General features: G+C 66.0%; 204 protein-coding genes, 12 tRNA genes, 1 pseudogene and 1 riboswitch (2 of these 218 cut by a window edge). Of the genes and pseudogenes, 137 read left to right on the top strand and 80 right to left on the bottom strand.

Features of this window, described 5'->3' with window-relative positions; all coding sequences use genetic code 11:
- Window positions 1–771, top strand: the 3' portion of a protein-coding gene (locus tag JOF47_RS10420) for a DUF4192 domain-containing protein (protein WP_209997505.1). Its footprint begins 387 nt before the window's first position; the window shows 771 of its 1,158 coding nt (coding positions 388–1,158); the start codon falls outside the window, past its left edge; it ends in the stop codon at window positions 769–771.
- 292 nt (window positions 772–1,063) lie between these two features.
- Window positions 1,064–2,263 carry an RNA polymerase sigma factor gene (locus JOF47_RS10415; RefSeq protein ID WP_209997504.1) on the top strand — a complete coding sequence of 400 codons (1,200 nt, stop codon included), beginning with the start codon at window positions 1,064–1,066 and terminating at the stop codon, window positions 2,261–2,263.
- Between the two features lie 230 nt (window positions 2,264–2,493).
- On the opposite strand, the gene JOF47_RS10410 is transcribed toward JOF47_RS10415, so the two are convergent.
- A complete protein-coding gene (locus tag JOF47_RS10410; RefSeq protein WP_209997503.1) occupies window positions 2,494–2,718 on the bottom strand; it encodes a DUF7455 domain-containing protein in 225 nt (74 codons plus the stop codon).
- A 200-nt stretch (window positions 2,719–2,918) separates the two neighbouring features.
- Here JOF47_RS10410 and JOF47_RS10405 point away from each other — a divergent pair, with 200 nt between their 5' ends.
- The gene (locus JOF47_RS10405) at window positions 2,919–5,024 is read left to right on the top strand and encodes a DNA gyrase/topoisomerase IV subunit B (RefSeq protein WP_209997502.1); all 2,106 of its coding nucleotides are present in this window, start codon (window positions 2,919–2,921) and stop codon (window positions 5,022–5,024) included.
- An 87-nt stretch (window positions 5,025–5,111) separates the two neighbouring features.
- Here the strand turns inward: JOF47_RS10405 and JOF47_RS10400 are convergent, their stop codons facing one another.
- Window positions 5,112–6,071 carry a M56 family metallopeptidase gene (locus JOF47_RS10400; RefSeq protein ID WP_209997501.1) on the bottom strand — a complete coding sequence of 320 codons (960 nt, stop codon included), beginning with the start codon at window positions 6,069–6,071 and terminating at the stop codon, window positions 5,112–5,114.
- A gap of 24 nt (window positions 6,072–6,095) precedes the next feature.
- Window positions 6,096–6,470: a BlaI/MecI/CopY family transcriptional regulator gene (locus JOF47_RS10395; RefSeq protein ID WP_209997500.1), complete on the bottom strand. Its 375-nt coding sequence runs from the start codon at window positions 6,468–6,470 to the stop codon at window positions 6,096–6,098.
- A 201-nt stretch (window positions 6,471–6,671) separates the two neighbouring features.
- On the opposite strand from JOF47_RS10395, the gene JOF47_RS10390 reads away from it, so the two are divergent.
- The 13 genes from JOF47_RS10390 to JOF47_RS10330 all read left to right on the top strand — a co-directional run bounded on the left by JOF47_RS10390 (window position 6,672) and on the right by JOF47_RS10330 (window position 26,162).
- Window positions 6,672–8,246, top strand: coding sequence for a cytochrome ubiquinol oxidase subunit I (locus tag JOF47_RS10390; protein WP_210001559.1), 1,575 nt, complete (start codon window positions 6,672–6,674; stop codon window positions 8,244–8,246).
- 28 nt (window positions 8,247–8,274) lie between these two features.
- Complete coding sequence (gene cydB, locus JOF47_RS10385) at window positions 8,275–9,297, top strand: cytochrome d ubiquinol oxidase subunit II (RefSeq protein ID WP_209997499.1); 1,023 nt, start codon at window positions 8,275–8,277, stop codon at window positions 9,295–9,297.
- 21 nt (window positions 9,298–9,318) lie between these two features.
- Window positions 9,319–12,717 (top strand): thiol reductant ABC exporter subunit CydC, encoded by a 3,399-nt coding sequence (gene cydC, locus JOF47_RS10380; RefSeq protein WP_209997498.1) that lies wholly within the window; start codon window positions 9,319–9,321, stop codon window positions 12,715–12,717.
- A gap of 937 nt (window positions 12,718–13,654) precedes the next feature.
- Window positions 13,655–14,437 carry a glycosyltransferase family 2 protein gene (locus tag JOF47_RS10375; RefSeq protein ID WP_209997497.1) on the top strand — a complete coding sequence of 261 codons (783 nt, stop codon included), beginning with the start codon at window positions 13,655–13,657 and terminating at the stop codon, window positions 14,435–14,437.
- A complete protein-coding gene (locus tag JOF47_RS10370) occupies window positions 14,434–16,620 on the top strand; it encodes a glycosyltransferase (protein ID WP_209997496.1) in 2,187 nt (728 codons plus the stop codon). Before JOF47_RS10375 ends, JOF47_RS10370 begins: the two co-directional genes overlap by 4 nt.
- Window positions 16,617–17,408: a polysaccharide deacetylase family protein gene (locus JOF47_RS10365; protein ID WP_209997495.1), complete on the top strand. Its 792-nt coding sequence runs from the start codon at window positions 16,617–16,619 to the stop codon at window positions 17,406–17,408. Before JOF47_RS10370 ends, JOF47_RS10365 begins: the two co-directional genes overlap by 4 nt.
- On the top strand, window positions 17,405–18,463 hold the full coding sequence (locus JOF47_RS10360) for a GNAT family N-acetyltransferase (protein ID WP_209997494.1): 1,059 nt from the start codon (window positions 17,405–17,407) through the stop codon (window positions 18,461–18,463). Before JOF47_RS10365 ends, JOF47_RS10360 begins: the two co-directional genes overlap by 4 nt.
- A gap of 106 nt (window positions 18,464–18,569) precedes the next feature.
- The gene (locus JOF47_RS10355) at window positions 18,570–19,610 is read left to right on the top strand and encodes a GNAT family N-acetyltransferase (RefSeq protein WP_209997493.1); all 1,041 of its coding nucleotides are present in this window, start codon (window positions 18,570–18,572) and stop codon (window positions 19,608–19,610) included.
- Window positions 19,603–20,523, top strand: a complete 921-nt coding sequence (locus JOF47_RS10350) for a glycoside hydrolase family 16 protein (RefSeq protein ID WP_209997492.1) — start codon at window positions 19,603–19,605, stop codon at window positions 20,521–20,523. The genes JOF47_RS10355 and JOF47_RS10350 overlap by 8 nt, the downstream gene beginning before the upstream one ends.
- Window positions 20,516–22,846, top strand: coding sequence for a phosphotransferase (locus JOF47_RS22180; RefSeq protein WP_209997491.1), 2,331 nt, complete (start codon window positions 20,516–20,518; stop codon window positions 22,844–22,846). Before JOF47_RS10350 ends, JOF47_RS22180 begins: the two co-directional genes overlap by 8 nt.
- Window positions 22,847–22,992: 146 nt before the next feature.
- Entirely contained in the window at window positions 22,993–24,648 is a 1,656-nt protein-coding gene (locus JOF47_RS10340) for a hypothetical protein (RefSeq protein WP_209997490.1), read from the top strand.
- A complete protein-coding gene (locus tag JOF47_RS10335) occupies window positions 24,645–25,115 on the top strand; it encodes a hypothetical protein (protein ID WP_209997489.1) in 471 nt (156 codons plus the stop codon). The genes JOF47_RS10340 and JOF47_RS10335 overlap by 4 nt, the downstream gene beginning before the upstream one ends.
- 21 nt (window positions 25,116–25,136) lie before the next feature.
- On the top strand, window positions 25,137–26,162 hold the full coding sequence (locus JOF47_RS10330; protein ID WP_209997488.1) for an endonuclease/exonuclease/phosphatase family protein: 1,026 nt from the start codon (window positions 25,137–25,139) through the stop codon (window positions 26,160–26,162).
- Between the two features lie 104 nt (window positions 26,163–26,266).
- Here JOF47_RS10330 and JOF47_RS10325 read toward each other — a convergent pair whose 3' ends face one another.
- Window positions 26,267–28,906 carry a DNA gyrase/topoisomerase IV subunit A gene (locus JOF47_RS10325; RefSeq protein WP_209997487.1) on the bottom strand — a complete coding sequence of 880 codons (2,640 nt, stop codon included), beginning with the start codon at window positions 28,904–28,906 and terminating at the stop codon, window positions 26,267–26,269.
- Between the two features lie 123 nt (window positions 28,907–29,029).
- On the opposite strand from JOF47_RS10325, the gene JOF47_RS10320 reads away from it, so the two are divergent.
- The 3 genes from JOF47_RS10320 to JOF47_RS10310 all read left to right on the top strand — a co-directional run bounded on the left by JOF47_RS10320 (window position 29,030) and on the right by JOF47_RS10310 (window position 33,676).
- On the top strand, window positions 29,030–31,732 hold the full coding sequence (locus tag JOF47_RS10320; protein WP_209997486.1) for a bifunctional acetate--CoA ligase family protein/GNAT family N-acetyltransferase: 2,703 nt from the start codon (window positions 29,030–29,032) through the stop codon (window positions 31,730–31,732).
- 64 nt (window positions 31,733–31,796) lie between these two features.
- The gene (locus tag JOF47_RS10315; RefSeq protein WP_209997485.1) at window positions 31,797–32,474 is read left to right on the top strand and encodes a DUF5998 family protein; all 678 of its coding nucleotides are present in this window, start codon (window positions 31,797–31,799) and stop codon (window positions 32,472–32,474) included.
- Window positions 32,475–32,491: 17 nt separating this feature from the next.
- Complete coding sequence (locus JOF47_RS10310) at window positions 32,492–33,676, top strand: alkaline phosphatase family protein (protein ID WP_209997484.1); 1,185 nt, start codon at window positions 32,492–32,494, stop codon at window positions 33,674–33,676.
- 100 nt (window positions 33,677–33,776) lie between these two features.
- On the opposite strand, the gene sepH is transcribed toward JOF47_RS10310, so the two are convergent.
- Complete coding sequence (gene sepH / locus JOF47_RS10305; protein ID WP_209997483.1) at window positions 33,777–34,898, bottom strand: septation protein SepH; 1,122 nt, start codon at window positions 34,896–34,898, stop codon at window positions 33,777–33,779.
- 366 nt (window positions 34,899–35,264) lie between these two features.
- Between sepH and JOF47_RS10300 the strand changes: the two genes are divergently transcribed.
- The 3 genes from JOF47_RS10300 (at window position 35,265) to JOF47_RS10290 (ending at window position 37,550) form a co-directional block, all read left to right on the top strand.
- Window positions 35,265–35,567, top strand: coding sequence for a DUF4193 domain-containing protein (locus JOF47_RS10300; protein WP_209997482.1), 303 nt, complete (start codon window positions 35,265–35,267; stop codon window positions 35,565–35,567).
- Window positions 35,568–35,809: 242 nt separating this feature from the next.
- Window positions 35,810–36,940 carry an agmatine deiminase family protein gene (locus JOF47_RS10295; protein ID WP_245356333.1) on the top strand — a complete coding sequence of 377 codons (1,131 nt, stop codon included), beginning with the start codon at window positions 35,810–35,812 and terminating at the stop codon, window positions 36,938–36,940.
- A 37-nt stretch (window positions 36,941–36,977) separates the two neighbouring features.
- Window positions 36,978–37,550, top strand: coding sequence for a TetR/AcrR family transcriptional regulator (locus JOF47_RS10290; protein ID WP_210001880.1), 573 nt, complete (start codon window positions 36,978–36,980; stop codon window positions 37,548–37,550).
- 190 nt (window positions 37,551–37,740) lie between these two features.
- Here JOF47_RS10290 and JOF47_RS10285 read toward each other — a convergent pair whose 3' ends face one another.
- Window positions 37,741–38,304, bottom strand: a complete 564-nt coding sequence (locus JOF47_RS10285; protein WP_209997481.1) for a DUF3093 domain-containing protein — start codon at window positions 38,302–38,304, stop codon at window positions 37,741–37,743.
- A gap of 127 nt (window positions 38,305–38,431) precedes the next feature.
- On the opposite strand from JOF47_RS10285, the gene dut reads away from it, so the two are divergent.
- From dut to JOF47_RS10265, 4 genes are read left to right on the top strand one after another with little or no spacing between them, the layout of a single operon-like run.
- Window positions 38,432–38,902, top strand: a complete 471-nt coding sequence (dut, locus tag JOF47_RS10280; RefSeq protein ID WP_209997480.1) for a dUTP diphosphatase — start codon at window positions 38,432–38,434, stop codon at window positions 38,900–38,902.
- A gap of 46 nt (window positions 38,903–38,948) precedes the next feature.
- Window positions 38,949–39,752 carry a DUF3710 domain-containing protein gene (locus tag JOF47_RS10275; protein ID WP_209997479.1) on the top strand — a complete coding sequence of 268 codons (804 nt, stop codon included), beginning with the start codon at window positions 38,949–38,951 and terminating at the stop codon, window positions 39,750–39,752.
- Between the two features lie 7 nt (window positions 39,753–39,759).
- On the top strand, window positions 39,760–40,194 hold the full coding sequence (locus JOF47_RS10270) for a hypothetical protein (protein ID WP_342592755.1): 435 nt from the start codon (window positions 39,760–39,762) through the stop codon (window positions 40,192–40,194).
- A 52-nt stretch (window positions 40,195–40,246) separates the two neighbouring features.
- On the top strand, window positions 40,247–40,972 hold the full coding sequence (locus JOF47_RS10265) for a DUF3159 domain-containing protein (protein WP_209997478.1): 726 nt from the start codon (window positions 40,247–40,249) through the stop codon (window positions 40,970–40,972).
- Window positions 40,973–41,082: 110 nt separating this feature from the next.
- On the opposite strand, the gene JOF47_RS10260 is transcribed toward JOF47_RS10265, so the two are convergent.
- Both JOF47_RS10260 and JOF47_RS10255 read right to left on the bottom strand, forming a co-directional pair.
- Window positions 41,083–41,751: a potassium channel family protein gene (locus JOF47_RS10260; RefSeq protein ID WP_209997477.1), complete on the bottom strand. Its 669-nt coding sequence runs from the start codon at window positions 41,749–41,751 to the stop codon at window positions 41,083–41,085.
- 8 nt (window positions 41,752–41,759) lie between these two features.
- Window positions 41,760–42,434, bottom strand: coding sequence for a potassium channel family protein (locus tag JOF47_RS10255; protein ID WP_209997476.1), 675 nt, complete (start codon window positions 42,432–42,434; stop codon window positions 41,760–41,762).
- Window positions 42,435–42,621: 187 nt separating this feature from the next.
- Between JOF47_RS10255 and JOF47_RS10250 the strand changes: the two genes are divergently transcribed.
- From JOF47_RS10250 to acnA, 3 genes are all read left to right on the top strand, one after another.
- Window positions 42,622–44,658, top strand: coding sequence for an APC family permease (locus JOF47_RS10250; RefSeq protein WP_209997475.1), 2,037 nt, complete (start codon window positions 42,622–42,624; stop codon window positions 44,656–44,658).
- Window positions 44,659–44,663: 5 nt separating this feature from the next.
- A complete protein-coding gene (locus JOF47_RS10245; protein WP_209997474.1) occupies window positions 44,664–46,016 on the top strand; it encodes a class I SAM-dependent RNA methyltransferase in 1,353 nt (450 codons plus the stop codon).
- Between the two features lie 180 nt (window positions 46,017–46,196).
- Window positions 46,197–48,902, top strand: coding sequence for an aconitate hydratase AcnA (acnA, locus tag JOF47_RS10240; RefSeq protein WP_209997473.1), 2,706 nt, complete (start codon window positions 46,197–46,199; stop codon window positions 48,900–48,902).
- Between the two features lie 170 nt (window positions 48,903–49,072).
- Here acnA and JOF47_RS10235 read toward each other — a convergent pair whose 3' ends face one another.
- Both JOF47_RS10235 and JOF47_RS10230 read right to left on the bottom strand, forming a co-directional pair.
- Window positions 49,073–50,290 (bottom strand): SH3 domain-containing protein, encoded by a 1,218-nt coding sequence (locus tag JOF47_RS10235; RefSeq protein ID WP_209997472.1) that lies wholly within the window; start codon window positions 50,288–50,290, stop codon window positions 49,073–49,075.
- A 160-nt stretch (window positions 50,291–50,450) separates the two neighbouring features.
- On the bottom strand, window positions 50,451–50,882 hold the full coding sequence (locus JOF47_RS10230) for an arsenate-mycothiol transferase ArsC (protein WP_209997471.1): 432 nt from the start codon (window positions 50,880–50,882) through the stop codon (window positions 50,451–50,453).
- Window positions 50,883–51,060: 178 nt separating this feature from the next.
- Here JOF47_RS10230 and dxs point away from each other — a divergent pair, with 178 nt between their 5' ends.
- From dxs to JOF47_RS10215, 3 genes are read left to right on the top strand one after another with little or no spacing between them, the layout of a single operon-like run.
- Entirely contained in the window at window positions 51,061–53,028 is a 1,968-nt protein-coding gene (gene dxs, locus JOF47_RS10225; RefSeq protein ID WP_209997470.1) for a 1-deoxy-D-xylulose-5-phosphate synthase, read from the top strand.
- Window positions 53,025–53,627 carry a DUF402 domain-containing protein gene (locus tag JOF47_RS10220; RefSeq protein ID WP_209997469.1) on the top strand — a complete coding sequence of 201 codons (603 nt, stop codon included), beginning with the start codon at window positions 53,025–53,027 and terminating at the stop codon, window positions 53,625–53,627. Before dxs ends, JOF47_RS10220 begins: the two co-directional genes overlap by 4 nt.
- 14 nt (window positions 53,628–53,641) lie before the next feature.
- The gene (locus tag JOF47_RS10215) at window positions 53,642–54,214 is read left to right on the top strand and encodes a hypothetical protein (RefSeq protein WP_209997468.1); all 573 of its coding nucleotides are present in this window, start codon (window positions 53,642–53,644) and stop codon (window positions 54,212–54,214) included.
- 689 nt (window positions 54,215–54,903) lie between these two features.
- Here JOF47_RS10215 and argG read toward each other — a convergent pair.
- On the bottom strand, window positions 54,904–56,331 hold the full coding sequence (argG, locus tag JOF47_RS10210) for an argininosuccinate synthase (RefSeq protein WP_209997467.1): 1,428 nt from the start codon (window positions 56,329–56,331) through the stop codon (window positions 54,904–54,906).
- 182 nt (window positions 56,332–56,513) lie between these two features.
- Here argG and JOF47_RS10205 point away from each other — a divergent pair, with 182 nt between their 5' ends.
- The 7 genes from JOF47_RS10205 to JOF47_RS10175 all read left to right on the top strand — a co-directional run bounded on the left by JOF47_RS10205 (window position 56,514) and on the right by JOF47_RS10175 (window position 63,874).
- The gene (locus JOF47_RS10205) at window positions 56,514–57,497 is read left to right on the top strand and encodes an aldo/keto reductase (RefSeq protein ID WP_209997466.1); all 984 of its coding nucleotides are present in this window, start codon (window positions 56,514–56,516) and stop codon (window positions 57,495–57,497) included.
- Between the two features lie 3 nt (window positions 57,498–57,500).
- Entirely contained in the window at window positions 57,501–58,583 is a 1,083-nt protein-coding gene (locus JOF47_RS10200) for a nucleoside hydrolase (RefSeq protein WP_209997465.1), read from the top strand.
- Window positions 58,584–58,733: 150 nt separating this feature from the next.
- Window positions 58,734–59,540 (top strand): ECF transporter S component, encoded by an 807-nt coding sequence (locus JOF47_RS10195; RefSeq protein ID WP_209997464.1) that lies wholly within the window; start codon window positions 58,734–58,736, stop codon window positions 59,538–59,540.
- A gap of 9 nt (window positions 59,541–59,549) precedes the next feature.
- The gene (locus JOF47_RS10190; protein ID WP_209997463.1) at window positions 59,550–60,308 is read left to right on the top strand and encodes an energy-coupling factor transporter transmembrane component T family protein; all 759 of its coding nucleotides are present in this window, start codon (window positions 59,550–59,552) and stop codon (window positions 60,306–60,308) included.
- The gene (locus tag JOF47_RS10185; protein WP_209997462.1) at window positions 60,305–61,720 is read left to right on the top strand and encodes an ATP-binding cassette domain-containing protein; all 1,416 of its coding nucleotides are present in this window, start codon (window positions 60,305–60,307) and stop codon (window positions 61,718–61,720) included. The genes JOF47_RS10190 and JOF47_RS10185 overlap by 4 nt, the downstream gene beginning before the upstream one ends.
- Window positions 61,721–61,930: 210 nt before the next feature.
- Complete coding sequence (locus JOF47_RS10180) at window positions 61,931–62,395, top strand: GNAT family N-acetyltransferase (protein WP_209997461.1); 465 nt, start codon at window positions 61,931–61,933, stop codon at window positions 62,393–62,395.
- Between the two features lie 420 nt (window positions 62,396–62,815).
- Window positions 62,816–63,874, top strand: coding sequence for a YncE family protein (locus JOF47_RS10175; protein WP_209997460.1), 1,059 nt, complete (start codon window positions 62,816–62,818; stop codon window positions 63,872–63,874).
- 733 nt (window positions 63,875–64,607) lie between these two features.
- Here JOF47_RS10175 and JOF47_RS10170 read toward each other — a convergent pair.
- A complete protein-coding gene (locus tag JOF47_RS10170; protein ID WP_209997459.1) occupies window positions 64,608–65,243 on the bottom strand; it encodes a cysteine hydrolase family protein in 636 nt (211 codons plus the stop codon).
- 140 nt (window positions 65,244–65,383) lie between these two features.
- Here JOF47_RS10170 and JOF47_RS22505 point away from each other — a divergent pair, with 140 nt between their 5' ends.
- On the top strand, window positions 65,384–65,896 hold the full coding sequence (locus JOF47_RS22505; RefSeq protein WP_377737790.1) for a DUF5956 family protein: 513 nt from the start codon (window positions 65,384–65,386) through the stop codon (window positions 65,894–65,896).
- Here JOF47_RS22505 and JOF47_RS10165 read toward each other — a convergent pair.
- The 10 genes from JOF47_RS10165 to msrB form a co-directional block, all read right to left on the bottom strand.
- Window positions 65,865–66,341, bottom strand: a complete 477-nt coding sequence (locus tag JOF47_RS10165; RefSeq protein ID WP_209997458.1) for a Rieske (2Fe-2S) protein — start codon at window positions 66,339–66,341, stop codon at window positions 65,865–65,867. The two genes, JOF47_RS22505 and JOF47_RS10165, sit on opposite strands and share 32 nt — an antisense overlap.
- 36 nt (window positions 66,342–66,377) lie before the next feature.
- A complete protein-coding gene (locus tag JOF47_RS10160; protein ID WP_209997457.1) occupies window positions 66,378–66,809 on the bottom strand; it encodes a Rieske (2Fe-2S) protein in 432 nt (143 codons plus the stop codon).
- Between the two features lie 138 nt (window positions 66,810–66,947).
- Window positions 66,948–69,080, bottom strand: a complete 2,133-nt coding sequence (locus JOF47_RS10155; RefSeq protein WP_209997456.1) for a 3-hydroxyacyl-CoA dehydrogenase NAD-binding domain-containing protein — start codon at window positions 69,078–69,080, stop codon at window positions 66,948–66,950.
- Between the two features lie 2 nt (window positions 69,081–69,082).
- On the bottom strand, window positions 69,083–70,324 hold the full coding sequence (locus JOF47_RS10150) for a thiolase family protein (protein WP_342592754.1): 1,242 nt from the start codon (window positions 70,322–70,324) through the stop codon (window positions 69,083–69,085).
- Window positions 70,325–70,503: 179 nt separating this feature from the next.
- Window positions 70,504–71,814, bottom strand: coding sequence for an HRDC domain-containing protein (locus JOF47_RS10145; RefSeq protein ID WP_209997454.1), 1,311 nt, complete (start codon window positions 71,812–71,814; stop codon window positions 70,504–70,506).
- A gap of 68 nt (window positions 71,815–71,882) precedes the next feature.
- Window positions 71,883–72,518, bottom strand: a complete 636-nt coding sequence (locus JOF47_RS10140) for a DUF3000 domain-containing protein (protein ID WP_342592753.1) — start codon at window positions 72,516–72,518, stop codon at window positions 71,883–71,885.
- Between the two features lie 106 nt (window positions 72,519–72,624).
- Window positions 72,625–73,686 (bottom strand): threonine aldolase family protein, encoded by a 1,062-nt coding sequence (locus JOF47_RS10135; RefSeq protein ID WP_209997453.1) that lies wholly within the window; start codon window positions 73,684–73,686, stop codon window positions 72,625–72,627.
- Between the two features lie 92 nt (window positions 73,687–73,778).
- On the bottom strand, window positions 73,779–74,507 hold the full coding sequence (locus JOF47_RS10130; protein ID WP_209997452.1) for an SDR family oxidoreductase: 729 nt from the start codon (window positions 74,505–74,507) through the stop codon (window positions 73,779–73,781).
- 74 nt (window positions 74,508–74,581) lie between these two features.
- Window positions 74,582–75,955, bottom strand: a complete 1,374-nt coding sequence (locus JOF47_RS10125; RefSeq protein ID WP_209997451.1) for a DUF6421 family protein — start codon at window positions 75,953–75,955, stop codon at window positions 74,582–74,584.
- Between the two features lie 221 nt (window positions 75,956–76,176).
- Window positions 76,177–76,620, bottom strand: coding sequence for a peptide-methionine (R)-S-oxide reductase MsrB (gene msrB / locus JOF47_RS10120; RefSeq protein WP_209997450.1), 444 nt, complete (start codon window positions 76,618–76,620; stop codon window positions 76,177–76,179).
- 148 nt (window positions 76,621–76,768) lie between these two features.
- Here msrB and JOF47_RS10115 point away from each other — a divergent pair, with 148 nt between their 5' ends.
- Complete coding sequence (locus tag JOF47_RS10115; protein ID WP_245356331.1) at window positions 76,769–78,034, top strand: alpha/beta hydrolase family protein; 1,266 nt, start codon at window positions 76,769–76,771, stop codon at window positions 78,032–78,034.
- Here the strand turns inward: JOF47_RS10115 and ybaK are convergent.
- The 3 genes from ybaK to JOF47_RS10100 form a co-directional block, all read right to left on the bottom strand.
- Window positions 78,031–78,540 (bottom strand): Cys-tRNA(Pro) deacylase, encoded by a 510-nt coding sequence (gene ybaK, locus JOF47_RS10110; RefSeq protein WP_209997449.1) that lies wholly within the window; start codon window positions 78,538–78,540, stop codon window positions 78,031–78,033. The two genes, JOF47_RS10115 and ybaK, sit on opposite strands and share 4 nt — an antisense overlap.
- Window positions 78,541–78,635: 95 nt before the next feature.
- On the bottom strand, window positions 78,636–79,085 hold the full coding sequence (locus JOF47_RS10105; RefSeq protein ID WP_209997448.1) for a SufE family protein: 450 nt from the start codon (window positions 79,083–79,085) through the stop codon (window positions 78,636–78,638).
- A gap of 4 nt (window positions 79,086–79,089) precedes the next feature.
- Window positions 79,090–79,998: a sulfurtransferase gene (locus tag JOF47_RS10100; RefSeq protein WP_209997447.1), complete on the bottom strand. Its 909-nt coding sequence runs from the start codon at window positions 79,996–79,998 to the stop codon at window positions 79,090–79,092.
- Window positions 79,999–80,258: 260 nt separating this feature from the next.
- On the opposite strand from JOF47_RS10100, the gene zapE reads away from it, so the two are divergent.
- Window positions 80,259–81,296: a cell division protein ZapE gene (zapE, locus tag JOF47_RS10095; protein WP_209997446.1), complete on the top strand. Its 1,038-nt coding sequence runs from the start codon at window positions 80,259–80,261 to the stop codon at window positions 81,294–81,296.
- A gap of 93 nt (window positions 81,297–81,389) precedes the next feature.
- Here zapE and JOF47_RS10090 read toward each other — a convergent pair whose 3' ends face one another.
- The 10 genes from JOF47_RS10090 to JOF47_RS10045 all read right to left on the bottom strand — a co-directional run bounded on the left by JOF47_RS10090 (window position 81,390) and on the right by JOF47_RS10045 (window position 84,206).
- A complete protein-coding gene (locus tag JOF47_RS10090) occupies window positions 81,390–82,586 on the bottom strand; it encodes a benzoate/H(+) symporter BenE family transporter (protein ID WP_209997445.1) in 1,197 nt (398 codons plus the stop codon).
- Window positions 82,587–82,691: 105 nt separating this feature from the next.
- A complete protein-coding gene (locus JOF47_RS10085) occupies window positions 82,692–82,934 on the bottom strand; it encodes an antitoxin (RefSeq protein ID WP_209997444.1) in 243 nt (80 codons plus the stop codon).
- 278 nt (window positions 82,935–83,212) lie between these two features.
- Window positions 83,213–83,285: transfer RNA gene (locus JOF47_RS10080), tRNA-Gly, on the bottom strand.
- 32 nt (window positions 83,286–83,317) lie between these two features.
- Window positions 83,318–83,389, bottom strand: a tRNA-Val gene (locus JOF47_RS10075).
- Window positions 83,390–83,535: 146 nt separating this feature from the next.
- Window positions 83,536–83,611, bottom strand: a tRNA-Gly gene (locus JOF47_RS10070).
- 34 nt (window positions 83,612–83,645) lie between these two features.
- A tRNA-Val gene (locus tag JOF47_RS10065) sits at window positions 83,646–83,717 on the bottom strand.
- Window positions 83,718–83,792: 75 nt separating this feature from the next.
- Window positions 83,793–83,868: transfer RNA gene (locus JOF47_RS10060), tRNA-Gly, on the bottom strand.
- 34 nt (window positions 83,869–83,902) lie between these two features.
- A tRNA-Val gene (locus tag JOF47_RS10055) sits at window positions 83,903–83,974 on the bottom strand.
- Window positions 83,975–83,997: 23 nt separating this feature from the next.
- Window positions 83,998–84,068: transfer RNA gene (locus tag JOF47_RS10050), tRNA-Cys, on the bottom strand.
- Between the two features lie 65 nt (window positions 84,069–84,133).
- Window positions 84,134–84,206: transfer RNA gene (locus JOF47_RS10045), tRNA-Gly, on the bottom strand.
- A 208-nt stretch (window positions 84,207–84,414) separates the two neighbouring features.
- Here JOF47_RS10045 and JOF47_RS10040 point away from each other — a divergent pair.
- The 14 genes from JOF47_RS10040 to JOF47_RS09975 all read left to right on the top strand — a co-directional run bounded on the left by JOF47_RS10040 (window position 84,415) and on the right by JOF47_RS09975 (window position 96,650).
- Window positions 84,415–85,278, top strand: a complete 864-nt coding sequence (locus JOF47_RS10040; RefSeq protein ID WP_209997443.1) for a cytochrome — start codon at window positions 84,415–84,417, stop codon at window positions 85,276–85,278.
- A 96-nt stretch (window positions 85,279–85,374) separates the two neighbouring features.
- Window positions 85,375–85,950: a peptide deformylase gene (gene def, locus JOF47_RS10035; protein WP_209997442.1), complete on the top strand. Its 576-nt coding sequence runs from the start codon at window positions 85,375–85,377 to the stop codon at window positions 85,948–85,950.
- On the top strand, window positions 85,947–86,885 hold the full coding sequence (gene fmt / locus JOF47_RS10030; RefSeq protein WP_209997441.1) for a methionyl-tRNA formyltransferase: 939 nt from the start codon (window positions 85,947–85,949) through the stop codon (window positions 86,883–86,885). The genes def and fmt overlap by 4 nt, the downstream gene beginning before the upstream one ends.
- Entirely contained in the window at window positions 86,882–88,435 is a 1,554-nt protein-coding gene (locus JOF47_RS10025) for an RsmB/NOP family class I SAM-dependent RNA methyltransferase (RefSeq protein ID WP_209997440.1), read from the top strand. Before fmt ends, JOF47_RS10025 begins: the two co-directional genes overlap by 4 nt.
- Before the next feature lie 46 nt (window positions 88,436–88,481).
- On the top strand, window positions 88,482–89,153 hold the full coding sequence (gene rpe / locus JOF47_RS10020) for a ribulose-phosphate 3-epimerase (RefSeq protein WP_209997439.1): 672 nt from the start codon (window positions 88,482–88,484) through the stop codon (window positions 89,151–89,153).
- A 21-nt stretch (window positions 89,154–89,174) separates the two neighbouring features.
- A riboswitch (FMN riboswitch) is annotated at window positions 89,175–89,321 on the top strand.
- Between the two features lie 151 nt (window positions 89,322–89,472).
- Window positions 89,473–90,174, top strand: a complete 702-nt coding sequence (gene pnuC, locus JOF47_RS10015) for a nicotinamide riboside transporter PnuC (RefSeq protein ID WP_209997438.1) — start codon at window positions 89,473–89,475, stop codon at window positions 90,172–90,174.
- Window positions 90,174–91,238 carry a bifunctional diaminohydroxyphosphoribosylaminopyrimidine deaminase/5-amino-6-(5-phosphoribosylamino)uracil reductase RibD gene (gene ribD, locus JOF47_RS10010; RefSeq protein ID WP_209997437.1) on the top strand — a complete coding sequence of 355 codons (1,065 nt, stop codon included), beginning with the start codon at window positions 90,174–90,176 and terminating at the stop codon, window positions 91,236–91,238. Before pnuC ends, ribD begins: the two co-directional genes overlap by 1 nt.
- Before the next feature lie 9 nt (window positions 91,239–91,247).
- The gene (locus JOF47_RS10005) at window positions 91,248–91,880 is read left to right on the top strand and encodes a riboflavin synthase (protein ID WP_209997436.1); all 633 of its coding nucleotides are present in this window, start codon (window positions 91,248–91,250) and stop codon (window positions 91,878–91,880) included.
- The gene (ribB, locus tag JOF47_RS10000; RefSeq protein WP_209997435.1) at window positions 91,877–93,160 is read left to right on the top strand and encodes a 3,4-dihydroxy-2-butanone-4-phosphate synthase; all 1,284 of its coding nucleotides are present in this window, start codon (window positions 91,877–91,879) and stop codon (window positions 93,158–93,160) included. The genes JOF47_RS10005 and ribB overlap by 4 nt, the downstream gene beginning before the upstream one ends.
- Window positions 93,157–93,639 (top strand): 6,7-dimethyl-8-ribityllumazine synthase, encoded by a 483-nt coding sequence (gene ribH / locus JOF47_RS09995; protein ID WP_209997434.1) that lies wholly within the window; start codon window positions 93,157–93,159, stop codon window positions 93,637–93,639. The genes ribB and ribH overlap by 4 nt, the downstream gene beginning before the upstream one ends.
- A 203-nt stretch (window positions 93,640–93,842) precedes the next feature.
- On the top strand, window positions 93,843–94,106 hold the full coding sequence (locus JOF47_RS09990; RefSeq protein ID WP_209997433.1) for a phosphoribosyl-ATP diphosphatase: 264 nt from the start codon (window positions 93,843–93,845) through the stop codon (window positions 94,104–94,106).
- 114 nt (window positions 94,107–94,220) lie between these two features.
- Window positions 94,221–95,069, top strand: a complete 849-nt coding sequence (gene hisG, locus JOF47_RS09985; protein ID WP_209997432.1) for an ATP phosphoribosyltransferase — start codon at window positions 94,221–94,223, stop codon at window positions 95,067–95,069.
- Between the two features lie 65 nt (window positions 95,070–95,134).
- Window positions 95,135–95,905, top strand: coding sequence for an imidazole glycerol phosphate synthase subunit HisF (gene hisF / locus JOF47_RS09980; RefSeq protein WP_209997431.1), 771 nt, complete (start codon window positions 95,135–95,137; stop codon window positions 95,903–95,905).
- The gene (locus JOF47_RS09975) at window positions 95,880–96,650 is read left to right on the top strand and encodes a GNAT family N-acetyltransferase (RefSeq protein ID WP_209997430.1); all 771 of its coding nucleotides are present in this window, start codon (window positions 95,880–95,882) and stop codon (window positions 96,648–96,650) included. Before hisF ends, JOF47_RS09975 begins: the two co-directional genes overlap by 26 nt.
- 96 nt (window positions 96,651–96,746) lie before the next feature.
- Here JOF47_RS09975 and JOF47_RS09970 read toward each other — a convergent pair whose 3' ends face one another.
- Complete coding sequence (locus JOF47_RS09970) at window positions 96,747–97,316, bottom strand: TetR/AcrR family transcriptional regulator (protein WP_209997429.1); 570 nt, start codon at window positions 97,314–97,316, stop codon at window positions 96,747–96,749.
- Between the two features lie 204 nt (window positions 97,317–97,520).
- Between JOF47_RS09970 and JOF47_RS09965 the strand changes: the two genes are divergently transcribed.
- On the top strand, window positions 97,521–99,533 hold the full coding sequence (locus JOF47_RS09965; RefSeq protein WP_209997428.1) for an amidase: 2,013 nt from the start codon (window positions 97,521–97,523) through the stop codon (window positions 99,531–99,533).
- On the opposite strand, the gene JOF47_RS09960 is transcribed toward JOF47_RS09965, so the two are convergent.
- Entirely contained in the window at window positions 99,530–100,162 is a 633-nt protein-coding gene (locus JOF47_RS09960) for a TIGR03085 family metal-binding protein (RefSeq protein ID WP_209997427.1), read from the bottom strand. The two genes, JOF47_RS09965 and JOF47_RS09960, sit on opposite strands and share 4 nt — an antisense overlap.
- A 144-nt stretch (window positions 100,163–100,306) precedes the next feature.
- Between JOF47_RS09960 and hisI the strand changes: the two genes are divergently transcribed.
- From hisI to pyk, 11 genes are all read left to right on the top strand, one after another.
- Window positions 100,307–100,708 carry a phosphoribosyl-AMP cyclohydrolase gene (hisI, locus tag JOF47_RS09955; RefSeq protein WP_209997426.1) on the top strand — a complete coding sequence of 134 codons (402 nt, stop codon included), beginning with the start codon at window positions 100,307–100,309 and terminating at the stop codon, window positions 100,706–100,708.
- Window positions 100,709–100,749: 41 nt separating this feature from the next.
- Entirely contained in the window at window positions 100,750–102,309 is a 1,560-nt protein-coding gene (locus tag JOF47_RS09950; protein WP_209997425.1) for an anthranilate synthase component I, read from the top strand.
- Complete coding sequence (locus tag JOF47_RS09945) at window positions 102,306–102,908, top strand: Trp biosynthesis-associated membrane protein (protein ID WP_209997424.1); 603 nt, start codon at window positions 102,306–102,308, stop codon at window positions 102,906–102,908. The genes JOF47_RS09950 and JOF47_RS09945 overlap by 4 nt, the downstream gene beginning before the upstream one ends.
- A 117-nt stretch (window positions 102,909–103,025) precedes the next feature.
- Window positions 103,026–103,277, top strand: coding sequence for an HGxxPAAW family protein (locus JOF47_RS09940; protein ID WP_209997423.1), 252 nt, complete (start codon window positions 103,026–103,028; stop codon window positions 103,275–103,277).
- A 2-nt stretch (window positions 103,278–103,279) separates the two neighbouring features.
- Window positions 103,280–104,113 carry an indole-3-glycerol phosphate synthase TrpC gene (gene trpC, locus JOF47_RS09935; protein ID WP_209997422.1) on the top strand — a complete coding sequence of 278 codons (834 nt, stop codon included), beginning with the start codon at window positions 103,280–103,282 and terminating at the stop codon, window positions 104,111–104,113.
- A 37-nt stretch (window positions 104,114–104,150) separates the two neighbouring features.
- Complete coding sequence (gene trpB / locus JOF47_RS09930; protein ID WP_209997421.1) at window positions 104,151–105,443, top strand: tryptophan synthase subunit beta; 1,293 nt, start codon at window positions 104,151–104,153, stop codon at window positions 105,441–105,443.
- On the top strand, window positions 105,440–106,234 hold the full coding sequence (gene trpA, locus JOF47_RS09925) for a tryptophan synthase subunit alpha (protein WP_425354915.1): 795 nt from the start codon (window positions 105,440–105,442) through the stop codon (window positions 106,232–106,234). Before trpB ends, trpA begins: the two co-directional genes overlap by 4 nt.
- A complete protein-coding gene (gene lgt, locus JOF47_RS09920) occupies window positions 106,231–107,304 on the top strand; it encodes a prolipoprotein diacylglyceryl transferase (protein WP_209997419.1) in 1,074 nt (357 codons plus the stop codon). The genes trpA and lgt overlap by 4 nt, the downstream gene beginning before the upstream one ends.
- Before the next feature lie 428 nt (window positions 107,305–107,732).
- Window positions 107,733–112,337 carry a glutamate synthase large subunit gene (gene gltB / locus JOF47_RS09915; protein WP_209997418.1) on the top strand — a complete coding sequence of 1,535 codons (4,605 nt, stop codon included), beginning with the start codon at window positions 107,733–107,735 and terminating at the stop codon, window positions 112,335–112,337.
- The gene (locus JOF47_RS09910; RefSeq protein ID WP_209997417.1) at window positions 112,330–113,787 is read left to right on the top strand and encodes a glutamate synthase subunit beta; all 1,458 of its coding nucleotides are present in this window, start codon (window positions 112,330–112,332) and stop codon (window positions 113,785–113,787) included. Before gltB ends, JOF47_RS09910 begins: the two co-directional genes overlap by 8 nt.
- Before the next feature lie 66 nt (window positions 113,788–113,853).
- Entirely contained in the window at window positions 113,854–115,371 is a 1,518-nt protein-coding gene (gene pyk, locus JOF47_RS09905; protein WP_209997416.1) for a pyruvate kinase, read from the top strand.
- 111 nt (window positions 115,372–115,482) lie between these two features.
- On the opposite strand, the pseudogene JOF47_RS09900 reads toward pyk, so the two are convergent.
- Both JOF47_RS09900 and JOF47_RS09895 read right to left on the bottom strand, forming a co-directional pair.
- Window positions 115,483–116,408 (bottom strand): annotated as a pseudogene (locus tag JOF47_RS09900) (S1C family serine protease).
- Window positions 116,409–116,784: 376 nt separating this feature from the next.
- Window positions 116,785–116,865: transfer RNA gene (locus JOF47_RS09895), tRNA-Leu, on the bottom strand.
- 156 nt (window positions 116,866–117,021) lie between these two features.
- Here JOF47_RS09895 and JOF47_RS09890 point away from each other — a divergent pair.
- From JOF47_RS09890 to JOF47_RS09880, 3 genes are all read left to right on the top strand, one after another.
- On the top strand, window positions 117,022–117,642 hold the full coding sequence (locus JOF47_RS09890) for an ANTAR domain-containing response regulator (protein WP_209997415.1): 621 nt from the start codon (window positions 117,022–117,024) through the stop codon (window positions 117,640–117,642).
- Window positions 117,643–117,789: 147 nt separating this feature from the next.
- Window positions 117,790–118,725 (top strand): aldose 1-epimerase family protein, encoded by a 936-nt coding sequence (locus tag JOF47_RS09885; protein ID WP_209997414.1) that lies wholly within the window; start codon window positions 117,790–117,792, stop codon window positions 118,723–118,725.
- Between the two features lie 19 nt (window positions 118,726–118,744).
- The gene (locus JOF47_RS09880) at window positions 118,745–119,173 is read left to right on the top strand and encodes a VOC family protein (protein ID WP_209997413.1); all 429 of its coding nucleotides are present in this window, start codon (window positions 118,745–118,747) and stop codon (window positions 119,171–119,173) included.
- Window positions 119,174–119,183: 10 nt separating this feature from the next.
- Here the strand turns inward: JOF47_RS09880 and JOF47_RS09875 are convergent, their stop codons facing one another.
- Entirely contained in the window at window positions 119,184–119,804 is a 621-nt protein-coding gene (locus JOF47_RS09875; RefSeq protein WP_209997412.1) for an L-threonylcarbamoyladenylate synthase, read from the bottom strand.
- A 1,081-nt stretch (window positions 119,805–120,885) separates the two neighbouring features.
- Here JOF47_RS09875 and JOF47_RS09870 point away from each other — a divergent pair.
- From JOF47_RS09870 to JOF47_RS09860, 3 genes are read left to right on the top strand one after another with little or no spacing between them, the layout of a single operon-like run.
- Window positions 120,886–122,091 carry an inorganic phosphate transporter gene (locus JOF47_RS09870; protein ID WP_209997411.1) on the top strand — a complete coding sequence of 402 codons (1,206 nt, stop codon included), beginning with the start codon at window positions 120,886–120,888 and terminating at the stop codon, window positions 122,089–122,091.
- Window positions 122,091–122,333, top strand: coding sequence for a hypothetical protein (locus tag JOF47_RS09865; protein ID WP_209997410.1), 243 nt, complete (start codon window positions 122,091–122,093; stop codon window positions 122,331–122,333). Before JOF47_RS09870 ends, JOF47_RS09865 begins: the two co-directional genes overlap by 1 nt.
- Window positions 122,334–122,368: 35 nt before the next feature.
- Complete coding sequence (locus JOF47_RS09860) at window positions 122,369–122,932, top strand: dihydrofolate reductase family protein (protein WP_209997409.1); 564 nt, start codon at window positions 122,369–122,371, stop codon at window positions 122,930–122,932.
- A 9-nt stretch (window positions 122,933–122,941) separates the two neighbouring features.
- Here the strand turns inward: JOF47_RS09860 and JOF47_RS09855 are convergent, their stop codons facing one another.
- Window positions 122,942–123,454, bottom strand: coding sequence for a P-loop NTPase family protein (locus JOF47_RS09855; protein WP_209997408.1), 513 nt, complete (start codon window positions 123,452–123,454; stop codon window positions 122,942–122,944).
- Between the two features lie 38 nt (window positions 123,455–123,492).
- Complete coding sequence (locus tag JOF47_RS09850; RefSeq protein ID WP_209997407.1) at window positions 123,493–124,011, bottom strand: hotdog fold thioesterase; 519 nt, start codon at window positions 124,009–124,011, stop codon at window positions 123,493–123,495.
- An 85-nt stretch (window positions 124,012–124,096) separates the two neighbouring features.
- Here JOF47_RS09850 and polA point away from each other — a divergent pair, with 85 nt between their 5' ends.
- The 6 genes from polA to JOF47_RS09820 all read left to right on the top strand — a co-directional run bounded on the left by polA (window position 124,097) and on the right by JOF47_RS09820 (window position 132,315).
- The gene (gene polA, locus JOF47_RS09845; protein WP_245356721.1) at window positions 124,097–126,727 is read left to right on the top strand and encodes a DNA polymerase I; all 2,631 of its coding nucleotides are present in this window, start codon (window positions 124,097–124,099) and stop codon (window positions 126,725–126,727) included.
- Window positions 126,727–128,019: a GNAT family N-acetyltransferase gene (locus JOF47_RS09840; protein WP_209997405.1), complete on the top strand. Its 1,293-nt coding sequence runs from the start codon at window positions 126,727–126,729 to the stop codon at window positions 128,017–128,019. The genes polA and JOF47_RS09840 overlap by 1 nt, the downstream gene beginning before the upstream one ends.
- A gap of 20 nt (window positions 128,020–128,039) precedes the next feature.
- A complete protein-coding gene (locus tag JOF47_RS09835) occupies window positions 128,040–129,335 on the top strand; it encodes a GNAT family N-acetyltransferase (RefSeq protein ID WP_209997404.1) in 1,296 nt (431 codons plus the stop codon).
- Window positions 129,336–129,339: 4 nt separating this feature from the next.
- Window positions 129,340–130,284 carry a polysaccharide deacetylase family protein gene (locus JOF47_RS09830; protein ID WP_209997403.1) on the top strand — a complete coding sequence of 315 codons (945 nt, stop codon included), beginning with the start codon at window positions 129,340–129,342 and terminating at the stop codon, window positions 130,282–130,284.
- A 227-nt stretch (window positions 130,285–130,511) separates the two neighbouring features.
- The gene (rpsA, locus tag JOF47_RS09825; protein ID WP_209997402.1) at window positions 130,512–131,978 is read left to right on the top strand and encodes a 30S ribosomal protein S1; all 1,467 of its coding nucleotides are present in this window, start codon (window positions 130,512–130,514) and stop codon (window positions 131,976–131,978) included.
- A gap of 142 nt (window positions 131,979–132,120) precedes the next feature.
- Window positions 132,121–132,315 carry a hypothetical protein gene (locus tag JOF47_RS09820; RefSeq protein WP_209997401.1) on the top strand — a complete coding sequence of 65 codons (195 nt, stop codon included), beginning with the start codon at window positions 132,121–132,123 and terminating at the stop codon, window positions 132,313–132,315.
- A 173-nt stretch (window positions 132,316–132,488) separates the two neighbouring features.
- On the opposite strand, the gene JOF47_RS09815 is transcribed toward JOF47_RS09820, so the two are convergent.
- Entirely contained in the window at window positions 132,489–132,953 is a 465-nt protein-coding gene (locus tag JOF47_RS09815; RefSeq protein ID WP_209997400.1) for a YbaK/EbsC family protein, read from the bottom strand.
- Here JOF47_RS09815 and JOF47_RS09810 point away from each other — a divergent pair.
- Entirely contained in the window at window positions 132,952–134,409 is a 1,458-nt protein-coding gene (locus tag JOF47_RS09810; protein WP_209997399.1) for a hypothetical protein, read from the top strand. The genes JOF47_RS09815 and JOF47_RS09810 overlap by 2 nt on opposite strands.
- On the opposite strand, the gene JOF47_RS09805 is transcribed toward JOF47_RS09810, so the two are convergent.
- From JOF47_RS09805 to JOF47_RS09795, 3 genes are all read right to left on the bottom strand, one after another.
- Window positions 134,406–134,975, bottom strand: coding sequence for an isochorismatase family protein (locus JOF47_RS09805; protein WP_209997398.1), 570 nt, complete (start codon window positions 134,973–134,975; stop codon window positions 134,406–134,408). The genes JOF47_RS09810 and JOF47_RS09805 overlap by 4 nt on opposite strands.
- A gap of 67 nt (window positions 134,976–135,042) precedes the next feature.
- Window positions 135,043–136,197 carry a class I SAM-dependent methyltransferase gene (locus tag JOF47_RS09800; protein WP_209997397.1) on the bottom strand — a complete coding sequence of 385 codons (1,155 nt, stop codon included), beginning with the start codon at window positions 136,195–136,197 and terminating at the stop codon, window positions 135,043–135,045.
- A complete protein-coding gene (locus JOF47_RS09795; protein ID WP_210001551.1) occupies window positions 136,179–136,853 on the bottom strand; it encodes a YigZ family protein in 675 nt (224 codons plus the stop codon). The genes JOF47_RS09800 and JOF47_RS09795 overlap by 19 nt, the downstream gene beginning before the upstream one ends.
- Window positions 136,854–136,956: 103 nt before the next feature.
- Here JOF47_RS09795 and JOF47_RS22175 point away from each other — a divergent pair, with 103 nt between their 5' ends.
- From JOF47_RS22175 to JOF47_RS09755, 8 genes are all read left to right on the top strand, one after another.
- Window positions 136,957–140,028, top strand: a complete 3,072-nt coding sequence (locus tag JOF47_RS22175; protein WP_209997396.1) for an ATP-binding protein — start codon at window positions 136,957–136,959, stop codon at window positions 140,026–140,028.
- Between the two features lie 67 nt (window positions 140,029–140,095).
- Entirely contained in the window at window positions 140,096–141,505 is a 1,410-nt protein-coding gene (locus tag JOF47_RS09785; RefSeq protein WP_209997395.1) for an FAD-binding oxidoreductase, read from the top strand.
- Between the two features lie 21 nt (window positions 141,506–141,526).
- Window positions 141,527–142,144, top strand: a complete 618-nt coding sequence (coaE, locus tag JOF47_RS09780; RefSeq protein WP_209997394.1) for a dephospho-CoA kinase — start codon at window positions 141,527–141,529, stop codon at window positions 142,142–142,144.
- Window positions 142,134–142,487: a hypothetical protein gene (locus tag JOF47_RS09775; protein WP_209997393.1), complete on the top strand. Its 354-nt coding sequence runs from the start codon at window positions 142,134–142,136 to the stop codon at window positions 142,485–142,487. Before coaE ends, JOF47_RS09775 begins: the two co-directional genes overlap by 11 nt.
- Entirely contained in the window at window positions 142,484–143,065 is a 582-nt protein-coding gene (locus JOF47_RS09770) for a hypothetical protein (RefSeq protein ID WP_209997392.1), read from the top strand. The genes JOF47_RS09775 and JOF47_RS09770 overlap by 4 nt, the downstream gene beginning before the upstream one ends.
- A 4-nt stretch (window positions 143,066–143,069) precedes the next feature.
- A complete protein-coding gene (uvrB, locus tag JOF47_RS09765) occupies window positions 143,070–145,172 on the top strand; it encodes an excinuclease ABC subunit UvrB (RefSeq protein ID WP_209997391.1) in 2,103 nt (700 codons plus the stop codon).
- Window positions 145,173–145,426: 254 nt separating this feature from the next.
- Entirely contained in the window at window positions 145,427–146,476 is a 1,050-nt protein-coding gene (locus tag JOF47_RS09760) for a TerC family protein (protein ID WP_377737818.1), read from the top strand.
- Window positions 146,477–146,572: 96 nt separating this feature from the next.
- The gene (locus tag JOF47_RS09755; RefSeq protein WP_209997390.1) at window positions 146,573–147,895 is read left to right on the top strand and encodes an MFS transporter; all 1,323 of its coding nucleotides are present in this window, start codon (window positions 146,573–146,575) and stop codon (window positions 147,893–147,895) included.
- On the opposite strand, the gene JOF47_RS09750 is transcribed toward JOF47_RS09755, so the two are convergent.
- Genes JOF47_RS09750 through JOF47_RS09740 form a run of 3 tightly spaced genes read right to left on the bottom strand, consistent with a single transcriptional unit; the run spans window position 147,892 to window position 150,694 of the window.
- Window positions 147,892–148,914 carry an SDR family oxidoreductase gene (locus tag JOF47_RS09750; RefSeq protein WP_209997389.1) on the bottom strand — a complete coding sequence of 341 codons (1,023 nt, stop codon included), beginning with the start codon at window positions 148,912–148,914 and terminating at the stop codon, window positions 147,892–147,894. The genes JOF47_RS09755 and JOF47_RS09750 overlap by 4 nt on opposite strands.
- An 11-nt stretch (window positions 148,915–148,925) precedes the next feature.
- Window positions 148,926–150,218, bottom strand: a complete 1,293-nt coding sequence (locus tag JOF47_RS09745) for an alpha/beta fold hydrolase (RefSeq protein WP_209997388.1) — start codon at window positions 150,216–150,218, stop codon at window positions 148,926–148,928.
- Window positions 150,215–150,694 carry a GNAT family N-acetyltransferase gene (locus tag JOF47_RS09740; RefSeq protein ID WP_209997387.1) on the bottom strand — a complete coding sequence of 160 codons (480 nt, stop codon included), beginning with the start codon at window positions 150,692–150,694 and terminating at the stop codon, window positions 150,215–150,217. Before JOF47_RS09740 ends, JOF47_RS09745 begins: the two co-directional genes overlap by 4 nt.
- A 109-nt stretch (window positions 150,695–150,803) precedes the next feature.
- Between JOF47_RS09740 and JOF47_RS09735 the strand changes: the two genes are divergently transcribed.
- Window positions 150,804–151,658, top strand: a complete 855-nt coding sequence (locus JOF47_RS09735; RefSeq protein ID WP_209997386.1) for a metal-dependent hydrolase — start codon at window positions 150,804–150,806, stop codon at window positions 151,656–151,658.
- A gap of 75 nt (window positions 151,659–151,733) precedes the next feature.
- Here JOF47_RS09735 and JOF47_RS09730 read toward each other — a convergent pair whose 3' ends face one another.
- Window positions 151,734–154,265, bottom strand: coding sequence for a DEAD/DEAH box helicase (locus JOF47_RS09730; RefSeq protein WP_209997385.1), 2,532 nt, complete (start codon window positions 154,263–154,265; stop codon window positions 151,734–151,736).
- 82 nt (window positions 154,266–154,347) lie between these two features.
- On the opposite strand from JOF47_RS09730, the gene JOF47_RS09725 reads away from it, so the two are divergent.
- The 3 genes from JOF47_RS09725 (at window position 154,348) to JOF47_RS09715 (ending at window position 156,891) form a co-directional block, all read left to right on the top strand.
- A complete protein-coding gene (locus JOF47_RS09725) occupies window positions 154,348–154,947 on the top strand; it encodes a methyltransferase domain-containing protein (RefSeq protein ID WP_209997384.1) in 600 nt (199 codons plus the stop codon).
- A 38-nt stretch (window positions 154,948–154,985) separates the two neighbouring features.
- Complete coding sequence (locus JOF47_RS09720; RefSeq protein ID WP_209997383.1) at window positions 154,986–155,294, top strand: hypothetical protein; 309 nt, start codon at window positions 154,986–154,988, stop codon at window positions 155,292–155,294.
- A 154-nt stretch (window positions 155,295–155,448) separates the two neighbouring features.
- Entirely contained in the window at window positions 155,449–156,891 is a 1,443-nt protein-coding gene (locus JOF47_RS09715) for an HNH endonuclease (protein WP_209997382.1), read from the top strand.
- Window positions 156,892–156,901: 10 nt separating this feature from the next.
- On the opposite strand, the gene JOF47_RS09710 is transcribed toward JOF47_RS09715, so the two are convergent.
- Window positions 156,902–157,564 carry an MBL fold metallo-hydrolase gene (locus tag JOF47_RS09710; protein ID WP_209997381.1) on the bottom strand — a complete coding sequence of 221 codons (663 nt, stop codon included), beginning with the start codon at window positions 157,562–157,564 and terminating at the stop codon, window positions 156,902–156,904.
- Window positions 157,565–157,645: 81 nt separating this feature from the next.
- Between JOF47_RS09710 and JOF47_RS09705 the strand changes: the two genes are divergently transcribed.
- The 13 genes from JOF47_RS09705 (at window position 157,646) to secG (ending at window position 171,723) form a co-directional block, all read left to right on the top strand.
- Window positions 157,646–158,026, top strand: a complete 381-nt coding sequence (locus JOF47_RS09705) for a GntR family transcriptional regulator (RefSeq protein WP_209997380.1) — start codon at window positions 157,646–157,648, stop codon at window positions 158,024–158,026.
- A 65-nt stretch (window positions 158,027–158,091) separates the two neighbouring features.
- Window positions 158,092–160,974, top strand: coding sequence for an excinuclease ABC subunit UvrA (gene uvrA, locus JOF47_RS09700; protein WP_209997379.1), 2,883 nt, complete (start codon window positions 158,092–158,094; stop codon window positions 160,972–160,974).
- A gap of 80 nt (window positions 160,975–161,054) precedes the next feature.
- Window positions 161,055–161,774 (top strand): HAD hydrolase-like protein, encoded by a 720-nt coding sequence (locus JOF47_RS09695; RefSeq protein WP_210001547.1) that lies wholly within the window; start codon window positions 161,055–161,057, stop codon window positions 161,772–161,774.
- Window positions 161,775–162,443 carry a lysophospholipid acyltransferase family protein gene (locus JOF47_RS09690; RefSeq protein WP_209997378.1) on the top strand — a complete coding sequence of 223 codons (669 nt, stop codon included), beginning with the start codon at window positions 161,775–161,777 and terminating at the stop codon, window positions 162,441–162,443.
- An 18-nt stretch (window positions 162,444–162,461) separates the two neighbouring features.
- The gene (gene uvrC / locus JOF47_RS09685) at window positions 162,462–164,423 is read left to right on the top strand and encodes an excinuclease ABC subunit UvrC (protein ID WP_209997374.1); all 1,962 of its coding nucleotides are present in this window, start codon (window positions 162,462–162,464) and stop codon (window positions 164,421–164,423) included.
- Window positions 164,424–164,457: 34 nt separating this feature from the next.
- Complete coding sequence (gene rapZ / locus JOF47_RS09680) at window positions 164,458–165,351, top strand: RNase adapter RapZ (protein WP_209997372.1); 894 nt, start codon at window positions 164,458–164,460, stop codon at window positions 165,349–165,351.
- A 6-nt stretch (window positions 165,352–165,357) separates the two neighbouring features.
- Window positions 165,358–166,398 (top strand): gluconeogenesis factor YvcK family protein, encoded by a 1,041-nt coding sequence (locus JOF47_RS09675; protein ID WP_209997370.1) that lies wholly within the window; start codon window positions 165,358–165,360, stop codon window positions 166,396–166,398.
- A gap of 10 nt (window positions 166,399–166,408) precedes the next feature.
- Complete coding sequence (gene whiA, locus JOF47_RS09670) at window positions 166,409–167,389, top strand: DNA-binding protein WhiA (protein WP_209997368.1); 981 nt, start codon at window positions 166,409–166,411, stop codon at window positions 167,387–167,389.
- Between the two features lie 94 nt (window positions 167,390–167,483).
- Window positions 167,484–168,113 (top strand): superoxide dismutase, encoded by a 630-nt coding sequence (locus JOF47_RS09665; protein ID WP_209997326.1) that lies wholly within the window; start codon window positions 167,484–167,486, stop codon window positions 168,111–168,113.
- A 245-nt stretch (window positions 168,114–168,358) separates the two neighbouring features.
- A complete protein-coding gene (gap, locus tag JOF47_RS09660; RefSeq protein ID WP_209997366.1) occupies window positions 168,359–169,372 on the top strand; it encodes a type I glyceraldehyde-3-phosphate dehydrogenase in 1,014 nt (337 codons plus the stop codon).
- 27 nt (window positions 169,373–169,399) lie between these two features.
- Window positions 169,400–170,632 carry a phosphoglycerate kinase gene (locus JOF47_RS09655; RefSeq protein WP_209997364.1) on the top strand — a complete coding sequence of 411 codons (1,233 nt, stop codon included), beginning with the start codon at window positions 169,400–169,402 and terminating at the stop codon, window positions 170,630–170,632.
- Window positions 170,629–171,444: a triose-phosphate isomerase gene (tpiA, locus tag JOF47_RS09650; protein ID WP_209997362.1), complete on the top strand. Its 816-nt coding sequence runs from the start codon at window positions 170,629–170,631 to the stop codon at window positions 171,442–171,444. The genes JOF47_RS09655 and tpiA overlap by 4 nt, the downstream gene beginning before the upstream one ends.
- 27 nt (window positions 171,445–171,471) lie before the next feature.
- Window positions 171,472–171,723, top strand: a complete 252-nt coding sequence (secG, locus tag JOF47_RS09645) for a preprotein translocase subunit SecG (protein ID WP_210001544.1) — start codon at window positions 171,472–171,474, stop codon at window positions 171,721–171,723.
- Between the two features lie 70 nt (window positions 171,724–171,793).
- Here the strand turns inward: secG and pgl are convergent, their stop codons facing one another.
- From pgl to tkt, 6 genes are all read right to left on the bottom strand, one after another.
- Entirely contained in the window at window positions 171,794–172,552 is a 759-nt protein-coding gene (gene pgl, locus JOF47_RS09640) for a 6-phosphogluconolactonase (RefSeq protein ID WP_209997360.1), read from the bottom strand.
- On the bottom strand, window positions 172,542–173,483 hold the full coding sequence (locus tag JOF47_RS09635) for a glucose-6-phosphate dehydrogenase assembly protein OpcA (protein ID WP_209997359.1): 942 nt from the start codon (window positions 173,481–173,483) through the stop codon (window positions 172,542–172,544). The genes pgl and JOF47_RS09635 overlap by 11 nt, the downstream gene beginning before the upstream one ends.
- Complete coding sequence (gene zwf / locus JOF47_RS09630) at window positions 173,480–175,039, bottom strand: glucose-6-phosphate dehydrogenase (RefSeq protein WP_209997358.1); 1,560 nt, start codon at window positions 175,037–175,039, stop codon at window positions 173,480–173,482. Before zwf ends, JOF47_RS09635 begins: the two co-directional genes overlap by 4 nt.
- A 106-nt stretch (window positions 175,040–175,145) precedes the next feature.
- On the bottom strand, window positions 175,146–176,771 hold the full coding sequence (locus JOF47_RS09625; protein ID WP_209997357.1) for a glucose-6-phosphate isomerase: 1,626 nt from the start codon (window positions 176,769–176,771) through the stop codon (window positions 175,146–175,148).
- Window positions 176,768–177,883 (bottom strand): transaldolase, encoded by a 1,116-nt coding sequence (tal, locus tag JOF47_RS09620; RefSeq protein WP_209997356.1) that lies wholly within the window; start codon window positions 177,881–177,883, stop codon window positions 176,768–176,770. Before tal ends, JOF47_RS09625 begins: the two co-directional genes overlap by 4 nt.
- Window positions 177,884–177,910: 27 nt before the next feature.
- Window positions 177,911–180,037: a transketolase gene (gene tkt / locus JOF47_RS09615; RefSeq protein WP_209997354.1), complete on the bottom strand. Its 2,127-nt coding sequence runs from the start codon at window positions 180,035–180,037 to the stop codon at window positions 177,911–177,913.
- A gap of 320 nt (window positions 180,038–180,357) precedes the next feature.
- On the opposite strand from tkt, the gene JOF47_RS09610 reads away from it, so the two are divergent.
- The gene (locus JOF47_RS09610) at window positions 180,358–181,341 is read left to right on the top strand and encodes a heme o synthase (protein ID WP_209997353.1); all 984 of its coding nucleotides are present in this window, start codon (window positions 180,358–180,360) and stop codon (window positions 181,339–181,341) included.
- On the opposite strand, the gene JOF47_RS09605 is transcribed toward JOF47_RS09610, so the two are convergent.
- From JOF47_RS09605 to JOF47_RS09590, 4 genes are all read right to left on the bottom strand, one after another.
- Complete coding sequence (locus tag JOF47_RS09605; RefSeq protein ID WP_209997352.1) at window positions 181,292–181,978, bottom strand: dihydrofolate reductase family protein; 687 nt, start codon at window positions 181,976–181,978, stop codon at window positions 181,292–181,294. The genes JOF47_RS09610 and JOF47_RS09605 overlap by 50 nt on opposite strands.
- A 180-nt stretch (window positions 181,979–182,158) precedes the next feature.
- Window positions 182,159–182,524 (bottom strand): YciI family protein, encoded by a 366-nt coding sequence (locus JOF47_RS09600; protein ID WP_209997351.1) that lies wholly within the window; start codon window positions 182,522–182,524, stop codon window positions 182,159–182,161.
- Between the two features lie 262 nt (window positions 182,525–182,786).
- Complete coding sequence (locus JOF47_RS09595) at window positions 182,787–183,167, bottom strand: hypothetical protein (RefSeq protein WP_209997350.1); 381 nt, start codon at window positions 183,165–183,167, stop codon at window positions 182,787–182,789.
- A gap of 19 nt (window positions 183,168–183,186) precedes the next feature.
- The gene (locus JOF47_RS09590; protein WP_209997349.1) at window positions 183,187–184,824 is read right to left on the bottom strand and encodes an ABC transporter permease; all 1,638 of its coding nucleotides are present in this window, start codon (window positions 184,822–184,824) and stop codon (window positions 183,187–183,189) included.
- Window positions 184,825–185,034: 210 nt separating this feature from the next.
- Here JOF47_RS09590 and JOF47_RS09585 point away from each other — a divergent pair, with 210 nt between their 5' ends.
- The 5 genes from JOF47_RS09585 to JOF47_RS09565 are packed head-to-tail and all read left to right on the top strand — an operon-like array spanning window position 185,035 to window position 190,852.
- Entirely contained in the window at window positions 185,035–185,814 is a 780-nt protein-coding gene (locus tag JOF47_RS09585) for a DeoR/GlpR family DNA-binding transcription regulator (protein WP_209997348.1), read from the top strand.
- The gene (locus JOF47_RS09580) at window positions 185,811–186,797 is read left to right on the top strand and encodes a 1-phosphofructokinase family hexose kinase (protein WP_209997347.1); all 987 of its coding nucleotides are present in this window, start codon (window positions 185,811–185,813) and stop codon (window positions 186,795–186,797) included. The genes JOF47_RS09585 and JOF47_RS09580 overlap by 4 nt, the downstream gene beginning before the upstream one ends.
- Window positions 186,794–188,851 carry a PTS fructose transporter subunit IIABC gene (locus tag JOF47_RS09575; protein WP_209997346.1) on the top strand — a complete coding sequence of 686 codons (2,058 nt, stop codon included), beginning with the start codon at window positions 186,794–186,796 and terminating at the stop codon, window positions 188,849–188,851. Before JOF47_RS09580 ends, JOF47_RS09575 begins: the two co-directional genes overlap by 4 nt.
- The gene (locus JOF47_RS09570) at window positions 188,848–190,536 is read left to right on the top strand and encodes a phosphoenolpyruvate--protein phosphotransferase (RefSeq protein ID WP_209997345.1); all 1,689 of its coding nucleotides are present in this window, start codon (window positions 188,848–188,850) and stop codon (window positions 190,534–190,536) included. The genes JOF47_RS09575 and JOF47_RS09570 overlap by 4 nt, the downstream gene beginning before the upstream one ends.
- Before the next feature lie 37 nt (window positions 190,537–190,573).
- Complete coding sequence (locus tag JOF47_RS09565) at window positions 190,574–190,852, top strand: HPr family phosphocarrier protein (RefSeq protein WP_209997344.1); 279 nt, start codon at window positions 190,574–190,576, stop codon at window positions 190,850–190,852.
- A gap of 88 nt (window positions 190,853–190,940) precedes the next feature.
- On the opposite strand, the gene JOF47_RS09560 is transcribed toward JOF47_RS09565, so the two are convergent.
- The 5 genes from JOF47_RS09560 to JOF47_RS09540 form a co-directional block, all read right to left on the bottom strand.
- Window positions 190,941–191,345, bottom strand: a complete 405-nt coding sequence (locus JOF47_RS09560; protein ID WP_209997343.1) for an NUDIX domain-containing protein — start codon at window positions 191,343–191,345, stop codon at window positions 190,941–190,943.
- Window positions 191,346–191,834 (bottom strand): GNAT family N-acetyltransferase, encoded by a 489-nt coding sequence (locus tag JOF47_RS09555; RefSeq protein ID WP_209997342.1) that lies wholly within the window; start codon window positions 191,832–191,834, stop codon window positions 191,346–191,348.
- Between the two features lie 212 nt (window positions 191,835–192,046).
- Complete coding sequence (locus JOF47_RS09550) at window positions 192,047–192,979, bottom strand: COX15/CtaA family protein (protein WP_209997341.1); 933 nt, start codon at window positions 192,977–192,979, stop codon at window positions 192,047–192,049.
- A gap of 19 nt (window positions 192,980–192,998) precedes the next feature.
- Complete coding sequence (locus JOF47_RS09545) at window positions 192,999–193,772, bottom strand: ABC transporter permease (RefSeq protein ID WP_209997340.1); 774 nt, start codon at window positions 193,770–193,772, stop codon at window positions 192,999–193,001.
- Window positions 193,762–194,718, bottom strand: coding sequence for an ABC transporter ATP-binding protein (locus JOF47_RS09540; RefSeq protein WP_209997339.1), 957 nt, complete (start codon window positions 194,716–194,718; stop codon window positions 193,762–193,764). The genes JOF47_RS09545 and JOF47_RS09540 overlap by 11 nt, the downstream gene beginning before the upstream one ends.
- A 155-nt stretch (window positions 194,719–194,873) precedes the next feature.
- On the opposite strand from JOF47_RS09540, the gene JOF47_RS09535 reads away from it, so the two are divergent.
- The 6 genes from JOF47_RS09535 (at window position 194,874) to JOF47_RS09510 (ending at window position 200,266) form a co-directional block, all read left to right on the top strand.
- Window positions 194,874–195,659, top strand: coding sequence for a helix-turn-helix transcriptional regulator (locus tag JOF47_RS09535; protein WP_209997338.1), 786 nt, complete (start codon window positions 194,874–194,876; stop codon window positions 195,657–195,659).
- Entirely contained in the window at window positions 195,656–197,116 is a 1,461-nt protein-coding gene (gene sufB / locus JOF47_RS09530; protein ID WP_209997337.1) for a Fe-S cluster assembly protein SufB, read from the top strand. The genes JOF47_RS09535 and sufB overlap by 4 nt, the downstream gene beginning before the upstream one ends.
- Before the next feature lie 2 nt (window positions 197,117–197,118).
- The gene (sufD, locus tag JOF47_RS09525) at window positions 197,119–198,405 is read left to right on the top strand and encodes a Fe-S cluster assembly protein SufD (protein WP_209997336.1); all 1,287 of its coding nucleotides are present in this window, start codon (window positions 197,119–197,121) and stop codon (window positions 198,403–198,405) included.
- A 69-nt stretch (window positions 198,406–198,474) separates the two neighbouring features.
- Window positions 198,475–199,233 (top strand): Fe-S cluster assembly ATPase SufC, encoded by a 759-nt coding sequence (gene sufC, locus JOF47_RS09520; RefSeq protein WP_209997335.1) that lies wholly within the window; start codon window positions 198,475–198,477, stop codon window positions 199,231–199,233.
- A gap of 2 nt (window positions 199,234–199,235) precedes the next feature.
- Window positions 199,236–199,580: a metal-sulfur cluster assembly factor gene (locus JOF47_RS09515; RefSeq protein ID WP_209997334.1), complete on the top strand. Its 345-nt coding sequence runs from the start codon at window positions 199,236–199,238 to the stop codon at window positions 199,578–199,580.
- A gap of 197 nt (window positions 199,581–199,777) precedes the next feature.
- Window positions 199,778–200,266, top strand: coding sequence for a hypothetical protein (locus JOF47_RS09510; protein WP_209997333.1), 489 nt, complete (start codon window positions 199,778–199,780; stop codon window positions 200,264–200,266).
- Window positions 200,267–200,299: 33 nt separating this feature from the next.
- On the opposite strand, the gene ypfJ is transcribed toward JOF47_RS09510, so the two are convergent.
- The 6 genes from ypfJ to JOF47_RS21910 form a co-directional block, all read right to left on the bottom strand.
- On the bottom strand, window positions 200,300–201,205 hold the full coding sequence (ypfJ, locus tag JOF47_RS09505) for a KPN_02809 family neutral zinc metallopeptidase (protein WP_209997332.1): 906 nt from the start codon (window positions 201,203–201,205) through the stop codon (window positions 200,300–200,302).
- A gap of 52 nt (window positions 201,206–201,257) precedes the next feature.
- On the bottom strand, window positions 201,258–201,884 hold the full coding sequence (locus tag JOF47_RS09500) for a CbiQ family ECF transporter T component (RefSeq protein ID WP_209997331.1): 627 nt from the start codon (window positions 201,882–201,884) through the stop codon (window positions 201,258–201,260).
- A complete protein-coding gene (locus tag JOF47_RS09495; protein ID WP_209997330.1) occupies window positions 201,881–202,594 on the bottom strand; it encodes an energy-coupling factor ABC transporter ATP-binding protein in 714 nt (237 codons plus the stop codon). Before JOF47_RS09495 ends, JOF47_RS09500 begins: the two co-directional genes overlap by 4 nt.
- A 61-nt stretch (window positions 202,595–202,655) precedes the next feature.
- Entirely contained in the window at window positions 202,656–203,291 is a 636-nt protein-coding gene (locus tag JOF47_RS09490) for a biotin transporter BioY (protein ID WP_209997329.1), read from the bottom strand.
- Window positions 203,292–203,429: 138 nt separating this feature from the next.
- Window positions 203,430–204,197, bottom strand: a complete 768-nt coding sequence (locus JOF47_RS09485; protein WP_342592752.1) for an AI-2E family transporter — start codon at window positions 204,195–204,197, stop codon at window positions 203,430–203,432.
- 75 nt (window positions 204,198–204,272) lie between these two features.
- Window positions 204,273–204,452, bottom strand: a complete 180-nt coding sequence (locus JOF47_RS21910) for a hypothetical protein (RefSeq protein WP_245356327.1) — start codon at window positions 204,450–204,452, stop codon at window positions 204,273–204,275.
- Window positions 204,453–204,576: 124 nt separating this feature from the next.
- Between JOF47_RS21910 and soxR the strand changes: the two genes are divergently transcribed.
- From soxR to JOF47_RS09470, 3 genes are all read left to right on the top strand, one after another.
- Window positions 204,577–205,047, top strand: a complete 471-nt coding sequence (gene soxR / locus JOF47_RS09480) for a redox-sensitive transcriptional activator SoxR (protein WP_209997328.1) — start codon at window positions 204,577–204,579, stop codon at window positions 205,045–205,047.
- Window positions 205,048–205,148: 101 nt separating this feature from the next.
- Complete coding sequence (locus JOF47_RS09475; protein WP_209997327.1) at window positions 205,149–205,640, top strand: flavin reductase family protein; 492 nt, start codon at window positions 205,149–205,151, stop codon at window positions 205,638–205,640.
- A 51-nt stretch (window positions 205,641–205,691) separates the two neighbouring features.
- Window positions 205,692–206,321: a superoxide dismutase gene (locus JOF47_RS09470; RefSeq protein WP_209997326.1), complete on the top strand. Its 630-nt coding sequence runs from the start codon at window positions 205,692–205,694 to the stop codon at window positions 206,319–206,321.
- A 105-nt stretch (window positions 206,322–206,426) separates the two neighbouring features.
- On the opposite strand, the gene JOF47_RS09465 is transcribed toward JOF47_RS09470, so the two are convergent.
- On the bottom strand, window positions 206,427–207,155 hold the full coding sequence (locus tag JOF47_RS09465; RefSeq protein WP_245356326.1) for a LysE family translocator: 729 nt from the start codon (window positions 207,153–207,155) through the stop codon (window positions 206,427–206,429).
- A gap of 235 nt (window positions 207,156–207,390) precedes the next feature.
- Here JOF47_RS09465 and JOF47_RS09460 point away from each other — a divergent pair, with 235 nt between their 5' ends.
- A complete protein-coding gene (locus JOF47_RS09460) occupies window positions 207,391–207,837 on the top strand; it encodes an Lrp/AsnC family transcriptional regulator (protein WP_209997324.1) in 447 nt (148 codons plus the stop codon).
- A gap of 124 nt (window positions 207,838–207,961) precedes the next feature.
- Here the strand turns inward: JOF47_RS09460 and JOF47_RS09455 are convergent.
- Window positions 207,962–208,037, bottom strand: a tRNA-Arg gene (locus JOF47_RS09455).
- A 193-nt stretch (window positions 208,038–208,230) separates the two neighbouring features.
- On the opposite strand from JOF47_RS09455, the gene JOF47_RS09450 reads away from it, so the two are divergent.
- Both JOF47_RS09450 and JOF47_RS09445 read left to right on the top strand, forming a co-directional pair.
- A complete protein-coding gene (locus tag JOF47_RS09450; protein ID WP_209997323.1) occupies window positions 208,231–209,484 on the top strand; it encodes an MFS transporter in 1,254 nt (417 codons plus the stop codon).
- Between the two features lie 129 nt (window positions 209,485–209,613).
- A complete protein-coding gene (locus JOF47_RS09445; RefSeq protein ID WP_209997322.1) occupies window positions 209,614–212,004 on the top strand; it encodes an ATP-binding cassette domain-containing protein in 2,391 nt (796 codons plus the stop codon).
- A 17-nt stretch (window positions 212,005–212,021) separates the two neighbouring features.
- On the opposite strand, the gene JOF47_RS09440 is transcribed toward JOF47_RS09445, so the two are convergent.
- A complete protein-coding gene (locus JOF47_RS09440) occupies window positions 212,022–212,867 on the bottom strand; it encodes an aldo/keto reductase (RefSeq protein WP_209997321.1) in 846 nt (281 codons plus the stop codon).
- 151 nt (window positions 212,868–213,018) lie between these two features.
- Between JOF47_RS09440 and JOF47_RS09435 the strand changes: the two genes are divergently transcribed.
- From JOF47_RS09435 to ettA, 3 genes are all read left to right on the top strand, one after another.
- The gene (locus JOF47_RS09435) at window positions 213,019–213,981 is read left to right on the top strand and encodes a CPBP family intramembrane glutamic endopeptidase (RefSeq protein WP_342592751.1); all 963 of its coding nucleotides are present in this window, start codon (window positions 213,019–213,021) and stop codon (window positions 213,979–213,981) included.
- 38 nt (window positions 213,982–214,019) lie between these two features.
- Entirely contained in the window at window positions 214,020–214,526 is a 507-nt protein-coding gene (locus tag JOF47_RS09430; protein WP_209997319.1) for a single-stranded DNA-binding protein, read from the top strand.
- Between the two features lie 125 nt (window positions 214,527–214,651).
- A complete protein-coding gene (ettA, locus tag JOF47_RS09425; RefSeq protein WP_209997318.1) occupies window positions 214,652–216,334 on the top strand; it encodes an energy-dependent translational throttle protein EttA in 1,683 nt (560 codons plus the stop codon).
- Window positions 216,335–216,404: 70 nt separating this feature from the next.
- On the opposite strand, the gene JOF47_RS09420 is transcribed toward ettA, so the two are convergent.
- Complete coding sequence (locus JOF47_RS09420; protein ID WP_209997317.1) at window positions 216,405–217,289, bottom strand: acyl-CoA thioesterase; 885 nt, start codon at window positions 217,287–217,289, stop codon at window positions 216,405–216,407.
- A gap of 154 nt (window positions 217,290–217,443) precedes the next feature.
- Between JOF47_RS09420 and JOF47_RS09415 the strand changes: the two genes are divergently transcribed.
- On the top strand, window positions 217,444–218,103 hold the full coding sequence (locus tag JOF47_RS09415) for a DUF8185 domain-containing protein (protein WP_209997316.1): 660 nt from the start codon (window positions 217,444–217,446) through the stop codon (window positions 218,101–218,103).
- Window positions 218,104–218,121: 18 nt separating this feature from the next.
- Here the strand turns inward: JOF47_RS09415 and JOF47_RS09410 are convergent, their stop codons facing one another.
- The 4 genes from JOF47_RS09410 to pepN all read right to left on the bottom strand — a co-directional run bounded on the left by JOF47_RS09410 (window position 218,122) and on the right by pepN (window position 222,664).
- Window positions 218,122–218,547: a globin gene (locus tag JOF47_RS09410; protein ID WP_245356701.1), complete on the bottom strand. Its 426-nt coding sequence runs from the start codon at window positions 218,545–218,547 to the stop codon at window positions 218,122–218,124.
- Window positions 218,548–218,783: 236 nt separating this feature from the next.
- Entirely contained in the window at window positions 218,784–219,464 is a 681-nt protein-coding gene (locus JOF47_RS09405; protein WP_209997315.1) for a DNA alkylation repair protein, read from the bottom strand.
- Window positions 219,465–219,479: 15 nt separating this feature from the next.
- Complete coding sequence (locus JOF47_RS09400) at window positions 219,480–219,953, bottom strand: OsmC family protein (protein ID WP_209997314.1); 474 nt, start codon at window positions 219,951–219,953, stop codon at window positions 219,480–219,482.
- A gap of 167 nt (window positions 219,954–220,120) precedes the next feature.
- Window positions 220,121–222,664 carry an aminopeptidase N gene (pepN, locus tag JOF47_RS09395; protein ID WP_209997313.1) on the bottom strand — a complete coding sequence of 848 codons (2,544 nt, stop codon included), beginning with the start codon at window positions 222,662–222,664 and terminating at the stop codon, window positions 220,121–220,123.
- Between the two features lie 176 nt (window positions 222,665–222,840).
- On the opposite strand from pepN, the gene JOF47_RS09390 reads away from it, so the two are divergent.
- From JOF47_RS09390 to JOF47_RS09350, 9 genes are all read left to right on the top strand, one after another.
- On the top strand, window positions 222,841–223,647 hold the full coding sequence (locus JOF47_RS09390; RefSeq protein ID WP_209997312.1) for an aspartate dehydrogenase domain-containing protein: 807 nt from the start codon (window positions 222,841–222,843) through the stop codon (window positions 223,645–223,647).
- 138 nt (window positions 223,648–223,785) lie between these two features.
- Window positions 223,786–224,259: a ribose-5-phosphate isomerase gene (locus JOF47_RS09385; RefSeq protein WP_209997311.1), complete on the top strand. Its 474-nt coding sequence runs from the start codon at window positions 223,786–223,788 to the stop codon at window positions 224,257–224,259.
- A 16-nt stretch (window positions 224,260–224,275) separates the two neighbouring features.
- Complete coding sequence (locus tag JOF47_RS09380; RefSeq protein ID WP_209997310.1) at window positions 224,276–225,244, top strand: Fpg/Nei family DNA glycosylase; 969 nt, start codon at window positions 224,276–224,278, stop codon at window positions 225,242–225,244.
- Window positions 225,245–225,492: 248 nt separating this feature from the next.
- Window positions 225,493–225,563: transfer RNA gene (locus JOF47_RS09375), tRNA-Gly, on the top strand.
- 227 nt (window positions 225,564–225,790) lie between these two features.
- The gene (locus JOF47_RS09370) at window positions 225,791–226,174 is read left to right on the top strand and encodes a lysoplasmalogenase family protein (protein WP_209997309.1); all 384 of its coding nucleotides are present in this window, start codon (window positions 225,791–225,793) and stop codon (window positions 226,172–226,174) included.
- A gap of 467 nt (window positions 226,175–226,641) precedes the next feature.
- Window positions 226,642–226,716 (top strand) — tRNA-Pro (locus JOF47_RS09365).
- 85 nt (window positions 226,717–226,801) lie between these two features.
- Window positions 226,802–228,169: a trigger factor gene (gene tig, locus JOF47_RS09360; protein WP_209997308.1), complete on the top strand. Its 1,368-nt coding sequence runs from the start codon at window positions 226,802–226,804 to the stop codon at window positions 228,167–228,169.
- A gap of 262 nt (window positions 228,170–228,431) precedes the next feature.
- Window positions 228,432–229,025 (top strand): ATP-dependent Clp protease proteolytic subunit, encoded by a 594-nt coding sequence (locus tag JOF47_RS09355; RefSeq protein ID WP_210001541.1) that lies wholly within the window; start codon window positions 228,432–228,434, stop codon window positions 229,023–229,025.
- A 44-nt stretch (window positions 229,026–229,069) separates the two neighbouring features.
- A protein-coding gene (locus JOF47_RS09350; RefSeq protein WP_209997307.1) for an ATP-dependent Clp protease proteolytic subunit crosses the window boundary here: on the top strand, window positions 229,070–229,715 show its 5' portion. Its footprint extends 14 nt past the window's final position; 646 of the gene's 660 nt are visible here — the first part of the coding sequence; it begins with the start codon at window positions 229,070–229,072; its stop codon lies off the right edge, out of view.

Below are 229,715 nucleotides of genomic sequence, written 5' to 3'. Positions count from 1 at the left end.
TGGCACAGCTATTTTTGCCGCAGCGAAGAGTGCTGTCCGGCGGAGGGGTTCGCGCTTCCGGACCTTGCGCTGACCGAAACCCACCTGCGCATGGTGGTTGCGGGTTCCGCACCCGAGGAACAGTTGTGGGACGGCGGTGGCGTTGCCGACTGGCCCAACAAGGATGCGGTTCGTGTGCAGGTGTCGGAAATGCTCGAGGGCTTTTCCGGGTCGGCGTCGCGTGTGAGATTCATTGATGGCTGGGCACGGCTCTTGGATGCCGACCCCGCCGTTGCCGAACAGGGAATGCGCGGAACCGATTCCGTATGCGGGGCGCTGCTTGCCTCGTTGCACGACAAGATGATCAGGGACCTGTTGCCCTATCTGGCCGGCAGGGGAGAGGAGCGTGCCCTGCAGGCCTTTCGCGAGGTCGGCGGGGACGCCGGTATCGGTGAGGCAGCGCAGGACTTTTCCGATTTCCTGTTGGGGGCCGCGGGCACTCAACCCGATTGGGAAAGGATGGATCGGCTTTGGTTCATCTGCCGTGATCTCCTGGGCGTTGCCGCGGGACAAGACCATGCGGCTCTGCTGTGCCTGCTGGGTTGGCTCGAATGGGCCAAGGGGCGGGGGAGCTCGGCGCTGAGCCTGCTTAAGGCGGCGTTGCGGACGGACCCCGGTTACAGGTTGGCGCAATTGTTGCTCCGATTGCTTGAGGCTGGCGAAATGCCTTTCTGGGTGGCGGACCCGGACAGGGCGTGGCACAGGAAACTCGACGGGAGGCTCAGCGCCTAGTCATAAAGTCCCTTTGTAGGGAAAATCTCCCGACAAAAAAGGGGCACGGTGAATCCCCTGCCAGCTGAAACATGAGACACTGTTAACCAGCAGACCCGGTTGGGTTCGTGATCCATGGCTCTTAAGCAGTTGTCACCGGTTTTCCGGAGGGAACAAATGGCGGGAGTAAGGCGTTCTATTTCGTAGACCCTCACTCCCGGCTCGCCTTCATTTGGCGGGACGCGGACTTGACAGGGTCATAGTGGTGTTACCGGTAGGTGGCATCGCGGACGAACCGTGAGAAAGGTATTTCGTGTCATCTTCTGAGACGACCACCAATGGCCAGGCTGCCGAAGCCGAAGAGCCGACAGCATCAGCCGCCAAGGCTGCTGCACCCGCTAAGAAGGCAGCCGTTAAGCGGGCTCCGGCGAAGTCCCGTGCCAAGGCAGCAAAGGCCGATGAAGACACCGACGTCGAAGACGTTGACGTTGACGATGCCGACGACGCCCCTGCCGCACCCAAGGCAGACGAAAACTCCAAGGGCTTCGTGCTCTCGGCCGACGAGGACGATGCCCCGCAGCAGCAGGTCATGGTCGCCGGCGCAACCGCCGACCCGGTCAAGGACTACCTGAAGCAAATCGGCAAGGTTGCCCTGCTGAACGCCGAGCAGGAAGTCGACCTTGCCCTGCGCATCGAGGCAGGCCTGTTCGCACAGGAGAAGCTGCTCGCCGACGACGGCTCGATGGACAAGCGCCTGCGCTGGGACTATGAGCAGATCATCCACGACGGCAAGATCGCCAAGAACCACCTGCTCGAGGCCAACCTGCGCCTCGTGGTGTCGCTGGCCAAGCGCTACACCGGCCGCGGCATGCTCTTCCTGGACCTGATCCAGGAAGGCAACCTGGGCCTGATCCGTGCGGTCGAGAAGTTCGACTACACCAAGGGCTTCAAGTTCTCCACCTACGCCACCTGGTGGATCCGCCAGGCGATCACCCGTGCCATGGCCGACCAGGCCCGCACGATCCGCATCCCCGTCCACATGGTCGAGGTCATCAACAAGCTCGCACGCGTGCAGCGCCAGATGCTCCAGGACCTGGGCCGCGAACCAACCCCGGAGGAATTGGCCAAGGAATTGGACATGACCCCGGAAAAGGTTGTCGAAGTCCAGAAGTACGGACGCGAACCGATCTCGCTTCACACCCCGCTGGGCGAAGACGGCGACTCGGAATTCGGCGACCTGATCGAAGACTCCGAAGCCGTGGTGCCCGCCGATGCGGTTTCCTTCACCCTGTTGCAGGAACAGCTTCACTCGGTTCTCGACACGCTCTCCGAGCGCGAAGCCGGCGTTGTGGCCATGCGATTCGGCCTGACCGACGGCCAGCCGAAGACCTTGGATGAAATCGGCAAGGTTTACGGCGTGACGCGTGAGCGTATTCGCCAGATCGAATCCAAGACCATGTCCAAGTTGCGTCACCCGTCGCGTTCGCAGGTTCTGCGCGACTACTTGGACTAAAAACCCCGTTCGGTGCGCCGGCGGTTGCTGGGTATTTACCCGGCGGCCGCCGGCGCACCGTCGTTTAACGCCGGATGCAGTCCAAGCGGAAAAGTCGGCGGGGCGTCTGGGGTGGGAGTTGCCGAGCGGCCTTAACGCGCGGATGGGCCCGGCGAAAATCGCCGGGCCCATCCAAAAGTCATTCGCCGTCAATCCCTGTCGGCAACAAGCACCCAAGGGACGGATGCTGACTAGTCCTCGTCGTCGTAAACGGGTTTCTCGTAGAGGCGAGCCGTTTCGTCCTGCCATTCAATGGTCAAGGGGCGAAGCTTCGCTTCAACTGCGCGAGCGTGGTGTCCGCAGAAGTAGAGTTCGCCGCCGGAGGTCCCCAGTACCGCACGTACAAAGGCCTGTGCCCCGCAGCGGTCGCAACGATCGAGCGCATTCAGCTCTCGGGTTACCGTTGTCGTTGTCATGATGACCTCCTTCATTCGTTGTCTATCTAATAGAACCAGCAAATCTCCAGTTTTCTTCTCGATACTTCGGGCTTTCGCTCACCGCGTAGCTGAAACGAGGGTGAGCTGCGGCTCAAAGAAGTGGCGCGATCAGCGAAATGGCGGGGCTGGGCACTATTGTGGATAGCGTCGTTCCGACGTTTTTGAGGAGTACTAAAACCGTGGCCATCAGCAGTGACTACAACGCCCGACACCTATCTGTCCTGGAGGGTCTCGAAGCGGTACGCAAACGCCCGGGCATGTACATCGGTTCAACCGATTCGCGCGGCCTGATGCATTGCCTGTGGGAGATCATTGACAACTCCGTCGATGAGGCGCTCGCCGGCCACGGTCAGTCAATCAACGTCATCCTGCACCCGGATGGATCCGTGGAGATCCACGACGACGGCCGCGGCATCCCCGTGGACATCGAACCGAAGACCGGGCTCTCGGGTGTCGAGGTTGTCTTCACCAAGCTCCACGCCGGCGGCAAGTTCGGTGGCGGTTCCTACACCGCCTCCGGCGGCTTGCACGGCGTTGGCGCCTCCGTTGTGAACGCGCTTTCGGCGCGACTGGACGTGCAGGTAGATCGTGGCGGCAAAACCTACGGGATGCAGTTCCGCCGCGGCGAGCCCGGGCGGTTCAAGGATTCGGGCAAGCCCAAGCCGGACTCGGTCTTCGAGCCGTTCTCGGATGCCTCGGTGCTCGACATCGTGGGCAAGGCCAAGCGCGGTGTCACGGGTACCCGTGTGCGTTACTGGGCCGACCGCCAGATCTTCACCCCCGACGCAAAGTTCTCCTACACCGAGCTCCAAGCCCGCGCTCGACAGACCTCGTTCCTGGTGCCAGGGCTCAAGATCACGCTCCGGGACGAACGCCGTTTGGCGGGCACCCCGGGCGAAGAGGGGACTTTCGAGGAAGTCTTCCACCACGACGGTGGCATCTCCGAGTTCGTTGACTACCTTGCCAACGACGCGGCTGTCACCGACATCTGGCGTTTCCACGGTTCGGGCACCTTCAAGGAGTCGGTGCCGGTCATCGACGAATCGGGCCATAGCCGCATCACCGAGGTGGAGCGCGTCTGCGACGTCGACGTGGCCCTGCGCTGGGGGATCGGCTACGAAACAACCGTCCGCTCCTTCGTGAACATCATTTCCACGCCCAAGGGCGGAACCCACCAGACCGGGTTCGAACAGGCGCTGCTCAAGACCTTCCGCAAGGTAATCGAGGCGAACTCCCGCAAGCTGAAGGTCGGCAGCGACAAGATCGAGAAAGACGATGTAAGTGCGGGCCTGACCGCCGTGCTGACGGTGCGCTTGGCGGAGCCCCAGTTCGAGGGGCAGACCAAGGAAATCCTGGGCACCTCCGCGGTGCGCCAGATCGTTTCCAAGGTGATCGAAAAGTCCCTGGGTGCGCAGCTGAACTCCACTGCCCGCGGGGACAAGACCCAGGCCTCGATGTTGCTGGAAAAGGTCGTCAGCGAAATGAAGTCGCGTGTTTCGGCGCGCGTCCACAAGGAAACCCAGCGCCGCAAGAACGCCCTGGAAACCTCCTCGCTGCCGACCAAGCTTGCCGACTGCCGCAGCACGGACGTGAAGCGCTCCGAACTGTTCATCGTCGAGGGCGACAGCGCATTGGGCACGGCTAAGCTGGCGCGCTCCTCGGACTTCCAGGCCCTGCTGCCGATTCGCGGCAAGATCCTGAACGTGCAGAAGGCTTCGGTGGCGGACATGCTCTCCAACGCCGAATGCGCGGCCATGATCCAGGTCATTGGCGCGGGTTCGGGCCGCAGCTTCGATATTTCCGCCGCACGCTACGGCAAGGTCGTGTTGATGACGGACGCCGACGTTGACGGTGCGCACATCCGCACACTGCTGCTCACGCTCTTCTTCCGCTATATGCGACCGATGATCGAGCACGGGCGCGTGTACGCCGCGGTTCCGCCGCTGCACCGCATCGAGGTGATCAACGCGGGATCCAAGGCCAATGACATGATCTACACCTACTCCGAGGCAGAGATGCACCAGGTGCTGGGCAAGCTTGCTGCCGAAGGAAAGCGCTACAAGGAACCCCTGCAGCGCTACAAGGGGCTGGGCGAAATGGACGCCGACCAGCTGGCCGAGACCACCATGGACCCGCGCCACCGCACCCTGCGCCGCGTCGGCCTGGCCCAGGCCGAGAGCGCCGAGCGCGTCTTCGACCTGTTGATGGGCTCGGACGTTGCGCCGCGCAAGGAATTCATCATCGGCGGTGCCGAGCGCCTGGAGCGAGATCGCATCGACGCGTAGCGGTCGGTAGTGATGCGTGTGGCGGGCCCCTTGGGGGCCCGCCACACTGCGTTTAAGGTGCGGTGCCGAATTATTCGGCGCCGCGGGTTACTCGAAGAAGCCCGGAACGATCAACAGGGTCGTCGGCACCGCGAAAAGGATGATTGCCGTCGCAATGATGAAATTGCGCAGGGCGCTGTTCAGCGGAGGCTGGGCTGTGAGCAGGCGCCGCAGCCTGCGCGAGGAGAGTTCCTCGGTGGGCGCCCCGGGAGTGCCGGTCGGCGGGACCGCCGCGTGCTTGCCGCTCTGGTCGCCCAGCGCGCCGGTTGCGACGGTGAGCAGCGCGCGGAGCAGCGTGGGGGATTGGACTTCGCGAAGTGCCGCGTCGTCGGCAAGCATTTCCACGAGTTCCTGGACCGCGGCCAGCGAGAGCCTGGACGTGGGCAGCCAAGGCAGTGCGTCATTCCATGAGGTGAACGCGAGCAGGAGCAAATCGTGGCGCTGGTCCAGGTGGGCCCGTTCGTGGGCCATGACGGCCCGCAGCTCGTCCGGGCTAAGCTTCTGAACCAGCCCCCGTGAGAGGACGGTCACCGAACCCGAAAAGCTCGGAAGGCAATAGGCCACCGGGGTTTCGTGGTCCAAGACAAGCGTGGCCGGATCCGTGGGGGATTTTTCCGACAGCAGCGACAGGATGTGCCTGTGCCTGGTGCGCTGGCGGCTGATTCGCCAGGCCGCTCGAATCAGGGTCAGGACGAGGTGGAAACCCAGCAGTGCCGCCGTGCTCAGCGCAAAGATGTGCACGGGGCCGGGCGAGTTTACGTCGGGGTCGCCCATGAGCAGTTTGATGCCGCCGACAGAAGCGGAAATCAGGGTGTCGCCCAGGGGATTCAGGCCCCAAAAGAGCATGGCGCCGATCATCGAAAGGCCGCCGGCCAGTGCTATCGCCTGCCATACCACCATGGCGGCGAACGGTGATCGTGCACTCCACTGGGCGCGCGAAAGCGCGACGGGTATGGGCCATGCCAAAAGGATGGCCAGACCCGCCAGGAGGTACGAGGTCAGCAGCACGATGCCCGGCTGTCGGGTTTGGGGCTAGGCGCTGTGCGGGGTGTCAAGCAGCTGGCGCAACGACTGTGCTTCCTCGGCGGAGATGCCGCCAATGAAGCGAGCCAGTACGGCCTCGCGGTCCATGACCGTGCCCAGTGCCTCGTTCATCAATGCCACGGTGTGGTCTTCGCGGCTGGTGACCGAGGTGTAGCGGTGCGGGCGGATATCGCGTTCGCGCGCCACGAGCCCCTTCTTTTCCAGTCGCGCCAGAACCGTCAGGACGGTGGTGACGGCAAGTTCCTTGCCCTCGACATCACCGGGCGCGGCAAGCTGATCACGAAGTTCGTTGGCCGTGAGAGGGGACGTCGAGTCCCAGAGGAGATCCATTACTGCTCGTTCAAGGTCGCCAAGAGTGGCCAATCTAATGTTCCTTACGCATTCGAAACAGGGTTCATGCGGACGACGCAAGATCCCGTGAGTGGCACGAAAGAGCACTCACCAACTCCAGTTTACAGTGTGGCGGCCAAATGTTCTACAGTGGGTAGAACGAACTTCTACGATGCGTAGAAAACAAAGTGTAGACTCGGAGCGTCCGAGCAGATGAGTGTTGAGAGGTTGGCCGTGGATCCCCTTGAAATCGCCAGATGGCAATTCGGCATCACCACCGTTTATCACTTCCTGATGGTCCCGCTGACCATAGGCCTGGGGCTGGTGGTCGCCGTGATGCAAACGGCGTGGCACCGCACGGGCAAGGACGAATACCTGCGAATGACCAAGTTCTGGGGAAAGCTGTTCCTCATCAACTTCATCATGGGCGTTGCCACGGGAATCGTTCAGGAATTCCAGTTCGGCATGGCATGGAGTGAATACAGCCGCTTTGTAGGGGACGTCTTCGGCGCCCCGCTGGCGATGGAGGCGTTGCTTGCCTTCTTTGTCGAATCGACATTCCTCGGTTTGTGGATCTTCGGCTGGGGCCGCCTGCCCAAGCGCATCCACCTTGCCACCATCTGGTGCGCGTCCTTGGCAACGATCCTCTCCGCATACTTCATCCTCGTCGCCAACTCCTGGATGCAGCACCCCGTCGGCACCGAAATCGTCAATGGCCGTGCAACCATGACCGACGCGTGGGCCGTCTTTACCAACAACACCGCGCTCGTGACATTCCCTCACACCATCTTTGGCGCCTTTGCGGTGGCCGGCGGATTCCTGCTGGGCATCTCCTGGTACCACCTGCACAAGCGCCGCTCGGCTGGAATCGACACCGTGGACGCCAACGGACGAGTGGTCGTGGGCGAAGATGCGGCGCTCGGCAAGAACCGCGACAAGGTCGATTACCAGGTCTGGATCAAGTCCCTGCGCGTTGGCGCCATTGTCGCACTCGTATCCTTCCTCGGTGTGGCATTCTCAGGCCACGTCCAGGCGCAGCTCATGTTCGAGCAGCAGCCGATGAAGATGGCCGCGGCCGAGGCCGCCTGCCACGACGGAACCGGATTCTCGATTCTCTCCATCGGCGACCTCAGCCAGCCGGGTGCCACGACGTGCGAGGACATGATCGCGGTCTGGGAGATCCCGGGCCTGCTTTCCTTCTTGGCGAATGACAACTTCACCACCGAGGTCAAGGGCGTCAACTCACTCCTGCCCGAGTACCAGGCGAAGTACGGAACGCACCTGCCCAACGACCCGATGTACGGGGATCGTGCCGGAAGCGAAATCAACTACCTTCCCGTCATGGCGGTGACCTACTGGGGCTTCCGCCTGATGATCACCCTCGGTGGCCTTTCCGCGGTCGCCGCCGGCGTGGCGCTCTGGCTCACCCGCAAGGGAACCGTCCCCTCCAGCAAGTGGCTCTCCCGTCTGGCGCTGTTTGGCATATTGGCTCCCTTTGGCGCCAACTCCGCCGGCTGGATCTTCACCGAGATGGGCCGCCAGCCCTTCGTGGTCGCGCCAAACCCGAGCTTCGAGGGCATCGACCAGGTGTTCATGTTCACCGCCGCGGCGGTTTCCCCCGGCGTCAGCGCCGGAGAAATGCTCTTCTCGCTCATCGCGCTCACCCTGGTCTATGCGGTGCTGCTCGTCGTTGAAGTGGTCCTGTTGACCCGCTTCGTCCGGGGCGGCGTCGGCGCTGCAATGCCGGAGCTGAACGAGCACCCCGACGATGGGCACAAGGACACAGATGTGCTCTCCTTCGCCTACTAACGACACTGATTCAAGAGAGGACATTTAAGTGGATTTCCTACCCACCCTGTGGTTCATCCTGATTGCCGTGCTCTGGATCGGCTACCTCTTCCTTGAGGGATTCGACCTCGGCGTCGGCATGCTCATGAAGACCTTCGCCAAGAACGACAAGCAACGCCGCGTGCTGCTGAACACCGTGGGCCCGGTTTGGGACGGCAACGAGGTATGGCTGCTGACGGCCGGCGGCGCCACCTTTGCCGCCTTCCCCTACTGGTACGCCTCGCTGTTCTCCGCCCTCTACATCCCGTTGGTGTTGGTGCTGATCGCATTGATCTTCCGCGCGGTTTCATTCGAGTACCGCGGCAAGGCACACACCCTTGCGGCACGGAACTTCTGGGACTGGGCCATCTGCCTGGGTTCCTTCGTCGCGGCCTTCGGCATCGGCGCCATGCTGGCGCTGAGCACCACGGGCCTGCCGTTGAATGCCAACGGCGACCGCGTCGGCGGCGCCTTCGCCTGGTTCAACCTGTACGCGGTGCTCGGCGGACTTGGCGTGGTTGCCTTCTGCTTGATCCACGCGCTGGCCTTCCTGACCCTGAAGACCGACGGGGAAATCCGTGTCCGCGCCCGCAAGCTGTTGGGTCGCTGGCTGCCGGTTGCCCTGCTGCCGCTTGCGGCGTGGGCCGTGGCCGTGGTGGTGCTCAACCGCAGCGGGATCGCCCTAGTGCCACTGGCACTCGCCGTGGTCGCGCTGGTCGTCGCCTGGCTCAGTGCCCTCAAGCACCGCGAGGGCCGCGCATTCATCGGGCTGGGGCTCTTCCTGGTCATGGGGGTCGCCACGATCTTCATGGCCGCCTACCCGAACGTGCTGCCCTCGACCATCGATGCCGCCTACAACCTCACGGTGTTCAACGCCTCGTCGACCCCGTACACGCTCAAGCTCATGAGCATCGTCGCGGCGTTCGGCGTGCCGCTGGTGCTGGCGTACCAGGGCTGGACCTACTGGGTGTTCCGCAAGCGCATCACCGAGTCGCACATCCCCGAAGCGCACGTCGTCACCCCCATCGTCTAGCAGCAGGAATAACACCCCCCCATGAAACCCGCACTTCCCGCAGGGACCGGATCACGTATTGTGCTGGCGCTGCTCGCCGGACTGGCGGCCCTCAAGGCCGTCGGGCTGATCCTGATCGCCGACGCCCTGGCCACGGCAATCGCCCAGCTGGCGGGCACGGGCAGCGCCGATGTCCAAAGGCTGCTGGCCATGGGGTTGGCCGGGGCGCTGCTGCGCGCCGGCGCGGTCTGGGGGACCCAGTTCGCCGCACGGCGTGCGGGGCTTGGCGCGAAGGAGAAGCTGCGCGGACAGCTCATGGCCGCCGGCATGTCCGGGCGGGACGCGGAATCCGTATCCCGTCCGGGGCACGGGGCGCTGGCCGCCCTGGCCAGCCGCGGGCTGGACGGGCTGGACAACTACTACACCAAGTACCTGCCGGCGGTTGTCGCGGCCATGGTCATCCCGATCATGGTGGTGGTCCGGGTGCTGGTTGCCGATTGGGTTTCGGCGCTGATCATCGTGCTGACTCTGCCGCTGGTGCCGGTCTTCATGATCCTCATCGGCCTGCACACCCAGGACAGGGTCAAGGCCGCGGCCGCAGGGTTGGACAGGCTGTCCAACCAGCTGCTGGAGCTGGCCCAGGGGCTGCCGGCCCTGATTGGCCTGCGCCGGGCCAAGGGCAAGGGCCGCGCCCTGGCCCAGGTTTCCGAGGGGTACCGGGAAAGCAGCATGAAAACGCTGCGCACGGCCTTCCTCTCCGGCCTGGCCCTGGAACTGATCGCCACCATTTCCGTGGCAGTCGTCGCCGTGTTCATCGGCGTGCGGCTTGTCTACGGGCACATGGGCCTCGAGGCCGGTTTGCTGGCGCTGATCCTGGCCCCCGAGGCCTACCTGCCGCTGCGCGAGCTCGGCGCCGCCTACCACTCCTCGGAGGACGGGGTGGAGGCCCTGGAACGCAGCGAAAAGTTCATCAACGGCGGCGCCGCGGAGGCCGGCACCGGAGAAGCCGGGGCCGCTCCGAGGCCGCAGCCGACCCATGGCAACGTGCTGGAAATCCGCAACCTGACGGTGCGCCACCCGGGCCGCCGCGAAGCGGTCCTGCGCAATGTGAACCTTGACCTGTCGGCCGGACAGGTCCACGTGCTGGACGGGGCCAGCGGCACCGGCAAGAGCACGTTGCTGCACGCGGTGCTCGGCCAGCTCGGGGAGACGGCCGTGGAGGGTGCCATCGCCGTGCGGCCCGAACGCACCGCCTGGATTTCCCAGCACCCGCAGTTCACCGAGGAAACCGTGCGCGGCGAAGTCCTGCTGCACGCCGGCAATTCCCTGGGCGCTGCAGGCCTTGCAGCCGTGTTCCGCGATGCAAACATCGAGCACCTGGCCGACCGCTGGCTGGTGGACTGCAGCCCGGGGGAGTTGCGCCGTGTTGCCGTGGCGCGCGTGCTGGCCCGGGTGGCCGCGGACCCGGATGTCGAGTTGGTGCTTGCCGACGAGCCGACCGCCCACCTTGACGAGGTGTCCGCGGCCCGCATCCGTGCGGCGCTGCAGCGCTTGACGGCCCGCTGCGCACTGCTGGTTGCAAGCCACGACCGGGTGCTGGCCGCCGCGTTGCGCGGCCAGGCGGCGCCCCGCGCGGCCGCCGGCCCGGGCGACGAACCGGGCGCCGAACCGGCGTCGAACGCACCCGCGCCGGACCTGACCAGGTCCCGGACAAGGGAAGCGACGGCAGCCGGAACTCCCTCTGGCCGGCGCACGTTGGTGCACTGGAAACTGCTGCGTTCCCTGCCGTGGTTCCGCGGGGGCATGGGGCTGGGCCTGCTGCTGGCAACGCTCGCCGCGCTCTTCGGCGTGGGACTGACCGGGATTTCCGGCTGGCTGATTGTCACTGCCAGCCACCGGCCGCCCATGCTGCACCTGATGGTCGCAATCGTCGGCGTGCGCACCTTCGGCATCGGCCGCTCGGTGCTGCACTACGCCGAACAACTCAAGATCCACGACGCCGTGCTGCGCTTCTCCGGGAACCTGCGCCAACGGCTCTGGGACGCACTGGTCGCCCAGCCCAGGATGTGGGGCCAGCTCACCCGCTCCGGAGCGGCGCTGGGACACCTGGTGGCCGAGGTCGACGAGGTCCGCGACGCGGTTCCGCGCGTGCTGGTCCCGCCGGTTGCCGGCGTCGCCACCTGGGCCGTGATCAGCGTCGGCATCGGGTTCTGGGCCCCGCAGGCGCTGGGCCTGGCCTTGGTGCTGGGCCTGCTCGCCTTCGTGGCGCTGCCACTTGCCGTCCTGGCCGTGGAAAGACGCACCACCATTGCCGTGAGCGAGCACCGCATCTGGCTCGGCTTCAGGGTTCCCACGCTGTTGCGCGCGGCCGCGGACCTGCGCGCGAACAACGCCACCGTCACGGCGCTGGCCGAGTTCGCCCGGGAGGATGCCAAGGCAACCGCAGTGCTGCGTGCCTCGGCCCGCGGTGCGGGACTGGCCCAGGGCGGGGCCGCATTGCTCTCGGCGGTTGCCGCGGTCCTTGCGGTCGCGGTGACAACCGGCGGCGGGGAGGCGGCCGCCATTGCCGGACTGTTGCTTCTGGCCCTGGGCGAACCGATCGCCAACACGGCCACCTCGGTGCAGCAGCTTCCTCAGCTCGACGACGTGCTCCGGCGCGTCTGGACCAACCTTGAGGGGGCTCAAGCCGAATCGCCCGAGACCGCGGGGGGGCAGCGCGCGGAAGCAGACCCCGCCGCCAAGGCCACCAATGCGGCAACCCTCACGGGCATCCGCCTGCACGAGGCCAGCGCGGGATGGGGCGAAGGGCAGCCGGTCTTCGAACACGCGAGCGTCGCGGTCGAAACTGGACGATGGGTAGGCCTGACCGGGCCGTCGGGGTCCGGCAAGTCAACGATGCTCGCCACGTTCCTCGGTGCCCTGCCGCCGTTGGCCGGAAGCCTGCAGGCCCGGCACGGCGACGGCCGGTGGACGGAGGCCACGACCGCGGACCTGACATCCGTGTCATGGTGCCCGCAAGAGGCGCACCTCTTTGACTCCTCGGTCCGCTCCAACCTCGGACTGGGCCGGGAACTCGAGGACCAGCCCACCGATGCCGAACTGGGAGCAGTGCTGGAACAGGTAGGCCTGGGGGACTGGCTCAACGCCCTGCCCGGCGGGCTGGATGGACGCATCGGCTCCGGCGGCCACCATCTCTCCGGCGGACAACGCCAGCGACTGGCCGTGGCCCGGGCCCTGGTCGCCCGTACCCGGGTGCTGCTGCTCGACGAGCCCACCGCCCACCTCGGTGCCGACGAGGCTGTCGAACTGATTGCGGACCTGCGCAGTGCACTTCAGGACTGCGCCGTGCTGGTTGTCACCCACGACGCCGCCATCGCCAGGCTCGCCGATGAGGTTTTCGACCTGTCGGACCTGAATGATCGCGCGGTTGCCCGCGGCTAATCTCGCAAGATTAGATTCCCGGTCGGCTGTGCCGACGTTTAAGTAGACCGAAGGAAGCCGAAACCAGACTGAGAACAAGCAATAGGCAAAGGCTGACAATGATTTCGGGCTGCCTCGCTGAGCATGTTCCGCGGACCGGAGATTGCCCATATGCAAGAGACGGATGAATCGGGCGTTGTTCGGCGGACGGGTGGATCCGCCGGCGTGTCCCGCGACAGGTGCAGGGTTGGCGATGCGTCCAATCCTGCACCGTCCGGCCATCGACCTGTGCTCCGCGGGTCGTCACGCAGGGTTTGAAGGGCAATCCGTGAAGGCCAGCTAAAAGGCCATAAGTATAGGAGTTTTCAACTCGATGCGTGCTCTTCGAGTATGGCAAACCTGAATCCAAGTAGTCGGCTGCAAGCAATTGGGTATCCGTTACGCGTGAGCACACGGCATGGGGTTGCCTAACGTTTGAGGTAATCCAGACGTACTCGTTTGGATGATGATCCGCATCCGGTCTACATGGTCCACGGCTTCCAAGCCGAGACGCTCTGGGGCAGCTGGCTCCATGTATCCGGGTTAGTTGAATTCATCGGACTGGGGTCGGCGATTGGCGTTCCGCGTCTGGGGATGCTCCCGACAAACGCAGCTCCTTCCGGCCAAGAGTGAGGGGAACTCTTTCGCACGATCAACAATCGCGGGAACCCTTGGGGAACCTGTTTGGCGGTTCGTTGTTAGGGGCAGTGCCGTCGTGGAGTTTCGCGAAGAGGCTATGTGGTGACTGGCGCGGCGTGCGGCCGCACCGAACGATAGCAATTGCCTTCAAAAGCAAACCGGAGAATGATTCAAAACTCGAAAACAAATTAATTTACCTTGGGGGTAATCTAAAATGACTTTGATCAACAAGCATGAGGATTTGCAGGAGTTCTTGGGGAGGCCTGCACCCACTTCTTCGATGATCTACCTTCCGGACAGCCGCCCTAACGTGAGCCTCATCATCCCGACTCTCAACGAGGCGAAGAACCTCGTTCACGTGCTGCCGACCATTCCCGACATCGTGGATGAGCTGATCATCGTCGACGGGGAATCGACCGACGGCACCCTGGACGTCGTGCGTGAACTCCGGCCGGATGCGGTGATTGTGCTCGAGCAGCGCCATGGCAAGGGCCACGCCCTGCGGGCCGGCTTTGAGGCCGCCCGTGGTGACATCATCGTGATGATGGATGCGGACGGATCGATGGACGTATCGGACATCGTGGTCTTCGTTGCATCGCTTCAATCGGGGGCCGATGTGGTCAAGGGGTCCCGTTTTGTGCAGGGGGGCGGCAGCAGCGACCTGACCCTGTTGCGCACTGCCGGCAACCTCGCACTCACCCAGGCGGTCCGAATGGTCTTTGGCGGGCGCTACTCCGATTTGTGCTACGGCTACATGGCCTTCTGGCGCCACGTGCTTCCCGCCTTTGAAGGCGAAGTCGGCGGGTTCGAGGTGGAGACCTTCCTGAACATCCGGGCTCTGGCAGCGGGGCTGCGCGTTGTGGAAGTCGCCTCGTTCGAGAGTTCCCGGATCCACGGGGAAAGCAACCTGCATACGTTCCGGGACGGGGCACGCGTACTGCGAACCATCTACCGCGAACGGCGCGGACTGACGCGGGCCCGCTCCGGCCTGGGTGTGCCGCGTCCGGCCGTTCAGGCCCTGGTGGGAGCCGCCTACCTGGCAAGTCAGGCGGAAAATGTATGAGCACCGTTACGACCTCGGTCGTGATCTGCACGTACACTGAGCGGCGCTGGGAAGACCTTGTGGCGTCCGTGGCCTCCGTCAGGGGCCAGAGCCTGCCATGCGATCAGCTGGTTGTCGTTGTCGACCACAATCCGGAACTGCTGGTCCGGGCCCGCCTGGACCTGGAGGGCGCCGAAGTGGTCGCAAGCACGGGCCCGCGCGGGCTGTCCGGGGCGCGAAACACCGGGATCGGCGTGGCACGCGGCGAGGTGGTCGTTTTTCTCGATGACGATGCAACCGCCGATCCGCGGTGGCTGGAGCGGCTTGTCGCGCCGTTCGCCGATCCGCGGGTGCTGGGCGTCGGCGGTTCCGCGGTGCCCGTCTGGCAGAGCGCCGAACCGGCCTGGTGGCCGGCGGAGTTCGGCTGGGTCGTTGGCTGCAGCTACACGGGCCTGCCGGGGGAGCGCGCGGCGGTGCGCAACCTCATGGGGTGCAACATGGCGATGCGCAGCTCCGTCCTCGAAGCCGTCGGAGGCTTCGACAGCGGGCTGGGCCGCACCGCGGTCGGCGCGGCGGGTTGCGAGGAGACTGAGTGGTGCATCCGCGCTTCCACGATTTTCCCCGACGGCGTGTTCCTCTATGAACCGGATGCCGTCGTCCACCACAAGGTCCCGGAGGCGAGGGCGACATGGTTGTACTTCCGCACCCGGTGCCACGCCGAGGGCGTCTCCAAGGCGCGGGTCGCCCGCACTGCGGGCCCCGCGCGGGGACTCTCCGCGGAACGCTCGTTCGTGGGCCGGACCCTTCCCTCCGGGGTGCTGCGCAACCTCGCCGCGGGGCTCCGCATGGACCGGTTCGGTCCGGCCAGGGCCGGGGCGATTGTGGCCGGCCTGTCGTTCACCACCGCCGGCTTCCTGAAGGCCCGGCTTGCCGGCCCGGGCGAACCCATGGCGGAGCTGCCGGCGGTGCCGCCCATCCTGCCCCTGGTCATCGAACTGCAGGATCCGGCCGCAGCGCTCAACACCGTCGAGCCCGGCGCCACGCACAGAAGTGCATTGTGCTTGGTCACCAACGGCGGTGACCCCGTCGCCAAGGTGCGCATCGAGCTTTCCCGGGAGGAACCGCTCACCGCCGAGCTGGTCCGCCGGCGCGTGGCCGAAGCGGCACCTCGGACCGGTTCCTCCCAAAGCCGGCCCGAACGGTCAACCGCGGCGGCACCCGATGCCGGGGTACCGGCCACGGTGGTCGTTGCCACCCGGAACCGGCCCGGACAACTCGTCGAATGCCTGGACTCGATCCTCGCAGGCACCGCGTCCGCGCAACGCATCATCGTCGTGGACAACGCCCCGTCGGACAACCAAACCGCCGAACTGATGGCGCTTCGCACCGAGCAGGATCCGCGCCTGGTCTACGTGCGCGAGGACAGGCCGGGGCTGGCCCACGCCCACAACGCCGCCCTTGCGCACATCGACACGGACATCGTGGCCTTCACGGACGATGACGTTCTGGCCGATCCGCGCTGGCTCGAGCGGCTCGTGCGGGTCTTCGCCGAGGACGCGCAGGCCGTGTGCGTCACCGGCATGATCGCACCCCGCGAGCTCGAAACACTTCCGCAGCAGTGGGTCGAGGGCAACGAAACCTACGACAAGGGCCTGGGCCGCCGGGTGTTCGACCCCACGCGGCGCAACGGCGAAAACCCCCTGCTACCCTACGCCTCCGGGGCCTGCGGCTCCGGGGCGAACATGGCTTTCCGGACCTCCTACCTGCAAGGCGCCGGGGGGTTCGAGACGGCCCTGGGCACCGGCACGGTGGCGATGGGCGGGGACGACCTGGCGGCCTTCTACGACGTGCTGGAATCCGGGCACCGGATCGTTTACGAGCCGGCGGCCATTGTGCTGCATCCGCACCACCGCGACTATGCGGCCCTGCGCCGCCAGGTCTACGGCTACGGGGCCGGGCTCGGGGCCCACCTGACGCGCTGCCTGTTGCGCGATCCGCGCATGGTTGTGGCACTTGCCTTGAACACGGCGTCCCTGCAGGCCAGGGCCGCCCGGATCCTGCGCCCGCCTGCCGTCGAGGGACTGCCTCCGTGGCCGAAGGACCTGTTGCGCGAGCATCGGAGGGGCCTGGCCTCCGGACCGGGGCGGTATGTGTTGAGCCGGCACCGGCTCAACCGGGCAGCCAAGCAGGGGGGAAAACGATGAGCCAGGACATCCCGATCCTTCTGTACCATTCCGTCAGCGACCAACCCCCTGCAGACTTCAAGCCGTGGGCGGTGGGGCCCGAAATGTTCGAGGAACACCTCGACATGCTCGTCGAGCTCGGCTACGAGGGCCTGACCATCGGCCAACTCACGGAACTGACCCTGGCGGGGCGCCCGGTGCCTGAACGGGCCGTGGTGGTGACCTTCGACGACGGGTTCTCCGACTTCGCCTCGAACGCCTGGCCGCTGATGAAGGCCAGGGGGGTGCCAACCACCCTCTACGTCACCGCGGGCCTGGTCGGCGGCAGCAGCGAATGGCTCGAACCCGTGGGCGCCGCCGGGCTGCCCATCCTGGGGGCCGTCGAGATCGGTGCGCTTTCCGACGACGGCGTGGAGATCGGTGCGCACAGCATGACCCACCCCCAGCTGGACATCGTGGGGCGCGGGCGGGCCTGGCGCGAAATCTGCGACAGCAAGAAGGCGCTCGAGGCGATCGTGGGCCTGCGGGTCGAGACCTTCGCCTACCCGCATGGCTACCACGACCGGGCGACCAAGAAGATGGTCGCTGATGCGGGCTTCAAGTCCGCCGCCGCGGTGCGCAACGCGCTGAGCCACGCCGGGGACGACAGATTTGCCCTGGCCAGGTACACCGTGATGGCAGACTGCACCGCTGAGCACCTCGCGGGCGTCCTGGACGGGCGCCATGCCAGGCGAGCCCCTCGCCGGGAGCGCCTGCGGACCGGCGTGTGGCGGGAAGTGCGGCGCTTCCGTGCAAGGACCGGATCATGACGGTTCAAACAGCCCCGATCACGCACCAGGTGGTTTCGCCCGTTCCCCGGGACAAGTGGCGCAGCGTGCTGGCCGGAGATCCGCTGGCCCTGCCCGAGCATTCCCCGGAATGGGTCGACGCGCTGACCGACGACGGTCGCTACCGCGATGCCAGCCGCCTTTACACCTTTTCCGACGGCCGCGAAGCGATACTCCCGTTCGTGAGGCGCCGCGGTCTGGCCGGCATCGGCGGATGGCTGCTGTCCTACCCTTCGGGCTGGGGCATGGGCGGACTGGTAGGGGCCGGTATCGACGTGGATGTTGTGCGCGCCGTGCTGGGCGACCTGCGCGAACAGCATTGGCAGCGCGTGGCCATCCGCCCGGATCCCCAGCGGTGGCAGGCCTGGGCCGAAGCCCTCGACGCAAACGTGCTCACGATTCCGCGGCGCGTTCACATCATCGACCTGGGCGGGGGCGTTGACAGCGTGTGGCACGGCTTGTCGAATTCGGCGCGCCGGCACGTCAGGACGGCCGAGCAGCAGGGAGTGCACATCGAAACGGGCCAGTCAGGTGCCCTGCTCAAGGACTACTACTCGTTGTTCCTTGTTTCGGTGGACCGCTGGGCCGAGCAGCAGCACGAGCCGCGGGCGCTTGCCCACGCCCGGGCCAAGCTGCGCGATCCCCTGTCCAAGTTGCAATTCATCGGCCGTCACCTGGGAGAGGGCTTCCTGGTGACCCTCGCCTACATCGACGGCAAGCCCGCCGCCGGGTCGATCACGCTGTACGGCCGGACGGCCCACTACACCCGCTCGGCCATGGACAGGGAACTGGTCGGCAGGACCGGTGCCGGGGAGCTTGTCCAATGGACGGCCATCAAATTGGCGTGCGAACGCGGGTGCACCGTCTACAATATGGGCGAGTCCGGCCAGTCGGCCGCGCTGGCCCAATTCAAGGAGAAGTTCGGGGCCCGCCCCGTCGACTACGCCGAGCTGCGGCTGGACCGGTTGCCGTGGACCCGTGCCGACGCCGCGCTGCGCCGCGCGGTCAAGCGCGTCCTTGGATTCCGCGATGTGTGACCGCCGCGTGGATCGTGCCCTCCCCGGGCAGCACCTGCCATCCAGCATGCGGCGACCGGTTGACCGGTTCCGCCCGAGCAGTGAGTGCTGAGAGATCATGAGTCCCATGATCAAACACCTGGTTGCCTCGCCCGTTCCGCGGGACAAGTGGCACAGCGTCTTGGCCAACGACCCGGGGGCCCTGCCGGAGCACGCCCCGGAATGGGTTGATGCCATGGAGGCGGACGGGCGCTACCGCGATGCCAGCCGCCTGTATTCCTTTGCCGACGGCCGCGAAGTGATACTGCCCTTGGTCCAGCGCCGCGGCCTTGCCGGCGTCGGCGGATGGCTCCAGTCATACCCGTCGGGATGGGGCATGGGAGGGCTCGTCGGGGACGACGTCGACGTCGACATGGCCCGCGCGGTGCTGCATGACCTGCGCCGCCTGGGCCGGCAGCGCGTGTCCATCCGGCCAGATCCGCAACGGTGGAACCCCTGGGCCGAAGCCCTCGACAGGAACGTCGTGACGATCCCGCGCCGCGCGCACGTCATCGACCTGGCCGGCGGGGCAGAGGGAGCCTGGAACGGCCTGTCCAAGTCGGCCCGCCGCGGCATCCGGGCCGCGGAACGGCAAGGGGTGCGCATCGAAACGGGCCACTCCGGCGCGCTGCTCGGTGAGTACTACTCGCTGTTCCTCACATCGGTGGACCGCTGGGCCGCGCACCAGCACGAACCCCGCATGCTGGCCCACGCGCGGGCCCGGCGGCGAGACCCGCTGGGCAAACTGCAGTCCATGGGCCGCCACCTGGGGGAGAACTTCACCGTCACGCTCGCCTACGTGGATGGCAGGCCGGCGGCCGGGTCCATCACGCTTTTCGCTGCAACCGCCCACGACACGCGAGCGGCCATGGACAAGGAACTGGTCGGCACGACCGGTGCGGGGGAATTGGTCCAGTGGACCACCCTCCAAATGGCATGCGAAAGGGGCTGCGCCGAGTACCACCTGGGCGAGTCCGGCCAATCGATCGCGCTGGCCCGGTTCAAGGAGAAGTTCGGGGCCGTGCCCCACGACTACGCCGAGCTGCGGTTGGACCGGCTGCCCTGGACCCGCACCGACACCACGCTGCGCCGCGCGGCCAAGCGCATCCTGGGATTCCGCGATGTTTAGCCGGCCATGGACCACGGCATTGGGCGCCTCGCTGGCTCTCGCGATGATTCCCCTCCTCGGATCCAGCGTGCGTCCCCAGATGATTGACGACGACAGCGGGTCATTGGCCGCCGCCGTGAAACCCGGCGGTTTCGCGATGCCTCCCGCGGCGGAGCCCAAGGAAAGGAAAGCCGCGGACGGGAAGACCAAGGGCAGGATCCTGCTGGACGAGGACTTCGACGGAAACACGCTTGACGCCTCCATCTGGAACACCTGCCACTGGTGGCAGGAGGACGGCTGTACCATCGGCTCCAACGAAGAGCTCGAGTGGTACCTGCCGGAACAGGCGACCGTCTCCGACGGGGTCCTGCAGCTGACCGCCGAGCCCCGCGCCATATCCGCATCGGACGGCAAGGACTACAGCTTTGCCTCGGGCATGGTGACCACGGGGCCGCCGGCCCACGAGAAGGCGCCCAAGCTGGCGTTCACCTACGGAAAGGTCGAGGCCCGGTTCCGGATACCCACGGGACAGGGGCTGTGGCCGGCGATCTGGCTGCTTCCGGCCAACGAGGAGTCCAGGCCCGAGATCGACATCCTGGAGGTGCTTGGCCACGACGCAGGGCGGCTGCGGATGCGCCTGCATCCCAAGGACAGGGAAGCTGACTCGGTCGGAAAGAAATACGTCCTCCCGGACGGGTACACCCTTGCCGGGGGATGGCACACGATCGGCGTGGATTGGTCTCCCGGCAAGCTGGTGTACTTCCTGGACGGGCGGCAGGTGTGGCAACTGGTGGACGAACAGGTTCCCGACGAACCGATGTACCTGGTGATGAACCTGGCCGTGGGCGGCTCGTTCCCCGGGGCCCCCGACGCCGACACCAAGTTCCCGGCCGTCTTCGGCATCGACCACGTCCGGATTCGGAGCAATGACTAACGTGAAAAACGGACTCATGGCCTCGGTGAAGACGCGGATGGGCGACCCGCTGCGGCGCAGCGCCGACGCGCTGATCATCGGCACCGGGCTGACCTCGCTGTTGGGTCTTGCCTTCTGGGCGCTTGCCGCGCGCTGCCTCCCGACGGAGGCCGTGGGCGTGGGTGCTGCGCTCATGTCGACTGTGACCCTGCTGGCCAACTTCGCGACCCTGGGGATGCGCAACGGGCTGCTCCGCTTCCTGCCGGGGGCCGGCTCCGGCACCCTGCGGCTCATCCTGACCTGCTACGCGTTTTGCGCCGGGGCGGCCATGCTCGCGGCGGGGATCTTCCTGGCCGGGCAACCCGTGTGGGCGGAAAAGCTCGGCTTCCTGCGCGAAAGCCCCCTGACGGTGCTGGCGTTCGTGCTGGGCACGGCCGTCTGGGTGATCTTCGTGCTGCAGGACCAGGTGCTCATCGGCCTGCGGCGCACCGGCTGGGTGCCGATCCAGAACGGGGTTTCCTCGGTGCTGAAGATCGCTGCGCTGCCGTTGCTTGCCTCGACGGTGGCCTGGGCGGTCTTTGCCGCCACGGTGCTCCCGGCCGTGCTCGCGGTGCTGTTCGTCGCGGCCCTGGTGCTGCGGTTCGCGCGGCAGGCCGCCGCATTGGATCCCCGGCCACCCGCGGAGGCCCGGGTCCCGCTGGCCCGGCTGGTCAGGTTCGCCGCTCCCGACCACCTGGCGTCGCTGCTCTGGTTTGCAACCACCGACGTGTTGACGCTGATTGTGCTCCATGTGGCGGGCGCCGAGGCCAGTGCCTACTGGTTCATGGCCAACACCGTGGGGTATGCGCTGTACCTGGTCACCAGCAATGTCGGCAGCGCACTGATCGCGGAATCGGCGCACGACCCGGAAAACGCCACGGCCCATGCACGCCGGGCCCTGCTGCACAGCGCCCAGCTGGTCGTGCCGGCCGCGCTCGCCGGGATCCTGCTGGCCCCGCTCATGCTGCACCTGATGGGCCCGCACTATGCCGAAAACGCCACGGGCGCCTTGCGACTCATCCTGGCCTCGGCGATCCCGCAGCTGGTCGTGGGGATCGGCATCAGCACCGCCCGGGTGCGGGGGGACATGCGCACCGTGCTCGGGGTGTACGCATTCACCGCCGCCTTCACCTGGGGTGGATCCTGGGTGGCCCTTGGCTGGTGGGGGCTCACGGGCATCGGCGTGGTGATCCTGGTTAACCAGTGCCTGGTCGCGCTGTTCCTTCTGTGCTCCGGGCGCTCGGGACTGTGGGCGGACCGCCGGGGATGGCGTTCATTCGCGGCGGAGGCCTGGCGGCTTCCCCGGGCCTGGCGGCAGTGGCGCAACTCCCGGCGCAGCGCGCGCCTGGTGGCACCGGCCCTGGCGGCCTGCGGTCTGCCGGCCGACACGCAGTCGCGACTGCTGACCTCGGACTCGGACACCCTGGTGCTGGCCGTCGGCGGCGCGGAGGGAGAACTCGTGGTCAAGATCGCCATCTCGCCGGCTGCCTCGCGGGGCATTGACCTGCATGCCGCGGCCGTGGCGGGCCTCGGCGCGAAACTCGGCGGCGACCTGGCGGTGTTGCTGCCGAGGACGGTGCATCAGGCTACGCTCGACGGCCGGAGGGTCCTTGCCGAGACGCGGCTGGCGGGACGGACCGCCACCGCCACCGCCACAGACCCGGCCGCCGGCGATGCCGTTGCCCGCACCGTGCTCGCCACGATAGGCAGGATCCACTCGGCGACGGGGCTCTTGCGGGAAATCGACGAGGGATTGCTGGCCGAATGGGTCGACGGCCCGATCGCCGCGATCCGGCAGGAGTATGGACTTCCGGGCACCGCGGCCAAATTGGACAGGCTGTCCGCCGAATTGCGCGGGGCCTGGCTTGGCCGGCAGGTGCTCACGGGCTGGGTCCACGGGGACCTGTGGCCGGGCAACGTGCTGCTGGGTTGGGAACCGGGAACGCCCCGCGTAAGCGGCATTGTCGACTGGGAAAACGCGCGCGTCGTCGGGCTGCCGGACACCGATCTGGTCCACTGGTGGCTCACGACGCAACCCGGCGAACTGGGCAGTGCGGTGCTCGATGCGCTGGAAAGGCCCGATGGCCTCAGGGCAGACTTGGCGCGGTTGGGTGTGGAATTGCCCAACGAAAATCTGGAAATCGAGCACTTGGTGTTGCAGACTTGGCTGTGGCACGTCGAAGCGGGTCTGGCCCGTGCCTCGACCAACAGGGTCGGGCTCGTCTGGCTGGCCCGCAACGTCGGACCTGTCATCAAGTTGTTCGACGTCGACAACAGAAAAACTCGGGCGGGGGGCCTGCGGTGAATGTAAGGAGCCACGGGACGCTGCCGGTTTCGCAGGACCCATCGGATTCACCGGACCCGCCGGCGCCACTGGTTCCGCGGCCGGCCCACTCCCTGCCGCGGCCTGCCGACGGACGCCCCGCTCGGATCCGCCGGGAGCTCGTGTTCGTGGCCGTTCCGGTCGTGGCCGTCGCACTCTGGATCCTGGGTTTCCGGGGGGCCGACCCCCGCAACATGGGTGCACTGGGGTTGCTGACCCTGTTCACCCCGCTCACGGTTGTGGCGCTGGTGTTGTTGCTGGGCGGATTCCTGGCCAGTCTGTACCTGCGGCGGTCGGAATGGGTGCTGGCCACCTACCTGGTGACCTACGTCGCCCTGATGCACGGCACGCCGCCGGTGCTGTACGACACCCTCCGCTATGCATGGGCCTACAAGCACGTCGGCATCGTCGACTACGTCATGCGCAACGGCTCGGTGGACCCGGGCATCGAGGCCGGGCAGATCTACCACAATTGGCCCGGATTCTTCACCGGCGGCGCCCTGCTGACGGAGCTGTCCGGCCAGCCGGACACTCTCGGCATCGCCTCCTGGGCGCCGGTGGCCTTCAACCTGCTGAACCTCGTGGTGCTGCGCTTCGTCTTCCGCGGCCTGACCCGAAACCGCACGGTGATCTGGCTGGGGCTTATGTTCTTCCTGCTCATCAACTGGGTGGGACAGGACTACTATTCCCCGCAGGCGGTGGCCTATGTGCTGTACCTGGGCCTGATCGGAGTGATGCTCCGGCGGATGCCGCGGCGTGCCATGATCTGGCCGTTCGTCGTGATTGTCGCGGCGATCGCCGCCAGCCACCAGATCACCCCCATGATGATGCTGCTGGCGATCTTCGCGCTGATCGCCCTGCGCCGCACCAAGGGTTGGTACCTTCCCTTGGTGGCGGGCGCGATCACCGCTGGCTGGGCCCTGACCGGCGCGCTGGACTACACGCTGCCGAACCTGATGGACCTGGTGTCGGAGTTCGGCCACGTCGTGGGCAACGCCGACCAAACCCTGGAGAAGTCCAGCGGGCAGACAAGCCAGGCGGACCTGCAGGTGGTCTGGGGCGGCAGGTTCACGGTGGCCGTCTCGGTGCTGGCCTCGTTGATCGGGGTGTGGCGCCACCGGACGACCGGCGGCCTGCTGCTCACCGCCACGACGCTCATGGTCCTGCCAGGTGTCCTGGTGCTGACCACCGGATTCGGCGGCGAGGTGCTCTTCCGGGCCTTCCTGTTCGCGGCCCCGTTCATCGCCATCCTCGCCGCCCAGGCCTGCATGCCGCGGGAGGGTCGCGGCTTCCCGGTGCGCGGCCTGGTGACAGCCGCCGTCATCATGGCCATGGTCATCCCGGGGTTCCTGCTCGGGTACTACGGGAAGGAACGAGAGAACTACTTCACCCCCCAGGAGGTTGAAGCGTCGCGTTGGGTCTACACGCACGCCGCCCCGAAATCGCTGCTGGTCGAGGGCAGCACCAACTACCCGGGCCGCTTCATCGACTACGACAAGTTCACCTACGTGCCGCTGGACCGCGAGCCGGAAGACTCGACGGCCGAGATGCTGGCCGATCCCGCCGCCAAGCTGGCACGGTGGTTCGCGGACCCGAAGTACGCCGACGCCTACGTGATGTTCACCCGGGGGCAGAAGCTCGCCGTCGACAACGGCGAGGCCATGCCGCCGGGCAGCCTGGATAGGATCGAGGAGTCGCTGCGCCGATCCAAGGACTTCAAGATCGTCTTCCAGTCGCGGGACGCGATCGTTTTCACGCTCTCGGACGACGGAGCCGCACGATGAGCCGGCAGCGGCTCCTGCTGACCGAGGCCGCCGTGGTGGCCGCGGCGTTGCTCCTGCTGCTGATCGTCGAGGTGGGCTGGGTGCGCACGCTCTGCGCCGCGGCGTTCTGCCTCCTGATACCGGGGTACGGGTGGGCCCGACAGATGCACCTGAAGGACCGGGGAGACACGCTGGCGCTGACCGCCGTGTTCAGTATCTGCGCGACGATTGCCGTGGGAACGGCCATGGCGGTCACCGGGTGGTGGTCGCCCGTGGCCGGATTCGCCGTCCTGGTGCTCATCGCCGTGTGCGGTTTCATGCCGTTCCGCCGCACCGCGGCCGCCCACAAGGTCGCCGACCCGAAACCGGGAACCTTCTCGCTCGAGATCGAAAAAGTTTCCCGGCTGCGCGTGGAGTACCCCGCCCGCGACCCAGAAGGGCAACCGCCGGGTGCGGACCGCGCCACGGGCCCCGGGGTGCGGGAATGACGACCTGGGCGATTCGCTGACGTGGACAGCCAGGACAACACGATGGCCATCGAGCGCGGAAACCTGTCCCGGCCGCACGGCCGGGCGCTCCGGAATCCCTGGCTGACGGGCTGCGCGGCACTCGCGGCGCTTTTCCTGGCTGTGATTCCCCATCTTGACCTGCTCGGACGCGGGTGGTTCCCGGTCCTTCAGGCGCTGGTCCCGGCGCTGTGCCTGGCCGCGGCGGTCGTTGCGCTGCTGCTGGCGCTGGGCCGGAAGTGGGTTCCGGCACTGCTGCTGGTGTCGGGAGCTGTGCTGGGATTGCTGCCGACGCTGGTGCCCGTCGCCGGCATCCCCACGGCCTCCCCGGCGGCACCGCTGACGGTGTTCAGCGTGAACGTCGAGCATTCGCAGGCGGATGTCGGCGCCCTGGCTGACACCATCAAGGCGCACCGGGCCGACGTCGTGGTGCTCGTCGAGGTCGACGAGGAACTGATCAGTGACCTGCTCGCCCGCGGCGTCAAGGGGATCCTGCCCTACCGTTCGCCGACCGTGACTCCCGGCGACACCGCGGGGACGGCCATCCTGTCCAGGTTCCCGCTGAAGCCGGAACCCCGGATTCCGGTGGCGGAAGGGATTGATGCCTTCGACCAGCCGTCGGCCGTGATCGAGCATCCGCGCTTCGGGCCGATCCGTGTTGCGGCGGTGCATCCGTACGCGCCCGTCGTCGACGGAGCCTACAAGTGGAGAAGCATCCTCGGGTCGATCGACGCCTGGCAGTCCGGGCACACGGACATCCCCATGGTGCTGGCGGGGGACTTCAACGCCAGCCATGCGCACCCGGCATTCAGGAACCTCGCCCGGAACTTCGCCGACACGTCCGCCGCCGCGGGCATCCTGCCGATCCCGACGTGGTCGGCAACCGGCAGCCTTCCGGCGTTCACGGCCATCGACCACATCCTCGTCCGCGGCCTGGCCCCCACGGGCTGGCAACGCGTCTTGGTTCCCGACACCGACCACTACGGAATCATCGCGACGGTCACCGGCATCGAGCCGGACAAACCGTAGGACGGGTTTCCGAGCCCGCAAGCCGGCCCAAACGCGGCAAGCGCCGCCCCGGTCCCCGTGCGGGGGAGCGGGACGGCGCCTGCCGTTGATGATGCCTGTCGGCGCTAGTCCTCGAGCAGCGAGTCCTGGACAGCGACGCGCTTGGCGGCCTCGACCTGGACCACGCCCGAATCGGCGAACGGCAGGCTGTCCACCTCGGGTGCCACCAGCGGGGCGCGGGTCGCCGGGGCCTGCGGCAGGCCGCCGTCGGCTGGTTCGGCCGGGGTTGCGCCGATCGACCCGCCGAGCACGTCGATGCCCTGGGCCAGCGGCACGCCGGAACCGTCGCGTTTCGCGTATTCGGTCGGCAGCGCACGCACCACGCCGGCGGCAGAGGCGGCGCGCGCCGGGCCTGCACCGGCGTAGGCCAGCTCCAGCTGGTCCTCGCCCTTCAGGAAGCGGTGCGCCCGCACTCCGGCGGTGGCACGCCCCTTGGACGGATACTCGGCGAAGTCGGTGACCTTCACCGAGTGCGATGCGGTGCCGGGCAGGGCGTCGGAACCGGTGGCGATCGACACGAAGACCGGGTGCTGCGCGGTCTCCGGGACCACGCCGAAGAAGATGACGGTGTCCTCGGCGCCGACCTTGATGCCGGCCATGCCGCCGGCGGTGCGGCCCTGCGGGCGCACCGTGTTGGCGGCAAAACGCAGCAGCTGGGCACCGCGGGTCACGAAGACCAGGTCGGCCTCGTCGGCGCAGGCCGCGGCACCGATGACGGTGTCCTTGTCCTTGAGCGTGATCGCCTCCCACTCGTCGCGGTTCAGCGGGTAGTCCGGGCTCAGCCGCTTGACCACGCCGTTGGCGGTGCCCAACGCGATCACCTGGTTCAGAGGGACCAAGGCCACCATCTTCTCGCCCTTGGCCAGCTGGGCGAATTCGGCGATCTTCACCCCGCCGGTCAGCTGCGGGAAGCCGTTGGCCGGGGGCAGCAGCGGCAGGTCGACGACCTGCAGGCGCAGCATGCGGCCGGTGGAGGTGATGCCGCCGATTTCCCCGCGCGCCGTGGTGGCCACCAGGGAACCGAGCACGTCGTGCTTGGTGCGGGCCCCCGAGTCGTCGAGCGGGTCCCGGTGCACGGTGCGGGCCACCTGGCCGGTGGCCGAAAGCAGCACCCAGCACGGGTCGTCCGCGATCTCCAGGCTCAGCGGGGCGGCCTTGCCGGTGCCGACGACGGCCGGCATGGTGGTGCCCTTCAACGGCGTGCCGGATTCGGATTCCAGCAGCACGGTGCGGCGCGGGGTCGCAAACTTCTCGCCCATTTCCGCCAGCTCGGAGGAGACAAGCTCGCGCAGCACGGCCTCGGAATCCAGGATGGCGCGCAACTCGTCGATCGCGGCGCGCAGCTCCTCGGCTTCCTTCTCCAGCTCGATGCGGGAGAACCGGGTGAGCTGGCGCAGGCGCAGCTCCAGGATGTGGTTGGCCTGCAGCTCGGTCAGGTCGTAGATCGCCATCAGGCGTTCGCGCGCCTGCGCGGTCTCGTCGGAGGAGCGGATGATCGCGATGACCTCGTCGATGTCGACGATCGCGATGAGCAGGCCCTCGACCAGGTGCAGGCGGTCCAGCTTCTTCTGCAGGCGGTACCCGGTGCGGCGGCGCACCACGTTGATGCGGTGCTCCACGTAGACCGTGAGCATTTCCAGCAGGCCCAGGGTGCGCGGCTGGCCCTCGACCAGCGCCACGTTATTGATGCCGAAGGAATCCTCCATCGGCGTGAACTTGAACAGCTGGGCCAGCACCGCGTTGGGGTTGAAGCCGTTCTTCAGCTCGATGACCAGGCGCAGCCCGTGGTTGCGGTCGGTCAGGTCCATGACATCGGCAATGCCGGTCAGCTTCTTGGCGTTGACCGCGTCCTTGATCTTCTCGATGACCTTTTCCGGGCCCACCATGTAGGGCAGCTCGGTGATGACCAGGCCGGCGCGGCGGGCGGTGATCTGTTCCAGCGCCACCTTGGCGCGGGTCTTGAAGGTGCCGCGCCCGGTGCGGTAGGCGTCGCGGATGCCGTCAAGGCCCACGATCTTGCCGCCAGTGGGCAGGTCGGGTCCCGGGACGAACTTCATGATGGCGGCCAGGTCGGCCTCCGGGTTGGCGATCAGGTGCCGCGCCGCGGCAACGACCTCTCCGAGGTTGTGCGGGGCCATGTTGGTCGCCATGCCCACGGCGATGCCGGTGGTGCCGTTGACCAACAGGTTCGGGAAGGCGGCGGGGAGCACCTCGGGCTGCATGAACTGGTTGTCGTAGTTGGGGACGAAGTCCACCACGTCCTCGTCCAGGTTCGCCGTCATCGCCACGGCGGAGGAATCCAGGCGCGCCTCGGTGTAACGCGGGGCGGCGGGGCCGTCGTCCAGGGAGCCGAAGTTGCCGTGGCCGTCGATCAGCGGCAGGCGCAGTGCAAAGTCCTGGCTCATGCGCACCATCGCGTCGTAGATGGCGGTGTCGCCGTGCGGGTGCAGCTTGCCCATGACCTCGCCGACCACGCGGGCGCTCTTGACGTGGCCCTTCTCCGGCCGCAGGCCCATCTCACTCATCATGTACAGGATGCGTCGCTGCACCGGCTTGAGGCCGTCGCGGGCATCGGGCAAGGCGCGGGAGTAGATCACCGAGTAGGCGTACTCCAGGAAGGAGCCCTCCATTTCGTTGGTCACATCGATGTCGACGATGTGCTCCACGAAGTCCGCGGGCAGTGGTTCAGGCTTTTTGCGCGCCATATTAAGTGTGAATCCTCGGTTCGGTACTGATGCCGGCCCTTGTCAAGGACCGATTAGTGTAATGCTTCGGTTGCGGCGCGTCGATCATGCAGCAACTGCCGCCGCGCCCGATAGGCTAAGCCTATGGTGGATGGTCGTAAACCCGGTGAATACCCGTCCCATTGGGAAGCGGATGTTGTCTTGCGCAATGGCTCAACGGCACACCTACGCCCGATTCAACCCAACGATTCCGACGGTTTGCAAAAAATGCACCAGGGCCAGTCGGAATCCTCGGTCTACATGCGCTATTTTACGTACAAATCGTCGCTAACGGCTAAAGAGCTCAAGCGTTTCACCGAAGTCGACCACGTGGACCGGGTCGCATTCGTGGTGACCCGGGGCGAAGACATCATCGGGGTGGGCCGCTACGACAGGCTCGAAGACCCGGCGGAGGCCGAGGTCGCCTTCAACATCTCGGACGCCTACCAGGGCATGGGCGTCGGGTCGATCCTGCTCGAGCACCTCGCCGCCGCGGCCCGCGAAAACGACATCGAACGCTTCTCCGCCGAGGTGCTGCCGGAGAACCGCAAGATGCTCACGGTGTTCGCCGAGGCCGGCTACGCGGTCAAGCGCCACTTTGACGAGGGGGTTGTCATGCTGGAATTCAGCATCGACCCCACGGAGAAATCCCGCGCCGTGATGGAAGCGCGCGAACACCGCGCCGAAGCCAAGTCCCTAGGCGGGCTGCTGGCCCCGCGTTCGGTGGCGGTGATCGGAGCCAGCCGCGAGTGGGGCTCCATTGGCTACTCGCTGCTGAACAACCTCATCGAGGGGGAATTCAGCGGCCCCGTCTACGGGGTCAACCCGGAGGCCTTCGAACTCGGCGGCATGGTCAGCTACGGCACGGTGCGTGAAATCCCCGGCCCCGTGGACCTCGCGGTCATTGCCGTGCCGCAGGAGGAGGTCCGCGGCGTCATCGAGGACTGCGCGATCGCCGGGGTCAAGGGCCTGCTGGTGGTCACCGGCGGCTTCGAGCAGGACGGCGAGGCCGGGTTGGCGCGCCAGCGCGAATTGGTGCACCTGGCCAGGGCCAACGGCATGCGCGTGATCGGCCCCGCCTCCCTGGGGCTGGTCAACACGGATCCCGCGATCAAGCTCAATGCCTCGGTGGCCCCCGGCATGCCCAAGCGCGGCTCCCTGGGACTCTTCAGCCAGTCGGCCGCCATCGGCGTGCTACTGTACGCGGCGGCCTCGCGCCGCTCGATGGGCATCTCCTCCTTTGTCTCGGCGGGCCACCGCGCGGACGTTTCGGGCAACGACGCCATGCAGTTCTGGGAGGACGATCCCGGGACCAACGCCGTGGGCCTCTACCTGGAATCCTTCGGCAACCCGCGCAAGTTCTCCCGCATTGCCCGCAGGCTCTCGCATTCCAAGCCGGTGATCGTGGCGAAGTCCGACGTAATGGGCCTGCGCCTGCCGCCCGGGCATGCGGTGCGCACCACCCAGGCGCCGACCGCGGCGGTCGACGCGATGCTTCGCCAGTCCGGCGTCATCCGGGTCCGCACCAACGAAGAACTCATGGAGATCGCCCAGATCGTGGCGTCCCAGCCGATGCCGGTCGGCAACGGCATCGCCGTGATTTCCAACTCCGTGGCGCTGGCCTCCGTGGTGGCGGACGCGGCCGGGCAAAACGGCCTGCAGGTGATTGCGCAGGAAGCCGAGATCAACCTGGAGGACGGCCAGTCGCGCGCGCTGCCGCGCCTGGCCGCGCTGATCGGTGAGGTGCTGGCGAACCCGGAGGTCCACTGCGGCATCGTCACCCTGCTGCCCTCCGTGGGCGTGATGACCGATGCCCTGGCCCGGTGCATCCGGGAGGCCGCGGCCGCCGCGGGCAAGCCGGTGGTGGCGGTCTTCACCGGCATCATCGATGCCTCGATTCCCGCCGAGGGACTGCTTGCCACGGGAACCGGTCAGGACGGCACCAGCCACGGGCTGCCGTGCTATTCGAGTCCCGGCGCAGCGGTGAACGCGCTGGCCGCGATCGTGCGCTACGCGGCCTGGGTCGCCCGCGAGCACGGCGAGGTCATTGCCCCCGAGGGCATCAACGTCGGCGCCGCCGCCGACTTCATCGAGCGGTCGCTGGCCGACGTCTCCGGGCTGGACCTGTTGCACCTGCCGCGCGCCGCGGCCGCGGAATTCCTGGGCCACTACGGCATCTCGGTGCTTGAATCGGCGACGTTCGGCACCGAGGACGAGGCCGTCGCCGCGGCCAAACGGCTCGGCTGGCCGGTGGCGCTCAAGGCCCGCGACGAACACCTCCGCCACCGCCTCGACCTGGGCGGGGTGCGGCTGAACATCATGGACGAGGCTTCGCTGCGCGGGAACATCGGCCACATGCGCGAGGTGCTTTCCCCCTACGCGGCCCACGAACTCGAGGTCCAGTCGATGGCCCCGGCGGGCCAGGGCTGCGTCATCCGCGCGGTGGAGGACCCGCTGCTGGGCCCGGTGGTTTCCTTCGGGCTCTCCGGGGACGCGGTGAACCTGCTCGACGACTGGGCCCACGGCATTCCGCCGCTGACCAACGTGGACCTGGCGGACCTGGTGCGCGCCCCGCGTGCCTCGGCGCGGCTGCGCGGCTACCAGGGCCTGCCGGCGGCGGACGTTGCCTCGTTGGAGGACCTGCTCAACCGGGTCGCCATGCTGAAGGACAACCACCCTGAGGTCTCCCTGTTGGAGATCAACCCGGTGATGGTCACGGAGAAAGGCACCATCGTGTTGGCCGTCGACGTGTGGATCGGCAACCCCGGGCAGCGCACCGATTCGGCGCGCCGGGCCATGAGCCACTAGCGCCTCCGCACCCGGGCAACGCCGGGGCGGCCCCGCGGCGCGGGGCTTAGGTAGACTTAAGGGCATGACCCCCCTTTCTTCGGCCAAAGGCCGTGACCTGCAAGCTGACCTCAACCGTGCCGGGTTCTACCCGAAAATGGTTTCGGACATCATTGACGAGGTGCTCGACGGCCGGGAACCGGGCGATCACCTGGTGCACCTGGAAACCCATTTCGACCACAACGAGGTCCACCGGCACATCACGGTGCTGGTCCTGGCCCAGGACGTGCTGTTGGTCGCACACGTCGATGACCAGGAGCTGGATGACAACGGCAAGGAGGTCATGGCCCAGATCTCCACCGAACTGGTGCAGCTGGCCAAGGTCACCACGGTGGCCACCAGCTACGTCTACCACCAGCCGCAGAACTACCGCACCGGGGACACCGTCAAGGAACTGACCCTGGGCATCGCCTGGGCCGGCGCCCAGCGCATCGACCTGGCACCGGCCGGGTGCCCGGACCCGGCGTGCGACGCCGACCACGGCTACACCGGCACCAGCCAGCAGGAGGACCTGGTGCTGCGCGTCAGTGCCGAGGCCGACGGCGTCGCCGCGGTGAACGCTGCACGCACCTTCGCCAAGGCCATCCGCCGCGCCTCCGCCCCGCGCGGCAACGCCGTCGAGGCAAAGACCCAGCAGGCCCCCGCCACCGAGGTGCGCGGCCGCGTTGCCTCCCGCTTCGGCCGCAACACCCACCAGGGCTAGGGCGCAGGCACAACCACGTGGTTACAAGCACCCGGCTGACCCCTGCCCTCGAACTCCCGCCGCCGCCGCCATACGGCAGCAAGACCATTGCCGAACTGCTGCCCAGCGCGGCCGCCGCACTGGGGGTCGAGGGGTTCGAGAACACCCTGGGGCTCCCGGCCGCCTCGCGCGTGTGCGTGGTCATGGTCGACGGCCTGGGCAAGGGCCTGCTGAAGGCCCGCGGCGGGCATGCGCCGTTCCTGCGCAAGCTGACGGAAAACTCGCAGACCCTGCAGTCGCCGTTCCCCTCCACCACCGCAACCTCGTTGACCTCGCTGGGCACCGGACTGGCCCCCGGGGCCCACGGCATCGTCGGCTACGACTCCGTGGACCCGGCGGGCCGGCGCGTGGTCAACCAGCTCAGCGGCTGGCCCGCGGACCTGGACCCGGTGGCCTGGCAGCCGCACGAGACCGTCTTTGAACGGGCCGCGGCCCAGGGCGTGCACACCGCCACGGTGAGCATGGCGCAGTTCCAGGATTCGGCGCTCACCCGTGCCGCGCTGCGCGGAACCGAATTCACGGAGGCGAACGGCCCGCACGCGCGGGTGCGCGCGGCCGCCGAGATCCTGGCCGCCAACCCCCGCACGCTGCTCTACTGCTACTGGAACGAGCTGGACAAGGCCGGCCACCGCTACGGCAAGGACTCCCTGGAGTGGGGGCACGCCCTGGAGGAAGTCGACTCGCTGATGCGCACCCTGGCCTCGCGCGTCCCGGCGGGCACGCTGTTGCTGCTCACCGGGGACCACGGCATGGTCGACGTGCCGGAAAAGTGGCGGGTCGACTACTCCGAGTACCCGGAACTCGTTGCGGGTGTCGAACTCACGGCGGGGGAACCGCGCGCGGTGCAACTGCATTTCGCCGTCAACACCACCGACGCCCAACGCGCGGCCGTGGCGGATGCCTGGCGCGAAAACTTCGGCTCCAAGGCATGGGTGCTCACCCGCGAGCAGGCGATCGACCACGGGCTCTTCGGTCGGGTCGACGACTCCGTGCGCGAGCGCATCGGGGACCTGCTGATCCTCGCGGCGGAGGACGTGGCGTTCCTTGACGGGCGCCGGGTCAACCCCGCTGCCTTCACCATGATCGGGCAGCACGGTTCGATGACCCGTGCCGAACGCGAGATCCCGCTGCTGACCCTGGCCAGCCCGAAGGCCAGGAAGTAACCACCCAAGAAGCCGCCGCCCGGCGCACGGCCGGACGTAAAAAGCCTGGGCTCCCACTGCAGAACCGCAGGGGAGCCCAGGCTTTTTGGTGCCGGTGCTTTTAGTCGTTGTTGTTGCGCCGGCCGAAGACGATCTCGTCCCAGCTGGGAACCGAGGAACGCTTGGCTTTCTTCTTGCCGGCGGCGTCCTCGTCGCCCGAGCCCTCGGCGTCGGCTTCCTCGACCGCGTCGGCCGCCGGCCGCAGTGCCGGAACCACAGATATCTGGGTGGTGCGGGTGCTTACCCCGTCGTAAAGCCTGGGCAGGCCGCCGGTCTCCGGGTTCGCCGGACCGGCGAGGCGCGGATCGTCCTCCGGGCGCGGTGCGGCCGGGCGCTGCGTGGACGGGATGCGGGTGAGCATTGCCGCAAGGTTTTCATCGCCGGCCTCGTCGAGGCCCAGGCGCTGTCCGCGGCGTGCGCTCAAGACGTCCAGGAGTTCCTCGGAATCGGCGACCGCCGCTTCGAAGTCGACGGCCTCGCTCCCGTCGGCGTTGGCTTCCACGTCGAACGGGTGGTCGACGACGGCGGCCAGGCGGCGCGTGCCGACCTGCGTATCAAGGGGCTCAAGCTCGCTGAGCACCTGGGCCCACCGGTTGGCGTTTTGCAGGGACTTGCGTGCCGGGTTGAAGATCCAGCGCGCCAGGGAATCCTCGCTGATGGATTCGACGTTCAACGTGTCGTCCGCGCCGGGAAGATCGAAGGTCGCAACAATGTCCCACGAGCCGTCGGTGGAGCGCCACGCATCCCATTCCAGGGAGGCGCCGTCGATGCCCAGCGAATGCACCCGGTAGGAGACCATCTCGCCGAGGTTCGCGGGTTCTTCGCCGAAGATGCTGCGGTAGCCCTCGTGGGTTTGCGGGGCGGAGACCTCGACGTTGCGGGCCTGGGTGGCGATGTACTCGCGTTCGGCCAGCACCGGGCCCTCGTATCGCATGATGTGCTCGATCGACATGCCGGAGGCGGCCGCGACTTCCTCAGCCGTCGCTCCGGAGCGGATCCTGGTCTGGATTTCGCGCGGGGACAGCGGGGCGGCAGGCGCCTCGGTGCGGTCGGCTCGGGCAGCACGAGTCAACGCACTGCGCAACGCTTCATCGATGGGCAGCGCAAAGCTGTTGCCATCCTCGCTGCTCAGGTGCAGGCTTTCACCGTTCTCGTGGATGCCCACCAGTCGGAGTTGACGCATGACTATCCTCCACAAACCGTCGTGTATTGAGTAAAACTCTGCCACTTGTGGGCGCAATTACCTAAGATCTGCCTTGGTGTGGCGCGGATCGGCTTTATGATTCTTCCCATGGAGCGGCGTGGAACCGCCCCGAACGGCATCAAAAAACGGGTTAAAGTCCTTGGTTTCGATCCCGGAATCCCTGATCACGGGCAGAAAAGTGGGATGATGAACAACCTTGTTCCCTCGCGGGCACAAAATCAGGTGCGCCGGTGTTGAATCATAGGCGCATCCAAAACGCGTGTATGCCACGGGCGGGAAGCAACCCGGACCGCGGCGCCCAACCAGAACTACAGCTTGAACCAAGCGGAGTGTGAAGCAGCAATTATGGCAACCGACTACGATGCACCTCGGAAGCATGCCGAAGAGGACGAAAAGCCCGAGGTCCTTCCGGAGCTGAAGGCCCAGCGCAGCGCCAGCACCTCGAACCTGATCGATGAGGACGAGGTCGATCTGGCCGACAGCTACGAGCTGCCGGGCGCCGACCTTTCGGGCGAGGAGCTGCAGGTCATGGTGCTCCCGGCCCAGGCCGACGAGTTCACCTGTGCCTCATGCTTCCTCGTGCGGCACCGTTCGCAGATTGCCCTGGAAAAGGGCGGTTTGCTCTACTGCACCGACTGCGAAGGCTAAGGCCAAAGAGTACGAATAAGAGCGCGATTTCCTCAGGAGAGGAAGTCGCGCTCGTGGCGTTTCCGGGGGTGGTCATGATCGGCTCCGCGGTTGTTCATGGGCGACGGTGTCTTGCGGCCGCGTTTTTGACTAAAAATTTAGTCAGGATACGCTTGTGAAGAACCGCGGCGGCATCTGCCGCAAGTAGCCGGCGCCGTAAGAACCGCTACTGAATGCGGGCAGAATACGAGGAGACACCTCCCATGCAGCGACGACACTTCCTGCAGTCGAGCCTGCTTGCCGCCGGTGGACTGTTCATCACCGGATGCACCACGCCAACGCCGCGCGGCGCCGGGGCCAGCGGTCCAGAGGCAAGCACTGCCGGTATAGATTCCGTTGGCTGGCGCATGCCCGAAGAGGGGGAACCGCACCTGAGGACCTGGATGGCGTTCGGTGCCACCGAGAAAATATGGGGCCCGGATCTCCTGCCGGAGGTGCGCCGCAACCTGGCAACCATCGCGCAGACCATCGCGCGCTTCGAACCCGTTTCGATGCTCGTGCGGCCCGAGGAACTTGAACTGGCGGGCGAACTGCTTGGTCCAACCATTGACCTTGTCGAAGCGCCCCTCGACGACCTGTGGATGCGAGACACAGGTCCGGTGTTTGTTGAAGCCAACGGCGCGCGGGCGGGCATCGACTTCAATTTCAACGGCTGGGGCGGCAAGCAAACCCACGCCAAGGACGCAAAAGTCGCCGAACTTGTCGCTGGCGCTGCCGGCATTGAGGTACTGCGCACCGAGCTGGTGCTTGAAGGCGGCGGCATCGAGGTCGACGGCGAGGGGACGGCGATCATCACCGAGAGCTGCGTGCTGAACAAGAACCGGAACCCCGGTTGGACCAAGAAGGACGTCGAGGAGGAACTGGAGTGGCTCCTGGGGCTTGAGAAAATCATTTGGCTGCCCGGCATCAAGGGCAAGGACATCACCGATGGCCACACCGATTTCTACGCCAGATTCGCCAAGCCGGGCGTCGTGGTGGCCGGATACGATCCGGATCCCGAATCCTTCGACCACACGGTCACCACCCGTCACCTCGACATCCTGGAGAGTGCCACCGATGCCCGTGGACGAGCCCTGGAGGTTTCCGTCCTCGAGGCCCCCGGCACCGTCCGGCCGGATTACGAGTCGGACGACTTCGCTGCCGGCTACATCAACTTCTACGTCTGCAACGGTGCCGTCATCGCACCGGAATTCGGCGATCCCAAGACCGATGGCGCGGCACTGGAGGAACTGGAACGGCTGTTCCCCGAGCACGAAGTCGTCCAAATCAACATCGACGCGATCGCCGCAGGTGGCGGTGGCATCCACTGCACCACCCAGCAAGAGCCCAAGTAGGCGCGGCAGCGAACACCTTAAAGGAAAGAGGGAAGTATTGGCAACCCGCCCAGCACAAATCCTGGAGGCAGCCATCCGGGTCATCGCCCAGGATGGCGTGCGCGGCCTGCGCATCGAGAAACTGGCCGCGGAGGCGGGGGTGTCCACGGCGCTGATTTATTACCACTTCAAGGATCGTTCGGGTGTTCTGCGTAGCACCCTGGAGCACGTCAACGCCCGCGCCGAACGGTACTCGCAACCTGTCGAGGCCCCGGCAAATGCCAGGGAAGAACTCGAACAGATGCTGTTTCTCGAAATACAGGACGTACCCGAGGTGCGCGAGAACAGCATCGCCTGGGGTGAGCTGCGAGCCAGCTCCGTCTTCGACGAAGAGTTGCGCGAGCTGCTGGGCAGCACAACGCGAGACTGGAACCACGATGCCGAAACGCTGATATCCCGCGCCCAAGATGCCGGGCTGGTCCAACGCGAAGTCGTTGCCGCCGACGCGGCTGTGCGCCTGACCGCACTGGTCGAGGGATTGAGTGAACGCTGGCTCAGCGGCTCCATGAGCGCCGATCGGGCCCGTGAGCTCCTGGCCGGTGCCATCCGCGCGGAACTCGGCCCAGCCTGATACCGAGGCCGGCGCCGCCCAAGCAACGGAACGCAGGTGGTGGCCCGGGGCTTTCACATGGTCGGCCCGGAAAGGACGTTTTGTTCTACTGCACCGACTTCGAAGGCCATGGCCCAACGGCAAGAAAAATGGCGTGGTCCCCAAAGGGGAACCACGCCATTTTTCTTTTCCAGATGAACCGGGTTGCAGGCTACTCGTTGTCGGTGGCCTGTGCGGGGGACTCGTCGGAGGGCTCTTCGGCCGCCTTCTCCTCGTCGCGCGCGGCCTCGGCCTCGCGGAACTGGACCATGACGCCGCCCAGGGCCGCGGTGAGTTCCTCGGGACGGCGGGTCGAGGCCAGCCAGTATGGGGTGGAGTCGCGTTCGTCGGTGATTTCGATGCGGACCACCGGGTCGATCCAGCCGCGGATGCACATGAAGGCGATGCCGTTCAGGCCGGGGCCGCGCTGCTGGTAGGCGGCCGAGCCGCGGTATCCGGTGACCTCGCCGACGAACTCGCGTTCGATGCTGGCCCGGCCCACGCGCACCGTGTCGGCGGTGACCTCGATGGTCGGGGTGCTGGTGAGCAACCCGAAGGTGATCAGCGCGAAGGCGACCAGGCCGGCGGTGAGGCCCCAGGTGATGCCGATCGGCATGAATGCGACGGCAGCGGTGGCGCCCAGTCCCAGCGAGACCAGCCAAATCCACCAGGCCGGCCAGAGCTTTTCCTGGAAGGTTGCGGGGGCAGGGAGCGGTGTTGAAGAATTCTCGGCCATACCTACAAGCATAGGCCGTGGCAAGGGGGCGTGATTGCCACGGTCGGCCCGCCAAGGGACTAGAGTTGGAGTGCACGCGTGGAGCCGCTTTGCGGCCCGAGAACTAGCACCCCCTGGAGTGAAAAACATGTCCGAATCGAGAGTCGAGATTGCCCTGCGAATGTTGGATCCGGAGCTTCAGGTGCCCAGTTACGCCCACGAGGGCGACGCCGGTGCAGACCTTTGCGCACGTGAAGACGTGACGTTGGCCCCGGGGGAGCGCGTCCTGGTGGCCACCGGCGTCTCGATCGCACTGCCGCTGGGCTATGTCGGACTGATCCACCCGCGCTCCGGACTTGCCACAAAACACGGCCTGACCGTGGTCAATGCGCCGGGAACCGTCGATGCGGGTTATCGTGGTGAGTTGAAGGTCACATTGTTGAACACCGATGTGCGGACACCCATTGTTCTCAAGCGCGGGGACCGGATCGCTCAGCTGGTTATCCAGAAGGTTGAGCGAGCCACCTTCATCCAGGTCGAAGAACTCGATGAAACGGTGCGCGGCGCAGGCGGCTTCGGTTCCACCGGTGGCTTCGAGACCGCTTCCACCCAAAGCTAAAGCCCGCACCGCAACCTGACGGTCGACAAAGCAGAAAGCCACTTCCATGATTTTCAAGCGCAAGAACAAAGCGGCAGTCGCCGAGGCGCAGCCCGAGCAGACCATCGCCGAGTTGAACGCCGCAGCGTCGAAAGACCTTGAAACCGATACCGCGGACGAGGTGCAGGCCCAGGCGCCGGCCGAGGCCGCGGATGCCGCCGAGGCGCAGGGAAATGCGCCGGCACCGGCCAAGCAAAACCCGGACGAGGGCCCCTTCGACGGCGACGCCATCGAAGACCACAGCGAGTACCTGGATATGGGTGCCCTGCTGATCAAGCCGGTTCCCGGATTGCAGTTGCGCCTCGAGGTCGAGGAATCGACCCAGCGCGTGATTGCCGTGGCCTTGGAAATGGGTTCCTCGCGGATGCAGCTGCAGGTTTTTGCGGCTCCGAAGACCGACGAACTCTGGCCGGGAATTTCCACCCAGATCGCCACGGGCATCGCCGACCAGGGCGGGGAAACCGAAATGGTTCCCGGCCGCTTCGGCAGCGAACTGCTGGCCCGCGTGCCGCAGACTGCGCCGGACGGCCGCCAGGGCTACGTGGTGTTGCGCTTCCTCGGCATCGACGGCCCGCGGTGGTTCCTGCGTGCCGTGATCGGCGGCGCAGCGCTGACCGATCCGGAGGAGTCGAAGGCCATGGAGGACGCATTGGCCCAGATCGTGGTGGTCCGCGGGGATGTCCCGATGCCGCCGACCGAATTGCTGCCGTTGACGGTTCCGCAGGGCGCCTTGACGCACCCCGATTCCGGAACCGAAACCCCGGGCACCGAGCGCCCAGAGCGCGGCCCGGAAACCACGCAGATCGGTTAGGCCGCCCGTGCCGAAGGAACGCGCGGCCAAGCCCCGGAAGAATGCAGGTTCCCCGCCCGCCACGGCGGCGGAGGACCAGCCCGGTGCGGTTGCGCGCACCCAAAGTGTGGGTTCCCTGGCGCAATTGCCCCAGCGCGGGCACATCAGCCACCGGGGCTTCGTGGAATCCATCACGATCCTGCCGGCCCAACAGGCCCCGATGTTTGCCGTCTCGGTGGTCGACCGCCCGGCCCCGCCCGGCGGTCGCCGTGCGGCGGTGCCGCACCTGCGCTTGATTTTCGTGGGCCAACGCCGGGTGCCGGGGATTTGGGCCGGAACCCGGCTGCGCTACGAGGGCATGGTCGCGCCGATCGACGGCGTGCCGACCATCTACAACCCGCGCTACGAGATCCTGCCCGGACGCGGCTCCGGCGCCGAACCGAAGCCCAGGCCCGCAGCCTGACCCAAGACCCTGCCCCCGTCCGTCCGCCGCATCCAAGGAACATTTCCCCCCCATGAGCGATTCCACCCCCAACACTCCCGAACCCGAGGAGCACGCCCCCTCGGCCGAGGAAATTGCCGCGCGCATTGGTGCAAACGCGGGCATTGAGCGCCGCGAAGACGGCCAGATCGACGTGCTCAAGACCATTGGCGGGGTGCGCGGGCTGGTCGAGTCGCTGCTCCCGGGCCTGGTGTTCCTCTCGATCTTCATCCTGAGCCAGCAGTTGAACATCGCGCTCATCGCCTCCGTGGCGGTGGCCGTGGGCTTCACCGTGGCACGGCTGCTGCGCCGCGGCACCCTGACCCAGGCCCTGACGGGCCTGGTCGGCGTGGTCATCTGCGCGGTGGTTTCCCGGGCGACGGGCGAGGCCAAGGACTACTACGTCCCGGGTTTCTACACGAACATCGCCTATGGCGCCGCGTTGGTCATCTCCATCCTGGTGCGCTGGCCGCTGATGGGCGTGATCTTCGGTTTCATCCGCTCCGAAAACACCGCCTGGCGTGCCGACAAGGTGCGGGCCAGGCAGTACGCCTGGGCCACCTGGATCGTTGTCGGCGTGTTCGCCGCCCGCCTGGCGGTGCAGGTTCCGCTGTACTTTGCCGACAACATTGCGGCCCTCGGAGCCGCCCGCCTGGCCATGGGCTTGCCGTTGTATGCCGCGGGGCTCTGGGTTGCCTGGATGATTTCCCGGCCCCTGAAGAGCGCCGCTGCCGCCGGGGAGACCCGCCAGGGCAGCTGAGGCAGCCCACGCCTGGTTCATGGGCGGGGCCGGGGTCCGCAGGCTCGAAGCCATCCCCCTGGCGGACGCAGCGACTTAGACCCCGGGTTGATGCCCCGGGGGAGCGGGACCTACTGGGTTCCGGTGCTGCGCAGCACGGTGCGCAGCTGGTCCTCCGCCACAATGGTTGTGACAAAGAACAGCTCGTCCCCGCCCTCGATGACGTCGTCCTGGCTCGGGGTCAACGGGGTGTCGTCGCGCAGGATCGCCACGACCGTCGCGTCGGTGGGCCACGGCACCATTCCGATGGTGTGCCCAATCAGCGCCGAATCGTGCGGCACGGTGAATTCGACCATCGAAACCACCCCGGACTGCAGGGTCATCAGGCGCACCAGGTCGCCGATTTCCACTGCCTCCTCCACGAGCGCCGTCATCAGGCGCGGGGTGCTCACTGCGACGTCGACGCCCCAGGCGTCGTCGAACATCCAGTCGTTCTTGGGGTTGTTGACCCGGCCCACGGTGCGGCCGACGCCGAATTCGCTCTTGGCCAGCAGCGAGACCACGAGGTTGACCTTGTCGTCGCCCGTCGCCGAGACAACGACATCGAAATCCTCGAGCCTTGCCTCCTTGAGCACGCTCAATTCGCAGGCGTCGCCGAAGAGCCAGCGGGCGCCGCGGACCCCCGCACGCGATACGACCTCGGGCTTTTCATCGATGAGCAGCACTTCGTGCCCGTGTGAGATGAGTTCCTTGGCGATGGAACTTCCCACGGAACCTGCTCCGGCAATCATGACCTTCATGGGCGTGTCTACTCCGTGACTGGTTTCGGCGCGGTGGACAGGGCTTTTTCGATTTCGCTGGTGGCATCCAGAGGCATCATGGCGTGGACGATGTCGCCTTGCTGCAGGCGCATGCCCGGCTCGGGCAGTATGCCCTCGCCGAACCGCGAGAGGTAGGCGATGCGGATCGGGGCCGCTGCCTCCAGGTCTTCCAGCGCGTGGCCGAACCAGCCGTCGTGGACGTTGACCTCGCCCAGCACCAGCCGGCCCGAGGCCTCGCGGAAGTCGCCGCTGAGGGTGTGCTCGGGAAGGATGCGGCGCAACACCTGGTCGCTGCTCCAGCGCACGGCGGCAACGGTGGGGATGCCGAGGCGCTGGTAGATCTCGGCCCGTCCCGGGTCGTAGATCCGGGCGACGACGTGCGGGACGTGGTAGGTTTCCCGGGCGACGCGGGTGGCCAGGATGTTTGAGTTGTCGCCGCTGGACACCGCGGCGAAGGCATAGGCCTTGGTGATGTCCGCACGCTCAAGGGTGTCCCGGTCGAAGCCGACGCCCGAGACCTTGGTCCCGGAAAAGTTGCGGCGAAGCCTGCGGAAGGCCGCGTCGTCCTGGTCGATGATCGCCACCGAATGCCCCGCATCATCCAGGGTGTGGGCCAACGTGACCCCGACCCTGCCGCAACCCATAATGACAAAATGCGCCACGCGCCCGACCCTGCCTTTTCCCTTGGTGGAACACCGACAAACCTGCGGCTGCCCGTGGGGCTAGCCCCCGGACGCGGCCGCTAATGGCTCAGTCTTTCATGGAAAAGCGGGTCGATGCGGGATTCTTCACGTTCGGTCCCACGGTGCGGTGTATGACAGGGCGGGTCAAAGCGGCTAACTTTGGATCGTGCTTTCATTCCTCGACGCCGTTAAGCGGATTTTGGTGGGGCGCCCGTTTAGGACAGAGCGCCTGAAGCAGGCGCCGCTGCGTAAACGCCTTGCGCTGCCCGTTTTCGCCGCTTCCGGGCTGTCATCGATCGCCTATGCGCCGGACGAGGTGATGCTGACCCTCGCCCTGGCCGGGGTCACCGCCATGGCGATTTCGCCCCAGGTGGGGCTGGTCATCATGGTTGTCATGTTTGTGATCATCGCCTCCTACCGGCAGTCGGTGAAGGCCTACCCGTCGGGGCGGGGCGACTACGAGATCGCGTCGGTGAACCTGGGGCCCAAGGCCGGGACGACGGTTGCCGCGGCGCTGCTTGTCGACTTCGTGCTGACCGTTGCGGTGTCGCTCTCCTCGGCGTCGCACTATGTCATCGCCGCGTTCCCCGCCCTGGCGGGGATGCAGGCCTGGATCGCCACGGCCGGCGTTGTCATCCTCACGCTGCTGAACCTGCGCGGCCGGGGGCGCTCGCGCCTGGCCAACGCCGCGCCCGTGTACCTGTTCATCGGCGCGTTGCTGCTGATGCTGGCCCTCGGCGGGATCTTCGCCGCCATGGGGACCCTGGGCCAGGCGCCGAGCGCAGGCTTCGAGGTCATCCCGGACCCCGCCTACCCGGACGGGTTGACGGGCGTGGCGGGGCTCCTGCTGGTGCTGCGCGCCTTCTCCACCGGCTCGGCGGCATTGACCGGCGTGGAGGTGCCGATCTCCAACGTGCACACCCTGGCCGAACCCAAGGCCCGCAACGCCGCGACGCTGTTGCTGATGCTGGGGCTTATCGCCGCGGTGCTGACCCTCGGGACCATGTACCTGGCCCGGGCGGTGAACGTGCACGTGGTGGAGGACCCGGCCACCGGACTGAGCCTGGACGGCGGGCCGGTTCCCGCGGGCTACATCCAGGACCCGGTGCTCGGCCAGCTGGCCCACGCCATCTTCGGCGGGGAATCCGTCGGCTTCTTTGCCATCATGCTGCTGACCGTCGCGGTGCTGCTTGTCGCATCGCACACGGCCTTCAACTCCTTCCCGAACCTGGCCTCGAACCTTGCCACGGACGGCTACCTGCCGCGCCAGCTGCGCACCCGCGGCGACAGGCTCGGGTTCTCCAACGGCATCCTCTCGCTGGCCTTCGCCGCGATCGCGCTCATCTGGGTGTTCAACGCCCACGTGCCGACGCTGATCCAGCTCTACGTGGTGGGCGTCTTCGTCTCCTTCACGCTCAGCCAGCTGGGCATGATCAAGCACTGGGGACGCGAGCTGGCGATGACCCCGGACAAGCGCCCGCGCGCCCGCATCCAGCGCTCCCGCCTGCTGAACATGGTGGGCTTCGTGCTCACCGCAGCGGTGCTTGCCATCGTGCTCGGGACCCGGCTCATCCACGGCGCCTGGCTCGCGGTGCTGGGCATCGTGGTGCTGTACGCCTTGATGGATTCGCTGCACAGGCACTACGTCGCCGTCGACGAGGAGCTGGCCATCGACACGGGGCAGTCGCCCACCGCGCTGCCGGCGCGCGTGCACGCCCTGGTGCTGGTGTCCACGGTCCGCAAGCCGGTGCTTCGCGCGGTGGCCTTCGCCCGCGCCTCGCGCCCCTCCAAGCTGGACGCGATCGTGGTGGATGCCGATTCCGAGCAGACCGAGGCGAGCGTCGCCGAGTGGGAGCGCCTGGGCATCCCGGTTCCCATCACGGTGCTGGCTTCCCCGTACCGTGAAATATCCGCGCCGCTAATCGAATACATCCGCTCCATCAAGCGCGATTCCCCGCGGGACCTGATCGTCGTCTACATCCCCGAATACGTGGTGGGCCGCTGGTGGGAGCAGCTGGTGCACAACCAGACGGCGGTGCGCATCAAGAACCGCCTGCACTACGAGCCCGGCGTCGTCGTGGCCTCCGTTCCGTGGCGCCTCTCATCCTCGGATTCGGCCGCCTACGGCGGCTCGACCGAGCAGGCCTCCCCGGGCCACAAGACCATTTCCGCAGTACCGCCAGTTTCCAACGCGAAAGATTGAACCCCATGAGCACCGACAAGAACATCCTGCGAGTACGCCTCGGCGCTGCAGCCCACGGCGGACACAGCGTCGCCCGCCACGAGGGCCGGGTGATCTTTGTCCGCCACGGCATTCCCGGGGAAGAGGTCAGCATCGCCCTGCGCGACGCGGGGGAGAAGTCCCGCTTCTGGCGCGGCGACGTGGTCGAGGTCCACGAGGCCTCCGAACACCGCGTGCCGCACTTCTGGGCCGCCGCCGATTCCCTGCGCTCCGCGGAGCGCGGCGTCCTTCCCGTGGGCGGGGCCGAGTTCGGCCACATTTCCCTCGAACACCAGCGCGAGCTGAAGGGCCAGATTTTCACCGAGCAGCTCGAACGCCTGGGCAAGATCGACGCCGCCGAGCACGGGTTCACCGGCGTCCGCACCCCCGAGGGCGAGAGCGAGGACGCGCTGGGCTGGCGCACCCGCACGGCGTTCGCCGTCGATTCCAAGGGCCGCCTGGCGATGAGCCCCTTCCGCTCCAACGACCTGGTCCCGGTCAAGGAAATGCCGCTGGCGCACCCGAAGATCAACGAGCTCAAGCTCTGGGAGCTGCCGCTGCTGGGCATCAGCCGCATCGAGGTTGCCGTCGGCTCCGGCGAGGACGCCGGCGTGCTGGTGCTCTTCGTCGAGGACGGAACCCACACCGGTGCCGCCGGCCGCGCGGCCAAGCGCCTGCCGGAATGGGCGTCTGCAGCCTCCGTCACGCAGGTCGGCGGTTCCGTGGCAGACGGCCGCGGCGTCCTGCAGCGCCTGCGCGGGCGCACCTGGCTTTCCGAGTCCGTGGCCGGGCACGACTACCGGATCACCGGCGAGGGTTTCTGGCAGATCCACCGCCTGGCACCAGCCACCCTGGTCGAGCGCGTCATGGCCCAGCTGGCCCCGGGCTACGGCGCCCGTGTCGCGGACCTTTACGCCGGCGCAGGGCTCTTCAGCGCCCCGCTGGCCAAGGCCGTGGGGGACGACGGAATGGTTCTCTCCATCGAGGGCGCCCCGGGCACCAGCAAGGACGCCGTGAAGAACCTGCGCGAATTCCCGCAGGCCGTCATCTCGCAGGGACGCGTCGAGAAGACGCTGTCCCGGGAGCTGAACGAGCGCAAGGCCAAGCTGGATTCGATCGTGCTCGATCCTCCCCGCACCGGCGCCGGCAAGGCCGCCGTCTCCGCGATGGTCCGTTCGGGCGCCAAGAAGATCTCCTACGTTTCCTGCGATCCCGCGTCGTTTGCCCGCGACACCGCGGATCTGGCCGCGGCCGGTTTCCGGCTGGAGGAGATCGACGTGATCGACCTCTACCCGCACACGCACCACATGGAAACCGTGGGCCTTTTCCGGCGCCACTAGTCGTGGATGTGACTCCGTTCAACCCGAAAGTGTCGGGTTGTCGGGGTCTGGGCGCGTGTGGGGGATAGACTGTCTATAGCTCTGCCGCGAACCAACGCACAACGATCTCAGTTAGGGCTTCCTAACTGGAATCGGGTGCCCGCGTGCAACGAAGATGAGAATCTGGCGAGAGGAGTCCCAATGAGCAATGTGGACAGCTTTGGGGCCAAAGGCGTACTGGACGTCGATGGCAACGAATATGAAATTTTCCGGCTGAACGCAGTAGAAGGTGCGCAAAGCCTTCCGTACAGCCTCAAGGTTCTTTTGGAGAACCTGCTTCGCACCGAAGACGGTGCGAACATCACCGCAGACCACGTCAGGGCCTTGGGCCAGTGGGATGCAAACGCCGAACCGAACACCGAAATTCAGTTCACCCCGGCACGCGTCATCATGCAGGACTTCACCGGTGTTCCTTGCATCGTTGACCTTGCCACGATGCGCGAAGCCGTCAAGGAACTCGGCGGCGATCCGACCCGTGTGAATCCGCTCGCACCTGCCGAAATGGTCATCGACCACTCCGTGCAGATCGACGTCGCCGGCAACGCCGGTGCACTCGAGCGCAACATGGAAATCGAGTACCAGCGTAACGGGGAGCGTTACCAGTTCCTGCGTTGGGGCCAGACCGCATTCGACGATTTCAAGGTCGTTCCCCCGGGAACCGGCATTGTGCACCAGGTCAACATCGAATTCCTGGCACGCACCGTCATGACCCGCGAGGTCGACGGCGTTCTGCGCGCCTACCCGGACACCTGCGTCGGCACCGACTCCCACACCACCATGGTCAACGGCATGGGCGTGTTGGGCTGGGGCGTTGGCGGCATCGAGGCTGAGGCAGCAATGCTCGGCCAGCCGGTTTCCATGCTGATCCCGCGCGTTGTCGGCTTCAAGCTCAACGGCTCGATCCCGGCAGGCGCCACCGCCACCGACGTCGTGCTGACCATCACCGAAATGCTGCGCAAGCACGGTGTTGTCGGCAAGTTCGTGGAATTCTACGGCCAGGGCGTTGCCCAGGTTCCGCTGGCAAACCGCGCCACCATCGGCAACATGTCCCCGGAATTCGGTTCCACCGCGGCAATGTTCCCGATCGATGACGTCACCCTTGATTACCTGCGCCTGACCGGCCGCTCGGCCGAGAACGTGGCCCTCGTGGAGGCTTACGCCAAGGAACAGGGCATGTGGCACGATGCCAACCGCGAAATCCGTTTCTCGGAATTCCTGGAACTGGATCTGTCCACGGTTGTTCCGTCCATCGCAGGCCCGAAGCGTCCGCAGGACCGCATCGAGCTTTCCAGCGCCAAGGAACAGTTCCGCAAGGACATCCACAACTACGCCGCAGGCGCAGCCGACGAGCTGAACATCGGCCGCCCGTCCACCAGCGTTGAGGTCAACAAGGCAGACGGCACCACGTTCTCGATCGACCACGGCCTGGTTTCCATCGCCTCGATCACCTCGTGCACCAACACGTCCAACCCTTCGGTCATGCTTGCCGCCGCTTTGCTGGCACGCAAGGCCGTTGAAAAGGGCCTGACCTCCAAGCCATGGGTCAAGACCTCGGTCGCCCCGGGCTCGAAGGTAGTCACCGAGTACTACGAGAAGTCCGGCCTCATGCCGTACCTGGAGAAGCTCGGCTTCTTCGTCGTGGGCTACGGCTGCGCAACCTGCATCGGCAACTCCGGCCCGCTGGATGCCGAGATCTCCGAGGCCATCCAGGCCAAGGACCTCGCAGCAACCGCAGTGCTCTCGGGCAACCGAAACTTCGAAGGCCGCATCAACCCGGACGTGAAGATGAACTACTTGGCTTCCCCGCCATTGGTCATCGCCTACGCCCTGGCCGGCACCATGGACTTCGACTTCGAAACCGATTCCCTGGGCACCGACGAGGCCGGCAACGAGGTGTTCCTCAAGGACATCTGGCCGACCCCGACCGAGGTCCAGGCAACCATCGATTCGTCGATCGACGAGGGCATGTTCGCCAAGGGCTACGACGGAGTCTTCGACGGCGACGATCGCTGGAAGGCGCTCGACACCCCGGCCGGCAACACCTTCGAGTGGGCCGAAGATTCGACCTACGTTCGGAAGCCACCATACTTCGAGGGCATGACGGCAACCCCGGCACCGGTTGAGAACATCTCCGGCGCACGCGTGCTGCTGAAGCTGGGCGATTCGGTCACCACCGACCACATCTCCCCGGCCGGCTCCTTCAAGTCGGACACCCCGGCCGGCCAGTACCTGCTGGCCAACGGCGTGGATCGCAAGGACTTCAACTCCTACGGCTCGCGCCGTGGCAACCACGAGGTCATGATTCGCGGAACCTTCGCGAACATCCGTATCCGCAACCAGATCCTGGACGGCGTCGAGGGTGGCTTCACCCGCGACTTCACCCAGGAAGGTGCACCGCAGTCCTACGTCTACGACGCCGCGCAGAACTACAAGGAAGCCGGCACCCCGCTGGTCGTCCTCGGCGGCAAGGAATACGGCTCGGGCTCCTCGCGTGACTGGGCCGCAAAGGGCACCGCACTGCTGGGCGTCAAGGCCGTCATCACCGAGTCGTTCGAGCGCATCCACCGCTCGAACCTCATCGGCATGGGCGTTCTTCCGCTGCAGTTCCCGGCCGGCGAAAACGCCGACACCCTGGGCCTGACCGGCACCGAGACCTTCTCTGTCGAGGGAGTGACCGAACTCAACAACGGCACCACCCCCAAGACCCTGAAGGTCACCGCCGTGGCGGAAGCCGGCAAGACCGTCTCCTTCGATGCCGTCCTGCGCATCGATACCCCGGGCGAAGCAGATTACTACCGCAACGGTGGCATCCTGCAGTACGTTCTGCGTCAGATCTCCGCCAACTAACTAGTTAGCGAAGACCAACGCACGCAAGGGCGGGTCGGCTTGGAAATCATCCAAGCCAACCCGCCCTTGCGGCATTTAAGGCGGCACTGCCCCGGGCTCCCGCCCCGGGTCGAATGAAGGAAGCTGGCCGAACCCCGTCGGGGGACATGCAGTCGGACTCGGAGGGCCGGTCAGGCCTGCTTGCCGGCAATGACCTTCCGGGCGGAGGTCAAGTGCTGGGGCGTGCATTTCCCGCCGTACCCCGCGTACCACGTGCGGGTGTACCCGGATTTGGTATCGTGTTCGGAGCCCGAAAGCTTGGCACCCATGGCAACGGCCATGCAATCGGCCATGTGCTCGGTCCCGGCGGCGGTCCGTGGTTTCCCGTAAACGGCGTCCATGCGTCGATCAAGCTTGGCAAAATCATATTTGTAGGCCCGGTACTGAAGGATGTGGGCACACTCGTGGTACTGGATCGCAATGGCCATGGGATGGTTCGGGTCGAGCTTTTTTCCGCCGAAACCGTTGGTGTCCAAGGTGATCATTTCCTTCATGTTGCCAGCCCAACCGCTGGCCTCGGCCATGTTGGGCTTGTTCGGCCCCACCGTCATCGGCACGCCCTTGCACCACTTGGCAATGTTCTTTGCCGCCGAGGCCTTCCAGTCCAGCTTGCCGAGCGGAACGTTTGCGGCAACCTTGGCTGCCCGTGATGACTGGATCCACCCGGTCTTGCCCGCGTACTCGACCTTGACCCGCCCGTTGGACCTGTCATTGGTTCGGGTGCCAAGCGTGTAGTCGGCCGGGATCTTCGCCAGTTGCTTTGTTGATCGGGTCGAGGCATACAGCGGGGTTGTGGAGGAGGTCTGGTACTTGGCGGTGATGGCTCGCCGGATGTCGGCGGACGGGGCCCACCCGGTCTTGCCGGCGGAGTAAAGCTGGGCGTATTTGCCGCTTGTCCGCCCGGTGGACACCAGCGCCTTGCCCCGGGCCAGATCCGCCACGCGGGCGCCCTTGCCTGGTGATGTGCGCAGGCTGGTGTTCCGGAGCGCCTCGTACCGGTGCTGTGGAAGCCGTTTCGTGTCGGCCATCCGGAACCATCCGGTCTTGCCGCCGACATTGGCCCGGACCCAGCCGCTCTTGGTGGAACGGGTGCTCAGGTAGGCGCCCTGCTTGACGGTTGCCAGCTTGCGGCCCGATGTCGAGGCGGAGGCACGCAACGGGGCCTCCTTCGTGACCCGGTACTGGACCGGCGGCGTGGCCGAAACCTTCCGCGCGGCGGCCTGTTGCGGCGCGGCTGGAGCGGAAACAGAGAACGTGGGGGTGGCGGGCTGGCCGGCGGCGAAAGCCGGGGCCGGAACAACCAGCGCCAGCGCCAGCGCGGCGGCGACGGACAGGACATGGAATCGCATGGCAATGTTCCTTGGAGGCGTGGGATGCGCCAAATGACCGCCGGGGAATCCCAGGGGAAACGTGACGCGTATTACCCTCGATGCTAGCCCACGAAACATTGCGGATCACGCAATGCCATCGGGTCACCCAACCCGCGGCGGACCCAACCCCCGCCGGGGATCAGCTGCGTGTTCCGCCGAGACCTTCGTTCAGCGACGCGACCCGTGCCGCAAGGTCGTCGCGCAGGAACTCCATGAGCTCGCGCTCCGTGCTCAGTTCCTCCGGAGCTTGGGCGGGAATCCAACGTTCCATCTCCACGCCGTCCAGGTCCGGAACCTGTGCCTCGCCCACGATGATGACCCGGTCCGCTGCCCGCAGCCGTTCCTCGGTCAACGCCGATGGAACCTCGGCACGCATGTCTGCACCGGCCTCCCGGACCACGTCGGCGGCCAGCTCATTGACGTGGTGGGCGGGAACCAGCCCGGCGGATTCCACGTGTACCGACTTTCCCGCGGCCTGGCGCAACAGCGCCGCCGCCATCTGCGATTTGCCGCCGTTGGTGTTGCAGACAAAGAGGACCGTGGGCCGTGGATCGCTATCTGGGGAGTTCATTTGGGGTTTTGTCCTCTACATTGAAACGGGACACCGAACATCGGTGCCCCACGATCTTACGCAGGCGGACCGCGTTGGTGCCCCGCGCCACTGTGGCTTCCGCCGCTATGTTGCCCCGGAGGCAAATCCGGAGCGGTAAGATTGAATGGGTATTTGTCACTTCGAAAGGACCGCCTCCGTGTCATTGCTTCAGACCATCAACGAGCCACGCGACCTGCAGGGTTTGGACATGGTCGAAATGCACCAGCTGGCCGACGAAATCCGGACGTTCCTCATCGACAACGTGGCACGCACCGGCGGGCACCTTGGCCCCAACCTCGGAGTGGTCGAGCTGACGCTCGGGATCCACCGGATCTTCGAATCCCCGCGCGATTCCATCATCTTCGACACCGGGCACCAGTCCTACGTGCACAAGCTGGTGACCGGACGCCAAGACTTCGCCACGCTGCGCCAGCAGGGAGGGCTTTCGGGCTACCCGGAACGCGCCGAATCCGTGCACGACATAGTTGAATCCTCGCACGCATCCTCCTCCCTTTCCTGGGCCGACGGAATTTCCCGCGCCCGCAAGCTCACCGGCGAATCGGACCGCTACGTCGTGGCGCTGGTCGGCGACGGGGCACTGACCGGAGGCATGGCCTGGGAAGCGGTCAACAACATCGCGGCCGACAAGGACCGCCGGGTGGTCATCGTCGTCAACGACAACGGACGCTCCTACGCGCCGACCATCGGCGGCCTGGCCGACCAGCTCGCGGGCCTCCGCCGGCAGCTCGACAAGTTCCGGACGCGTCCGGCCTACGAGCAGACCATGGACAAGCTCAAGGGCCGCCTCAAGGACTCCGGCGCCATTGGCCAGTTCGCCTACAAGTCGTTGCACGCCACCAAGAAGGGCTTCAAGGACTGGTGGGCGCCGCAGGGGCTTTTCGAGGACCTCGGCATGAAGTACCTCGGCCCCATCGACGGGCACAACCAGGCCGCTGTCGAAGAAGCCCTGCAGCAGGCCAAGCACTTCTCCGGTCCGGTCATTGTCCACGTGCTGACCGAAAAGGGCCGCGGCTACGCGCCGGCCCGAGCCGACGAGGCCGACCAGTTCCACGCCGTCGGCGTCATCGACCCGCAAACCGGCGAGCCGCTGAAGAAGGCCTCCGCGCGTTCCTGGACTTCCGTCTTCGGGGAGGAAATCGCTGACATCGCCGACGAGCGCAACGACATCGTTGCCATCACCGGGGCCATGCTGCTGCCGGTGGGACTCAAGACCATGTCCGAACGGCACCCCGAACGCGTGCTGGATGTCGGCATTGCAGAACAGCACGCGATGACTTCCGCTGCGGGCCTTGCCTTCGGCGGCCTGCACCCGGTGGTCTGCGTCTACGCGACCTTCCTGAACCGCGCCTTCGACCAGCTGCTCATGGACGTGGCACTGCACAAGGCTGGCGTCACGGTGGTCCTCGACCGCGCAGGCGTGACGGGCCCGGACGGGCCAAGCCACCACGGCATGTGGGACATGGCCCTGATGCAGATCATTCCCGGCGTGCACCTGGCCGCCCCCCGCGACGCGGTGCGCCTGTGCGAGGAACTGCGCGAAGCCGTAGCCATCAAGGACGCGCCGACCGTCGTCCGCTTCTCCAAGGGAGAGGTCGGGCCCGAGATCGTTGCGCTCGAGCGATTGCACGACGGCGTCGAGGTGTTGGCGAAGCTCGGTTCCGGCGAGGAGCGCGACGTGCTGATCGTCTCGGTCGGCGCCATGAGCGAACTCTGCCTGGATGTCGCAAGCAGGCTGAACGCCCAGGGCATCACCGTCACGGTCGTGGATCCGCGTTGGGTACTGCCGGTGCCGCGTTCGATCATCGGGCTGGCCGCCCGCCACCGCATCGTTGTCTGCATCGAGGACGGCGTGCGCGCCGGCGGCGTGGGTTCCCGGATCCGCCAGGAAATGCGTGCGGCAGGTGTCGACACGGCCCTGAACGAGGTCGGCCTGCCCACCGAATTCCTGGCACACGGAACCCGTGGCGAGGTCATGGACCGTATCGGGCTCAGCGCCGCGCAGATCGCCAACGACACCCTGGCGCAGGTCCTGGGCACCAAGGTGCCCTTCGCCCGTCCGCTGCCCGGCCAGGACCTGCCCACCGGACAGATCCCGCAGCTATGAAGCCGGCAGCGGTGATCCCCGCAGGTCTTCCACGCGACCCCGCAGGTGCCGCTGTCGGCGACATCGTGGTGGCCCGCGCCTGGAAGTACGACGGACAGCCCCACTGGGTGGTCCCCGGCTACTACCTGGGCAACGATGTCCACGGCCACTGGATCTACCAACCCGCGGGATCGCTGGTTTCGCGCCCCGGCCACGGCCACTGGGCAGACACCGATGCGGTGTGCCTGGTGCCGCGCACCGGGTACTGGGTCGGAACGTTTTACGACGACCCGGCCGCAGAGGACCTGCGCATTTACTTGGACCTCTCATCCCACATCGGCTGGCGCAAGCTGGCCCGCGGGGGATGGGAAGTGAACTCCGTGGACATGGACCTGGATGTTATCGAATCCAGGGAACACGGGGTCTTCCTGGACGACCAAGACGAATTTGCCGAACACTCGGCGCAGATGGCCTACCCGCAAGAGCTGGTGGCGGCCATCGAGCATGAAGCAGCATCACTTCTGGATCTGGTCGGCAGCGGGCAAGCGCCCTTTGACGACACCATGACCGTTTGGTTTACCCGCGGCCGCGCCGCATATTCCGACGCACCATCCCGCTAAAGGAGCACCACCACATGTCAATTGTCCGCACTTACCGCCGCGACGAAGACGGCACCCTGAATTTCCGCGAAGCCTGGTTCTCCCAGTACGAGGGTGAAGAGCTGGGGCAGTTTGTCGTCAACCACGGAACCGTTGGCCACCAGTCCAAGACCGAGACCGCCAAGGACGTCACCGAGGCAACCGCGCAGGGCCTGCTGGATGCCTTCAGCGAACAGTGCACCGAGGACGGCTTCCTGCCGCTGACCGAAGCCGACCAGCACTGGGTCATCGTGCAGTACACGCTGAAGTCCGTCGAAGGCACCGACCGCGACAAGTACCTGGAAACCACCGCCAAGGAAGCCCTGACCGGCCACCTGGCTTGGCGCGGCCTGGGCACCGTGGAGTCCTCGGACTATGCACCGCGCAAGCTCAACATCCGCATCCTGTCCCCGGAGCCCAAGCGTGCGGTTTCCGCCGTCAAGACCTGCCTGCGCGAGGCGAAGCTCGACTTCACCAAGCTCACCATCGCCACCGCACCGTTCGACGGACTGGACAACCTCAAGCAGGCCCACCCGTTGCCGGCCAAGGGAACCTTCTCCCTTTCCTAGGGTTTGATTTCACAGGCGTCGATGGGCCGGGTGCTGCAACGGGTTGTTCGTTGCAGCACCCGGCCCATAGTCATTTACCACTAAGTCAACTGCACTGGATGCCAGAAGGCGTTTGCATCGCGAATGCTGTCCGGAGCCGAACCCTCTACGACGTTCCCGGCCCCAAAGCAGCGTAACCACTCAATGTCGCCAGCTGGCAGACACGCCGGCCAGCCACTCTGCCCTGCCCAAAACACTTCGCCGACATGTGCAAAGAAGCCTGCCCCTACCCTCGCGAAAAGTTGGGGTAGGGTGCAGGCTTCATCCGTCGGAGCATGTCAATCGATAATTAATTATGCGGATGTGGTGTCAGCGAACAAACGCTGACACCACATCCGCCCGCGCTACCAGTGCGCACAGAGCGTGTGCATTATTCGTTTTTCGGTTGTACTTTTCGGCCTCGAAGCAGGGATATGACTACCCCGATACCAAGAAACAGTCCAGCACCCATAACCGATTCCAACATCGAGGAGCTAGTGAACCAGAGCAGGTAGGCAAAGATGAAAATGCTCCCGCCGAGGGACCAGATAACATCACTTTTTAGCATGATTCTTTCCTCAGATTATGCAAAGGGGCGTTGTCCATTCCCGGTTTCCCGGGGGATGAACAACGCCCCTTGCGAGTCAGTCCTGCACCAAAATGGCTAGGGCCTAGTCTGTTCCCGAATCAAAGGCGGCACGCTCCAGCGAGCGGTCCTGAGCCAATTCATCGGCGTCTACGGCTTCGGCGTCGACGATTGCCGAAGCGCCGCCTGCCTCCAGCTTGCCGACCAGTTCGACGGTCTTGCTGCCCAGCAGGCCCTGGTTGGCGTACTGCTCAAGACGCGAGCGGGAATCGGCGATGTCCAGGTTGCGCATGGTCAGCTGGCCGATGCGGTCCAGCGGGCCGAATGCCGAGTCGCCAACGCGCTCCATGGACAGCTTGTCCGGGTGGTAGCTGAGGTTCGGGCCCACGGTGTCCAGGACCGTGTAGTCGTCGCCGCGGCGCAGGCGCACCGTGACGGTGCCGGTGACGGCCGAACCGACCCAGCGCTGCAGCGATTCGCGCAGCATCAGGGCCTGCGGGTCCAGCCAGCGGCCTTCGTACATCAGGCGGCCCAGGCGGCGGCCCTCTGCGTGGTAGTTGGCCACGGTGTCTTCGTTGTGGATCGCGTTGAGCAGGCGCTCGTACGTGATGTGCAGCAGCGCCATGGCCGGGGCCTCGTAGATGCCGCGGGACTTGGCCTCGATGATGCGGTTTTCGATCTGGTCGCTCATGCCCAAACCGTGGCGGCCACCGATCTTGTTGGCTTCGTCGACCAATGCCACCGCATTGTCGAAACGAACGCCATTGATGGCGACGGGGCGGCCGGCCTCGAAGGACACGGAGACGTCTTCGGTCTTGACCTCGACCGACTCGTCCCAGTAGCGCACGCCCATGATCGGTTCAACCGATTCCAGGGACGTGTTCAGCAGCTCGAGGGTCTTGGCCTCGTGGGTTGCACCCCAGATGTTCGCGTCGGTGGAGTAGGCCTTTTCGGCCGAGTCGCGGTACGGGAAGTTGCGCTCAACGAGCCACTCGCTCATTTCCGAGCGGCCGCCGAGTTCCTGGACGAATGCCGGGTCGAGCCACGGCTTGTAGATGCGCAGCTTCGGGTTGGAGAGCAGGCCGTAGCGGTAGAAACGCTCGATGTCGTTGCCCTTGTAGGTGGAGCCGTCTCCCCACACATCAACACCGTCTTCGCGCATGGCGCGGACCAGCAGGGTGCCGGTGACGGCACGGCCCAGCGGGGTGGTGTTGAAGTAGGCCTTTCCACCGGAGCGGATGTGGAAGGCGCCACAGGCCAGGGCAACAAGGCCCTCTTCAACCAGTGCCGGCTTGCAGTCGACAAGGCGTGCGGCTTCTGCGCCGTACTCCAGGGCGCGGCCCGGGACTGCATCAATATTCGGTTCATCGTACTGACCAAGGTCACCGGTGTACGTGTAGGGAATGGCACCCTTTTCACGCATCCAGGCAACTGCAACGGACGTATCGAGGCCACCGGAGAACGCGATACCTACGCGTTCGCCAACGGGCAGGGAGGTGAGGACTTTAGACATGTTCCCCATCCTATAGGGTCTTTGGGGGTTTCCGGGGAACTTGGCAAGACGCTTCTGCGACATACTGTGCCGCGGGGCGCGGGCCGTGCTTGAATTTTCTGGGGGCCTTGGTCCCCGGTCCCCGGCGGCGATCCCGCCGAGGGCGGCGATTGATGCATAAATATTTGAGAGAGTGAATCCTTATGAGCACTGTGGAGCAACGACGTTTGGGCAATTCCGGGCTGGCGGTTTCGGTCGTCGGATTGGGCTGCAACAACCTGGGGCGGGCCGGTACCGCCACGCAGTCTCAGGAAGGCACAAACGCGGTCATCGGTGCCGCGCTTGAGTCAGGAATCACATTTTTCGATGTTGCGGATGTCTACGGCATGGAGCCCGGACTCTCGGAAACCATGCTCGGCAAGGCGTTGGGGTCGCGCCGCGACGAGGTGGTCATCGGCACCAAGTTCGGGCTGGATATGAATGGAGCCAACGGCAACGACTTCGGGGCCCGCGGTTCGCGCAGGTACATCATCAGGGCCGTCGAGGCATCCCTGAAGCGGCTGGGCACCGACTACATCGACCTCTACCAGTACCACTCGCCGGATGCGCAGACTCCCGTCGCCGAAACCCTTGCGGCACTCGATGACCTGGTGCGGGCCGGCAAGGTCAGGTACCTGGGGCATTCGAACCGGGCGGGCTGGCAGATCGCGGAAGCGGAATTCACCGCCAGGATGCAGGGCGGCGAGCGCTTCGTCTCCACCCAGAACCACTACAACCTGCTCGACCGCCGCGCCGAGCTCGAGGTGACCCCGGCCGCCGAGGCCTTCGGGCTGGGGCTGCTGCCGTACTTCCCGCTGGCAAACGGCTTGCTGACCGGCAAGTACTCCTCGGGGGAGGCGCCGGAAGGCAGCCGGCTGACCCATGCCCGGCAACACCTGATGCACACCGTCGACTTCGGGCAGCTGCGCCGCTTCTCCGACTTCGCCCGGGAGCGCGGCTTCAACGAGCTCGAGGTCGCGTTCTCCTGGCTTGCGGCCCAACCGGCGGTCGCCAGCGTGATCGCAGGGGCCACCCGCCCCGAGCAGGTCGAGCAGAATGCACGCGCGGTCTCTTGGAAGCCGGGGCCCGAGGACCTGGCCGAACTGGACGAGATCTTCCCCAAAGTCCCCAAGATCGCGCTGTTCTAGCCGATGACCTTGCCATTGACCCCGCCACGGGTCCGGATCCTGCTCGACAACGACACCGGGATCGACGACGCACTCGCCCTGGCCTACCTTGCGGCCTGCCCACACGTGGAGATCGTCGCGGTCACAGCCACCCCGGGAAACGTCGACGCCGACCAGGTCGCCGCGAACAACCGGGCCCTGCTGGCGCTGTGCGGGCAACCGCAGGTGCCTGTGCTCATCGGGGCGCGGGAACCGCTGCGCGTCCCGCTGGTCACGACCCCCGAAACCCATGGCCCGCAGGGGGTCGGCTACGCCACGCTGCCCGACCCGGGGCCCGCTGACCCCCAAACGGGGGAGCGGGACGCTGTCGACTACTGGATCGAGGCGGCCCGCGCCAACCCCGGGGAACTGACGGCCCTGCTGACCGCCCCGCTGACCAACTTCGCGCACGCGCTGCGCCGCGAGCCGAGGCTGCCCTGGCTGCTGCGACGGGTCGTGATCATGGGCGGTGCCTTCTATTACCAGGGCAACACCACCCCGACCGCGGAGTGGAACACGCACGTGGACCCGCACGCCGCCGCCGAGGTCTATGCCGCCTACACGGCCGCCGCCGAGGCCGGACTCGACGAGGAGAAGCTGCCGATCGTCTGCTCGCTGGACACCACCGAGCGCTTCGAGATGCAGCCGGCACTGCTCACCGACCTGGCCGCTGCGGCCGGCTGCGCTGAACCCGAGCACGTGCTCGCCGGCGACCCGGAGGGACAGCGCAGCACCGCCTCGAACCCGCTGGTGCGCTATCTCTCCGACGCGCTGCGCTTCTACTTCGAATTCCACCGCCACTACGACCAGGGCTACATCGCCCACGTGCACGACTTCTTCGCCGCCGGGATCGCCGCCGGAACCCTCGAGCACCGCAACCGCCCGGCGACCGTGGCCGTCGAAACCGAATCCCCGCTGCTGTTCGGGACCACCGTGGCGGACTTCCGCTCGCTCTGGGGAAAGCCGGCCAACGCCCGGGTGGTGTCCTGGAACGACCCGGAAACCGGGTTCGCCGAGCTCGTCGAGAGGCTCGGCGTCCTGGCCCGGCGGCTGGAGCCGGCCGACTGAGCGGTTGGCCCAGAGGCCGGGAAGTGGCCCGGGGAGTGCGCCCACGTGGGCTAGAATCATTCCCCGGGCCAAGGTGACATAGGCCCGTCGATCACACTCCCCGGCGCCACCGGTGTTCCCGCTGGCGTCTTCGTATCCGAGGAATGCCCCATGTCACCGAACCTGACCCTGCCCGAGACCGCCACCGGGAGCCCGCTGCGCCGCCGCCTGCTGGCCGCAACCGGAGCGCTGCTGCTCGCCGGCACCTACACCACCCTGGTGCTGACCCAGCCGGCCGGACTCACCGACGGCCTCGGGGCGTCCGTGGCCCTGGCGACCTTCGCAGCCTACCTGGCCGCAGCGGTCCTGCTGCTGGCCGCGGTGCTGCCCGAGCTGCCTGTCTCCACGCTCACCCTGATCCCCGTGGCGCTGGCGCTGAACATCGTGCTGGGCCAGTTCGTCGGCTCCGTGATGGTCCCGCTCTACCTTGACTCGCTGGGCACGGTGCTGGTCGGCTTCCTGGCCGGACGCCGGGCGGGTGCCGCCACCGGCGTGCTCGGCACGCTCATCTGGTCGCTGTTCAACCCGACCGTGCTGCCCTTCGCCGCCGGTGCCGCACTTGTCGGCTTCCTGGCTGGCACCGCCGCCCGCTTCGGCGCGCTGCGCCGCCCCTACCTGGCCCCGGTTGCGGGCCTTGCCGTCGGCGTGCTGGTCGGTGTGGTCTCCGCCCCGGTCGCCGCCTTCGTCTTCGGCGGGACCTCCGGGGTCGGCACCGGCGCCGTGGTCGCCGCATTCCGCTCCATGGGCGACTCGCTGCTCTCGGCCGTGACCAAGCAGGCGCTGATCTCCGATCCCGGGGACAAGGCCATCGTCTTCCTGCTCGCCGCACTGCTCATCTACGCGCTTCCCGGGCGCCTGACCGCAAGCTTCGCCTTCGTGCGCCGCCACCGCGTGCTCGGTTCACGGACCTCCCGCTAGGAACAGCCCGTGCCCCGCACCGCGCCGCTGCACCCGTTCACCGTGCTGGCCCTTGCGGCCGCCGTCACGGCAACCACCACGGCCGCTGGCCGCTGGTGGCTCAGCTGCGCCGTGCTGCTTGGGTGCCTGCTGCTGGCGGCGTGGGCCCGCCGCGCCCGCAAGCTGGCCGGGCTCTCCGCCGCCATCCTGCTGCCCGCCTGGGGTTCCCAGCTGCTCATCCACGGCATGGTCGATACCGCCGGCAGCCACGTGCTGGCCGCGGCCGGCCCGTTGCGGATCACCGCCGAGGGGCTGGCGACCGCCACCCAGCTGGGGCTGCGCACCGCGGTCCTGGTGGTCGCCGGGCTGCTGTGCACGCTGCTCATCAACCGGCACGACCTGGTCGCCGCGGTCGACCTCTCGCCCGCCCCGCCGCAGCTGGGCTACCTGCTGGCCGCCACCCTGTCCCTGCTTCCCCGGATGGCCGAGCGGCAGCGTGCCATCGGCGAGGCGCAGGCGCTGCGCGGCGCCGCCACCGGCACCGGGATCATGGGCTGGTGGCGGCGCGTCACCCTGCGCGCGGTGCCGCTGGTGCTCTCCTCCCTGCAGGACGCGGCCGACCGTTCGGCCCACCTGGCCGCACGCGGCTTCCCCGCCGCCGGCCCACACACCCGCTTGCGTTCCGTGCCGGATTCGGCCGCCCAGCGACGGATCCGCCGGGTGGCCCTGGCCTGCGTCGTGCTGGGCCCATTGGCCGTGCTGGCCCCGGCCTGGGCGACACTGGCATGAGTGAGAGGGACAACATGAAGACGAAGGACAAGACGGTGCTCGGGTTGGAATTGGAGAGGTTCCGCTTTTCAAGGGCCTTGCGCGACACGCTCGCCGGGATCGACCTGTCCCTGGAACCGGGATCGCTGACCGCCATCGTGGGCGGCTCCGGGTCCGGCAAGTCCACGCTCGGTGCGGTGCTGGCCGGGATGCTGCCGCGGCACGACGGCGACGAGCTGGAGGCGACGCTGCGCCTCGCCGGGCGGGAAATCCGCCACGGCGCCGGCAGTGGCGTGCGCATCGATCCGGTGGGGTGGGCCCGCCAGGTCGGGATGCTGCCCCAGGACGCCCGCCACTACCTCTCCGGGGTGCGCGAAACAGTGGAAGAGGAACTGGCCCTGGGCCTGGAGAACGCGGGGGTGCCGCGCACACAGATGCGGGCGCGGATCGCCGCGCTCGCGGACCGGCTGGGGCTGCACGCGCTGATGGACCGCGACCCGGGCAAGCTCTCCGGCGGACAGGAGCGACTCGTGGCGCTGGCCGCGCTCGCGCTCGGCGAGGCGCCGGTGCTGGTGCTCGACGAGCCGCTGGCCGGATTGGACACTGCGGCGGCGGCCCGCGTCTGTGCGCTGGTGGGCCGGCTGCGCTCCGAGGGCACCGCGGTGGTGCTGCTCACCCGCTTCATGGACCAGCTGGCGGCCGGTGCCGATCACGTGCTGTCACTTCGCGAGGGGAGTTGCCACGAAGTGGAATACGTCGCGCCGACGGCCCGCGCCGCAGCCCCTCCGGTCCGACGGCCGGTTGCCGACGGGCCCGCCCTGCTCGAGTTCTCCGGGATCGACCTTGGTTACCGGGGCTCCGCCGGATCTGTGGTGGCGGGGCTGGACCTCCAATTGAGGGCCGGGGAATGTGTCGCGCTGGCCGGGCCGAACGGTACCGGCAAGACCACGGTGCTCAAGGCCGCCGCCGGCCTGATGCGCCCAGCCGCCGGAGAGGTGGCCGGGAGCGCATCCTCGGGCGGGTCCGTGGGTCTGCTGCTGCAGAATCCCGTCGACCAGTTGTTCGAGCGCACGGTCCGCCGTGAGGTCGCGTTCGGCCTTCCCAAGCGTGCTCCCCAGGCCGCCCGGATCCCGGAGGTGCTGGCCTCGCTGGGGTTGGCCGACGAGGCGGAGACCCACCCCTACGAGTTGCCGGCCTCGGCCCGCCGGCTGGTCGCCCTGGCCACGGTGCTGGTGCGTGAACCCACGGTGCTGTTGCTCGACGAGCCGACCGAGGCGCTGGATGCGGACGGGCTGGCCCTGCTGCACACGGCGATCGAGACAGTGTTGGACCGCGGCGGCGCGGTGCTGCTTGCCACCCACGACGAGGCGTTCATGGCCGCCACCGCGCACCGTGTGCACAGGATGGGTCCGGCCGCTCCCGCCCGGATCTAGGGTTGGTTGTCACGCATCCGGACGTCAACCGGATGCGGGCGTGCGCACGATGGAGTGACAGTGTCACCAGCTATCGTGTACCTGCTGTCATCGGCGACCGTGTCTGCATACGGCCCGCCATCCGAGTGATTTGCCCGAGAGATGGAAACAAAAAGAGAACTGGACCGGGATCGTCCATCGGGCAGCCGCATGGTGTGATGGAATCGGGGGATGGAGATCCGTCCCTACGCCGAGACCGATGCCCCAGCGACGCTGGGCGTGTTCTTGGCGGCGGTCACGGAGACTGCTTCGGCGCACTACTCAGCGGAGCAGATCGCTGCATGGGCGCGGGCGGATGAACGCGATGCCATCCAATGGAACACCGCGAGGAAGTCGCTCAATACCTACGTGGCCGCCATCGGGGCCGAGGTCGCAGGCTTCTCCGACGTCGAAGCCGATGGCTACATCGACATGATGTTTGTCGCCCCCAAGTTCGGTCGACGCGGCGTCGCCGGCGCCCTCCTGGCGCATCTCCGCGCAATCGCGGTAGGAACCAGCGCATCCGAGCTGTACGCCAACGCGAGCATCACGGCACGGCCATTCTTCGAGCGGCACGGATTTGCCGTGGTCGCCGAGCAGCACCCGGTCTCACGCGGCGTAGAGATGACCAACTACAGGATGTTGCTCCCGCTCTAGAGCCGATCCCGGACCCGTCTGCACGAACGCTTCAACAACGGTCTCAGGCACACGCGGTTCAGTTCTTTGGGGATGTCCTTGGACGGCCCTCTGCCATTTTCCAAAGTCGTCTGCTCGCCGTCGGCAGCCGTGGCTTTCCGGTAGCCGCCGAAGTCCTTGCATGGCAGCCATGGCCCAGTTCCGGCGCCACGGATACGCCGCCTCGTGAGGGAAGTTTGGTTGCAAGTGAACGATCCGGCCCAATCCCTCGTCTTATTGGATGGAGCCGGTCTTCGGCGCGATTGTTTGGTTCTGTAGCCGGGGCCTGCCATGAATGCATCCCCCGGAGCCGGTCAAACACGTCAGCCGAATTTCCCGACGTGTCTCAGGCGACACGTTGGTCCTGATCCCAAAAACAAACCCACAGAGGAGCCGCACTTTATGAACAAGCGAATCAGTACAACCATGGCAGTGCTATCCCTGACAGCGCTGGCGCTCGCCGGCTGCAACGCCGCAACAGATACCGCCGCCGGTGCAATATCCCAGACCGCCGGTGCCGCGGCCAGTTCGAACCCGGCGGTTCCCGAAGACGATAAAACTTTATTTGACGCCGATATCACCAACAACTCCCTTGCCGTGAGCCCGGATGAGAAAACCGCGGTGGTCTCGGACAGCCGCGAAAAGTCAGTCCTGATCTATGACCTGGCCGAAGGTGTGCTGCGCAAGAAGATCGGTGGCTTTGGCACGCCGCGGAACATTGTGTTCATCGACGGCGGCTCGCAATTTGTCGTCTCCGACAGCAGCCTCGGCACCCTCCGCTTTTACAGCACGGTGGACTATACGCTGCAGGATGAAGTCGTGGTTGGACCGGGAGCATTCGGAACCGCGGTAAGTCCCGATGGAAAGAGCATGTATGTGAACAACCAGGCACATAGCTCAGTCACCGTCGTCGATCTTGATGCGCGGAAACCGACCGACGTAATCACCGGATTTTCCCAGCCACGGCAAGGCATCAAGGTATCTCCGGACGGAAAGCATGTTTTTGTGACGAACTTCGAGGGCGATAAGGTCACCGTTTTCGACGCCGCCAGCAGGAAGATTATCAGCGAACTGACCGGGTTCTCCAAGATCCGGGGAATCTCCGTGACCGCTGACGGGAAGACGCTGTATGCCGCAAACAGCGGGCGCAACAGCATCTCAATGGTCGACCTGCGGAAGGGAAATACAACGACCGAAATCGAAGTCGGCCGCGAACCGTATGGTGCCGCCCTATCACCGGACGGCAAACTTCTTTTCGCCAGCAACAAGGCCGACAACACCATTGACGTCATCGACGTCACCGAAAACACGGTCGTGAAGACACTCGGGGGCTTCGAGGAGCCCCGCCAGGCAATTGTCTTCAGCCACGGCCAAGATCGGGCGTATGTGTTGAACCGGGATCTTTCTGTTGCCCGTGTAAACGTCGAAGACCTTTCCATAACTGACACGGTCCGGCAGTAGCCCGGAGAAGGCAGGTCTACCTACCGCAAGACGGCCCTTTCAAGCTCATGTCGGGGTGCGAATGCTGCGCGCGGCCGACCCCCGTGTGACATGAGCCCAGCCGCTTGGTGCGAGCCTCCCCGCGGAACCCTCATGGGGACAGATTTCTTGGGCCACGGATAGTTGCATGCGTGGATGCGCCTGCGAGGCTTCTCATGCGAATGCCATTGATGTCGACTGTCCATTGAGTTGGCCCGCGATTCGAAGATAGATTCGAAGAGTGTGGACGGACATTCCCTGGTCGGAAGTCGAATTCATGCTCGGAGCATTCCACCATGTGGCAGTTCTAGGATCATCCGCAGTGGTGAGGATCGGTTCCTGAGTGGGCCACAAGACCCGAACCGAGAATGAAGTCCACAATCTCGATGCCAATGCAAAGATCAGTCTGCCGTTCCAGATTCCGCAAATGTTCCCTCCACTGGTTCGTCGCCAATGGTGCGGCCCGTCCGACGAACAGCATGGCATCTGCCTTCTGGTGCCGCCAGTGGCAACCCGAGGCGCCCGTAAGGTGCATCCACACATATTCCCGAATCGCCCCGTTGGAGGGCCGAAGGCTAACCGGTACATTCACCGCCGCTTGATTTATTTAGCGTGAATTTCCGTACCGATCATCCTCAGACGCCTTGTCCGGGTCGGGCGATTCAACGATCGGGTTCATGGCCGGGGGCTTCGGCGCCGAAGTCCCCGGCGTCGCTCAGTAACCCCGCGAGGTGTCGGTCAGGCCTTGCGACGATTCCAGCGTGGAAATGAACTCATCGGTGGTGGCCGGGGTGGAGAACATCGGGTAGTTGAACCGCACCGCGGACTCGCCCTCTTCCACGCTCGTCGCGGCAACGGCGTCGGTGAGCGTCACGACCTCGAAGCCGCGCTCGTAGGCGGTGCGCATCGTGGATTCCACGCAGCAATTGGTGAGGAAACCGGCAAGCGCGACTTTCCGGATGCCCTTGGAGCGAAGGATGAAGTCGAGGTTGGTGCTGCCGAAGGCATCGAGGCCGCGCTTTCCCTCGATGACAATGTCGGATTCAACTGGCGCAAAGCGTTCGTCGATTTCCGCGCCCCACTGGCCTTTGACGAAAGCCGTGGCGTCGACGACTCCCTTGAGGATGCCATAGGGGTGGGAGGATATCTCGTTGTAGCCCGGTGCGAAGCTGATCGGCGCGTGGATGACCGTGGCCCCGTTTTCGCGGGCCGCTGCCAGCACCTTCGCTGCGTTGTCCAGTGTCGAGTTCGCTTCGATGGAATCCTTGACCGCGTCATGCAGGACGCCGCCGGGGGAGGTGAAGTCGTTCTGGAACTCGATGAAGACAACCGCTGTGGATTCGTTGGACATGACGGGGCTCCCTTGTCGGTGCTTGGTTGCCAGAAGTGGCATCACCAGCGAATCTAGTACGCCCCACGGCGTTGGGGAAGGTGTTGCCGTTGATTGCGCGCCCTAGGCATCGGGTGTGCCCGGAGCCTAGGGTTGTGGCCATGTGGAGTGACGTCCCGGTCCATGAGCCGGAGCCTGGTTGGGAGCTGTTGCCGGAGAACGGCTGGTTTGCCATGATCGGCTGGGTCGCGGGGCTAGCAAACCTGCGCAGATTCCCCGGCAGCGATGTCGGAAGAACGGTTCGGGTCACATGCATCGAGCACGGCTCGGAAAGAACCTATCTGGAGCCGTTCGGCGCCGAAGACCGCGCTGACGTTGACGAGTCGGTCAATGGCTACCTCGCCGATGCGGGGATTCCTCCCCGGCCATCCGGTTTCGATTGGTACCTGAGGGTCCCCGAGGGCTGGCCGGGGGAATCTGCCGTGCCCGATGCGCTGAGCTCTCGCATCCTCCAACGGCAACGGGCAAGCGAAACCCGCCCCGACCAAGTCCTGGAAATCATGGAGTCGATCGTGGGCGGGTTCTATGTGCGGGGGAGAACCCGTAGGGGCAGCCAATGCCCCCATGTGGCCGGATATGGAACTACACGTAAATCAGCACGTCCTGGCCCTTGATTGATGCTGCAATGCGTTCCAGGGCGCCGCGTGCCGGACCGGCGATGGCCTTGCCGTCGGAGGGCTGGAAGTAGGATCCGTGGCAGGGGCAGTAGAAGTCCTCGCCCTGGGGCGCCTTGGTGGTGACCGCGCAACCCTGGTGCGTGCAAATGGCGGTGTAGGCCAGCACCGTCTTTTCATTGGGGCGGAAGAGCAGGAAACCCGCATCCTTGGTCTTTCCGTCGACCGCGGTGCGCTGCGCGGTGACGGAGAGCCTGGTCCCGACCCCCAACTCCGAAAGCGTTGCCACGACCGTGCCCTCGCCGCTGGGTTCGGGCGGGGCTGAGGGGACGTTGTTCGGCGCGGCGGATGAGCCGTCGCCGCACGCTGCCAAGGCAACGGCAGCGCCGGCCGCCATGGTGGATCCAACAAAGGCACGACGGGTCTGTGGAGAAATGGAACTCATGCCCTCCATCATTCCACGGGCCGGCACCGAGCCCGGCTACAGGTAGATCTTGACCTTGTCGCCTTCGATGCTCGTGGCGTAGCGGGTCAGCGCCTTCTCAGCGGGACCTTGGGCGACCGAGCCATCCGCTTTGGCGAACTCGGATCCGTGGCACGGGCAAATGAAATTCGTGCTGTCACCGGTTCCCACCTTGCATCCCTGGTGGGTGCAGACCGAGGTGTACGCCAGGACTGTCGTTTCATCGGGACGGTAGAGCAGGTAGTTGTGCCCTTCGACCGTCACGGAGGTTGTTCCCTGGACCGGGAGCTGGGACAGTTCGGTGGCTTCATACGCGGTGCCGGTGGGGGAAGGGATCGGGTCGGCAGATTTGCCGGACCCGCACGCCACCAAGGTGACGGCGGCGCCGGCCGCCAAGGAAGTACCAAGAACAACCCTGCGGGTGGGCAACAAAGTGAGGTTCTGTTTCATATGCACAGTGTTGCGTACAAACGGCCCAACGTCGATGGATGGGGGAGGATGAATCTTGGCGATAGCCTTCCGGACCACGGACAACGGGTGGCCCGGAAGCATTTGCTCTCGGGCCACCCGCAATCCAATGCCCGATCTCTAGCTTTGGTGGAACTTCTTCCCGTTGACCCGCTCGGACGCGCCGACCTGGTCAAGGTACGGAGTGATGCCGCCCAGGTGCATCGGCCAGCCCGCGCCCATGATCATGCACAGGTCGATGTCCTCCGGGCCCGCCACGACGCCCTCCTCAAGCATCAGGCCGATCTCCTGAGCCAGGGCGTCCTGGGTGCGGAGCAGCAACTCCTCTGCCGTGCTCGGGTTCGAGCCGAACGCCAGGAGCTTCAGCGTCGATTCGGGGATTTCCTGCCCGCCCTCGGACGTCGGGACCCACAACGATTTGATGCCGTTGTCGATCAGCACCTGCAGGTTGTTCGAGACGCGGAAGCGCTCGCCGAATGCCGCGTGCAGGGACCCGGACACGTGGTGCGCCACCGGGATGCCGACCATGGCCAGCAGGGTGAAGGGCGTCATCGGCAATCCCATGGTGCGCAGCGCGGTGTCCGCGACCGTGGCGTCGGTGCCGTCGTCGAAGGCATTGGACACCTCGCCCATCAGGCGCAGCAGGATGCGGTTGACGACGAATGCGGCCTCATCCTTGACCAGCACGCTGGTCTTGCGCAGCGCCTTGCCCAGAGTGAAGGCCGTGGCCAGCGCAACGTCGTTGGTGTGTTCGGTGCGCACGATCTCCAGCAGCGGCATCAACGCCACCGGGTTGAAGAAGTGGAATCCGACCAGGCGTTCGGGGTGCTTGAGGTCCCTGCCCATCTCCGTGACCGACAGCGAGGAGGTGTTGGTGGCCAGGATGCACTCGGGGGAGATGACGGCCTCCACCTCGGCGAAGACCTGCTTCTTGACGGCGAGTTCCTCGAAGACTGCCTCGATCACGAAGTCGGCATCGGCGAAGGTCTCCTTGGCGACCGATCCGGTGACCAGGGCCTTGGTGCGGTTTGCCGCGTCGGGGGAGATGCGTCCCTTGGCCAGCTGCTTGTCGACCTCGCCGTGGATGTAGGCGAGCCCCTTGTCCACGCGTGCCTGGTCGATGTCGGTGATGACAACTGGCACCTTCAGGCCCTTGGCGAAGAGCAGCGCCAGCTGCCCGGCCATCAAGCCGGCACCCACGACGCCGACCTTGGTGACGGGCCGGGCGAGCTTGGCATCCGGTGCCCCGGCTGGGCGCTTGGAACGCTTCTGCGTCAGGTCCAGGAAGGAGTACACGGTGTTGTGGAAGGCGTTGGTCTGCATGAGCCCGGTGAGCGCGGAGATTTCCAGCTGGGCGGACTCGGCCTGGCTGATGCCCGCACCCGCCTCGAAGACCTCGATCACCTTGGCCGGTGCCGGGGCGGCGTTGGAGGTCTTGGCCTCGACGAATGCGCGGGCCTTGGCAGCGGCCGCCGCCCAGCGGGCCGCGACGGCGGGATCGGTGTTGGGCTCCACCGCGTGGGGGCGCTTGACCTCGACGCTGCCGTCGAGCACGCCGCCGGCCCAGAGCAGGGACTGCTCCAGGAAGTCGGCGGGCTCGAAGAGCGCGTCGGCGATGCCGATCTTGGCGGCCGCAACGCCGTTGAGCGAGCGGTTGTTGTTCAGCGGGTTTTCAATCATGACCGTCATGGCGGCTTCCGGGCCGGTGAGCCGCGGCAGCCGGTAGACCCCGCCCCAGCCCGGGATCAGGCCGATGAAGGCCTCCGGCAATCCGATGCCGTTGGCTCCGCTGGAGACCGTGCGGTAGGTGCAGGCTAAGGCGATCTCCAGGCCGCCGCCCAGGGCGACGCCGTTGATGAACGCGAAGGTCGGCACGCCCAGGTCCGCCAGCAGGTCGTAGGCCGCGTGGCCCAGGGCTGCCATGGCCGCGCCGTGCTCGGGGGAGGAGAGATGCTTGACGCCGGACAGGTCGGCACCGGCGACCAGGAAGTGCGGCTTGCCGGTCACGGCCAGCGCGTCGATTTCCCCGGCCGCGGCGCGCGCCTTCTGCTCGGTGAGCACGCCGTGCAGTTCAATCAGCGTGTTGGGGCCCAACGTGGTCGGCTTGGTGTGGTCAAGCCCGTTGTCCAGGGTCAGCAGAGCCAGTCGCTTGCCGCCGGGCAGGAGGACGTCGGTGAGCAGCGAGTGGGTGATGATTTCATTCGGGATCGCCGCCGCGAGGGCGGAGAAGTTTTCGATGGTGCCCTGGCTCATGGCTAGGCGTCCTTTCCAAAGTCGGCGTGGTGCGGGTTTTCCCAGACGACGGTGCCGCCCATGCCCAACCCGATGCACATGGTGGTCAGTCCGTATCGGACCGAGGGGTCTTCCTCGAACTGGCGGGCCAGCTGTGTCATCAGCCGCACGCCGGAGGATGCCAGCGGGTGGCCCACGGCGATGGCCCCGCCGTAGCGGTTCACGCGGTCATCCTCCTGGTCGATGCCGAAGTGGTCCAGGAAGGAAAGCACCTGGACGGCGAAGGCCTCGTTGATTTCGAACAGCCCGATGTCCCCGATGCCCAGGCCCGCCTGGGCCAGCGCCTTCTCGGTGGACGGAACCGGGCCGATGCCCATGACCTGCGGCTCGACCCCGGCGAAGGCGTAGGAGACCAGGCGCATCTTCACGGGCAGGCCGAGTTCCTCGGCGGCGTCGGCGCTGGCCAGGATCGCCGCGGTGGCACCGTCGTTCAGCCCTGCGGCGTTGCCGGCGGTGACGCGCCCGTGGGCGCGGAAGGGGGTGCGCAGCTCGGCCAGCGAGTCGATGGTGGTGCCGGGGCGCGGCGGCTCGTCGGCGGTGTGCAGCTTCCAGCCCTCCTCGGGGCGGCGGGCCGCGACGGGGACCATGTCCGGCTGGATCTGCCCGGCGCGGTAGGCCGCGGCGAGTTTTTCCTGCGACGCGACAGCGTAGCGGTCCGCCCGTTCCTTGGTGATGGCCGGGAAGCGGTCGTGCAGGTTCTCCGCGGTGTTGCCCATGTTCAGGGCCGCGGGGTCCACGATGCGCTCGGAGAGGAAGCGTGGGTTGGGATCCGCGCCGGCACCCATCGGGTGGTTGCCCATGTGCTCCACGCCGCCGGCGATGACCACGTCGTAGGCGCCGAAGGCGATCGATCCGGCCGTGGTGGTCACCGCAGTCATGGCACCGGCGCACATGCGGTCGATGGCGAATCCGGGGACCGACTGGGGCAGGCCCGCCAACATCGCCGCGGTGCGGCCAATGGTCAGGCCCTGGTCGCCGGTCTGGGTGGTGGCCGCGATGGCCACCTCGTCGATGCGTTCGGCCGGCAGCGAGGGGTTGCGGCGCATCAGGTCGCGGATGCACTTGACGACCAGGTCGTCGGCGCGGGTGCCGTGGTAGATGCCCTTGTCCCCGGCCTTGCCGAAGGGGGTGCGGACGCCGTCGACGAAGACGACGTCGCGGACCTGGCGCGTGGCCTGGCGCGTGTTCACTGACTGGGGGCTCACCGGTGCTCCTTGCGTTGCGGGGGGTGGAATGTGATCCACCCCATACGCTACTGGTCGGTAACTTAGAGCGCAAGTGGCAAAGCCGGACGGGATCGGCGCGCCGTGTCCGGGCATGAAAAAACCGGTGCTCGCCTTCTCGTTCTCGGGAGAGGGGAGCACCGGTTTTACTTGGCGTTTTCCTAGCGGGAGGCCAACTTGTCCGGGTCCAGCAGGGCCACGGTGATCACCGGGGCCACCAGGTCGATCTGCCACTGGCGGGCGCCGAGTTCGCGCAGGGCCTCGGTCACGGTGTCCAGGTCGATCTCTGCCGGCGGCTTCCAGCACAGGCGGCGCAGGTAGTCCGGCGTCAGCAGGTTTTCCAGCGGGATGTTCCAGCTCTCGGCGGTGCGCGTGATCCGGGTCTTCGCGGTCTGCAGGCGTGCCGCGGCCACGGGGTCCTTGTCCGCCCAGACGCGCGGCGGGGGCGGCGCGTTGGACGGCACCTGGTTCGGCGGCAGGTCCTGGGTGTTACGGGCGTCCTGCAGGGCGCGCAGCCAGCGCGGCGCGTCCTTGGCGGCCGAACGGCCGTGGAACCCCGGGGTCTTCAGCAGCGCCGGGACGCTGGTGGGCATGGCCTTGGCGGCCGCGACAAGGGCGGAGTCGGGGATCAGCCGGCCGGGGGCAACGTCGCGGCTGCGGGCCAGCGCCTCGCGGGCCTCCCACAGGTGCTTGACCGCGGCAAGGGTCTTGCGGTCGCGGATCTGGTGCAGCCCGGAGGTGCGGCGCCACGGGTCGGTGCGCGGGGGAGCTGCCGGCGCCGTGCGCACGGCCTCGAATTCCTGCTCGGCGAACTCGAGCTTGCCGTCGGCCTCGAGGATCTTGATGAGCTCCTCGCGCAGCCGGTCCAGCACCTCGACGTCCAGGGCCGCATAGCGCAGCCACGGCTCGGGCAGCGGACGGGTCGACCAGTCGGCGGCCGAGTGTTCCTTGGCCAGGCGCAGGCCCAGCAGCGATTCCACGGCCGGGCCCAGGCCCACGCGCGGCAGGCCGGCGATGCGCGCGGCGAGCTCGGTGTCGAAGAGCCGGGCCGGTGCCATGCCGAGTTCGGCCAGGCACGGAAGGTCCTGGGAGGCGGCGTGCAGGATCCAGGTCTCGTCGCCGATGGCCTGCTGGATCTCGTCCAGGTTCTCGAACGGCTCGGGGTCGATCAGCCAGGTTCCGGAGCCCTCGCGGCGCAGCTGGACCAGGAAGGCGCGCTGGCCGTAGCGGAAGCCGGAGGCTCGCTCGGCGTCGACGGAAACGGGTCCGCTGCCTGCGGCGATGGCGCGCGCGGCGCGCTTGAGCCCGGGAACGGTGACGATGACCTCGGGAACGCCGTCGCGCGGGGTGTCCAGCAGAATCGGTTCGGCAACAACCTCCCCGGCCTGTGGTTCCGGCGACTCCGGGGCTGCGGTGTCGAGGCTGGGGGCATCTGTTGCGCCGGGGCGCTGGGCGTGTTCGGTACGGGTCATGGTGCCTCCAATTCTAGTACCGAATGCAAGCGCGGGGGATTTGGCGTCCGCGGGGGCGGTTCGGGGCCCTAGGAAAAGCGGCGGTGCGGCAGCGCCGTGACGCCGCTGGGCAACGGAGGCAGCCCGGCGAAGGTGCAGACCATCTCCGCCCACGCCTCCAGGTGCGCCGAGATGTTCTCGTCCCCGGGGGTCCAGGACGCGCGCAACTCGATGTCGATGGTGTCGTTGCGCTCGGCCAGGGTTCCGTAGCTCTCCGAGAGCACGCGGGTCGCGGTGCCTCCGGCCTGGCGGTACTTCGCCCCGGATTCGGTCAGGGCGTCGACCAGCCAGGTCCAGGCCACCGAACCGAGCATTGCGTCGTTGCCCATTTCCGACTCTATGCGCGCCCTGATGTAGGTCACGATGCGGAAGCTGCCGTCCCAGAGGGCGGAGCCGGCCGGGTCGTGCAGCAGGATGAAGCGGCCGGTGGCGAGTTCCTCCCCGTGGACCGACTGCGGATCGGATCCCGTCTTGCCCGCGCCAAGGGCGCTGCGCGGCACGCGCTCGTGCACGTCGGCGGCCAACGCCAGCGCGTAGGGGGCAAGCCGTGCCGGGGCCGGAATCTCTTCCAGGCGCAATTCGCTGCGGCAGCTGGTGCGGCGCACCGCGGCCAGTGCCTCGAGGAACGCGGGCGGCACTACTGATATCGGTCCATGTGAACTCACATGGCGAGTCTAAAGCGCGGGGGCTCTTTGTCGCGTCAAGGCACGCCGGGAGGGGATTGAGTCGTGTCGCCGCCTCCCGGCGCCGCACCGTTCCGAGCGGGTTGCGTCAGCCCTGGAGCGCTGACATTTCTTCCCTGAGCGCCGCGACAAAGGCGTCCACGTCGGCCTCGGTGGTGTCAAAGGAGCACATCCAGCGGACCTGGCCCGCGGCGCGGTCCCAGTCGTAGAAGCGGAAACGCTCGCGCAGCGCGTCGGCCGCGGCGTTGGGCAGTGCGGCGAAGACGCCGTTGGCCTGCGTCGGGTAGACAAGCTCCACGCCGTCGACCTGGGCGACCGCGGCGCTGAGCTTTGCGGCCATGGCGTTGGCGTGTGCGGCCGAGTCCAGCCACAGGTCCCCGTCGTAGAGGGCCAGCAGCTGGGCGGAGATGAAGCGCATCTTGGAGGCAAGCTGCATGTTCATCTTGCGCAGGTACTTCATCGAATCGGCGGGGCCGGGGGACAGCGTGACGATGCCCTCGCCGAACATGATGCCGTTCTTGGTGCCGCCCAGGGAGAGGATGTCGATCCCGGTGCCGGTGGTCATCTCGCCCAGGCCGACGCCGAGCGCTGCCGCGGCGTTGGAGATCCGGGCGCCGTCCATGTGCACGCGCATGCCCAGCGAGTGGGCGTGGGCGGTGATGGCGCGCAGCTCCTCGAGCGTGTAGAGGGTGCCGAGCTCGGTGGACTGGGTCAGCGAGACGGCCAGCGGCTGGGCGCGGTGTTCGTCGCCCCAGCCCCAGGCCTCGCGGTCGATCAGCTCGGGGGTCAGCTTGCCGTCCGGGGTAGGCACCGAAAGCAGCTTCATGCCGCCCACGCGCTCCGGGGCGCCGTTCTCGTCGCAGTTGATGTGGGCGGTCGTGGCGCAGATGACCGCACCCCAACGCGGCAGCAGCGACTGCAGGGCGGTGACGTTGGCGCCGGTGCCGTTGAAGACCGGGAAGATCGTGGCCTCCGGGCCGAAGTGCCCGTTGACGACCTCACCGAGCCGCTGGGTGTACTGGTCCTCGCCGTAGGAGACCTGGTGGCCGCCGTTGGCCTCGGCCAGGGCCGCAAGCACCTCCGGGTGGACGCCGGAGTAGTTGTCGGAGGCGAAGCCGCGCACCGAGGAATCGTGCAGGGATGATGTCACGGGGGAAGTCACGGGGGAAGGGTCCTAACTCGTCAAAAGTGTTGATGGCATGGGCAAAAAGCCCATGCGTCCGTAAAAGTGTAACGCCGGTCTCAGAGTGCGGGCAGCAGGATGCGTGCCCCGTTGAGCGTGGCGGCGTCGGTGGTGAAGAGTGAAACCGCGGCGGCACCGAGCGCTTCGACGTCGGTGAAGCCCGCAACGTTGCGTTCGGGATGCGCCGTCCGGGAGGCCTCGTCGCTGAAGGCCTTGATCACCCAGCGGACCGCCGCGGCGCGCTGCGGTTCCGGGGCGGCTTTGTTACCCGATTGCGCGCTGCCCATGGCCGCGGCGACCGAGCGCATCCAGGCCTCGGCGCCGGCCTTGGCGGTGGTGTAGTTGGCGTTGGAGCCGCTGGGCGAATCGACGGCCGTTGCGCTGACGATCGCCGCGCGGCCGCGCGGTGAGGCCAGCAGGTCCTCGTGGAACACCCGGGTGGTGTTGCGCAGCGTCGTGATTATCTGGGTGTGCAGGAAATCGGCGTCGTCATCCGACTGCCCGGCCAGCCCCTGGCCGCCGCGCCAGCCGCCGACCAGGTGCAGCAGCCCGTCGATGCGGCCGCGTTCGGTGTCGATGAGCTGGTGCAGCTCGGTGACGGCCGCGTGGTTGGCCAGGTCCACCTCGTAGCGCCCGTGCACGAAGGGCAGGCGTTCTGCGAGCCGGTCAGCGTTGGACCCGGCCGCCAGGACAGTCGCCCCGGCATCGCACAGGGCGTGCGCCGCCGCCACCCCGGCCGGGGAGGTGGCCCCGGCGATGAGTACTGTCAGATCGGATAACTTTGCCATGATCGAGAGTTTAGACCTCACAGGTAGCGGTGGTGCAAGGGGTCCCGCGAGGGACCCCTTGCACCACCGGGGGATTAGAGTGCGCTGGAACCGGTCATGCCGATGGTCGATTCGATGACGGGGGTCATCTTCTTGCCCAGCGCCTCGTAGAACATCGACAGCGGGAACTCGTCGTCCAGCACCTGGTCGGTCATCTCGCGCAGCGGCGCCGTCAACGGCAGGGCGTCCGGACCCTTGGCCCAGACCGAGGCCGGGTGCGGGGTCAGCGTTGCGGAGACCAGCTCGTAGGCTGCCAGCCAGTGCGCGATCTTCGGGCGGTCAATGGAGCGCCAGTACAACTCGTCGATGGCATCTCCCAGGGCGGACACCACGGCCGGGACCTCGTCCCAGTCGATGGCCAGCTTGGTGTCGGTCCAGTGCAGCACGTGGTGCTGGTGCATCCACGCGAAGAGCAGCTGGCCACCCACGGCGTCGTAGTTGCGGTGGCGGGTGCCGGTGATGGCAAAGCGGAAGATCCGGTCGAAGATGACTGCGTACTGGACCAGCTTGGCGTGGTGGCGGGTTTCCGCGTCCTGGGATTCGTCGCCCTGGATCTTCACGCATTCGCGGAATGCGGTCAGGTCGCAACGCAGCTCCTCCAGCGAGTACAGGAAGTAGGGCATGCGCTGCTTGATCATGAACGGGTCGAAGGGCAGGTCCCCGCGCATGTGGGTGCGGTCGTGGATCAGGTCCCACATCACGAAGGTTTCCTCGGTCAGCGCCTGGTCCCCGAGCATCGCGGCGGCGTCGGCCGGCAGTTCGAGGTTGGTGATCTCCGCGGCGGCCTTCAGCACGCGGCGGAAGCGTGCGGCCTCGCGGTCCTGGAAGATGGCGCCCCAGGTGAACGACGGGGTTTCGCGGATCGCCACGGATTCGGGGAAGAGCACCGCGGAGTTGGTGTCGTAGCCGGGGGTGAAGTCCAGGAAGCGCAGCGGGACAAAGAGCTTGTTGCCGTAGTCCCCGGCCTCGAGCGCGCCGATGAACTCTGGCCAGATGACCTCGACGAGCACTGCCTCTAGCAGCCGGTTGGTGGAGCCGTTCTGCGTGTACATGGGGAAGAGGACCAGGTGGCGCAGTCCGTCCTCACGCTGAGTCTGCGGCTGGAAGCCCAGCAGTGAATCCAGGAAGTCGGGCACGCCAAAGCTCGCCGAGCGCCAGGTGTGGAGGTCCCCGACGAGGGCTTCGAGGTACTCGGCGTCGTGGGGGAACTGCGGTGCGAGGGTGTGGAGCGCCTCGACGATCGATTCGACCAGTTCGGCCGCGCGGGCGTAGTTGGCGGCCTCGGGCACCGATCCATCCTTGACCTGGAGGGTCTGGAACTCGGTCGCGGCATGCTTGAGGGTAGTCCAGGCTTCGGAGGATACGAGCTCGGAGTTTGACAACGGCTTGGGAAGGGTCGCGTGGGTCATGATCTGACACCCCTTTCGGTGTGGATGGGCGTGTCACGGCGTTGCCGCCGTGACCTTCTGTATCCAGCCTACTGAGATGCGATGGTTACTGATCGAAAATATGCCCTAGCATTAGTTTCTCTAACGCTCCGAACCGTTGTCGACCTCCAAGGCGCGACTAGTGGGAATGCTCGGGCGGGGACGGCCGGTGACCGACCGGTCCCTCCCGGAAAATCCGAAGCCTACTTGGTGGTTTTCAGCCGAAGCGAGACCGAGTTCATGCAATAGCGCTGGTCTGTAGGCGTATTGAACCCCTCGCCCTCGAAAACATGGCCAAGGTGCGAATCGCAGGCGGCGCAACGAACCTCGACCCGGACCATGCCGAGGGTCGAATCGCGGATGTATCGAACGCGGTCCTCGGCCAATGGCGCGAAGAACGACGGCCAGCCGCAGCCCGCGTCGAACTTGGCGTTGCTGGTGAAGAGTTCCTGGCCGCAGGCGCGGCAGGCATAGACACCCTCCGTCTTGGTGTCCCAGTACTCCCCGGTGAACGGACGCTCGGTGCCTGCCTTGCGAAGCACCCGGTACTCGTCGGGGGTCAGTTCACTGCGCCACTGTTCCTCGGTCTTCTTCACTGTAGGTTCCTCCGGCGCTGGAGATTGGTCTGAATGCTGGCTATCGCTCATAGTGGGTTCAACGCCGCATCGACCGTGGCCATTCCCGATATCGGCACCCCGTGTGCCGGCACGGGTTCGATGCCGCCGGCGATTCGCTCGGAGAAAAACTGCCGCACCGGCGCAGGGCGGCATCGCAAAGATTTGCGATGATGTATTCATGATGGCAAAACAATCACCCCGTCTGCCGCGCACCAAGTCAACAGGCAAGGGCCTGAGCCTGGCACTATTGGGTGTCGGCGTGGGGGCCGCGGCCGGATCGGTGTTCGCCGGCAGCGTCTCTGCCCTTGCCGCGTATTTTGCCCGCCGGGTGGTTACTCCCGACGCGGTTCCGGAGGAAAGCCTGGCCATTTTGGCCGTTGTCCCGACCGATGAAGGCCGGGACATCATCCTTCCCGCCAACAAGGAATCAACTGCCCCCGGCCGTTATTCACTCTTCTTTTCGGCCGACCGCGGACACGCGCGCCTCGGCGAGCCCAAGGGGTACCGCACCGGCGACGGAACCGTCACCCGTGCGGTGGAGGAGGTCTATTCCGGAGACCTTTCCTCCGCGGTGCGCGGCAGGCTTTCCGGCGTCGTCTTCAATTCACCCTCGGACGTCGGCGTGGAATACACCGAGATCGAGATCCCCACGGAAAACGGGGGAGCCCCGGCGTGGTTTGTCGCCGGAACGGGCCGGGCCGACACCTGGGCGATCTGCGTGCACGGGCGCGGGGCCAACCGCAAGGAAGGAATCCGGGCGCTTCCCACGTTGGGGGAGCTGGGGCTCAGCTCCCTGCTGGTCTCCTACCGCAACGACGGGGTTGCCCCGGCCGCCGTCGACGGGCGCTATGGCCTGGGTGCCACGGAATGGCCGGACGTCGACGCGGCGATCGAGTATGCGCTTTCCGAGGGCGCCAAGGAAATCATGCTCTTTGGCTGGTCCATGGGAGGGGCCGTGGGCCTCCAGGCCGCCGACAGGTCCGGCAACGCACGCAGCATTTCGGCCCTGGTGCTTGACGGCCCGGTGATCAATTGGATCGACGTGCTCTCACACCAGGCAAAGCTCAACCGGATTCCGGAGGCCGTGGGACGGTTCGGCCAATGGCTGCTCAGCAACAAGGCGGGCCGGTGGTTGACCGGCCTGGCCGCACCGCTGGACCTCAAGGAACTGAACTGGGTCGAGCGGCACGACCAGCTGCGCATCCCGACGCTCATCATGCACAGCGAAGACGACGACTTCGTGCCCATCGGCCCCTCGGAACAGCTGGCCGAGCTCAACCCGGAAACGGTGGTGCTGAAGCGGTTCACGCGGGCGGGCCACACCCGCGAATGGAACGTCGACCCGGAACGCTGGGAACGCGAAGTGAAGGAATTCGTTGGCTCGGTCCTCAACTCGACCCGGCCCGGGGAAGCCGGCGAAGTGGCAGGCCAAGTGGCCGGTTAGTGGTGGGTGATGTGCGCGATCTGTGCGTCGGTCAGGCGCTGCAGGTCCGCCGGCGCCAACTCGATGTCCAACCCGCGGTGCCCGCCCGAAACGTAGATGGTTTCATGGCCCATCGCGCTTGCATCGAGGATCGTTCGCGAACGCTGTCGCTGGCCCAACGGTGAAATGCCGCCCACCACGTAGCCGGTGCGGCGTTCGGCGGCCACCGGATCGGCCATTTCCACCTTCTTGATGCCCAGGGCGGCGGCGATCGCCTTCAGGTCCAGGGACCGGTCGACGGGCACGATGCCCACCACCAGTGCCGAGGCACCTTGTTCCCCCGTGGCGACCAGCAGCGTCTTGAACACCCGGTTCGGCGCCACGCCCAGGGCCTCGGCGGCCTCCAGCCCGAAGGAAACCACGGCCGGATCGTGGGCGTAGGGGTGCAGCGTGTAGTCGACTTTTTCGCGGTCCAGCAGGGTCGTGGCCGGGGTGCCGGCCGTCGCGGTGTTTTTCTTCTTGGTCATCGCCTGTTCCTAAAGAAGGGTTTGGGCACCGGCGAAAGCCAATGCCCAAACTCGATTCCAGTCACGGTGGATGGCGTGTGCCGCCACCGGTGTTCCTACGTGTTGGGCGCCGCGAGGCGTTCATTCACCTGACGCTTGATGCGTGCCAGCATTGCAGTCATGCCGCGCAAACGCAATGGAGTCAGCGCGCGGGTGAGCCCCAACTCGTTGGGCATGTCATCGGGAACGGACAACACCGTTGCCGCGGGAAGCCCGTTGAGCCCCTGGTGAAGTATCGACGCAAAGCCGCGTGTGGTGGGCGCCTCGGGCGGGGCGGAGAAGAACAGCGAGACGTTTTGCTCCCCGGCCGGCTCGACCTCGATGGTCAGGAACAGCGGCGACTGGCATTCGACGACCTGCTCGAGCAGGTCCGGGTGGTCGGCGAAGCGCTGCGGCAGCGCGGGGAGTTCCTCGGAGAATTCCAGAAGGAGTTCCAGGCGCTCGCGTTCGGTGACGGCCTGGAAGTCGTCGACGATTTCGGCAAGTTCGTTGGGAAGGTTGCTCATGGCACTATGCTCCGAATCCGGCGGGGACGGCACCTGGCTCCGCGCCCTTGACGATGGGCACGCGCACGGCATTGCCCCATTCGGTCCAGGAACCGTCGTAGTTGCGCACGTTCTCGAAACCCAGCAGGAACTGCAGGGCGAACCACGTGTGGCTGGAACGCTCGCCGATGCGGCAGTACGTGATGATCTTGTCCCCGGGGGCCAGGCCGGCCTTGTTGAGGTAGATCTCCTCGAGCTCGTCGCGGGAACGGAAGGTTCCGTCTTCGGCAGCGGCCAGGGCCCACGGCACGGACGCGGCCGAGGGGATGTGGCCGCCGCGCAGCGCGCCTTCTTCCGGGTAGGCGGGCATGTGGGTGCGTTCGCCGCTGTATTCCTCGGCGGAGCGGACATCGATCATGGGGTTGCCGAAGTGCTGGAGCACCTGCGGCAGGAAGGCGCGGATGGTGCTGTCGTCGCGGGTGACCACCGGGTACTCGGACGGGACGATGACCGGCTTCTCGCGGGTGGTTTCCCGGCCTTCGGCGATCCACTTGTCGCGGCCGCCGTCGAGCAGGCGGACATCCTCGTGGCCGAAGAGGGTGAAGACCCACAGTGCGTAGGCCGCCCACCAGTTCGACTTGTCGCCGTAGATGACCACGGTGCTGTCGCGGCTGATGCCCTTGGATGACATCAGGGCAGCGAAGGCCTCGCCGTCGACGTAGTCGCGCGTGTCCTCGTCGTTCAGGTCCGTGTGCCAGTCGAGCTTGATGGCGTTGGGTATGTGGCCCGTGTCGTAGAGCAGGAAATCCTCGTTGGACTCGACAACAACCAGGCCCGGGGTGGAGAGGTTTGCCGCCAGCCAGTCTGTGGACACCAGCCGTTCCGGGTGGGCGTAGCTGGCGAACCGGGGATCGGCGTCGATGGGCAGGCTCATGATGAATTGACCTCGCAACAAGAAAAAGGCGGAAAAACTACTGCACTACCAGCCTAGCGATCCGGGGAGGCCAATGGTTGCCGGGCCGGATATCTTGCGCCATATTTCGCTTCCAGCGTCCGGGGAAACGGGGGCGGCGCGGCATCGGCGTGTGATGGGTCTCATTTGGTGGTTGCCGATTCACTTGGCGGTAAAATAGCGGGGGCGTGTTCCGCGCGCCGATCACCACCACACCTCGACGCTAAGGACCGTTCCGCCGTATGGCCACGATTGCGCATCTTTCCCAACGGACCCCAACGGTCTCGATTGAAGAGCTGCTTGCCGGCTTCCACCCGTCCTACCGTTTCGGCGAGGTGTCATTCGAGACGTACCGCCCGGATCCGTCGGCGCCGTCGCAGGCCGAGGCCGTCACCAAGCTCAAGCACTTCGCCAGCCACATCGGTGCCGCCAAGGGCGGCTTCTTGGGCAAGCTCTTCGGCAAGAAGAAGACCCACAAGTCCGGCATTTACCTCGACGGAGGATTCGGCGTCGGCAAGACCCACCTGCTCGCCTCGCTGTGGCACTTGGCCCCGGGCCGCAAGGCCTTCGGCACCTTCGTCGAATACACCAACCTGGTCGGCGCGCTGTCCTTCCGCCAGACGGTCGAGGTGCTCAGCACCTACTCGCTGGTCTGCATCGATGAGTTCGAGCTGGACGACCCGGGGGACACCGTGCTGATGTCCCGCCTCATGCGCGAGCTTTCCGACGCCGGCGTGAAGATCGCGGCGACCTCCAACACGCTTCCCGGCGCCTTGGGCGAGGGCCGTTTTGCGGCCGTGGACTTCCAGCGCGAAATCAAGGTGCTGGCGGAACAGTTCGACGTGCACCGTGTCGACGGCGTGGACTTCCGCCACCGCGGACTGCCGGATGCGCCGGATCCGCTGGAGGATTCGACCATCGAGGTGTTCGCCAAGGAACGCTACGGTGACAAGGCGTTCGCGATCGACGAATTCTCCGAATTGGCGGAGCATCTTTCCAAGGTCCACCCCAGCCGCTACCGCGCATTGATCGGCGACACCGACGTGCTGGTGCTGCATAACGTCGAAACGATCACCGAGCAGTCGGTTGCCCTGCGCTTTGTGGTGCTGGCCGACCGCCTCTACGACAAGGACGTGCCGATCGTTGCCTCGGGCAAGCCGTTCAGCGAGCTCTTCACCCCGGAAATGATGGCCGGCGGCTACCAGAAGAAGTACTTCCGCGCCGTCTCCCGCCTGACGGCGCTGGCCCGCGAAGGCCAGGCCGGGGAACCAGCCCTCTAAGGGCAACCACCCCGGAAACGGCCAAGGCCGCGTTGCCCCTGCACTCGATGCAGGGGCAACGCGGCCTTTTCGCGTCAGGAACGTGCCGTGCGGTCAGCCGCGCTTTCGCTCGATGAGGAAACGCAGGGCCAGGCCGGCCAGCAGGGCCCAGAAGGCGCCTCCGATCCCGCCGAAGCTGAGTCCGGACCCTGCAATCAGGAATGCGACCAATGAACTCATGCGGCTCGACGGGTCCTCCAGCGCCGAGGATGCGGCCGTGCCCAGGGTTCCAAGGAGCGCCAGTCCGGCCGCTGCTTCCAGCAGGCCGGCGGGGCTGGCGGATGCCAACGCCGTGATGGCCGCCGACGCCAAGCCCAGCAGGATGTAGAAGCCGCCCGAGGAAACGGCGGCGATCCAGCGCCTTGAGCGGTCTTCGCCCGCTTCTTCACCGGCGGCAAGTGCCGCGGAGATGGCCGCGAGGTTGATTGCATGGCCGCCAAACAGCCCCGCGATCGAGGTCCCGACGCCGGTACTGAGCATCGATGCCCGCCACGGCGTTTCGTAGTTGAAGCTCGCCAGCACCGCCACGCCGGGGACGTTCTGTGAAGCCATGGTCACGACAAAGAGCGGCAACGTGATTCCGGTGAATGCCTCGATGCTGAACACCGGGGCGGTGAACACCAGGCTTGGCATCAGTTCGCCCATGGCCCCGGATCCGGTGGCCTGCCCCATGGTGATCCCCGCGATGGCCAGCGCGGTGGCCATCGCGGCCGGAACGGCCCACCTGGGGCTGAAGCGCAGGAAGACCAGCCACACCAGGATCACCGGGGCCACGTAGAGCGGGATGTTCGAAAGCGCCACAAAAGGGGCGAGGCAGAGCTTGAGCAGCACGCCGGCAAGCATCGCCTGGGCCAGGGGGACGGGTATGGAGGCCAGCAGCCTTCCCAGCCACGGGATGGCTCCGGTTGCCGCAATCAGCACACCGGTCATGATGAATGCGCCAACCGCCTCGTTCCACCCCAGGTTGAGTCCCGCGGCCCCGGCCAGCAGGGCGGCGCCCGGGGTCGACCAGGCGGTGGTGATGGGCCGTTTCGTGAACCATGCCAGGCCGATCGCACAGATGGCGAACGTGATGGTGAGCGCAAAAAGGCCGGAGGCTGCCTGGGCGTCGGTGGCGCCCACGGCCTTGAGCCCGGTCAGGACTACGGCAAAAGATGAGGTGTATCCGACAAGGGCCGTGACCAGCCCCGCCATGATCGGTTGCATCGAGCTCGAACGCCTTGCGGGGCTTTGCTGAACGGTATGTGTCAAGACGTAACTTTCTTCACAAAACAACAAGTGCCGGTTCTGCCTCTCGGCAGTACCGGCACCCGTTTGTCGTGCCTAGGGCACAAGTCTTACAGGGATTGGAGGTGACTAGGCGGTCGGAGCCTGGTCGGTCGGAGCCTGATCGTCACCGTCGACCTTGTTGAGGAGACCCTTGGCGCTATCCTGGGCCTTGTCGATGTGCACGGCGTACTTGCCGCCGGTCTTTTCGTCGACATAGTTGCCGGCCTGGTCAATGCCACCGCTGATCTTCTCAGAGTTGTGGTGAATCAGTCCGGTGGCCTTTTCCTTCAATTCCCCGGCCTTGCCCTTCAGCCCGTCAAAAATAGACAAAAGGCACCTCCTCTCAATTTTGGGGGCTAGGTGCGCCCCCGACTGAGATTCATCCTATGTGTATCCGGCAATAAATCAACACGACCCACGCCAAGATTTGTGACATGTGGCATGGAACCGTAAGTGGCGCCTCACAAAGTGGAAGCCATATTCACTGGGATGGGCCGTACCCGTGAATCATTGGGCTGACCTGCAATAGAATCCGGGCGGGGGAGTTGGAGCCGTGCATTAACGAAAGAAGCCGCCCGATTCCGAGGAATCGAGCGGCTTCTAATCCGAGTGGACAACGAGGTTCGAACTCGCGACCTCAACCTTGGCAAGGTTGCGCTCTACCAGCTGAGCTATGTCCACATGAACATCTACACAAATAGTATAGATCTTCGTGGGCGATACTGGGTTCGAACCAGTGACCTCTTCCGTGTCAGGGAAGCGCGCTACCGCTGCGCCAATCGCCCAAAGTTGCTGCACCTGAACTCTACAGTGAATTCCTGTTCGATCAAATTGATGGAAACCAAAGGTGGTGAATCCAAGTACTGCCTGGCTTCTTTGGAAAGCCAAAGAATAAGGACCCCTCTTCAAAAGAATTGAGGCCCATATTTCTTGGAGTGGACAACGAGGTTCGAACTCGCGACCTCGACCTTGGCAAGGTCGCGCTCTACCAGCTGAGCTATGTCCACGTGAATAATCCACACACAAAGTGTTGACTGTTCGTGGGCGATACTGGGTTCGAACCAGTGACCTCTTCCGTGTCAGGGAAGCGCGCTACCGCTGCGCCAATCGCCCAAAGTTAATGCCTGGCTTCTTTGGAAAGCCAAAGAATAAGGACCCCTCTTCAAAAGAATTGAGGCCCATATTTCTTGGAGTGGACAACGAGGTTCGAACTCGCGACCTCGACCTTGGCAAGGTCGCGCTCTACCAGCTGAGCTATGTCCACGTGAATAATCCACACACAAAGTGTTGACTGTTCGTGGGCGATACTGGGTTCGAACCAGTGACCTCTTCCGTGTCAGGGAAGCGCGCTACCGCTGCGCCAATCGCCCATACTTCTTGCAAAATTCCTACGAGGTGGGGACGGGATTCGAACCCGCGTAAACGGCTTTGCAGGCCGGTGCCTCGCCTCTCGGCCACCCCACCATAACCAACGAATAGTAAACTACCAGTCGGCTGGATCGGTAAACCGATCCGGTGATTTTTATGCGAGTGGACAACGAGGTTCGAACTCGCGACCTCGACCTTGGCAAGGTCGCGCTCTACCAGCTGAGCTATGTCCACGTGTGAATCGCATTCCGCCCGGTTCGTTTCCGTTCCGTTTGGCTGCGTTCCAACGAGTAAAAACTCTATACGACGTTTACCCAAAGTTCCAAATCGGGGATTGCTTGCGGTTGAAACCGCAAATATTCCGCGTGATCTCGGGGTTTGCAACTCTCGGCAACGGGCCCAAAAACGGCGAAACGTCGTAAAAGCATGAAAAAATCTTTTTATGACTTCTCCAGCGCTGGCACAACAGACCGATTTCGGACGCATGTACGCCCGGAAAATCGGCGAACTTCCCGAGGTTCCATCCATCACCACGGTCATTGCCCAGGAAAAGATGGACATGGACGGGTGGATCGGCCATATGGCCGCAACCGCCGTGATCCAGGACGAACGGCTCGGCGATGCCGTGGGAAACAGCGCCAAGCTCAAGGCGTTGGCCCGGCAGGCGTCCTCCGCCGCCGCACAGTACCGCGACGCGGCTGCCGCCCGCGGGGACCGCGTCCACCAATACTGCGAACAAATCGCGTTGCGTGCACTGGGCCGGTCGCACCAAGCGGCCCAGGCGCGCGAGGCCCTGGCCGAAAACGGCGAGGAAGCATTCGCCGGACGGTTCGATGAGTGGTGGGAGCAATACCAGGTGCAGCCCCTGGCCGCTGAAGTCACCGTCTGGAACAGCACCATCGGGTACGCGGGAACCCTTGACCTTGTCGCAACCATCGGCGGACGCCTTTGCCTGATCGACTACAAGACCCGCGGAACCGACAGGGAAGGCCGGGTGAAACCGTTGGATCCCAAGGTGATCATGCAGCTTGCGGCCGGCGCCAAGGCGGAGGAAATGGTTGTCGATGCCACGGCAGGCACCTGGGAAGCGTGGAAATACTCACAAGACCCCATGCTCTTGGGAGTGGCGATCGGCGAGACGGAGGTGCAAACCGTCATGGCCAATCCCGAGGTGCTTCCCGCCTATTGGTCGAAGTTTTGGTCGCTTCGACAGGTGTGGGGAGCGAGCCAACGGGTGCGCGATGCCGGTTCGGCCCTGCACGTGGTGGGCCCTCCCGCATCACCGGCGAACGAGTCCGCTCGGTAGACTTGATCGAAGGCGCGGCCACAAACTGAGTGTGGCGCGTCCCTACATCCACAGCACATTGCCGGGACTCAGCCGGCGGAAGGGAGACGGATCCCCATGACCGTCTTAGGTATTCGCATCGTTGGCGATCCAATCCTGCGCACGCGGGCGGACGAGGTCACAGAATTCGGCCCCGTATTGCGCAAGCTTGTCGCGGACATGGACGAAACCATGGAAAACGTCGAAGGCGCGGGCCTTGCAGCCCCCCAGGTCGGCGTATCGCTGAGGGTTTTCACCTACCAAATCGCCGGCCAGCGCGGACACATCATCAATCCGGTCCTCGAGCTCAGTGATGACGACCAGGACGACATCTCCGAGGGCTGCCTGTCGATTCCGGGCCTCGGGTACCCGGTGACCCGCCGCCGTTGGACCCGTGCCACCGGTGTCGACGTGGACAACAACCCCGTCGTCATCGAGGGCGAGGGCTTCCTGGCCCGCTGCCTGCAGCACGAGACCGACCACCTCGATGGCATCTTGTACATCGACAGGCTCATCGGCGACCTGAAGAAGGAAGCCTTCCGCAAGCTGCGCAACACCAACTACAACAGCGTGGCCGCAACCACCGTCAACCAGCGTTCGGCGGCCCTCGGTTCGAGTTTCGGCGCTGGCGCCAGCTTCGGCGGCCAGGCATGAGGGTCCTCTTTGCCGGAACCCCGCAGGTGGCGGTCGAATCGCTGAACCGGCTGGTTGCCGACGGATTCGATGTGGTGGCCGTGCTGACCCGCGAAGACGCCCCGGTGGGACGCAAGCGCGTGCTGACCCCGTCGCCCGTGGCCGCGCGCGCCGCGGAACTGGGCCTGGAAATCATCCACGCCAACCGCATCGACGAGCAGACCCAGAAGCGCCTTGCCGCCCTGGACCTGGACATCGCCGCGATCGTCGCCTACGGCGGACTGGTCCCCGAAAAGGCGCTGACGATTCCGCGCCTTGGCTGGATCAACCTGCACTTCTCGTTGCTGCCCGCATGGCGCGGGGCGGCCCCGGTCCAGCACTCGATCATGGCCGGCGACGACATCACCGGCGCCGTCACGTTCCAACTCGAGAAGGGCCTGGACACCGGGCCGATCTTCGGAACGCTCACCGAAACCATCGACCCCGCCGACACCTCGGGGGAGCTGCTGGGCCGGCTGGCGGTCTCCGGCGCGGTGCTGCTGTCCCAGACCCTTGCCGGCCTTGACGCGGGCAAGCTCGTGGGCGTCGAGCAGCAGAGTGAAACCTCATATGCGCACAAGCTCACCCTGGTCGACGGCAAGGTCGACTGGTCGCTTCCGGCCCTGGTCATTCGCCGGCGCATCAACGGAACCACCCCGGACCCGGGCGCCTGGACCGAGCTGGACGGCCAGCGCTTCAAGCTCGGAACCCTGGTGCCGCACACCGAAGTCACCGACCTGGTCCCCGGCGAGGTCCGCATCGAACCGGGCAAGAAGCCGCGGGTCCTGGTGGGCACGGGGTCGCACGCAGTAGAACTTGGCCTGGTGCAACCACCGGGCAAGAAAATGATGAACGCAGCAGATTGGGCGCGAGGGATTCTCGCTTCCGGAACCGTGGATGAGGTGAAATTCGCATGAGCGAATTCGGACAGGGACGTTCCGACCGTCCGCGACGCAACGAGACCAACCGCGGCGGAGGCCAGGTTCGTCGAGACGATGCCGGACGCACCCGCAACCGCGGAGGCAGCGGGCAGCGCCAGTTCAGCGCCTCGGCACCCTCGGCCCGCGGACGCCGCGCCGATCCGGCGCGCCTGACTGCCTTCGAGGTGTTGCGTGCCGTTGCCGAACACGACGCCTACGCAAACCTGGTGCTACCGACCCGCATCCGCGACCACCGCCTCGATCGCCGCGACGCGGGGTTCGCCACCGAACTGACCTACGGCGCCCTGCGCGGACAGGGACTGTACGACGCGATCCTGTCCCGCTGCGTCGACCGCCCGCTGGACCAGCTGGACCCGGCGGTGCTTGACGCGCTGCGCCTGGGCGCCCACCAGCTGCTGGCCATGCGCGTTCCCAACCACGCGGCCCTCGACGAAACCGTCTCGCTGGCCCGCATGGTCATTGGCGCCGGTGCCTCGGGCCTGATCAACGCCGTGCTGCGCAAGGTCTCGCTGAAGGACCTGGACACCTGGAGCGCCGAGCTTGTTGAAGGCGTCACCGATGAAAGCGCGGCCGCGGCACTTGTCCATTCGCACCCCGAATGGATCGTTCGCGCCCTGCGCCAGGCACTTGTTGCCCATGGCCGCGACGCCAGCGAAATCAATGACCTGCTTGCCGCCGACAATCTCGCCCCCGTCGTGAACCTGGTGGCCCTTCCGGGCATCGGCTCGCTGGAGGAGGCGCTCGACAACGGCGCCGAGGTCGGCACGCTTGTTGCCGATTCGGCCTACTACCAGGGCGGGGACATCGCCCGGCTTTCCTCGGTGCGCGAAGGCAGCACCCGGGTTCAGGATGCGGGCTCCCAGCTGGTGGCCCGGGCCCTGGCCCAGGTGCCGTTGCCGGATGCCGGCGAGGACGCCTACTGGCTGGACCTGTGCGCCGGCCCCGGCGGCAAGGCGGCGCTGCTTGCGGCCTTGGCATCGGAACACGGTGCCCGCCTGACCGCCAACGAGCCCGCCGAACACCGCGCCGAACTTGTCAGCAAGGCCCTGGTTGCCGTGGATCCGGACACCTGGATGATCTCGGTGCGCGACGGCCGCGAATACGGTGAGGCCGAGTACGCCGGCGGCTACGACCGGGTCATGGTCGACGCCCCGTGCTCGGGCCTTGGCGCGCTGCGCCGCCGCCCGGAATCGCGCTGGCGCAAGAGCCCGAAGGACGTTGCCGAACTGACGATCCTGCAGGGCGAGTTGCTTGACGCGGCGCTCAGCGCGGTGCGCGTCGGCGGCGTTGTCGCCTACGTGACGTGCTCGCCACACCCGGCCGAAACCGTCGCCGTGGTCGACGACGTGCTTTCCCGCCACTCGAACGTGAAGTTGCTCGACACGGGTGCCGCACTCGAGGCCGCGGCCCTTCCGGGCATGGCATCGGCGTCCCGCAAGGTCGGTGACGGCAGCACCATCCAGCTGTGGCCGCACATCCACCGCACCGACGCCATGTTCATGGCATTGTTGACCCGTACCGCCTAGCCAGACGCAGCCCGTGTCCCGGGCCCCCCTTTCACCAGGAGCTTCAATGCGCACTTGCCAGATCAACCCGTCCATCCTCTCGGCCGACTTCACGAACCTCGAGCGTGAGTTGCACCGGATCCACACCGCTGATGCGGTGCACGTGGATGTCATGGACAACCATTTTGTGCCGAACCTGACCATCGGGCTTCCCGTGGTCCAGCGGCTCAACGAGGTCAGCGATCTGCCGTTGGACGTGCACCTGATGATCAACGACGTTGACCGGTGGGGCCCGGGCTACGCACAAGCCGGCGCGGCTTCGGTGACCTTCCACGCGGAGGCCTCCGCTGCCCCGGTGAAGTTGGCCAGGGACTTGCGGGCCGCCGGTGCGCGCGCCTCGATGGCCTTGCGTCCCGCGACGCCCATCGAACCGTACCTGGACATGCTTCCGGAACTGGACATGGTGCTGCTGATGACGGTGGAACCCGGCTTCGGGGGACAGGCCTTCCTTGACCTGGTCCTGCCGAAGATCCGGCGTACCCGCAGGGCCATCGACGGAACCGGCTTGCCCATTGCCCTGCAGGTCGACGGCGGGGTGACCCGCGAAACCATTCTGCGTGCGGCCGAGGCCGGAGCGGACGTGTTTGTCGCGGGGTCGTCGGTCTACGGCACGGAGGACCCTGCCGTGGCCGTCGACACATTACGAAACCTCGCGGCCCAAACGCCTGTATCCGTGTAATACTAAGAGCTACAACTACACAACGTGCTCCGGGGTCGGTGTAAGTCCGAACCGGCGGTTATAGTCCGCGACCCGCGCCAAAGACGTTCCTGACGGAATTTCGGAGGCACGGCTGAACTGGTGAAATTCCAGTACCGACAGTTAAAGTCTGGATGGGAGAAGCACGTACACGCAACACCTAAACCCTCACGGGTGGTGCCAAGAAAAGACGGCGGAAGTCTACGGACTTCCGATCCTCAAGTTCAGGCAGCCCCGTTCAGGATGGCAGTGAACCGTCGTATCGAAACCCCCGGAGCCGCCGCGGCTTGACAGGAGGACGATGGATTTTCTGCGGTGGCTCATTGAAGCTTTCAACTCTTACATCACGATTGGTAGCAGCGCACTGCTGGTACGCGAAGTCGTGGGCAACATCTTTGGCTTGGCTTCCGCCCTGGGCGGCATCCGCCGCAAGGTCTGGGCCTGGCCGGTCGGCATCATCGGCAACGCCCTGTTGCTGACCGTCTTCCTCGGCAGCATCTTCGGCAACGACGGAACCGCCAACCTGCTCGGCCAAGCCGGGCGACAAATCATGTTCATTGCCGTTTCCATTTACGGTTGGCGTCGCTGGAAGTCCAGCCAAAATTCCGGGGGCAGCGCAGTCACCCCGCGCTGGGCCACGAAAACGGAACGACTCGGCATGGCCGCGATCCTTGTCATTGGCACCGTCGCACTCACACCGATCTTCGGGGCACTGGGCTCCTACGATCCGGTGTGGGCCGACGCCTGGACCTTCGTGGGGTCGCTGCTCGCCACCTACGGCATGGCCAGGGGGCTTGTCGAGTTCTGGCTCATCTGGGTACTGGTCGACGTGGTCGGGGTGCCCCTGCTTTTCAGCGCCGGATACTACGCAAGCGCCTTCATGTACCTGTTTTATGGGTGCTTCACCCTCATTGGCTTCTTTGTTTGGTGGAAGGCCCAAAACAGCTCCAAGCCAACCATTGAGGCGAAAATGCCCGATCCCACGGTCAAGGTGGGCAACTGATGCAAGCGGACCGCCGGATCGCCGGAATGCGGGTTGCCCTGGAACTGGCCAAACGCGGAGTCCGCGGGGCCAACCCGCTGGTGGGCGCTGTCATCATTGATTCGTCGGGAAGCATCCTCGCCACCGGATACCACCGTGGTGCGGGAACGCCCCATGCGGAAGCCGACGCCCTCACCCGGCTCGGCCCCATCCCGGCCGACGCGGCCCGCGAGGCCACCATGCTGGTGACCCTCGAGCCGTGCAACCACGTGGGACGGACCGGACCCTGCGCCCAAGCGATCATCGATGCCGGCATCGGCAAGGTCGTATATGCGGCAAAGGACGAGGGTTCGGAGGCTGCCGGCGGTGCCGCGCGGCTGCGCGCCGCCGGGGTGAACGTCGAACAGGGCCTGCTGGAAACCGATGCCCTTGACCTGAACCACCGCTGGTTCCTTGCCCGTGCCGGGAAACGTCCATTCACGACGCTGCACCTGGCCCAGACGCTCGACGGGCGGATTGCCGCCGCGGATGGAACCAGTCAGTGGATCACCTCGCCGGATTCCCTGCGCCATGCGCACCAGATCCGCTCGCGGGTGGACGCCATCGTGGTCGGCACCGGCACGGTGCTTGCCGATGACCCGCGGCTCAATGCGCGAGACGAACACGGCCGGCCCTTCGACCGCCAACCCCGCCGCATTGTGATGGGGGAGCGCGAGATCCCGGCGGGGGCAGCCCTCGCCGCCGATGCGAACTGGGAACAGATCCGTTCCCACGACCCGCGGATGGTGCTGGGGCGGCTGCACGAAGCGGGGATCTCCCACGTGCTCATTGAGGGAGGATCCTCGATCATCACGGCGTTCCTGGCCGAAGACCTGGTCGACGAGATCTACCTCTACCAGGCGCCCATTTTCTTGGGCGCCGGTCGACAAAGCATCGGGGACCTCGGGGTCGGCACGCTGGGCGACGCCCGTGCCTTCCGCCTTGATCCCATCGACGGTGAATCGGTGCAAATCCTCGGCACCGACACCCTCACCCACCTAGAACCAATTCCGGTCCGGCTGCCCGGGCGCAGCACCGCATCGTAAGGACAACAAATGTTTACAGGAATCATCAGCGGCATGGGCCGCGTCGAAGCGGTGAACGCCGAACCCGAGTCCGACTCCGTGGTGCTGCACATCAGCGCACCGAACCAGACCGAAAACCTCGGCCTGGGCGGATCGATCGCCATCAACGGCGTGTGCCTCACCGCAACCAGCATCGAAGGCGACTCGCTCGCACTCGACGTCATGGGCGAAACCCTCCGGCACACCACGATTGGCGGGCTCAAGGCGGGCGAGGCAATAAACCTCGAACGTTGCGTGCAGGCGGGTGGGCGCCTTGACGGGCACGTGGTGCAGGGGCACGTGGACGGCGTGGGCACGCTGCTGGAGCACGAAACCCTGGGTGCCTGGGACCGGTTCCGGTTTGCCATTCCATACCCGCTTGCCAGGTATGTGGCCAAGAAGGGCTCGATCGCCATCGACGGGATTTCCCTGACCGTCACTGAAGTGGCAGACGCCAACGAAAAGGACCAATGGTTCGAAGTGGGAATCATTCCCACCACGCTGCGCGAAACCACGTTGGGTCAGCGGGAACCGGGCGACAGCGTGAACCTCGAGGTGGACGTGATGGCCAAGTACGCCGAACGCCTTGCCTCCTTTAACCCAGCCGAAGGGGCAACACCATGAGCACCGAAACAATCCGCCTTGATTCCATAGCTTCGGCGATCAGCGCCATGGCCGCCGGCAAGGCAGTGGTGGTCGTGGACGATGCGGACCGCGAAAACGAAGGCGACATTATTTTCGCCGCGGAATTCGCCACGCCCGAACTCATGGGTTGGACCATCCGGCATTCCTCGGGCGTGGTCTGCACCCCGATGACCGGCGACCGGGCCGACGCGCTTGGCCTGCCTCCCATGGTGCAAAACAACCAGGACGCCAAGGGCACCGCCTACACGGTGTCCTGCGATGCCGCCCACGGCGTGAGCACCGGCATCAGCGCGGCCGACAGGGCCCTGACCTCGCGCATCCTGGCCGATCCGGCCTCCGGGGCTGACCTCATTACCCGTCCGGGGCACATTTTCCCGCTGCGCGCGGTGGACGGCGGCGTCTTGGTGCGCCGCGGCCACACCGAGGCCAGCGTCGACCTGTGCGTGGCTGCCGGGTTGGAACCGGTGGGCGTCATCGCCGAACTGGTCCACGACGACGGCTCCATGATGCGGTTGCCCGCGCTGCGTGAATTTGCCGACCTGTGGAACATCCCGCTGGTCAGCATCGAGGACCTGGCAGCGTGGCGCGCAAGCTGCGATGCCGAGCCGGTGATCGGCACCAAGGCCTCGGCCGTGCAATCGGGACCCGAGGTCAAGGTCCCCACCCCGCACGGGGAATTCATGGTGCGGGCCTGGCTCGAGCGGTCCACGGGCGTCGAACACTTGTCCCTGAGCGCGCAGGGGCCGGACGGCACGATGCCGTTCGAGCCGCTGGTGCGGGTGCACTCCGAATGCCTCACGGGCGACGTTTTCGGTTCCTACCGTTGTGACTGCGGCGAGCAACTGTCTGCCGGCCTGCAGGCCATCAACGAATTCGGCGGGGTGCTGATCTACCTTCGCGGACACGAAGGACGAGGCATCGGACTTGCCAACAAGATCCGTGCCTATGCCCTGCAGGACGGGGGAGCGAACACCGTGGCGGCCAACGAACAATTGGGGCTGCCGGTGGACGCACGCAACTACGATGCCGCCGCGGCGATCCTTGACGCAATGGATATCCGCAGCGTCAGGCTTGTCACCAACAACCCGCTCAAAGAGCAGTGGTTGAAGGAAGCCGGAATCGACGTGACCGAACGGGTTCCCACCCGTGTTGCGGCACGACCGGAAAACCTTGAATACCTACGTACCAAGCAGGAATTGCTGCACCACTCGTTGCAGCTTCCGACCACAGTAACCACCAACCCAGGAGTTGAATCATGAGCGGACACGGCGCACCAACCATCGGCGCAGAAGAACTAGCGGCAGCCGGCAAGGCCGGCATGCGAGCGGTCATCGTGGCGGCCAGCTGGCACACCCAGATCATGGACGGGCTCATCGACGGCGCCAAGCGTGCCGCCATCGACGCCGGAATCCAAACGCCGGACATCGTTCGGGTCCCCGGGACCTTCGAGCTTCCCGTGGCTGCCGCGCGGTTGGCGCCGGACTACGACGCGGTGATTGCCTTGGGCGTAGTCATCCGCGGCGGAACCCCGCACTTCGACTACGTGTGCCAGGGTGCAACGCTGGGGCTCACCGACGTTTCGGTGCGAACCGGTGTCCCGGTTGGCTTCGGCGTATTGACCTGCGACAACGAAGAGCAGGCAATTGCCCGTGCAGGGTTGGAAGGCTCCGTTGAGGACAAGGGCTATGAGGCCATGAGCGCCGGACTGCAGACCGCAGTGGCACTGACCCGCCGCTGACACCCACGTTGCGTGGCCCGCGGTTTGCCTTTCCGGGGCATCGGTTCCGGGAGGATGAACGGCGGGCCACACGCAACACTCCGGCGGCCCCACCAACACCCGCAAAGTCATCCTCGCGTCATGTTCGGTCCCGAGCGCGAGTCCTTCGTCACATTGGGCCGGTGGTTGTGAGTGCGCCGGACACGCAGGGCTAGGCTGTTTATGTGAAAACTTTTGACACCCTCTTCGCCGAGCTTTCCGAGAAAGCCAAGGCCCGCCCCGAAGGTTCGCGTACCATCGCCGAACTGGACTCGGGCGTCCATGGCATCGGAAAGAAGGTCGTGGAGGAAGCCGCCGAAGTGTGGATGGCTGCCGAATACGAAAGCAACGAAGCGGCCGCCGAAGAAATCTCCCAGCTGCTCTACCACCTTCAGGTGATGATGCTGGCCAAGGGCCTGACTCTGCAGGACGTTTACAAGCATCTCTAGCCGCCGCTTTCGGGGCTGGTATTTGTATCACCCCCCGAGCCGCGGTGGCCAACAAGCAAAAATTTGTTGTCCTGATGCCGTAAAAATCCAAAAGTCAGAAACGAGAAACACCTCATGTTGCGTGTAGCACTTCCCAATAAGGGAGCCCTCTCAGAAATCGCTTCAACCATGTTGCTGGAGGCTGGCTACGTCCAGCGCCGCGACAACCGCGAACTTGTCATGGTTGACCCGGAAAACGACGTCGAGTTCTTCTACCTCCGCCCCCGCGACATTGCCGTGTACGTCGGCGGCGGAATCCTTGACGTCGGAATCACCGGACGCGACCTGTACCTGGACGCCGATGTCAACGACCACGTGGACGAGGTCCTGCCGCTGGGCATCGGCGCCTCCACCTTCCGCTTCGCCGGACCCGCGGGCACCTTCACCTCGCAGGATGAACTTTCGGGCAAGCGCATTGCCACGAGCTACGACACCCTGTTGCGCAGCTACTTGGCCGACAGCGGCATCGACGCCTCGGTGGTCCGCCTCGACGGTGCCGTGGAATCCTCGGTGCGCCTTGGCGTGGCAGATGCCATCGCCGACGTCGTGGAAACCGGCAATACGCTCAAGGCCGCAGGCATGGAAATCTTCGGGGATCCGATCCTGAAGTCCGAGGCCGTGCTGATCGGCCGCACCGGCCGCAACCCGGCCGGCCTCGACGTGCTCAAGCGCCGCCTGACCGGTGTGCTGGTTGCCCGCCGCTATGTCATGCTCGACTACGACGTGCGCCGCGACCAGGCCGACGAAGCCTGCCGCCTGACCCCCGGACTGGAGTCCCCGACGGTTTCTCCGTTGCAGGATTCGGACTGGGTCGCCGTGCGTGCCATGGTCAAGAAGAACCAGACGAACAACATCATGGATGAGCTCTACGATCTGGGCGCGCGTGCGATCCTAGTCAGCCAGATCCACGCCTGCCGCATCTGATTCCGTCGTTTGCGCCATCCCTCAAAGAACACCACCTTCATAACTTTTCTAGGAGTTGATCCTTTATGAGCGTTGCGATCCGTGTGATCCCGTGCCTCGACGTGGATAACGGCAGAGTCGTCAAGGGAGTGAACTTTGAGGGGCTGCGCGATGCCGGCGACCCCGTGGAACTGGCCAAGCGCTACAACGCCGCCGGTGCTGACGAAATCACGTTCCTCGACGTGACGGCTTCCTCGGGAAACCGCGAAACCACCTACGACGTCGTCGCCAAGACGGCGGAGGAAATCTTCATTCCCCTCACCGTTGGCGGCGGCGTGCGTGCCGTCGAAGACGTCGACCGCCTGCTGCGCGCAGGTGCCGACAAGGCCTCGATCAACACCGCCGCGGTTGACCGCCCCGAGGTTATCAACGAAATCACCCGTCGCTTTGGATCCCAGGTACTGGTGCTTTCGCTCGACGCCCGCCGCACCAACGATCCAAACGTTGCCTCGGGCTTCGAGGTCACCACCCACGGCGGACGCACCGGCACCGGCCGCTGCGCCGTGGCCTGGGCCAAGGAAGCCGCCGAGCGCGGCGTGGGCGAGATCCTGCTGAACTCGATCGATGCCGACGGCACCAAGGACGGCTTCGACCTTGAAATGATCCGCGCCGTTCGCGCCGAGGTCACCGTTCCGTTGATCGCCTCGGGTGGTGCAGGCGGACCGGAACACTTCCCGCCGGCAATCGCAGCCGGCGCCGACGCGGTTCTGGCCGCCTCCATCTTCCACTTTGGCCCGAATGACATGATCAAGCAGGTCAAGGACGCCATTCGTGAAGCAGGATTCCCGGTCCGCTAAACCTGCATCCCTGGACGAAACCATGTCCAGGGGTTGGCGGGCACTTGAGGAAGAAGCAGTAGACGGCTGGCTCTGCCGTTTTTCCGGCGGAGTCACCAAGCGGGCGAACTCGGTGCTGCCCTTGGGGGAGCCTGCGGACTTTGCAGCAGCCCTCGCAGCGGTCGAACACCGCTATGCGGATCACGGGCTGCCTGCCGTCTTCCAAGTCAGTCACGACTCGATGCCCGTGGACTTGGACCGGCGGCTTGCCGAACGCGGCTATCTGCTGGATTCGCCGACGCTCGTCCAATACCTTGCGCTCGTTGAAGGCGGCAATGCCGGCGGCGGGGACAATGATCATCGCATCGAATTGGCCGATGAACCGAGCGAATCCTGGCTCGAAACCCTATGGGACGTCGAAGGACCGCATGCACCGGAGGCCCGGGCGCTGAGCCGGCTCATACTGGCCGAAACTCCATCCGTTTATGCATCCCTGGTACTCGAAGGCCGGGTCGAAGCAATCGCCCGGCTTGCCTTGGTCGGGAACCTGGGTGGAATCTACGGCGTGGCAACAAAGACGGGTTCGCGCTCCCGCGGGCACGGCCGTGCCGTGGTTCAGGCGTTGCTCACCGAAGCCGCGAATCGGGATCTCGAAGGGCTCTGGCTGCAGGTCGTCGAGTCGAACGAGATTGCCCGCAGGCTCTACGAATCGCTGGGTTTCGAAACCGTCTCCCGCTATCACTACCGCATCGCGTCTTGCATCTGACAAGTCATAACTGCTAGTCGGTGACGATCCCAGGCGGCGCCGTGACGTGTCCTTCGTCCGCAGCTCGAATTCGTTGTTCCGGGGTCCGTCCTCCGATCAGTCGTTGACCGGAAGAATCGCTTCCAATCCGCGTTCCAATGCCACGCGTGCCGCATCCGTATTCAACTGGTTGGACAGCCAGCGGCTGGAAAGACCTTCAACCAGGGACGTCAGTAACAATGCGGTTCCCTGGCATTGCTCGACCTGCGCTCCGGTGTGCTCGCTGACCAGTTCGGCGACGTGCGACTGCCACGCCGCAGTGGAAGCGGCCAGATGCTCGGCCAGTGGCTGCTCAAAGACCGAGATGGCCCTGATTTCGTTCCACACAATTGATTTCGCACGGACCGACTCGTCGTCCTGGATTTCGCCCAGCAGCAACTCGCGCAACAATCCGTAGGGCTCGATACCACCTGCCACCGGTTCCTCGCGCTGTGCGACCGAGTCCGTGTTGACGTACTCCAGCGTCGCGGCCAGCAAACCGTCCCTGTCGGTGAAGTGGTAATAGACAAGTCCGGTGGAGATGCCGGCTTGCTTGCAGACGTCTTGCACGCGCATGCCACGGACTCCGTCACGGGCGATGCAGATGCTGCACGCCTCAAGAATTCGCTGGCGGGTGTCGTTGGCCATGCCGGAACCAAGCCTTTCAATTGCTGTGAATGCAAGGGATTTTCCGTTTGGCGACCTTGCGGACTTCCGTGTACCGTGGGTCACACGTTATCGTTAACTGAATATCCAGTCAATTTCTGTTTGCTCCTCACGATCGAGACTTTCGCGCCCCAAGCGTTCGAAGCCCGGCGGTGCAGGAACAAGATCCGTGAGGGGAATCCACCAATGGGCCTGCCGTTCAGCATCTATGAAGCTTCCATCGACGACGTCTTGCAGGCGCTCGATGAGGGCACCATCACCGCCGTCGAGCTGGTTGCCGCCCACTTGGCACGGGTGGGACGCTTCGACAGGTCCTCGGTGCGCCTCAACGCCATGGCCGTGCTGAATCCCAACGCCTTTGCCGAGGCCGCCGAATCGGATCGCCGCCGCCGCGCCGGCCAGGCCGGCTCCCTTGAAGGGGTGCCTTTCACCGTCAAGGACAGCTACATGGTCGCCGGGCTCACCGTCGCCGCAGGTTCGCCAGCCTTCAAGGACCTGGTGGCCCAGGACGACGCCTTCACCGTGGCGCGGATCCGCGAGGCCGGGGGAGTGCTGGTGGGCAAGACCAACATGCCGCCCATGGCCGACGGCGGCATGCAACGCGGCGTCTACGGCCGGGCCGAAAGCCCCTACAACACCAACTACCTGGCGGCAGCCTATGCCTCCGGCTCGTCAAACGGCTCGGCGGTTGCCACCGCGGCCAGCATGGGCGTGTTCGGCATGGGGGAGGAGACCGTGTCTTCGGGGCGAAGCCCGGCCTCAAACAACGGCCTCTGCGCCTACACCCCCTCGCGCGGCGTTATCTCGATCCGCGGCAACTGGCCGCTGTTCCCGACCAGGGACGTGGTGGTGCCTCACACCCGAAGCATGAAGGACATGTTCCGCCTGCTGGACGTGATTGTGGTCGACGATGAAAACACCACAGGTGATTTCTGGCGCGACCAGAAAGCGGTTGCGTTGCCCGCGGCCTCAACGGTTCGCCCCGGGAACTATGCGGAACTGACAGACCCCGAGGCCCTGAATGGCAAGCGCTTGGGGGTCCCGCGCATGTACCTCGGCAAGGACGCCGGCTTCCCCCTCGCGGTGCGCGGCTCGATCCTGGAACTCTGGGATGCCGCGCGCACCAGGCTCGAGGCTCTCGGTGCGACCGTCGTCGAGGTCGACCTGCCCATGATCGAAAAATACGAGGGCAACACCCCGGGAGGCGAACAACTCGCGGCGCTCGGCATCCTGCCCGAGGGGTGGATGGACATCGAATTCAACGAAATCCTCGCTCATGGCTGGGACACCTTCTTGCGAGCCAACAACGACCCCGCGCTGAACCGCCTGGCCGACGTCGACCACACCCGGATCTTCCCGGCGCCCGAAGGATCACTGCCCGACCGCTACGAGGAAGTCGAAGACTACGAGAACCGCTACCGCGACGTGGTGAACATGGCGGCCGGCGGGTTGCCGCCGGTCCACTCCCTGCCGGGCTTCGCCCAAGGGCTCCGGTCGCTCGAAGCGCTGCGCAAGGAACTCTTCGAGGACTGGCTGGAGGAGCGCGGGCTGGATGCAATCGTCTTCCCGGCCAATGCCGACGTTGCGGCCCAGGACTCGGATATCAACACGGAATCCGCGGACCAAGCCTGGACAAACGGGGTGTTCTTCTCCAACGGAAATTACGCGTTGCGCCACTTCGGGATTCCGAGCGTCACCGTGGCCATGGGAAACATGCATGACACCAAGATGCCGGTGGGACTGACCATTGCCGGCCCCGCCTATGCCGACAACGAGCTGTTGGCGTGTGCCTACGCCTTCGAAGCGGCGGGTTCGCTGCGCCAGGCCCCGGTACTGGCGCCGCCGCTGCCGGGCGACGGTGTCTGCGGCTCGGGGCGCGCATTCAGCTCGGGGGACCCGGAACCGCTGGAGATCACTGTTGGAGCGGAGTTCGAGCACGGGACCCAGCACGAGGGCGCAAGGTTGTTGCGCATCTCGGGAACCGTGGTGGCACCGGAAAGCGCATCGATCCGTCTCACCGTGAACGGCGAAGATGTCCTTGCCGCCAGGGACGGAAACGGTTGGAGTGCCACGCACGTGCTGGGCGCCGGTGTCGAGCCCAGGGCCGTTGGCTCGAATCCCGTGGCCAGCGACGCCCTGGTGGTTGTCAGCGTGGTGGCGCCAACGGGCCAGGCGGCCGGGGCCTTCGCCGAAATCTAGTACTGGGAGTTGAGTAGTTCGAGTGCCTCGTTGGCGCCCTCGAATGTCACGAGCGCCTCTTCGCGCCGTCCCGAGGCATGAAGCAGCAATTCCTCGGGGCGGCCCATGATCGCCACCGAAGTCTTGGCCTTGCGGGCTACATGGCGCCGGCCATCGGGACGCACCAGGATGATGCCCACGTCGGTGCCCCGGTAATACAGGCCGGCACGGCGGACCAGGTCCTTCCACAGGAGCTCGGCATACTGCTCGTCAAGCACGCGCGGTGCCCAGCGGTCGGTGGCGCGGCGGACATCCTCGGTGTGGATGAAGTACTCGCTCAGGTTTGCCGAACGGTCAAAAGCCGGCAGGGCAAACGGCGAGTATTTGGGTGCGCCGGCAACGAATTCGTGGACAAGCTCCGCATAGGCGGCGGTGTCGCGGGCCTTGTCGGCCCTGGACTGGAGCTCGCGCTCCATCACGGAGGCCAGCGGCTTCAGGACAATGCCTGCTGAGAGCATCGAGTGTTCGCGCAACACCAGGTGCGCGGCAAGGTGGCGGGTCTGCCAACCGGCACACAATGTCGGGGCCGTCGGCCCTGCTGCCAGTAGGACTTCGGCTAATACTTCACGGGAGGCTGGGACAAAATGCATCACTACGAAACTAACACGTTCGGGGCCGCTTGTGGCCGTATGAAGCACCATGCGACACACAGGGTGTGGTGAATCGTTGCGTGCGTGCCGCGCGGGTGAATCCCGTTCGGCCAATTGCGCTTCGGTGGCACTAGACTGGAAGTGATGTCGCAGAACCCAGCCTTCGCAACCCCCGTCTCCGTTGACGGCAAATTGTCCGCCGAAATCTCCGCGGCCCTGAAAAAGGACGACTCCGGATTGGTCGCGGCCATCATCCAGCAGTACGGCACCCATGAGGTGCTCATGCTCGGGTGGATGGACGAGGAAGCTCTCCGTCGCACCCTCACCACCGGGCGGGTGACCTTCTGGTCGCGTTCCCGCAAGGAATACTGGCGCAAGGGCGACACCTCCGGGCACTCCCAGCTGGTGCGTTCTGTCGCCCTGGATTGCGACGGCGATGCCCTGCTGGTGGTGGTCGACCAGATCGGTGCGGCCTGCCACACCGGCACCCACACCTGCTTTGACGGGCGCGAGATCCCGGCCGTCGTCGGCCGCCGCGTTTCCTGACCCGACACCACCTTCGTCCACGCAAGGATACCTAGCCACTTATGCAAGCTCTCGGTGCGCTCACACCCACCCGCGAGCAGTTCCGCGCCCTCGCCGCGGACCGCCGCGTCATTCCCGTGACCATGCGGGTGCTGGCCGACTCGCTGACCCCCATCTCCATCTACCGCCGGCTTGCCGGCGGCCGCCCCGGCACCTTCCTGATGGAATCGGCCGCCGCCGGGGGAGTGTGGAGCCGGTACTCGTTCATCGGCACCAACTCCCCGGCCACGCTGACCACCCGTGAAGGCAAGGCCCACTGGCTGGGCACGCCGCCCGCCGGCATGCCGACCGAGGGCAACCCCGTCGAGGTGCTGCGCGACACCGTGCGCGCCCTGCGCACCGAACCGCTGCACGGCCTGCCGCCGCTGACCAGCGGCATGGTCGGCTTCATCGGCTGGGAGGCCGTGCGCCACTGGGAGAAGCTGCCCAACCCGCCGGCCGACGACCTGCACCTGCCGGAGCTAGCCATGAACCTGGTCGGGGACATGGCCGTGCATGACAACACCGACGGCACGCTGACGCTGATCGCCAACGCCATCAACTTCAACGGCACCGACGACGGCGTCGACGGGGCCTACGACCACGCGGTTGACCGCGTGCGCGCCATGCTCGCGACCCTGGCCGAGGCTACCGACACCCCTGTCTCGGTGCTCTCCGGGACCGACGTCCCGGCCGACGAGCTGATGAACGCCGTCACCCACTCCTGGGACGAGGACTCCTACCGCCAGGCGGTGCTGCGCGGCAAGGAAGCCATCGTCGACGGCGAGGTGTTCCAGGTGGTCATTTCGCGCCGCTTCGAGCTCGAATCCCACGCGGACCCGCTGGATGTCTACCGCATCCTGCGCGCCACGAACCCCAGCCCGTACATGTACCTCTTCAGCCTCGAGGACTCCCACGGCAAGGCCTACTCGATCGTGGGTTCCTCCCCGGAGGCGCTGGTCACCGTCAACGACGACCACGTCGTCACGCACCCCATCGCCGGCTCGCGGCCGCGCGGCGCCACCTACGAGGACGACCAGCAGCATGAGAAGAACCTGTTGGCCGACGAGAAGGAGCGTGCCGAGCACCTGATGCTCGTGGACCTTTCGCGCAACGACCTGTCCAAGGTCTGCGTCCCGGGCTCGGTGGAGGTCACCCAGTTCATGGAGGTCGAGCGCTTCAGCCACATCATGCACCTGGTCTCCAACGTGGTCGGCAAGCTGTCCCCGGACACCGACGGCTACGACGTGCTCGCAGCGACGTTCCCCGCGGGGACCCTCTCCGGCGCGCCCAAGCCGCGCGCCCTGCGACTGCTGGACGAGCTGGAACCGTACCGCCGCGGCATCTACGGCGGCGTCGTGGGCTACCTCGACTTCGCCGGCGACATGGACATGGCCATCGCCATCCGTTCGGCGCTGCTCAAGGGCAACCGCGCCTTTGTGCAGGCCGGCGGCGGAATCGTCAACGACTCGGACCTCGACGCTGAGGCCCTTGAAACCATCAACAAGTCGGCCGCACCGCTGCGCGCCGTCTGGGCCGCAGGCACCATGGCGCCCGCCGGCCAGGACATCGAAGGATCATGACCAACACCAAGACCCCTCGCTGGGGCACCAAACGCGTTGTCATGCTGCTGGGCCTGGTCGGTGCCGTGTTGGCGCTGGCCACCAGCACCCGCATCTGGATCACGGTCCAGCCCGAGGTCGGCTCCGTGAAGATCCCGCTGATCGAGGTCGCGGGCTCCGACGCCTCGGCGGCCATCGCCGCGCTCGCGGTCGTGGCCCTGGCCGGTTCGCTGGCGGCGCTGATCGCCGGCAAGGTCGCCCGCTACATCATCGCCGGCATCCTGCTGCTGGCCGGTGGCGGCATCATTGCCTCGTCCGTCGCGGTGCTGGCCAACCCGGTCTCGGCCTCTGCCACCAAGGTCGGCGAAGCTACGGGGCTGAACACCGCCGGCGGGGACTACCAGGTGTCCTTCTGGCCCTACGTGGCCGTGCTGGCCGGCGTGCTGCTGGTGCTCAACGCACTGGTCCTGGCAATTGCCGGGCACACCTGGGCCGGCAGCAAGAAGTACGCGCGCGACAACGCCGCGGCCGCGGCGCAACGGGATTCGGCAAACTCCACGGGACCGATCGATGAGATCGACGGCTGGGACTCGCTCTCCCGCGGGGACGATCCCACCTGAGGAACGCGCGGTGGCGGGCAACATGGCACGCCACGGCGTTAAAGAATGGCAGAATAGACAGTAGTTAATCGTCGGGAAAATTCCCGAGCGGCACGAGGTGACGAGGAGTATCCCACCATGGCTAACAGCAACACCCAGATCGATCCGATGCACGCCGAAGAAATCGGCCACGGCAACTCAATTGCGGCTTGGACCTTGGTCGGCATTTCAATGATCGGTGTCATCATCGGCGGAATCGCCTTCGCCGGACACAACCCGACCATGGTCTACGCGGGCCTCGGCGTCGTCGTGCTCGGCATGATCGCCGGTTGGATCATGAAGAAGGCCGGTTTCGGCGTGGGCGGCGCCCGGTCGGGTTCCTCGCACTAGCCGTGAGCGTACTTACGGATATCATTGCGGGCGTTCGGATCGATCTGGACGCCCGCCGTTCCATATGCGGCCAGGTCCAGATCGAGGCCGACGCGGCAAACGCCGCCCCGGCGCTCGACGCCTTTGCGGCCCTCGGCGGAGCCGCCGACCAGTCCGACCGTGACGCCGTGTTACGCGTGATCTCAGAGGTCAAGCGCAAGTCCCCGTCCAAGGGTGCGCTTGCCGACATCCCGGAACCGGCCGAACTTGCCGCGGCCTACGTCGCCGGCGGCGCCTCCGTCATCTCCGTGCTCACCGAGGAACGCCGCTTCGGCGGATCGCTGGCCGACCTCGACGCCGTGCGCGCCGCCGTCGACATCCCGCTGCTGCGCAAGGACTTCACGGTCGACGCGTACCAGATCTACGAGGCCCGCGCCCACGGTGCCGACCTCATCCTGTTGATCGTCGCGGCCCTGGACGACGCGCAGATGCGCGAATTCCTGGACCTCACCCACGCACTGGGCATGAACGCCCTGGTGGAGACCCACACCGAGGAGGAAATCGCCAGGGCCGTGAAGCTCGGGGCGAAGATCATCGGCGTGAACGTGCGCAACCTCAAGACCCTGGAGGTGGATCCCGCGAACTTTGCGAAGCTGGCGGGGTTGATCCCGCCCGAGGCCGTCATCATCGCCGAATCCGGCGTCAGCTCGGTCGCCGAGGTGCGCGAGTACGCCTCCCGCGGCGCGGATGCCATCCTGGTCGGCGAGGCGCTCGTGAAGGACAACGACCCGCGCGCGGCCATCGACCAATTCATTACCGCGGGAACCGCAGCCAAGCCGGCGCGGCCCCACCCATAACCTGCATGAATTCCTCAGCTAGATAAGGATGCCAACGATGAACCCGACGACAGGTGAACCGGCAGAAGGTTCCCGGAAGCCCGCTGCAACACCCGGGGATTCCCTGCGGCATGCGCCAGGGCCGTACTTCGGCGACTACGGCGGACGCTGGATGCCCGAATCGCTGATCGCCGCCATGGACGAACTGAGCGAGACCTTCGAGGCCGCCAAGGCGGACCCGGAATTCGTGGCGCAGGTCAAGGACCTGAACAAGAACTACTCCGGGCGCCCCTCCCTGCTCACCGAGGCCAAGCGCTTCTCCGAGGCCGCCGGCGGGGTTCGCGTCTTCCTCAAGCGCGAGGACCTGAACCACACCGGCAGCCACAAGATCAACAACGTGCTCGGCCAGGCGCTGCTTGCCAAGCGCATGGGCAAGACGCGCATCATCGCCGAGACCGGCGCGGGCCAGCACGGCGTCGCCTCGGCCACCGCGGCGGCCCTGATGGGCCTGGAATGCGTTGTCTACATGGGCGCCGAGGACACCCGCCGGCAGGCCCTGAACGTCGCGCGCATGCAGCTGCTCGGCGCCACGGTCATCCCGGTGACCGCCGGTTCGCAGACGCTGAAGGACGCCATCAACGAGGCGCTGCGCGACTGGGTCGCCAACGTGGACACCACCCACTACCTGCTGGGCACCGCCGCCGGCGGACACCCGTTCCCGGCCATGGTGCGCTACTTCCACGAGGTCATCGGAGAGGAAGCCCGCGAGCAGATCCTGGCCCAGACCGGCCGCCTGCCGGACGCCGTTGCCGCGTGCATCGGCGGCGGCTCCAACGCCATCGGCATCTTCCACGGTTTCCTTGACGACCCCTCGGTGGAGCTCTACGGCTTCGAGGCCGGCGGCGACGGCGTGGACACCCCGCGCCACGCGGCCACCATCACCCTGGGCAAGCCCGGCGTGCTGCACGGCGCCAAGAGCTACCTGATGCAGGACGACGACGGCCAGACCATCGAGTCGCACTCGATCTCCGCCGGCCTGGACTACCCGGGCGTCGGCCCGGAGCACGCCTACCTGGCGGACATCGGACGAGTGCACTACGAGCCGATCACCGACACCGAGGCCATGGACGCCTTCTCGCTGCTCTGCCGCACCGAGGGCATCATCCCGGCCATCGAGTCCTCGCACGCCCTGGCCGGCGTGCTGAAGATCGCGGCCCGCAAGATCGCCGCCGGCGCCAAGCCGGAAGAAACCATCATCGTCGCGAACCTTTCGGGCCGCGGCGACAAGGACGTTGGAACCGCCGCCGAATGGTTCAAACTCATCGACTCCGAAGCGAAGGATGCCAAGTGAGCCACGTTTCCAAGAGTGCAGCAGCCATCGCCGCAGCCCGCGCCGAGGGCCGCCCGGCCCTGATCTGCTACCTGCCCGCCGGTTTCCCGGACGTGCAGGCCACCATTGACGCGGCCGTCGCGATGGCCGAAAACGGCGCCGACATCATCGAGGTCGGCATCCCGTACTCGGACCCCGTGATGGACGGCTCGGTCATCCAGGCCGCCACCGTCCAGTCGCTGGCCCAGGGCTTCAGGGTCGCCCAGGTCTTCGACATCATCAAGGGCATCACCGAGCGCTGCTCCGCCACGGTCATGGTCATGACCTACTGGAACCCGGTGCTGCGCATGGGCGTGGACGAGTTCTCCCGCCGCCTCGCCGAGGCCGGCGGCGCCGGGCTGATCACCCCGGACCTGATCCCGGACGAGGCCGCCGAGTGGATGGAGGCCTCCGACAAGTATGGACTTGACCGCGTCTTCCTGGTCGCCCCGTCCTCCACCGAAGCCCGCATGAAGGCCACCGTCGCCGCGAGCCGCGGATTCGTCTACTGCGTTTCGGTCATGGGCGTCACCGGTGCGCGCAGCGAGGTTTCCGACGCCGCCGCATCGGTTGTCGCCGCGGCCCACGCGGCCGGCGCCGAGAACGCCTGCGTCGGCCTGGGCGTTTCGCAGCGCAAGCACGTCGAGGAAATCGGCGCCTACTCCGACGGCGTCATCGTCGGCACCGCACTGGTCGCCGCGCTTCGCGACGGGGGAGTGGAGGCCGTTGCCAAGCTCACCGCCGAACTCAGCGGGAGGCCAGTCAGCGTATGACCACCCTGGCAGCCATCGGCACCGGCGTGTTCGCCTCGATCCCGAGCCCGCCGCCGGAGTTCTCCAAGTTCTCCATCGGCCCGTTGACCATCCACGCCTACGCCCTGTGCATCCTGGCCGGCATCGTCGTTGCCATGTGGATGACCAACAAGCGGTGGCTCGCCAAGGGCGGGCCGGCGGACGTGGTCTGGGACATCTGCATCTGGGCGATCCCGTTCGGCATCGTCGGCGGACGCCTGTACCACGTGCTGATCACCGATCCCGACTACTACTTCGGGCTCAACGGCCAAAGCGCACACCTGGGCGAGATCCCGCAGATCTGGGCCGGCGGCCTGGGCATCATGGGGGCCATCAGCCTTGGTACACTCGGCGCCTGGATCGCCTGCCGCCGCGCGGGCGTAAGGCTCACGGCCTTCCTGGATGCCGTGGCACCCGGCGTCCTGCTGGCCCAGGCCTTCGGCCGCTGGGGCAACTGGTTCAACCAGGAGCTCTTCGGCAAGCCGACCACGCTGCCTTGGGGCCTGGAGATCGACCCGACCAGCTACAACTTCCCCCCGGGCCTTCCGCCCGGAACGCTGTTCCAGCCGACGTTCCTCTACGAATCCCTTTGGAACCTTGCGGGCGTGGCGCTGCTGCTGGCGCTGGACCACAAGTTCCAGCTGCGCCGCGGCGCCATGTTCTGGTCCTACCTGATCTGGTATGGCACGGGCCGAATCATCATGGAAACCATGCGCATCGACGCCGCCGACACGATCGTCATCCTCGGCATCGGCCTGCGCGTCCACATGTGGCTCGCCATCGGCATGGTCATCCTGGGCACCGTCGGCCTCATCTACGTGCTCGTCAAACTGCGCCCGCTGCCGGACCCGGGGGTCTACCTCGAGGGCCGCGGACCCAAGCCCGAGGCCGACACCGCGGCGGAGGCCCCGGCCGGATCCGCCCCGATCGAGTCCGCACCGGAGAAGACCACGGATACCGAATCAAAAAACGGCGCCGTGCAGATCAAACCGGTCCTGGATCCCGAAAAGGAAACTGATTCCGCAGCAAAATCGGAAAAGAACGACAACTAAAAACACCATTTCAGAACCCCTCGTCAACCGCCGCCCGCGGTACATGACGAGGGGTTCTGTTATTTCTGGGTAACAATTAAGGAATCTCTAAAATGCCTAGTCATCTAACTGTTGTGAGGTATTCGGAAAACTGTTGGAAACATAACCGAGCCTAAAACCGAAACATGGCGGTGCTACGATTTTTTCACCCAGCGGGCGTAGGATTCGATGCACGAAATCGAACATGGCCCCCGCGACGCAGCAAGGCCCGGCGGACATCCCGCCGCATTGCGCAAACCACAACGACGTGGCCCGGTCCGCAGGCCGGGAAAAACCCCGCACTCTTGTCGGTGGGAAACACCCTCTCAGCAACCGATCATTTGCGACCCAGAAAACTCTCGGACAACGGCGTCCTTGTATCCCAGAAAAACACCGAGAAAGGTATGCTCATGAGCATGACCGGAGTCCAGCTGAACGCTTCACCGGATTGTGGCGGGGAAGTATCTTCGCCCTTCACACGGTTCGCAGACGCCCCCGAAGCGCAAGGCCTCTACAACCCCGAAAACGAAAAAGACGCGTGCGGGCTGGCAGTCATCGCCACCCTCAAAAAAGTACCTACCCACTCAATCGTGAACCAGGCACTCGAGGCCCTGCGCAGGCTCGAACACCGCGGCGCCGTAGGCGCCGACGACGGCACCGGTGATGGTGCCGGCATCCTCACCCAAATCCCCGACGCCTTCTTCCGCGCCGTCACCGGATTCACCCTTCCGGCCCCCGGGCACTACGCGGCCGGAACCGCCTTCCTGCCCCAGGACCTCGCGCAGCGGACGCAAGCCGTCAGCGCGCTGGAGGAACTGGCCCTCGAAGAAGGACTCAGCGTGCTGGGCTGGCGCGAACTGCCGGTCAACGCCGAGCACATCGGCCCCACGGCCCGCGGCTGCATGCCGCACTTCGCCCAAATCTTCCTCGGCATTTCCGGCGAAAACGTCACGGAACTCGACGCCCGGGTCTTCCGGGTGCGCAAGCGCGCGCAGAACAAGTTCGGCGTCTACTTCCCCTCGCTCTCCAGCGCCAGCATCGTCTACAAGGGCATGCTCTCCACCGCACAGCTTTCGGCCTTCTACCCGGACCTCACCGACGAACGCTTCGCGAGCACCTTCGGCATCGTGCACTCGCGCTTCTCCACCAACACCTTCCCGTCCTGGCCACTGGCCCAGCCCTTCCGCGCCATCGCCCACAACGGCGAAATCAACACGGTCAAGGGCAACCGGAACTGGATGCGCGCCCGCCAGTCCCAGCTGGCCTCCACACTGCTGGGCGAGGTGCCCGAGGAGCTCTTCCCGATCTGCAGCCCCGGCGCCTCCGACTCCGCCTCCTTCGACGAGGTCGCCGAGCTCCTGACGCTTTCCGGGCGCCCCATCGCCCAGGCGATCATGATGATGATCCCCGAGGCCTGGGAAAACCACGCCACCATGGATGCTGACCGCCGCGCCTTCTACGAATACCACTCCATGCTCATGGAACCGTGGGACGGCCCCGCAGCCGTGTCCTTCACCGACGGCAAGCAGGTGGGCGCGGTGCTTGACCGCAACGGCCTGCGCCCCGCACGCTTCTGGGTGAGCGACGACGGGCTGGTGGTGCTGGCCAGCGAGGTCGGCGTCATCGACCTGGCACCGGAACGGATCGTCGCCAAGGGCCGCGTGGCCCCGGGCAAGATGTTCCTCGTCGACACCGTCGCCGGACGCATCATCGAGGACGACGAAATCAAGGCGCAGATCGCCGCATCCAAGCCCTGGGCCCAATGGGTTACGGCAAACAAGATCCGCCTCTCGGACCTGCCGGACCTCGAGCACGTCAGCCACAACTCGGCCTCCGTGCAGCTGCGCCAGCGGACCTTCGGCTACACCACCGAGGAACTTCGCATCCTGCTCGCCCCGATGGCCTCCACCGGCGCCGAACCTCTGGGTGCCATGGGATCGGACACCCCGGTCGCCGTGCTCTCCGCCCGTTCGCGCCTGCTTTTCGACTACTTCACGCAGTCCTTCGCCCAGGTGACAAACCCGCCGCTGGATTCCATCCGCGAGGAACTCGTCACCTCCATGGGCACCAGCATCGGCCCCGCCGGCAACCTGCTGTCACTGGGCAAGGTCAGCGCCCAGCAGGTGTCCCTGGCCTACCCGGTCATCACCAACGACGACCTGGCCAAGATCGCCAACATCCGCGACGACGAGGGCCTCAAGGTCTCGCTGAAGGTCCGCGGGCTCTACCGCCCCGAGGGCGGGGAATCAGAGCTGCGCGCCCGCATCCAGGAAATCTGCGAAAAGGTCTCCGCAGCGATCAACCGGGGCATCAAGTTCATCGTGCTCTCGGACCGTGACTCCAACGCCCAGTGGGCTCCGATCCCGTCGCTGCTGCTCACCTCCGCGGTGCACCACCACCTGCTCAAGAGCGCCAACCGCACCAAGACCTCGTTGATCATCGAGGCCGGCGACGTGCGCGAGGTCCACCACGTGGCAGTGCTCATCGGCTACGGCGCCTCCGCCATCAACCCGTACTTGGCGCTGGAAAGCGTCGAGGAAATGGCACGCAACGGCGAGCTGGGCACCGTCACGCCCGCCAAGGCGCAGGCGAACCTGATCAAGGCGCTGGGCAAGGGCGTCCTGAAGATCATGTCGAAGATGGGCATCTCCACCGTCGCCTCATACTGCGGGGCCCAGACCTTCGAAGCACTTGGCCTGTCCCAGCGTGTGGTTGACCAGTTCTTCACCGGCACCCAATCGCAGCTCGACGGCGTGGGGCTGGACGTACTGGCCACCGAAACCGCGATGCGCCACGCCTACGCCTACCCGGCCGACCTGGCGCCGGAGCCGCACCGCACCCTGGAAACGGGCGGCGAGTACCAGTGGCGCCGCGAGGGCCCGCCGCACCTGTTCAACCCGGAAACGGTGTTCCGCCTGCAGCACGCCACCCGCGAACGCCGCTACGACATCTTCAAGGCGTACACCAAGGGCGTCGACGACCAGTCCAAGGGCCTGATGACGCTGCGCGGTCTGCTTGACTTCAAGATCGACAACTCCACGGCCATCGACATCGACGAGGTCGAGCCGGTCAGCGAGATCGTCAAGCGCTTCGCCACCGGTGCCATGAGCTACGGCTCGATTTCCGCCGAGGCGCACGAAACCCTGGCGATCGCCATGAACCGGCTGGGTGGCAAGTCCAACACCGGCGAGGGCGGCGAGGACGTCGAGCGCCTGCTGGACCCGGCGCGCCGTTCCGCGGTCAAGCAGATCGCCTCCGGCCGCTTCGGGGTCACCAGCCTGTACCTCACCAACGCGGACGACCTGCAGATCAAGATGGCGCAGGGCGCCAAGCCCGGCGAGGGCGGCCAGCTGGCCGCGCAAAAGGTCTACCCGTGGATCGCGCGCACCCGCCACTCCACCCCGGGCGTCGGGCTCATTTCCCCGCCGCCGCACCACGACATCTACTCGATCGAGGACCTGGCCCAGCTGATCCACGATGCAAAGTGCTCGAACCCCGCCGCACGCATCCACGTGAAGCTGGTCTCCGAGGTCGGCATCGGAACCGTCGCCGCGGGCGTCACCAAGGCCAAGGCCGACGTGGTGCTGGTCTCCGGACACGACGGCGGCACCGGCGCCTCGCCGCTGAACTCGCTCAAGCACGCGGGCGTGCCCTGGGAACTCGGCCTGGCCGAAACCCAGCAGACGCTGATGCTCAACGGGTTGCGCGAACGCGTCACCGTGCAGGTTGACGGCCAGCTGAAGACCGGCCGCGACGTGGTGATCGCCGCGTTGCTTGGCGCCGAGGAATTCGGCTTCGCCACCGCACCGCTGGTTGTCACCGGCTGCATCATGATGCGCGTCTGCCACCTCGACACCTGCCCGGTGGGCGTCGCCACGCAGAACCCGGAATTGCGCAAGCGCTTCACCGGGCAGGCCGACCACGTGGTGAACTTCTTCGAGTTCCTGGCCCAGGAAGTGCGCGAACTGCTCGCGCAGCTCGGCTACCGGAGCCTTGAGGAAGCCATCGGCCAGGCCGAGCGGCTCGACACCCGCGCCGCCGTGGGCCACTGGAAGACCGAGGGACTGCAACTTGAACGGATCTTTGAAACCGTTGGCTCCAAGCCCGGCGCCCCGCGCCGGCGGACCACGCTCCAGGACCACCACCTCAACGAGCACTTCGACAACCTGTTGATCACCGCGGCCGCGCCGGCACTGGCGCACCGCGAAAACGTGAGTATCGACCTGGAGGTGCGCAACACCGACCGGGCCGTGGGCACCATGCTCGGGCACCACGTGACCCGCACCTTCGGCGTGGACGAACTGGCGCCCGGAACCATCGACGTCACGCTGCGCGGACACGCGGGCCAGTCGCTCGGCGCCTTCCTCCCGGCAGGCATCGTGCTGCGGCTCATCGGGGACTCCAACGACTACGTCGGCAAGGGGCTCTCCGGCGGGCGCATCATCCTGCGGCCCGACGCGGGCAGCGGGTTCGACCCCGCAACCCAGGTCATTGCCGGAAACGTCATCGGCTACGGGGCGACCAGCGGCGAGCTTTTCATCAGCGGCATGGTCGGCGAACGCTTCGCCGTCCGGAACTCCGGTGCCAGCGCGGTGGTCGAGGGAATCGGCGACCACGGCTGCGAGTACATGACCGGGGGAACGGCCCTGATCCTCGGATCGACCGGGCGGAACTTCGCAGCCGGCATGTCCGGCGGCGTGGCCTACGTGCTGGACCTCGACACCCGCAAGCTGAACCCGCTGGCCGTCGCCAACGACGACCTGATCCTCGAGGGACCGGGCGAGGCGGACTGCGAACAGATCAAGGACCTGCTCGCAAAGCACGAACTGCACACCGGTTCGGCGCTTGCGGCAAGCCTGCTGGCCGATTGGCCGGTCGCCGCAGCCCGCTTCACCAAGGTCCTCCCGCGCGACTTCGCTGCGGTATCCCAGGCACGCAATGCTGCCGCCCATGAAGGTTTCGACCCGGATTCAGCAACCACCTGGAACCGGATTCTGGAGGTGACCCGTGGCTAATCCACGTGGATTCTTGGAAGTCCGTGAACGAGTAACCCAACCCAAGCGCCCGGTGCCCATCCGCCTGATGGACTTCCGCGAGGTCACCGAGCGGCAGAACGACGGCACGCTCAAGGCCCAGGCCGGCCGCTGCATGGACTGCGGCATCGCGTTCTGCCACAGCGGATGCCCGCTGGGCAACCTGATTCCCGAGTGGAATGCTCTGGTCCACCAGGGCCGGATGGCGGAAGCCTCGGAGCGGTTGCACGCGACCAACAACTTCCCGGAGTTTACCGGGCGGCTCTGCCCGGCCCCGTGCGAATCCTCCTGCGTGCTGGGAATCAACCAGCCGGCCGTAACAATCAAACAAATTGAGGTCGAAATCGCGGACACGTTGTTGGCTTCCGGCGACCTCGAGCCGGTGCTTGCCATGCGGCACACCGACAAGCGCATCGCGGTGGTCGGTTCCGGCCCTGCGGGGTTGGCCGCGGCCCAGCAGCTGACCCGCGCCGGACACACCGTGGCTGTGTACGAGCGGGACGAAAAGATCGGAGGGTTGCTGCGTTACGGCATCCCGGACTTCAAGATGGAAAAGGAAGTCCTCGAGCGCCGGCTGGCCCAGATGGAGGCCGAGGGAACCCGCTTTCGCACCGGCGTTTCGGTGGGTACCGACATCACCTGGGATGCCCTGCATCGCCGGTATGACGCGGTGATCCTCGCCACAGGGGCCACGGTTCCGCGTGACATGCCGATTCCCGGGCGCGAGCTCGACGGGGTCCATTTCGCCATGGACTACCTCGTCGATTCGAACCGCGTGGTGGCCGGTGAGCGCGATGGATTGCGCATCGACGCGGCCGGAAAGCACGTGGTGATCCTCGGCGGCGGAGACACCGGCGCCGACTGCCTGGGCACCGCGTTGCGCCAGGGAGCGGCAAGCGTCACGACCTTGGCCATCGGTGCCCAGCCTCCGCTGGAGCGTCCGGCAAACCAGCCGTGGCCGATGGTCCCGAGGCTGTTCGAGGTCCAATCCGCCCACGAAGAGGGCGGCGAACGCACGTACTTGGCGGCCACCGTCAACTTCACGGGCGAGCGCGGAAGCGTGATGGGTGTTACGGTAGCAGAGACCGAATTTATTGACGGTCAGCGCCTTCCGAAACCAGGCACCGAGCGGGTGATTCCCGCGGATCTGGTCTTCCTGGCTCTCGGGTTCACAGGACCCGAAGAAGCCGGTCTCAAGGAACAGGCCAACACCGAGTTTGATGACCGGGGCAGCGTCGCCCGCGATGGTTACTACATGACCAACACCCCCGGGGTGTTCGTGGCCGGCGATGCCGGACGCGGACAATCCCTGATTGTGTGGGCCATCGCCGAGGGACGATCCTGTGCCGCGGCGGTGGACAAATACCTGATGGGCGAAACCCGCCTTCCGGCCCCCGTTGCACCGACGGACCAGGCCATCAGCATGTTGTGAGACGGATGCACCACTAATGCGGTGATTTTCCGACCTGAGAAATGGAAAGGCAGTTAGGCTGACCGTATGAGACGCGCAAAAATTGTGGCCACCTGGGGCCCTGCGATCGGTACCTACGAAAAGACGTTGGCAGTGCTCAAGGCGGGTGTTGACGTTGCCCGCTTGAACATGAGCCACGGCGACCATTCGATGCACGCCGAGAACCTCGGCAATGTCCGTGCCGCGGCCCTGGAACTGGGACGCCCGGTAGGCATCTTTGCCGACCTTCAGGGCCCGAAGATCCGGCTGGGCCGGTTCATCGACGACGCCAAGCACATCTTGAAGGTGGGGGACACCTTCACCATCGTCATCGCCGATGTCCTGGGTGATGCAACCTTCTGCTCCACCACGTTCAAGGGCCTGCCGCAGGACGTCAACATCGGCGACATCCTGCTCATCAACGACGGCAAGGTTTCCCTCCGCGCCACCGAGGTGGACGACGAAAAGGTCGTCACCGAGGTGGTCGTGGGCGGCGAGGTGTCCAACAACAAGGGCATCAACCTTCCCGGTGTTGCGGTCAACGTCCCGGCGTTGAGCGAAAAGGATGAGGACGACCTGCGTTGGGCCATCCGTGCCGGCGTTGACATGGTCGCCCTGTCCTTCGTTCGCAACGCCACCGACATCGAGCGTGTGCACGAGATCATGGACGAGGAAGGCCGCCGCCTTCCGGTCATCGCCAAGATCGAGAAGCCGCAGGCGGTGGACGCGTTGGAGGAAATCATCCACGCGTTCGACGCCATCATGGTGGCCCGTGGCGACCTTGGCGTGGAGCTTCCGCTCGAAGAGGTTCCGCTGGTGCAGAAGCGTGCCATCGAATTGGCCCGCCGCTGGGCCAAACCGGTCATCGTTGCAACCCAGGTGCTGGAGTCGATGATCGAATCGCCGACCCCGACCCGCGCCGAGGCCTCGGACTGCGCCAACGCGGTGCTCGACGGCGCCGACGCGGTCATGCTTTCCGGCGAAACCTCGGTGGGCGAATACCCGATCGAGACCGTCGAAACCATGGCGCGGATCATTTCCTCCACGGAGCAGCACGGTCTTGACCGCATTCCGCGTCTGGGCTCCAAGCCCAAGACCCGTGGCGGCGCCATCACCCGTGCCGCGGTGGAAATCGCCGACCAGCTGGATGCCAAGTACATCGTGGCCTTCACCCAGTCCGGCGACTCGGCCCGACGCCTGTCGCGCCTGCGCCCGAAGAAGCCGGTGCTGGCGTTCACGCCGCTGCCGCAGACCTACCAGATCATGACGCTGATGTGGGGCATCCAGCCGCGTGTGGTCGAGTACGCTGACCACACCGACAAGATGACCGCACAGGTCGACCGCGCGCTGCTGCAGGAAGGACTGGCAGAGGTCAACGACATCGTCTGCATCGCCGCCGGTTCCCCTCCAGGCCAGGCCGGTTCGACCAACTCGCTGCGCATCCACAAGGTCGGCGACCTCGCGGATGCCGGCCAGCTGGTTGAGGGCAAGCCGATGCCGGCCCGCGAAGAGGTCGGCCCCTGGGACACTGAAACCGTGTCGGGCCAAGGCCCCCGCGAGATCTAGGTAGCCCCGTCTAAACCAAAAGCCGGATCCGCAAGACATTCCCCTCCGGGGGAGTGGGCTTGCGGATCCGGCTTTTGCGTTGTGCCACGGGTTGTCCGTGCGTGCCGTGCGTTAGTCCGTCATCTCAACCGGCACGGCGATGACATCCACCATCGCACCGTTTCGGAGTACCGTCACGGGCAGTGGCACACCGATGGCCTCGGCGAACAACTGCTTTTGCACGCTCTCGGCACTGGAGACAGGGCGCTGACCGACGGTGAGCACCAGGTCGCCGGGCTTCAACCCGGATTTCTCCGCCGGCGACCCGGCGTGACATCCACAACGCGCAGTCCCTCGCGCTGGCCTATGCGCGATGCCAGCGTCTCGTTCAGCGCTATCGGCGAACTGACCAATCCCAGATAGGCGCGCCGGACACGCCCGTCGGCTATCAGCGCGGAAATGATCCGCCGGGTGGTGTCGTTGATCGGGACGGCCAGGCCCAAACCCGCGCCCGCCACTGCCGTGTTGATGCCGACCACCCGGCCGTGGGCATCGGCCAGCGCCCCGCCCGAATTGCCCGGGTTCAGCGCGGCATCGGTTTGGATGACGTCCTCGATGACCCGCCGGGTCCGGCCAAGAGCGGCGGGGATGGACCGCCCCAGCCCGCTGACCACCCCGGCAGTCACCGATCCGGCCAAGCCCAGCGGGTTGCCAACAGCGATAACCAGCTGACCCACCCGCAGCCCCTCGGCGTCACCGAGTCGCGCAGGGGCCGGCCTGTGGGAAAATCCGCGGATAACGGCCAGATCTGACAGGACGTCCGCGCCCCTGATCTCGATATCCGTTCCCGTGCCATCGGCAAATGTCGCCCGCCCGGCGCTGGCGCCGGCAACCACGTGGGCATTGGTCAGCATGTAGCCGTCTTCGGTAAAGACGACGGCGGAACCCGCGCCAAGGCGCACCGGCCCGTTGCGGCCTGCACCCACCATCTCAATTGCTGCAACATGCGGCCCAACCGCTTCGGCAACGCCGACAACGGTCCGGGAGTAAGCATCCATCACGTCTTCAGACCCAAGCCCAGCCTCGGAGATATCGAAAGGCTCTTTCACCGCACGCCTCCTGGGGCGATCGTGGCCGGATATTGGCGACGCTGCCTGCCCACGCACAGGCCGCGCCATATGCCAATACAACGAAAGCGGCGCCCATCATAGTCCCGCCACGGATACGCCATCGGAGAACACCCCCTCCCTAGAACCTGAAGCCTGGCTGGACGGGCCGCCCTAAGTCGCCTGCCCTGCCTGTAGCGACGCACCAGGGCCGGACACGCTTTTGTCCTATCGGCCCAATTTGAGCCAAAGATTCGGATTAGGATTTGCAATAGTTAAAAGAAAAAGGCTCCGATCCCTTATGAACTAAGGGATCGGAGCCTATCTGTGCCCGAGGTGGGACTCGAACCCACACACCTTTCGATACTGCATTTTGAGTGCAGCGCGTCTACCATTCCGCCACTCGGGCGGGCACATCATTGGAAGCAAGAATTAGCATAATGGATAATCTCTATCTTGAGAAATCCTCGCGTCCTTGCGGTTAACCACTGTACATGCAGATAGGCTTAACCACGAAACCGAGTATTGAAGATTCACCCGGTCACCCCGGGAATGAAGGAGTACGATGAGCGATCTGCCCGAAGTCACCCGTATCGAGGCCGAGCCCAACAATGGCGCACCACGCCGCGTCGTTGTCGCCGAGGATGAAACCTTGATCCGCCTCGACATTGTCGAAATCCTGCGCGGTGAGGGCTACGACGTGGTTGGCGAGGCAGACAATGGCGAAAAGGCCATCGAGCTCGCCCGCGAGTTCAAGCCCGACTTGGTTCTCATGGACGTAAAGATGCCGGTCATGGACGGCATCACCGCTGCCGAGACCATCGTCAAGGAACGCATTGCCCCGGTGGTCCTGCTGACGGCCTTCAGCCAGAAGGAACTCGTTGAGCGTGCCCGCGAAGCAGGCGCCATGGCCTACGTGGTCAAGCCGTTCACCCCGGCCGACCTGGTTCCTGCCATCGAGATCGCCATTTCCCGCCACGAGGAAATCACCGCCCTTGAAAAAGAGGTCGGGGACCTTACCGAGCAGTTTGCCACGCGCAAGCTCGTCGAGCGCGCCAAGAGCCTGCTGACCGAGAAGATGGGCTTGACCGAACCCGAGGCCTTCCGCTGGATCCAGAAGACCTCCATGGACCGTCGCCTGTCCATGCGCGAGGTTGCAGAGACCGTGATCGACCAGGTCAAGTAACAACGCACAAAGACAATGCCTCTGGGGCCGCATGAACCGAAATCACGGTTCGTGCGGCCCCAGAGTCACACCTTGGCCCTTGTCGCGGCCGCCGCCGGATCATCCACAGCCCACGAAAGGCCCGCTTTGCCGAACCATGTTGCCCCGATGGGCGAATGCTTTGAACTCGAGGCCGGAATCGGCGGCCGAAGCCAGCGTGCAACCGTCACGGAAACCGGAGGTACGCTCCGGGCGCTCAGCGTTGACGGCATTTCACTGGTGCAGGACTATCCGGCGGATTCCGCCGCGCCGTTCAGTGCCGGCTGGAATCTGGTTCCGTGGCCAAACCGCGTGGCCGGTGGCACTTGGACCCATGAAGGAACCACGCAACGGCTTCCGATCAACGAACCCGAACGCGGCCACGCCCTCCACGGCCTGTTGGCGGATGCCGCCTACCGTCTGGTCGAACAGACTCCCGCGAGCCTGACGCTGGCCGCCGATCTCCGGCCGCAGGAAGGCTACCCCTTCGAGCTGTCCACGTCGGTGCGCTATGAACTGCACCAGGACGGCCTTCGCGTGACACACCGGCTGACCAACATCGGCCAGCGGAAGGCTCCCGTGGCGGTTGGAACCCATCCTTATCTCCGCTTGGGGGAGGTTCCCACCGAGGAACTCAAGCTTGTCATCAACGCCGATTCACATCTGGAAGTGGATGGGGTGCTGATCCCCACCGGTGAAATCACTGCCGTGCACGGTACGCCGCGGGACTACCGGGCGGGGCAAATCCTGGGCCCCATGGCGCTGGACGACGTGTGGACGGATTTCCAGCGCGATGTCGATGGCGGCTCCGTCCACTACCTGGAAGCGCCGGATGGCAGCCGGGTTGAAATGGCCATGGATGCGGCGTTCGGTTATATCCAGGTGTATACAACCAGCGATTTCCCGTCCGCCGACGGCAACGTAAACGCCGTTGCCATGGAGCCCATGACGGCGCCGGCCGATGCATTCAACAACGGGATGGGTCTGCGCTGGCTGGAACCAGGGGGGAGCTGGGATGTTGGTTGGGGGATCCGGCACCGCCGGGCCCCGCAGGAACAGGAATGACATAGAGAGGGAAAACCGGATGAAAACACAAGGCGTGGTACTCAGCCTGGCGGTAACCGATGCAGCCCGCTCCCATGACTTCTACCGCGAGGTCCTGGGTGCGGACAGCGTCCGTCTGGACATGGGCATTGTCTGCATTGAACTGCCCGGGATCATGCTGTTCCTCGCGGAAATCGCCGATTTCACAAAGTACTCCCGCGAGGCCAAGCGCGCGCCGCTCTTGCCGGTACCGGCAAGCGACGCCTTGCTTAGCTGCGCCATCGCCAGCACCGAGGAAGTCGACGACATCCTTTCCGTGGTCCACGCCGCCGGCGGCAGGACCTTTGAAGCCCACGAAATTCCGCACGTCAGTGGGCGCCGGCAATATGTGGGAACATTCACGGACCCCGACGGGCACCTTTGGCAGTTGGTCTGCAACCTCGCCGATGCCCAGGGCGCCGCCGAATAGAACGTTTGTTCTATTCGAAGCGCGAGGGGTCGCCCAGACCGACGCGGGCGACGACGGCCTCGCCGCTCGAGTAGTCGATGACGGTGGTCGGTTCAATGCCGCATTCGCCCGAATCGATGACGCCGTCCACCACGTGGTCAAGGGCTTCCTTGATTTCCCAGCCCTGGGTCATGGGTTCTTCCTCGCCCGGCAGGAGCAGCGTGCTCGAGAGGATGGGCTCGCCCAGTTCCTCAAGCAGCGCCTGCACCACCGCGTTGTCCGGAATGCGCACGCCAATCGTTTTCTTCTTCGCCTGCATCAGGCGGCGCGGGACTTCCTTCGTCGCGGGCAGGATGAAGGTGTAGCTACCCGGGGTGACGGCCTTGATGTTGCGGAAGACCATGTTATTGACTTCAACGTATTGGCCCAGCTGCGCAAAGTCCTTGCAGACCAGCGTGAAATGGTGCTTGTCGTCCAGCTTGCGGATCGCACGGATGCGGTCCATTGCCTCTTTGTTGCCTATCTGTGCGCCCAGTGCGTAGCAGGAATCGGTGGGGTAGGCGAGCAATCCGCCATTGCGCAGGAGCTCAACGGCCTGCGTGATCGAGCGGGCCTGCGGGTTTTCAGGGTGAACATCAAAAAATCGTGCCATTGAACGAGCTTACGGCCAGTGACGGGGATAGTGCACCGGAACGCCGGCGAAATTTCCTCCATTGGTTCAACGGCGCCCGAAAATTTCCATAGGGCTTGGAGATCCGCGCTTTCCGAAGCTGGCGCTCCAAGTCATGGCTGCTTCGGAGCGTCCGGTCACATGGAGCGCCGTTGTGCGTTGAGTCGTGGATCTGGTTGGCGGCGAGGGGGAATCCGTCGGGAGCGTGGCCGGCGGGGGCGCCTAAATTCATGTTCATGGCCCGGGCGTGGTTCTGCGTGCCGGTTGCGTTTGCCCGGGCAGGACAAACGGGAATGAATCCCAAGGTGTCTCGGTCTTGTTGTATCGGGAAAGGTGGATGGTGCTCCCAATGCTTGGCCGAGGGCAGCTGGCCCGGCTGCCCCGCGGTGAATTCAACATGCCAGGCTCGACTCTGCCGTGCAAGGGTTCACCGCGCTCGCCGAATCCGGCTGGCGTTTGGCTGCCGCCGGAAACGCTTCGATGCGCACCACAGGGCTGGCCTGCGGCGGGTGATCGGATGACCTGCCCGATGGCGGCAGGGTCCCATGCAGTGTGCAATGCACTCGACCATCGTTCCGGCCACGGAAGCCGTTCTTGGCGGGTTGTGTTTGTTGATTGTCAAAGCCGCGGCAAGCGCTCGCTGCACTGGGGTAGCGGCCTGCCGGAGTTGGACTCCGATGTTGCCCGGCGTCTGCTGTCCGGGATCGGAATTTCCGGTGGTTCGTCCGGGCTGCGCGAGCGGATGGCGTCGATCGCGGCACTGTCGAGGCCCTTCCGCGCGGGGTGCCGGAGCGTGTGCTCATTGAGTTGATGGGCAGGCTGGTTGAGCCGCGGGATCCGTGAAGTAGCTCACGCGCAATAGGCAACCTTGGCCTTGCGTTGCCTAATCACGCGCCAAAGTGGGGTTTGGGCGGATTTTCCGGAAATTGACTAGTTTTCTACAGGCCATATGATGAATTGGCGACTTAGGTGACCGGAACCGAAACATTGGGTAAACAATGCGGAGATTCAAGGTGACCGTTTGCGCCTCGGCCCTCGCCCGTAACCCAAGATTGGTTTCTACATGGATCTGACGCTTATCGTCGTCCTAGTCATAGCACTTGCATTGTTCTTTGACTTCACCAATGGCTTCCACGACACCGCGAACGCGATGGCAACCCCCATCGCCACCGGAGCCATCAAGCCCAAAACCGCTGTGGCACTCGCCGCCGTATTGAACCTTGTCGGCGCATTCCTTTCGACCGAGGTCGCCAAGACCATTTCGGGTGGCATCATCAAGGAAGGCGGAGAAACCGGCGTGCAAATCCTGCCTGCGATGATCTTCGCGGGCCTGATGGGCGCCGTCATCTGGAACATGCTCACCTGGTTGCTCGGACTTCCCTCCAGCTCTTCCCACGCCCTCTTCGGTGGTTTGATCGGCGCCGCAATCGTCGGCGCAGGATTCGGCGCCATCGACTACAACGTGCTGATGTCCAAGGTCCTGCTGCCCGCACTTGTTGCACCGGTGATCGCCGGAACCTCGGCGTACCTTGCGACAAAGCTTGCCTATTCCGTGACCAAGCGCCAGTCCGGCGTTGCGTCCCCGAAGCGCGGCGGATTCCGCTACGGCCAAATCTTCTCCTCGTCGCTTGTGGCACTTGCCCACGGCACCAACGATGCGCAGAAGACCATGGGTGTCATCACGTTGACGCTGGTTGCCTCGGGTTTGCAGGAAGCCGGCACCGGCCCGCACTTCTGGGTCATCGCCTCCTGTGCACTGGCCATCGCCTTGGGCACCTACATGGGCGGCTGGCGCATCATCCGCACCATGGGTTCGGGCCTTACCGACGTCAAGCCCGCACAGGGCTTCGCCGCCGAGACCTCCACGGCCGCCGCCATCCTGGCCTCCTCGCACCTGGGCTTCGCCCTGTCCACCACGCAGGTTGCCTCCGGCTCCGTCATCGGCTCGGGCCTCGGCCGCAAGGGTGCCGAAGTCCGCTGGGGAACCGCAGGCAAGATCGCGATCGGCTGGCTCTTCACGCTTCCGGCCGCGGCCCTCATGGGTGCCGCAGCCGCAGCGCTCGCCCACTTCGGAACCATTGGCCTGGTGATCGTCACTGTCCTTGGACTGGGTTCGCTACTGCTGATCTGGGCGCTTTCACGCCGTGAAATCGTCGGCCACAACAACGCCATTAGCGACGTCGATGTTTCGGGCGCGGCAGTGAACATCCCCACGAAGAAGGAACGCCGAAAGATGGCGCGTGCCAAGGAAAAGCAGGAGGTAAAGTAATGAATATCCAATGGGGTTCATTCCTGATCGTTGCCATTGTCACCTGGGTTTCCGCTCTGTTCATCGTGGGTGCCTACTCGCTGGGTGTGCGCATGCTGGCCGTGGCCGGAGATGAAAATCGCTCGACCGGCCTGGCCAAGGGCGCGGCCTACATCTGCTTCGCCCTGTGCGGCGCGGTGGTGCTCTTCGGCATCATCCTGATCGTCCCGGCACTAAGCGAGAGCATACTCGGCATCCACTAGCCAAGTCGCGGTTGTTCGTGGATAGGATGGGGTGCATGACGCACTTCAGGTATTACGTAGCAGCCTCTGTCGACGGTTACATTGCCGATGAGAACGAGCGCCTCGATTGGCTCATGGAGTTCGACGGCTTTGAAGGCCAAGCCGAAGGCTACGAGGCTTTCCTCGAAAACATTGGCGCCATCGTCCTGGGAGCCGACACCTATTCGTGGATGCTCAGGGAAATCGGCGATGAATGGCCATATGCGGGACTGCCGGTGTGGGTTTTCACCCACCGCGAGCTTGCGGCTTTCCCGGGTGCCGACCTGACGTTTGTGCGCGGGGACGTGACCGAATGGGCCGGCGACATCGTCCGCAGCGCCAACGGTAAGGACGTCTGGGTTGTCGGAGGCGGCGCCGTTGCCGGGCAATTCGCGGACGCGGGCCTGCTTGATGAACTGCTGCTCTACACGATGCCCGTAATCCTCGGTGGTGGCCGACCGCTTTTCGCGATGCGCGGCACGGCCAAGCTGAGCCTGGCCTCCAGCCGGGAATTTGCCGGCGGGATCCGCGAGACCCAGTACGCGTTTATCAAGGCGCCGGGGCAGGACCGCGAGTACTAAGTTCCGTCCTCAAAGGTGGCTTGCTTCCAACGAAGCAAGCCACCTTTGAGTTTGGCGGGGACTGGAAAAGCGCATGACCCGTTCCGGACCGAAGCGTTCCTCCAACTCGCGCATTTGCCGGCGCTTGGCGGGGAAACTCTTGAAATGCCACCGCACGATGGACTCCCTTCCCAGGAAGCGGCGCCATGTTTCGTAGTTCCCGTTGCAGACCGGCTCCCGGCGCAACACGCGGCGGATGGAGCGAGACATCAAACGGCGCAGCGAGACCAGTCGGGGGTAATCAAGGCAGACGATGAGCTCGGCGAAGGACGACACTTCCGCCCGGTAGGGTCCGTAGGCCGAGTCGAAGACCCACTGTTCCGTGGCGGCGGTTGCCAGGGCCAGGCGTTTTTGCTCGGCCGGGCTGCGGTTCACCCAGCCGGGAAGCCAGCCGATTTCCTCATCGACAAGGTGGACCGGAAGGTTCAGGATGCGGCCGAGCTCACCGGCAAGCGTTGATTTCCCGCTGCCGGTGACTCCCATGCAGAGGATTCGTTGCGGATCGCCGCCCAACGTCCCGGCTAGCCTTCGAGCAGCATGTTGGTGATGCGCGAGGTGCAGATGCGGCGCCCCTGCTCGTCGCTGATCACGATCTCGTGGGTGGTCAAGGTGCGGCCCAGGTGGATCGGGGTGCACACGCCGGTGACCAGTCCGGTAATCCCGGCGCGGTGGTGGGTCGCGGAAATGTCCACGCCCACCGGGCGCTTCCTGCCGCCGCCGTGCACGGCGGCCGCGAAGGAACCGAGCGTCTCGGCAAGTGCCACGGACGCCCCGCCGTGCAGGATCCCGGCCACCTGCTGGTTGCCCTCGACGGGCATTGTCCCGCTGACGCGGTCCGCGGAAATTTCGGTGAAAACAATGCCGAGCTTCTCCACCAGGGTGCCCACGCCGTGGGCGGCAAGCATCGGCCACATCGCTTCGGGAACCCCGTGCGCAGCCAGCTGCCCGGCGAAGGGGTTCGGGTGTTCCGCCCTGGCCTCGGTAAAGGTGCCAGACATCTCGGCCGGGGAGGCGTTGTGTTGTGTGAAATTATCGCTCATGCCAACTAGGCTGGCAGGTGTGAGCGAATCAACCAAACTTGTGGCAACCGATCCCCAGCGACTTCTTGTGATTGACGGGCACTCGATGGCCTTCCGTGCCTTCTATGCCCTGCCGGCAGAGAACTTCGCCATCGACACCGGACAGCACACCAACGCGGTGCATGGATTTGTGTCGATGTTGCTGACCATGATCCGGCAGCAGAAGCCCACCCACGTTGCCGTGGCCTTCGACCTTGACACCCCCACGTTCCGCTCGCTGGAATACACCGAGTACAAGGGCGGCCGCAACAAGACCCCCGAAGAGTTCTACGGGCAGATCGACCTGATCCAAAAGGTCATGGAAGCCATGAACATCCCGACCATCACCATGGACGGCTACGAGGCCGACGACATCATCGCCACTCTCGCCGCCAAGGGCGAGGCCGCAGGCCTTGACGTGCTCGTGGTTTCCGGTGACCGCGACGCCTTCCAGCTGATCACCGAAAAGACCCTCGTGCTCTACCCCAAGAAGGGGATCTCCGACATTCCGCCGATGGATGGCGACGCCGTCGAAGCCAAGTACTTCGTGCGCCCGGAACAGTACTCGGACCTTGCCGCACTCGTGGGCGAAACCGCGGACAACCTGCCCGGCGTGCCGGGAGTGGGCCCGAAGACCGCCGCAAAGTGGATCAACCTCTACGGCGGGTTGGAGGGCATCCTCGAAAACATCGACTCCATCAAGGGCAAGGTCGGCGACTCGCTGCGCGAACACGTCGACAACGTCACCCGCAACCGCCGCCTGAACCACCTCCTGCGCGACCTTGAGCTGCCGGTGGAACTCGACGCCATGGAGCTGGAACGCCCCAACCGCGAAGCCGTCGAGGAGCTCTTTGACGCGCTGCAGTTCAATACCCTGCGCAAGCGCCTGTTCGACCTCTTCGGCGACGAGCCGGAGGACGCCCGCGAGGAAGTGGAGATCGCCGAACACGCGATGCTCGCCTCCGCCGCGGAGATCCACGACTGGTTCGCGAAGCACGGCGCCCAGCTGCTGGGCATGCACGCGGCCACGGTGCCCGCGTCCGGAAGCCTCGACGTGGTTGGGCTCGCCTTCGCCTCCGTCGATGCCAACGCATACGTCTCGCTCGAGGAAATCGATGCCGACGCCGAGCAGTCGCTGGCCAAGGTGCTGTCTTCCGGCAACTACGCCAAGGCGGTCCACGACTACAAGGGCACCTACAAGCTGCTGAAAAACCGCGGACTCGAGCTGGCCGGGGTTGCCGACGACACCATGATCACCGCCTACCTGATCCAGCCCGACCGCCGCAGCCACGACCTGCCGGACATTGCCCAGGTGCACCTGAAGATGTCGCTGGAGACCACAGAGGCCCCGGCGAACGGCCAGCTGACGCTGGACCTCGAGGGCCCGGACCTTGCAACCCCGGCGGTGCGCGCGGCCCACGTGGTGCGCGAACTTTCCCAGCACCTGGCCGGCATGCTGGTGGAGCGCGGGGGAGACTCCCTGCTCAAGGAACTGGAAATGCCGCTCTCGCACGTGTTGGCGCAGATGGAAATGGCCGGCATCGCCATCGACGCCGCCAAGCTCGACGAGCTGTATTCGGACTTCACCATGACCATCGACCTGGCCACCGCGGAGGCTTTCGCGGCGATCGGCCACGAGGTCAACCTCTCCAGCCCCAAGCAGCTGCAGGTGGTCCTGTTCGAGGAACTCGACTTGCCCAAGACCAAGAAGATCAAGACCGGCTTCACCACCGACGCCGAGTCGCTGCAGGACCTGCTGGTCAAGACCGGGCACCCCTTCCTGGTCGCGCTGATGGCCTACCGCGACGCCACCAAGCTGCGCCAGACCGTCGAGGGCCTGCGCAAGGCCGTTGCCTCCGACGGACGCATCCACACCACCTACGCGCAGACCGTTGCCGCCACCGGACGCCTGTCCTCGTTGAACCCGAACCTGCAGAACATCCCGGTCCGCTCCGAGGAGGGCCGCCGCATCCGCGAGGTCTTTGTCGTCGGCGAGGGCTACGAGACCCTGCTGACCGCCGACTACTCGCAGATCGAAATGCGCATCATGGCGCACCTCTCCGGCGACGAGGGCCTGATCCAGGCCTACCAGGAGGGCGAGGACCTGCACCGCTTTGTCGGCTCGCACGTCTTTGACGTGGAACCGTCGGAGGTCACCAACGAGATGCGTTCCAAGGTCAAGGCCATGAGCTACGGCCTGGCCTACGGGCTGAGCTCGTTCGGCCTGTCCAAGCAGCTGAAGATCTCCGTCGACGAGGCCCGCAACCTCATGAAGGACTATTTTTCCCGCTTCGGAGCGGTGCGCGACTACCTGCGCGCCGTCGTGGACCAGGCGCGCAAGGACGGCTACACGGAGACGATCTTCGGCCGCCGCCGCTACCTGCCGGAGCTCGCCAGCGACAACCGCCAGCTGCGCGACATCGCCGAACGCGCCGCCCTGAACGCCCCGATCCAGGGGTCCGCGGCCGACATCATCAAGCGCGCCATGCTCGGCGTGCAGGACGGCCTGGCGGACGCGGGACTCAAGAGCCGCATGCTGCTGCAGGTCCACGATGAATTGGTGCTGGAGGTCGCGCCCGGCGAGCTCGAGGCCGTCGAGGCCATGGTGCGCGAAAAGATGGGCGCCGCCGCGGAGCTGAAGGTGCCGCTGGATGTCCACGTGGGCATCGGCAAGTCGTGGCAGGACGCCGGCCACTGATGACGGCCGAGCACCTGCGCATCGAGAACGTGGCACTGGCCCGCCGCGAAGACGGCACGGCCAGCGGCCAGTTTGCCGCCTGGATCAACACCGCCTGGGAGGGTTTTTACCACAAGCCCGCTACGGCGGACCAGCTGGAGCAAATGCTCCAATCCCACGAGGCCGATGCGCGGGTGCTCACCGGCGTCTACGACGACACCCGGCCCGCCGGGCTCGTGGACCCGCTGGTGCCGGTGGCGACCTTCGCGTCGTTCGCCAAGACGCTGAACGCGGGCGCCGGGCTGCTTCCCGCGCACCTGGTCACCCTGGTCACGGTGCGCCCCACGCACCGCCGCCGCGGCATCCTGCGCGAGCTCATGACCGGCGACCTCACCCGGGCCAAGGCCGCCGGGTTCCCGGTGGCCGCGCTCACCGCCACCGAGGCGACCATCTACGGCCGCTTTGGCTTCGGCCGGGTCACCGAGCAGCAGGACCTGCAGCTGGACGTGCGCGGCGACGTGCGCTTCCACGCGGCAGCCGTCGGGTCCGTGGTCCAGGTGGCACCCGAAAAACTCGGCGACATCGCGGGGACGCTCTTTGAACGCTTCCACGAAACCCGGCGCGGCTCGGTGGGGCGCCAGGAATCCTACATTCGCCACGCCACCGCGCGCTGGGGCGACGACGGCCCCGAACCGGATCCGAAGCAGCGCGCGGCCGTGTACCTGGATGCCACCGGGGAGGTCCAGGGCTTCGTCACCTACGCGTTTGCCGGCTGGGACCCCAAGCCCGTCACGCTGAATGTCCGGGACCTGGTGGCCGCCACCGAGGTCGCCCGCCGTGAGCTGTTCAGGTTCCTGGCCGCCCACGACCTCGTGGAGCGGGTGAGCTACCCGTTCGCCGCCGCCAACGACCCGCTGGGCTGGGCGCTGGAGGATGCCGCCCGGATCGGCTACAGCGAACGCGGGCACGGGCTCTGGGTCCGCGTGCTGGACGTGCCCCAGGCGTTTGCCGCCCGCGAATACCGGGGCACCGGGAACTTCACCCTGCGTGTCGAGGACCCGCTGGACCTGGCCTCCGGAACCTACGGGTTCGAGGTTGGCGACGGGCTGGCCGTGGTCACCCGCCTGGACGACGACGCGCCGGCCACCGTGTCATGCGACGCCGTGGCGCTCGGGCCGCTGCTGCTCTCGGCCGCCGGCGTTGCCGAACTCCATGCCGCCGGCCTGCTGCGGGCCGAAGGCCCGGGGGAGCCTGAGCGGCTCGGCCGGCTGCTGGACCTGCCCGGGCTGCCCCACGCCATCAACGGATTCTGAGACGAAGGCCTGCATCGACCATGAGTGAAAACAGCACGATCCGCATCGAGCGCTTCGCCCCCGAAATCGTGGACGGCGTGCCCACCGGGCGCACCGATGCCTTCAACCTCGCAACCAGCCGCGGATTCCACGACGGCCCGCCGGAGGCCGACGGGCTGAAGACCCTGGCCGAGATCGCCATTGCCGATGGCATCACGTTCACCGCCGTGCACGACGATGCGGCGGTTGCCCCGTCGATCCATGCCGACCAGCCGGTCGCCACCTACGCAGCGTTCCCCGGAACCATCAACGTGGGCGGAGCCGAACCGGTGCCGGTGCACCAGATCACCTCGGTGACCGTCAGCCCGACGCACCGCCGCCGCGGCATCCTGCGCACCGTGATCACCGAGGACCTGAGGCGTGCCAGGGAAGCGGGCATGCCGCTGGCGGCGTTGACCGCCTCGGAGGCGACCATCTACGGCAGGTTCGGCTTCGGGCTGGCCGCCGAACGCGTGCGCTTCGAGCTCAAGGTGGACCGGGGCGCGCAGCTGCGTGCCGCGACGACCGGCAGCATCGTGGAGGTCGCCCCGGCGGAACTGAAGAACCACGCCGCGGCCATCTTCGCGGCAGCCCATGCCAGGACGCTCGGATCGGTCGGACACAACCACTTCGACCTCGGCTTCGCCGAGGGCCGGTGGGACGACTACGAATCGCTCAAGCCGGTGAAGAACCTGCGTGCCGCCCTGCACCTCGACGCGCAGGGCAACCCCGACGGATTCGTGACCTACCTGTTCTCCGGGTGGAAGAGTGATCCCTACACCATGGAGATCCAGCAGCTGTGCGCCGTCGACGGCGCCGCCCGCCGGGAACTGGTCGCCCACCTCGGCGCCCACGACCTGATTGACAAGGTCACCGGACGCGGCCCCGTCGACGACGTGCTGCCCGCCGCGCTGGCCGATTCGCGGTCCTACAAGGTCACGGCGCTGGGCGACCACCTGTGGCTGCGCATCCTGGACGTCCCCGCGGCGCTCGGCGCCCGCAGCTACAGCTCGGACGGCAGAATCAGCCTGCTTGTGCGCGACGACCTGCATCTGGTCAACGGCGCCTGGGAACTGACGGTCTCGGACGGGGAACCCGTGGTGCGCCCGGCCCCCGCGGACCTCGCCGTGGACGCGAGCCTCGACGTGCGCGACCTGGCCTCGCTCTACCTCGGTGCCACGAGCGCCACGCGGCTTCACGAGGCCGGCGTGCTCACGGTCCATTCGGCCGGCGCGCTGCCCGCCATGGATGCGCTCTTCGCCACCGCCACCGTTCCCTATTGCCAGGCGGACTTCTAAAAACATGCACGTTCCACCTCCAACCCCGTTCCGTCCGGGACGCAGGGCTTTCCTCGGCGCGGCCCTCGGGCTCGGTGCCGCCGCGCTCAGCTCCTGCGTTGCCGACCCCGGTTCGCCCAAGTTGCCACTCGAATTGGGAGCCAACGCGGCACCGCCCACCCCGAGTCCCACGGCAAAGACAACCGCTGCAAGGGCAGTCCCGGCGCCTCGCCCCTCGGTGAGCCGCACCCGGGCGATGACCCGCGAAGCGGCGATCGCCGATTTTGCCGGCAAGCCCGCCGGCGCCTTCGGGCTCGGGGTCAAGGGCATCCAACTGGGGCTGCCTGCCGGGGCCGGCGGGGCGGCACTGACCTTTGACGCGTGCGGCGGCCCGCACGGAGCGGGGTGCGACGCCACCTTGCTCAAGGTGCTGCGCAAACACCGGGCCCCTGCAACGCTCTTCATCAACAGCCGCTGGGCCAAGGCCAACCATGCCCTGATGCTGGAGCTGGTGGCCGATCCGCTCTTCGAGATCGCCAACCACGGCACCTCCCATGCGCCGCTGTCCAGCAGGGGACAAGCCGCCTACAAGATTCCCGGCACCGCATCGATCGCCCAAGCCTACGACGAGGTCATGGGCAACCAGCGCTATCTGGCGGAGACCTTCGGCGTCGAGACGAAGTTCTTCCGCTCCGGAACCGCCCACATGGATGAACTCAGCGCCCGCATGACGCGTGAGCTTGGACTCATTCCGATGAATTTCACCGTGAACCTCGACGCCGGAGCAACGTTCCCGGCGGCCACCGTCGCCGCACAAACGGCACTGCTGGGCAAATGCGATGTCGGGATCGGGCATTTCAACCGCCCGAATTCGGGCACCGGGGCCGGCGTGTCACGGGCGCTTCCCGGGCTGCTGAAATCCCTTGAATCCCGGGATCTGCGCCTGCTCAAGCTGTCCGAGACGTTCTAAAAACACGCCTGCATCGTCCCTCGTCGAGCCCCTTTCATCGGCGGCAAAATCCGACACTCCGGCTTGACAAGAGCCGTGATTGACGTTTTGACCCGGCAGGGTGTGGGGGAATAGACTAATAGGGCGTGTTTCGGCCTTGCCGTGCCCGCTCAAAGCTTAATTCGGAACATGCCGGGACTTCCGGCCGACCGATTCATACAGACTATCCACATCGGAGTCCCTACTACATGACCATCACCTCCAACGAGAAGACCAGTGCTCCAGTTGTTGCAATCAACGACATTGGCTCTGCTGAAGACTTCCTCGCTGCCGTCGACGCCACCATCAAGTACTTCAACGATGGCGACCTCGTCGAAGGCATCGTCGTCAAGGTTGACCGCGACGAAGTTCTGCTCGACATCGGTTACAAGACCGAAGGTGTCATTCCTTCCCGCGAACTTTCCATCAAGCACGATGTTGACCCGGGCGACGTAGTCGCCGTTGGTGACAACGTCGAGGCCCTCGTCCTCACCAAGGAGGACAAGGAAGGTCGTTTGATCCTGTCCAAGAAGCGTGCTCAGTACGAGCGTGCCTGGGGCGACATCGAAAAGATCAAGGAAGAAGACGGCGTCGTTACCGGCACCGTCATCGAGGTGGTCAAGGGCGGCCTTATCCTCGACATCGGCCTGCGCGGCTTCCTGCCGGCATCGCTCGTCGAAATGCGCCGTGTGCGCGATCTGGCTCCGTACATCGGCCAGGAAATCGAAGCCAAGATCATCGAGCTGGACAAGAACCGCAACAACGTTGTTCTTTCCCGCCGTGCCTGGCTCGAGCAGACCCAGTCCGAGGTTCGCTCCACGTTCCTCAACAAGTTGGAAAAGGGCCAGGTTCGTCCGGGCGTCGTTTCCTCCATCGTCAACTTCGGTGCATTCGTGGACCTTGGCGGCGTAGACGGTCTCGTCCACGTTTCCGAGCTGTCCTGGAAGCACATCGACCACCCGTCCGAGGTTGTCGAAGTTGGCCAGGAAGTCACCGTCGAGGTTCTCGAGGTCGACCTGGACCGCGAGCGTGTTTCGCTTTCGCTCAAGGCCACCCAGGAAGATCCATGGCAGACCTTCGCCCGCACCCACGCCCTTGGGCAGGTTGTACCGGGTAAGGTCACCAAGCTTGTTCCGTTCGGTGCATTCGTTCGCGTCGAAGACGGAATCGAAGGCCTCGTACACATCTCCGAGCTGGCCGTGCGCCACGTGGAGCTGGCCGAGCAGGTTGTCTCCGTTGGAGACGAACTGTTCGTCAAGGTCATCGACATCGATCTCGAGCGTCGCCGCATCTCGCTGTCCCTCAAGCAGGCCAACGAGGGCGTCGATCCGGAAGGTGCCGAATTCGATCCGGCTCTCTACGGCATGGCTGCAGAGTACGACGAAGAGGGCAACTACAAGTACCCGGAGGGCTTCGACCCAGAGTCCAACGAATGGCTCGAAGGCTTCGAGACCCAGCGTTCGGCTTGGGAGCAGCAGTACGCTGACGCCCAGACCCGCTGGGAAGCCCACAAGAAGCAGGTTGCCCAGCACCTCGCCGACGATGCAGCTGCTGAAGCCGCACCGGCCGAGTCCGCTGCAAGCAGCTACTCCTCGGATGCTCCGGCAACCGAGGCCGGCACCCTGGCATCCGACGAAGCACTCGCAGCACTGCGCGAGAAGCTGGCCGGAGCCTAAGCCTTCCTCCGCTTGTGAATCACTGATTCACTCGAGGTAGCTTAAACGAAAGCCTCTTGTTCCACCCTTTGGTGGGACAGGAGGCTTTCGTCGTTAACCATCCGGTTCGGAAAACCCGGGGCCTCCGGACTAACCTCGAATCATGGACGAGTCCACATGGATAGCCGTGATTCGGGAAGGCGGGGAAACCGTTGGATACCTCGAACCAGTGACCCCCGACTACGACGTCGTGCAGCCGCGCTCCGTTCTGGGCCACATTGCCGGAGAACCGATCGATTACCTCGCCGGCGATGAACTCCTATGTGAACGAGGGATTTCCGGATTGATGCAGCAGTAGCAGCTCAGGGACGCACCCGATGCCTTGTCGGGCCCGCTGCCGATCCTTGAGGTCTCGCCCCATGAAATCGTGGTCGCCGATGCGCTGCTGGTGAAGGCATTGGCTCCGAGCGAAAAGGCCACGGTGAGCTGACCTGACACCGAGCATTGCCTGACGCCCTCGGTCGCGGGGCCTTAGCGGACTTCCAACTCGGTTCCGCCGGTCAGCCAGAGCAATTCCGTGTAGGTGATGGGCATGAGCGAATCCGCGGTTCCGGCGGCAACCCAGAGCTCGTCGAAATCGCGCAACGAGATGTCGATGACGGTGCACAGGGGAGCGGGATGCCCTGCCGGCGCCACGCCGCCGATGACCTGGCCCGTTGCCTGCTTGACGAAGTCGGGTGTCGCCCGTTTCAGCTTTCTGCCGCCCAGCGCCGCCGAAACCAACGCGGTGTCCACCCGTCCAGCCCCGCTGGACATGATCAGCAGCGCCTCGCCCTCGCTGTCAAAGACCAACGAGTTGGCAATCGCCGCCACCTTGCATCCCAGGTAGTCGGCCGCAGCCGCCGCGGTATGGGTGTGTTCGTCGAGCAGTCGGATCTCTCGCTCGATGCCCGCCCGTTTCAGGTCGGCAAGGAATCGTTGGTGTTTGGGGTTCATGGTTGCCGGCGTCTCCTCGCTGGTCACTGGTGTTTCAGCCAGCCTAACCAATTCGTTTCGGGGGCGCGACCGATGGCAGGATCATGGGGTGACCAATCAACAAACTGTCCTGTTGCTCCGCCCCAGTGAGGCCCAATGGAACGCCCTGCCCAGGATGTTCTCGCCGGCCATGTTGCGTGGAGTCCTGGTTGTGGGGTTCGTAGGGTTTCTTGCTTCGATGGCCATCACTTCGTTGTCGGACGATTCTCCGGCGGAAGACACGACCTGGGCCGCATTCCTGGAGCCGTCGACCTTCATGCCGGATGTAGCACTTACGATGATGCTTCTCGTCCTGATACCTGTCCTGGTTGCGCCGCGGCTGGGAATCTGGGTGGCATTTCTCGCGGTCCAGCTTGAAAACCTTGTCACGTCAAACCTTGGGCTTGAACCCCAGTGGTGGTTCTGGTGCAGCACGGCGATTCTTGGTGGAGCGGGATTGATAGACCTGTTGATGGGCCTGCGGCAATTCATTGCACTTGGCAAATTGCGGAGTGTCTTGAGCCAAGAGGCGCCGAACGTGCTTCCGCTCACCAGAGAACAGGCAAAATGGGCGCGAGAGCATGCGCGTAGCGGACGCGGGGGGTTCCTGTTCCTTACTGGCTTGGCACTGGCCGCTTACCTCGCATTCTCGTGGTTCCTCAACGAATCCCGTTCCAACGGCCCCAAGCCGAATTCGGAGCCGTTTGAGCCCTTCCTGCTGGCGTTAGCGCTTGGGGCTGCGCTTTGGGCAGCGGTCCTGTTGTGCCGGATCGCCTGGCGCATCTTCCGGGACGGGTCGATCGGTTCCGTGCTCTGGATCCTGCCGACACCCGATGGCGGGCCGCTATCCGTGGCGGGAAAGGACTGGCTGGATACCGGGGATCTCTCCGACGAAGAGCAAAAGCGTGACGGCTGCAGTTGCGATGAACAGTCGAAACTCGTGGAAAACGTTCTCGGGGCGGACTACATGGACGAGGTTCATGTGGACCTGCATTGTGCGGTGCACGGAGTGGACGTGGTCAATTCAATGGGCGCAGCGGAGTTTGCCGCCGCTGCCCGCACCAAGCCATGGGTTTGGACCCAGTTGTCCAGGCTTCCGATCACCGCCATGGGCAGGCCAATCGGTGTGCTTGGCTACGCGGGCCGGGGCTTGCCGGGGCGCACCGGTCTGGTTGAAGGCCATGAATTTGTGGCTATCGAAGGGTGGCGCGGTGAGCCTTCGGAGAACTACGTGCGCGTGCGCGAAGCGCAGCGGAATTCCGACAGCGAACCCGCGACAACGCCAAGCCCCGCACCCATGGCAGGGCGCGTTGATGAACTGGACCTGAGGCCGTTCGGGATCGACGGCCATGCCCAACGCTACAAACACGGGCACCCAATCTTTGTCTCAGTGGATCAGCGTGGCAACAAAGCAGCGCCCAACTTCGACCAGACTTAGTCGTTAACCGGCACCGGGTGGAAGACGACTTCTTCGGCGCGCAGCAGTGAAATCTTCTGCTTGGGATACTCGAGGCCGGCAAAGTACGCGTTGGTGTGGGCGATGACCTGGTCCCCGGTCATGGTCTGACCCTCGAAGGTCGCGGCTCCGGTGGTGTGGGCATCGCGTACGAGCGTCACGTCAAAGCCCATTGCCGCGGCGCGCTGGGCCGCGGTGCGGACGCAATAGTCGGACTGGGCGCCGCAGATCACCACGTGCTGGACGTCCTGGGCATTCAGTGCCGCGTGCAGCCCGGTTCCGGCGAATGCATCGCGGTATGTCTTGAAGATGTGGTGCTCGCCATCGCGGGGCTCCAGCGGGGCTGCGATGCGCCACGGGGTGGAATGACGGGCAAAGTCCTGTTCGTCCTGCACCCAGAAGATCGGGGTCCCGGTATCGCGTGCCCTGCTGACCATTTCCTGGATGCGCGCCGTGACCTTCTTGGGGTGAACGCAATGTTCGATCACGCCGTTTTGCATGTCGACGACGATCAGGGCCTTGTTGGGTACCTCGGTGCGCTCATCCATTCCAGCAGTATTGCACCACTTGGGTCCCTAACGATTGAAACTCGCCCATGCCGTCGCGAACTCTCCGTTATGCGCGTGTCGAAACCGTAATCGTGAACTTCGGGTTCCTGGCGACCTGGCGGGTGGGGCCCACCAGTTTTTCCAGCTGAGACCTGTAGCCGAGGTGCGAATTCCAGACGCACCACAGCTCGCCCCCGGGCGCCAGCACGCGGCCGGCGTCGGCAATCAGCTTCAGCGCGATCCCCGCGTGCACGGTGTTTCCCATGTGGAACGGCGGGTTGAGCACCACGAGTTCCTCGGAGGCATCCGGCAGCGACGCCAGCGCGTCGTCCTGCACCGGGGCCACGCGGTCCGCCACGCCATTGGCCGCGGCCGTTGCCGCGGTCGAGGCCACGGCGGATGCCGACTGGTCCGAGGCGTACACCGTGAGCAGCGGGTACTTCAGCGCGATGAAGCCGGCGATGGTTCCGTTGCCGCAGCCAAGGTCGACGGCGCGGCCGGCGGTGTCCGGCAAATCCAGGTGCTCGAGCAGGAAACGGGTTCCCGGATCGAGCTTCGCGCCGCCGAAGGTCTCGGCGTAGGCGCGCAGTTCGAGCGGCTTCTCCAGTCCCACGGGGAATGAACCGTGCAGCGGGAAGCGCGGCGCCGGCCGCTGGCCCGCCGGGCGGCCCCCCGCGGCCGTGAGCACGCGGGACTTCTGCCGCGCCAGCGAGGCCGTGACGGTCTCGAAGTAGCGTCCCATGACCTCGTTCATGCCCAGGCCCATGTGCTTGATGCGGCCCGTGGCCATCACCGTGACGTCGGCGGAGGCATGCTCGGCCACGAAGGCCAGCATTTCCTCCAGCGCGTCCAGGGAGCGGGGGAGCTGCATCAGGACCAACGACGCGTTTTCCAGCAACCCGGCGCCCGGCGGCAGGTGCCTGTATTCGCCGGCCAGCTCCGGGAGCAGCCGCTGCGCGTTCGCCTCGATCGCCCGGGCGCCGGAGAGCGCGTCCTGGTGCACGCGCACGGAGCGCACCCCCGCGGTCAGTGCCCCGAGGGTGAGTGCGCCGTAGTGGTCGTTCAGGATGGCGACCCTGCCTGGTTCGGCCGGCCAGCCCGCCTCCGCGGCAAGGTCCAGCAGCAGCCTGTCCGCGGCGTCGAACGCCTGCAGGTTTTCCGCTTCGACGTCGGGCCAGCGGCGCAGCGACTCAAATTCCAGTTTCAACGTACATCCACCCATTCGGTTCCCAGGTTCTCGGCAGTGCTCGAGCCGGCGCTGAGCGTGGCGAGCCGGTCCTTGAACTGCTCGATCGCATCATTCTCGTCGTTCAGTGCCACCCGCAAGGTGGCCAATCGCGGGCCGTAGTCGGTGCCCAGCACCTGGATCCCGCCGGCGCGCAAATCGTTCTCCAGCTTGCCCGCAGCGACGTAGTCCGCGTCCACCCCGAGGATGCGCATGCGCTGGCGGCGGAGAAGCGGGGCCGTGTCCAGGGCGCTGGAGACCGAATCGGAGTATGCGCGCACCAGGCCGCCGGCGCCCAGCAGGATGCCGCCGAAGTAGCGCACCACCACCGCGACGATGTCGGACAGGTCGGTGACCCCCGGCGCCGTCTCTCGCTTGGCCAGCGCGTCGAGCATCGGGATGCCGGCGGTGCCCGAGGGCTCGCCGTCGTCGTTGCTGCGCATGGCCATGCGGTCGGCGCCCAGGATGAACGCGCTGCAGTGGTGCCGCGCATCGAAATGGCTCTTGCGCAGCTCCGCAATCAGGCCGCGCGCCTGCTCCTCGGACTCGACGCGGCGCAGGTAGGTGATGAAACGCGAACGCTTGATCTCCAACTCGTGGACGAAGTCGCCGTCCACCGTCGTATAGGCCGTCGCCATGGATTCGCTGTGCATCACCGATCCATTCTAGTCAGTCGGGACCGGTCGCTCATTGCCTGCCCCGGGCGGCGGTGGGAGAATTCCATGCGGGGGCTAGTCGCCAAAAGGGGCAGGGGCCGTGCTGCAACTGAATCTGCTCGGTGAACAACGTCTCACTTTGCTGGGCGTTGACCTTGTTGCCGGCGGGTCCCGGGCGGTGGAGCTGTTGGCCTATCTTGTCCTGCACCCCGGGATCCGCGTGCCGCGGCCGGTGCTGGCCGGGACGTTTTGGCCCGACACCCCCGAGCGCCAGGCCATGACAAACCTCCGCCGGGAACTGCACAACCTGCGGCAATTGCTGGAGGGGGTCGACTGCCTTGCGGCCTCGAACGGGGCCATCGGCTGGATTCCCGCTCCGGGTCTGCGCGTCGATGTGCAGGTGTTCGCCGCGGAACGCGAAGCCGCCCTGTTGGCGGCGAGCGAGCCGGATCTGCGGGAATTCCTGGCCCACGCCCAGCTGGCCCTGGACGAGTACCGCGGGGATTTGATGCCCGGCAACTACTCGGACTGGGTGCCCGCGGCGCGGGAGCGGATCCGCACCGAATGCACCGCGTTGTGCGACGAGACCGTCGCGGCATGGACCGCACTGGGGGAGGGTCGGCACGCCCTGGCGGTGGCCGGGCAACGCATCGCCATCCAGCCGCTGGAGGAGGCCGGCTACAGGGGACTGATCCGCGCCCACCTGGCCCTCGGGGACCGGGCGGCCGCGCTGCACGCCTTCCACCGCTGCACCGCCGTGCTCGAGCGCGAACTCGGTGTGGCACCTTCGGCCGAAACCCGCAACTTGCTGGGACCCAGCCGCACGCCGGCCGCCGGCGTGGCCGATGCCCTCGGCCGGGGCGCCGGGCACCCGCCGATCGGACGGGCCCGGGAGATGGCCGTGCTGCGGCAATGCTGGGAGGAAACCCGCGCGGGCCGCGGGGGCCTGCTGGTGCTTTCCGGCGCACCGGGCGTCGGCAAGACGCATCTTGCCGCGGCGCTGGGCGACCTGGCCCGGGCCACGGGCGCGGTGGTTGCCCAGGCCCGGTGCGTGGACGCGTCGGGCCGGATCCCGCTGGCGCCGGTGGCGGTGTGGTTGCGCAGCCGGGACTTCGCCCCGGTGCTGGCCACCTTGCCCGCGCCGCTTCGGCGCGAGGCGGCCAGGCTGCTGCCGGAGGTGCTGCCGGACCTGCTGACGGACCTGCTGGAACCCGCGGGCCCCGCGCCCCGGGCCGGGTCCGGGCGGGCCATGGTCGATGCCTGGCAGCGGTTCAGGTTCTTCGAGGCGCTTGCCACGACGGTGGAGTCCACCGGCCGGCCCACCCTGTTTGTGCTCGATGACCTGCAATGGTGCGACGCGGACACCGCCGCCTGGCTGGCCTTCCTGCTGGGATCCGGCAGGGCCGCGAACCTGCTGGTTGCGGCGACCCTGCGCGCCGGCGGGGAAAACGGAGCCGCGGCCGTGGCGGGCCTGCTCCAGGGGGCGCGCAGCGCCGGGCTGCTGCGGGAAATGGGTGTCGCGCCCCTCGAAGCCGCGGCAAGCGGCGAGCTGGCCGGGCACATCCGCGGGCGCGCGCTGGACGAGGCCGAAACGAGGCTGCTGCAGGCGGCCACGGGCGGCTACCCGCTCTACGTCCTGGAGGCCGCGCGCGCGTTCCCGGAGGCGGAGTCGTTTCCGGAGGCGGGGTTCAGCCCGCTGCTGGGACGGCGCATGCAGCGGCTGAGCCCGCAGGCCAGGCACGTCGCGGAACTCGCGGCGGCCTTCGGGCATGACATCAGCCTGGACCTGCTCAGCGAGGCGGGGGACCTGGAGACCGGCGAGCTGGTGGACGCCATCGACGAGCTGTGGGGCCTGGGCATCCTGCTGCCGGCGGGCTCCGGATACGGATTTGGGCACAACCTGCTGCGCGCGGCCGCGTACGAGGGCGCCACCCCGGCCAAGCGCTGGCTGCTGCACCGCCGGCTGGCTCAGGGCCTGGAGCTGCTCCACGCGGGAAACCTCGACGCCGTGGCCTCCACGCTCGCCGAGCAGTACACGCTCGGCTCCAGCCCGGAACGCGCGCTGCCGTTCCACCTGCGCGCCGGGGCCGACGCCGCGCGGGTGTTTGCCAACTCCGCGGCGCTGAAAAGCTACGGCCAGGCACTCGGGCTGATCTCCACCCAGCCGGCGGGCCGCGCGCGGGATACGGCGGAGCTGTCCGTGCGCCGTTCCATGTCCCCTCCGCAGACGGCGCTGCTGGGCTATTCGTCGGCCGAGCTGCTGGGCAACCTCGAACGCATCCGGGAACTCGCCCTGGCGCTGGGGCAGCGGGAGGTGCTGGCGGACAGCCTGATCGGGATCTTCGCCGGCCGCTACGTCCAGGGACGGATCGGGCCGTCCTACAAGATCGCCCGCCAGGCGCTGGAACTTGCCGGGGACGATCCCGACCTTTTGGGCCAGGCGCACTTCGCGGTGGCCGGGGCGGCACAGGGTCTGGGCCGGGCGGCCGAGGCCATCGGGCACTTCGCCCGGTGCAGCGAGATCGGGCGGCCCGGCTACTCCTACATCCTGGGCACCAGGCTGGAGATCCATGCCCGCGGCTGGGCATCCCACGCGCATTGGCTGGTCGGGGACGATGCCCGAGCCACGGAGCTGGCCGACGAGGCGCTGTCCATGTCCGGGCAGGGCGAGCTTCCCTACACGCGGGCCGTGGCCCTGGCCTACGCCGCCCTGCTGCAGCAGCTGCGCGGGGACACCGCCGCCCTGGAGCCACTCACCACGGAATTGCTGGCACTGTGCCGCCGCTACGACCTGGCCTACTACGGGCAGTGGGGCGAGATCCTGCAGGGCCGGCTGGCGGGCGGGCCGGAGGGAACGGCGCAGATCCGCGCCGGAATCGCGGTCTTGCGCGCCCACGACGCGCTGGCCCGCATGCCCTACTGGCTGTCCCTGCTGGCCGAGAACCTGGCCGCCGAGGGGGACCGGAAGGGTGCGTGCGCGGTGCTGGACGCGGCCCTGGCCACTGCCGAACAGCACAGCGACGTCTGGTGGCTGCCGGAGGTGCTGCGCCTGCGCGCCGGCCATGCCCGCGGACCGGAGCGCCGCGGGATGCTCGATCGGGCCCGCGCCCTGGCGGAGGGGCAGGGCAGCACGGCGCTGTTGCGGCGGCTGGAAATGGATGCGAACGCCTGACGAACGCGCGGGCGCCTAGCGTGGAATCCATCAAGAACCACCCCCAAGCACCAAGCAGGAGAACACCATGAGCGGGCAACCGGAAACCACGGAAGCACCCTTCGCCGAACTCGCGGCGTCGTTGCGCGGAACGCTGACCTTGCCGCAGGACGCGACCTACGATGCGGCGCGTGCCGTCTACAACGGCATGGTCGACCGACGCCCGGCGGCCATCGCCCGGGTCGCCGACACCGCGGATATCGTCGCCTGCGTGAACTTCGCCCGCGAGAACGGCGTCGAACTCGCCGTGCGCGGCGGGGGCCACCAGGCCTCCGGGCTGTCGGTCGCCGACGACGCGCTGGTCATCGACCTGGGCGCCATGCGCTCCACCACGATCGACCCCGCGGCCCACACCGTGCGCGTGGACGGCGGGGCGGTGTGGGCCGACGTGGACCACGCCACCGTCGCCTTCGGCATGGCCACCCCCAGCGGCTTCATCGCCTCCACGGGCGTCGGCGGGCTGGCCCTGGGCGGAGGCATCGGCTACCTGACCCGGCGCTTCGGCCTGACGGTGGACAACCTGCTCTCCGCGGACGTGGTACTGGCCGACGGAACCCTTGTCACAGCGGACGAGCACCGGCACCCCGACCTGTTCTGGGCCCTGCGCGGGGGCGGCGGCAACTTCGGCGTCGTCACCTCCTTCACCTTCCGCACCCACGACATCGGGGAGCACGGAGTGATCATTGGGGGCCCCGTGCTCTACGACCTGGCCGACACCCCCGCGGTGATGCGCTGGTACCGGGAGCTGCTGCCCGCGCTGCCGGAGGAGCTCAGCGGCTGGATCGGGCTGCTGACCATCCCGCCGGCGCCGCCGTTCCCCGAGGAGCTCTGGGGCCGCAAGTCCTGCGGCATCATCTGGTGCTACACCGGCGACCACGCGGCCGCCGACGCGGTGCTGGCCCCGGTGCGCGACTACGGCTCACCGCTGGTGGTGGGCCTGCACGCCATGCCGTTCACCGCGCTGCAGCAGGCCTTCGACCCGCTTTTCCCGGCCGGCATGCAGTGGTACTGGCGGGCCGACTTCGTCAGGGAGATCTCCGATGCCGCAATCGACATCCACGCCAAGTACGGCGCCGCCCTGCCCACCGGCCACTCCACCATGCACCTGTACCCGATCGACGGGGCCGCGGCGCGGGTCCCGGCCGACGCCACGGCCTTCGCCTACCGGCAGGGCGGCTGGGCGGGGGTGATCGTCGGGGTCGATCCGGACCCGGCCAACGCGGCGCTGATCACCGGCTGGACCAAGTCGTATTACGACGAGCTGCATCCGACCACCGCCGGCGGGGCCTACGTGAACTTCATGATGGACGAGGGAACCGACCGGATCCGCGCCTCCTACCTGCAGAACTACGACAGGCTGGCCGGCATCAAGGCGAAGTACGACCCGGCCAACCTGTTCCGCCACAACCAGAACATCGCGCCCGCGCCTGTTTCCTAGGACGCCTGTAGGCTAGGACGCATGCTCAATGTTGGTTTGACAGGCGGGATCGCCGCAGGGAAATCCGCCGTCGCGCGGCAGCTGGCCGAACTCGGCGCGGTGCTCATCGACGCCGACGCCATCGCACGGGCCGTCGTGGAGCCCGGGACCCCCGGGCTCGCGGCGGTCGTCGCCGCGTTCGGGCCCGGAATCCTCACCGCGGACGGGGCGCTTGACCGCCCGGCGTTGGGCGCGCTGGTGTTCAAGGACACCGCCGCGCGCGAAAAGCTGAACTCGATCGTGCACCCGTTGGTGCGCGCCGAGGCCGCCCGCCTGCGCGAGGCCGCCCCCGCGGACGCGGTGATCGTCCAGGACATCCCGCTGCTGGTGGAGACCGGGCAGGGGCAGGACTTCGACGTGGTCCTGGTCGTCGCGGCCCCGCTTCAGGAGCGCCTGCGCCGCATGGCCCGGGACCGCGGCATGAACGAAGCCGATGCCCTGGCACGCATCTCCGCTCAGGCCGCGGACGCGGAACGCGCGGCCGTCGCCGACATTCTCATCGAAAATTCCGGAACCGTCGAAGAGCTGCGGGACCGCGTCAATGAAGTCTGGGAGTCCCTCGATGTCAAGTCACGTGCGGAATCCAAGCATGCCCGCTGACCGCGAAGCGGCCAAGGAGGAACTCCGGGTCTTGCTCGAGGCCGAGCAGGCCCGCGCCGACCGGGAGCTGCGCCGCATCAAGTTCGCTTGGCTTGTCTGCGGGTTGAGCCTTGCCGCCGCGCTGGTGCCGTGGCTGTTCCTCGGTGGCCTCGCGCAATTCGTCTTGCGGGACTCCGGCTACACTGCCGTGGTGTTGGTGCCGGCATGGCTGGCGCTGCTGGGCATCGTCGCGGCCACGTTTGCCGCCGTGCTGTTCATGATGCGCACCATGCGCGCCTCGCTGGGCAACATCGTCGAGCGCGACGTGCGGAAGAACCACGGGTCCCCGCACCGTCGCCCGTGAACACGAATACATTCGCCACCGAATCCTTCCTGCTGATCCCTCACACCGTGACTGACCTCGCGGACTTTTGTGCCCGGCCGGAGCACTACCTGGTGAGTGTCGATCGCGAGGGCAAACGCGCGGCAGCGCTGTGGTTTGACCGCGCCACGCGCAACCCCCACGGAAGCGATGGCCTCGTCCACTTGCTGTATCACGGCCAACAGCTGATCCCGTTGGACCTTTGGGACGAGGTGACGGGCATCTGGCTTGCGCTGCTGGACGTTCTCGAGGGTTTTCTGGCCGTCGGCGAAGGCAACGAAACCCTGTCCGGCCAACCGGCAGCGATCGCCATGAAGGGTGCGCCCCGAAGCGCCACGTTCACGGCTAACAACGTGTCCCACAAGATCGATCCGGCCATAGTCGTTCCAGGCATTCTTGCGGGTGCCGACCGCTACTTCCGTTGGGTCCACAACACCATCGGCGACGGGCAAGGCGAGGCGCTGGCCCGGATCGAGGGTCTTGTCCGCGCCGCAACCGAGACCTTCCGTTCAGCCCAACGCGAGCACCGGCCAACCTGTCCGCCCCAGGGCGTAGCCTAGAAACATGAGTCTTGCCCAGCAAATCAACCGCGTCGTTGCCCCCTTCGAGGTCATCAGCGAGTTCAAGCCCGCCGGCGACCAGCCAACGGCGATCAAGGAACTGACAACACGCATCAACGCGGGCGAAAAGGACGTGGTGCTGCTCGGCGCCACGGGCACCGGCAAGTCCGCCACCACCGCGTGGCTCATCGAAAAGGTGCAGCGCCCCACGCTGGTCATGGTGCAGAACAAGACGCTGGCCGCGCAGCTGGCCAACGAATTCCGCGAGCTGCTGCCCAACAACGCCGTCGAGTACTTCGTCTCCTACTACGACTACTACCAGCCCGAGGCCTACGTGCCGCAGACCGACACCTTCATCGAGAAGGACTCCTCCATCAACGAGGAGGTCGAACGCCTGCGCCACTCGGCCACCAACGCGCTGCTCACCCGCCGCGACGTCATCGTCGTCGCCACCGTTTCCTGCATCTACGGCCTGGGCACCCCCGAGGAGTACGTCGCGGGCATGGTGACCCTGAAGAAGGGCATGGAGCTGAACCGCGACGACCTGCTGCGCAAGTTCGTCTCCATGCAGTACGCCCGCAATGACATGGACTTCCACCGCGGCACCTTCCGCGTGCGCGGGGACACCGTGGAGATCATCCCGATGTACGAGGAACAGGCCCTGCGCATCGAGTTCTTCGGCGACGAGATCGAATCGATCCACACGCTGCACCCGGTCACCGGGGACGTGATCCGCGAGGAAAACGAGATGTACGTGTTCCCGGCCAGCCACTACGTGGCAGGTCCCGAGCGCATGAACCGCGCGATCACCGACATCGAGGACGAGCTGCGCCAGCGCCTGGAAACCCTGGAGAGCCAGAACAAGTTGGTGGAGGCCCAGCGCCTGCGCATGCGCACCACCTACGACCTGGAAATGATGGAGCAGATGGGATTCTGCAACGGCATCGAAAACTACTCCCGGCACATCGACGACCGCGCCGCGGGCACCGCGCCGCACTGCCTCATCGACTATTTCCCCGACGACTTCCTGCTGGTCATCGACGAATCCCACGTCACTGTCCCGCAGATCGGCGCCATGTACGAGGGCGACATGTCGCGCAAGCGCACCTTGGTGGAGCACGGCTTCCGGCTGCCCTCGGCCATGGACAACCGGCCGCTGAAGTGGGACGAGTTCCTCGAGCGCATCGGCCAGACCGTCTACCTCTCGGCGACCCCGGGCAAGTACGAACTCGGCAAGGCCGACGGCGTGGTCCAGCAGATCATCCGCCCCACGGGCCTGATCGACCCCGAGATCATCGTCAAGCCCACCAAGGGGCAGATCGACGACCTGCTCGACGAGATCCGCGCACGCGTGGAGCGCAACGAGCGCATCCTGGTCACCACGCTGACCAAGCGCATGGCCGAGGACCTCACCGACTACTTCACCGAACACGGGGTCAAGGTCCAGTACCTGCACTCCGACGTCGACACGTTGCGCCGCGTCGAGCTGCTGCGCGAGCTGCGCATGGGCCTGTTCGACGTGCTGGTCGGCATCAACCTGCTCCGTGAGGGCCTCGACCTGCCCGAGGTCTCGCTCGTGGCGATCCTCGATGCCGACAAGCAGGGCTTCCTGCGCTCGGCTACCTCGCTGATCCAGACCATCGGCCGTGCCGCCCGAAACGTCGACGGCCAGGTCCACATGTACGCGGACAAGATCACCGACGCCATGGCGCAGGCGATCGAGGAAACCAACCGCCGCCGCGAGGTGCAGCAGAAGTACAACAAGGACCACGGCATCGACCCGCAGCCGCTGCGCAAGAAGATCGCCGACATCACCGATTCGCTGGCCCGCGAGGACGCCGACACCCAGGAATTGCTGAACAACCAGCGACTGGCCAAGAACGCCAAGCGTTCGAGCGCCGGCACCAAGAAGGCACACGAGGTCGTCCGTGCCGACGGCCTGGCCGCGGCCCCGGCGGAGAACCTCGTGGACATGATCAGCCAGATGACCGAGCAGATGCACGCGGCCGCCGCCGAGCTGCACTTCGAGGTTGCCGCCCGCCTGCGCGACGAGGTGTCGGAGCTGAAGAAGGAGCTTCGCCAGATGAAAAACGCAGGTCACGCGTAGGCGCTGTTTCCAGAACCTTGCCAGCCCGGAGACTTGCTCGCATTCGAAGATTCCGGGTAAAGCCGCAGGTCATTCACGTGCCCGAAACATGAGTACGCTAGACTGTTTCAAGCGTAGGGGAGTATCCCAATTGTGCTGTGGTCGTCAACACGCGAGGCATCGATGCCTCGCCGGGCGCAGCGGTCGTCCCAATCTGAGCGGGCGGCGGAGAGACTTGCGGTAATTTCACGTACCCCGTTTTGAAAGGCCCCACATTGGGAAACCACGGCTTGTCGCTGCAGTTTGAGATCATATCTCTGTCTGCATTGTGCATCATTCTTCTTCTTGACCTGCTTTACGTAGTCAAGAAACCACACGAACCTTCGATGAAGGAATCCGGCCTCTGGGTCGGCTTCTACGTCACCCTGGCACTGATCTTCGGCGCCGTTGTCTGGTGGCAGGCGGGCCCGGACCTCGGCCAGCAGTTCATCGCCGGCTGGGTCACCGAGTACTCCTTGAGCATCGACAACCTCTTCGTGTTCATCATCATCATGGCCCGCTTCTCGGTGCCACGTAAGTACCAGCAAGAAGTGTTGATGTTCGGCATCATCATCGCGCTGATCCTGCGCGGCATCTTCATCATCCTCGGTGCCGCTGTCATCGAAAACTACTCGTGGGTCTTCTACATCTTCGGTGCGTTCCTGCTCTGGACCGCATGGAAGCAGGCAACCGACCACGGCGAGGACGAGTCTGAAGGCGCCAACAACGGCCTGGTCTACAAGCTGACCAAGAACCTGCCGATCTCCAAGGAATTCGACGGCAACAAGCTGCGCACCACCATCGACGGCAAGCGCATGTTCACCCCGATGGTGCTGGTCTTCGTGACCATCGGCATGACCGACCTGCTCTTCGCGGTCGACTCGATCCCGGCGATCTTCGGCCTGACCCAGTCCCCGTTCATCGTCTTCACCGCGAACCTGTTCGCTCTGATGGGCCTGCGCCAGCTGTACTTCCTGCTCGGTGGCCTGATGGACCGCCTGGTCTACCTCAAGCACGCTCTGTCGATCATCCTGGCCTTCATCGGCATCAAGCTGGTCTTCCACGCGATGCACGTCAACGAACTGCCGTTCATCAACAACGGCGAGCACATCGAGTGGGTCCCGGACATCTCGATCACGGTCTCGCTGGTTGTCATCCTCGGCACCATTGTGATCGCCACCGTTGCCTCGCTGCTTTCTCCGGCCGGCCGCCGCGCCGCCGCCGAGCACAAGGCCGCACAGGAGATCAAGGCTGCAGACGAAGCAGCCAAGGCCGACTCCGAGTAGTCGACCGGCCCCTGCATGTCCCCGTCGGGGTCCGCTTCCTTCGGGAGACGGGCCCCGACGGTCGTTTAATCCCCGCCCGTTGCTAAGCTTGCGCGGGTGACTACTTCTCCAAAATCGGTGCTCAATCCCGTATCCACCCGCGCCCGGGCGCAGCGCCGCGTGGTGCTCACGCTTTCTGCCTCGCAGCTGCTCTCCGGCGTGGGAAACGGTGCGGGCCTGGCCATCGGCTCGCTCATGGCCGTCGAACTGACCGGATCGAACGCCTTTGCCGGAGCCTCCACCACCGCGATCTCCGTGGCCGGCGCCGTGAGTGCACTGCCGCTGGCGGCGCTGGCGGTCAAACGCGGACGCCGGGTGGCGCTGTCGCTGGGTTACTTCCTGGCGGCGATCGGCGCGGTGCTGATGATACTGGCACCTGTCACCCGGAGTTTTCCCGTGTTGCTGCTCGGTGCGGCGCTGCTCGGCGTGGGGTCCGCGGCGAACCTGCAGGCGCGCTTCGCCGCAACGGACCTGGCCGACGATGCCACCCGCGGCCGCGACCTGGGCCTGGTGGTCTGGTCGATCACCGTCGGCGCGGTAGCCGGCCCGAACCTGATCGGACCCGGATCGGCACTCGGCGCAAGCCTCGGGTTGCCGCCGATGAGCGGGCCGTTCCTCTTTTCCCTGGCCGGCATGGTGTTGGCCATCGTGATCCTGAACATCGGGTTGCGCCCCGACCCGATTTTCCTGGCCCGCGGCTACGACGAGGCCGCCGGGCACCCGACCGCCAAACCCGCACCGGGACGCAAGCGCGGTTCGCTGGCCACGGGACTGGCCGCCGCACGCCAATCGCCGGGCGCGATGCTGGGCATCTCCACGATCGTGGTGGCCCACCTGGTGATGGTCGGGGTCATGTCCATGACGCCGGTGCACCTCAAGGACATGGCAGCGACGCCGGGGCACGCCATGCACCACGGCACCACCGACATCCTGGTGGTTATCGGGTTCACCATCTCCCTGCACATCGCCGGCATGTACGCGCTCTCCCCGCTGGTCGGCTCGCTGGCCGACAGGATGGGGCGGATCCGGATGATGCTGGCCTCCCAGGGCATGCTGGTTGCCGCGGTGCTGGTCTGCGGCCTCGGCGCGGATTCGCAGGCCGCGGTCACCACCGGCCTGGTGCTGCTGGGCCTGGGCTGGTCGATGGCCACCGTCTCCGGCTCGGCGTTCCTGGCCGAACGGGTGGCACGCGAACGCCGGGTGCTGGTGCAGGGCGTCTCCGACACGCTCATGGGCGCCGCCGGTGCAGTGGGTGCCGCCGGGTCCGGGCTGCTGCTGGCCTGGCTGGGATTCGCCGGGCTCGGCTACCTCTGCCTGGTCTTCATCCTGGCCGTCACGGTCTTCTGCCTGCGCGAGCTTGCAAGACAGGGCAAGGCCTAAAGCATCCCCAGCTTCTGCAGGGACCGCGCGGTGTCGACCAGCGAGTCCTCGACGGGCCGCGGCTCCCAGCCGAGGGTGCCGACGGCCTTCGCGTTCGATGCATTCCTCACCACACCCAGCCGGGGGACCAGCTGGCGCAGCGGGGGGACAAAGACCGCCGCAGCGCGCACCAACCAGTTCGGCAACACGCGGGTCGGAATCTTCGAGCCCTCGTTCCCCAGCCGGACCCGCAGGATGCCGGCCATCTGCTCGAGGCTCCACGCCGGACCGGCGACGGCCAGGAACCGCTCGCCCGCGGCCGCCGGATCGACCATCGCGCGCACGTGCAGGTCCGCGACGTCGCGCACGTCGACCACGGGGAGCGAGATTTTCGCCAGCCCCGGCATGCCGCCGGAGAGCAGCCGCCGCACCAGCTCGATCGACGTGGAGAGCTTGGGGCCCAGCACCGGGCCGATGATGGCCACGGGGTTCACCACCGCCAGTTCCAGCGTCCCGCCGTCGGCCGCGATGAAGTCCCAGGCCGCGCGTTCGGCCAGCGCCTTGGATTTGGTGTACGCGCCGATGTCGGCCTGCGGGTTAGACCAGTCGGCCTCGGTGAACTCCGTGTCCCGGGACGGATGCCCGTAGCCGACCGCGGCAAACGAAGAGGTCAGCACCACGCGCTTCACCCCGGCAGCGCGGGAGGCGGAGAGCACCCGCAGGGCGCCGTCGCGGGCGGGGACGATGAGTTCGTTTTCGTCCTTCGGGGCATTGGCCGGGAACGGGGACGCGGTGTGCAGGACGTAGCCGCACCCGGCGGCCGCCGCCTCCCAGCCCGCATCGAACCTCAGGTCCGCCGCGACAATGTCCACCTCGGCGTCGGCCAACCCGGCCATCTCCAGGGCCGCCCAGACCTCCACCTGCCGGTCCATCGAACGCACCGTGGTGCGCACCCGGTAACCGCGCTCCAGCAGCGCCACGATGCAGTGCGCACCCAGGAACCCGGATCCGCCCGTGACCAAAACCAGTTCATCGCCCATGGAAGCGAAATCTACCCCGGTGTGGCGGTCAATTCCAGCAGCTCGGTCATTTCCAGCAGCTTTGCGAAAATCATCGCACCCTCGTCGCTGATTCCGTCGTGGTGGAAGTCGGCGGTTTCCCAGACCTTGAGCCCGGCGACCGCGTTCGCTGTTTCCATCGACAGGTCCCGATCGACGTAGACGTCGTCGGTGTACACGGCCGCGGCCACGGGGACCGTGTTGCGGGCCAGCGCCTCCGCGTCGTAGAGCGGCGCCCAGTCCTCGTGCTCGGAGAGGATGCGGGCGGTTTCCTCCAGCGGGCGCAGCACCGGGTCCGACTCGAAGTACCAGCGGTACACCATTTCGCCGGTGAGCAGCGGAATCTGGGCTGCGGGGGAGAAGGCGGGGAATTCCTCCAGCACGGACTCGGCCGCCCAGCCGGTCGCGGAGCCCTGCCCGTAGATAGATTCGTGCATCAGCGCGTAGAGCGGGTTGCCGGTCCGGTCGGCCTGGTTCTGGATTTCGGCCAGGAAGCTGTCCGAGAGCCGCTCCCCGCCGGGGGTCGGCACGAAGGCACCCTCGAAGACGTGGTGCAGCAGGTGCACGCGGGCGTTGCCGCCGAGGAACTGGCCGAGCATCTGCACCATGGCCACGGTCAGCGGACGCCCGTTGGGAAGGTGTTCCTCGGTGCGCCCGAGGTGGTTCGCGATGCGGGCCAGCGTCTGGCGGTCCTGCGGGTACCAGGAGAAGTACTCCTCGTTGCGCGCGGCCATGCGGGCGTAGGTGGCCCGGTAGACGGTTGCCGCGTCCGCGGTGAGCGAGGCGAGCCCGCCGGTGACCAGGCAGCGCTCCAGCGCCTGCGGGGCGATCGACAGGTAGGTCAGCGTGCAGAAGCCGCCGTAGCTCTGCCCGAACGTGCTCCATTTTTCGATCCCCAGGGCCTCGCGGATGGCCTCGGCGTCGCGCACGATCGAGTCGGCGCGGAAGTGGGTCAGGTAGGCCGCCTGCGCTGCTGCGTCCCCGCGCAGCGGCAGGGTCTGCCGGTTGGCAGGGGTGCTCAAGCCGGTGCCGCGCTGGTCAAGCAGCAGGATGCGGAAGGTCTTGGCTGCCTCTGCCATCCAGCCGGACAGCGAGCCGGGGCGCGGGGCCTTGCCGCCCGGGCCGCCCTGCAGGAAAAGCAGCCACGGCAGTGCCGAGGGGTCCCCGTGCTCGGTGGAAACGATCTCGCGGGCGAACACCGTGATCGTTTCGCCCGCGGGTTTCGCATGGTCCAACGGGACCCGGAAGTAGTGCTCGGTGGCATTCATGCCGCGGAAGGTGTTCATGCGCCGGCCCCCAGATCGGCCAGGGCGGCGCCCTCGAGCCGGCGCACGGTCCAGCCGTCCATGGAACCGGCGCCGAGCGAGTCGTAGAAGCCGATGGCCGGGGCGTTCCAGTCAAGCACGCTCCACTCCACGCGCTTGTAGCCCCGCTGCACGGCGATTGCCGCGAGTTCGCGCAGCAGCGCCGTGCCGTGTCCGCCGCCGCGTGCGGATTCGCGAACGTAGAGGTCCTCCAGGTGGATGCCGTGCGTGCCCTCCCAGGTGGAGTAGGTCAGGTACCACAGGGCGAAGGCGAGCACCTCGCCGTCCACCTCGACCACGTGCGCGTAGACCTGCGGGTTCGCGTCAAAAAGGTGCGCGGCGAGTTCATCCTCGGTGTTTTTTACGGCGTCGGGTTCCCGCTCAAACACTGCTAATTCGTGGATGAGTTGGAGTATTGCGGGGACGTCGGCCGGTTGCGCGGGTCGGAGGTTAGGCATGTGACCAAGCCTACCGGGGCGGATTGCGCGCGGTGAAGCCAACGCGTGGGTGCCGCGTCATAAGGTGGGGGCGATCGAATGCTAGAACAAGTTAGAGGGGGACCCCCATATGATGGGCGGCCACCACGCGGCCACCGGCGCAGCTGCCTGGATCGCGTTGACCACGAGCTTCAAGCTCCCCACCGGCAACCTCCCCGAGATGATCTCGTGGATGCCCGATGCCATCCCGCTGGGCTTCGGCCTGCTGGAACAAACCCCCATCGCCGGCGTCGCCGGTGCCATGGTGTGCGCCGGGGCGGCCCTGCTGCCCGATGCCGACCATCGCCGCGCGACCATCGCACACTCGCTTCCGCCGGTCTCGAACGCCATTTGCGCCGGCATCGGAGAGGTGTCCGGCGGGCACCGCAACGGCACGCACTCGCTGCTGGGCATCGGCGTCTTCACGGCACTGGCCTGGGTGCTGGGCCTCTGGACCATGGACACCGAACGGTTCGGGATCATCTACCCGGGCGCAGGCTTGCTCGCGGTACTGCTGGTGTCCTTCGCGCTCAAGGCGCTGAAGTTCATCCCGGACACCATGGCCAGGCTGCCGTGGCTGCTGTCCATCCCCGCGGGCATTTTCGTGGCGGTCTTTTCCCCGGATGAGCAGAACTGGCTAGTGATTGCCGTGGCCGTCGGCTGCGCCGTGCACATCCTGGGCGACATGCTCACGGTCGGCGGGTGCAACCTGATCTGGCCCATCAAGATCAAGTCCCCGAAGGCTCTGCGCCGGGTTCCCCTGCTCAAGGACATCTGGAAGCCCAGCGGCCGCATTGCCATCCCGCTGCTCGGCAAGGCGGGGTCGGGCCGCGAGTGGCTGCTTTGCGTGCCCGTCTCCGCCTACGCGCTGGTGGGCATGGTGGTGCCGATCCTGCTGGTGCTCAAGGGCCAGATCCAGCCGCTGAGCAAGTTCCTGGGATTGTAGGCCACCCAATGCAAGCAGCCCCGGCGCTTCACTCCTCGCGGAGTCGAAGTGCCGGGGCTGTTGGCGTATCAGCAACTAGTCCAAACGCCCCACACTGGTGACAGTGATGACCGGCATGCCGGCCTCGTCGGAATCGGCGAGGTTCACCGTCGCCTCGATGCCCCAGTCGTGGTTGTTCGCCGGGTCGGCGAAGATCTGGCGCACCTTCCAGGCTTGGGCGCCCGGGGTGATGATCAACAGGTTCGGGCCGCGGCCGCCGGGGCCGTCGTCGATGTCCTCGTGCTCCTCGAAGTACGCGTCCATGGCGTCGGCCCAGGCATCGGAGTCGAATCCGTTGTGCCCGTCCAAATCGCCCAGTGCGCCGTCCTGTTCGTCGGCGAAGAGCTTCACGCGCTTGAACATGTCGTTGCGGACCATGACGCGGAAGGCGCGCTCGTTGGAGGTCAGGCGCTCCGGTGCCGGCGGGATGATCTCCGCGTCGGGCTCGTGCAGCACGCCGTTGGCCAGCTCTTCCCATTCGTCCAGCAGCGAGGAGTCGATCTGGCGGATCATTTCGCCGAGCCATTCGATGAGGTCCTCGAGGTCCTCGCGCAGCGCATCCTGCGGGACGGTCTGGCGCAGCGCCTTGTAGGCGTCGGTCAGGTAGCGCAGCAGCACGCCCTCGGAGCGGGCCAGCGAGTAGAACTGCACGTATTCGCTGAAGCTCATGGCGCGCTCATACATGTCGCGGACCACGGACTTCGGGGCGACCTCGAAGTCGCCGAGCCAGGGGGCGCCGGCGCGGTACTGCTCGAACGCGTCACCGAGCACCTGCGCCAGCGGCTGCGGGTAGCTGACCTCTTCCAGGGCCGCCATGCGGGCGTCGTACTCCATGCCCTCTGCCTTCATCGCGGCGATCGCCTCGCCACGGGCCTTCTTCTCCTGGGCGGAGAGCACCTGGCGCGGCTTTTCCAGCGTGGCCTCGATGACCGAGACGACATCCAGCGCGTACCCGGCGCTTTCCTCGTCGAAGAGCTCCAGGGCCGCCAGCGCGAACGGGGACAGCGGCTGGTTCAGTGCGAAGTTCTGCTGCAGGTGCACGGTCAGCGCGAGCTTGTTGCCGTATTCGTCGGGCACATCCAGGCGTTCGACGACGCCGGTGGCCAATAGTTCGCGCAGGATGCCCAGGGCCTTGCGCTGCAGGGCGCGCTGCTTGGCCGGAGACTCGTGGTTCTCGGTGAGCAGGCGGCGGGCCGCCGCGAACGAGTCGCCCTTGCGGTCCAGCAGGTTCAGCAGCATCGAGTGGGTGACCACGAACGAGGAGCTCAGCGGTTCCGGGGTGGAGACGATGATGCGCTCGTAGGTCTTCTCGCCCCAGGTCACGAAGCCCTGCGGCGGCTTCTTCTTGACGACCTGGCGGATCTTCTTGGAGTCGTCGCCGAACTTGGCCAACGCCTTCTCCATGGCCTTCTTGTTTTCGATGGCGTGCTCGGGGGCCTGGACCACCACGGTTCCGGCGGTGTCGAAGCCGGCGCGTCCGGCACGGCCGGCGATCTGGTGGAATTCGCGGGAGTTCAGCAGTCGGGTGCGGATGCCGTCGTACTTGGACAGCGCGGTGATCAACACGGTGCGGATGGGCACGTTGATGCCCACGCCCAAGGTGTCGGTGCCGCAGATGACCTTGAGCAAGCCGGCCTGGGCCAGCTGTTCGACCAGACGGCGGTACTTGGGCAACATGCCCGCGTGGTGTACACCGATGCCGTGGCGCACCAGCCGGTTCAGCGTCTTGCCGAATCCCGCGGCGAAGCGGAACCCGGCGATCAGCTCGGAAATCCTGTCCTTTTCCTCACGGGTGCAGACGTTGATGCTCATCAGGCTGCTGGCACGGTCGATGGCCTCGAGCTGGCTGAAGTGCACGACGTAGATCGGTACCTGCCGGGTCTTCAGCAGTTCCTCGATGGCTTCCTGCACAGGGTCCTGCGAGTAGTAGTAGTGCAGGGGGATCGGCCGTTCGGCGTGCGCCACGGTGGTGGTTTCGCGTCCGGTGCGCAGCGTGAGTTCGTCTTCGAAGCGGCTGACATCGCCGAGGGTCGCCGACATCAGCAGGAATTGTGCCTGCGGCAGTTCCAGCAGCGGCACCTGCCACGCCCAGCCGCGCTGCGGGTCGGCGTAGAAGTGGAATTCGTCCATGACAACCGGGCCGAGGTCGGCGCTCTTGCCTTCGCGCAAGGCGATGTTGGCCAGGATCTCCGCGGTGCAGCAAATGATCGGCGCATCCTGGTTGACCGAGGAATCACCGGTGACCATGCCGACGTTTTCCGCACCGAAGATCTTGCACAGGTCGAAGAACTTCTCGGAGACCAGCGCCTTGATGGGTGCGGTGTAGTAGCTGCGTTCCCCGCGGGCTAGCGCATAGAAGTGCGCCGCGACGGCCACCAGCGACTTGCCCGAGCCGGTGGGCGTTGCCAGGATGACGTTGTTGCCGGCCACGATTTCCATGACGGCTTCATCTTGTGCCGGGTACAGCCCGATACCGCGGTCCTCCACCCATTTGATGAAGGCTTCGTAGACGGATTCGGCGGTGGCTCCACGCGGGGGAGTGTTCGGCAGCAACTCGGTAAGATTCATGATGTTTCAAGCCTATCGTCTATGTTGCAGTTTCTTTCGGTGGGGCTGGAGCGGGCCGCTTCGCTGGATCTAGTCTGTGAGGATGAAATGGGACCCGGAAAAGTATGTGCAGTTCGCCGACCATCGTGACCGGCCGTTTTTTGATCTGACTGCACGCGTTGCCGCCGAGGCGCCGCGCCTCGTGGTCGATCTGGGGTGTGGCCCGGGCCCGCTGACACGGTCGCTGGCCGAGCGATGGCCAGAGGCCCGTGTTGTTGGTTTGGATTCCTCGCACGAAATGGTCCAGAAGGCCCGTTCCACACAGCGTGCCCCCGGCCTGGAGTTCGAGCTTGCCGACTCGGAGCGTTGGGCTCCGCGGCTGGCTGGTGTGTTGCGGCACAAAAACGCGGTGGGGGAGCCGGAGGGCTACCTGAAGATCCTGCTTGCGGCGGGATTTGAGGCCGATGTCTGGGAAACCACGTATGGGCAGGTCCTGACGGGCGAGAACCCGGTGCTCGAGTGGGTGCGCGGCACGGCATTGCGTCCCATCCTTGCCAAGTTGGATGCCGTGGAGGCGGCCGAGTTTGAAGCAGACTATGCGAGGCTTGTCGCGCAGGCATACCCGTCGTTCGAAGGTACCGGCGGCGTCCTTCTGACCATGTTCCCGTTCCGTCGAATTTTCATGGTTGGCCGCAAACGCTGAATTCGGTTCAACTCCCGTAAAGCTCATAGGGTGGGGGCATGAGACGACTCCTCCCAGTCCTGGCCATCCTTGGATTGACGCTATCAGGCTGCTCGGAACCTTCCGCGGATGAGTTTCGCCAGCGTGACCTCCAGGGCAATACGGCGTGTATCCATTTTGGAAGCGGCTACGCGGATAGCGGCAATGTGGGACGTACAAATATGGGCAAGGCGGCGGAGCATGGCGCCGTGTCCTCAACGGATTCCATCCGCAACGCGGTTGCCACGGACTCGGCAGGAAAGCTCGTGATTACCGATCTGGAAGCGTTCAAGCAGGCCTGTGAATCGCAAGGCATGTCGTTCAAGTAGTTTTCGAATCCCCCTCCGGGGGGGGGGGGGGCAACCGTCAATACCTCGTGAACGAACGGTGGATTCCATTTAACCTTGTTGACTAGTAGTTTTGCATCAGTGAGAGTGAAGCGAGCTCTTCACAATGCCTCCCAAGAGGCGTACAATAGTAAATATGTTCGAAGACTTCGAGGATGAATCATCGAACCCGGAATCGCTGCCAGTTGAGCAGGCCGGGGAAACGATCCTTGGGCACAGGCCTATCGGCCATGCCCCCGAGAGCCCCGTTACTATTCGAAATTGCGGCGCACTACAGCGTGACGAAGCCTTGGAATTTATTGAGTCGGTCACAGAGGCTTTGGGATATTTCCCACCGGCTGTTGATGAAGCGGCAGGGTTTGCGCGCATTGCCGCCCTGGAAGAACTCAAGTCTTCAGCCTCGGCGACCCAGTCGGTCGAAGCCAAAGCCGCGGAAGAGGCCGTGATTTCTCGCCATGAGGCCGAAGGCAAATACCAGGCCAATCCCAATCGCGGCACGGGCGCTGAAGTAGCGTTGGCGCGGGGCGAATCGCAGTGCTTTGGGCCTCAATTCCTGGCCTACTCCCGATCCATGCTTGAGCACATGCCGCATACGTTCGCAGCATTGAGGCGCGGCAAGATCAAAGAAAATCGTTCAATGGTCATTGTCCGGGAAACCTGCGAACTTGATCCCATGGTCCAAGAGATTATCGACCGAGAACTTGCGGGCAGGCCCGGAAGTCTTAAGGGTGTGGGTACACGAGAGCTCACAGCACGCGTGAAACGACTCACTCTGGCGTTCGACAACACGGTCGAAATGAACAAGAGTTCAGAAGCACTCCGGAAACGGTTCATTTCGGTGAGAGTGGTTCCCGGAGGTTTCATGAGGATCAGTGGGAGCCTTCCCATGGAACAGGGCGTGGCCTTTAATGAGGCCTTGGCGGCTGCTGCAGCCAAGAAGCGTCCGCAGGAAGACCGCCGAACCAACATGCAAGTCAAAGTCGACACTCTCGTTGAGCGTGTCACGGGCCAGTCGCCTGCCAATGGAACGCCATTGTTGGTCAATCTGGTGATGACTGACCGCACCCTGATGCAAGGGGACAGCGAGCCCGCATACCTTAGCGGCTATGGAACCATTCCGGCTGGCTACGCCCGATACCTCGTCACGGGCGACTCGAATCTTTCTCCGAAAGGATCCAAGGCCCAGGTCTGGATTCGACGCCTGTTTACTGCGCCGAGTAGTGGCGAACTTGTCGCCATGGAGTCTTCCAAGCGGATACTGCCCAAGCAACTTAAACGAATGATCGCAGTCAGGGACCAGTTCTGCAGGACGCCATATTGCGACGCCCCTATTCGGCATTACGACCATGTTCAACAAGTTGCGATGGGCGGGAGAACTTCCGCCGTGAACGGCGACGGGCGTTGTGCCTGGTGCAACTACACCAAGGAGACCGAAGGGTGGCGTGAACGCGTGGTTTCTGGTCCACGCCACACCATAGAGATCACCACGCCCAGCGGCCAGGTATTCCTCTCCACGGCACCGCCCTTGCCCGGGACCCCCGAAAGCCCGGCGTTGCCCCCGCCCCTGGATAGTTGCTAGTTCCTGACTTCTACCAGCCCCGGCTTCGCCATTCCTCGAGATGAGGGCGTTCCCTGCCCAATGTCGTGGAGTCTCCATGGCCGGTCAGGACTATCGACTCATCCGGGTAATGTCCAAAAAGACGTTCGGTGACATCGTCCAACAACGACGTAAACCGTTGTGAATCATTCCCGGTATTGCCTACACCGCCAGGGAACAGGGAATCCCCGCTGAAGATCAGGACTGTTCCGCCGCTATCCCGAAGTACGAATGCAATCGATCCGGGAGTGTGGCCCCGCAGGTGAACGCATTCGAGAACCGTCGAACCGACGAAGACCTTGTCCCCATGGCCAAGGGGCGCGTCTATCTTTACCGACGAACCCTCCAAGATCCCTGCGGCGTCTTCCGCGCCGGCATAGGTCTTGACCCCCGTGGAGTCAACCATCTCCTGCAGCGCACGGATGTGGTCCCAGTGCTGGTGTGTCGTGGCAATGCCCGCCAGTGACGTCGGAACTTCCGCGTCGGATGAAGCGGATTGGATCAGTCCCGTGATGGCTTTTGCATCGTCGGCGGCATCGATCAGCAATTGCGCACCGTCGGCTTTGGACGTCACGAGGTAAACGTTGTTGGCCATCTCAGAGACGCTAATGCCTCGAACTGTCACGTCATTCAAGTCATGGAAAATTTCGCTCATGCCAACACCTTACGACGCAACTGCATTCGAGCGGGATAGTCTGAGAAGCAGATCGACAATCCCCATCAAAGGACCAAATCCATGGATAGCAATCCGCTGGCATTCATCAACGTGGACAGCGCTGACAAGATGGCCCCCTATCTGCAGGTGCGTCAGCAGATCCTTGTCGCAATCGCCAAGGGCAAGCTCAAGGCGGGAACCAAGCTTCCTTCGGTGCGGGCGCTCGCCGAACAACTGGGACTCGCGGTGAACACCGCCGCCAAGGTCTACAAGGAGCTGGAAGCCAGCGGTGCGGTGGTAACCCGCGGGCGACACGGCACCATCGTCCAGGCCGCGGACGACGAAGGATCCATTGCCGTGGCCGATGCTGCTTCCGAATTGGCGGCGGTTGCCACGCGTTGGGGAATCAGCGAAAAAGCGGCAATCGGGTACGTCAGGGCGGCCTTTAGCTCGCAGGTTTAACAAAGGCTGGTCGTATTGCTCACATCGACGAGCAATTCGAAGTAGTTTTCGATTAGCATGTTTGGGTGGCTACTTCCCGCTCCCTTGAAACCCTTCGTCCGCACGATCTGACCCGGCTGGTGGTCAAGGGCGCGCGCGAGCATAATCTGCGCAACGTCGACCTTGATTTGCCGAGAGACGCAATGATCGTCTTCACCGGCCTTTCCGGATCCGGAAAGTCCTCCTTGGCCTTCGACACGATCTTCGCCGAAGGACAGCGACGCTACGTCGAATCGCTTTCCGCCTATGCCCGGCAGTTCCTGGGGCAGGTGGACAAGCCTGATGTGGACTTCATCGAGGGGCTTTCCCCGGCGGTGTCGATCGACCAAAAATCGACCTCCAAGAACCCCCGCTCGACGGTGGGAACCATTACCGAAATCTACGACTACATGCGCCTGCTCTGGGCACGTGTGGGACGGCCGTACTGCCCGGAGTGCGGCGAGGCCGTCACCAAGCAGACGCCACAGCAAATCGTCGACCAGCTGCTGGAGCTCGAACCGAAGACCCGGTTCCAGGTTCTTGCACCGGTGGTCCGCGGGCGCAAGGGCGAGTTTGTCGACCTTTTCAAGGAACTGAGTTCCAAGGGCTATTCGCGTGCACGTGTCGACGGCGAGACAATTCAGCTCAGCGAACCGCCGAAACTTGGCAAGCAGTTCAAGCACACCATCGAGGTGGTCGTCGACCGCCTAGCCATCAACGATTCGGTCCGCCAACGCCTGACCGACTCCATCGAAACCGCGCTCGGACTCTCCGAGGGGCGCGTGCTGATCGACTTCGTGGATCTCGACCCGGAAGACGAGGGCCGGATCCGCGCCTTCTCCGAAAACCTTGCGTGCCCGAACGAACACCCGCTGGCCATCGACGAGATCGAACCCCGGTCCTTCTCCTTCAACAACCCGTTCGGCGCCTGCCCTGCCTGCAGCGGCATCGGCACGCGGTTGGAGGTCGACGAAGACCTGATCATTCCCGACGTGCAGATGCCGCTGGGGCAGGGGGCCATTGCGCCCTGGTCGCTGGGTGCAGCAACCACCGAGTACTGGAACCGGCTGCTCGAAGGCCTCGGGGCCGAACTGGACTTCACGCTTGAGACCCCGTGGAACAAGTTGCCGGCCGTGGCCCGCACCGCCATCATGCACGGCAAGGACCACAAGGTCGTGGTGCAGTACAAGAACCGCTTCGGGCGCGAGCGCAAGTACTCCACGGGCTTCGAGGGCGTGGTGCAGTATATCCACCGCAAGCACATGGAAACCGAATCGGAGCACGCGCGCGACCGGTACGAGGAGTACATGCGGCAGATTCCGTGCCCAGAGTGCAACGGTGCACGCCTGAATTCGGCCTCGCTGTCCGTGTTGATCAACGACAAGTCGATTGCCGCGGTGTCGGCGATGCCGATGCGCGAATGCTCCGAGTTCCTCGAAAACCTGGTGCTCACCGGCCGCGAGGCCCAGATCGCCTCCCAGGTGCTCAAGGAAATCCAGGCACGCCTGCGCTTCCTGCTTGACGTCGGCCTGGAATACCTGAACCTCGAACGCGCGGCGGGAACCCTGTCCGGCGGCGAGGCCCAGCGCATCCGCCTGGCCACGCAGATCGGCTCCGGCCTTGTCGGCGTGCTTTACGTACTCGACGAACCGTCCATCGGCCTGCACCAGCGCGACAACCGCCGGCTCATTGAAACCCTGACCCGCCTGCGCTCGCTGGGCAACACCCTGATCGTGGTCGAACACGACGAAGACACCATCGCCGAGGCCGACTGGATCGTGGACATCGGTCCAGGGGCCGGCGAACACGGCGGCGAGGTGGTGCACTCGGGTTCCCTGAAGGACCTGAAGGCGAACACCAAGTCGATCACCGGCGACTACCTTTCCGGGCGCAAAAAGATCGAGGTTCCGGCCAATCGCCGCAAGATCGACAAGAAGCGCCAGGTCACCGTCGTGGGCGCGCGGGAAAACAACCTTGAGGACCTCACCGCGCGCTTCCCGCTCGGTGTGCTGACCGCCGTCACGGGCGTTTCCGGCTCCGGCAAGTCCACGCTGGTCAACGACGTGCTCTACAAGGTGCTGGCCAACAAGCTCAACGGCGCCAAGCAGGTGCCGGGCAGGCACACCCGCGTCGAGGGGCTCGAGCACCTGGACAAGGTCATCCACGTGGACCAGTCGCCGATCGGCCGCACCCCGCGGTCCAACCCGGCGACCTACACCGGCGTATTCGACCACATCCGCAAGCTGTTCGCCGAGACCACCGAGGCGAAGGTGCGCGGCTACCTGCCGGGCCGCTTCTCCTTCAACGTCAAGGGCGGGCGCTGCGAATCCTGCTCGGGCGACGGAACCCTGAAGATCGAAATGAACTTCCTGCCCGACGTGTATGTTCCCTGTGAGGTTTGCCACGGGGCGCGCTACAACCGGGAAACGCTCGAGGTGCACTACAAGGGCAAGACCATTGCCGACGTGCTGAACATGCCGATCGAGGAGGGTGCCGAATTCTTCGCCGCATTCACCCCGATCGCCCGCCACCTGAGCACGCTGGTGGACGTCGGGCTCGGCTATGTCCGGCTGGGGCAGGCTTCCACGACGCTCTCCGGCGGCGAGGCGCAGCGCGTCAAGCTCGCCGCGGAACTGCAGAAGCGTTCCAACGGACGCTCGATCTACGTGCTCGACGAGCCGACGACGGGCCTGCACTTCGAGGACATCCGCAAGTTGCTGCTGGTGCTCCAGGGGCTGGTGGAGAAGGGCAACACGGTGATCACGATCGAGCACAACCTCGATGTCATCAAGAGCGCAGACTGGGTCATCGATTTGGGCCCCGAGGGCGGTTCCGGCGGCGGCGAGATCATCGCCACCGGCACCCCGGAACAGGTCGCCGCCGTGGCCGAAAGCTACACCGGAAAGTTCCTGGCACCGCTGCTTGGCTAAGCCCTCCCGCCGTGCATGTATGCCGAGTGCGGCATGCGTGTACGGCGGATAGACCCAGTTCATGCGAGAATACGACAGTGATGATTGCTCCCTCCGCCGTTCTGCTTGACCTCGATGGAACCCTTGTGGATCCGGCCGGGGCTATCACCTCGGGAATCCGCCACGCGTTGAAGCAGGCGGACATTCCCGATCCGGGTGAAGAAAAACTCCGCACCCTGATCGGGCCGCCGCTGGTCCTGGGCCTGGCGGAGATCGACGGCGTCGAACCGCACATGATCGACGAACTGATTACCGTGTACCGTACGGAATATGCTGCCACCGGCATGGCGGACTCGCGCCCGTACCCCGGGATCCGCGAAGTGCTTGCGGCCCTGCGCGCGGCGGGCATGGACCTGTATGTCGCAACCGCCAAGCCCACGAAGATCGCCCGGCAACTGCTGGAGATCCAGGGATTGACCGACGCAATCGATGGCATTTACGGCAACGACGACGAGGCGAACGGGCATTCGGCCTCCAAGCGGCACATCGTCGCGGCGGTGCTCGACGCCCACGGGCTTGAGCCCGAACAGTGCATCATGGTGGGGGACCGCCGCTACGACATCGAGGCCGCAAACGACCACAACATGGCCTCGATCGGCGCCGGGTGGGGTTTTGCCCCTCCGGGCGAGCTCGAGGCCGCCGGGGCCGGGGCCCACGCCACGGACCCCGCCGAACTTGCCGGATTGCTGCTGGGCAACGCGGCCGAGGAAACAATCCGCACACAACTGACAACCAACGACAACGAAGGAGCGCGTGCATAAATGAGCCTGTACACCATGACCCGCTCTTCGATCCGCGGCCTGCTGAACGGCCTGTGCCGCCCCACCGTCACCGGGCTGGAAAACGTCCCGCGCACCGGGCCTGTCATCATCGCCTCCAACCACCTCTCCTTCCTGGACTCGATCATTATCCAGGCGCTGACCCCGCGCGACGTGGCATTCTTTGCCAAGGCGGAGTACTTCACCACCCCCGGGCTCAAGGGCAAGGCCATGAAGACCTTCTTCGAGTCGGTCGGCTCCATCCCCGTGCAGCGCGGCGAGCAGGCGGCCTCCGTGGCCGCCCTGGAATCGCTCGTCGACATCCTGGAGGCCGGCGGCGGCATCGGCATCTACCCGGAGGGTACCCGTTCGCGTGACGGCAAGCTCTACCGCGGCCGCACCGGCGTGGGCTGGCTGGCGCTGACCACCGGAGCTCCGGTGGTCCCCGTCGGCCTGATCGGCACGGAGAACCTGCAGCCAGCCGGAAAGAACACCGTCAAGCCGCACCACTTCACCCTCGCGTTCGGCAAGCCGCTGCAATTCGAGCATCTGGGCCGCAAGCACCCGCTGCCACAGCGCCGCAAGGCCACCGACGAGATCGTCGACGCCATCGCCGAGCTGACGGGCCAGGAGCGGGTCGACGCCTACAACCAGACACCCACCGCCGAGTAAATCCCGGAGCGCACCGACGTGGCAGACCCGAAAAGCTACAGACCCCAGACCGGGGACATCCCGCTGAACCCGGGGGTCTACCGCTTCCGCGACGAGGTCGGGCGGGTCATCTACGTCGGCAAGGCCAAGGTGCTGCGCTCGAGGCTGAACTCCTACTTCGCCAACCCGGCGGGGCTGACGCCCAAGACCCACGCGATGGTGCACACCGCGGCGTCGGTCGAATGGACGGTGGTGGGCTCCGAGCTGGAGGCGCTGCAGCTGGAGTACACCTGGATCAAGGAGTACAACCCGCGCTTCAACATCGTCTTCCGCGACGACAAGTCCTACCCTTACCTGGCCGTCACCATGGGGGAGAAGTACCCGCGCGCGCAGGTGATGCGCGGGGACAAGCGCAAGGACACCAAGTACTTCGGGCCGTTCTACCCGGCCAAGGCGATCCGCGAAACCCTCGACACGCTGCTGCGCGTCTTCCCGGTGCGCAGCTGCTCCACGGGCGTCTTCAAGCGCGCCGAATCCTCCGGCCGGCCCTGCCTGCTGGGCTACATCGACAAGTGCGCGGCCCCCTGCGTGGGCCGCATCAGCGCCGAGGACCACAAGAAGCTCGCCGCCGAGCTCTGCCAGTTCATGGGCGGGGAGGGCACCCGCTTCATCAGGGAACTCGAGGGCAAGATGGCCGACGCCGTCTCCCGGCTCGAGTACGAGCAGGCGGCCCGCTACCGCGACGACATCGCCGCGCTGCGCCGCGTCTTCGAGCGCAATGCCGTGGTGCTGGCCGAAAACACCGAGGCGGACATCTTCGCCGTGCACGAGGACGAGCTCGAGGCGGCCGTCCAGGTCTTCCACGTGCGCAACGGGCGCATCCGCGGACAGCGCGGCTGGGTTGTTGAAAAGGTCGAGGACTCCACCCCGGCCGAGTTCATTGAACACCTGCTGACCCAGGTCTACGGGGAGGCCGACGGCGACGACCGGATCCCGCGCGAGGTGCTGGTCCCGGTGCTGCCCGAGAACGCGCAGGAGGTCTCCGACTGGCTGCACGAGCGCCGCGGCTCCGCCGTCTCGCTGCGCGTGGCCCAGCGCGGGGACAAAGCGACGCTGGCCGAAACCGTACGCGAGAACGCCGAACAGGCGCTGCGCCTGCACAAGTCGCGCCGCGCCGGGGACCTGAGCACCCGCTCCGCCTCGCTGCAGGAGCTCCAGGACGCCCTGGGCCTGCCCAGCCCGCTGCTGCGGATCGAATGCTACGACGTCTCCCACGTGCAGGGCACCAACGTGGTGGCCTCCATGGTGGTCGTCGAGGACGGGCTGCCCAAGAAGAGCGACTACCGCAAGTTCTCCATCACCGGGGATGCCGCGCGCGATGACACCGCCTCCATGTACGACGTGATCTCCCGCCGCTTCAGGAACTACCTGGAGGAATCGGCGAACATGGTGCCGATGGTCTCCGGGGAACTCGACATCTCCGACGCCGCGGCCAAGGCCCCGGCCCGGCGCTTCGCCTACCCGCCCTCGCTGGTGATCGTCGACGGCGGCCCGCCACAGGTCGCCGCCGCCACCCGTGCCCTGGGCGACCTGGGCATCGACGACATCTACGTGGTGGGCCTGGCCAAGCGGCTGGAGGAGCTCTGGCTTCCGGACGACGAGTTCCCGGTCATCCTGCCGCGCGCCTCGCACGCCCTGTACCTGGTCCAGCGCATCCGCGATGAGGCGCACCGCTTTGCCATCACCTTCCACCGCAAGAAGCGCTCGGTCTCGATGATGGCCTCCGTGCTGGATGAGATCCCGGGCCTGGGCCCGGCCAAGCGCGATGCGCTGCGCAAGCACTTCGGCTCGGTGAAGAAGATGCGCGCGGCGTCCGTGGAGGAACTGACGGAGGTCCCCGGCGTGGGGCCGGTGCTTGCCGCGACGATCCACGAGGCGCTGGCCGGCTCGGGCGCCGAGACCCCTGCGGTTAATATGACAACCGGAGAGGTGTTGGACTAACCATCGGCCCTGCAATGGCGACTAGGCTAGGAACATGACCACCGAGCTTTCCCCCGTGAAACCAGCAGAGACCGAATTACTAGTCATCACCGGCATGTCCGGTGCCGGACGGACCACTGCCGCCCATGCGCTGGAAGACCACGGATGGTACGTGGTGGAGAACCTGCCGCCGGCATTGCTGGGCACCCTGACGGAGCTCGTTGCCCATTCGGGCGGATCCATCCCCAAGCTTGCCGTAGTCATGGACGTGCGGTCCAAGTCGCTCTTCCCGCAGCTGCGCGAGGCGCTGCACTCGCTCAGCGCCGCCGGCATCACCTACCGCGTGCTGTTCCTCGAGGCGGCCGACGAACTCCTGGTCCGCCGCTTCGAGCAGGGCCGCCGCCCACACCCGCTGCAGGCGGACGGGCGCATCGTCGACGGCATCGCCAAGGAACGCGAGGTGCTGCGCGAACTGAAGGAAGCGGCCGAGATCGTGCTTGACACCACCGAGCTCTCGGTGCACGACCTGGCCCGCGCCATCACCGAACTCTTCACCGAATCGGGCCCGATCGTGCTGCGCCTGAACGTGATGAGCTTCGGTTTCAAGTACGGGGTTCCCACGGACGCCAACTACGTCGCCGACGTCCGCTTCATCCCCAATCCGCACTGGGTGCCGGAGCTGCGCCCGCACACGGGCAAGGACAAGCAGGTTTCCGACTACGTGCTCAACGCCAAGGGTGCCGGGGAATTCATCGGGCACTACATCGCCGCGCTGGAACCTGTCTTCGAGGGCTACCGCCGCGAAAACAAGCACTACGCGACCATTGCGATCGGCTGCACCGGCGGCAAGCACCGTTCGGTGGCCACGGCCGAGGAAGTCGGCCGGCGCCTGGCCCAGCTTCCCGGTGTCCGCGTCAACGTCACGCACCGCGACCTGGGCCGCGAGTAGACAGCCATGGCGTTCTTCACCGGACCCATCCCGATCCAGCCCCCCGCCCGCTCGGCCGAGGACAACCAGCTGGTCCGCGTCGTCGCGCTCGGCGGCGGGCACGGGCTTTCGGCCTCGCTTTCCGCGCTGCGCCGGCTGACCACGGACCTGACGGCCATTGTCACGGTCGCCGACGACGGGGGGTCCTCCGGGAGGCTGCGCGAGGAACTCGGCGTACTGCCGCCGGGGGATCTGCGCATGGCCCTGGCCGCGCTGTGCGACGACACGGACTGGGGACGGACTTGGCGCGACGTCATGCAGCACCGGTTCACCTCCGCCCCGGGTTCGGCGGCGTCGCTCGACCAGCATGCGGTGGGCAACCTGCTGATCGTCGCACTCTGGGAGCTGCTCAAGGACCCGGTGGCCGGCCTGCGCTGGGCCGGGGCGCTGCTTGGCGCCCGCGGGCAGGTGCTGCCCATGAGCACCGTGCCGCTGACCATCGCCGGGGACGTGCTCGAGGACACCGGGCCGCAGGGGCTGGTGCGCCGCCACGTGGTGGGCCAGGCGAAGCTTGCGACGGCGGGCGGGGAGGGGCTCGTCTCGAATGTCAGGCTTGAGCCTGCCGACGCCCCGGCCTGCACCGAGGCGCTGGAGGCGATCGAACTAGCCGACTGGGTCGTGCTCGGGCCTGGCTCCTGGTACACCTCGGTGCTGCCGCATTTGCTGTTGCCGGAAATGTGCCGGGCACTTGAATCGACCCCGGCCCGGCGCCTGCTGACCATGAACCTGGCCACGGACACGGCGGAGACCGCGGGTATGGACGCCGCGGCGCATTTGGAGGTCATTTCGCGCTACGCGCCCGACCTCCGACTCGACGCCGTTTTGGCGGATCCGTCGACGGTGGCGGATCATGAGAGTTTCACCCGTGCGGCGGCCCGGCTAGGTGCCCGCACCTTTTTCGGTAAAGTAGGGGTTGGTGCCGGACGAGCAGTCCACGACCCCTTGAGACTTGCCGCCGCGTACCACGACGTTTTCACGACGTTCAATACAGACGAGCCCAGCAGTTAGGAAACAATCCATGGCACTGACGGCTTCCGTCAAGGACGAGCTGTCCCGTCTTGATGTTCGGAAATCATCCGAGCGCAAGGCCGAAGTTTCCACCATGTTGCGTTTCTGCGGTGGACTTCACATCATCTCCGGACGCATTGTCATCGAGGCCGAGGTCGACCTTGCCTCGACGGCCCGCCGCCTGCGCGCGGCCATCGCCGAAGTCTACGGCCACACCTCGGAAATCCTCGTGGTTTCCGGCGGCGGCCTGCGCCGCGGCAACCGCTACGTGGTGCGCGTGGTCCGTGACGGGGAGGCCCTGGCACGCCAGACCGGCCTGCTCGACGCCCGCGGCCGTCCCGTGCGCGGGCTGCCCTCGGTCATTGTCAACGGCTCGACGGCCGACGCCGAGGCCGTCTGGCGTGGTGCCTTCCTCTCCCACGGTTCGCTCACCGAACCCGGCCGTTCCTCGGCACTGGAAATCACCTGCCCGGGCCCGGAATCAGCGCTTGCGCTGGTCGGCGCCGCGCGCCGCCTCGGACTGGTGGCCAAGGCCCGCGAGGTGCGCGGGGTGGACCGCGTGGTCATCCGCGACGGCGAGGCAATTGCCCAGCTGCTCACCCGGATGGGTGCGCACGATGCGTTGATGGTCTGGGAGGAACGCCGCATGCGCAAGGAGGTGCGCGCCACCGCCAACCGCCTGGCCAACTTCGACGACGCGAACCTGCGCCGCTCGGCCCAGGCCGCGGTTGCCGCGGGGGCCCGCGTGGAGCGCGCCCTGGAGATCCTCGGCGACGAGGTTCCGGAGCACCTCAAGTACGCCGGCGCGCTGCGCGTGGCGCACAAGCAGGCGAGCCTCGACGAGCTCGGCCGCATGGCCGATCCCGTGATGACCAAGGACGCAATCGCCGGGCGCATCCGCCGGCTTTTGGCCATGGCCGACAAACGCGCCTCCGAGTTGGGAATACCCGGCACGGAGGCGAGCGTTCCCCTAGACATGCTGGAAAACTGACCGGCAGCGAGATTTTCCGCTTCAGTGCGGAGATGCAGTAACCACGATGAATTGCATCCAGTTGTCCCGGGTGCACAGAGAATGAGGAGTCATTTTGGCTATTTACACCTTGCCTGAGCTGCAGTACGACTACGCGGCCCTGGAGCCGAGCATTTCGGCGCGGATCATGGAGCTGCACCACAGCAAGCACCATGCCGCGTACGTGGCCGGCGCGAACGCGGCGCTGGAGCAGCTGGCCGAGGCGCGCGGGAAGGGCGAGTTCGGGAACATCCCGAAGCTGTCCAAGGACCTGGCGTTCCACCTGGGCGGGCACACGAACCACTCGATCTTCTGGAACAACCTGTCCCCGGAGGGCGGGGACAAGCCCGAGGGCGAGCTGGCCGCGGCGATCGACGACGCGTTCGGGTCCTTCGACGCGTTCCGTGCGCACTTCACGGCCGCGGCGATGAGCCTGCAGGGCTCGGGTTGGGCGTTGCTGGGCTTCGAGGGGCTGGGCTCGCAGCTGGTCATCGAGCAGCTCTACGACCAGCAGGGCAACGTGCCGGTGGCGACGACGCCGTTGCTGATGCTGGACATGTGGGAGCACGCGTTCTACCTGGACTACGTGAACGTGAAGGCCGACTACGTGAAGGCGTTCTGGGACATCGTGAACTGGGCGGATGTCTCGGCGCGTTTCGAGGCCGCCCGTGCGGGTGCCGCGACCCTGATCGTCCCGGGCAAGTAACAAAAAGCCTGTAACAAAAACATGACGGTCGTTACGTCCGTCACATCGAGCGCCGAAATGGCGTAAGATAAGAACAACGTGTTTTTCGGGTCTCACGGCCTGTGTCGTGAGACCCGAAACAACCCGGCCGGCATCAGCCGGCGACACAACGGAGTGTCATTATTCCAAGCCACTCCGTTATGCATGCCCCGTCCAGGGGCATATCCGGCGGAGCGGCAACACCACTCTGTCTAGGAGAAATTCACGTGACTACCCGTGTTGGCATTAATGGTTTCGGACGCATCGGACGCAACTTCCTGCGAGCCAGCCTCGCCCATGGCGCAGACATTGAAATTGTCGCGGTCAACGATCTTGGTTCAATCAACGATCTGGCCATGCTTGTCAAGTACGACTCCATCCTCGGCCGCCTGAACGAAGAGGTTTCCGTCGACGGCGCCTTCATCGTCATCGGCAACAAGCGCATCAAGGTGCTCTCGCAGAAGGACCCGGCCCACCTGGGCTGGGGAGACCTCGGCGTGGACGTCGTCATCGAATCGACAGGCTTCTTCACCAAGGCATCGGACGCCGAAAAGCACCTGCAGGCAGGCGCCAAGAAGGTCATCATCTCGGCCCCGGCTTCCAAGGAAGACATCACCATCGTCATGGGTGTCAACCACGAGAAGTACGAGGCCGACAAGCACCACATCATCTCCAACGCCTCCTGCACCACCAACTGCCTGGGCCCGATCGCCAAGGTGCTCAACGACCAGTTCGGCATTGTCGACGGCCTGATGACCACCATCCACGCGTACACCTCGGACCAGCACCTGCAGGATGCCCCGCACAAGAAGGACCCGCGCCGCGCCCGTGCCGCAGCCCTGAACATGATCCCGACCTCCACCGGTGCGGCCAAGGCCATCGGCCTGGTGCTCCCGGAGCTCAAGGGTAAGCTCAACGGCTACGCCATGCGCGTTCCGGTTCCGACCGGTTCGGCCACCGACCTCACCGTCACCCTGGCCCGCGAGGCCAGCGTCGAGGAGATCAACGCGGCGTTCAAGAAGGCAGCGGAGGAAGGCCCGCTCAAGGGCTTCCTGAAGTACTCGGAGGATCCGCTGGTCTCCACCGACATCGTCCACGATGCGCACTCGGCGATCTTCGATGCCGGCCTCACCACCGTGATCGGTTCCACCGTCAAGGTGGTCGCCTGGTACGACAACGAGTGGGGCTACTCCTCTCGCTTGGTTGACCTCGCGGAATACGTCGGCGGCCAGCTCGGTTAGTCCGAGCGAGTCGGATAACCTAGTCTCATGACTTCCCACACTCTCGACGAACTACTCGCCGACGGTGTCCTCGGGCGGCGCGTTTTGGTCCGTAGCGACCTGAACGTGCCGCTCGACGGCGTTACCGTCACCGACGATGGGCGTGTACGCGCCTCCATCCCCGTGGTGCAGAAGCTGGCCGAGGCCGGCGCTCGCGTCATCGTGATGGCACATCTGGGCCGCCCCAAGGGCGAACCGGATCCCAAGTACTCGATCGCCCCCGCCGCCACCAAGCTTGCCGAGATCTCCGGACTTGATGTTCGTGTTGCCGGCGATGTTGTTGGCGATTCCGCCAAGCAGCTTGCCGCCGAATTGCCGGACGGCGCGGTGCTGGTGCTGGAAAACGTGCGCTTCGACGCGCGCGAAACCTCCAAGGACGCGGCACAGCGCGCCGAATTCGCGGCAGAGCTTGCCGCGTTGACCGGCGAAAACGGCGCCTACGTCAATGACGCCTTCGGTGCGGTGCACCGCAAGCACGCGTCGGTGTTCGACATCGCTGCGCTGCTTCCGGCCTACCAGGGCGACCTGGTGGCCACGGAGGTGCGCGTCCTGAAGACCCTCACCGAGGCCCCGAAGCGCCCCTACGTGGTGGTTTTGGGCGGCTCGAAGGTCTCCGACAAGCTGGCTGTCATCGACAACCTGCTGGGACGCGCCGACCACCTGCTGATCGGCGGCGGCATGGCCTTCACCTTCCTCAAGGCCCAGGGCCACGAGGTCGGCGGCTCGCTGCTTGAGGCAGACCAGCTGGAAACCTGCCGCGGCTACCTCTCGCGCGCCAAGGAACTGGGCTGCGACATCGTGTTGCCCACCGACGTGGTTGTCGCCTCCAAGTTCGGTGCGGACGCCGAGCACGAGGTGCTTGCCGCGGACAACATCGAGGGCGGCGCCTTCGGTGCCACCGGGCTGGGCTTGGACATCGGTCCGGTCTCCGGGGAAACCTTTGCCAGCTACATCAAGAGCGCCAACACGGTGTTCTGGAACGGCCCGATGGGCGTCTTTGAGATCCCCGCGTTCGCGAACGGCACCCGTGCCGTTGCCGGTGCGCTGGCCGACTCCGAGGCGTTCAGCGTCGTCGGCGGCGGCGACTCCGCCGCGGCGGTGCGCACCCTGGGCTTCAACGATGACGACTTCGGTCATATTTCAACGGGCGGCGGTGCCTCCCTGGAATACCTCGAGGGCAAGGAACTGCCGGGCCTGACAGCCCTGGAGGGTGCCAAGTGACAACATCGACCAACGGCGTGTTCGACCGGAAGCCGCTGATTGCCGGCAACTGGAAGATGAACATGGACCACGTCCAGGGCATCACCCTGCTGCAGAAGCTGGCCTGGACGCTGGCCGACGCGGAGCACGACTTCGATCGCGTGGAGGTGGCCGTCTTCCCGCCGTTCACCGACCTGCGCGGCGTGCAGACGCTGACCATGGGCGACAACCTGCCGGTGCACTACGGTGCACAGGACCTGTCGGCCCACGACTCCGGTGCCTACACCGGGGAGATCTCCGGCCAGTTCCTCTCCCGCCTGGGCTGCAGCTATGTGCTCGTCGGCCACAGCGAACGCCGTGCGATCCACGGCGAGACCAACGAACTGCTGGCAGCCAAGATCGCCGCGGCATACCGCCACGGGGTGACCCCGGTGCTGTGCGTCGGGGAGGGGCTGGACATCCGCCAGGCCGGAACCCACGTCGAGTACACGCTCGAGCAGCTTCGCGGCTCGCTGGCCGGCGTCACCGCCGAACAGGCCGAGACCCTGGTGGTCGCCTATGAGCCCGTGTGGGCCATCGGCACCGGCGAGGTTGCGGGCCCGAAGGACGCGCAGGAACTGTGTGCGGCGATCCGCGTCGAGCTGGCAAAGCTGTTCGGCGACGAGGTCGCCGGCAAGGTCCGTGTGCTGTACGGCGGTTCCGTGAAGGCGAACAATGTCGCGCAGATCCTTGCCGAAAAGGACGTTGACGGCGTGTTGGTCGGCGGAGCCAGCTTGGACGCTGGAGAGTTTGCTAACATTGTTAGGTTCGAGCACCACCTGGTGACCGAGTAATCGCCACCAGCTGATTGAAGGGCAATGATGGACGCCATCAAGATTGTTTTGCAGGTACTTCTGGGAATCACCAGCCTGCTGCTTACGCTGCTGATCCTGTTGCACAAGGGACGCGGCGGCGGCATGTCCGACATGTTCGGCGGCGGCATGACCAGTTCGCTGGGATCCTCCGGCGTTGCCGAACGCAACCTGAACCGCATCACCGTCATCCTGGGCCTGATCTGGGTCACCGTGATCATCGGTCTGGCACTGGTCATGCGCTTCAGCGTCGAATCCTAGCTTTCACCGCATAAGAATGAAGGACGGCCTCCCCTCGGGGAAGCCGTCCTTCATTGTATTTCCGGAACTTCTAGACCAACGCTGCGGCGGCCTGGTCCATCAACCACCAGGTGCCCTGCGTGCCATGCACGCCGGACGCAGGGACGCGCTCACGAGTCGCCTCGCCGCCCAGCGCCACGGCCGCGGCGGGAGCCTTGTCCGCGCCGGCAACCACGAGCCACACCGCGCGGGCGGTGTTGATGGTCTCGAAGGTCAGCGAGACGCGCAGCGGCGGCGGCTTGGGGGAGTCGTGCACCCCGATGACGGTCGCGCCGGTGGTCGCGGCGCCCGCATGGTCCGGGAAGAGCGAGGCAACATGCGAATCCGGGCCCATGCCCAGCATCAGCACGTCGAAGACCGGCAGGGTCGATCCGCCCTCGTTGGCTGCCTCGGCGGCAAGCACCGCAGCGTAGGCCGCTGCGGCGTCTTCCGGGGTGTTGAACTCGTCGGTGGACCCCATGGCGTGCACCCGGCCGCGGTCCAGGCCGTGGTCATCGAGCACCGAGAGCAGGACCTCCGCCTGGACCGCGTTGCGGTCGGGGGATCCGGCGGCGACAAAGCGCTCGTCGCCCCAGTAGAAGTTCACCCGGGACCAGTCGACCGCGGCCAGCGCGGGGGAATCGGCCACGGCCTTGAGCGAGGCGATGCCCAGCGTGCCGCCGGTGAGCACCACGGTGGCCTCCCCGCGGGCCGCCTGGGCGTCCAGGACCGCGGTGATGAGCCGCGCGGCGACAGCCGCTGCGGTCGCGGGCAGGTCCGGGTGGACTACGACATTGCGTTTAGCGTTCACTTGGACGGATGCTCCTCAGGTTGGTGCGCTTCAGGCCCACGCGCACGACCTCGCCGAAGACCTCGTCCGGGTCTAGCCGGCGCATTTCCTCGGCCAGGCAGTCGGCCAGCGGGCGCTGCGGCAGCGAAATCAGCTGGGGCTTCTGGCCCGGGTGGTAGAGCTCGGCCACGTCGCCGACGGGGCGGGAGAGCTCGACGTCCCCGATCTCGCGGGTGAAACGCACCGAACGCACGCCGGTGCCCTCCGGGGCGGAGGCGATGGTGACGGGCACATCCAGGCACAGCGTCAGCCAGGCGGCGAGCAGCACCGTGGAGGGTGAGTCGACGGCGCCCTTGACCGTCACGCTTGTCACCTTGGAGGGGTCCAGCTGGTCGAACACCGCGGCCAGCTGGGCGCGCCACAGGGTCAGCCGGGTCCAGGCCAGGTCGGTGTCGCCGGCCCGGTAGGAATCCGCCAGGGTGAACAGGGCCTTGCGCGGATCGTCCTCGGCACCGGAATCGGTGATGCGGCGGTGGGCGATCCTGCCCAGCGGGGTCTGTGAGGCGTTCTTGGGCACGCCGTGCGGCCACCATGCCACGATGGGCGCGTCGGGCAGCAGCAGACCGGAAACCAGGGACTCGTCGACGCGGGCCCCGGGGCCGTAGGTGTGCATCACGATGACCTCGGAGGCGCCGGCGTCGCCGCCCACGCGGATCTGCGCGTCCAGCCGGGTTTCGCCGGTGACCCGGCCCTTGACAACCACCAGGATGCGGCAGGGGTGCTCGCGGCTGGCGAGGTTGGCCGCGGTGATCGCGTCCTCCTCGAAGCCTGCGCGGGTGATGACCAGCAGCGTGAGCACCCGGGAGAGCGCGACGACGCCCTGGGCGCGGCGCATCGAGACCAGCTCCTTGGAGATCTTGGAGGTGGTGGTGTCTTCCAGTTCAACGATCATGGCCGGCGCCATGTCCTTCCGTCGCGGGCCAATAATTCATCGGCCGAGGCCGGTCCCCAGGAACCCGGGGCGTAGGGTTCGGGCTGTTCGGGCAGCGAGGCCCAGTGCTCCTCGAACGGGTCGAGGATGCGCCAGGACTGCTCGACTTCCTCGTGGCGCGGGAACAGCGGCGGTTCGCCGAGCAGCACGTCGAGGATCAGGCGCTCGTAGGCCTCCGGGGAGGACTCGGTGAACGCGTGGCCGTAACCGAAGTCCATGGTCACGTCGCGCACCTCCATCTGGGTGCCCGGGACCTTGGAGCCGAAGCGGATGGTCGCGCCCTCGTCGGGCTGGACGCGGATCACGATGGCGTTCTGCCCGAATTCGTCGTCCGCGTGGTCCTGGAAGAGCATGTTGGGCGCGCGCTTGAAGACCACGGCGATCTCGGTGACGCGGCGGCCCAGGCGCTTGCCGGCGCGCAGGTAGAACGGCGCGCCCGCCCAGCGGCGGGTGTTGATTTCCAGCTTGATGGCCGCGTAGGTCTCGGTCTTGGACGCCGGGTTGAACCCCTCCTCGTCCAGGAAGCCGGTGACCTTCTCGCCGCCCTGCCAGCCGGAGGTGTACTGGCCGCGGGCGCTGGAGTGGGACAGGTCCGCCGGCAGGCGCACGGCGGTGAGCACCTTTTCCTTTTCGCTGCGCAGGTGGTCCGCGTCGAAGCTGATCGGCTCCTCCATGGCGGTGAGTGCCAGCAGCTGCAGCAGGTGGTTCTGGATGACGTCGCGGGCCGCTCCCACGCCGTCGTAGTAGCCCGCGCGCCCGCCGATGCCGATGTCCTCGGCCATGGTGATCTGCACGTGGTCCACGTACTTGGAGTTCCACAGCGGTTCGAAGAGCTGGTTGGCGAATCTGAGCGCCAGCAGGTTCTGGACGGTTTCCTTGCCCAGGTAGTGGTCGATGCGGAACACCGCGTCGGGCGGGAAGACGGATTCGACGATCTCGTTCAGCTCGCGCGCGCTGGCCAGGTCGTGGCCGAACGGCTTTTCGATGACCACGCGCGACCAGCCGGCGTCCGGTGAATCGTCGTTGGCAAGCCCGTGCTTGGAGAGCTGCTCGCAGACCTGCTCGAACGAGTTCGGCGGGATGGAGAGGTAGAAGGCGTGGTTGTGCCCGGTGCCGCGGGTCAGCGCGAGCTCGTCGAGGGTCTCGCGCAGCTTGATGAACGCGGCGTCGTCGTCGAAGCCGCCGGAGATGAAGCGGAAGCCGCTGGCCAGCTGTTCCCAGACCGTCTCGTTGAAGGGGGTGCGGGCGTGGTCGATGACCCAGCCGCGCGCCTGCGCCGCGAAGTCCTCGGGGCTCCAGCCGCGGCGGCCGAAGCCGACCACGGCGAAGTTCGGGGGAAGCAGGCCGCGGTTGGCCAGGTCGTAGACGGCCGGCATGAGCTTCTTGCGGGCCAGGTCCCCGGTGATGCCGAAGAAGACCAGCGCGGAGGGCCCGGCAATGCGGTTCAGCCGCCGGTCCCGTCGGTCGCGCAGGGGATTGGGATGCTGGCCGGAGGGGCCGGGTGAAGAATCAAGCATTCGAGGAAGCGCCTTCAACTGTTTTGGTGCCGGTGGATCACGTGGTGGGGGAGTGCCCGATCGGGTGCGTGCCGTGCGGCACGCACCCGGTCGTTTGGGCCAGGGCCTAAGCCAGGCCCTGGATGATCTTATCCAATTGTGCGATGCCCGATTCCTTGTCGCGCAGGTGAAGGCGCAACACCGGGCGGCCGAGGTCGGCCAGCACCTTGGCGTCGCCGGACGCCTGGGCGGAGATCAGTTCCCCGAAGGTGAACGGAAGCCCCGGGATGCTCAGATCCATCGCGGAGTCCGCGGTGACCTGCAGGTAGGCGCCGACGCGCGGCCCGCCCTTGTGGAACTGGCCGGTGGAGTGCAGGAAGCGCGGACCCCAGCCGAACGTCACCGGCCGGCCGGTCGCCGCGGCCAGGACCGGGCGGATGCCTTCCAGCTTCGCGTCGCCGTGGCGGTCCAGGTAGGCCTGGACGCCGAGGTAGCCGTCGGCCGGCAGCGCCGCCAGCAGGGCGCGCAAGGCGCCCTCCAGGTCGGCGATGCCCTCGAGCAGCCCGTCGGAGGCCCGGACCTCGATCGCGTCCTGGACCAGCTCCGCCGGAACCGGTTCCGGGGTCGCCTCCAGCAGCGCGCGGGCGGCGACCTTTGCCGCCTCCACGTCGGGCTGGTCGAACGGGTCGATGCCCAGCAGGCGGCCGGCAATGACCGTCGCGTATTCCCAGAGCAGCATCTGCGCACCGAGCGAACCGGAGATGCACACCGAGGCGGAGTCGGAATCGACGTCGTCGTCGGTGAGCAGGCCAGTGTCGGCGACCAGGCGGATCTGTAGCAGGTCCGCCGCGGTGCTGGTGGTCTCCGGCGCGCGGTCCTCCACGACAACCGGCAGCACGCCGGTTTCCGACTTGCCGGTGGATTCGGCGATGAGCTGTTCGGCCCAGTCGGCGAAGCCCACCAGGCCGGAGCCCTCGTCGGCGAAGATCAGCTTGTTGCGCAGCGGCACGGTGCCGGCCATGGCGGCACCCAGTGCCAGGGCGATGTTGTCCTCGTCGTCCTCGGACAGGAACTCGGCGGCGGCCGCGGCCTCCTCCAGGAATTCCTCGATGTCCACGCCGGCCAGGCCCGCGGGGACCAGGCCGAACGCGGTCAGCGCCGAGTAGCGCCCGCCGACGTTCGGGTCCGCGTTGAACACGGCACGGTAGCCGGCGGCGCGGGAGGCCTTGTCCATCGGGGAACCCGGGTCGGTGACCACGATGATGCGGCGCCTCGCGTCGACGCCGGCGTCGTTGAACGCCTGCTCGAAGACGCGGCGCTGCGAGTCGGTCTCCACGGTGGAACCGGACTTGGAGGAAACCACCAGCGCGGTGGTCGCCAGCCGGTCGGCGAGGATGCCCGCGACCATTTCCGGTTCGGTGGAATCGCAGACCACGAGTTCGACGTCGTAGGTCGCGGCGATGACCTCGGGCGCCAGCGAGGAGCCGCCCATGCCTGCCAGCACGATGCGGTTCACGCCCTCGGCACGCAGCTCGTCGCGCAGCGCGAGGATGCCGGGCACCAGCGCGGCCGACGCCTCCGCGGCGTCGACCCAACCCAGGCGGACCGAGGCCTCGGCCTCGGCGGCCGGACCCCAGAGGGTCGCGTCCTTCGCGGCGATGCGGCTGGCCACGGCGTCGGCAACCAGCACGGGAACATGCTTTTCGATGGCGGCCTGTGCGGCGCCGGTGGCGATGAAGCCGAGCGAACTCATTTCCCTGCTGCCTTGGCCAGCGAGGCGGCGAGGTCGGTGAGCAGTTCGTTCCAGGACGCCTCGAACTTCTCCAGGCCCTCGACCTCGAGCTTGGCGACGACGTCGTTGTAGCTCACGCCCAGGGCCGCAAGCTCGTCGAGCACGGCATTGGACTTCGCGTAGGCGCCGGTGACGGTGTCCCCGGTGACCACGGCGTGGTCGGCGGTGGCCAGCAAGGTCTTTTCCGGCATGGTGTTCACGGTGTTCGGTGCGCACAGCTCGGTGACGTATAGGGTGTCCGGCAGGGCCGGGTCCTTCACACCGGTCGAGGCCCACAGCGGGCGCTGTGCGTTGGCGCCGGCCGCGGCCAGCACGCTCCAGCGCTCGGAGGAGAAGGACTCCTCGTACACCTGGTAGGCCAGCACGGCGTTTGCCACGCCGGCCTTGCCGCGCAGCGCCAGGGCGGCGTCGGTGCCGATGGCGTTCAGGCGTGCGTCGATCTCGGTGTCCACGCGGGAGACGAAGAACGATGCGACAGAGTGCAGCTTGGAGAGATCGTGGCCGTTGGCCTTGGCGGACTCCAGGCCGACCATGAACGCGTTGATGACCGCGCGGTAGCGCTCCAGCGAGAAGATCAGCGTCACGTTCACGGAGATGCCCGCGGCCAGGGTCTCGGCGATGGCCTCCAGGCCCTCGACGGTCGCCGGGATCTTGATCAGCACGTTCTCGCGGTTGACCAGGGCGTGCAGCTCCTTGGCCTCGGCGATGGTCTCCGCGGTCTTGCGGGCCAGGCGCGGGTCGACCTCGATCGACACGCGGCCGTCGACGCCGTTGGAGGCGGCGGCGACCGGCGCGAAAAGGTCGCAGGCGGCGGCGACGTCGTCGCTGGTGATCTTGAAGACGGCCTGCTCGGCATCCATGCCGGCCGCTGCCAGCTCGGAAACCTGCGCGGCGTAGGACTCGCCGTCCTGCAGGGCGGCGTGGAAGATCGACGGGTTGGTGGTGACACCCACCACGTTCTTCTCTTCGATCAGCGCGGCCAACGAGCCGGAGCTCAGGCGTTCGCGGGAGAGGTCATCGAGCCAGATGGAAACGCCGGCGTCGGAAAGGGCCTGGGTGTTGGGATTGCTCACGGTTCTTTGTCCTTCGAGTCAGTCTGGTTACTTGGCCGCGGCGACGGAGCCGGCGGCAATGGAGTCGAGCGCCGCGGCGGTGATCGCCTCGGTGGTGATCCCGAACTCGGAGTACAGGCGCTTGTAGTCGGCCGATGCGCCGTAGTGGTCAAGCGAGATGATGCGTCCGGCATCGCCGACCAGCTCGCGCCAACCCATGGCGACGCCGGCCTCGACGGAGACGCGGGCCTTCACGGAGGCCGGCAGCACGGATTCGCGGTAGGCGGCATCCTGCTTGTTGAACCATTCCAGGCACGGGATGGAGACGACGCGGGTGGCGACGCCCTGGGCCTGCAGCGCCTCGCGGGCCTCGACGGCCAGCGAAACCTCGGAACCGGTGGCCAGCAGCAGCACCTCGGGTGCCACGACCTGACCGTCGGCGGTGGCGTCGGCGAGCACGTAGGCACCCTTTTCGACGCCCGATGCGGCACCGAAGCCAAGCTGGCTGCGGTCGTAGACCGGCAGGTTCTGGCGGGAGAGGATGATGCCGGCCGGGTTGGAGGTGGTCTCCAGGATCTTCTTCCAGGCGTAGGAGACCTCGTTGGCGTCCGCCGGGCGGACCACGTCGAGGTTCGGGATGGCGCGCAGGGAAGCGAGCTGCTCGACGGGCTGGTGCGTCGGGCCGTCCTCGCCCAGGCCGATCGAGTCGTGGGTCCAGACGTAGATCGACGGGACGCCCATCAGTGCCGAGAGGCGGATGGCCGGGCGCTGGTAGTCGGAGAAGATCAGGAACGTGCCGGAGTAGGCGCGGGTCGGGGAGGCCAGGGTGATGCCGTTGACGATCGACGCGGCGGCGTGCTCGCGGATGCCGAAGTGCAGCACGCGGCCGTACGGGTTGCCGGTCCAGGACTCGGTGGAGCGCGAGGCCGGGATGAAGGAGGCGGCACCCTCGATGGTGGTGTTGTTTGAGCCGGCGAGGTCGGCGGAGCCGCCCCAGAGCTCGGGCAGCACGCCGGCGACGGCGTTGATGACCTTGCCGGATGCCGAGCGGGTGGCCACGTCCTTGCCGGCCTCGAACTCCGGAAGGTTCTCGTCCCAGCCGGCCGGCAGCTCGCCGGATTCCAGGCGCGCCAGCAGGGCGGCGTTTTCCGGGTTTGCGGCGGCCCAGGCGTCGAAGCCGGTCTGCCAGGTGGCGCGGTCCGCGGTGCCGCGGTCCTGCACGGAGCGTGCGTGCTCCAGCACCTCGGCCTCGATGGCGAAGGATTCCTCCGGGTTGAAGTCCAGGGCCTGCTTCAGGCCGGCAACTTCGGCGCCGCCGAGCTTGGAACCGTGGATTCCGCCGGTGTCTGCCTTGTTCGGCGAAGGCCAGCCGATGACGGTGCGCAAGCTAATGATCGACGGGCGGTTGGTCTCGGCCTTGGCGGCGCGCAATGCGGCGTCCAGCTCGGCGAGGTCCTCGACGTAGTTGCCGGTCTTGGTCCAGTCGACGCGCTGGGTGTGCCAGCCGTAGGCGTCGTAGCGGCCGAGCACGTTCTCGGTGAACGCGACGTCGGTGTCGTCCTCGATGGAGATGTGGTTCTCATCGTAGACAACAACAAGGTTGCCGAGTTCCTGGTGGCCGGCCAGCGAGGAGGCCTCGGAGGTGACGCCCTCCTGCAGGTCGCCGTCGGAGGCGATGACCCATACGGTGTGGTCGAACGGGGAAGTGCCGGCCGGCGCGTCGGCGTCAAGCATGCCGCGCATGCGGCGCTGGGCGTAGGCGAAGCCCACGGCAGAGGCCAGGCCCTGGCCCAGCGGGCCGGTGGTGATTTCCACGCCGGCGGTGTGGCCGTATTCCGGGTGACCCGGGGTCTTGGCGCCCCAGGTGCGCAGGGCCTCGAGGTCTTCCATTTCCAGGCCGTAGCCGGAAAGGAAGAGCTGCAGGTAAAGGGTCAGCGACGTGTGGCCGGGGGAGAGTACAAAGCGGTCGCGGCCGATCCAGGCCGGGTCGCTCGGGTCGTGGCGCAGGTGTTGCTGGAAGATCAAATAGGCGGCTGGGGCCAGCGAGATGGCCGTTCCCGGGTGTCCGTTTCCTACCTTTTCGACCGCGTCTGCGGCCAGCACGCGTGCGGTATCGACGGCTCGCTGGTCAAGGCCGGTCCATGCGAAATCGCTGGTGTCTGCTAGTGGCGCCACGTTGTGGGTCCTCCCTATAAGGTCTGCATCAAAAACTACTCTTGGCGGAGTTTCCCGCCATGAAGCACAATGCCGCCGGTCCGACCCGGATAATCACTGGGTGGTTTCGGCGGCGTCGCAACCCTCCAACCCTATCGCGATTGGGCCGGGAAATGCCCGTTTGAGACCACAACTTGAAGTTATTGGAAGGCCGTTTCGGGTCCGATGGAGACAAAGAACACCGCGGCGGACCGCGTAGCGGGTGTTCACCGGCCGAGTTCTACGTCGCGTAAAAGGGTATGATGGGCCTGTCTGTCTTATTTCCCCGTAGAACTGAGTGCATGTCTGTGAAGACCGTTTCCGTTGAATCCGCAACGACTGCTCGTGCAGCTCGTCAGCCGAATGAATCGGTGGGCGACTTCGTTTCACGCAAGGCCAAGGCGTATCTTGCGCTGACGAAGCCGCGCGTGGTCGAACTCCTGCTCGTCACCACGTTGCCAACCATGATCTTCGCTGAACGCGGTTTCCCGTCGATCACATTGGTGCTGGCCACGCTCTTCGGCGGCGCCATGGCCGCGGGCGCATCGGGTGCATTCAATTGCTACATCGACCGCGACATGGACAAGGTCATGAAACGCACCAAGGGGCGCCCGCTGGTCACCGGCGAGGTCACCCCGCGCGAGGCCCTGGTCTTCGCCTACCTGCTGGGCATCGCCTCGCTGGTGGTGCTGTGGTTCGGGACCAACCCGCTGACCACGGCCCTTGGCCTGGCCGCGATCCTCTTCTACGTGGTGCTGTACACGCTGATCCTCAAGCGCCGCACCGCCCAGAACATCGTCTGGGGCGGCATTGCCGGCTGCATGCCGGTGCTCATCGCCTGGGCCGCCGTGACCGAGAAGATCGAATGGCCCGCCGTCATCCTGTTCCTGATCATCTTCTTGTGGACCCCGCCGCACTACTGGCCGCTGTCCATGAAGTACGCGGACGACTACAACGCGGCACACGTGCCGATGCTCGGCGCGATCTCCACGGCCCGCAAGGTCTCCGTCCAGGTTGTCCTCTACGCCTGGGCCACCGTTGTCTGCTCGCTGCTGCTGGCACCGATGGGCTACGCGGGAATCGTTTACACGGTCCTGGCCGGCGTCAGCGGTGCCTGGTTCATCTACGAATGCCACGTGCTCTACCGCGAGGCGCAGCGCAACCACGAACCGGCGGACATGAACAAGAAGGCCATGAAGGTCTTCCACATCTCCATCACGTACCTGACGCTTGTGTTCATCGCCCTGGCGATCGACCCGTTCGTGGGCGGCCCGCTCTTCGGCTAAACGCGTTCCTGCTTCCGGGCGGCCCTCCGGTCAAAAATCCGGAGGGCCGCTTTTTTGTGTGCCGGACGGCGGTGTCAGTCCGACCCATCACGGGCGCGCCGGTAGCGCTCGAAGACCACGCGCGAGCCGAACGTCTTGATCTCGATGAGGTCCAGCCGAATGGTTTCGGCGACAGGCGGCAGGAAGGGCGTGCCGCCGCCGACGACACCGGGTTGCGGAAGATGCGCAGCTCGTCGACGAGACCGAGCCCGATGGCTGCAGCGGCCAGGTTTGCGCCGCCGAGCGCCACGTCCCTGTCGGTCGCGCCGAGCACCACGGCGACTTCCTCCGCCAGCGGTGCCTCGGCGAGCCGGGCGTTGCCCTGGACGGTGTCGAGCGTGCGGCTGAAAACGACCTTCGGGAGAGCGCACCATATGTCGGCGAAAATAGCTCCGAGTTCGCTGTTGCGCATCGTCGGATCCGTCTCCCACACCAGCATGGTTTCGTAAAGCCGGCGGCCGCACAGATAGCCGCCGAGTTCGCCTACCTGCGCGATGTGGAAACGAAACTGCTCCTCGTTCGGATCGGTCCACCCGAACCCGCCCTCGCGATCGGTGATAAAGCCGTCCACCGAGACGCCCATCGAGTAGATCAGCATGGCTTCGAGCCCATCGCATCAGCATTCCCGCGGCCCTGGCAGGAAGGATCGTGTTCTGGCTTATGGGCACGATACCGACCCCCGGTCATGGATGTCCATGCCCGGATGTCAAGGATGGCGTTCACAACCATCGAGGCTTCGCCAGGGATCGAATCTTGGTACCCGGTGGCAGGGTTCCATTCAGGCGGGCGCGTCCTGGAACGCGCGTACCTCGACCCGGCCCGCGCACGCCTTCGAAGCGTCCTTGGCCCACTCCAGTGCGGCATCGAGGTCGTTGGCCTCGATGACCCAGAAGCCGCCGAGGTATTCCTCGAACTGGGCATGAGGACCGTCGGTCACGACCGGTGTGTCTCCGGTGTTGTCCACCGTGGTTGCCGTCTGGATGGGGTGCAACCCGCCGGCGAATACCCACGCGCCTTCGGCGCGGAGCCTGTCGTTGAAGGCATCGACCGCGTCAATGATCGGCTGGATCACGGCGGGGTCCATGGTTTCCATCGTCGGGGCCTCGGCCGTGTTGTGGCTAACCGAGATCATGTACTGCGTCATGTCGATCCTCCCGTTTGGAGCGTTTCGTGTGGCTGCCAGTCACTCTACAGAGGGGCACGCGGCCATCGACAGGTTTCTTGTCGACCGTTGAAGCTCTTTTCGACTGTCCAATGCGGCACCCGGGCTGGCCGCCCCGTTGTGTGGGGGTCGGCGGAGATGGGTCGAATGTGAAGGCAAGAAGAACAAGGCAGGGCTGGGTGGTTTAAGCAATTGATACGGCATTGCTCACACCACCCAGCCCCATTTGTCGTCTGCGCCGAAACTACACCAGCGTTTGGCGACGTGTCAGAGGCACGTTGCCGCGGGTAAAGGCCCAAGCCACCAATGCCCCAAAAACCGGAACTACGATCAGCAACACCGCAAGCTGGGCCCACGGGATCACCACCGGCACGCCCGGCTGCGTTGAGAGCATAAGAATCATGGGGACTGTTCCGGCGAACAATCCCAACAACGTGCCAAGCGAAGCCGTCATGATGGTCTGGGCACCGGACATCGCCTTGCGCAGTCTTGTATCGGCACCAATTCCGGCAAGCGTTGCGTGGTCAATGCGACCATCGGCCAAGGCCAGGCCGGTGGTGATTCCGGCGGCGCTGAGCGTGATTGCGGCTGCTCCGGCAACAATCAACCACAGAATCGAGGTCACGTTGGTTGCGGGACCTAACTCAAATTGCGAGTAGTACGCGTCGCCTGTCAGCGCCACCAAGGCACTTTCGTAGTTGTCCGTCTGTTTCTGGCTTGGGGGCTTGTGGTGAAGTCAGCAGCAAGCCCCGATCCACAACGGGCATCTTGACCTTTGCCGCGGTTTCGGCCGAAACCACACCGAAGAAGTCCAAGGGACGGTCCGGTTCCTCCAGCACGGCTTGGAGCGCGTGCGTTGTGATCGGGTTGTATTGCGTACGCAAATAGGCGCTGCCTTCTTGGTAGCCATTTCCGGCGCCCAACCGCCAAGGTTCATTGCGGTCATACATGATGAGCGCTGCAGAGGTCTCGTCGGTCATGAAAACCTTGTTGGTGACGACGACCCCACCCTCTTTCAAGGTCTTGAGAGCCGCGGCACTTGGGGTGCGACCCAGCAGCGCTTTAAGTTCAGCTTCCCCGCCCACGACCACGGCCGGAACAACGTCGTGTGGCCCTCCCTGGCTCATGGGACCACTGCAACGCCAGTCGTTGAGATCCTTGGGCCGGAAATCCTCGCCCATGGCGCACCGGTTCTCCGGCGGTTCCTGCAGAATCCAGGAGGGGTACCGAACGTTTGCTGGATCAAGACCTTGCTGTTCGGCCTTGAACTCATTTACGTGGCATGCGGCGCTGCTCGGCGTTCCTGCGATGACCTGCTGCTTGAGTTCCGGACCGAAAATCTGTTGGACCGCGGCAGTCACGGGTTCCGGATCGATCTCGACCATTTTCATGTCTGACGTAGTCCACGAATCGGGGCCGACTTGAGTGTCAACTGTCTCGGTTTTTTCCAACGCAACCGCGGCCTGGTAAAGGTTGAAGCGCCATTGGTGCATGTCGCTAGCCTGCTGCATAAAGCTTGAAGTCAGCACTATCAAAGCTCCGGAGAGCGATGCAGCGGCCAGCACCGCCGCGATGGCGGGAACCTTGCGACTGCGGTTGCGTGCCGAGTCCCGTGCAGCAAGCCTGAAGGGTACGGGTAGCCATGCAGAGTGGGAGGTCAGTAGCGTGACGATCTTTCCCGTCAGGCAGATCAGCCCGCCGATCAATGCAATGGTCCCGAACGCGACCAGACCGGCGGTGATCAGCAGCCATTGACTGGCCTCTGCGCTCCGTCCCTGCAGCAAAGCGGTGGTGACGCCCGCGGCCAGAGAGATGCCCGATAGCAGGAGCAGCAGCAGTCCAATGCGCGGAGTCCGTTTGGAAACAGCTTCGGCGGTCCGTCCGGATTTCAGGGCCGCTAGCGTAACCTGGCTGGCCACGGCACGCGCCGGAACGAGCGCCGCGACCACTGCGGAGAGCAACCCCACGAGTACCAGCCCGAAGATGACCGGCCAGATGACATGTACGTCGACGAACGTCGAATCGCCCCGGAATTTCATGATCGTCATCAAGACCGCACCGCCAACGATTCCCATGCCGGCCCCGAGCACACTGTCGAACAGGCCAAGCACGATGGCGGACATTGCCCGGCGGGCTGTGCCGGAGCCGCGGCGCCGGCGGGGCGATGGTTTTCCGAAACTGAGATTGCCACTTCCACTCATCATCTTGGCTTCCTGTGTCTTGCGACCTCCTGGACGGGCCCAACCTACTGAACGACGTTGGGTTTGCGGTGAGCCGATCATGTGTCCCTGCCGTGTCCATTGCACTGGCTGTCCTACCCGCAATTTCAGCGGGCGCGGACGTGGCGAGCGCCCCCCGGAACCCGTGGGAGTGAATCTGTGCTTATTTGGTTTTGTGTTGTTTTGTGTTGACATTACGATCGCGGTGCGTCTAAAGTCATATGAACACAGATCACCGTGACTCGCGTCACATAACCCGGAGGCTCCCACATCGTGTTTGCCGAAGAACGCCACCGCCTCGTCACCGAACAGCTGTCCCTGCAGGGCAAGGTCGGTGTTGCAGACCTGTCCGAACGCTTCGGAATCACCCGCGAAACCGTGCGCCGCGACCTCGCCCAATTGGAGCAGGTCGGCGTGTTGCGCCGGGTGCATGGCGGTGCGGTTGTCGCCGCGAAGGCCAGCACCGCGGAACAGAGCCACACGGCCCGCACCACCCAGAACCTGGCTGCCAAGCGGCGCATTGCCGCGAAGGCACTCGAACTGCTCCCGCAGGGTGCCACCTCGATCCTGCTCGATGCCGGAACCACCACCGAACTCCTGGCCGGACTGCTGGCCGAGGAACTTGCCGTGCCGAGGGCCGAGGAACTTCTGGTGATCACCCACGCACTGCCCATCGCGCAACGTGTCTCCCCGGCCCTGCCGCTGGAACTCATCGGCGGCCGGGTGCGCGGCCTCACCAGCGCGGCCACCGGCAGTCACACGCTCGCCCAACTGGACTCGTTGCGCCCGGACATCGCCTTTGTCGGGGCAAACGGCGTGGACGCCGACTTCGGCCTGAGCACCCCCGATGCGCTCGAAGCCGCGGTGAAGACCGCGATCGTCGGTTGTGCGCGGCGTGTGGTGGTGCTGGCCGACTCCAGCAAGCTGGGTGAGACCGCGTTGGTCCGCTTCGCGGCCCTCGCCGACATCGACACCCTGGTCACCGACCGGGAGCCCGATGCCGAGCTGGCCGCGGCCCTCGAGGCCGCCGACGTCGAGGTGGTGCTGGCATGATCGCCACGCTGACCATGAACCCCAGCATGGACCGAACCATCGAGCTGGACGCGCCCCTGCAGCGCGGCGGGGTCCAGCGGGCCCTGTCGCTGACATCCCAGGCGGCCGGCAAGGGCGTGAACGTGGCCCGCGCCCTTGCCTCCGGCGGGCTGCGCACGCTGGCGGTGCTGCCGGGGGACCCTCACGACCCCGTGGTGCTCGGCCTCGCGGACGGCAACCTGCCCCACGTGGCGCTGCCGATCGGCCAGCCGTTGCGCAGCAACCTGACCCTGGCTGAGGCCGACGGAACCACCACCAAAGTCAACGCCCCCGGCCCCCTGTTGGACGCCGGACACCAGCGCGCACTCGTCGAGGCCGTGCTTGCCGCGGCCGACGGGGCCAGTTGGCTGGTGCTGGCAGGATCCCTGCCGCCGGGCGTGGCCCCGGGGTTCTACGCCGGACTCGTTGCCGAGGTCCGCGACCGGCTCGGCGCCCGGGCCCCGCGCATCGCCGTTGACACCTCCGGCGAACCGCTCGCCGCGCTCTTCGCCGCCGGCCCGGCCGGCACCCCGGACCTCATCAAGCCCAACGCGGAGGAACTTGCAGAGCTCACCGGGGAAGGCACCGGGCCGGAACTCGAGGCCGACCACGAACGTGCAGGCGCTGCGGCGCTGAGGCTCGTCGAGGCCGGTGCCGGGGCCGTGCTGGCCACGCTCGGTTCGAAGGGCGCGGTGCTGGCCAGCGCCGCTGGCAGCTGGCACGCAACCCACGACCCCGTCACCGCACGCAGCACCGTAGGCGCCGGCGACTCGGCCCTGGCCGGATACCTGCTCGCCGACGCGGCTGGCGGGGGACCCGCCGACTGCCTGCGCCAGGCAGTCGCCCACGGATCGGCCGCCGTCGCCCTGCCGGGCTCCACCATTCCCGCCCCCGAACACACCAACCCGCGCGCCGTCACCGTCGCCGCGCTTCCCGCTCCACTCCCCACCGAAGGAAAGCCATGACGCGTCTCATCACCGAAGAGCTTGTCCTGCTTGACAGGTACCTTGGCGGCACCAGCACCGAGGTCATCGCCCAGCTCTCCCGCACCGTGGTGGCCACCGGCCGCGCCGCGGACGCCGCGGCCCTGCAGCGCGACGCGGTGGCCCGCGAGCAGAAAACCGCCACCGGCGTGCCGGGCGGGATCGCGATCCCGCACTGCCGCTCGACGGCGGTCACCGAACCGACGCTCGCCATGGCCCGGCTGGCCCCGGCCGTCGACTTCGGCGCCAAGGACGGCCCTGCCGACCTCATCTTCTTCATCGCCGCCCCGGAGGGTGCCGACAAGGAACACCTCAAGCTGCTCTCCAAGCTGGCCCGCTCGCTGGTGAAGAAGGACTTCACCGCCGCCCTGCGCGCCGCCGGAAGCCCGGCGGAGATCGTCGCCCTGGTCGAGGGGGCCGTCAGCCCGGCACCGGTTGCCGCAGTTGCCGCCGAGACCGCGGCGCCTGCCCCGGCATCGGCTCCGGCCGAAAAGCGCCGCCTGGTTGCCGTCACCGCCTGCCCCACCGGCATCGCCCACACCTACATGGCCGCCGATTCGCTGGTGGCCGCGGCCGCCGAGGCAGGGGTCGACCTGCAGGTCGAAACCCAGGGATCCTCCGGCACCACCCCGCTGGACCCTGCCGTCATCGCGGCGGCCGAGGCGGTCATCTTCGCCGTGGACGTCGACGTGCGCGGCAAGGAACGCTTCGCCGGCAAGCCGGTCATCCAGTCCCCGGTCAAGCGCGGCATCGACGAGCCTGCCGTCATGGTGGCCGAGGCGCTGGCCGCGGCCAACGACCCGAACGCACGCCGCGTCGCCTCCGGCACCGGGCCGGCGGACGCCGCCGGTTCTCCCGCCGGGCGCGAAAGCGCCGGCGCCGCACTGAAGCGGGCCCTGCTCACCGGGGTCAGCTACATGATCCCGTTCGTCGCCGGCGGCGGCCTGCTGATCGCCCTGGGCTTCCTGCTCGGCGGCTACGCCATCACAACTGTCGCGAACGACGTCGTCGCGGCAAACACCCTCTTCAACCTGCCCGGTGCCGACGTCGTGGCACAGATCGGAGCCCCGTTCGGCCCGTTCGGCGTCTACCTCGGTGCCGTCGCCTTCAAGATCGGCTCCCTGTCGATGGGCTTCCTGGTCCCCGTGCTGGCCGGCTACATCGCCTATGCCCTTGCCGACCGTCCCGGCCTGGCCCCCGGCTTCACCGCCGGCGCCGTGGCCGGATTCATGGGCGCCGGCTTCCTCGGCGGCATCGCCGGCGGCCTGATCGCGGGCCTCGCCGCCCGCTGGATCGGCAGCTGGAAAACCCCGCGCTGGCTGCGCGGACTGATGCCGGTGGTCATCACGCCGTTGCTCGGCTCGATCATCGCCTCCGGTGCGATGTTCCTGGTCCTCGGCGGCCCGATCGCCGCGCTGACCGCCGGCCTGAACGGTTGGCTCTCCTCGATGTCGGGCGTCGCGGCCACCCTGCTGGGCCTGATCCTGGGCCTGATGATGGCCTTCGACCTCGGCGGACCCGTCAACAAGGTCGCCTACTCCTTCGCGGTTGCCGGGCTCGGTGCCGGTGCCGTCGCCAACCAGGCGCCGTGGCAGATCATGGCCGCGGTCATGGCCGCCGGCATGGTCCCGCCGCTCGCGATGGCCCTGGCCACGCTGCTTGACCGCAAGGGATTCTCCGCAGCCGAACGCGAAAACGGCAAGGCGGCCTGGCTGCTCGGCGCTGCCTTCATCTCCGAGGGCGCGATCCCGTTCGCCGCGGCCGACCCGTTGCGCGTCATCCCCGCCAGCATGCTCGGGGCCGGTGCGACCGGTGCCATGGTCATGGCCTTCGGCGTCACCTCGCAGGCCCCGCACGGCGGAATCTTCGTGTTCTTTGCCATCGGCAACTTCGCGATGTTTGTCATCTCCATCGCCGTCGGCACCGTCATCAGTGCGCTGGCCGTGGTGGCGCTGAAGCGCTACGCCCGCAAGCGCCCCGCCCCGGCTGCGGCAACCGTTGAACATGCAGTGGGCGCCGAGCAGGTGGCGGCATGAGCGAGCGATTCACCGGGGTCGGCGTCAGCGCCGGCCGGGTCATCGGCCCGGTCCGCCGGATGCCCGAGCCCATCACGGCGCCCGCCGATGGCGCCCCGCTGCCGGCCGGAGTGAGCGCCGAGGAGGAATCCGCACGTCTGGCCGAAGCCACACAGGCCGTCGCCGCGGGACTGAAGGAGCGCGCCGCCGCAGCCACGGGCGATGCCGCGGCGGTGCTCAAGGCCACCGCGCTCATGGCCTCGGACCGGACGCTGCTGAAGTCCGCGACCAAGCTGGTTGCCACCGGCACCTGCGCGGAGTCGGCGATCTGGGAGGCGGCAGACGCCGTCGCCACCCAGCTGGCGGCCCTCGGCGGCTACATGGCCGAGCGCGCCACCGATGTGCTGGACGTCCGTGCCCGGATCGTCGCGCAGCTGCGCGGCGTCCCGGCACCCGGCATCCCGGACAGCGACGAGCCGTTTGTGCTGTGCGCGGTCGACCTGGCGCCGGCCGACACCGCCACGCTGGACCCGGCGCGCGTGCTCGCCCTGGTGACAAGCGACGGCGGGCCGCAGTCGCACACCGCGATCATCGCCCGCTCGCTCGGCCTGCCGGCGATCGTCGCGGCGCGGGGGACCGTGGCCCTGGCCGACGGCGATGTGGTCTTCGTGGACGGCATCGACGGCACCGTGGTGCGCGGGCCCGGATCCGCGGAATCTGCCCTGGCCGAGGCCTACGCCTCCCGGGTCCCGCTGCCGGAGTTCGACGGAACCGGCCGGCTTGCCGACGGCCACCGGGTCCCGCTGCTGGCCAACGTCGGCAGCGGTGCCGACGCCGTGGAGGCCGCCGCTGCCGGGGCCCAGGGCGTGGGCCTGCTGCGCACCGAGTTCTGCTTCCTGAGCCGGGACACCGAGCCCACCCGCGAGGAGCAGGTGGAGGCCTACCGGGCGGTGTTCGACGCGTTCGGAGGGGCCAAGGTCGTCGTGCGGACCCTGGATGCCGGGGCCGACAAACCGCTGCCCTTCCTCACCGACGACTCCGAACCCAACCCCGCCCTCGGGGTGCGCGGCTACCGCACCGACGCGGCCGTTCCGGGGGTGCTGGCCCGCCAGCTCGCCGCCATCGCGGAGGCCGCCGACGGCTCAACCGCCGAGGTCTGGACCATGGCGCCGATGATCTCCACCCCGGCGGAGGCCGCGGCGTTCGCCGGGATGTGTGCCGAAGCCGGGCTGAAGACCCCGGGCGTGATGGTGGAGGTCCCCTCCGCCGCACTGATGGCCCGGCAGCTGGCCTCCGAGGTGGACTTCGCGTCCATCGGGACCAACGACCTCACCCAGTACACGATGGCCGCCGACCGCCAGCTTGGGGCCCTCGCCGAGCTCAACGACCCCTGGCAGCCAGCCGTCCTGCACCTGGTCAAAGCGACCTGCGACGGGGGTGCGGCCGTCCAGGGCGATCCCAGGCCCGTCGGGGTCTGCGGCGAGGCCGCGGCCGACCCGGCCCTGGCCGTCGTGCTGGTCGGGCTGGGGGTGGCGACGCTGTCGATGAACCGGCGCGCCCTGCCGGCCGTCGCGGCCATCCTCAAGACCGTGGACCTGCCCGGGGCCCAACGCATCGCGGGGCTGGCGCTCGGCGCCGGTTCCGCGGACGAGGCCCGGGGTGCCGTCCGCGCCGAACTGCCCGAACTCGACGTCTTCGGACTCTGACACTTAAACGATCGACCCCAACCCAAGGAGCAACACCATGGCAGAACGTACAGCCACCATCGCCAGCCGCGTCGGTCTTCACGCCCGGCCCGCAGCCATCTTCGCCGAGGCCGCCGCCGACCAGCCGCTGGAGGTCACCATCGCCCTGGAAGGCGAGCCCGTCGAGGATGCGCTCGACGCCTCGAGCATCCTCTCCCTCATGGGCCTGGGCGCCGAATACGGCACCAAGGTCGTGCTGAGGGCCGACGGCGACGGCGCCGACGCGGTGCTCGAGGCCCTGGCCCGCGTGCTCGAAACCGACCACGACGCCGCCTGACGGCACGCTACGGTACGCCAATGCCGGGGTTCGGATCCACCGATCCGGGTCCCGGCGTTAGCGTGTGTTTCAGCTCCCGGTCATGGGGTCAATGCGTCCCAAAGAGGCGACCCAGGCCCGCGGCCAGCACGTGGGCCTGCTCCAGCGGCAACCACCAGCATTCCCACGTTTCGGGGGCGCCCCCGTGGGCGGGCTCGGGTTCCCCGGCGATCCAGCGGAGGGAGATATCCCGGCTGGGGACCTCCAGCTCGAAGAAGTGCCTGGTGGTGATCTCGTAGTCGGCAGTGCCCAGGGAGCGTACGACGCTGCCCTCCAGCCCGGTTTCCTCGTGTAGCTCGCGCAGTGCGGCCCGGGAGGGTGATTCACCGGCCTTGATGGTTCCGGCGGGGACCTGGACACCGGTGACGTGCATGGGATGACGCAGGTGCGTGAAGACCAGGAGGTGGCCGTCCTGGACGACGTAGCAGACGGCCTTGTCGATGGCGGCGGGCATTCAACGCACCATCCGGATCTCGTCGCCCGCAGCCTCGTACCCGCTTGGGCGACGGATTCCGTCGGGCTCGAATCCGTTCCGGACGTAGAAGGACCTGGCGCGTGGATTCGCCTCGAGCACCCACAGGCTTGCCGGGTCAGTGCCCAGCACGGCATCCAGCAGGCCCTGCCCGGCGCCGGTTCCGTGTTCGGATGCCAGCAGGTAGATGAACCACAACTGTTTCTCCCGCGGTGCATCGGCGTCTTGGCCGGCGCCGGCGCCGGCCAGCCCCACGAGCCGACCGTCCCGTTCGGCCACCGCAAAGCTGTCGCCGGGACGCGGCTCCGAACAGATCGATGTCCACATCCGCATTCGCCCTCGTCGTTCCTCCTCTCCCCAAGCGGAATCGGGAAACAGGCAGGCATAGGTCTCGGCCCAGGTCTCGAGGTGGAGTTCGTCGAGCGACGTGGCGTCTTCGATGCGCGGGGCGCGGATGCGGGTAACCGCCATGGAAACATCATTCCCCATGTCAGCGCCTATGCTAGAGCCAGTGCAGGTGATCTGTGCCCTATCGGCGGCCGAGCTCCGGCCGGAGTCGTTGCCCATGACCGAGCAATCGGCAAGGAAGAAAATCTGCTCCACAGCACTTCGGCGGCGCCCCGCAAAACGGGAAAGGCCCCTCCCGCAGCGGCGGGAGGGGCCTTTCCAGAAGGGAAGCGGCGTTAGAACGGGAACTTCTGGGTGGCCCGGTCCCACACGTTGATCGCCGCCGCGGCCAGCAGCGAGGCGCCGAGCATGTGGAAGAGCACCAGCAGGATCGGCAGGCCGGTGAAGTGCTGCGTGTAGCCGATGATGCCCTGCAGGAGAACGACGGCGGTCATCAGGACCAGCGGCGTGCGTAGCTGCCGGTCCCCGTCGTTGCGCAGTGCCAGGAACAGGGCGATCAGGGTTGCCGCAACCAGCAGGTACACCGGGACCACGTGCAGGCGGGTGACGAAGTACGGGTCAAAGAGGTGGCGCGGGGAATCCGCGTCGCCGGCATGCGGACCGGTGCCGGTGACGATCGTGCCCAGCACGATCGCCAGTGCGGACGTCGCCAGGATCGTCCAGGCAAGGAACTGCTGGGTTGTGCCCGCCGGCTTGCCGAGGGAGGTTTCGCCGCGGCGCAGTGCACCGGTCCGGTTGACCAGCAGGGTCGCGGCCATGACCATGGCCGCCGAAACAATGAAGTGCAGCGAAACAACCCATGGGTTCAGCTTGGTCAGCACGGTGATGCCGCCGATGATCGCCTGGGCGGGAATGCCTGCCAGCAATGCGATGGACAGTCCGAAGAGTGTCTTGTGGGTGGCGCGGAAACGCCAGATCGACACCAGGAAGGCAACCGCGATGACCACCAGGACGAAGGTCAGCGTGCGGTTGCCGAACTCGATCAGGCCGTGGACGCCCTGTTCCGGCACCGGGGTCATGGAGCCCGGCACGCAGTTGGGCCACTGGGAGCAGCCCAGGCCGGACTTGGTCAGTCGCACGGCGCCGCCGGTGACGATGATGCCGATCTGGGACACCAGCGAGGCGATGGCCAGTCGGTGGACGGTCTTGTTGACGGCGGCCGGCAACCTGTCCGTCCAGTGGTTGGTCGTGGGGGAGTCGGTACTCATGATCTTGTGCTCCAGATTTCTAGTTCCACTTGAACCAGCGGGTTGCGGCGAAACCGGCGATGAGTGTCCATGCCAGCAGGATCAGGATCCCCGGGCCGGACGCGGTCCCGGAGATAAGTGCTGCACGCAGCGAATCACCCAGTGCGGCGGAGGGCAGCACGTTGATGATCGGTTGTAGGAAGGCGGGAACGCTGGTGGAGGGGAAGAGGATTCCGCCGACGCCGGCCAGCAGGACCCACGCAAGGTTGGTGATGGCAAGCGTGGCCTCGGGGCGCACGGTGCCGGCGATCAGCAGGCCAAGGGCCGTGAAGGCCGCGGCGCCGAGGACCAGCAGCAGGATGGCCCAGGGGATTCCGGCGGGGGCCGGCTGCCAGCCCATCAGGAAGCCGGTGCCGCCAACGACGACAACCTGCATGGACAGGACCGCCAGGACGGCCATGACCTTGCCGTAGATCAGGCCGGTGCGGCCCAGCGGCGTGGTCGAGAGCAGCCGCATGACACCGTAGCGGCGGTCGAATCCGGTGGCGATGCCCTGACCTGTGAACGCGGTCGAAACCACGCAGAGGGCCAGGACGCCCGGGACGGCGGCATCGATCGGGCGGGCCGCGATGTTCTTGAGCAGGTCGGTGAAGACGAGTCCGAACAGGGCCATCAGCGGCAGCACGATCGCAATTACCAGCTGCTCGCCGTTGCGGATCATGGCCAGGGTCTCGTAGCGGCCCTGCAGCAGGATGCGTTTGAGCGTCCCCACGGCATTGGACGTGCCCGGTGCGGCTTGAGTACTAGTTGGCATCGTTTCCCTTGTCGGCAATTTCCAAGAACACGTCTTCGAGGGTCCGCGGCTGCATCAGGAGCGAATCGGGCAGGATGCTTTCCTGCGCCCACCAGTTGGTGAGGCTTGCCAGGTCGTGGGCATCGCGAACGCCCTCGAGCCGGTACTGCCCGGGGGTCGGCTCCAGCAGCAGCAGGTGGGCGGGCATCTGGGGCAGGGCCAGGGCGGGGGCGGCGGTGAAGGTGACGGCCTGGGCCGTGGCCTCGTGGGTGGCGCGTGCGGTCAGCTCTGCAACGGTGCCCTCGGCCACGTTGAGTCCGTCGTCGATGATGTAGACGTAGTCGGAGAGGCGCTGGGCGTCCTCCATGAGGTGGGTCGTGAGCACTATGCACAGCCCGGCGTCACGAAGCTCGGTGATCAGGTCGAAGACGACCTGGCGCGATTGCGGATCCAGCCCGGCGCTCGGCTCGTCGAGGAAGATGACCTCCGGGTTTCCGGCCAGTGCCGCGGCCAGTGCCACGCGCTGCTTCTGTCCGCCGGAGAGCCTGCGGATGGAGGTGTTGGCGAATTCGTCGATGCCCAGTCGCTCGATCAACGCATTGATGTCGGCGGGCCGCCGGTAGAGCGAGGCGACATGGCGCAACAGCGGGATCGGGCGCAGCGAGGGCGGGAGGCCGCCGTCCTGCAGCATGACACCGACGCGCGAGCGCAGTGCGGGGCTGGCCCCGTAGGGATCCTCGCCGAGCAGGGATACTTTGCCCCCGTCGGGGCGCAACAAGCCCTGCGCGCACGCAAGGGTGGTTGATTTCCCGGCGCCGTTGGAACCCAGCAGGGTGGTCACGCTGCCGGCATTCGCCTTGAGGCTAATGCCGTTCAGTACGCGCACCATGCGGCCGTCAAGGGCGGGAACGGGGCCGAAATCTTTGAGCAAGTCCTCGATGACGAGGCTTGGAGACACATTGGACACCCCGTTATTCTAGGCTACGTAGAAGTTGAACAGCCCATGGCTGTGGCGCACATCGCACCCGCGGGGGCCGGTGCGCCGGGAACCGCGTTTCCACCAGTGGCGAAGTAAGCGGTGCCTTACTAGACTGGAGTGCCGCATTAGCGCATGCTTGTGTTGTGTATTCATCGAAAATTCCCGCGCCGACCGACGACCCGGCGCGCATAGTTCCCGCATCAGGGGAGACCGAAGAACGCACCCGCGACCGAGTCCTGTATTCCGTTCTTGAGGATGGCCCGGTCAGCGCCGCTGAATTGGGCGAGCGTCTTGGGTTCACACCTGCTGCAGTCCGTCGTCACCTCGATGCCCTTTCCAAGGAAGGGTTGGTCGAGGTCAAGCTCGTGGCCAACCAGCGCACCGGCGCGGGACGCCCGTCCCGCCGCTATGTGCTGTCCCACCGCGGCCAGGCCAAGATGGGCAACGACTACCTGGACATCGCCACCGATGCACTCACCGAATTGGGCCGCGCCGCCGGCCCCGCCGCCATCGAGGCATTCGCGGCCCGCCGCTTTGCCGCCATGGAGCGCCGCTACCGGCCGGTTGTCGAGGGCGTCGATGGGCTGGAGGACCGTGCCGAGGCCTTGAGCGAGGCGCTCAGCGCCGATGGTTTTGTCGCTTCCACCCGGAAGGTCGGCGCAAACTCGCCGACCGCCACCATGCTCAGCGTTCAGCTGTGCCAGGGGCATTGCCCCATCCAAGATTTGGCCAGGGAGTTTCCCGTCTTTTGCGAGATGGAAACCCAGGCCTTTTCCCGACTGCTGGGCGTCGATGTGCGAAGGCTCTCGACACTCGCCAGCGGCGGGCATGTGTGTACGACCCACATCCCTGTGGGCCGGAACCAAACTCCTCAGCGTGCTGAGAAGAGAACTCGAATCAAGATCACGAAGCAGGAGAGGCCGCGATGACGGATCAGATTGCACAGGAGTCCGCTGACCCCGGCGTGATTGCCGAGATCCTGGAGAAGAATCCCGAACTCCACGGAATTGGCAATTACGAATATGGGTGGAGCGACAAGAACGACGCGGGTGCCAACGCGCGCCGAGGCATCAACGAGGACGTAGTCCGCAACATCTCGGAGCTCAAGAACGAGCCCCAGTGGATGCTGGACATGCGCCTCAAGGGCCTGAAGTACTTCGACCGCAAGCCCATGCCTACCTGGGGTGCAGACCTCTCGGGCATCGACTTCGACAACATCAAGTACTTCGTGCGTTCCACCGAGAAGCAGGCCACCAGCTGGGAAGACCTGCCCGAGGACATCAAGAACACGTACGACAAGCTCGGCATCCCCGAGGCGGAGAAGCAGCGCCTGGTTTCCGGCGTTGCGGCCCAGTACGAGTCCGAGGTCGTCTACCACCAGCTGCGCGAGGACCTCGAGGCCCAGGGCGTCATCTTCCTGGACACCGACACCGCGCTGCGCGAGCATGAAGACATCTTCAAGGAGTACTTCGGCTCGATCATTCCGGTGGGCGACAACAAGTTCGCCTCGCTGAACACCGCGACCTGGTCCGGCGGCTCCTTCGTATACGTCCCCAAGGGCGTCCACGTGGAAATCCCGCTGCAGGCCTACTTCCGCATCAACACGGAAAACATGGGCCAGTTCGAGCGCACCCTCATCATCGCCGATGAGGATTCCTACGTGCACTACATCGAGGGCTGCACCGCCCCGATCTACACCTCGGACTCCCTGCACTCGGCAGTCGTGGAAATCATCGTGAAGAAGGGCGCCCGCGTCCGCTACACGACGATCCAGAACTGGTCGACCAACGTGTACAACCTGGTGACCAAGCGCGCAGTCTGCGAAGAGGGCGCAACCATGGAGTGGGTCGATGGCAACATCGGTTCCAAGGTCACCATGAAGTACCCGGCCGTCTACCTGGTCGGCGAGCACGCCAAGGGCGAGACCCTGTCGATCGCCTTCGCCGGCGCCGGCCAGCACCAGGACACCGGATCCAAGATGGTCCACATCGCTCCGAACACCTCCAGCTCGATCGTGGCGAAGTCGGTGGCCCGCAACGGCGGCCGCTCGGCCTACCGCGGCCTGGTCCAGGTGCGCGAGGGTGCCAAGGGTGCAAAGAACTCGGTCGTCTGCGACGCGTTGCTGGTTGACCAGATTTCGCGTTCGGACACCTACCCGTACATCGACGTCCGCGAGGACGACGTGACCATGGGCCACGAGGCAACCGTCTCGCGCGTTTCCGAGGAACAGCTCTTCTACTTGATGAGCCGCGGCCTGGCCGAAACCGAAGCGATGGCGATGATCGTTCGCGGCTTCATCGAGCCGATTGCCCGCGAGCTCCCGATGGAGTACGCACTGGAATTGAACCGACTCATTGAACTGCAGATGGAAGGGTCCGTCGGTTAATTATGACTGATATTGCAACTCACGTATCGGGCGAGAAGGCCCGCATCGGCGCACCGGCAGCCATTGCCGGTTTCACCGAAGAAGGCGAAAACCTTTCGCCGTTGAACGAAGCAGAAGCATCCTCGCCGTTGGGTGGTGACGCCTCCAAGGCGCACAGCCACGGTGGCGGCGCCGGCATCCCGGATTCCTCGCGTGCCGGTCGCCTGACCAGCTACAAGCTCGAGGACTTCCCGGTCTTGACCGGACGTGAAGAGGACTTCCGCTTCACCCCGCTCAAGCGCCTCGGCGGCCTGCACAAGGACGAACTCAACGGCGCGGCCCCTGCCCTGACCGTTGAGGGCGCGGCCAACGTCGCCCTGGAAGCCGTTGCCATGACCGACGCCCGCGTCGGTTCGGTCGGCATCCCGGAAGACCGCATCTCGGCCAACGCCTGGAAGTACGCGGCCGTTGCCAACGTGCTGACCATTCCGGCGGGAAGCACCGGCGAACAGGTCATCATGACCATGACCGGTTCGTCCACCGCGGCATCCGCGGCGCACCTGGTGCTGATCGCCGAGCCGAACTCCGAGGCCGTCGTTGTCATCGACCACGTCGGCACCGCGGTTGTCTCCGAGAACATCGAAATCGATGTTCGCGAAGGCGCCAAGTTGACCGTCATCTCCCTGCAGGCCTGGGACGAGGAAGCCATCCACGCCTCCTCGCAGCAGGCGCAGGTTGCCAAGGACGCCCACCTGAAGCACGTTGTTGTTTCCTACGGTGGCGACCTGGTTCGCGTGACCCCGACCGCACGTTTCACCGCTGAGGGTGGCGAGATCGAGCTCTTCGGCCTGTACTTCGCCGATGCCGGCCAGCACCTGGAACACCGTTCCTTCGTTGACCACGCAGCGCCGAACTGCAAGTCCAACGTGCTGTACAAGGGCGCGCTGCAGGGCAAGGACGCCCACACGGTTTGGGTCGGCGATGTGCTGATCCGCAAGACCGCCATGGGTACCGACTCCTACGAGGCCAACCGCAACCTGGTGCTCACCGACGGCGCGCGCGCCGACTCGGTGCCGAACCTGGAAATCGAAACCGGCTTGATCGCCGGTGCGGGCCACGCCTCGACCACCGGCCGTTTCGATGACGAGCACCTGTTCTACCTGATGGCCCGCGGCATCGATGAGAAAACTGCCCGCCGCCTGGTGGTTCGTGGCTTCCTGAACGAAATCGTGCAGCAGATCGGTGTTCCGGAGATCGAGGAACGCCTTGCCGAGACCATCGAGCGTGAGCTCGCAGCCACGGACAACTAGTCCGAGCCCCCACCACCAGAAAATTTCGCCGGTGAGAACCGGCATCAAAGAAAGAGAACGGACTTAAGTATGTCTACTCTGGAAATCAAGGACCTGCACGTCTCCATCGAGACCGAGCAGGGCACCAAGGAAATTCTCAAGGGCGTTTCCCTGACCATCAAAACCGGTGAGACCCACGCCATCATGGGCCCCAACGGCTCGGGCAAGTCCACCCTGGCTTCGACCATCGCCGGCCACCCGCGTTACACCGTCACCTCGGGCTCGATCAGCCTGGACGGCGAAGACGTGCTGGAAATGAGCGTTGACGAGCGTGCACGCGCCGGACTCTTTCTGGCCATGCAGTACCCGGTAGAGGTTCCGGGTGTCACCATGACCAACTTCCTGCGCACCGCCAAGACCGCCATCGCCGGCGAAGCGCCGAAGTTGCGCACCTGGACCAAGGACGTCAAGACGGCCATGGCCGCGCTGAAGATCGATCCCGAGTTCGCGGCCCGCAACGTCAACGAAGGCTTCTCCGGCGGCGAGAAGAAGCGTGTTGAGATCCTTCAGCTCGAGCTCTTCAAGCCGAAGTTCGCAGTGCTCGACGAGACCGACTCCGGCCTCGACGTCGATGCGCTGAAGGTCGTCTCCGAGGGCGTCAACCGCGCCCAGGCCGAGAACGAGATGGGCACCCTGCTCATCACCCACTACACCCGTATCCTGCGCTACATCAAGCCCGACTTCGTGCACGTGTTCGTCGACGGCAAGATCGCCGAACAGGGCGGCCCGGAATTGGCTGACCGACTTGAGGAAGAGGGCTACGACCGCTTCCTGAACGTTTCGGCCTAGCCATGAGCGTCTCCAACGAAACGGCCGGAGGGTCGGCTCACACTGACCTTGAAGACGTCGAAGAGGCGTTGAAGGATGTCATCGACCCGGAACTCGGTGTCAATATCGTGGACCTCGGCCTGCTCTACGGCCTGAAGTACGCCGATGACGGCGCACTTCTGATCGACATGACCCTGACGACCGCGGCCTGCCCGCTGACCGACGTGTTGGAAGAGCAGGTTTCGGCTGCGCTGGAGTCGGTTGTCGATTCCTACCGCCTGAACTGGGTCTGGATGCCGCCATGGGGTCCCGAGCGGATCACCGATGACGGCCGCGACCAGATGCGTGCCCTCGGGTTCAACATCTAGCCTGCGCTTTGCCGCTTGAGGCGAGGACCCTTCCACTTGGAAGGGTCCTCGCCTCAAGCATTTAACCGGCAGGAACGGCTGCTGACTCGTTTGGGTAACGAATGCGCCGGCAGGGGCGAATTTCCGACGGGTCTTGGCCTATCGTTCGATTCAGTAGCCGGGGATCGACCGTTTGGCGGCAGGGGGAAGAGGTGCGCATGCAGGTTGCGACGCTGGGCATGGTTTTGACGTTCGGTGCGATCCTTGCCGGGTGTGCGCAACCGGGCAGCCAAGCCGGGCCGGACGCCGGCAATGCCGTGTCGACGGATCCCGGATCCAACCCCAGCCTTGTCCCGCCGCCCGCGGCAAAGACCGTACCCCTTGCCGTGGATTCGTTGGTGCACGATGGCAAGAGGCTGGACAACGGGGAATGGAAGACCGTGCTGCTCCCGGAACCGCTCGAGGGCGGAACGATTTCCGTGCCGGGCGTATGCAACGGCCCCTCGTTCACCATCGAATCGGCCAAGGACGGGAGCTGGAAGACTGCCAAGAACGCTACCGAAGACGCCTCCGGTTGCAGCGATGCCGGGCACGAACTCAAGGCCGCCGTTGTCGGAGCCCTTGCCGGAAAGATCACGGTGACCCATGATGGTGGAAAGACAATCCTCACCCATGGCGGATATGCGCTCACCCTGTCGGGACCGTGAGGTCCCGGGACCGCCGCCTGAAAATGGAGGCGCTCAGGCGCCCGGCTTGTTCAGGTTCCTGGACGAGAGGGTGTCGCACTTGTTAATGTCGCCAGTCTTGTAGCCCTGTAGGAACCACGCCTCGCGTTGGGCTGCCGAGCCGTGGGTCCAGCCCTCGGGGCTGACCCGTCCGGTGGCCGCCTTCTGGATGCGGTCGTCGCCCACCGCGGAGGCCGCGGAGAGGGCAGAGCGCAGGTCCGACTCGGTCAACGGCTTCATGAAGGTGTTGCCGTTGGCGTCCTTGGTCTGGGCCGCGTAGGCGGCCCACATTCCGGCGAAACAGTCTGCCTGCAGCTCCACGCGCACCGAACCGGAGTTTGCCCCGGTGCCGCCCTGTTGCGAGGCGGCCAGGGTTCCGATGGTGTTCTGGATGTGGTGCCCGTACTCGTGGGCGACCACATATTCCTCGGCCAGGGCTCCGCCGTCTGAGCCGTAGTTGTTCTGCAGGTCGGCGAAGAATGCGGTGTCGAAGTAGGCAACGCGGTCGCCGGGGCAGTAGAACGGGCCCACGGCGCTGGTTGCAGGCCCGCAGGCCGTGTCGACCCTACCGCTGAAGATTTCCACGCCGGGCTTGGCGACCTTCACGTTGTACTTCGGCAGGTAGGAAAGCCAGAAGCTGTCCAGGGACTGGGTGGTGGCGAGGATCCGGCAGTCCTGGCGCGCGTTGGCGTCGGCGCCGGTCTTGCATTCCGCGATGCCGGGAGCGCCCGTGGCGGTCTGTTCGCTCGGGGTTTCCCCGCCGAGTCCGAGTTGGGCCAGCATGTCCGGATTGATGCCGAAGATCGCGGCCAGCAGCACCACCAGGATGCCTCCGCCTCCCGCCGCGATCTTGGCCCCGCGGTGGCCGCGTGAATCCTTGACCCGATTGGAATCCAGGCGTGCATCGTCGTTGAAGCTCATGCTCAATACAATACTGTCCCGCGGCTCCAGCGGAAGGAATGCGGGATGGAAGCTAGTTGCGTTCCATGATGCCGCGGGCGGCCAGGGCATCGGCGGTGCGCTGGGCATAGGCGACGGTGTTGATCACCACGGGCGCGGCGAGCACCGCGGGGTTGCGGGCCACGCCGCGTGCCTTGGCAGCGTCGGAAAGGTTCTGCGCGGAGGTTGCGATCGCCGGGATGCTTCGCAGCATCAGGGCGACGGCCAGCGCCACCGTGGCGGGGTTTCCGCCCACCCAGCGCAGGGGCGTTGCCGCTGCCTCGAGCCCGCTGAGCAACGCCGCCTGGGTGGTGGTCAGCAGGACCAGCCTGCCGCATTGGATGGCGGCGAACATGCCGCTGATGAGGGTCAACGCGAAAACGGGGGAGTTGATCAGCGACTGGTGGATCGCGAGGATCGCGAACACCCACCACAGCTGGCGCAGCGGGGCGGCCCAGGCGTGCAGCACGCGCCTGCCCGCCACCGCGAAGAGCAACAGGCTCAAAAGCAGGGCCCCCAGGCCGACTGCCGGGACGCGCCAGAGAAGCACGGAAGAGCTGACGGCAAGCACCAGCAGGTACTTGCTGAACAGCGGTGCGCGGTGGACGATGCTCGTGCCGGGCTGGTAATGGCCCAGCAGCATCCGGTGCGAGGCGCTCATGCGCTGATCGACCCGCTGCGTACCCGGTTCCGGTATTCCTCGACGGCAGCGTCCGCCGGCCCGTCAAAGACGATGCGTCCGCCGTGGACCAGCAGGCCGCGGTCCGCGCGGGCCGCGAAATCGAGGTCGTGCGTGGCGTAAACGACCTGTTGGTCCAGCGAGTCGATGGTGCGCTGAAGCAATTCGTTGTTCGCCAGGTCCAGCAGCGTGGTGGGCTCGTCGGCAACAAGGATGTTTTGCCCGGCGGCCAACACGCTGCACAGCGCCACCAGTTGCCGTTCACCCCCGGAAAGGTCGTAGATGCTGCGCTGGGCCAGGTGCTTGAGGCCCAGCGATTCGAGTGCGGCCAAGGCGGCCTCGCGGCGCCGGCCCTGGTCCTTGATGCTTGCCTTCAGCGACAGCTCGACGTCCTCGACCACGATCGGCATCACCAGCTGGGAGAGCGGGTCTGTGAAGAGGAAGCCCACGTTCTGGCGCACCGACTTGGCCTTGGTCCGGGTGTCGAATCCTCGAACGCTCACGGATCCGCTGGAGGGGGTGGCCAGCCCGTTGATCATGCGCAACAGGGTGGACTTGCCCGATCCGTTGGCGCCGATCACCGCGACGCGCGCTTCGCCGAGAGTCAGCGTGCAGGGGGCCAGCACGACGCGTACGGGTGCATCGGGCTCATCGGCCGGTACGGACAATCCTGCATCTTCAAAACGAATCACGCTTAACGGTATTCCTTGTTCTTGGTTCGGATCGAATCCGGTTACTGCTGCCTCGGGGCCGTTAGGCGTTGTAGTTGCGGCGGGCCATCTTCGGGAATGCCTTGAACACGCTCAGCGCGATGCTTGCCGCAACGAAGTTCTTGACCAGGTCGCCGGGCCAGTAGGCCATGTCGACGATGAGTGCCTGCTGCAGCGGAATGCCGGCGTTCAGCGACATGCCAAGGATGCCCAGCGGGTGGATGACAATGATCGAGCCGCCCATGGCGGAAAGAAACAGCCAGAGCAGCCGACGACGCGTGAACTTCCGCAGCACCAACGTGGCAAGCGCGCCGGTGACAAGGGCCGCAATGGGGAAGGCCAGCAGGTAGCCCGCGCTCGGCGATGCCAGGGATCCGAGCCCGCCGGAGAACTTCGCGAAGATCGGCACGCCGGCCAGTCCGACGGCAAGGTAAAGCGCGGTTGCCGAGGCGCCACGCAGGGAACCGAGAATGAGTGCCGTAAGTGCGACGCCAAGGGTTTGCAGGGTGATGGGAACGCCCAAGGCACCCACGGGAACCGCCGGCACTAGCGTGAGCACGGCAATGAACGCCGCGAATACGGCGACAAGGGCAAGATCCCGGGCGCCCAGGCGCGCGCCCAGGCGCGCGCCCGGGGGTGTGGTGCCGAGAGTGGCCGGGGCCTTCGTGGAGTGAGACATTGTCGATTCCTGTTGTTCTCGAAAAATGAAATTGCTACGCCGTTCGGAGTAGCAATTCAACAATACTTGAACACCGTTCAAAAGTCCTGATCACCGTTCAAGCCTGCGCCTATATGGCACCGGATCCAGGGAGAAGAACTACCGTTTTGCCTGGGCGGGAACGACGACCTTCTTGAGGATCAGCAGTATGGAGGCACTGGCCGGGCAGGCAACAAGCGCACCCAGCAGCCCGGCCAGCGTTCCGCGGACCATTGCGCCAATCAGCACCATGGATCCGGGGATCTTGATGGCCTTTCCGACAATGCGCGGGGTCAGGATGTAGGCCTCGATTTGCATGCAGGCGATCATCGCCAGCATCACGACCAGGCCCGTCGTGGAGGAGGTGATCAGGGCGACGACGGTGACGATTGCCGCGCTGATCACCGAGCCGACCAGCGGGATCATTGTGATGGGCAGGGCCAGGATGCCCAGCACGGAGGCAAACGGAACCTGCATGAAGGTCAGCAGCAGGAAGGTGAAGGTCGCGTTGAGTACGGCGAGGATCGACATGCCGCTGAGGTAGCTGCCCACTGAGGCGGCGATTTCCACGACCCGTTCGCGCCGCGAGGCGGGAACCAATGCGTAGAAGCTGTTTTTCATTTGCTCCAGCGAGGTCACGAAGTACATGGTCAGCACGGTGACAAAAAGTGTGCCGACCACCGCATTTGCCACACCGAAGCCGACCTTCAGTGCGCCGTTTCCCACAAACAGCCATGTCGAAGGGGCTGCGATGGTTTTCTGTACCCACTCGAGGCCCGGAACCAACGCCCCATCCAGCTGGTCGTTCAGTGAGAGGAACCATGTCTGTTCCTCGATCCGATCAAGGTTGCCCGGCAGCGAGATAATGAACTTGTGGCCTTCGGTCACCAAAAGGGGGGATTACCAGGCTGAAAACGAGGCCGGCAAAGACCAGGAAACCCGCCAGGACGCACATCACCGACGTCACCCTGGAAGGCCCCAGTTTTCAAGCCTGCGCACCAGCGGATCGAGACCCAGTGCAATGAAGAATGCGGCAAAGACCAGGGTGATCGCATAGGTGAGTGACAGGACGGCTGCACCGATGGCCAAGGCGGTCAAGGAACCCAGGGTTGCGACGAAACCGCCTCGGAATGTGAGTTTCATATGGGGCGATATCCTCTACTGCTGCATCAGGCCGATTTGTCCTGTACCTTGCTTGTTGACTCTAGACGAAAACCGTGCACGCTGATGAGCGCCGCGCACAAGGCCCCCCGGGGAGAATGAAACGATGAACGCAGCCGACAATTTTTCCCAGGATCTCAGTGTGGGACAGCTGGCGGTCCGCTCCGGGGTGACGGTCTCCGCCCTGCACTTCTACGAACGCGAGGGGTTGATCCAATCGTGGCGCACCTCGGGCAACCAGCGGCGCTTCGACCGAAGCGTGCTGCGCCGCGTTGCCGTCATCCGCGCGGCGCAACGTGCGGGTATTCCGCTCAAGGCCGTCGGCGAGCTCTTTGCCGGGCTGCCGCTCGACGGGGCACCCGCGAAGGAAGACTGGCAGGCAATGTCGTTGGCGTGGCGGGAGGACCTACAGGAACGCATACACCAGCTCCAATCGCTGCGCGACGGGCTGGGCGGATGCATTGGTTGCGGCTGCCTGTCCCTGGCCGAATGCGGGTTCGTGAACCCCAATGACAAGCTTGCCGACCCCGAGGGCGGGGCGTTGCTGTTTCGTGAAAAGAAGCCCGATTTGACCTAAACCTTGGTTGAGGTTCTAGCGTGGATGCATGAGGGTCGCACCCAAGCGGCACGCCACGAGAGGACTCATCCGCAGTGCAGACACAAATCGCCGAACGGACGATGGCTGACCAATTTCGCGCAGCCTTTGGCAACCACCCCGCAGGGGTAGCGATTGTGACGGCAACGGGGGAGCGCGGTCCGGCGGGCATCACCGCATCCTCGCTGATCTCCGTGGCGGCGGACCCGGCGCTGGTGGCGTTCAACGTGGCCGGCGACAGGGGCTCGGCCCATGCGATCCTGAACGCGGATTCCATCCTGATCCACTTGCTGACCTCGGAAAACACGCAGCTAGCCTCGCTTTTCGCCAAGTCAGGGGACGAACGCTTTTCTCGGATTGACAACTGGGAGCAGCTGGAATCGGGGGAGCCGCTGATTCACGGCCTCGGCACCGTCTTGCGATGCGAAATTCATTCAAAGACCACTGCCGGTCCGGCCACACTGGTCGTAGCATCGGTTGTGGAAGTCTTGGACGGCGAATCCACGGCCGCACCCCTGGTCTACCACCAGCGCGGTTACCACAGCATCGGTGATCATTCACGACTCACCGTTTAATCACTCCCCTTCCCGGCAGTGATTCAGCACGACACAATTTGAGGAGTCATTTTGGCTATTTACACCTTGCCTGAGCTGCAGTACGACTACGCGGCCCTGGAGCCGAGCATTTCGGCGCGGATCATGGAGCTGCACCACAGCAAGCACCATGCCGCGTACGTGGCCGGCGCGAACGCGGCGCTGGAGCAGCTGGCCGAGGCGCGCGGGAAGGGCGAGTTCGGGAACATCCCGAAGCTGTCCAAGGACCTGGCGTTCCACCTGGGCGGGCACACGAACCACTCGATCTTCTGGAACAACCTGTCCCCGGAGGGCGGGGACAAGCCCGAGGGCGAGCTGGCCGCGGCGATCGACGACGCGTTCGGGTCCTTCGACGCGTTCCGTGCGCACTTCACGGCCGCGGCGATGAGCCTGCAGGGCTCGGGTTGGGCGTTGCTGGGCTTCGAGGGGCTGGGCTCGCAGCTGGTCATCGAGCAGCTCTACGACCAGCAGGGCAACGTGCCGGTGGCGACGACGCCGTTGCTGATGCTGGACATGTGGGAGCACGCGTTCTACCTGGACTACGTGAACGTGAAGGCCGACTACGTGAAGGCGTTCTGGGACATCGTGAACTGGGCGGATGTCTCGGCGCGTTTCGAGGCCGCCCGTGCGGGTGCCGCGACCCTGATCGTCCCGGGCAAGTAACAGCTTTCCAGACATGGATTTCGCTGCCGAACGGCAGGCGGATTCGGCAGAGGCCAGGCCATGAACCCAACGGTTCATGGCCTGGCCTCTGCCGCTGGTGGAGGGTTACTTTCCGACGACCGAAAGCAGGATCTGGAAGGATGCCAGCAGCGTCGGTGCCTGCTCAATCACCAGTACCAGACCAAGCCCGATCATGATCAGGCCGCTGAATAGGGTCACGGCCCGTGCCGCGGTTGGGCGCGAACGCAGCAGCACCCGTGCGCCAATGGCAACACCCGAATAGATGAACACGGAAAGCGTCATGTGGGAAAGCCCGAAGATAGCGGTTTGCGCTGGAACTGAAAGGGCTGCGTCGGGCCGAACGAACTGGGGGATCAGGGCCAGGTAAAGCAGCAGCGCCTTCGGGTTTGTGCCGCTGGTTCCCAGGCCGCGGAAGAATGCCGGGCCAAAGAGGCGTTCCGACGGCTTGCTGGCGGCCTGAAGGGTGGTTGCGCGCGCCTTCAACGCGGTGTCGCCGGCGGCGGCCGCATGGGAGACCGCAACGGAAGCCGTGGCTGCCGATGGCTGCCCGGTGTCCTGGGGCGCGGCCACGGTGAATCCGGCTCCCCGCCAGCTTCGCGCCGTCGAAATGCCGAGCCAGAGCAGGTAGGCCGCGCCGGCCAGGGTCAGCCATGACAACAGCCGGGGCGAGCTTGCGATCAGCGCCGCCATGCCGGCAACGATCAGGATGGTGTGGAAGACGTAACCGGTGCACAATCCGGCGACTGCGGAAACAACGCGGTATCGGCCGAGGCCGGCGGCAATCGCATACGCCCAGTCGGCGCCCGGTGTCATGGCGAGTGCAAACGAGACGAACAAAAAGCCTAGATAAACCTGCGGGTCCACAATGATCCCCTTCTGCTTGGAACTTACTGGGCAAGCTTAGGAAAAATCACGCGAAATGTGCTTGCGGGTTCTTTCGGGTTTTACTCAATCGCGGCAAGAAAATATGAGTCTTGTGTGGAATAGATTGTAAAATCTTGCGTGAGGCATTGATTCATCGATAGAAGCTCGTGATAGGAGCACCAAAGTGGACGGAATTGATCGCGCGATACTGCGCCACCTTCAAGAAGACGGGCGGATGACGGCCACCGCGTTGGCCCAAGAGGTCGGCTTGACGCTGGCGCCGTGCCACAGGAGGCTTCGGGAGCTGGAAACCTCCGGAGTGATCCGGGGCTATCGGGCCGATGTGGACCCGGCGAAGATCAACCTCGGATTCGAGGCGCTTGTGTTTGTCACGCTCAAGGACAGGCAGAACATGAAGGCCTTCGAAATCGAGGTGACAAAGAGCGCCCAGATCGTGGATGCGCAGCGGCTCTTCGGTGACCCGGATTTCCTCCTGCGGGTGGTGGTGGCCGATCTTCCCGCCTACCAGCACTTTTACGATGAGGTGCTCATCGCCCTGCCCGGGGTCGAGAAACTGACAAGCACGATTGTCATGAAAAACCTGAAGTCCGGCGGCCGGCTTCCGATCTAGTGTGCTGGTCGCCCGCAGGGGCTCCAAAGCGACGAAAACATCAAAACCGTGGTCTGAAACAGTGGCCCCGACCTATGAAAAAAGCGGCACCCACCGGAAAATATTGGTGGGTGCCGCTCTGTTTTGGTGCCCCCGGCGCGATTCGAACGCGCGACCGACAGATTAGAAGGCTGTTGCTCTATCCACTGAGCTACGGAGGCAGGCACAAGAATCATAGCCCAATGAACCCCTGAGCTCATATTTCGTCACATGGGGGCGGTGTTGCCCGACACGAGTGCCGGACCTCGGCAAGTGGTTAGTACGGCCGTATGATGAAAGGCAATTAAGTCGCAAACGCAACCGTGCGAGCGCCTGCATCTCCCGATTCTCCCGTCATTACCCGGAAGGTTCCCGTTGCCCAAGCAACAAGCTGCCACAGACAGAATCCTCACCACGAAAAGCCACTCCGCCTGGCGTAATTCAATCTTCGGGATCTTCTTCCTGTGTGGATACGCGTTTGCCACCTGGGTGGCCCGGTTGCCGGCCGTCCGCGAGGAGCTCGCGCTGACCACCGCCGACGTCGGAATCCTGCTCTTCGCAGTTGCCATCGGTTCGATCGGCGGTTTGGCCTTCGCGCCGAACATCCTGGCCCGCATGGGCGTGCGACGCGGGATCGCCACGGGCTTGGTGTCGCTGGGGTTGGCGCTGGCGGCGCTGGGTGCGGTGACGGACCTCACGAGCAATGTCCCTGCCGTCATCCTGATCCTGGTGTTCTACGGATTTGTTTTTAGCGCCACCGACGTGATGATGAACGTCGATGGCGCGGCGGTCGAACGGGCCGTCGGCAAGACGCTCCTGCCCATGATGCATGCCTTCTTCAGCCTGGGAACCATCGTCGGTGCCGTCAGCGGCGCGGCCGCGGCACGGGCGAACATCAGCGTCGTGTGGAACTTCGCAGCCGTCGGCCTGCTGATCATCTTGCTCGGCCTGTTCTTCGTGCGCAACGTGACGCCATTGGAGCCGGCAGGGGAGAAGTCCGCGGACGGGGACACGGCGGGCATGTCATGGATCCAGCGGGTGTTCGGGGTGTTCCGCGACGGGCGCCTGATGCTGATCGGCCTCATGGTCGCGGGCCTGGCGTTCGCCGAGGGATCGGCCAACGACTGGCTCACCATCGCGTCGGTGGATGACCACCACTTCACCGAGGCGGCCGGCGCGCTGGTCTTCGGCACATTTGTCACCGCCATGACCGCCGGACGATTCTTCGGCGGCCCCGTGATCGACCGCTTCGGCCACAAGCGCGCCCTGGTCTTCATGGGCATCCTCGGTCTGGCCGGAATCGCCCTGTTCATCGTTGCGCCGGCACCCTGGGCCGTGTTCACCGGAGCGCTGCTCTGGGGCCTGGGCGGATCCCTCGGCTTCCCCGTCGGCATGTCAGTGGCCGCGGCCCACCCCACCGACGGACCCCGCCGCGTGGGCATCGTGGCGATCTTCGGCTACTCCTCGATGTTGATCGGGCCCCCGGTGATCGGATTCCTCGGAGAGCACTTCGGCCTGCTCAACGCCTTCATCCTGGTCGCAGTGGTGCTCTTCCTGACCCTGCTGATCACCCCGCGGGCCACAAACCCGGAGCGTGCGGCGCGGGCCGCGGCGCAACGCGTCGACTGATCCCCCAAGCGAGCAGTTCTTGAGAAGCCCCGGCGCGCGTGCCGCTCCTAGACTGGACACCGAAACCGTCGCTCGATGCACGTAGGATCGAGTCGGCCAACACCAATCACGCAACACGATGGAGAGACGATGAGCACGTCCACCGACAGCGACACGCAGCAGGCCGAGGCGCACCTTGCCGACAGCCACGACCTGATCCGGGTGCAGGGCGCACGCGTCAACAACCTCAAGGACATCAGCCTGGAGATCCCCAAGCGCCGGCTCACGGTCTTCACCGGCGTGTCGGGTTCCGGCAAGAGCTCGCTGGTGTTCGGCACGATCGCCGCCGAGTCCCAGCGCATGATCAACGAAACCTACAGCGCCTTCGTGCAGGGCTTCATGCCGACCCTGGCCCGCCCCGACGTCGACGTGCTCGAGGGCCTGACCACCGCGATCCTCGTGGACCAGGAGCGCATGGGCGCCAACCCGCGCTCCACCGTCGGCACCGTCACCGACGCCAACGCCATGCTGCGCATCGTCTTTTCCCGGCTGGCGCAGCCGCACATCGGCTCCCCGCAGGCCTACTCCTTCAACGTCCCCTCGGTCTCCGGCGCCGGCGCCGTGACCCTGGAAAAGGGCGGCAAGAAGGTCAAGGAACGCCGCAGCTTCTCCATCACCGGCGGCATGTGCGCCCGCTGCGAGGGCCGCGGATCGGTCACCGACTTCGACCTCACGGCGCTCTTCGACGCAGAAAAGTCCCTGTCCGGGGGCGCGCTCACGGTCCCCGGCTATTCCATGGACGGCTGGTACGGCCGCATCTTTGCCGGCTCCGGCTACTTCGACATGGACAAGAAGCTCTGCAAGTTCACCAAGCAGGAACTCGACGACCTGCTGTACCGCGAACCGACCAAGATCAAGGTCGAGGGCATCAACCTCACCTACGAGGGCCTGATCCCGAAGATGCAGAAGTCGTTCCTGGCCAAGGACGTCGATGCCATGCAGCCGCACATCCGCGCCTTCGTGGAACGCGCCGTCACCTTCACCGCCTGCCCCGAATGCGGTGGCACCCGGCTCGCCGAACATGCCCGCAACTCCAGGATCGACGGGGTGAGCATCGCCGATGCCTGCTCGATGCAGATCAGCGACCTGGCCGAGTGGGTGCGGTCCCTGGACGAACCGGCCGTCGCCCCGCTGCTCGAGGCGCTGGGGGAGACCCTGGACTCCTTCGTCGACATCGGCCTGGGCTACCTGTCCCTGGAACGCCCCTCCGGCACGCTGTCCGGCGGCGAGGCGCAGCGCACCAAGATGATCCGCCACCTGGGCTCCTCGCTCACCGACGTCACCTACGTCTTCGACGAACCGACGATCGGGCTGCACCCCCACGACATCGCGCGCATGAACGAACTGCTGCTGCAGCTGCGCGACAAGGGCAACACCGTGCTGGTGGTTGAGCACAAGCCCGAGGCCATCGCGATCGCCGACCACGTGGTGGATCTGGGCCCGCGCGCCGGGTCGCTGGGCGGGGAAGTGATGTTCGAGGGCACCGTGGAGGGCCTGCGCGCGGCCGACACGCTCACCGGGCGGCACCTCGATGACCGCGCCAGGCTCAAGGACACGACCCGCAAGGCATCGGGCAAGCTGGAAATCCGCGGCGCCGACATGAACAACCTGAAGGACGTCGACGTCGACGTGCCGCTGGGCGTGCTCACCGTGCTCACCGGCGTCGCAGGCTCCGGCAAGAGCTCGCTGATCCGCGGCTCCGTGTCCGGGCACGACGACGTGGTGACCATCGACCAGGGCGCCATCAAGGGTTCGCGGCGTTCGAACCCCGCCACCTACACCGGCATGCTCGAACCGATCCGCAAGGCGTTCGCGAAGGCCAACGGCGTGAAGCCGGCCCTGTTCTCCGCGAACTCCGAGGGCGCCTGCCCCACCTGCAACGGCGCCGGGGTCATCTACACGGACCTGGGCATGATGGCAGGGGTCGCCAACCCATGCGAGGAGTGCGAGGGCAAGCGCTTCGACGCCCTGGTGCTCGAGTACAAGCTCGGCGGCAAGGACATCTCCGAGGTGCTGGCCATGTCGGTGGCCGAGGCCGAGGCGTTCTTCGCCGCCGGAGAGTCGCGCATCCCCGCAGCGCACAAGATCCTTTCCCGCATGCTTGATGTCGGGCTCGGCTACCTGAGCATCGGCCAGCCGCTGACCACGCTCTCCGGCGGAGAGCGCCAGCGCCTGAAGCTGGCCATCCACATGGGCGAATCCGGCGGCATCTACGTGCTCGACGAGCCGACCACGGGCCTGCACCTGGCCGACGTGCAGCAGCTGATGGGCCTGCTGGACAAGCTGGTGGACTCGGGCAAGTCGGTCATCGTGATCGAACACCACCAGGCGGTGATGGCGCACGCCGACTGGATCATCGACCTGGGCCCGGGTGCGGGCCACGACGGCGGCAACATCGTCTTCCAGGGCACCCCGGCGCAGCTTGTCGCCGACCGCTCGACGCTGACCGGGCAGCACCTGGCCGCCTACGTCGGGGCCTAGGAAAGCCCCCGGCGCGTCTAGTGCCCGAACTCCATCGGGGACACGGGTGCGCCGGCGGTCCCGTCCAGCGTGTCGATCGCCAGGACTTGCTCCGGGGTCAGGTCGAACGAAAACACGTCGAGGTTCTGTGCCATGCGTTCGGGGTCGGCGCTCTTGGGGATGGGAACCACGCCGCGCTGCACGTGCCAGCGCAACACCGCCTGCGCCGGGGTGACCTTGTGCGCACGAGCGGCAGCCACCACGGGTTCGGCCTGAAGCAGGTTGTGCTTTCCGCGGCCCAGCGGGCCCCAGGCCTCGGTGACGATGCCGTGCCCGGCATGGAACGCCAGGCGCTCGTCGTCGATCCAGTACGGCGAATGCTGGATCTGGTTCACGTCCGGCACCACGCCGGTGGCGCGGACCAGCTCCTGCAGCTGTTCGGTGGTGAAGTTCGAGGTGCCGATGGCGCGGACCCGGCCGGCCTTCAGCAGCTTGACCAGTCCCTCCCATGCCTCGACGTAGCGACCCTCCGCGGGGTTCGGCCAGTGGATGAGGAACAGGTCCAGGTACTCGACGCCCAGCCGCGTGCAACTGTTTTCCCAGGCGTCGCGGACCCCTTCCACTGAATGCCATTTCACGTTGAACTTCGATGTGATGAACAGTTCCTCGCGCGGCACCGATGTGCTGCCGATGCCCTCGCCGATGCCCGTCTCGTTGTTGTAGTTTTCGGCGGTGTCGATGAGCCTGTATCCGGCCTCGAGCCCGTGCACCACCGCGGCTCCCGCCTGGGCGTCGTCGAGCGGCCAGGTGCCCAGGCCGATCGAGGGCATGAAAGCCCCGTTGTTGAGTTCACGAAGCGGGACTGATGCGTGGTTGTCTGGCATTTGGCCATGCTATGGCACTTTTTCGCCCACCGGTAGGGGGACCGTGCATCCACGCCGGCATACGCCCGAACATCCTCCGAAAGATTGACTGACGTGGGACTGGGCGCATGACAAGCTTGGTCCAGGGCACATGCCGGGGAAGGGGAATGTCGTGGACCAAAACGCCGGGAGGATTCTGGGCTTTGTGCTGATTGCCTTCGGCCTGGGCTGGCTGGCGGCCCTGCCGCTGTGGCTGGGTGACGGGCTGTACGACGACCGCTTTGCGCTGGTTGCTGGCGCCATGATGTTCACCCCGGCGATCGCCGCGCTCGTGATGGTGTTCCTGGTGGAACGGCCCCGTGGCAAGGCCGCCGCACTGGGCCTTTGGCCGCTGCGGCCGGCCAGGCGCTTCTGGGCGTTCATGGCCCTGGGGCTCGTGGTCCCCGTGGCACTGGTGTTGCAGGCGCTTGCCGTCGGTGCGCTGCTTGGTCTGTACCCCGCAGACTTCCGGGACTTCTCCGGCTTCAGGCAGCTGGTTGAAATCCAGCTGGCCATGGCGGGGCAACGGGAATTGCCGATGCCCATCGAAACTCTTGTCGCCCTGCAGTTCGTGAATGTGCTGGCGGGCGCCGTGCTCAACCTGGTCCCTGCCTTGGGCGAGGAACTCGGCTGGCGCGGCTGGCTGCTTCCCAAGCTCATGGTGTACGGCCCGGTCCGCGCGATCCTGGTCACCGGCGTCCTTTGGGGGCTCTGGCACGCGCCGCTGATCCTGCTGGGCTACAACTACCCGCTTGCACCGGGGTGGCTGGGCTTGGCCATGATGACGGGCATGTGCATTGTGGTCGGCGCGATCTTCGGATGGCTGCGCCTGCGCTCGAACTCCGTCTGGCCGGCGGCGCTGGCCCACGGCACCTTCAACGCGGCGGCGGGTTTCTACGTCGTCTTCATCGCGGCGGGCCAAACCGTGAACACCCTCCACGCGACGATCCTCGGTTGGTCGGGGTGGATCATTCCGTTGGTCTTTGTCGTGCTGCTCCTGGTGACCAAACGTTTCGCCCCGGCACCCGGGTTGTCCACATTCCGCACGGAGTCGACGACCGGGCCCGCCGGAACCAACCACACTGGGCAGAAGTAGCAAGAGAGCCTTGCTGCATCAGATCCCTGGAGGGCACCATGACCGACCACCTGACGATTCGCGGTGTGGTGGGCACCGAACCGCGCAACAGCAACGGCACCAGCGGCGCGTCCATCGCCAAGTTCCGGTTGGTGAGCAACGAATGGCGCCAAGACCCCGAGTCCGGCCAATGGATCGATGTACACAGCAACTGGTACACGGTGTCCTGCTTCCGGGCGATGGCGTCGAACATGCTGGCCAGCATCCACATGGGCGACCACGTCGTGGTCTACGGAAAGGTCCAGCTGCGGGAGTTCGACCGTGTCGACGGCACCCGCGGATTCAGCGCGGACATCGAGGCGCTCGCGCTCGGGCATGATTTGCGTTTCGGGGTCAGCAGCTTCGCGCGCGTGCGTCGGCAGGACGGCGAAGACGGACCCGGCCGGGGAGCCCGCGGACGCCACCCGCACGGTGCGGCAGGGGAATCGGACGAGGAATTTCCCGTCACGGGGTGGCCCGAAAACGATGCCGAAACCACAGGTGAAGCCGACACAAACGCCGCATGATGTCAGGCGGCCAAGTCCCGCACATGGGGTCTTGGCCGCCACTGTGCCCAAGAACATGGCATGCCGGCCGAAACTCATCGGCGGAAATTGTGAGTAAGGCTCACTCAGGCACTAGCCTTGAGGACATGGCGGAATTCATTTACACGATGACCAAGGCTCGCAAGGCCGTTGGCGACAAAGTCATTCTCGACAATGTCAGCATGTCGTTCTATCCAGGCGCAAAAATTGGCGTGGTGGGACCGAACGGTGCCGGCAAGTCGACGATCCTTAAGATCATGGCAGGGCTTGATACGCCCTCCAACGGTGAGGCGCGCCTCAGCGACGGATACAGCGTCGGCATCCTGTTGCAGGAACCGCCGCTGAACGAAGAAAAGACGGTCCTGGGCAACGTCCAGGAAGGCGTCGGCGAGATCTACGAAAAGATCATCCGCTACAACCAGATCTCCGAGGAGATGGCACAGGACGGTGCCGACTTCGACGCACTGCTCGAAGAAATGGGCCACCTGCAGGAAGCAATCGACTCTGCCGACGCGTGGGACATCGATTCCCAGCTCGAGCAGGCAATGGATGCACTGCAGTGCCCGCCGGGAGATTCCCCGGTGACCCACCTCTCCGGTGGTGAGCGACGCCGCGTTGCCTTGTGCAAGCTGCTGCTGCAGAAGCCGGACCTGTTGCTCCTCGATGAGCCCACCAACCACTTGGATGCCGAGTCGGTCCAGTGGCTGGAGCAGCACCTGCAGGCATACCACGGCGCAGTTCTTGCCGTGACCCACGACCGTTACTTCCTCGACCACGTGGCCGAGTGGATTGCCGAAGTCGACCGCGGACGCTTGATCCCTTACGAGGGCAACTACTCCACCTACCTGGAGAAGAAGCGCGAGCGCCTCGAGGTGCAGGGCAAGAAGGACCAGAAGCTTGCAAAGCGCCTGAGCGAAGAACTCGAATGGGTTCGTTCCAACGCCAAGGGCCGCCAGACCAAGTCCAAGGCTCGTCTGGCACGCTACGAGGAGATGGCTTCGGAGGCCGAGCGCACCCGCAAGCTGGACTTCGAGGAAATCCAGATCCCCGCAGGCCCGCGACTGGGTTCGGTGGTCATCGAGGCCAAGAACCTCAAGAAGGGCTTCGACGACCGCGTGTTGATCGACAACCTGTCCTTCTCGCTGCCGCGCAACGGCATCGTCGGCGTCATCGGCCCCAACGGCGTCGGCAAGTCGACCCTCTTCAAGACCATCGTCGGCATGGAACCGCTCGATGGCGGCCAGCTGCAGGTCGGCGACACCGTCAAGATTTCCTACGTCGACCAGAACCGCGGCGGCATCGACCCGAACAAGTCCCTCTGGGAAGTTGTTTCCGACGGGCTGGACTACATGCACGTCGGCCAGGTCGAGGTTCCCTCGCGCGCCTACGTTTCGGCCTTCGGCTTCAAGGGCCCGGACCAGCAGAAGAAGGCAGGTGTGCTCTCCGGTGGTGAGCGCAACCGCCTGAACCTGGCACTGACCCTCAAGCAGGGCGGCAACTTGCTGCTCCTCGATGAGCCCACCAACGACCTCGACGTCGAGACCCTGTCGTCGCTGGAAAACGCGCTGCTCGAATTCCCGGGTTGCGCCGTGGTCGTATCGCACGACCGTTGGTTCCTCGACCGGGTTGCCACCCACATCCTGTCCTACGAAGGCACCGATGAGGATCCGGCGAACTGGTACTGGTACGAGGGCAACTTCGAATCCTACGAGGCGAACAAGATCGAGCGCATGGGACCGGAGGCTGCAAAGCCGCACCGCGTCACCCACCGCCGCCTGACCCGCGACTAATACCGGTCAATGCAAAGGCCCGGCCTGCTGGATTTTCCAGCGGGCCGGGCCTTTGTCGTGCCGTGCGGGATCAGTCTTCGCCGGGCAGGCGCAGCATGCCTTCCTGGGCGACGGACGCCACCAGCTGGCCGGCGCGGTTGAAGATGCGGCCGGTGCCCAGGCCGCGGGCACCCGAGGCGCTGGGGGATTCCTGCACGTAGAGCAGCCACTCGTCGACACGGAACGGGCGGTGCCACCACATGGCGTGGTCAAGGCTGGCGACGCTCATGCCGCGGGTGATCCAGGTCAGCCCGTGGCGACGCAGGATCGGCTCCAGCAGCGTGTAGTCGCTCGCGTAGGCCAGCGCCGCGCGGTGCAGCGCGTCGTCGTCGGGCATCGGGGCGGTGGTCTTCATCCAGACGGCGTTCACGGCGCGGCGGTCGGTGGGCTGCTGGAAGTACAGCGGTTCGCCGACGTAGCGGATGTCGAAGGGCCGGTTGAACGCGAACTCCTGCGCCACCGGGTGGTCGATCTCGCCGATCAGGTCGGCGGTGGTCGGCAGCGACTCCGGGTCCGGGATGCCCTCCGGCATGGTGTCCTGGTGGTCCAGACCCGCGGAGTGCTCCTGGAAGGAGGCGATCATCGAGAGGATCGGCACGCCGTTCTGGTAGGCGTGCACACGGCGCGCGGAGAACGAGCGACCGTCGCGCAGGCGCTCCACGCCGAAGGTGATGGGAAGCCGGGCGTCCCCGGCGCGCAGGAAGTACCCGTGCATCGAGTGGATCGGGCGGTCACCCTCCAGGGTCCGGTACGCGGCCATGACGGACTGGCCCAGCACCTGGCCGCCGAAGACGCGGTCGCGGGCCTGCGGCGGGGTATGGCCAACGAAGATGTCCTCGTCGGTGCGGGCTTCGCTGCCTCCCTTGAGGGACAAAAGCTCCAGCAGGGTCTCGGTATTGGTGTTCTGTGTGCTCACGCGGGCTCCCTTGCGCAAAAAGTGATCTGGTTAGACACTATCGCCCCCGGGCCGCGGAATGCCCCTGCCGCGGGACCGACTTGTGGGAAACGTGAAAATTCACACGGGTACCCGCATTGCCGCGCGGCGGCGGCATCGTGAAAGTATGGGAGGCATGGCCAGTGAAACAGTTGTACTGACAGACCAGGAAACCGTGGCGGACCTCGGTACGTTCTTTGCCCGCGCCCGATCGATCGACGACGGGGCGGTGCTGGCCCAGGCGGCTGGGAACGTGCTTGCGTTCTACGTGCCGGTGCTTTTCCCCGAGAACCTGGGCGATGCGGTGCCGACGATCCTGGGCATGCGCGCCGTGGCTCTGGGCGGGCCGGCCAGCGCCGAGGGTGTGTACCCGATCGCGGCGATGACCGACAGGCTGGCGCGCATGGAGGGCAAGTCCCTGGAACTCGTGATGCCGCCGGCCGAAGTGGGTGCGCCCTGGGCCGGGAGGCAGGTGCCGCGCGGCGGCTGGGAGCGTCTTGCGGTGTTGGAGGACGACGTGCTGCTGGCGCGGGCCGCCGAGGGCATGGGCGCAGTGGCCCAGGCGCTGCCGGAAAACGCCGGCAAGCCGGTGCTGGCGACGGTGCGTTCGCGCATTTGGGCGACGCCGATGCGTGACGTGCCGGTGTCGATGCCGTTGGGCATGGCCTTCGGCGCGCAGACCCTGGGCTTCCTGCGCCCCGGCGCATCCTCGGTGCTTTTCGGCTCCGGAGGATGGCTGCGCCTGAGCAGCTCCGGCGGGCACGTGCTGGCCCGCCAGGGCGGCATCCTGGGCTAGAAGGTTGCTAGTCGACTGCTAGTCCGCGGCGTTCACCAGAGAGTGGGCGGCGCGGTCGAAGTAGTCCCAGAGCGTTGTCTCCAGCAGCGGAGGCAGCTCGAGCGAATCGACGGCGTAGCGCATGTGCTTGAGCCACACGTCTCGGTTGTGCGAGTTGATGGTGTACGGGTGGTGGCGCATGCGCAGGCGCGGGTGGCCGCGGCGCTCACCGTAGGTCTTGGGCCCGCCCCAGTACTGCTCCAGGAACAACTGCAGGCGCATCGCGGCCGGGCGAAGGTCCTCTTCCGGGTACATGGAACGGAATTCCGTGTCGGCGGCCACCGACTCGTAGAACTTTTCCGCCAGCTTCGCGAAGGTTTCGCGGCCGCCCACCTGCGCGTAGAACGTGCCCTCGTAGGCGGCCGGGTCGTGGTCGTCGTTGGGGGAGAGCTTGCCCTCGGGCAGGGCGTTGCTCAGCGAGGCGCCGACCGGACGCAGCTGTCCCACGGGCTCGCCGAAGCGGCCGCTGCTGGGCAGCAGCACCGGCTTGGGGGTTTGGATTGCTTCCGGCTGGATGTCGTTCACGGTGGCGTGGGTCCTTTCAGCTGCCGGTTCTCCCCGGCGTCGATTCTTCAATTATCCCCGGTTAACGGGCGCACCGGTGCAGGCTTTCGCGCAGGGCGTGGGCGGGCGGGGGAGAATCAGGCGCCCAGGTGCTTCACGGCCTCGCGCCGCGAGAGACCGCTCATGCGGCCTTGGTGGGCATCGACCCACGTGCGCACCCAGTCCGGGTCGGTCTTGGCGTACTGGCGCAGCGACCAGCCCAGGGCCTTGCGGATGAAGAACTCCGGATCCGCCAGGTTGCAGGCCAGCGCGTAGTCGAGCAGGCCGGTGTCGGTCCTTGTGCCCAGGTGCAGCTGCGCGATCATGGCCATGCGGCGCTTCCACATGAAGTCGTCGGTCGCCCAGTCCCGCAGCATCGGCTCGACGATCCCGGGGTGGGCGAGCAGGGTTTCCCCGTAACGGCGGGAGCAGCCGTCGACGATGTCCCACCAGGCGCCCTCGAGGATCATGCGCTCGTACAGCGGCAGGAAATCGAGCCTGCCCTTGCAGCTGCGGTGCGCGCAGAGTTCCGCGGCCGCGTACCAGTGTTCGCGGTGCGTGGCGTATTCCCACAGCTCGGTGGCGGCTTCCAGCCTGGCCTCGGCGGTGTCCAGGTCGAATTCGAGCGCGAAGTCCTTGGTGACGGCGCGGACCTGGGGGACCCGCACGCCGAGGAACGGCTGTTGGGTTTTCATGTAGGCCTGCTGGCCCGCCGCCCGGCCCTGCTCGATGTGCGGGACGAGCCGTTGGGTGAGCAGCTCGACGGTTCTTCCTGGCACCAAGCCGGGCACTGCCTAGGCTTCCGGGTTCACCGGTGCGTGGTGCACGGGGAAGTTGACGCTGCGGGCGATGAAGCACACCGAGTTGGCTTCGTGGTGCAGGGAGTCGGCCAGTTCGCGCTGGGATTCGTCGGCCAGGGTTACCTTCGGGTGCAGCGTGGCCTCGAGGAACTCGCCGCTGCCGTCGCGGTTCAGCCGCAAGGTGCCCGTGGCGGCGTCGTCGTACCCGGTGACAACCACCCCGTTCTTCACCGCGATGTGCAGGTAGGAGAGCATGTGGCACTGGCTGAGCGCGGCGAGCAGCAGCTGCTCCGGGTTCCAGCGGTCCCGGTCCCCGTGGAACGTCGGGTCCGCGGTGCCCGGGAGGTCGGGCAGCCCGTCGGCGGACACCACGTGGTCGCGGCCGTAGCCGCGGTAGCTGGCGGTGCCCTCGCCGCGGTTGCCGGTCCAGTGGATGGAGACGGAGTAGTTGTGTAAAGCCAGGTTCATGGTTCCATTCTCTTGCACGCCCGGGAAGTCCGCACAATTCGTGACCGATCCGCCGGCATGCGCGATCGGTGCGGACGGTGCGGACGGTGCAGTTCGGGGGAGGGACGGCTTGGGGCCGTGCGTTGTGCGCACGGCCCCTTGCGTTCTCCCTTGCGTGGTGCTCTGTGTTACTTGTCGGCGGCCTGGGCCGCGAGGGCGCGGACCACCCCGTCGCGGGCCTCGAGGACCAGGCGGCGCAGCGCCCGCGAGCCCTCGTCGAGGGTGCCCAGGAATGCGTCGGTCGCATCCAGGGTGGCCTGGCCGGTCTGCGCGGCCGGGTAGAGGCCGACGACGATCTGCTGGGCGATCTCGTAGCTCTTGGTGTCCCACACGGTGCGGGCCGCCTCGAAGTAGTCCTGCGCGTAGCCGGCGATCAGCGCGGCGTCGTGCACGCGGTTGAAACCGGTGATCGCGGCGCGCTGCTCCAGGTTGGACAGCTCCCCGCCCAGGATGCCCTGCCACGCCGCGGCCTTCGCCTCGGCCGTCGGGATGGCGGCCCTGGCGGTCTGCGCGGCAAGCTTGCCGTTGGCGGTGTTGTCGCGGGAGAGCTCGTCGTCGATCTCCTCCACGCCCACGCGGCCGCCCGCGGCGAGTGAGGACAGCAGCTCCCAGCGCAGGTCGGTGTCGACCTGCAGGCCCTCGAGCGCCAGCTCCCCTCCCAGCAGCGCGGCGACGGAATCGAGCTGCTCCGCCGAGCTGGCACGCAGGGCGAAGGCCTTGGTGAACTGCAGCTGCGAATCCGATCCGGCCGCCGCCTCGTTGGCCAGGGCCCACAGGCGGTCCGCGGCCAGAGTGCCGGCCTCCGCGGCGAAATCACGGTCGACGTAGAAGTCGAGGGTGGTGTTGAGCTGGCGCAGCAGCACCATGACCACCGAGGAGTCGGATTCGTGGCCGATGTTGTTGAGCACCAGGTCGACGTAGGCGCGTGCCGGGGTTTCGGCATCGCGCACCGCGTCCCAGGCCGCTCCCCAGATCAGCGTGCGCGGCAGCGAGGACTCGAAGTCCTTCAGGTGGTTGGTTGCCGTGGCCAGCGAGAGCTCGTCCAGGCGGATCTTGGCGTACGCCAGGTCGTCGTCGTTGACCAGGACCAGGGCCGGGCGCTTGAGCCCGATGACCGCCTCGACCGTGGTGGAATCGCCGGCGACGTCGAGTTCCTCGCGGTGCATGCGCACCAGCTTGCCGGCCTCGTCGAAGTCGTAGAAGCCGACGGCCAGGCGGTGCGGGCGGATCGTCGGGTACTCGGCGATCGCGCTCTGGGCGATCTCGAACCCCGTGATGGTGCCGTCCTCCTCGGTGGCGATCTGCGCGCGCAACGTGTTCACGCCCGCGGTCTCCAGCCACAGCTCGGACCACTTGGCCAGGTCGCGGCCGGAGGAATCCTCAAGCTCGCGCATGAGGTCCGGCAGCTCGGTGTTCTTCCAGGCGTGCTTGGCGAAGTAGGTGCGGACGCCCGCCATGAACTGCTCCTGGCCGACCCACGCCACCAGCTGGCGCAGCACCGAGGCGCCCTTGGCGTAAGTGATGCCGTCGAAGTTCACCTGCACGTCCTCGAGGTCGTTGATCTGCGCGACGATCGGGTGCGTGGAGGGCAGCTGGTCCTGGCGGTAGGCCCAGGTCTTCTCCATGATGTTGAACGTGGTCCAGGACTGGGTGAACTCGGTGTTCTGCGCCGCGGCCAGCGTGGACATGAACTCGGCGAACGACTCGTTGAGCCACAGGTCGTTCCACCAGCGCATGGTCACCAGGTCGCCGAACCACATGTGGGCCAGCTCGTGCAGCACCGTGACGGCGCGGCGTTCCACCATGGCATCGGTCGGGCGGGAGCGGAAGACGTAGGACTCGAGGAACGTCACGGCGCCGGCGTTTTCCATGGCGCCGGCGTTGAACTCGGGCACGAAAAGCTGGTCGTACTTCTCGAACGGGTAGGGGGTGCCGAACTGTTCCTCGAAGAACTCGAAGCCCTGGCGGGTGAGCGTGAAGATGTTCTCGGCGTCCAGGTGCTCCATGAGCGAGGCGCGGGCGAAGACGCCCAGCGGGATGGTGCGGCCGTCGCTGCTGGTCAGCTCGGAGCGCACGGACTGGTAGGGGCCGGCGATGAGCGCTGTGATGTAGGAGGAGATGCGCGCGGTCGGGGCGAAGGCCCACGTCTTGGCGCCCTCGTGGGCGGCAACCGGCACCGGGGTCGTGGCGTTTGAGATGACGTCCCAGTAATCCGGCGCGGTGACGGTGAAGGCGAAGGTGGCCTTCAGGTCCGGCTGCTCGAAGACCGCGAACATGCGGCGGGAGTCGGGCACTTCGAACTGCGAGTAGAGGTAGACCTCCTGGTCGACGGGGTCCACGAAGCGGTGCAGGCCCTCGCCGGTGTTCATGTACAGCGCGTCGGCGTCGATCACCAGGGTGTTTTCGGCGGCGAGGTTCGGCAGGGCGATGCGCACGCCGTCGGAAACCTCGGCCGGGTCAAGCTCCACGCCGTTGAGGTTCACGGAGCGGACGCTCGCGGTGACGGCGTCGATGAAGGTGGTGGATCCTTCGACGGCGCTGAAGCGCACGGTGGTGTGCGAGCCGAACACTGTGTCCGACCCGGTGAGGTTCAGGGCAACCTCGTAGGATTCGACGGTGATGAGGTCCGCACGGGTTTGTGCTTCTTCGCGGGTGAGGTTCATTCCTGGCATGGTGGACTCAGGCGCCTTTCGGTGGGGATATGAGGCAATCGGTGTTCGACGGCGGCGCGCCGCACCAAAACCGCAGGTGTGAAGCAAACCTTGAACATTGTGTCCATTCTCTCATTACCACCCCACGGCGCCGCAAGTGCATTTCACAAGTCGACGCCACTGTTTAGATAAGTGACATGGGATTGAACGTGGTGCTGCTTGGATACGGTGCGATCGGAAGGTCGCTGCACGGCATGCTGGCGCGGCATCCGGACCGGATTGCGGTCATCGGGGTGCTCGATGGCCGCGCTCCGAAAACCGCGGACGATGCCACCGGCACGCCGTTGCCGGTGCTCGATTTGGCCACCGCGCTCGGGTGCGCCGAGGTCATCGCCGAATGCGCTTCACCGGCCGCCGTGCGCGAGTTCGGCCCGGACATCATCGCCTCCGGCACCGACCTGCTCATCGCCTCGCTCGGCGCGCTGGTCGATCCGCGGCTGCGCGGCCTCGTCCTCGAGCGGGGGCCGGGCCGCGCCTACCTGACCACGGGTGCCATCGGGGGATTGGACCTGGTCCGGGCGTCCGCCGGAACCATCGACGCGATCGACCTGGACACCCGCAAGCCGCCGGCTGCGCTGCTGCATCCGGGACTGCCTGGGCCCCTGCGTGCCGGGATCGCGGCCGCGGCAACCTCGGGAGATCCGTGCACCGTTTTCAGCGGAAGCGTGGAGCGGGCCGTGGAGCTGTTCCCCTCCAACATCAACGTCGCCGCCGCACTGGCACTGGCCGCTGGCGGCTTCACCCGCGTGCACGTCACCATCACCGCCGACCCTGCGGCGACGCTGACCCGCCACGAGATCCGCATCCAGGGCAGCGGCGGCAACCACACCTTCTTGATCGGGAACGCAGCGGACCCAGAGAACCCGGCCACCAGCGCGCTGACCGCCCGCGCGATGGCCTCCGGCCTGCTGCGCCTGGCCGGGGCCGGCCCGCACTTCATCTAGCGGTGCCAACCTGCCGCACCGGCGTGCGGTACGGCGAGGGACCGACGAGCCCCTCCCGGGTCACGAACTTAGCGGCGCACCGTCGGTAAAGATAAGCTGGATCCGAACTTTCCCCACAAGCGTCTAAGGACATTTCACATGCGCGTTCACATCGCCACCGACCACGCAGGCCTCGAGCTCAGCGCCCACCTCATCGAGCACCTCGCGGCCAAGGGCTATGAGATGGTCGATCACGGTCCGACCGCCTACGACGCCGAGGACGACTACCCCTCGTTCTGCATCAACGCGGCCCTGGCCGTCGTCGCCGACCAGGCCGCCGGCCTCGACTCGCTGGGCATCGTGCTCGGCGGATCGGGCAACGGCGAGCAGATCGCCGCCAACAAGGTCGCCGGCATCCGTGCCGCCCTGGCCTGGAACCTTGACACCGCGCGCCTGGCCCGCGAGCACAACAACGCCAACGTCGTGGCCGTGGGCGGACGCCAGCACTCGCTGGAGGAGGCAACCGGCATCATCGAGGCGTTCCTGAACGAGCCGTTCTCCAACGTCGAGCGCCACATCCGCCGCATCGGCAAGATCGCCACCTACGAGACCACCGGCGAGGTCGTGGCCTAGCCAGGCCGCACGCACCATGCCCGAAGGCCACTCGGTACATCGACTTGCCCGCCAATTTGACGACGTCTTTGGCGGGCAGGTCCTTGCCGTGTCTTCGCCGCAGGGCCGCTTCGCACCCGCGGCGAAGCTGATCGACGGGCAGCAACTCGTGTCATCGCACGCCCACGGCAAGCAGCTGTTCCTGGGTTTCGGGAACGACCTGGTCCTGCGCGTGCACCTGGGCCTCTACGGGGCCTGGAGCTTCGGCGGGGACGAGCACTTCTCCGGCGCCTCCTCCATCGGCGCCCCGCGCCGCGTGGGCGAGTCGGAGCATGCCTCCGCCGCGGGCCAGGGACCGTATGAAGGCCCGCCGGAGCCCGTCGGCCAGGTCCGCGCCCGGTTGGTCTCCGCCCACGGCTGGGCGGACCTGCGCGGCCCCACCGCCTGCGAGGTCCTCACCGAAGCGCAGGCCGCCACGGTCCGGGCCAAGCTCGGTCCCGATCCGCTCATCGCGGCGGCCGGCGAATTCAACCTGGCCAAGGGCCGCGGCTCACGGGCGGAAATTACCGACGACAGCCGGGCCGCCAAGCAGGACTTCATCGCCCGGCTGGCAAAAAAGAAGACGCCGATCGGCACCGCCCTGATGGACCAGGCCCTGTTGGCCGGGGTCGGCAACATCTACCGCGCCGAGGCGCTCTTCCGCTGCAGCATCGACCCGTTCATGCCATGCAACGAGCTCTCCAAACCCAGTGCAGCGGCCCTGTGGGAGGACATCGTGTCCATCATGGAAGACGGCGTTCGCGACGGAAAGATCATCACCACCCGCCCCCAACACCGCTCTGCCCCGGGCCCGGTCTGGCCGGACAACGCGTATTACACCTACCAGCGCCAGCACCAACAATGCAGGCTGTGCGATGCCGGCATCGCCCTGATGGAAGTGGCCGGCCGCAAACTGTATTGGTGCCCTGGCTGCCAACCCAAGGCCCGCAAGCGCGTCAAGCGCTAGGCAATCTCCGGCGGACATCCCCCGGGATCCCGCGCGGATACGGGCTGGCGCGAGGCGCCGGGAGGGGACAGAACCTGTAGCCGAACACCCGGCGATTCCACACCGGGTTCGCCGGATTTGCGCTGGTTGGGTGTGGGTGCGGACTTGCGCAGTGACAAGGATCGGGACATTCGGAAGCGCCGATTTGCACACTTCGGAAATGTGGTGCTAAGGTTTTATCCGTTGCCACCGACAAGGTGAAACAACTCGGGGATGTAGCTTAATGGTAAAGCCTCAGTCTTCCAAACTGATTACGCGGGTTCGATTCCCGTCATCCCCTCCGAATTGAGAGCGGTTTAGTTTCTACGGAAACTAAACCGCTCTTTTTGTTTTCCATTCCAGATTCGACGTGCCGGGGATGCTGCCGTGCATGGAATGTTCCCATGCCAACCGCAAGTGCCCGGACCAAGGCAGTGCCGCTCTGGCCCTGTGCTCCGTTCGCCCCACGCACTTGTCTGCATCTCTGCGGGCCGGCCAATCGATCCGGGCGGCCGGACACTGCAGTGGATGATGTTGGACTTGCCATTCGCATTCCTGCTCTCGGTTCCGCGCACTGTTGCCCTGCCTAGATCGAGCCTCGGTGGGAACTCGGGCTTGGGCGGGGATGAATTCCTGCGTCGACTGTGTGCTTTTGCGGTTGCGCATCTTGCATGCATTTCCCTCTTCGTTTGGCGAGGGGGTCTGCGTGCACGAAATGCGAGCAAGTGGGCATTGCTCTACGTTCCATTGGCAGTCATCGTGCCTGCTGCCGTTTTGCCGCTTGCGGGCAGCGCGTCCATCGCCGTAGCCGTTCCTGCATTGCTGATCCTTGCGATGGCGGTATGGAAAGGCACCGGCAACAGGGCCGTGGCGCTTGGCACGTGCCACTATTCGATTCCGTTCTTTCAATGAAGCGTTTTCTGCCGGAGTCTGTTTCCGGCAGATCGACCTTGCCATCATGTTTTGCCACGCCACCGGCCAGGGAACGATCATTTTCGGTGTCGTCGTCACATTGCGGCAGCGCGGTGTCACGGCCGGACCGCTTCAGTGCGGGGGAGCGGGGCCGCTGGATACGTCCAATTCACCGAATTTGCGGTAACGCTCATCACAATCATCATGTGAAATGCGGTTTTTAGGTGCATTGTCGGCCTCCAGAAGCCGTTTTCGGGTCGAAATCCAGCGAAAACGGCGGCCTTGTGGCGGGCTGGATGCGTTCCTGGCGCAAAAAACCTTGAAATTCCGGTGTTCTTTGCCTCGAATTGGGTTTTCGGCAAACTCCTAGTATGTTTATTCCGCGCCGTCAACGAAATCCAAACTTCTGGTTGGCGGGCCGATTAGTAGAAACACGCAGGATCTGCATAGAATGTTTCTGCACTAATCGGGGTGTAGCTCAGCTTGGCTAGAGCGCGCGCTTTGGGAGCGTGAGGTCGCAGGTTCGAATCCTGTCACCCCGACTCTGTACCTTCAACCCCGCAACGGTTACCGTTGCGGGGTTGAAGTCCAGTTAGACCAAACATCACACACCAGGAGTACAACGCTGTGAAGAGCGCCGTCGAAAACCTCAACCCTACTCGGGTCAAGCTCACCGTTGAAGTTCCCTACGAGGAACTGAAGCCAAGCATTGACGAGGCGTACAAGACCATCGCCAAGCAGATCCAGGTTCCCGGCTTCCGTGCCGGCAAGGTTCCGTCGCGCATGATTGATCAGCGCGTGGGCCGTGGCTACGTCCTGGAGACCGCTATCAACGAGGGTATGAACGCCTTCTACCAGAAGGCCGTCACCGAGAACGAAATCGTTCCGCTGTCGCGTCCCGAGGTGGAAATCACTGAGACCCCGTCCGCAGAGGTTGCTGGCGAAGGCCAGCTCGCCTTCCAGGTCGAGATCGACATCCGCCCGAGCATCGAACTGCCGGAATACAAGGGTCTCGAAGTTACCGTTGAAGCCCTCGAGGCTGGCGACGAAGACATTGAAAAGGCACTTGAGGACCTGCGCGGCCGCTTCGGCACGCTCAAGACCATCGAGCGCCCGGCGGCCGATAACGACTTCATCACCCTTGACCTGGTTGCCAGCGTTGACGGCGAAGAAATCGATTCCGCAACCGGACTGTCCTACCAAGTCGGCTCCGGCACCATGCTCGAGGGCATGGACGAAGCAGTCACCGGCCTGTCCGCAGGCGAGGATGCAACCTTCGAAACCAAGTTGGCCGGCGGCGAGCACGCAGGTGCCGACGCTCAGGTCAAGGTCACCGTTACCGCCGTCAAGGAGCGCGAGCTTCCTGAGGCCAACGACGACTTCGCACAGCTGGCTTCCGAATTCGACACCATGGCCGAATTGCGCGAATCCCTCGCCAAGGACGCAGCCGAGTCCAAGGTCATGGAGCAGGGCGTTGAAGCCCGCGACCTCGTTCTCGAGAAGCTGATGGCCCTCGTTGAGGTTCCGGTTCCGGAATCCGTCATCACCGAGCAGGTTGAGCAGCACTTCGAACAGGGTGCGCACAACGAAGGTGAAGAGCACGACACCGAAGAGCACCGCACCGAGGTTCGCGCAAACACCGAAAAGGCCTTCAAGAACGAGATCGTCCTGGACGCCGTTGCAGAAGCAGAGAAGATTGGCGTTGCCCAGTCCGAACTGATCGACTACATCGTTCAGACCGCAGGCCAGTACGGCATGGATCCGAACCAGTTCGCCCAGATGCTCGACGGTGCCGGCCAGGTTCCGATGCTGGTTGGCGAAGTTCGCCGCCGTAAGGCACTTGCCAAGGTCCTGGAACTGGCAGTCGTCACCGACTCCAAGGGCAACGTCGTTGACCTGAGCTCGTTCGTCAGCGCCGAAGGTGAAGAGGGCTCCGCGTCTTCGGCATCGTCCGCTTCCTCCGCCTCCTCGGCTTCGGCAGCATCCGCAGAGTAACTCCTGCACCGCCCAGGCGGTAAGTTTTTCCCGATCGCGGGGTCACCATTGGTGGCCCCGCGATCGTTCTTTAAGCCCACGGCGATGGGCCGGGCGCAGGCCATGCGCCGACAGCGAACAGTTGCCAATGAACTCCCAAAGTGGCTGGCCAAGGCAGTAATGTTCAAAGAAGTAAAGAGCCAGTGGCCCGACAGACAGAACGTCGGGCGACGGCATCACGGAGAGGTATCAGAACATGTCCAGTGACTCCCGCACTCCCACTATGGCTTCGGTTGACCCGGCCGCACGTGAGGACTACATCTACAATCGACTCCTCAAGGAGCGGATCATCTGGCTCGGCTCGGAAGTCCGAGACGACAACGCGAACGCCATTTGCTCGCAGTTGCTCCTGCTCTCCGCGGAGGACCCGGAGAAGGACATCTACCTGTACATCAACTCCCCGGGTGGGTCCATCACCGCGGGCATGGCGATCTACGACACCATCCAGTACATCCCCAACGACGTGGTGACCGTGGCAACCGGCCTTGCCGCTTCCATGGGCCAGTTCCTGCTGTCCTCGGGCACCCCGGGCAAGCGCTACGCCACCCCGAACGCCCGTATCCTGATGCACCAGCCTTCCGGCGGCATCGGCGGCACGGCCTCAGACATCCGCATCCAGGCGGAACTGATCCTTCACATGAAGAAGGTCATGAGCGAGCTGACGGCCGCGCAGACCGGCCAGACCGTTGACACCATCCTCAAGGACAACGAGCGCGACAAGTGGTTCACGGCCACCGAGGGCCTCGAGTACGGCTTCTTTGACCACATCGCCCAGTCCTCCGGCATCGTCTCCGGTGGCGGCGGGGTCGCGAAGTAACGCGACGGAATCCGGCAGACCCAACTGATTTCCCAGGAGAAACGATGAATTTCACCCCGCACGCCACCTCCGGCGAAATGCCTTCGGCACGCTACATCCTTCCGCAGTTCGAGGAGCGCACCCCCTACGGGTTCAAGCGCCAGGATCCGTACGCGAAGCTCTTCGAAGACCGCATCATCTTCCTCGGTGCACAGGTCGACGACGCGTCCGCCGATGACGTCATGGCCCAGCTGCTTGTGCTCGAGTCCATGGACCCGGAACGCGACATCACCCTGTACATCAACTCGCCGGGCGGCTCGTTCACCGCGATGACGGCCATCTACGACACGATGCAGTTCATCCGCCCCGAGGTCCAGACCGTGTGCCTCGGCCAGGCTGCCAGCGCTGCAGCGGTATTGCTTGCAGGCGGTGCACCGGGCAAGCGCCTGGCGCTTCCCAACGCACGTATCTTGATCCACCAGCCGGCCATGGGCGGCGGGGAGCGCGGCACCGCGTCTGACCTGCAGATCCAGGCCGAAGAAGTCATGCGCATGCGCGCCTGGCTGGAGACCACGCTGGCCGGCCACAGCAACAAGACCGCGGAAGAGGTCGGCAACGACATCGAACGCGACTTGTACATGACGGCAGAGGAAGCAAAGGTATACGGCCTGATCGATGAGGTTCTTACCCCGCGTAAGATCAAGTCGCAGG

Origin of the sequence: Paeniglutamicibacter kerguelensis (assembly GCF_017876535.1) — a bacterium.
GTDB lineage: Bacteria > Actinomycetota > Actinomycetes > Actinomycetales > Micrococcaceae > Paeniglutamicibacter > Paeniglutamicibacter kerguelensis.
Note: the sequence above shows the minus strand (reverse complement) of the source record. Positions and strands in the feature narration are given on the sequence as shown.

What these genes read in the sequence shown, in the direction of transcription:
- JOF47_RS10205 (WP_209997466.1), top strand. Translation starts at nt 56,514, where the DNA reads ATGAGCACTGTGGAGCAACGACGTTTGGGCAATTCCGGGCTGGCGGTT.
- JOF47_RS09430 (WP_209997319.1), top strand. Translation starts at nt 214,020, where the DNA reads ATGACCGACCACCTGACGATTCGCGGTGTGGTGGGCACCGAACCGCGC.
- ribD (WP_209997437.1), top strand. Translation starts at nt 90,174, where the DNA reads ATGCAAGCGGACCGCCGGATCGCCGGAATGCGGGTTGCCCTGGAACTG.
- sufD (WP_209997336.1), top strand. Translation starts at nt 197,119, where the DNA reads ATGACTGATATTGCAACTCACGTATCGGGCGAGAAGGCCCGCATCGGC.
- JOF47_RS22505 (WP_377737790.1), top strand. Translation starts at nt 65,384, where the DNA reads ATGTGGAGTGACGTCCCGGTCCATGAGCCGGAGCCTGGTTGGGAGCTG.
- JOF47_RS10040 (WP_209997443.1), top strand. Translation starts at nt 84,415, where the DNA reads ATGACTTCTCCAGCGCTGGCACAACAGACCGATTTCGGACGCATGTAC.
- JOF47_RS09965 (WP_209997428.1), top strand. Translation starts at nt 97,521, where the DNA reads ATGGGCCTGCCGTTCAGCATCTATGAAGCTTCCATCGACGACGTCTTG.
- JOF47_RS10350 (WP_209997492.1), top strand. Translation starts at nt 19,603, where the DNA reads ATGTTTAGCCGGCCATGGACCACGGCATTGGGCGCCTCGCTGGCTCTC.
- hisF (WP_209997431.1), top strand. Translation starts at nt 95,135, where the DNA reads ATGAGCGTTGCGATCCGTGTGATCCCGTGCCTCGACGTGGATAACGGC.
- JOF47_RS09810 (WP_209997399.1), top strand. Translation starts at nt 132,952, where the DNA reads ATGGTTGCCGGCGTCTCCTCGCTGGTCACTGGTGTTTCAGCCAGCCTA.
- JOF47_RS09580 (WP_209997347.1), top strand. Translation starts at nt 185,811, where the DNA reads ATGATCGCCACGCTGACCATGAACCCCAGCATGGACCGAACCATCGAG.
- JOF47_RS10165 (WP_209997458.1), bottom strand. Translation starts at nt 66,341, where the DNA reads ATGAGTTCCATTTCTCCACAGACCCGTCGTGCCTTTGTTGGATCCACC.
- JOF47_RS09855 (WP_209997408.1), bottom strand. Translation starts at nt 123,454, where the DNA reads ATGGGAGTCACCGGCAGCGGGAAATCAACGCTTGCCGGTGAGCTCGGC.
- JOF47_RS09730 (WP_209997385.1), bottom strand. Translation starts at nt 154,265, where the DNA reads ATGAATCTTACCGAGTTGCTGCCGAACACTCCCCCGCGTGGAGCCACC.
- JOF47_RS10195 (WP_209997464.1), top strand. Translation starts at nt 58,734, where the DNA reads ATGTCACCGAACCTGACCCTGCCCGAGACCGCCACCGGGAGCCCGCTG.
- JOF47_RS09800 (WP_209997397.1), bottom strand. Translation starts at nt 136,197, where the DNA reads ATGGGTGGATGTACGTTGAAACTGGAATTTGAGTCGCTGCGCCGCTGG.
- acnA (WP_209997473.1), top strand. Translation starts at nt 46,197, where the DNA reads ATGAGCAATGTGGACAGCTTTGGGGCCAAAGGCGTACTGGACGTCGAT.
- JOF47_RS09445 (WP_209997322.1), top strand. Translation starts at nt 209,614, where the DNA reads ATGAGCACGTCCACCGACAGCGACACGCAGCAGGCCGAGGCGCACCTT.
- sufC (WP_209997335.1), top strand. Translation starts at nt 198,475, where the DNA reads ATGTCTACTCTGGAAATCAAGGACCTGCACGTCTCCATCGAGACCGAG.
- JOF47_RS21910 (WP_245356327.1), bottom strand. Translation starts at nt 204,452, where the DNA reads ATGAAACTCACATTCCGAGGCGGTTTCGTCGCAACCCTGGGTTCCTTG.
- JOF47_RS10295 (WP_245356333.1), top strand. Translation starts at nt 35,810, where the DNA reads ATGCAGCGACGACACTTCCTGCAGTCGAGCCTGCTTGCCGCCGGTGGA.
- JOF47_RS09705 (WP_209997380.1), top strand. Translation starts at nt 157,646, where the DNA reads ATGGATAGCAATCCGCTGGCATTCATCAACGTGGACAGCGCTGACAAG.
- JOF47_RS09745 (WP_209997388.1), bottom strand. Translation starts at nt 150,218, where the DNA reads ATGAACACCTTCCGCGGCATGAATGCCACCGAGCACTACTTCCGGGTC.
- hisG (WP_209997432.1), top strand. Translation starts at nt 94,221, where the DNA reads ATGTTGCGTGTAGCACTTCCCAATAAGGGAGCCCTCTCAGAAATCGCT.
- sufB (WP_209997337.1), top strand. Translation starts at nt 195,656, where the DNA reads ATGACGGATCAGATTGCACAGGAGTCCGCTGACCCCGGCGTGATTGCC.
- JOF47_RS10230 (WP_209997471.1), bottom strand. Translation starts at nt 50,882, where the DNA reads ATGAACTCCCCAGATAGCGATCCACGGCCCACGGTCCTCTTTGTCTGC.
- JOF47_RS09715 (WP_209997382.1), top strand. Translation starts at nt 155,449, where the DNA reads ATGTTCGAAGACTTCGAGGATGAATCATCGAACCCGGAATCGCTGCCA.
- JOF47_RS10315 (WP_209997485.1), top strand. Translation starts at nt 31,797, where the DNA reads ATGACCCCCCTTTCTTCGGCCAAAGGCCGTGACCTGCAAGCTGACCTC.
- secG (WP_210001544.1), top strand. Translation starts at nt 171,472, where the DNA reads ATGGACGCCATCAAGATTGTTTTGCAGGTACTTCTGGGAATCACCAGC.
- pepN (WP_209997313.1), bottom strand. Translation starts at nt 222,664, where the DNA reads ATGCCAGGAATGAACCTCACCCGCGAAGAAGCACAAACCCGTGCGGAC.
- JOF47_RS09820 (WP_209997401.1), top strand. Translation starts at nt 132,121, where the DNA reads ATGGACGAGTCCACATGGATAGCCGTGATTCGGGAAGGCGGGGAAACC.
- JOF47_RS09625 (WP_209997357.1), bottom strand. Translation starts at nt 176,771, where the DNA reads ATGAGTTCGCTCGGCTTCATCGCCACCGGCGCCGCACAGGCCGCCATC.
- JOF47_RS09590 (WP_209997349.1), bottom strand. Translation starts at nt 184,824, where the DNA reads ATGATCGGCTCACCGCAAACCCAACGTCGTTCAGTAGGTTGGGCCCGT.
- JOF47_RS09380 (WP_209997310.1), top strand. Translation starts at nt 224,276, where the DNA reads ATGCCCGAAGGCCACTCGGTACATCGACTTGCCCGCCAATTTGACGAC.
- rpe (WP_209997439.1), top strand. Translation starts at nt 88,482, where the DNA reads ATGCGCACTTGCCAGATCAACCCGTCCATCCTCTCGGCCGACTTCACG.
- JOF47_RS10200 (WP_209997465.1), top strand. Translation starts at nt 57,501, where the DNA reads ATGACCTTGCCATTGACCCCGCCACGGGTCCGGATCCTGCTCGACAAC.
- JOF47_RS22180 (WP_209997491.1), top strand. Translation starts at nt 20,516, where the DNA reads ATGACTAACGTGAAAAACGGACTCATGGCCTCGGTGAAGACGCGGATG.
- uvrB (WP_209997391.1), top strand. Translation starts at nt 143,070, where the DNA reads ATGAGTCTTGCCCAGCAAATCAACCGCGTCGTTGCCCCCTTCGAGGTC.
- JOF47_RS09605 (WP_209997352.1), bottom strand. Translation starts at nt 181,978, where the DNA reads ATGCTGATCTACTCGATGGGCGTCTCGGTGGACGGCTTTATCACCGAT.
- JOF47_RS10175 (WP_209997460.1), top strand. Translation starts at nt 62,816, where the DNA reads ATGAACAAGCGAATCAGTACAACCATGGCAGTGCTATCCCTGACAGCG.
- JOF47_RS09515 (WP_209997334.1), top strand. Translation starts at nt 199,236, where the DNA reads ATGAGCGTCTCCAACGAAACGGCCGGAGGGTCGGCTCACACTGACCTT.
- JOF47_RS09840 (WP_209997405.1), top strand. Translation starts at nt 126,727, where the DNA reads ATGACGGCCGAGCACCTGCGCATCGAGAACGTGGCACTGGCCCGCCGC.
- sepH (WP_209997483.1), bottom strand. Translation starts at nt 34,898, where the DNA reads ATGCGTCAACTCCGACTGGTGGGCATCCACGAGAACGGTGAAAGCCTG.
- JOF47_RS10410 (WP_209997503.1), bottom strand. Translation starts at nt 2,718, where the DNA reads ATGACAACGACAACGGTAACCCGAGAGCTGAATGCGCTCGATCGTTGC.
- JOF47_RS10180 (WP_209997461.1), top strand. Translation starts at nt 61,931, where the DNA reads ATGGAGATCCGTCCCTACGCCGAGACCGATGCCCCAGCGACGCTGGGC.
- dut (WP_209997480.1), top strand. Translation starts at nt 38,432, where the DNA reads ATGTCCGAATCGAGAGTCGAGATTGCCCTGCGAATGTTGGATCCGGAG.
- JOF47_RS10170 (WP_209997459.1), bottom strand. Translation starts at nt 65,243, where the DNA reads ATGTCCAACGAATCCACAGCGGTTGTCTTCATCGAGTTCCAGAACGAC.
- pnuC (WP_209997438.1), top strand. Translation starts at nt 89,473, where the DNA reads ATGGATTTTCTGCGGTGGCTCATTGAAGCTTTCAACTCTTACATCACG.
- JOF47_RS10155 (WP_209997456.1), bottom strand. Translation starts at nt 69,080, where the DNA reads ATGAGCCAGGGCACCATCGAAAACTTCTCCGCCCTCGCGGCGGCGATC.
- JOF47_RS09725 (WP_209997384.1), top strand. Translation starts at nt 154,348, where the DNA reads ATGAAATGGGACCCGGAAAAGTATGTGCAGTTCGCCGACCATCGTGAC.
- JOF47_RS09370 (WP_209997309.1), top strand. Translation starts at nt 225,791, where the DNA reads ATGATGTTGGACTTGCCATTCGCATTCCTGCTCTCGGTTCCGCGCACT.
- JOF47_RS09610 (WP_209997353.1), top strand. Translation starts at nt 180,358, where the DNA reads ATGTCTGTGAAGACCGTTTCCGTTGAATCCGCAACGACTGCTCGTGCA.
- JOF47_RS10335 (WP_209997489.1), top strand. Translation starts at nt 24,645, where the DNA reads ATGAGCCGGCAGCGGCTCCTGCTGACCGAGGCCGCCGTGGTGGCCGCG.
- JOF47_RS09400 (WP_209997314.1), bottom strand. Translation starts at nt 219,953, where the DNA reads ATGAACCTGGCTTTACACAACTACTCCGTCTCCATCCACTGGACCGGC.
- JOF47_RS09970 (WP_209997429.1), bottom strand. Translation starts at nt 97,316, where the DNA reads ATGGCCAACGACACCCGCCAGCGAATTCTTGAGGCGTGCAGCATCTGC.
- JOF47_RS09875 (WP_209997412.1), bottom strand. Translation starts at nt 119,804, where the DNA reads ATGGCACGATTTTTTGATGTTCACCCTGAAAACCCGCAGGCCCGCTCG.
- JOF47_RS10320 (WP_209997486.1), top strand. Translation starts at nt 29,030, where the DNA reads ATGGTGGATGGTCGTAAACCCGGTGAATACCCGTCCCATTGGGAAGCG.
- gltB (WP_209997418.1), top strand. Translation starts at nt 107,733, where the DNA reads ATGAGCATGACCGGAGTCCAGCTGAACGCTTCACCGGATTGTGGCGGG.
- JOF47_RS09355 (WP_210001541.1), top strand. Translation starts at nt 228,432, where the DNA reads ATGGCTTCGGTTGACCCGGCCGCACGTGAGGACTACATCTACAATCGA.
- JOF47_RS09880 (WP_209997413.1), top strand. Translation starts at nt 118,745, where the DNA reads ATGAAAACACAAGGCGTGGTACTCAGCCTGGCGGTAACCGATGCAGCC.
- JOF47_RS10235 (WP_209997472.1), bottom strand. Translation starts at nt 50,290, where the DNA reads ATGCGATTCCATGTCCTGTCCGTCGCCGCCGCGCTGGCGCTGGCGCTG.
- JOF47_RS09655 (WP_209997364.1), top strand. Translation starts at nt 169,400, where the DNA reads ATGACTTCCCACACTCTCGACGAACTACTCGCCGACGGTGTCCTCGGG.
- JOF47_RS09490 (WP_209997329.1), bottom strand. Translation starts at nt 203,291, where the DNA reads ATGTCTCACTCCACGAAGGCCCCGGCCACTCTCGGCACCACACCCCCG.
- cydC (WP_209997498.1), top strand. Translation starts at nt 9,319, where the DNA reads ATGAAACCCGCACTTCCCGCAGGGACCGGATCACGTATTGTGCTGGCG.
- JOF47_RS10185 (WP_209997462.1), top strand. Translation starts at nt 60,305, where the DNA reads ATGAGTGAGAGGGACAACATGAAGACGAAGGACAAGACGGTGCTCGGG.
- JOF47_RS09860 (WP_209997409.1), top strand. Translation starts at nt 122,369, where the DNA reads ATGACGCACTTCAGGTATTACGTAGCAGCCTCTGTCGACGGTTACATT.
- JOF47_RS09850 (WP_209997407.1), bottom strand. Translation starts at nt 124,011, where the DNA reads ATGAGCGATAATTTCACACAACACAACGCCTCCCCGGCCGAGATGTCT.
- JOF47_RS09475 (WP_209997327.1), top strand. Translation starts at nt 205,149, where the DNA reads ATGGCTGACCAATTTCGCGCAGCCTTTGGCAACCACCCCGCAGGGGTA.
- argG (WP_209997467.1), bottom strand. Translation starts at nt 56,331, where the DNA reads ATGTCTAAAGTCCTCACCTCCCTGCCCGTTGGCGAACGCGTAGGTATC.
- JOF47_RS09415 (WP_209997316.1), top strand. Translation starts at nt 217,444, where the DNA reads ATGGCCAGTGAAACAGTTGTACTGACAGACCAGGAAACCGTGGCGGAC.
- JOF47_RS09675 (WP_209997370.1), top strand. Translation starts at nt 165,358, where the DNA reads ATGGCGTTCTTCACCGGACCCATCCCGATCCAGCCCCCCGCCCGCTCG.
- JOF47_RS09865 (WP_209997410.1), top strand. Translation starts at nt 122,091, where the DNA reads ATGAATATCCAATGGGGTTCATTCCTGATCGTTGCCATTGTCACCTGG.
- JOF47_RS10025 (WP_209997440.1), top strand. Translation starts at nt 86,882, where the DNA reads ATGAGCGAATTCGGACAGGGACGTTCCGACCGTCCGCGACGCAACGAG.
- JOF47_RS09885 (WP_209997414.1), top strand. Translation starts at nt 117,790, where the DNA reads ATGGGCGAATGCTTTGAACTCGAGGCCGGAATCGGCGGCCGAAGCCAG.
- JOF47_RS09785 (WP_209997395.1), top strand. Translation starts at nt 140,096, where the DNA reads ATGAGCGGGCAACCGGAAACCACGGAAGCACCCTTCGCCGAACTCGCG.
- JOF47_RS09440 (WP_209997321.1), bottom strand. Translation starts at nt 212,867, where the DNA reads ATGCCAGACAACCACGCATCAGTCCCGCTTCGTGAACTCAACAACGGG.
- JOF47_RS10130 (WP_209997452.1), bottom strand. Translation starts at nt 74,507, where the DNA reads ATGGCAAAGTTATCCGATCTGACAGTACTCATCGCCGGGGCCACCTCC.
- JOF47_RS10105 (WP_209997448.1), bottom strand. Translation starts at nt 79,085, where the DNA reads ATGAGCAACCTTCCCAACGAACTTGCCGAAATCGTCGACGACTTCCAG.
- lgt (WP_209997419.1), top strand. Translation starts at nt 106,231, where the DNA reads ATGACCACCCTGGCAGCCATCGGCACCGGCGTGTTCGCCTCGATCCCG.
- JOF47_RS10285 (WP_209997481.1), bottom strand. Translation starts at nt 38,304, where the DNA reads ATGGCCGAGAATTCTTCAACACCGCTCCCTGCCCCCGCAACCTTCCAG.
- JOF47_RS10145 (WP_209997454.1), bottom strand. Translation starts at nt 71,814, where the DNA reads ATGACCCGTACCGAACACGCCCAGCGCCCCGGCGCAACAGATGCCCCC.
- JOF47_RS09690 (WP_209997378.1), top strand. Translation starts at nt 161,775, where the DNA reads ATGAGCCTGTACACCATGACCCGCTCTTCGATCCGCGGCCTGCTGAAC.
- JOF47_RS10360 (WP_209997494.1), top strand. Translation starts at nt 17,405, where the DNA reads ATGACGGTTCAAACAGCCCCGATCACGCACCAGGTGGTTTCGCCCGTT.
- JOF47_RS10260 (WP_209997477.1), bottom strand. Translation starts at nt 41,751, where the DNA reads ATGAAGGTCATGATTGCCGGAGCAGGTTCCGTGGGAAGTTCCATCGCC.
- hisI (WP_209997426.1), top strand. Translation starts at nt 100,307, where the DNA reads ATGTCGCAGAACCCAGCCTTCGCAACCCCCGTCTCCGTTGACGGCAAA.
- JOF47_RS09390 (WP_209997312.1), top strand. Translation starts at nt 222,841, where the DNA reads ATGGGATTGAACGTGGTGCTGCTTGGATACGGTGCGATCGGAAGGTCG.
- JOF47_RS09750 (WP_209997389.1), bottom strand. Translation starts at nt 148,914, where the DNA reads ATGGGCGATGAACTGGTTTTGGTCACGGGCGGATCCGGGTTCCTGGGT.
- whiA (WP_209997368.1), top strand. Translation starts at nt 166,409, where the DNA reads ATGGCACTGACGGCTTCCGTCAAGGACGAGCTGTCCCGTCTTGATGTT.
- JOF47_RS10325 (WP_209997487.1), bottom strand. Translation starts at nt 28,906, where the DNA reads ATGGCGCGCAAAAAGCCTGAACCACTGCCCGCGGACTTCGTGGAGCAC.
- JOF47_RS09890 (WP_209997415.1), top strand. Translation starts at nt 117,022, where the DNA reads ATGAGCGATCTGCCCGAAGTCACCCGTATCGAGGCCGAGCCCAACAAT.
- ybaK (WP_209997449.1), bottom strand. Translation starts at nt 78,540, where the DNA reads ATGACCAAGAAGAAAAACACCGCGACGGCCGGCACCCCGGCCACGACC.
- JOF47_RS09950 (WP_209997425.1), top strand. Translation starts at nt 100,750, where the DNA reads ATGCAAGCTCTCGGTGCGCTCACACCCACCCGCGAGCAGTTCCGCGCC.
- JOF47_RS10300 (WP_209997482.1), top strand. Translation starts at nt 35,265, where the DNA reads ATGGCAACCGACTACGATGCACCTCGGAAGCATGCCGAAGAGGACGAA.
- rpsA (WP_209997402.1), top strand. Translation starts at nt 130,512, where the DNA reads ATGACCATCACCTCCAACGAGAAGACCAGTGCTCCAGTTGTTGCAATC.
- JOF47_RS10220 (WP_209997469.1), top strand. Translation starts at nt 53,025, where the DNA reads ATGAAGCCGGCAGCGGTGATCCCCGCAGGTCTTCCACGCGACCCCGCA.
- ettA (WP_209997318.1), top strand. Translation starts at nt 214,652, where the DNA reads ATGGCGGAATTCATTTACACGATGACCAAGGCTCGCAAGGCCGTTGGC.
- JOF47_RS10375 (WP_209997497.1), top strand. Translation starts at nt 13,655, where the DNA reads ATGATCTACCTTCCGGACAGCCGCCCTAACGTGAGCCTCATCATCCCG.
- JOF47_RS09795 (WP_210001551.1), bottom strand. Translation starts at nt 136,853, where the DNA reads ATGCACAGCGAATCCATGGCGACGGCCTATACGACGGTGGACGGCGAC.
- JOF47_RS09740 (WP_209997387.1), bottom strand. Translation starts at nt 150,694, where the DNA reads ATGCCTAACCTCCGACCCGCGCAACCGGCCGACGTCCCCGCAATACTC.
- JOF47_RS09720 (WP_209997383.1), top strand. Translation starts at nt 154,986, where the DNA reads ATGAGACGACTCCTCCCAGTCCTGGCCATCCTTGGATTGACGCTATCA.
- JOF47_RS09575 (WP_209997346.1), top strand. Translation starts at nt 186,794, where the DNA reads ATGACGCGTCTCATCACCGAAGAGCTTGTCCTGCTTGACAGGTACCTT.
- JOF47_RS10275 (WP_209997479.1), top strand. Translation starts at nt 38,949, where the DNA reads ATGATTTTCAAGCGCAAGAACAAAGCGGCAGTCGCCGAGGCGCAGCCC.
- pyk (WP_209997416.1), top strand. Translation starts at nt 113,854, where the DNA reads ATGAGACGCGCAAAAATTGTGGCCACCTGGGGCCCTGCGATCGGTACC.
- soxR (WP_209997328.1), top strand. Translation starts at nt 204,577, where the DNA reads ATGAACGCAGCCGACAATTTTTCCCAGGATCTCAGTGTGGGACAGCTG.
- JOF47_RS09600 (WP_209997351.1), bottom strand. Translation starts at nt 182,524, where the DNA reads ATGACGCAGTACATGATCTCGGTTAGCCACAACACGGCCGAGGCCCCG.
- zwf (WP_209997358.1), bottom strand. Translation starts at nt 175,039, where the DNA reads ATGCTTGATTCTTCACCCGGCCCCTCCGGCCAGCATCCCAATCCCCTG.
- JOF47_RS09635 (WP_209997359.1), bottom strand. Translation starts at nt 173,483, where the DNA reads ATGATCGTTGAACTGGAAGACACCACCACCTCCAAGATCTCCAAGGAG.
- JOF47_RS09465 (WP_245356326.1), bottom strand. Translation starts at nt 207,155, where the DNA reads ATGACACCGGGCGCCGACTGGGCGTATGCGATTGCCGCCGGCCTCGGC.
- JOF47_RS10100 (WP_209997447.1), bottom strand. Translation starts at nt 79,998, where the DNA reads ATGAGCCTGCCCATCGACGCCGATCCCCGGTTCGCCAGCTACGCCCAC.
- JOF47_RS09500 (WP_209997331.1), bottom strand. Translation starts at nt 201,884, where the DNA reads ATGAGCGCCTCGCACCGGATGCTGCTGGGCCATTACCAGCCCGGCACG.
- JOF47_RS09960 (WP_209997427.1), bottom strand. Translation starts at nt 100,162, where the DNA reads ATGCATTTTGTCCCAGCCTCCCGTGAAGTATTAGCCGAAGTCCTACTG.
- ypfJ (WP_209997332.1), bottom strand. Translation starts at nt 201,205, where the DNA reads ATGAGCTTCAACGACGATGCACGCCTGGATTCCAATCGGGTCAAGGAT.
- JOF47_RS09560 (WP_209997343.1), bottom strand. Translation starts at nt 191,345, where the DNA reads ATGCCCGCCGCCATCGACAAGGCCGTCTGCTACGTCGTCCAGGACGGC.
- JOF47_RS09735 (WP_209997386.1), top strand. Translation starts at nt 150,804, where the DNA reads ATGATGGGCGGCCACCACGCGGCCACCGGCGCAGCTGCCTGGATCGCG.
- JOF47_RS09805 (WP_209997398.1), bottom strand. Translation starts at nt 134,975, where the DNA reads ATGGATGAGCGCACCGAGGTACCCAACAAGGCCCTGATCGTCGTCGAC.
- JOF47_RS09775 (WP_209997393.1), top strand. Translation starts at nt 142,134, where the DNA reads ATGCCCGCTGACCGCGAAGCGGCCAAGGAGGAACTCCGGGTCTTGCTC.
- JOF47_RS09945 (WP_209997424.1), top strand. Translation starts at nt 102,306, where the DNA reads ATGACCAACACCAAGACCCCTCGCTGGGGCACCAAACGCGTTGTCATG.
- fmt (WP_209997441.1), top strand. Translation starts at nt 85,947, where the DNA reads ATGAGGGTCCTCTTTGCCGGAACCCCGCAGGTGGCGGTCGAATCGCTG.
- JOF47_RS09940 (WP_209997423.1), top strand. Translation starts at nt 103,026, where the DNA reads ATGGCTAACAGCAACACCCAGATCGATCCGATGCACGCCGAAGAAATC.
- JOF47_RS10245 (WP_209997474.1), top strand. Translation starts at nt 44,664, where the DNA reads ATGAGCACCGACAAGAACATCCTGCGAGTACGCCTCGGCGCTGCAGCC.
- JOF47_RS10355 (WP_209997493.1), top strand. Translation starts at nt 18,570, where the DNA reads ATGATCAAACACCTGGTTGCCTCGCCCGTTCCGCGGGACAAGTGGCAC.
- trpB (WP_209997421.1), top strand. Translation starts at nt 104,151, where the DNA reads ATGAACCCGACGACAGGTGAACCGGCAGAAGGTTCCCGGAAGCCCGCT.
- JOF47_RS09385 (WP_209997311.1), top strand. Translation starts at nt 223,786, where the DNA reads ATGCGCGTTCACATCGCCACCGACCACGCAGGCCTCGAGCTCAGCGCC.
- JOF47_RS09510 (WP_209997333.1), top strand. Translation starts at nt 199,778, where the DNA reads ATGCAGGTTGCGACGCTGGGCATGGTTTTGACGTTCGGTGCGATCCTT.
- JOF47_RS10215 (WP_209997468.1), top strand. Translation starts at nt 53,642, where the DNA reads ATGTCAATTGTCCGCACTTACCGCCGCGACGAAGACGGCACCCTGAAT.
- JOF47_RS09830 (WP_209997403.1), top strand. Translation starts at nt 129,340, where the DNA reads ATGCACGTTCCACCTCCAACCCCGTTCCGTCCGGGACGCAGGGCTTTC.
- JOF47_RS10160 (WP_209997457.1), bottom strand. Translation starts at nt 66,809, where the DNA reads ATGAAACAGAACCTCACTTTGTTGCCCACCCGCAGGGTTGTTCTTGGT.
- JOF47_RS10265 (WP_209997478.1), top strand. Translation starts at nt 40,247, where the DNA reads ATGAGCGATTCCACCCCCAACACTCCCGAACCCGAGGAGCACGCCCCC.
- JOF47_RS10125 (WP_209997451.1), bottom strand. Translation starts at nt 75,955, where the DNA reads ATGACCCACGCGACCCTTCCCAAGCCGTTGTCAAACTCCGAGCTCGTA.
- JOF47_RS09815 (WP_209997400.1), bottom strand. Translation starts at nt 132,953, where the DNA reads ATGAACCCCAAACACCAACGATTCCTTGCCGACCTGAAACGGGCGGGC.
- rapZ (WP_209997372.1), top strand. Translation starts at nt 164,458, where the DNA reads ATGACCACCGAGCTTTCCCCCGTGAAACCAGCAGAGACCGAATTACTA.
- JOF47_RS09710 (WP_209997381.1), bottom strand. Translation starts at nt 157,564, where the DNA reads ATGAGCGAAATTTTCCATGACTTGAATGACGTGACAGTTCGAGGCATT.
- JOF47_RS09545 (WP_209997340.1), bottom strand. Translation starts at nt 193,772, where the DNA reads ATGCCAACTAGTACTCAAGCCGCACCGGGCACGTCCAATGCCGTGGGG.
- JOF47_RS09695 (WP_210001547.1), top strand. Translation starts at nt 161,055, where the DNA reads ATGATTGCTCCCTCCGCCGTTCTGCTTGACCTCGATGGAACCCTTGTG.
- JOF47_RS10005 (WP_209997436.1), top strand. Translation starts at nt 91,248, where the DNA reads ATGTTTACAGGAATCATCAGCGGCATGGGCCGCGTCGAAGCGGTGAAC.
- msrB (WP_209997450.1), bottom strand. Translation starts at nt 76,620, where the DNA reads ATGAGCGATAGCCAGCATTCAGACCAATCTCCAGCGCCGGAGGAACCT.
- ribB (WP_209997435.1), top strand. Translation starts at nt 91,877, where the DNA reads ATGAGCACCGAAACAATCCGCCTTGATTCCATAGCTTCGGCGATCAGC.
- polA (WP_245356721.1), top strand. Translation starts at nt 124,097, where the DNA reads ATGGCCTTCCGTGCCTTCTATGCCCTGCCGGCAGAGAACTTCGCCATC.
- JOF47_RS09555 (WP_209997342.1), bottom strand. Translation starts at nt 191,834, where the DNA reads ATGGCGGTTACCCGCATCCGCGCCCCGCGCATCGAAGACGCCACGTCG.
- zapE (WP_209997446.1), top strand. Translation starts at nt 80,259, where the DNA reads ATGGCCACGATTGCGCATCTTTCCCAACGGACCCCAACGGTCTCGATT.
- JOF47_RS10370 (WP_209997496.1), top strand. Translation starts at nt 14,434, where the DNA reads ATGAGCACCGTTACGACCTCGGTCGTGATCTGCACGTACACTGAGCGG.
- def (WP_209997442.1), top strand. Translation starts at nt 85,375, where the DNA reads ATGACCGTCTTAGGTATTCGCATCGTTGGCGATCCAATCCTGCGCACG.
- JOF47_RS09550 (WP_209997341.1), bottom strand. Translation starts at nt 192,979, where the DNA reads ATGAGTACCGACTCCCCCACGACCAACCACTGGACGGACAGGTTGCCG.
- JOF47_RS10365 (WP_209997495.1), top strand. Translation starts at nt 16,617, where the DNA reads ATGAGCCAGGACATCCCGATCCTTCTGTACCATTCCGTCAGCGACCAA.
- JOF47_RS09870 (WP_209997411.1), top strand. Translation starts at nt 120,886, where the DNA reads ATGGATCTGACGCTTATCGTCGTCCTAGTCATAGCACTTGCATTGTTC.
- JOF47_RS10115 (WP_245356331.1), top strand. Translation starts at nt 76,769, where the DNA reads ATGATGGCAAAACAATCACCCCGTCTGCCGCGCACCAAGTCAACAGGC.
- JOF47_RS09835 (WP_209997404.1), top strand. Translation starts at nt 128,040, where the DNA reads ATGAGTGAAAACAGCACGATCCGCATCGAGCGCTTCGCCCCCGAAATC.
- JOF47_RS09565 (WP_209997344.1), top strand. Translation starts at nt 190,574, where the DNA reads ATGGCAGAACGTACAGCCACCATCGCCAGCCGCGTCGGTCTTCACGCC.
- coaE (WP_209997394.1), top strand. Translation starts at nt 141,527, where the DNA reads ATGCTCAATGTTGGTTTGACAGGCGGGATCGCCGCAGGGAAATCCGCC.
- ribH (WP_209997434.1), top strand. Translation starts at nt 93,157, where the DNA reads ATGAGCGGACACGGCGCACCAACCATCGGCGCAGAAGAACTAGCGGCA.
- JOF47_RS09570 (WP_209997345.1), top strand. Translation starts at nt 188,848, where the DNA reads ATGAGCGAGCGATTCACCGGGGTCGGCGTCAGCGCCGGCCGGGTCATC.